188 protein-coding genes, 3 tRNA genes and 2 pseudogenes (1 of these 193 running past the window's edge) are annotated in these 187855 nt (G+C 73.1%); 108 read left to right on the top strand and 85 right to left on the bottom strand.

Annotated elements, in window-relative coordinates; all coding sequences use genetic code 11:
- Positions 1–40: 40 nt before the first annotated feature.
- Positions 41–415, bottom strand: coding sequence for a hypothetical protein (locus IFT72_RS11900; protein ID WP_056058571.1), 375 nt, complete (start codon positions 413–415; stop codon positions 41–43).
- 211 nt (positions 416–626) lie between these two features.
- Between IFT72_RS11900 and IFT72_RS11895 the strand changes: the two genes are divergently transcribed.
- Positions 627–920, top strand: a complete 294-nt coding sequence (locus tag IFT72_RS11895) for a hypothetical protein (RefSeq protein ID WP_192046551.1) — start codon at positions 627–629, stop codon at positions 918–920.
- Positions 921–963: 43 nt separating this feature from the next.
- Here IFT72_RS11895 and IFT72_RS11890 read toward each other — a convergent pair whose 3' ends face one another.
- Positions 964–1923 carry a helix-turn-helix transcriptional regulator gene (locus IFT72_RS11890; RefSeq protein WP_192046550.1) on the bottom strand — a complete coding sequence of 320 codons (960 nt, stop codon included), beginning with the start codon at positions 1921–1923 and terminating at the stop codon, positions 964–966.
- Between the two features lie 143 nt (positions 1924–2066).
- On the opposite strand from IFT72_RS11890, the gene IFT72_RS11885 reads away from it, so the two are divergent.
- A complete protein-coding gene (locus IFT72_RS11885) occupies positions 2067–2564 on the top strand; it encodes a glutathione peroxidase (RefSeq protein ID WP_185230912.1) in 498 nt (165 codons plus the stop codon).
- 64 nt (positions 2565–2628) lie between these two features.
- On the opposite strand, the gene IFT72_RS11880 is transcribed toward IFT72_RS11885, so the two are convergent.
- From IFT72_RS11880 to IFT72_RS11870, 3 genes are all read right to left on the bottom strand, one after another.
- Entirely contained in the window at positions 2629–4026 is a 1398-nt protein-coding gene (locus IFT72_RS11880) for an ABC transporter permease (protein WP_056058560.1), read from the bottom strand.
- The gene (locus IFT72_RS11875; protein WP_244634502.1) at positions 4023–4694 is read right to left on the bottom strand and encodes an ABC transporter ATP-binding protein; all 672 of its coding nucleotides are present in this window, start codon (positions 4692–4694) and stop codon (positions 4023–4025) included. Before IFT72_RS11875 ends, IFT72_RS11880 begins: the two co-directional genes overlap by 4 nt.
- Before the next feature lie 206 nt (positions 4695–4900).
- On the bottom strand, positions 4901–5437 hold the full coding sequence (locus IFT72_RS11870; protein WP_192046548.1) for a hypothetical protein: 537 nt from the start codon (positions 5435–5437) through the stop codon (positions 4901–4903).
- 268 nt (positions 5438–5705) lie between these two features.
- On the opposite strand from IFT72_RS11870, the gene IFT72_RS11865 reads away from it, so the two are divergent.
- Positions 5706–6326: a MarR family winged helix-turn-helix transcriptional regulator gene (locus IFT72_RS11865; RefSeq protein ID WP_206758288.1), complete on the top strand. Its 621-nt coding sequence runs from the start codon at positions 5706–5708 to the stop codon at positions 6324–6326.
- A gap of 681 nt (positions 6327–7007) precedes the next feature.
- On the opposite strand, the gene IFT72_RS11860 is transcribed toward IFT72_RS11865, so the two are convergent.
- The 6 genes from IFT72_RS11860 to IFT72_RS16430 all read right to left on the bottom strand — a co-directional run bounded on the left by IFT72_RS11860 (position 7008) and on the right by IFT72_RS16430 (position 13202).
- Positions 7008–7835, bottom strand: coding sequence for a glycosyltransferase family 2 protein (locus tag IFT72_RS11860; RefSeq protein ID WP_371741280.1), 828 nt, complete (start codon positions 7833–7835; stop codon positions 7008–7010).
- On the bottom strand, positions 7832–9235 hold the full coding sequence (locus IFT72_RS16115; protein WP_371741279.1) for a PIG-L family deacetylase: 1404 nt from the start codon (positions 9233–9235) through the stop codon (positions 7832–7834). Before IFT72_RS16115 ends, IFT72_RS11860 begins: the two co-directional genes overlap by 4 nt.
- Positions 9229–10443 carry an acyl-CoA dehydrogenase gene (locus tag IFT72_RS16110; RefSeq protein ID WP_244634427.1) on the bottom strand — a complete coding sequence of 405 codons (1215 nt, stop codon included), beginning with the start codon at positions 10441–10443 and terminating at the stop codon, positions 9229–9231. Before IFT72_RS16110 ends, IFT72_RS16115 begins: the two co-directional genes overlap by 7 nt.
- A gap of 103 nt (positions 10444–10546) precedes the next feature.
- Positions 10547–11917: a GNAT family N-acetyltransferase gene (locus IFT72_RS11850; RefSeq protein ID WP_056058547.1), complete on the bottom strand. Its 1371-nt coding sequence runs from the start codon at positions 11915–11917 to the stop codon at positions 10547–10549.
- 59 nt (positions 11918–11976) lie between these two features.
- Complete coding sequence (locus IFT72_RS11845) at positions 11977–12690, bottom strand: GAF and ANTAR domain-containing protein (RefSeq protein ID WP_192046546.1); 714 nt, start codon at positions 12688–12690, stop codon at positions 11977–11979.
- Complete coding sequence (locus tag IFT72_RS16430) at positions 12687–13202, bottom strand: ANTAR domain-containing protein (protein WP_185230899.1); 516 nt, start codon at positions 13200–13202, stop codon at positions 12687–12689. The genes IFT72_RS11845 and IFT72_RS16430 overlap by 4 nt, the downstream gene beginning before the upstream one ends.
- Before the next feature lie 141 nt (positions 13203–13343).
- Between IFT72_RS16430 and IFT72_RS11835 the strand changes: the two genes are divergently transcribed.
- From IFT72_RS11835 to IFT72_RS11815, 5 genes are all read left to right on the top strand, one after another.
- Entirely contained in the window at positions 13344–13631 is a 288-nt protein-coding gene (locus IFT72_RS11835) for a hypothetical protein (protein WP_056058539.1), read from the top strand.
- A gap of 85 nt (positions 13632–13716) precedes the next feature.
- Positions 13717–14811 (top strand): alanine dehydrogenase, encoded by a 1095-nt coding sequence (gene ald / locus IFT72_RS11830; RefSeq protein ID WP_056058535.1) that lies wholly within the window; start codon positions 13717–13719, stop codon positions 14809–14811.
- Between the two features lie 162 nt (positions 14812–14973).
- The gene (locus IFT72_RS11825; RefSeq protein WP_056058532.1) at positions 14974–15246 is read left to right on the top strand and encodes a hypothetical protein; all 273 of its coding nucleotides are present in this window, start codon (positions 14974–14976) and stop codon (positions 15244–15246) included.
- A 440-nt stretch (positions 15247–15686) separates the two neighbouring features.
- A complete protein-coding gene (locus IFT72_RS11820) occupies positions 15687–16472 on the top strand; it encodes a hypothetical protein (protein WP_056058528.1) in 786 nt (261 codons plus the stop codon).
- Positions 16473–16519: 47 nt separating this feature from the next.
- On the top strand, positions 16520–17233 hold the full coding sequence (locus IFT72_RS11815; RefSeq protein ID WP_167261173.1) for a GAF and ANTAR domain-containing protein: 714 nt from the start codon (positions 16520–16522) through the stop codon (positions 17231–17233).
- Here the strand turns inward: IFT72_RS11815 and IFT72_RS11810 are convergent.
- Both IFT72_RS11810 and IFT72_RS11805 read right to left on the bottom strand, forming a co-directional pair.
- Positions 17223–17558 carry a hypothetical protein gene (locus IFT72_RS11810; protein ID WP_056058522.1) on the bottom strand — a complete coding sequence of 112 codons (336 nt, stop codon included), beginning with the start codon at positions 17556–17558 and terminating at the stop codon, positions 17223–17225. The two genes, IFT72_RS11815 and IFT72_RS11810, sit on opposite strands and share 11 nt — an antisense overlap.
- Before the next feature lie 14 nt (positions 17559–17572).
- Complete coding sequence (locus IFT72_RS11805) at positions 17573–17905, bottom strand: hypothetical protein (protein WP_056058519.1); 333 nt, start codon at positions 17903–17905, stop codon at positions 17573–17575.
- A gap of 300 nt (positions 17906–18205) precedes the next feature.
- On the opposite strand from IFT72_RS11805, the gene IFT72_RS11800 reads away from it, so the two are divergent.
- The 4 genes from IFT72_RS11800 to IFT72_RS11785 all read left to right on the top strand — a co-directional run bounded on the left by IFT72_RS11800 (position 18206) and on the right by IFT72_RS11785 (position 20685).
- Positions 18206–18349, top strand: a complete 144-nt coding sequence (locus tag IFT72_RS11800; protein WP_156370189.1) for a hypothetical protein — start codon at positions 18206–18208, stop codon at positions 18347–18349.
- 94 nt (positions 18350–18443) lie between these two features.
- Positions 18444–18605, top strand: coding sequence for a hypothetical protein (locus tag IFT72_RS11795; RefSeq protein WP_192046545.1), 162 nt, complete (start codon positions 18444–18446; stop codon positions 18603–18605).
- Positions 18606–18851: 246 nt separating this feature from the next.
- The gene (locus IFT72_RS11790; protein ID WP_056058516.1) at positions 18852–19307 is read left to right on the top strand and encodes a MarR family winged helix-turn-helix transcriptional regulator; all 456 of its coding nucleotides are present in this window, start codon (positions 18852–18854) and stop codon (positions 19305–19307) included.
- Positions 19308–19518: 211 nt separating this feature from the next.
- Positions 19519–20685, top strand: coding sequence for an NAD(P)-binding domain-containing protein (locus IFT72_RS11785; RefSeq protein WP_192046544.1), 1167 nt, complete (start codon positions 19519–19521; stop codon positions 20683–20685).
- Positions 20686–20705: 20 nt separating this feature from the next.
- On the opposite strand, the gene IFT72_RS11780 is transcribed toward IFT72_RS11785, so the two are convergent.
- Positions 20706–20776, bottom strand: a tRNA-Gly gene (locus IFT72_RS11780).
- A gap of 232 nt (positions 20777–21008) precedes the next feature.
- Between IFT72_RS11780 and IFT72_RS11775 the strand changes: the two genes are divergently transcribed.
- From IFT72_RS11775 to IFT72_RS11745, 7 genes are all read left to right on the top strand, one after another.
- Positions 21009–21173: a hypothetical protein gene (locus tag IFT72_RS11775; RefSeq protein WP_192046543.1), complete on the top strand. Its 165-nt coding sequence runs from the start codon at positions 21009–21011 to the stop codon at positions 21171–21173.
- Entirely contained in the window at positions 21173–21451 is a 279-nt protein-coding gene (locus IFT72_RS11770) for a hypothetical protein (protein ID WP_192046542.1), read from the top strand. The genes IFT72_RS11775 and IFT72_RS11770 overlap by 1 nt, the downstream gene beginning before the upstream one ends.
- 615 nt (positions 21452–22066) lie before the next feature.
- Positions 22067–22543 (top strand): hypothetical protein, encoded by a 477-nt coding sequence (locus IFT72_RS11765; RefSeq protein WP_192046541.1) that lies wholly within the window; start codon positions 22067–22069, stop codon positions 22541–22543.
- Between the two features lie 168 nt (positions 22544–22711).
- Positions 22712–23089: a hypothetical protein gene (locus IFT72_RS11760; RefSeq protein ID WP_056058491.1), complete on the top strand. Its 378-nt coding sequence runs from the start codon at positions 22712–22714 to the stop codon at positions 23087–23089.
- Positions 23090–23270: 181 nt separating this feature from the next.
- A complete protein-coding gene (locus IFT72_RS11755) occupies positions 23271–24152 on the top strand; it encodes a manganese catalase family protein (RefSeq protein WP_192046540.1) in 882 nt (293 codons plus the stop codon).
- 138 nt (positions 24153–24290) lie between these two features.
- Positions 24291–24770 (top strand): hypothetical protein, encoded by a 480-nt coding sequence (locus IFT72_RS16100; protein ID WP_056058485.1) that lies wholly within the window; start codon positions 24291–24293, stop codon positions 24768–24770.
- A gap of 20 nt (positions 24771–24790) precedes the next feature.
- Positions 24791–25936: a zinc-dependent alcohol dehydrogenase gene (locus IFT72_RS11745; protein WP_371741278.1), complete on the top strand. Its 1146-nt coding sequence runs from the start codon at positions 24791–24793 to the stop codon at positions 25934–25936.
- Between the two features lie 29 nt (positions 25937–25965).
- Here the strand turns inward: IFT72_RS11745 and IFT72_RS11740 are convergent, their stop codons facing one another.
- Positions 25966–26769, bottom strand: a complete 804-nt coding sequence (locus IFT72_RS11740; RefSeq protein ID WP_192046538.1) for a TSUP family transporter — start codon at positions 26767–26769, stop codon at positions 25966–25968.
- 81 nt (positions 26770–26850) lie between these two features.
- Positions 26851–27678, bottom strand: a complete 828-nt coding sequence (locus tag IFT72_RS11735) for a LysE/ArgO family amino acid transporter (protein WP_371741277.1) — start codon at positions 27676–27678, stop codon at positions 26851–26853.
- Positions 27679–27769: 91 nt separating this feature from the next.
- Here IFT72_RS11735 and IFT72_RS11730 point away from each other — a divergent pair, with 91 nt between their 5' ends.
- The 9 genes from IFT72_RS11730 to IFT72_RS11690 all read left to right on the top strand — a co-directional run bounded on the left by IFT72_RS11730 (position 27770) and on the right by IFT72_RS11690 (position 38759).
- Positions 27770–28690 (top strand): LysR family transcriptional regulator ArgP, encoded by a 921-nt coding sequence (locus tag IFT72_RS11730; protein ID WP_056058475.1) that lies wholly within the window; start codon positions 27770–27772, stop codon positions 28688–28690.
- A gap of 320 nt (positions 28691–29010) precedes the next feature.
- Complete coding sequence (locus tag IFT72_RS11725; protein WP_192046537.1) at positions 29011–30459, top strand: APC family permease; 1449 nt, start codon at positions 29011–29013, stop codon at positions 30457–30459.
- 175 nt (positions 30460–30634) lie between these two features.
- Positions 30635–31519, top strand: a complete 885-nt coding sequence (locus IFT72_RS11720; protein WP_192046536.1) for a Rieske 2Fe-2S domain-containing protein — start codon at positions 30635–30637, stop codon at positions 31517–31519.
- A 145-nt stretch (positions 31520–31664) separates the two neighbouring features.
- On the top strand, positions 31665–32153 hold the full coding sequence (locus IFT72_RS11715) for a hypothetical protein (protein ID WP_192046535.1): 489 nt from the start codon (positions 31665–31667) through the stop codon (positions 32151–32153).
- Between the two features lie 275 nt (positions 32154–32428).
- Positions 32429–35092: an ATP-dependent Clp protease ATP-binding subunit gene (locus IFT72_RS11710; RefSeq protein WP_192046534.1), complete on the top strand. Its 2664-nt coding sequence runs from the start codon at positions 32429–32431 to the stop codon at positions 35090–35092.
- Between the two features lie 307 nt (positions 35093–35399).
- A complete protein-coding gene (locus IFT72_RS11705) occupies positions 35400–35861 on the top strand; it encodes a lactococcin 972 family bacteriocin (RefSeq protein ID WP_156370177.1) in 462 nt (153 codons plus the stop codon).
- Positions 35843–37834 (top strand): hypothetical protein, encoded by a 1992-nt coding sequence (locus IFT72_RS11700; protein WP_192046533.1) that lies wholly within the window; start codon positions 35843–35845, stop codon positions 37832–37834. Before IFT72_RS11705 ends, IFT72_RS11700 begins: the two co-directional genes overlap by 19 nt.
- Positions 37831–38610: an ABC transporter ATP-binding protein gene (locus IFT72_RS11695; protein ID WP_192046532.1), complete on the top strand. Its 780-nt coding sequence runs from the start codon at positions 37831–37833 to the stop codon at positions 38608–38610. Before IFT72_RS11700 ends, IFT72_RS11695 begins: the two co-directional genes overlap by 4 nt.
- Positions 38607–38759: a hypothetical protein gene (locus IFT72_RS11690; RefSeq protein ID WP_156370173.1), complete on the top strand. Its 153-nt coding sequence runs from the start codon at positions 38607–38609 to the stop codon at positions 38757–38759. Before IFT72_RS11695 ends, IFT72_RS11690 begins: the two co-directional genes overlap by 4 nt.
- A gap of 233 nt (positions 38760–38992) precedes the next feature.
- Here the strand turns inward: IFT72_RS11690 and IFT72_RS11685 are convergent, their stop codons facing one another.
- On the bottom strand, positions 38993–39667 hold the full coding sequence (locus IFT72_RS11685) for a nitroreductase family protein (RefSeq protein ID WP_371741276.1): 675 nt from the start codon (positions 39665–39667) through the stop codon (positions 38993–38995).
- A gap of 70 nt (positions 39668–39737) precedes the next feature.
- Between IFT72_RS11685 and IFT72_RS11680 the strand changes: the two genes are divergently transcribed.
- Positions 39738–40478, top strand: a complete 741-nt coding sequence (locus tag IFT72_RS11680) for an SDR family oxidoreductase (protein ID WP_192046530.1) — start codon at positions 39738–39740, stop codon at positions 40476–40478.
- Positions 40479–40818: 340 nt separating this feature from the next.
- Positions 40819–41943 (top strand): hypothetical protein, encoded by a 1125-nt coding sequence (locus IFT72_RS16095; protein ID WP_244634425.1) that lies wholly within the window; start codon positions 40819–40821, stop codon positions 41941–41943.
- Positions 41944–42052: 109 nt separating this feature from the next.
- Here the strand turns inward: IFT72_RS16095 and IFT72_RS11670 are convergent, their stop codons facing one another.
- From IFT72_RS11670 to IFT72_RS11660, 3 genes are all read right to left on the bottom strand, one after another.
- A complete protein-coding gene (locus IFT72_RS11670) occupies positions 42053–43279 on the bottom strand; it encodes a glycosyltransferase family 9 protein (RefSeq protein ID WP_371741275.1) in 1227 nt (408 codons plus the stop codon).
- Positions 43280–43488: 209 nt separating this feature from the next.
- Positions 43489–44448: an AraC family transcriptional regulator gene (locus IFT72_RS11665; protein WP_192046529.1), complete on the bottom strand. Its 960-nt coding sequence runs from the start codon at positions 44446–44448 to the stop codon at positions 43489–43491.
- A 114-nt stretch (positions 44449–44562) separates the two neighbouring features.
- Positions 44563–44910 carry a hypothetical protein gene (locus tag IFT72_RS11660; RefSeq protein ID WP_192046528.1) on the bottom strand — a complete coding sequence of 116 codons (348 nt, stop codon included), beginning with the start codon at positions 44908–44910 and terminating at the stop codon, positions 44563–44565.
- Between the two features lie 465 nt (positions 44911–45375).
- Between IFT72_RS11660 and IFT72_RS11655 the strand changes: the two genes are divergently transcribed.
- The 20 genes from IFT72_RS11655 to IFT72_RS11560 all read left to right on the top strand — a co-directional run bounded on the left by IFT72_RS11655 (position 45376) and on the right by IFT72_RS11560 (position 66883).
- Complete coding sequence (locus IFT72_RS11655; protein WP_192046527.1) at positions 45376–45552, top strand: hypothetical protein; 177 nt, start codon at positions 45376–45378, stop codon at positions 45550–45552.
- Between the two features lie 249 nt (positions 45553–45801).
- The gene (locus tag IFT72_RS11650) at positions 45802–46821 is read left to right on the top strand and encodes an NAD-dependent epimerase/dehydratase family protein (RefSeq protein ID WP_192046526.1); all 1020 of its coding nucleotides are present in this window, start codon (positions 45802–45804) and stop codon (positions 46819–46821) included.
- A 316-nt stretch (positions 46822–47137) separates the two neighbouring features.
- On the top strand, positions 47138–48085 hold the full coding sequence (locus IFT72_RS11645; protein ID WP_192046525.1) for an ABC transporter ATP-binding protein: 948 nt from the start codon (positions 47138–47140) through the stop codon (positions 48083–48085).
- Entirely contained in the window at positions 48082–48891 is an 810-nt protein-coding gene (locus IFT72_RS11640) for an ABC transporter permease (RefSeq protein WP_185230856.1), read from the top strand. The genes IFT72_RS11645 and IFT72_RS11640 overlap by 4 nt, the downstream gene beginning before the upstream one ends.
- A 58-nt stretch (positions 48892–48949) precedes the next feature.
- A complete protein-coding gene (locus tag IFT72_RS16090; protein ID WP_192046524.1) occupies positions 48950–50317 on the top strand; it encodes a histidine kinase in 1368 nt (455 codons plus the stop codon).
- A complete protein-coding gene (locus IFT72_RS16085; RefSeq protein WP_192046523.1) occupies positions 50314–51024 on the top strand; it encodes a response regulator in 711 nt (236 codons plus the stop codon). The genes IFT72_RS16090 and IFT72_RS16085 overlap by 4 nt, the downstream gene beginning before the upstream one ends.
- A gap of 234 nt (positions 51025–51258) precedes the next feature.
- A complete protein-coding gene (locus IFT72_RS11625) occupies positions 51259–52020 on the top strand; it encodes a hypothetical protein (protein WP_192046522.1) in 762 nt (253 codons plus the stop codon).
- Positions 52021–52330: 310 nt separating this feature from the next.
- Positions 52331–52981 carry an NERD domain-containing protein gene (locus tag IFT72_RS11620; RefSeq protein WP_192046521.1) on the top strand — a complete coding sequence of 217 codons (651 nt, stop codon included), beginning with the start codon at positions 52331–52333 and terminating at the stop codon, positions 52979–52981.
- A 332-nt stretch (positions 52982–53313) separates the two neighbouring features.
- Complete coding sequence (locus IFT72_RS11615; RefSeq protein ID WP_192046520.1) at positions 53314–54318, top strand: aldo/keto reductase family protein; 1005 nt, start codon at positions 53314–53316, stop codon at positions 54316–54318.
- 135 nt (positions 54319–54453) lie between these two features.
- A complete protein-coding gene (locus IFT72_RS16690) occupies positions 54454–56685 on the top strand; it encodes a phosphatidylglycerol lysyltransferase domain-containing protein (RefSeq protein ID WP_192046519.1) in 2232 nt (743 codons plus the stop codon).
- Entirely contained in the window at positions 56682–58103 is a 1422-nt protein-coding gene (locus IFT72_RS11605; protein ID WP_192046518.1) for an esterase family protein, read from the top strand. Before IFT72_RS16690 ends, IFT72_RS11605 begins: the two co-directional genes overlap by 4 nt.
- Before the next feature lie 115 nt (positions 58104–58218).
- Positions 58219–58869, top strand: coding sequence for a response regulator transcription factor (locus tag IFT72_RS11600; RefSeq protein WP_192046517.1), 651 nt, complete (start codon positions 58219–58221; stop codon positions 58867–58869).
- A complete protein-coding gene (locus IFT72_RS11595) occupies positions 58866–60083 on the top strand; it encodes a sensor histidine kinase (RefSeq protein ID WP_371741274.1) in 1218 nt (405 codons plus the stop codon). The genes IFT72_RS11600 and IFT72_RS11595 overlap by 4 nt, the downstream gene beginning before the upstream one ends.
- Positions 60084–60246: 163 nt before the next feature.
- Positions 60247–61059: a DNA-formamidopyrimidine glycosylase family protein gene (locus IFT72_RS11590; RefSeq protein WP_192046516.1), complete on the top strand. Its 813-nt coding sequence runs from the start codon at positions 60247–60249 to the stop codon at positions 61057–61059.
- A 320-nt stretch (positions 61060–61379) separates the two neighbouring features.
- Positions 61380–63314 (top strand): aldehyde dehydrogenase family protein, encoded by a 1935-nt coding sequence (locus IFT72_RS11585; protein WP_192046515.1) that lies wholly within the window; start codon positions 61380–61382, stop codon positions 63312–63314.
- A gap of 1 nt (position 63315) precedes the next feature.
- Positions 63316–64884 (top strand): D-glycero-beta-D-manno-heptose 1-phosphate adenylyltransferase, encoded by a 1569-nt coding sequence (gene rfaE2, locus IFT72_RS16685; protein ID WP_371741273.1) that lies wholly within the window; start codon positions 63316–63318, stop codon positions 64882–64884.
- Positions 64881–65651 (top strand): glycosyltransferase family A protein, encoded by a 771-nt coding sequence (locus tag IFT72_RS11575; RefSeq protein WP_371741272.1) that lies wholly within the window; start codon positions 64881–64883, stop codon positions 65649–65651. Before rfaE2 ends, IFT72_RS11575 begins: the two co-directional genes overlap by 4 nt.
- Before the next feature lie 173 nt (positions 65652–65824).
- Positions 65825–66019, top strand: a complete 195-nt coding sequence (locus IFT72_RS11570; RefSeq protein WP_192046514.1) for a DUF2795 domain-containing protein — start codon at positions 65825–65827, stop codon at positions 66017–66019.
- Between the two features lie 231 nt (positions 66020–66250).
- Positions 66251–66451: a hypothetical protein gene (locus tag IFT72_RS11565; RefSeq protein ID WP_192046513.1), complete on the top strand. Its 201-nt coding sequence runs from the start codon at positions 66251–66253 to the stop codon at positions 66449–66451.
- A 3-nt stretch (positions 66452–66454) separates the two neighbouring features.
- Positions 66455–66883 (top strand): hypothetical protein, encoded by a 429-nt coding sequence (locus IFT72_RS11560; protein ID WP_192046512.1) that lies wholly within the window; start codon positions 66455–66457, stop codon positions 66881–66883.
- Positions 66884–67118: 235 nt separating this feature from the next.
- Here IFT72_RS11560 and IFT72_RS11555 read toward each other — a convergent pair whose 3' ends face one another.
- From IFT72_RS11555 to IFT72_RS11540, 4 genes are all read right to left on the bottom strand, one after another.
- Positions 67119–67310 carry a hypothetical protein gene (locus IFT72_RS11555; RefSeq protein WP_185230828.1) on the bottom strand — a complete coding sequence of 64 codons (192 nt, stop codon included), beginning with the start codon at positions 67308–67310 and terminating at the stop codon, positions 67119–67121.
- A 329-nt stretch (positions 67311–67639) separates the two neighbouring features.
- Positions 67640–68041 carry a hypothetical protein gene (locus IFT72_RS11550; protein WP_192046511.1) on the bottom strand — a complete coding sequence of 134 codons (402 nt, stop codon included), beginning with the start codon at positions 68039–68041 and terminating at the stop codon, positions 67640–67642.
- Positions 68041–68724 (bottom strand): Asp23/Gls24 family envelope stress response protein, encoded by a 684-nt coding sequence (locus IFT72_RS11545; RefSeq protein WP_192046510.1) that lies wholly within the window; start codon positions 68722–68724, stop codon positions 68041–68043. The genes IFT72_RS11550 and IFT72_RS11545 overlap by 1 nt, the downstream gene beginning before the upstream one ends.
- Positions 68721–69278: an RNA polymerase sigma factor gene (locus tag IFT72_RS11540; protein ID WP_056058403.1), complete on the bottom strand. Its 558-nt coding sequence runs from the start codon at positions 69276–69278 to the stop codon at positions 68721–68723. The genes IFT72_RS11545 and IFT72_RS11540 overlap by 4 nt, the downstream gene beginning before the upstream one ends.
- Positions 69279–69445: 167 nt before the next feature.
- Between IFT72_RS11540 and IFT72_RS11535 the strand changes: the two genes are divergently transcribed.
- From IFT72_RS11535 to IFT72_RS11515, 5 genes are read left to right on the top strand one after another with little or no spacing between them, the layout of a single operon-like run.
- Positions 69446–70003: an Asp23/Gls24 family envelope stress response protein gene (locus IFT72_RS11535; RefSeq protein WP_192046509.1), complete on the top strand. Its 558-nt coding sequence runs from the start codon at positions 69446–69448 to the stop codon at positions 70001–70003.
- Entirely contained in the window at positions 70000–70191 is a 192-nt protein-coding gene (locus IFT72_RS11530; protein WP_056058394.1) for a hypothetical protein, read from the top strand. The genes IFT72_RS11535 and IFT72_RS11530 overlap by 4 nt, the downstream gene beginning before the upstream one ends.
- Positions 70188–70622 (top strand): hypothetical protein, encoded by a 435-nt coding sequence (locus tag IFT72_RS11525; RefSeq protein ID WP_192046508.1) that lies wholly within the window; start codon positions 70188–70190, stop codon positions 70620–70622. Before IFT72_RS11530 ends, IFT72_RS11525 begins: the two co-directional genes overlap by 4 nt.
- Positions 70619–71314, top strand: a complete 696-nt coding sequence (locus IFT72_RS11520; RefSeq protein ID WP_192046507.1) for a hypothetical protein — start codon at positions 70619–70621, stop codon at positions 71312–71314. The genes IFT72_RS11525 and IFT72_RS11520 overlap by 4 nt, the downstream gene beginning before the upstream one ends.
- Positions 71311–71952 (top strand): hypothetical protein, encoded by a 642-nt coding sequence (locus tag IFT72_RS11515; protein ID WP_192046506.1) that lies wholly within the window; start codon positions 71311–71313, stop codon positions 71950–71952. The genes IFT72_RS11520 and IFT72_RS11515 overlap by 4 nt, the downstream gene beginning before the upstream one ends.
- 287 nt (positions 71953–72239) lie before the next feature.
- Here IFT72_RS11515 and IFT72_RS11510 read toward each other — a convergent pair whose 3' ends face one another.
- A complete protein-coding gene (locus IFT72_RS11510; RefSeq protein WP_192046505.1) occupies positions 72240–73220 on the bottom strand; it encodes an NAD(P)H-quinone oxidoreductase in 981 nt (326 codons plus the stop codon).
- Between the two features lie 155 nt (positions 73221–73375).
- Here IFT72_RS11510 and dcd point away from each other — a divergent pair, with 155 nt between their 5' ends.
- Complete coding sequence (gene dcd, locus IFT72_RS11505) at positions 73376–73978, top strand: dCTP deaminase (protein ID WP_185230813.1); 603 nt, start codon at positions 73376–73378, stop codon at positions 73976–73978.
- Between the two features lie 427 nt (positions 73979–74405).
- Complete coding sequence (locus IFT72_RS16410; RefSeq protein WP_256414297.1) at positions 74406–74534, top strand: hypothetical protein; 129 nt, start codon at positions 74406–74408, stop codon at positions 74532–74534.
- Here the strand turns inward: IFT72_RS16410 and IFT72_RS11500 are convergent.
- The gene (locus IFT72_RS11500) at positions 74498–75502 is read right to left on the bottom strand and encodes an AraC family transcriptional regulator (protein ID WP_056058374.1); all 1005 of its coding nucleotides are present in this window, start codon (positions 75500–75502) and stop codon (positions 74498–74500) included. The genes IFT72_RS16410 and IFT72_RS11500 overlap by 37 nt on opposite strands.
- Before the next feature lie 458 nt (positions 75503–75960).
- On the opposite strand from IFT72_RS11500, the gene IFT72_RS11495 reads away from it, so the two are divergent.
- Positions 75961–76992 (top strand): aldo/keto reductase, encoded by a 1032-nt coding sequence (locus IFT72_RS11495; protein WP_167261074.1) that lies wholly within the window; start codon positions 75961–75963, stop codon positions 76990–76992.
- A gap of 162 nt (positions 76993–77154) precedes the next feature.
- Here IFT72_RS11495 and IFT72_RS11490 read toward each other — a convergent pair whose 3' ends face one another.
- The 4 genes from IFT72_RS11490 to IFT72_RS11475 form a co-directional block, all read right to left on the bottom strand.
- A complete protein-coding gene (locus tag IFT72_RS11490) occupies positions 77155–77364 on the bottom strand; it encodes a hypothetical protein (RefSeq protein ID WP_206758287.1) in 210 nt (69 codons plus the stop codon).
- 461 nt (positions 77365–77825) lie between these two features.
- On the bottom strand, positions 77826–78665 hold the full coding sequence (locus IFT72_RS11485) for a tryptophan-rich sensory protein (protein ID WP_192046503.1): 840 nt from the start codon (positions 78663–78665) through the stop codon (positions 77826–77828).
- A gap of 256 nt (positions 78666–78921) precedes the next feature.
- Positions 78922–81276 (bottom strand): heavy metal translocating P-type ATPase, encoded by a 2355-nt coding sequence (locus IFT72_RS11480; RefSeq protein ID WP_192046502.1) that lies wholly within the window; start codon positions 81274–81276, stop codon positions 78922–78924.
- Positions 81277–81384: 108 nt separating this feature from the next.
- Positions 81385–81843, bottom strand: a complete 459-nt coding sequence (locus tag IFT72_RS11475) for a DUF3817 domain-containing protein (RefSeq protein ID WP_056058360.1) — start codon at positions 81841–81843, stop codon at positions 81385–81387.
- A gap of 171 nt (positions 81844–82014) precedes the next feature.
- Here IFT72_RS11475 and IFT72_RS11470 point away from each other — a divergent pair, with 171 nt between their 5' ends.
- Together IFT72_RS11470 and IFT72_RS11465 are read left to right on the top strand one after the other, a co-directional pair.
- The gene (locus IFT72_RS11470; protein WP_192046501.1) at positions 82015–82326 is read left to right on the top strand and encodes a hypothetical protein; all 312 of its coding nucleotides are present in this window, start codon (positions 82015–82017) and stop codon (positions 82324–82326) included.
- A gap of 52 nt (positions 82327–82378) precedes the next feature.
- A complete protein-coding gene (locus IFT72_RS11465) occupies positions 82379–83056 on the top strand; it encodes an SDR family NAD(P)-dependent oxidoreductase (protein ID WP_192046500.1) in 678 nt (225 codons plus the stop codon).
- Between the two features lie 350 nt (positions 83057–83406).
- On the opposite strand, the gene IFT72_RS11460 is transcribed toward IFT72_RS11465, so the two are convergent.
- Together IFT72_RS11460 and IFT72_RS11455 are read right to left on the bottom strand one after the other, a co-directional pair.
- Positions 83407–84228: an FAD-binding oxidoreductase gene (locus IFT72_RS11460; RefSeq protein WP_192046499.1), complete on the bottom strand. Its 822-nt coding sequence runs from the start codon at positions 84226–84228 to the stop codon at positions 83407–83409.
- Positions 84225–84803, bottom strand: coding sequence for a molybdopterin-dependent oxidoreductase (locus IFT72_RS11455; protein ID WP_192046498.1), 579 nt, complete (start codon positions 84801–84803; stop codon positions 84225–84227). Before IFT72_RS11455 ends, IFT72_RS11460 begins: the two co-directional genes overlap by 4 nt.
- 197 nt (positions 84804–85000) lie before the next feature.
- Here IFT72_RS11455 and IFT72_RS11450 point away from each other — a divergent pair, with 197 nt between their 5' ends.
- The 4 genes from IFT72_RS11450 (at position 85001) to IFT72_RS11435 (ending at position 88767) form a co-directional block, all read left to right on the top strand.
- Complete coding sequence (locus IFT72_RS11450) at positions 85001–85621, top strand: superoxide dismutase (RefSeq protein WP_056058344.1); 621 nt, start codon at positions 85001–85003, stop codon at positions 85619–85621.
- A 214-nt stretch (positions 85622–85835) separates the two neighbouring features.
- Positions 85836–87176 (top strand): sensor histidine kinase, encoded by a 1341-nt coding sequence (locus IFT72_RS11445; protein WP_192046497.1) that lies wholly within the window; start codon positions 85836–85838, stop codon positions 87174–87176.
- Positions 87173–87844, top strand: a complete 672-nt coding sequence (locus tag IFT72_RS11440) for a response regulator transcription factor (RefSeq protein WP_167261061.1) — start codon at positions 87173–87175, stop codon at positions 87842–87844. The genes IFT72_RS11445 and IFT72_RS11440 overlap by 4 nt, the downstream gene beginning before the upstream one ends.
- A complete protein-coding gene (locus IFT72_RS11435) occupies positions 87841–88767 on the top strand; it encodes a hypothetical protein (RefSeq protein WP_192046496.1) in 927 nt (308 codons plus the stop codon). Before IFT72_RS11440 ends, IFT72_RS11435 begins: the two co-directional genes overlap by 4 nt.
- A 169-nt stretch (positions 88768–88936) precedes the next feature.
- Here the strand turns inward: IFT72_RS11435 and IFT72_RS11430 are convergent, their stop codons facing one another.
- Entirely contained in the window at positions 88937–89590 is a 654-nt protein-coding gene (locus IFT72_RS11430; RefSeq protein ID WP_056058331.1) for a ScbR family autoregulator-binding transcription factor, read from the bottom strand.
- A gap of 47 nt (positions 89591–89637) precedes the next feature.
- Positions 89638–90549 carry an EamA family transporter gene (locus IFT72_RS11425; protein ID WP_192046495.1) on the bottom strand — a complete coding sequence of 304 codons (912 nt, stop codon included), beginning with the start codon at positions 90547–90549 and terminating at the stop codon, positions 89638–89640.
- Between the two features lie 291 nt (positions 90550–90840).
- Between IFT72_RS11425 and IFT72_RS11420 the strand changes: the two genes are divergently transcribed.
- Entirely contained in the window at positions 90841–91941 is a 1101-nt protein-coding gene (locus tag IFT72_RS11420) for a glycoside hydrolase family 6 protein (RefSeq protein ID WP_192046494.1), read from the top strand.
- Between the two features lie 54 nt (positions 91942–91995).
- On the opposite strand, the gene IFT72_RS11415 is transcribed toward IFT72_RS11420, so the two are convergent.
- Positions 91996–92412 carry a MerR family transcriptional regulator gene (locus IFT72_RS11415; RefSeq protein ID WP_167261051.1) on the bottom strand — a complete coding sequence of 139 codons (417 nt, stop codon included), beginning with the start codon at positions 92410–92412 and terminating at the stop codon, positions 91996–91998.
- A 96-nt stretch (positions 92413–92508) separates the two neighbouring features.
- On the opposite strand from IFT72_RS11415, the gene IFT72_RS11410 reads away from it, so the two are divergent.
- A complete protein-coding gene (locus IFT72_RS11410; protein WP_371741270.1) occupies positions 92509–94020 on the top strand; it encodes a SulP family inorganic anion transporter in 1512 nt (503 codons plus the stop codon).
- Positions 94021–94627: 607 nt separating this feature from the next.
- Here IFT72_RS11410 and IFT72_RS16680 read toward each other — a convergent pair.
- From IFT72_RS16680 to IFT72_RS11390, 4 genes are all read right to left on the bottom strand, one after another.
- Entirely contained in the window at positions 94628–95752 is a 1125-nt protein-coding gene (locus IFT72_RS16680; protein ID WP_192046493.1) for a C40 family peptidase, read from the bottom strand.
- A 126-nt stretch (positions 95753–95878) separates the two neighbouring features.
- Entirely contained in the window at positions 95879–96502 is a 624-nt protein-coding gene (locus IFT72_RS11400; protein WP_192046492.1) for a DUF1992 domain-containing protein, read from the bottom strand.
- 241 nt (positions 96503–96743) lie between these two features.
- On the bottom strand, positions 96744–97865 hold the full coding sequence (locus IFT72_RS11395) for a Gfo/Idh/MocA family oxidoreductase (RefSeq protein ID WP_192046491.1): 1122 nt from the start codon (positions 97863–97865) through the stop codon (positions 96744–96746).
- Positions 97862–98695 carry a sugar phosphate isomerase/epimerase gene (locus tag IFT72_RS11390; protein ID WP_192046490.1) on the bottom strand — a complete coding sequence of 278 codons (834 nt, stop codon included), beginning with the start codon at positions 98693–98695 and terminating at the stop codon, positions 97862–97864. Before IFT72_RS11390 ends, IFT72_RS11395 begins: the two co-directional genes overlap by 4 nt.
- 274 nt (positions 98696–98969) lie before the next feature.
- On the opposite strand from IFT72_RS11390, the gene IFT72_RS11385 reads away from it, so the two are divergent.
- A complete protein-coding gene (locus IFT72_RS11385; protein ID WP_167261040.1) occupies positions 98970–99494 on the top strand; it encodes an SRPBCC family protein in 525 nt (174 codons plus the stop codon).
- Between the two features lie 450 nt (positions 99495–99944).
- Positions 99945–102536: a glycoside hydrolase family 3 protein gene (locus IFT72_RS11380; RefSeq protein WP_156370163.1), complete on the top strand. Its 2592-nt coding sequence runs from the start codon at positions 99945–99947 to the stop codon at positions 102534–102536.
- A 498-nt stretch (positions 102537–103034) separates the two neighbouring features.
- Here IFT72_RS11380 and IFT72_RS11375 read toward each other — a convergent pair whose 3' ends face one another.
- Positions 103035–103628, bottom strand: a complete 594-nt coding sequence (locus IFT72_RS11375) for a TetR/AcrR family transcriptional regulator (protein WP_185230779.1) — start codon at positions 103626–103628, stop codon at positions 103035–103037.
- A 182-nt stretch (positions 103629–103810) separates the two neighbouring features.
- Here IFT72_RS11375 and IFT72_RS11370 point away from each other — a divergent pair, with 182 nt between their 5' ends.
- Both IFT72_RS11370 and glsA read left to right on the top strand, forming a co-directional pair.
- On the top strand, positions 103811–104860 hold the full coding sequence (locus IFT72_RS11370) for a TerC family protein (RefSeq protein ID WP_185230777.1): 1050 nt from the start codon (positions 103811–103813) through the stop codon (positions 104858–104860).
- A 208-nt stretch (positions 104861–105068) separates the two neighbouring features.
- Positions 105069–106004, top strand: a pseudogene (gene glsA / locus IFT72_RS11365) (glutaminase A).
- Between the two features lie 124 nt (positions 106005–106128).
- Here glsA and IFT72_RS11360 read toward each other — a convergent pair.
- Positions 106129–106611 carry a hypothetical protein gene (locus tag IFT72_RS11360; protein ID WP_192046489.1) on the bottom strand — a complete coding sequence of 161 codons (483 nt, stop codon included), beginning with the start codon at positions 106609–106611 and terminating at the stop codon, positions 106129–106131.
- A 186-nt stretch (positions 106612–106797) separates the two neighbouring features.
- Between IFT72_RS11360 and IFT72_RS11355 the strand changes: the two genes are divergently transcribed.
- Complete coding sequence (locus IFT72_RS11355; RefSeq protein WP_192046488.1) at positions 106798–107220, top strand: arsenate reductase ArsC; 423 nt, start codon at positions 106798–106800, stop codon at positions 107218–107220.
- A 96-nt stretch (positions 107221–107316) separates the two neighbouring features.
- Here IFT72_RS11355 and IFT72_RS16675 read toward each other — a convergent pair whose 3' ends face one another.
- Both IFT72_RS16675 and IFT72_RS11345 read right to left on the bottom strand, forming a co-directional pair.
- A complete protein-coding gene (locus IFT72_RS16675; protein WP_192046487.1) occupies positions 107317–107877 on the bottom strand; it encodes a TetR-like C-terminal domain-containing protein in 561 nt (186 codons plus the stop codon).
- Positions 107870–108754: an alpha/beta fold hydrolase gene (locus IFT72_RS11345; protein ID WP_185230767.1), complete on the bottom strand. Its 885-nt coding sequence runs from the start codon at positions 108752–108754 to the stop codon at positions 107870–107872. The genes IFT72_RS16675 and IFT72_RS11345 overlap by 8 nt, the downstream gene beginning before the upstream one ends.
- Before the next feature lie 235 nt (positions 108755–108989).
- On the opposite strand from IFT72_RS11345, the gene IFT72_RS11340 reads away from it, so the two are divergent.
- Positions 108990–109163, top strand: a complete 174-nt coding sequence (locus IFT72_RS11340; RefSeq protein ID WP_156370161.1) for a CsbD family protein — start codon at positions 108990–108992, stop codon at positions 109161–109163.
- A gap of 204 nt (positions 109164–109367) precedes the next feature.
- On the opposite strand, the gene IFT72_RS11335 is transcribed toward IFT72_RS11340, so the two are convergent.
- Positions 109368–110651, bottom strand: a complete 1284-nt coding sequence (locus tag IFT72_RS11335) for a multidrug effflux MFS transporter (protein WP_192046486.1) — start codon at positions 110649–110651, stop codon at positions 109368–109370.
- A gap of 684 nt (positions 110652–111335) precedes the next feature.
- On the opposite strand from IFT72_RS11335, the gene IFT72_RS11330 reads away from it, so the two are divergent.
- Together IFT72_RS11330 and IFT72_RS11325 are read left to right on the top strand one after the other, a co-directional pair.
- A complete protein-coding gene (locus IFT72_RS11330; RefSeq protein WP_192046485.1) occupies positions 111336–111650 on the top strand; it encodes a Dabb family protein in 315 nt (104 codons plus the stop codon).
- Positions 111651–111699: 49 nt separating this feature from the next.
- Positions 111700–112161 (top strand): hypothetical protein, encoded by a 462-nt coding sequence (locus IFT72_RS11325; protein ID WP_192046484.1) that lies wholly within the window; start codon positions 111700–111702, stop codon positions 112159–112161.
- A 66-nt stretch (positions 112162–112227) separates the two neighbouring features.
- Here IFT72_RS11325 and aqpZ read toward each other — a convergent pair whose 3' ends face one another.
- Both aqpZ and IFT72_RS11315 read right to left on the bottom strand, forming a co-directional pair.
- Entirely contained in the window at positions 112228–113022 is a 795-nt protein-coding gene (gene aqpZ / locus IFT72_RS11320; protein WP_192046483.1) for an aquaporin Z, read from the bottom strand.
- 94 nt (positions 113023–113116) lie between these two features.
- Positions 113117–113599: a phage holin family protein gene (locus IFT72_RS11315; RefSeq protein ID WP_192046482.1), complete on the bottom strand. Its 483-nt coding sequence runs from the start codon at positions 113597–113599 to the stop codon at positions 113117–113119.
- Between the two features lie 282 nt (positions 113600–113881).
- On the opposite strand from IFT72_RS11315, the gene IFT72_RS11310 reads away from it, so the two are divergent.
- The 3 genes from IFT72_RS11310 to IFT72_RS11300 all read left to right on the top strand — a co-directional run bounded on the left by IFT72_RS11310 (position 113882) and on the right by IFT72_RS11300 (position 118563).
- Positions 113882–115831 (top strand): S-layer family protein, encoded by a 1950-nt coding sequence (locus IFT72_RS11310; RefSeq protein WP_192046481.1) that lies wholly within the window; start codon positions 113882–113884, stop codon positions 115829–115831.
- A 183-nt stretch (positions 115832–116014) separates the two neighbouring features.
- A complete protein-coding gene (locus IFT72_RS11305) occupies positions 116015–116707 on the top strand; it encodes a hypothetical protein (protein ID WP_192046480.1) in 693 nt (230 codons plus the stop codon).
- A complete protein-coding gene (locus tag IFT72_RS11300) occupies positions 116707–118563 on the top strand; it encodes a sodium:proton antiporter (RefSeq protein WP_192046479.1) in 1857 nt (618 codons plus the stop codon). Before IFT72_RS11305 ends, IFT72_RS11300 begins: the two co-directional genes overlap by 1 nt.
- A 56-nt stretch (positions 118564–118619) precedes the next feature.
- Here the strand turns inward: IFT72_RS11300 and IFT72_RS11295 are convergent, their stop codons facing one another.
- A complete protein-coding gene (locus IFT72_RS11295; protein ID WP_192046478.1) occupies positions 118620–118823 on the bottom strand; it encodes a hypothetical protein in 204 nt (67 codons plus the stop codon).
- Positions 118824–119113: 290 nt separating this feature from the next.
- Here IFT72_RS11295 and IFT72_RS11290 point away from each other — a divergent pair, with 290 nt between their 5' ends.
- Positions 119114–119320, top strand: coding sequence for a hypothetical protein (locus tag IFT72_RS11290; RefSeq protein ID WP_192046477.1), 207 nt, complete (start codon positions 119114–119116; stop codon positions 119318–119320).
- A gap of 105 nt (positions 119321–119425) precedes the next feature.
- On the opposite strand, the gene IFT72_RS11285 is transcribed toward IFT72_RS11290, so the two are convergent.
- On the bottom strand, positions 119426–120178 hold the full coding sequence (locus tag IFT72_RS11285) for a hypothetical protein (RefSeq protein WP_192046476.1): 753 nt from the start codon (positions 120176–120178) through the stop codon (positions 119426–119428).
- A 130-nt stretch (positions 120179–120308) separates the two neighbouring features.
- Here IFT72_RS11285 and IFT72_RS11280 point away from each other — a divergent pair, with 130 nt between their 5' ends.
- Positions 120309–120854, top strand: coding sequence for a hypothetical protein (locus IFT72_RS11280; protein ID WP_192046475.1), 546 nt, complete (start codon positions 120309–120311; stop codon positions 120852–120854).
- 63 nt (positions 120855–120917) lie between these two features.
- Positions 120918–121349, top strand: coding sequence for a hypothetical protein (locus tag IFT72_RS11275; RefSeq protein ID WP_192046474.1), 432 nt, complete (start codon positions 120918–120920; stop codon positions 121347–121349).
- Between the two features lie 49 nt (positions 121350–121398).
- On the opposite strand, the gene IFT72_RS11270 is transcribed toward IFT72_RS11275, so the two are convergent.
- The 7 genes from IFT72_RS11270 to IFT72_RS11240 form a co-directional block, all read right to left on the bottom strand.
- Positions 121399–121794, bottom strand: a complete 396-nt coding sequence (locus tag IFT72_RS11270) for a DUF6228 family protein (RefSeq protein WP_192046473.1) — start codon at positions 121792–121794, stop codon at positions 121399–121401.
- Positions 121795–121903: 109 nt separating this feature from the next.
- On the bottom strand, positions 121904–122488 hold the full coding sequence (locus IFT72_RS11265; protein ID WP_192046472.1) for a LacI family DNA-binding transcriptional regulator: 585 nt from the start codon (positions 122486–122488) through the stop codon (positions 121904–121906).
- Positions 122489–122594: 106 nt separating this feature from the next.
- Complete coding sequence (locus tag IFT72_RS11260) at positions 122595–123560, bottom strand: carbohydrate ABC transporter permease (protein WP_371741267.1); 966 nt, start codon at positions 123558–123560, stop codon at positions 122595–122597.
- Positions 123557–124519, bottom strand: coding sequence for a carbohydrate ABC transporter permease (locus IFT72_RS11255; RefSeq protein ID WP_192046471.1), 963 nt, complete (start codon positions 124517–124519; stop codon positions 123557–123559). The genes IFT72_RS11260 and IFT72_RS11255 overlap by 4 nt, the downstream gene beginning before the upstream one ends.
- 82 nt (positions 124520–124601) lie before the next feature.
- Positions 124602–125960 (bottom strand): ABC transporter substrate-binding protein, encoded by a 1359-nt coding sequence (locus IFT72_RS11250; protein WP_192046470.1) that lies wholly within the window; start codon positions 125958–125960, stop codon positions 124602–124604.
- A 62-nt stretch (positions 125961–126022) separates the two neighbouring features.
- Positions 126023–128164 (bottom strand): beta-galactosidase, encoded by a 2142-nt coding sequence (locus IFT72_RS11245; RefSeq protein WP_192046469.1) that lies wholly within the window; start codon positions 128162–128164, stop codon positions 126023–126025.
- Positions 128165–128340: 176 nt separating this feature from the next.
- Positions 128341–129357: a LacI family DNA-binding transcriptional regulator gene (locus IFT72_RS11240; protein WP_192046468.1), complete on the bottom strand. Its 1017-nt coding sequence runs from the start codon at positions 129355–129357 to the stop codon at positions 128341–128343.
- Positions 129358–129515: 158 nt separating this feature from the next.
- Between IFT72_RS11240 and IFT72_RS11235 the strand changes: the two genes are divergently transcribed.
- Positions 129516–129809 carry a hypothetical protein gene (locus tag IFT72_RS11235; RefSeq protein WP_192046467.1) on the top strand — a complete coding sequence of 98 codons (294 nt, stop codon included), beginning with the start codon at positions 129516–129518 and terminating at the stop codon, positions 129807–129809.
- A 127-nt stretch (positions 129810–129936) separates the two neighbouring features.
- Here IFT72_RS11235 and IFT72_RS11230 read toward each other — a convergent pair whose 3' ends face one another.
- Positions 129937–130485 (bottom strand): N-acetyltransferase, encoded by a 549-nt coding sequence (locus IFT72_RS11230; RefSeq protein ID WP_244634423.1) that lies wholly within the window; start codon positions 130483–130485, stop codon positions 129937–129939.
- 262 nt (positions 130486–130747) lie between these two features.
- Between IFT72_RS11230 and IFT72_RS11225 the strand changes: the two genes are divergently transcribed.
- The 3 genes from IFT72_RS11225 to IFT72_RS11215 are packed head-to-tail and all read left to right on the top strand — an operon-like array spanning position 130748 to position 132041.
- The gene (locus IFT72_RS11225; RefSeq protein WP_192046466.1) at positions 130748–131362 is read left to right on the top strand and encodes a TetR/AcrR family transcriptional regulator; all 615 of its coding nucleotides are present in this window, start codon (positions 130748–130750) and stop codon (positions 131360–131362) included.
- Positions 131359–131727 (top strand): SMR family transporter, encoded by a 369-nt coding sequence (locus IFT72_RS11220; RefSeq protein ID WP_192046465.1) that lies wholly within the window; start codon positions 131359–131361, stop codon positions 131725–131727. Before IFT72_RS11225 ends, IFT72_RS11220 begins: the two co-directional genes overlap by 4 nt.
- Entirely contained in the window at positions 131727–132041 is a 315-nt protein-coding gene (locus IFT72_RS11215; protein ID WP_192046464.1) for a multidrug efflux SMR transporter, read from the top strand. Before IFT72_RS11220 ends, IFT72_RS11215 begins: the two co-directional genes overlap by 1 nt.
- A 127-nt stretch (positions 132042–132168) precedes the next feature.
- Here IFT72_RS11215 and IFT72_RS11210 read toward each other — a convergent pair whose 3' ends face one another.
- The 3 genes from IFT72_RS11210 to IFT72_RS11200 all read right to left on the bottom strand — a co-directional run bounded on the left by IFT72_RS11210 (position 132169) and on the right by IFT72_RS11200 (position 137638).
- Complete coding sequence (locus IFT72_RS11210) at positions 132169–132768, bottom strand: sugar O-acetyltransferase (RefSeq protein WP_244634417.1); 600 nt, start codon at positions 132766–132768, stop codon at positions 132169–132171.
- A 32-nt stretch (positions 132769–132800) separates the two neighbouring features.
- On the bottom strand, positions 132801–132977 hold the full coding sequence (locus IFT72_RS11205; protein WP_192046463.1) for a hypothetical protein: 177 nt from the start codon (positions 132975–132977) through the stop codon (positions 132801–132803).
- Between the two features lie 518 nt (positions 132978–133495).
- Positions 133496–137638 (bottom strand): ATP-binding protein, encoded by a 4143-nt coding sequence (locus IFT72_RS11200; protein WP_192046462.1) that lies wholly within the window; start codon positions 137636–137638, stop codon positions 133496–133498.
- Positions 137639–138004: 366 nt separating this feature from the next.
- Here IFT72_RS11200 and IFT72_RS11195 point away from each other — a divergent pair, with 366 nt between their 5' ends.
- Both IFT72_RS11195 and IFT72_RS11190 read left to right on the top strand, forming a co-directional pair.
- Entirely contained in the window at positions 138005–138703 is a 699-nt protein-coding gene (locus IFT72_RS11195) for a hypothetical protein (RefSeq protein ID WP_192046461.1), read from the top strand.
- Between the two features lie 17 nt (positions 138704–138720).
- Positions 138721–139257, top strand: coding sequence for a GNAT family N-acetyltransferase (locus IFT72_RS11190; RefSeq protein WP_192046562.1), 537 nt, complete (start codon positions 138721–138723; stop codon positions 139255–139257).
- 24 nt (positions 139258–139281) lie between these two features.
- Here IFT72_RS11190 and IFT72_RS11185 read toward each other — a convergent pair whose 3' ends face one another.
- From IFT72_RS11185 to dnaB, 3 genes are all read right to left on the bottom strand, one after another.
- A complete protein-coding gene (locus IFT72_RS11185) occupies positions 139282–140196 on the bottom strand; it encodes an S-4TM family putative pore-forming effector (protein ID WP_192046460.1) in 915 nt (304 codons plus the stop codon).
- A gap of 7 nt (positions 140197–140203) precedes the next feature.
- Positions 140204–141028, bottom strand: coding sequence for a nucleotidyltransferase (locus IFT72_RS11180; RefSeq protein ID WP_192046459.1), 825 nt, complete (start codon positions 141026–141028; stop codon positions 140204–140206).
- A gap of 140 nt (positions 141029–141168) precedes the next feature.
- The gene (dnaB, locus tag IFT72_RS11175) at positions 141169–142560 is read right to left on the bottom strand and encodes a replicative DNA helicase (RefSeq protein ID WP_185230720.1); all 1392 of its coding nucleotides are present in this window, start codon (positions 142558–142560) and stop codon (positions 141169–141171) included.
- Between the two features lie 657 nt (positions 142561–143217).
- Here dnaB and IFT72_RS11170 point away from each other — a divergent pair.
- Positions 143218–143739 (top strand): hypothetical protein, encoded by a 522-nt coding sequence (locus IFT72_RS11170; protein WP_192046458.1) that lies wholly within the window; start codon positions 143218–143220, stop codon positions 143737–143739.
- Between the two features lie 105 nt (positions 143740–143844).
- Here IFT72_RS11170 and rbsD read toward each other — a convergent pair whose 3' ends face one another.
- From rbsD to IFT72_RS11110, 12 genes and pseudogenes are all read right to left on the bottom strand, one after another.
- Positions 143845–144246 (bottom strand): D-ribose pyranase, encoded by a 402-nt coding sequence (rbsD, locus tag IFT72_RS11165; protein WP_192046457.1) that lies wholly within the window; start codon positions 144244–144246, stop codon positions 143845–143847.
- Positions 144243–145634 (bottom strand): ribokinase, encoded by a 1392-nt coding sequence (locus tag IFT72_RS11160; protein WP_371741264.1) that lies wholly within the window; start codon positions 145632–145634, stop codon positions 144243–144245. The genes rbsD and IFT72_RS11160 overlap by 4 nt, the downstream gene beginning before the upstream one ends.
- On the bottom strand, positions 145634–146569 hold the full coding sequence (locus tag IFT72_RS11155; RefSeq protein ID WP_056058184.1) for a substrate-binding domain-containing protein: 936 nt from the start codon (positions 146567–146569) through the stop codon (positions 145634–145636). The genes IFT72_RS11160 and IFT72_RS11155 overlap by 1 nt, the downstream gene beginning before the upstream one ends.
- Before the next feature lie 151 nt (positions 146570–146720).
- Entirely contained in the window at positions 146721–147692 is a 972-nt protein-coding gene (locus IFT72_RS11150) for an ABC transporter permease (protein WP_056058181.1), read from the bottom strand.
- A gap of 32 nt (positions 147693–147724) precedes the next feature.
- Positions 147725–149242 (bottom strand): sugar ABC transporter ATP-binding protein, encoded by a 1518-nt coding sequence (locus IFT72_RS11145; RefSeq protein ID WP_056058177.1) that lies wholly within the window; start codon positions 149240–149242, stop codon positions 147725–147727.
- 2 nt (positions 149243–149244) lie between these two features.
- A complete protein-coding gene (locus tag IFT72_RS11140) occupies positions 149245–150276 on the bottom strand; it encodes a LacI family DNA-binding transcriptional regulator (protein ID WP_056058174.1) in 1032 nt (343 codons plus the stop codon).
- Positions 150277–150636: 360 nt separating this feature from the next.
- Positions 150637–151089, bottom strand: coding sequence for a 50S ribosomal protein L9 (gene rplI, locus IFT72_RS11135; protein ID WP_056058172.1), 453 nt, complete (start codon positions 151087–151089; stop codon positions 150637–150639).
- Positions 151090–151116: 27 nt separating this feature from the next.
- Complete coding sequence (gene rpsR, locus IFT72_RS11130; protein WP_055964231.1) at positions 151117–151377, bottom strand: 30S ribosomal protein S18; 261 nt, start codon at positions 151375–151377, stop codon at positions 151117–151119.
- Between the two features lie 87 nt (positions 151378–151464).
- Positions 151465–152031, bottom strand: a complete 567-nt coding sequence (locus IFT72_RS11125; RefSeq protein WP_192046456.1) for a single-stranded DNA-binding protein — start codon at positions 152029–152031, stop codon at positions 151465–151467.
- 87 nt (positions 152032–152118) lie between these two features.
- Positions 152119–152481: pseudogene (gene rpsF, locus IFT72_RS11120) on the bottom strand (30S ribosomal protein S6); the annotation flags it as partial.
- Positions 152482–152674: 193 nt separating this feature from the next.
- Complete coding sequence (locus tag IFT72_RS11115; protein ID WP_192046455.1) at positions 152675–154096, bottom strand: extracellular solute-binding protein; 1422 nt, start codon at positions 154094–154096, stop codon at positions 152675–152677.
- A 79-nt stretch (positions 154097–154175) separates the two neighbouring features.
- Entirely contained in the window at positions 154176–155606 is a 1431-nt protein-coding gene (locus IFT72_RS11110; protein WP_192046454.1) for a CCA tRNA nucleotidyltransferase, read from the bottom strand.
- 175 nt (positions 155607–155781) lie between these two features.
- Between IFT72_RS11110 and IFT72_RS11105 the strand changes: the two genes are divergently transcribed.
- The 6 genes from IFT72_RS11105 (at position 155782) to IFT72_RS11080 (ending at position 163887) form a co-directional block, all read left to right on the top strand.
- Positions 155782–158151 carry a DUF6049 family protein gene (locus IFT72_RS11105; protein ID WP_192046453.1) on the top strand — a complete coding sequence of 790 codons (2370 nt, stop codon included), beginning with the start codon at positions 155782–155784 and terminating at the stop codon, positions 158149–158151.
- Positions 158148–159818 carry a murein biosynthesis integral membrane protein MurJ gene (gene murJ / locus IFT72_RS11100; RefSeq protein ID WP_371741263.1) on the top strand — a complete coding sequence of 557 codons (1671 nt, stop codon included), beginning with the start codon at positions 158148–158150 and terminating at the stop codon, positions 159816–159818. Before IFT72_RS11105 ends, murJ begins: the two co-directional genes overlap by 4 nt.
- A 204-nt stretch (positions 159819–160022) precedes the next feature.
- A complete protein-coding gene (gene trxB / locus IFT72_RS11095; RefSeq protein WP_056059252.1) occupies positions 160023–161015 on the top strand; it encodes a thioredoxin-disulfide reductase in 993 nt (330 codons plus the stop codon).
- 41 nt (positions 161016–161056) lie between these two features.
- A complete protein-coding gene (gene trxA / locus IFT72_RS11090; protein WP_056058156.1) occupies positions 161057–161383 on the top strand; it encodes a thioredoxin in 327 nt (108 codons plus the stop codon).
- Between the two features lie 121 nt (positions 161384–161504).
- Entirely contained in the window at positions 161505–162812 is a 1308-nt protein-coding gene (locus IFT72_RS11085; RefSeq protein ID WP_056058153.1) for a PLP-dependent aminotransferase family protein, read from the top strand.
- Between the two features lie 115 nt (positions 162813–162927).
- On the top strand, positions 162928–163887 hold the full coding sequence (locus tag IFT72_RS11080; RefSeq protein WP_192046452.1) for a D-alanine--D-alanine ligase: 960 nt from the start codon (positions 162928–162930) through the stop codon (positions 163885–163887).
- A gap of 680 nt (positions 163888–164567) precedes the next feature.
- Here IFT72_RS11080 and IFT72_RS11075 read toward each other — a convergent pair.
- From IFT72_RS11075 to rpmH, 8 genes are all read right to left on the bottom strand, one after another.
- Positions 164568–165548 (bottom strand): ParB/RepB/Spo0J family partition protein, encoded by a 981-nt coding sequence (locus tag IFT72_RS11075; RefSeq protein WP_056058147.1) that lies wholly within the window; start codon positions 165546–165548, stop codon positions 164568–164570.
- The gene (locus IFT72_RS11070) at positions 165548–166480 is read right to left on the bottom strand and encodes a ParA family protein (RefSeq protein ID WP_056058142.1); all 933 of its coding nucleotides are present in this window, start codon (positions 166478–166480) and stop codon (positions 165548–165550) included. Before IFT72_RS11070 ends, IFT72_RS11075 begins: the two co-directional genes overlap by 1 nt.
- Before the next feature lie 442 nt (positions 166481–166922).
- A complete protein-coding gene (rsmG, locus tag IFT72_RS11065; protein ID WP_192046451.1) occupies positions 166923–167564 on the bottom strand; it encodes a 16S rRNA (guanine(527)-N(7))-methyltransferase RsmG in 642 nt (213 codons plus the stop codon).
- A gap of 72 nt (positions 167565–167636) precedes the next feature.
- Entirely contained in the window at positions 167637–168278 is a 642-nt protein-coding gene (locus tag IFT72_RS11060; RefSeq protein ID WP_082514652.1) for a R3H domain-containing nucleic acid-binding protein, read from the bottom strand.
- A gap of 92 nt (positions 168279–168370) precedes the next feature.
- Entirely contained in the window at positions 168371–169333 is a 963-nt protein-coding gene (gene yidC / locus IFT72_RS11055; RefSeq protein ID WP_056058135.1) for a membrane protein insertase YidC, read from the bottom strand.
- 9 nt (positions 169334–169342) lie between these two features.
- Positions 169343–169699 (bottom strand): membrane protein insertion efficiency factor YidD, encoded by a 357-nt coding sequence (gene yidD / locus IFT72_RS11050; protein WP_056058131.1) that lies wholly within the window; start codon positions 169697–169699, stop codon positions 169343–169345.
- The gene (rnpA, locus tag IFT72_RS11045; protein WP_235491293.1) at positions 169696–170031 is read right to left on the bottom strand and encodes a ribonuclease P protein component; all 336 of its coding nucleotides are present in this window, start codon (positions 170029–170031) and stop codon (positions 169696–169698) included. Before rnpA ends, yidD begins: the two co-directional genes overlap by 4 nt.
- A 10-nt stretch (positions 170032–170041) precedes the next feature.
- Positions 170042–170179 (bottom strand): 50S ribosomal protein L34, encoded by a 138-nt coding sequence (gene rpmH / locus IFT72_RS11040; RefSeq protein WP_043595303.1) that lies wholly within the window; start codon positions 170177–170179, stop codon positions 170042–170044.
- 383 nt (positions 170180–170562) lie between these two features.
- Between rpmH and dnaA the strand changes: the two genes are divergently transcribed.
- The 10 genes from dnaA to IFT72_RS10990 all read left to right on the top strand — a co-directional run bounded on the left by dnaA (position 170563) and on the right by IFT72_RS10990 (position 181887).
- Positions 170563–171978 (top strand): chromosomal replication initiator protein DnaA, encoded by a 1416-nt coding sequence (gene dnaA / locus IFT72_RS11035; RefSeq protein WP_056058127.1) that lies wholly within the window; start codon positions 170563–170565, stop codon positions 171976–171978.
- 492 nt (positions 171979–172470) lie between these two features.
- Entirely contained in the window at positions 172471–173619 is a 1149-nt protein-coding gene (gene dnaN, locus IFT72_RS11030) for a DNA polymerase III subunit beta (RefSeq protein ID WP_185230697.1), read from the top strand.
- A 54-nt stretch (positions 173620–173673) separates the two neighbouring features.
- On the top strand, positions 173674–174558 hold the full coding sequence (gene gnd, locus IFT72_RS11025) for a phosphogluconate dehydrogenase (NAD(+)-dependent, decarboxylating) (RefSeq protein ID WP_056058120.1): 885 nt from the start codon (positions 173674–173676) through the stop codon (positions 174556–174558).
- A gap of 17 nt (positions 174559–174575) precedes the next feature.
- Positions 174576–175781, top strand: a complete 1206-nt coding sequence (gene recF / locus IFT72_RS11020) for a DNA replication/repair protein RecF (protein ID WP_192046450.1) — start codon at positions 174576–174578, stop codon at positions 175779–175781.
- Complete coding sequence (locus IFT72_RS11015; RefSeq protein ID WP_185230693.1) at positions 175778–176329, top strand: DciA family protein; 552 nt, start codon at positions 175778–175780, stop codon at positions 176327–176329. Before recF ends, IFT72_RS11015 begins: the two co-directional genes overlap by 4 nt.
- Positions 176330–176496: 167 nt before the next feature.
- On the top strand, positions 176497–178470 hold the full coding sequence (gyrB, locus tag IFT72_RS11010; protein WP_056058114.1) for a DNA topoisomerase (ATP-hydrolyzing) subunit B: 1974 nt from the start codon (positions 176497–176499) through the stop codon (positions 178468–178470).
- Positions 178471–178547: 77 nt separating this feature from the next.
- Positions 178548–181217, top strand: a complete 2670-nt coding sequence (gyrA, locus tag IFT72_RS11005) for a DNA gyrase subunit A (RefSeq protein WP_185230689.1) — start codon at positions 178548–178550, stop codon at positions 181215–181217.
- The gene (locus IFT72_RS11000) at positions 181210–181617 is read left to right on the top strand and encodes a DUF3566 domain-containing protein (RefSeq protein ID WP_056058111.1); all 408 of its coding nucleotides are present in this window, start codon (positions 181210–181212) and stop codon (positions 181615–181617) included. Before gyrA ends, IFT72_RS11000 begins: the two co-directional genes overlap by 8 nt.
- A 72-nt stretch (positions 181618–181689) precedes the next feature.
- Positions 181690–181763, top strand: a tRNA-Ile gene (locus IFT72_RS10995).
- 51 nt (positions 181764–181814) lie between these two features.
- Positions 181815–181887 (top strand) — tRNA-Ala (locus IFT72_RS10990).
- A gap of 536 nt (positions 181888–182423) precedes the next feature.
- Here the strand turns inward: IFT72_RS10990 and IFT72_RS10985 are convergent.
- On the bottom strand, positions 182424–182960 hold the full coding sequence (locus IFT72_RS10985; protein ID WP_056058109.1) for a hypothetical protein: 537 nt from the start codon (positions 182958–182960) through the stop codon (positions 182424–182426).
- 138 nt (positions 182961–183098) lie between these two features.
- Here IFT72_RS10985 and IFT72_RS10980 point away from each other — a divergent pair, with 138 nt between their 5' ends.
- Both IFT72_RS10980 and IFT72_RS10975 read left to right on the top strand, forming a co-directional pair.
- Positions 183099–183638 (top strand): peptidylprolyl isomerase, encoded by a 540-nt coding sequence (locus tag IFT72_RS10980; RefSeq protein WP_056059244.1) that lies wholly within the window; start codon positions 183099–183101, stop codon positions 183636–183638.
- On the top strand, positions 183639–184490 hold the full coding sequence (locus tag IFT72_RS10975; RefSeq protein WP_192046449.1) for a rhomboid family intramembrane serine protease: 852 nt from the start codon (positions 183639–183641) through the stop codon (positions 184488–184490).
- Between the two features lie 219 nt (positions 184491–184709).
- Here the strand turns inward: IFT72_RS10975 and IFT72_RS10970 are convergent, their stop codons facing one another.
- Positions 184710–184973 (bottom strand): cell division protein CrgA, encoded by a 264-nt coding sequence (locus IFT72_RS10970; protein WP_192046448.1) that lies wholly within the window; start codon positions 184971–184973, stop codon positions 184710–184712.
- 107 nt (positions 184974–185080) lie between these two features.
- Between IFT72_RS10970 and IFT72_RS10965 the strand changes: the two genes are divergently transcribed.
- From IFT72_RS10965 to IFT72_RS10955, 3 genes are read left to right on the top strand one after another with little or no spacing between them, the layout of a single operon-like run.
- The gene (locus tag IFT72_RS10965) at positions 185081–185869 is read left to right on the top strand and encodes a class E sortase (RefSeq protein WP_082514651.1); all 789 of its coding nucleotides are present in this window, start codon (positions 185081–185083) and stop codon (positions 185867–185869) included.
- Between the two features lie 2 nt (positions 185870–185871).
- Positions 185872–186033, top strand: coding sequence for a hypothetical protein (locus tag IFT72_RS10960; protein WP_185230687.1), 162 nt, complete (start codon positions 185872–185874; stop codon positions 186031–186033).
- Entirely contained in the window at positions 186030–186668 is a 639-nt protein-coding gene (locus IFT72_RS10955) for an aminodeoxychorismate/anthranilate synthase component II (RefSeq protein ID WP_056058098.1), read from the top strand. Before IFT72_RS10960 ends, IFT72_RS10955 begins: the two co-directional genes overlap by 4 nt.
- Positions 186669–186713: 45 nt before the next feature.
- On the opposite strand, the gene pknB is transcribed toward IFT72_RS10955, so the two are convergent.
- Positions 186714–187855, bottom strand: partial view of a Stk1 family PASTA domain-containing Ser/Thr kinase gene (pknB, locus tag IFT72_RS10950; RefSeq protein ID WP_219731535.1) — the 3' portion only. It continues 559 nt past the right edge of the window; the window shows 1142 of its 1701 coding nt (coding positions 560–1701); its start codon lies off the right edge, out of view; its stop codon occupies positions 186714–186716.

Raw genomic sequence — 187855 nt, 5'->3', positions numbered from 1 at the left:
CGTCGGGGCACCTGGTCGCGGGTGCCGGGGCCGGGCCGACTCAGCCCTCGGGCGAGCTGATCTCGACCGGCGTGAACTCGTCGGCCTCGAGGGGCACGAGCGCGACGGGGCTGCCGCCGCTCGGCGTGGTCACGGGGTCGGGGCCCGAGATCAGCAGGCCACGTCGGCCCACGTCGGCGACCAGCGCCTCGTCGGTCAGCTCGTCGCCGTGCCACGGCTCGTGCGAGACGAGCATCTGGCTCGAGGGGCCGAGCAGCAGCTGGAAGCGACGCTCCTCGCCGTCGACGTCGATGCCGGGCAGGTCGACCGAGTCGGACCGCCCGCGGAGGGCGAGGGCGCGCGCGTAGGCGACCACCGCCTCCGCGATGTCGTCGCCCGTGACCACGTGGCCCTCGACGTAGTGGAGGCGCTTCACGGCTGGGCCACGGCCTGGGGTGTCTGCATGCCCCTCACGCTACGCGCGGATGGTCGTGAGCCCCCGGCCGTCCGACGACGGCACACCCTGTTCGCATCGGGGACGACCAGCCTGCCTGGTCCGGTGCCGCCTCCCTAGGTTGAGGAGGCGCCGTCGCACGACGTCGCGCACGACACTGCGAGGCTGGCCGATCCTCGAGGAACGAGGAGACGTGAGCACCAGCACGACCACGACCACGAGCGACCCGGCCTCCGCCCCGCCCCCGGGCGCCGCCGAGCTCGCCGCCGGGCTCGACGAGGCCGCGAGCAGCTACGTCTCCGACCCCGAGACCCGGCCCGTGCGCATCCAGGGCTACCCGAAGCGCCGCCCCGCGCGCGACGCACGCCTCGCGGTGGTGCCGCCCCTCGGTCGGCGCCGGTCGGTCGCCGCCGGGCCCTCGTACGGCGACTTCTTCGCCGACGCCTCCCCCGCGGCCGCGGGCGGCTCCGTCGACGCCGGCGCCTGACGCCCGCCTGTGGGCGGGCACCCGCCCGGCCCGCCTCGCCGACCTACGCGCGCTGCAGCGTGTCGCGCGGGTACTCCCCGAAGCGCTTCACGTACGCCGCGCTGAACCGCCCGAGGTGCGCGAACGCCCAGCGGCGGGCCACCTCGGCCACCGTGACGCGGTCGGGCGACCCGGCCCGCAGCTCCTCGTGGACGCGCTCGAGGCGCACCCCCCGCAGGTACTCCGTGGGCGTGGTCTCGAGGTGGCGGCTGAACGACTGCTGCAGCCCCCGCGCCGTGAGGCCGGCGTGCTGGGCGACGTCGGCGGCCGTGATGGGCAGGTGGGCGTGGGCGTGCACGTACTCGACCGCGCTCCGCAGCGAGGCGTTCCGGGGCGCGAGCAGCGCCTCCGGCAGGCTCGTCGACGAGTGGCTGAAGGTGAGGAGCATCGCGACGGCGGCGAGCCGGGCCATCTCGGCGCGCATCATGGGCGCGATCTCGCCGCCGAGGTAGGTCTGGGCGATGAGCCGCACCGTGCTGTTCCAGGTGCGGAGCGCCGCGGGCGAGGGCGGCACGGAGTGGTCGAAGTGGAGCGAGCCGGGGGCCGCGCCCTCCCGCTCGGCGGCGACCTCGTGCAGCAGCACGTCGTCGACGTGCACGAGGTTCTGCTCGAAGTCGGCGTAGCGGAACGCGAACGGCCGCCCGTGCGGGAACACCACGGGCACGCCGACCTCGACGTGCACCTCGTCGCGCCCGAGGTCCATCACGGCACGGCCGCGGCTCAGCCACTGGACGATGTGCTCGCCGGGGGGCTCGATCGTACCGGTGATCTCGCCGGAGAACTTCGAGGTGCGGAGCGTCAGGTCGGGGTCGCCGGTGGCGGAGTGACGGTACGAGAAATCGAGCTCCGTCGCGCGCGCGACGAGCCCCGTGCCGTTGTAGCCCTGCTCGAAGACGGCGACGGCCTCGTCGAGGTCGGTGCCGGCCGCTTCGATGCGGACGCGATCGTCGCCCTCGTCACCCATCAGACACGAGTGAACAACGAGGGAGGCGCGGGTGACAACTCGGGGAGGGGGGCTTGACCGAGGGCGTCGCCCCGTGCATGCCGCACAGCCCGGTCGCAGCGAGCCCTCCGGTGGCGCCCGGCCCCCGGGCGTACGGTCAGCCCATGACCACTCTGGACGACATCGACCTGACCACCCTCCGCGGCGAGCACACGCGCTTCGGGGCCTTCACCGACAAGGTCGTGCTGGTCGTGAACGTCGCCTCCCGCTGCGGCCTGGCGCCGCAGTACGAGAAGCTCGAGCAGCTGCAGCGCACCTACGGCGAGCGCGGCTTCACGGTCGTGGGCTTCCCCAGCAACCAGTTCCTGCAGGAGCTCGGCTCGGCCGAGGCGATCGACGAGTACTGCTCGGCGACCTGGGGCGTGACCTTCCCGATGATGGAGAAGGTGCGCGTGAACGGCAAGGCGGAGCACCCGCTCTACACGGAGCTGAAGAAGACGCCCGACGCGGCGGGCAAGGCCGGCAAGGTGAAGTGGAACTTCGAGAAGTTCGTCGTCACCCCCGACGGGGCGGTGCACCGCTTCCGCCCGACCACCGAGCCCGACGACCCGGCGGTCGTCGCGGTGATCGAGGCGGCGCTGCCCGCTCCCGCCGGGGCGTAGGCCCGGGCCCGGCCGGTTCGGGCCCGCGCTCGGGCCCGCGCTCGGGCCCGGGCCCGGCCTCCGGTCAGGCGACCGCGGTGGCCACGACCGGGGGCACCGACGTCGCCCGGCGGGCGGGCACGGCCGACGACACGAGCGCCAGGGCCGCGGCGGCGACCACGAGGGCCACGACGAGCCCGACGGGCACCTGGGGCACCACGAGCTCGCCGGCCGCCGAGCCGAGCAGCGACTGCGCGCCCGCCCAGCCGTAGACGACGCCGAGCAGCAGCCCGAGCAGCACCGCGGCGACGGTCATCTGGGCGGCCTCGAGCAGCACCATCAGCCTCACCTGCCGGGCTGTGGCGCCGAGGGTGCGCAGCAGGCCGAGCTCGCGGCGACGCTGCAGCACGCTGAGCGACACGTCGTTGACGAGGCCGACGGCGGCGATGAGGGCCGAGAACCCGACGAGCGCCGTGACGACGAGGAGGGTCGTGCTGAACAGCGCGTCGAGCTCGGCGAAGTACTCCGGGTCGGCGGCCGTCATGCTCTCGATGACGGCGCGCAGCGTGCCGAGGGCGACCGCGAGGGTCGAGACGAGCGTGACGCCGATCACGATGCCGACCGTGGCCCGGGTGCTGCGCTCGGGGTGGCGCACGGCGTTCTCCGCCGCGAGCCGGGCCACGGCGCCGCTGCCGCCGAGCCGGCCGACGCCGCGCAGAGCGAGGGGCATCACGAGGTGCGCGCCGACGACGACCCCGGTGAACGACACGACGCCGCCGAGGAAGGCGACGACGACGCCGGTCGCGTCGGCGAGGCCGGTCACGACGCCGGCGGCGAGCAGCGCCCCGCCGACGACGACGAGGGCGGCGCTGACGACGGTCCGCAGCACGCGGCGCGGGGCCTCGTGGGCCGGCGACTCCTGCGCCGTGCCGATCGCCTGCAGCGGCGTGACCGCGAGCACCTTCCGCGAGCCCACCCAGGCCGCGGCGAGGGTGGTCGCGACGACCACGACGGCCGGGGCCAGGGCGGTGGCCGACACCACGGAGTACGGCAGGTCGGGCAGCGTGCCGCGGCCGACCAGCACGGCGACCGCGACGACGACGAGCACGCTGCCGAGCACGGCGCCGAGGGCGGCGCCGACGAGGCCGACGACGAGCCCCTCGCCCGCGACGGCCCGGCGCTGCTGGCGGGAGGAGGAGCCGAGGAGGCGCATCAGCGCGATCGTGGAGGTGCGGCCCGCGACGATGGTCGCGAAGGTGTTCGCGGTGACGACGGCGCCGACGTACAGGGCGATCCCGATCACCACGACGGCGACGACCCCGAGCATCTGGCCGACGGTGGCGCTGTCGCCGGCGACGGGGTCGGCGCGGAGGGCCTGGTCGAGCACCCGGGTCGCGCCGACGAGGGCGACGCCGAAGGTGGTGGCGAGGGTCGTGACGAGGATGCTCGGGCGGTGCTCGGCCAGGAGCTCGCGGGCGCTCACGCGGCGGCCTCGAGCTCGAGCATGACGGCGGAGACCTCGGCGGGCGTGCTGCGGCCGACCTCGTTCACGACGCGGCCGTCGGCGAGGAAGACGACGCGGTCGGCGTAGCTGGCGGCCACCGGGTCGTGGGTGACCATCGCGATGCTCTGGCCGTGCTCGCGCGACGCCGCGGCGAGCACCTCGAGCACGGCGCGCCCGGTGCGCGAGTCGAGGTTGCCGGTCGGCTCGTCGGCGAAGACCAGGTCGGGCCGCGTGGCGAGGGCGCGCACGATGGCGACGCGCTGCTGCTGTCCGCCCGAGAGCTGGTGGGGCCGGTGGCCGAGGCGCGGGCCGAGACCGAGGGTCTCGACGAGGCGGTCGATCCAGGCGCGCTCGTCGGCGTCGGGGCGCCGCCCGTCGAGGCGGAACGGCAGCTCGACGTTGCCGGTCACGTCGAGGGTCGGCACGAGGTTGAACGCCTGGAAGACGAAGCCGACGCGGCGGCGACGCAGCAGGGTGAGGGCCGTGTCGTCGAGGTGCGTGATGTCGGTGTCGCCGAGCAGCACCTGCCCCGAGGTGGCGGTGTCGAGGCCGGCGGCGAGGTGCATGAGGGTCGACTTGCCCGACCCGCTCGGCCCCATCACGGCGGTGAACTCGCCGGCGCGGAGCTCGAGCGACACGCCTCGCAGCGCCTCGACGCGGCCGTCGCCCCGGCCGTAGGTCTTCGAGACGTCGGCGAGCCGGGCGACCGGCGCCGCGCCTCCGGCGGGGGCGGACGGAGCGGAGGAGTCGCGGGCCGGCTGTGCGGGGCGGGCGGCGGTGGGGTGCGTCACGAGGGGGCCTTCCGGGGAGGAGGTGGGAGGGGAGTCGGGGGGGCGAGGGGGTGCGGGGCGGGTCAGCCGCGGAGCGTGCCCGAGCCGTCGTCGCCGGGGACGGGCTCGGCGGTGGTCCAGCCGAGCCAGCGGTCGCCGACCTGCGCGGTGACGCGGCCGTCGCCGCAGCTGACGAGGCCCGTCGCGGGCAGGTCGTCGGGCAGCACCTCGGGCTCGAGGGCGGGGCCGCCGAGGTCGCCGTCGACGGGCTCGCAGGCCGTGAGGTCGACGCCGTCGGCGCTGGTGAAGCTGATCTCGTAGCCCGGCTGCGAGGTGTGCAGGCGGACGTCGATGTCGCGGGCGTCCGAGGGCACCCACTCGGGCAGGAACCAGGCCACATCGTCGGAGTTCGACGGGCGGGGCGCCTCCCCGGCGGTGTCGAAGTGACGCTCCTGGACCGGGGCGGAGCCGACGGCGGCGAGCGCCGCGTCGGTGATCGCGGAGCAGCCGGTGAGGGCGACCACGGAGACGGCGGCGGAGGCGACGAGCGCGAGGCGGGCGGCGCGGCGGGCGGGGCGGACGGGGCGAGCGGCGGGGCCGGGGGCGGAGGTCTTCTGCATGGGATCCATCGTCGCCGCGGGGCGGGGGCGGCCGACATGACGGCACCACCCGGAGCGGGACGGGGGTTGTCCCCCCTGCCGACGCCGCGACTCCCCGGGGTCCGCTGCGTGCCCTCGGTGACCCTCCCGGGGCCCGCGCTGCCGGGCCGCCCAGTAGTGGGGGTATCTCGACGGTCGAGATTCACGGAACATGAGAGGCACGGAGAGGCCACGGACGGCGTCCCCACCCCGACCGGGCGCCGACAGGCCGCCCCCAGACCGGAGCACCATGACGATGACCACGGCCACGGACGGCCAGACCTCGACCACCCTCCCGGCTCCCGACGCCGCCTCGCCCGCCGACGAGACGGAGCTCGGGCGCGACGCCGAGCTCGACCCCGAGCTCGACCCCGAGCTCGACGAGGACCCGCTCGCGGCCCTCGACCGGCCGCCGTTCTCCGAGGTCGACGCGGAGCTCGACCTCGACCGCCTGCTGAACTCGTTCCGGCTGCTGATGCTGCACCACTCGCGGGTGCTGAGCCACCAGGGCGGTCAGCACGGGCTCGGGCTCACCGACCTGCGGTTCCTGTTCTACGTGTCGGCCGCGGGCGACGCGGTGACGCCGAAGCGCGCCGCGGAGTACCTCGAGCTCTCGAGCGGCGCCATGACGAACCTGGTCGACCGGCTGATCGACAGCGGGCACCTCGACCGTCGCCCGAACCCGGGCGACCGTCGCAGCGTGATCGTCAGCCTCACCGAGGAGGGCCGCGCGGCCGCGATCGAGATCGCCGGCGTCTACCGCCGCTCGTTCAGCGAGGTCTTCAGCGCGCCGCAGTACCGCGGCATGGCGGACGCCTTCCTCGACTTCGGTGCGGCGCTGGACCGCAACGGGGCGCTGCCCTCCGAGTAGTCGCGTCGCGCGTCCCCGCCGCGCCGCGTCCCCGCCGCGCCGCGTCCCCGCCGCGCCGCGCGCCGGCCAGCACGAGACGGTCCAGGAACGTCGATCCACTCCGGAGTGGAGGACGACCCCCGGTGGAGGATGAGCGGGTGCCTGCTCCTCCACTCCACAGTGGAGAACGACGCCGACGGAGGACGCCCGCGTTCCCGCTCCTCCACCCCAGAGTGGAGCACGGCCCTCGGGGCGAACAGCGCCCGGACTCCCGCTCCTCCACCCCAGAGTGGAGCACGGCCCTCGGGGCGAGCAGCGACCAGACTCCCGCTCCTCCACCCCAGAGTGGAGCACGGCCCTCGGGGCGAACAGCGACCAGACTCCCGCTCCTCCACCCCAGAGTGGAGCACGGCCCTCGGGGCGAACAGCGCCCGCGGTCCCGCTCCTCCACTCCAGAGTGGAGGACGACTTCGGGGAGACGTCTTCTCAACCCCCGCTGCTCCACTCCAGAGTGGATCGACGTTTCTCGACCACGACGTCCTGGCCGGCCACCGCAGCAGCGAGCCAGCCGCACCGCGCCGGGCGACGACGTCGAGGTGACCCTTCCTGGGGCCTCCGTGCGGAGGAGGGCCCAGGAAGGGTCACCTCGATGTGCGGCGCGGCGCGGCGCGGCGCCGGGCGCCGGGCGCCGGCGCCCGGCGCTCAGGCGAGCAGGTCGTTCGCGAGGTAGCCCGCGTAGCCGCCGCGCGTGCGGCCGACGCGACGCCCCGAGGTCAGCACCTCGCCCGCCTCCGACGCCAGCAGGGTCGCCCCCGCCGCGCGCAGCCGCCCGACGAGCGTCACGTCCTCGTGCAGGTCGAGGTCGCCGAAGCCCCCCGCCTCCGCGTAGCGCGACGCCCGCACCCCGAGGTTCGCCCCGTGCACGTGCCCGTTCGGCCGCCCGGGCGTGTGGCGGGCCGTCCAGGCGGCGACCTGCTCCCGGCTGAGGTCGGCGAAGTCGGGCCGGACGGTGCCGACCACGACGTCCGCCCCGGCGTCGGCCTCGTCGAGCTGCGACGTCAGCCAGGCCGGCGGCACCTGCGAGTCGGCGTCCGTGTTGGCGATCCACACGCGGTCCGCGGTGGTCGCGGGCCCGTCGTCCGGCCCGCCCCGGCACTCGCCCCGGCGCAGCTCCACGAGCGCCCACTCGACGCCGGTCGACCGCGCGAGCCCGACGTTGTGGACGCTGGTCTCGAGCACGGTGACTCCCGGCACGGCCCTTGCGAGCCGCACGGTGTCGTCCGTGCAGCCGTCGGCCACGACGACGACGACGACGACGACCCTCGCCTCCGGGCGCTCCTCGACCAGGTGACGCCGCGCCTCGGCGACGGAGGCGAGGCAGCGCTCGATCAGCTCCTGCTCGTCGCGGGCCGGCACGACGACGGCGACCCCGACGACCGGGGCCGGCGAGGAGTCGCGGGCCGGCTCCACGACGGAGGCCCGGTCGCGCGCGTCGTCGGCGGGCACGGCGCAGGGCGCGGGCGCGCTCACCGGAGGCCCGTCCGCTCGGCGACGGACCGGCCGTCGAGCGAGAACACGTCGAGCAGGAAGTCGGCCTCGACGTGCTGCACCACGCGGCGCAGCCCGGCGCGCTCGGCCCAGTCGGCCAGCACGGCGTGCACCTCGTCGCCGCCCTGGGCGAAGTCGTCGGCCCCGTGCCGCCAGTGGCAGGCCACGAGCGTTCCGGTCGCCATCAGCGCGGCGGCGACGCCGTCGAGCAGGGCGGTCAGCGCACCGGGCTCGAGGTAGTAGCCGACCTCGCCGAGCACGACGAGGTCCCAGCGCCCCTCGGGCAGCCCCTCGGAGGCGTCGGCCCGCTCCACCCGCACGTGCGGCTGGTCGGCGAGCCGCTCGCGGGCACGCTGCACGGCCACCGGCGAGACGTCGAGCGCGAGCACCCGGTCGGCCCGGGCGGCGAGCTCGCTCGTCACGACGCCGATCGAGCAGCCGACCTCGAGCACCGCGCCGTACCGCTCGTCGGGCAGGGCCCCGAGCACCAGGGCGCGCTTGCGCCGCTCGTACCACCGCGTCGTGACGCCCCACGGGTCGTCGCGGGCGGCGTGCGTCCCGTCGAAGCGCGAGGCGTCGTCGGCGGGGGCGTCACCGGCGACGGGCACGTCGACGGGGACGTCCGCGGGCACGGAGCGCACGAACACGTCGCGCCCGGCGGCGAAGTGGGCGAGGAACTCCGGCCGCAGCACCGCCTCGTCGCCCGGGCGCGCGGAGAGCGGCCTGACCTGGCTGACGTAGCGGGCGAGGGCGTGCTGGCGCGCGACCCGCGCCTCCTCGTCCACCGTCAGCTGGACCAGCTGCGCCCACGGGACGTCGGGGTGGTCGGGCGAGCCCCAGTGCCACATCCAGACCGGGTACTCGAGCAGCTCGGGCGCCGGGTGCGCTCCGGCGACGACCTCGGCCGCCACCTCGCCGAGCACGCGGTGGTCGCGGTGCCCGTCGCCGCGCCAGGTCGACACGACCGCGGAGGGAGCGAGCTCGTCGACGAGGTCGACGAGCCGGTCGCGCACGGCCTCGCGGTGCTCCCGCACGGCCCCGTCGGGCACGCCGAGCATCACGAGCCGGACCCCGGGGCCGAGCTCGTCGAGGGCCGCCCTGGCCTCGCGGCGCCGGACCTCGCCGAGCTCGGCGCTCGTCGTCGTCTCCGACGCCGGGTGCGAGGCGGTGCCGTCCGTGACGACGACGACCGTGACGGGCTGCCCCCGCCGGGCGGCGGCGGCGATCAGCGAGCCGGCGCCGAGCGTCTCGTCGTCGGCGTGGGCCGCGAGCACGAGCAGGGAGCCGGGGAGGCGCGGTGCAGCCGGCAGCGCCGCCAGGCGCGGGTCGGCCTCCCACGTCGCGACGGAGGTGCCGGGCTCGCGGGCGTCGAAGCTCACCACGGGTCCACCCCCTCCCCGGCGGCGTCGACCCCGTCGGCGGCGGGCTCGACGGGCTCGGCCACGCGGTCGAGCGCCCGCTCGCGGACGGCGCCGCCGAGCGACGCCTCGTCCTTCTCCGCGTGGTGCTGGCGCAGGTACAGCTCGAGGTCGGCGACGCGGGCGGCGTGCGCCGCGTCGAGCGCCAGGGGCGCGGGCCCGAGGGCCCTGCCGACGGCGGTGAGCACGTCGTCGGCGGCGCGGGCCACCGTGCCCCGCACCCGCTTGGCGAGGAGGCGCCCCTCGCGACCGGTGGCCTCGCCCGCGTCGACGAGGTCGGCGGCCTCGGCGAGCGCACGCCGCGCGTCGCCGAGGCGCTCGTCGACCACCCCGAGGGCGCGGAGCCGCCAGGGGTCGGGCTCGCGGCCGACCGTCGCGGCGTGGAGGGTGCGGGCGACGCCGACCGCTCCGCCGTACCAGCAGGCGGCGACGCCGATGCCGCCCCACTCGAAGCCCGGGCGGCGCAGGTACCAGCCGGGCTCGCCGACCGGGCTCGCCGCGACGTCGTCGAAACGGACGGGGCCCGAGGGGATGTCGACCAGGCCGCGGGCGTGCCACGTGCCCGGGACGACCTCGACGCCGGGCTGGTGCAGGTCGACCGCGAAGAGACGGCGCTCGTCGCCCGCCCAGGCGGTGACGAGGGCCGCGTCGAGCTGGCCGGCGAGGGAGCACCACGGCTTGACGCCGGTGAGCGTCCAGCGCTCGGGGGCGGCGGTCGCGGCGCCGTCGGCAGCGGGGGCGGCGGGGTCGTCGGGGTCGACAGCGATGGTCGGGGCCCGCGTGGCGTCGAGCCGCACCCCCGGGCCCTCGGCGGCGAAGACGCCCCAGACCGGCCCGGCCGCGGAGGCCCGGCCACCCGAGCCAGCAGCGCCCGCAGCGCCCGCGACGGCCGGCGCCACCTGCCCGGCCTCCCGCGCCTGCTCGAGGACGGCCACCGCGTCGAGGTGCGGCTCGACGGCCCGCGCCGCGGAGAGGTCGTGGGCGGCGAGCGTGGCCAGCGCGCGCCAGAGGTCCGCGGTGTGGCCGGTGCCGGGGGCGGGCACCGCGCCTCCCCGCCGCCCGGGGCCGGTCAGGCTCGCGGCGAGGCCCAGGGCCTCGGCGACGGAGGCCGGCAGGTGAGCACGGACGAAGGAGGTCGTCGACCCTGGCGGGACGGCGCGCGACAAGTGCATGCTCCGACCGTACGGGGCGTGCACGGCCTGCACCCAGCGTTGTCCCCCACAGAGGGCACGGCGGCGTGTGCGCTCCCGGCCGCCCGAGCGGCCGGGCCCGCCGTCAGAACGAGGTGATGCCGTGCAGCGGCCGGTCGGGCGCGAGCATCGCCCGGAGCGACTGCACCGCGCCCGCGCGGCGCTCGCGGACGAGACCGGCCCCGGCGAGCGTCACGGGGTCGACGCCGCCGAGCCAGAGCGAGCCCAGCGTGGCGACGTCGAGGTCGAGGTCGGCCCGGCGGACGCCCGCGCGCTTGACGGTCGCCGAGCCGCCCTCGCTCGTGACCCGGAAGGTGCCGGCCGCGTGCCCCAGGGCGTCGGCGACCGCGAGCGTGACGACCCCGTCGGCCGACCACGGCCGCGCCTGCAGCGCCGCCACGGGGTCGAGCACGCGCAGCCAGACGTGGTCCTCGTCGTGGGTGATGCGCATCGCGCGGGGGTCGACCAGCGCGTGCAGCAGCGGGTCGGCCTGGGGAGCCTGCTCGTAGCGGACGGTGTCGACGAGGTCGACCTCGAGCAGCAGCTGCCAGAGGCCGAGGTACGCGTCGTCGCTCGCCGCCACGAGGTCGGTGACGATCAGCACGGTCGTCGCGCCCTCGTCGAGCTTGTAGGTGACGTAGCCGTCGACCGCGCCCGCGGGGTCACGGTGCACCGCGGCGCGGATCGCGGGGTCGGAGACGCCGCCCGGCCGGCCGCCGTGCAGCCGGTGCGACCAGACGCCCTCGTGCCGGTCGATCGACCCCGGGCTGCGGCGGTGGAACCGGGCGAAGACCTCGCGGGCCGTCGCCTCGAACGCCTCGTCGCGGGCGACCAGGTCGACGCTGCCCGCGGGCTCGGAGAGCAGGCCGGAGGCGCGGCGCCGGTCGACCTCGACCTTGCGTTCGCGGGTGGCCGGCCCGAACCCGAACCGTCGGTAGATCACGCCCTCGCTGGCGGTCAGCGCGGCCACCGCGAGGCCCGCGCCCTTCGCGGCGGCGAGGTCGTCGGTCATCAACCTGCGGAGGATGCCCCGACGGCGGTAGGTCGGCTGCACGGTCACGCCCGAGACGAGGTGCGCGTCGAGGAGGCGCCCGCCGCCGACGTTGATCGAGCGGGTGAGGCTGACGAAGGTGCCCACGGGCACTCCGGACGCGGCGAGGGAGCCCTCCCGCGCCTCCTTCGCGTAGACGCCCGTGTAGAGCCGGCCGTCGACGACGCCGCGCTGCGTCTCGCGGCCGATCGTGCCGGCGTCGGGCTCAGCGTTGTGGAAGCCGAGGGTGACCGCCCGCGTCCAGGCCGTCGAGTCGGCGTCGGCGCGCGGGTCGGCGGGCGCGGCGCCGTCGCCCGCGGCGTCGCCGGCGGCACCGTCAGCGTCGTCGCCCGCATCGGCGACCGGGGTCGGCTCGAGCGCGGCGGGGAAGGAACGGATGTCGAAGTCGTCGTCGAAGGGAGCCACGACGGCCAGCGTAGGGCGCGCCGCCGACGCTGTCGTCGGCCGGAGGGAGGAGCCGACGGCTAGAGCGTCAGCCGCCGCTCCACGAGCCCGCGGGCGACGTCGGCGAGGCGCGTGCGGGTGCGCCGCGCATGCGACCGCATCAGCTCGAAGGCCTGGTCGGTGCTGACGTCGTGCGTGTGGGCGAGCACGCCCTTCGCCTGCTCGATGACGACGCGGGTGGTCAGCGCCGACTGCAGCTGGGCCTGGACGGCGGTGCTCTCGCGCAGCGTCCTCTCCTGCACGATGCCGATGGTCGCGACGTCGGCGAGCGCCTGCGCCACGCGCACGTCGCGCTCGTTGAGCTCGCCGGGCTCGTGCCGCAGCAGGTTGAGCGTGCCGATCACGGTCTCGCGGAGGCGCAGGGGCACGGCGTGCACCGAGCGGAAGCCCTGCTCGCGCGCGACGCGGGCGAAGCGCGGCCAGCGGGCGTCGCCCTCGTCGAGCGAGGTGACCGAGACGACCTTGCCGGTGCGGAAGCACTCCCAGCAGGGCCCCTCCTCCGCGTCGAGCTGCATGGTCTCGACGAGCGAGGTCGCCTCGCTCGTCGAGGCGACGACCTCGAGCTCGCCCGAGTCGTCGGCGAGCAGGATGCCCCCCTCCGAGACGTGGAGCAGGTCGTGGCAGGTCTCGACGAGCGACTGCAGCAGCTCGATGACGTCGAAGCCCGCGACGAGCGAGTCGGCCAGGGTGGTGAAGGCGTCGACGAGAGCGGCCTCCCGTGTGGATTCCGTCATGATGACTCCTCGATGCCCGTGGGGCGTGTGGCGAAGCTGAGGCGACCGGCCAGGACGTCGTCGGCGACCTCGCGCATCGACGTCCCGGTGGCGAAGGCGTGGCCCTGCAGCAGCAGCTCGGCGTCCTCGGGCGAGACGCCGACCTGGGCGAGCACCATGCCGGTGGCCTGGTGGACGTGCCGGCGCGAGAAGCGGTCGGTCACGGCGTCGTCGTGCTGCTCGTCGGCGATCTCGCGGACGGCGGCGCGCAGCAGGTGGCGGCTGACCTCGCGGGCCAGGGCGGAGGCGCGGAGGGCGTGCTCGTCGCTCAGGTCGTGCGCGTCGTCGCACCAGAGGTCCATGGCGCCGAGCGCGAGCGGGCCGAGCAGCAGGGGGAAGGCGAAGAGGGCACCGATCGGCTCGTCGGCGAGCGCCCGCGAGAACGCGGGCCAGACGCGCACGGGCGAGCCCGCGACGTCGGGCTCGAGCACCGGTCGGCGGGCGGCGACGGCGTCCCAGCCCTCCCTGCACACTCCGGTCTCGGAGTCAACCGTACCGCCGACCCTGTCGCCGGGGCCCCGTGACGTGCGACCATCGGAGCACGAGAGACCGTTCCCCCGGACCCCGGGAGCGGCGGACACGCGGCCTCGGCCGCTCTACCGGACGGGGTCACCGTGAACGTCACCAGCCTGAGCATCGACGGCCAGCTCTACCACCTCGACCCCTCGGTCGACGTGGGCGCCCTCAAGGCCCGCATCTCGGCCGTCGCCCGACAGGGAGCGGACTTCGTCGACTTCTCGACGGTCGCGCACGGCCTGGTCTCGGTGCTCGTCACGGCGTCGAGCGTCGTGCGCCTCCAGTCGGTGCCGACCGAGCCCGTCGACGCGGCCCACGAGCCGGAGGAAGCCACGGAGTGGGCGCGCATCGACGCCGCCATCGACTTCGACGAGTACGCCTGGTAGCCCCCGCGTCGCCGACGGGCCACGATGGAGGCACCCGGTCACCCGACAGAGACGTCGACACGACCGCGAGACGGACGGAGCCCCCATGCGCGTCGGCGTGCCCACCGAGATCAAGAACAACGAGGCCCGCGTGGCGATCACGCCCGCCGGGGTCGACGCCCTGGTGCGCCGGGGCCACGAGGTGCTCGTGCAGTCGGGGGCGGGCCTCGGCTCGCGTCTCTCCGACGCCGACTTCGCCGCGGCGGGCGCGACGGTCGTCGACGGCCCCGCGGCCGTGTGGGACGCCGCCGACCTGCTCGTCAAGGTCAAGGAGCCCGTCGCCGAGGAGCACGCCCGCCTCCGTGCCGACCAGGTGCTCTTCACGTACCTGCACCTCGCGGCCGACCGGGCCCTGACGGAGGCGCTGGTCGCCTCGGGCACGACCGCGATCGCTTACGAGACGGTGCAGCTGGCCGACCGCTCGCTGCCGCTGCTGCAGCCGATGAGCGAGGTGGCCGGGCGGCTGTCGATCACGGTGGGGGCGTACCACCTGATGCGCGCCTCCGGCGGTCGCGGGACCCTGCTCGGCGGCGTCCCGGGCACCCCGCGCGCGAAGGTCGTCGTGATCGGCGGGGGCGTCGCCGGCGAGCACGCGGCGGCCGCCGCCGTCGGCCTGGGCGCCGACGTGACGGTGGTCGACCTGTCGCTGCCGCGCCTCCGGAGCCTCGAGGCGCGCTTCGACGGGCGCGTCGCCACGCGGCACTCGTCGCCGTGGGAGATCGCGGCGCAGGTGCGCGACGCCGACCTCGTGATCGGGTCGGTGCTCGTGCCCGGAGCCGCGGCGCCGAAGCTCGTGACCGACGAGATGGTCGCCGGCATGAAGGCCGGTGCGGTGCTCGTCGACATCGCGATCGACCAGGGCGGCTGCTTCGAGGGGTCGCGCCCGACCACGCACGACGACCCCACCTTCGCGGTGCACGACGCCGTGTACTACTGCGTCGCCAACATGCCCGGCGCCGTGCCGGAGACGTCGACGCGGGCGCTCACGGCGGCGACGCTGCCCTACGTGGCGGCGCTCGCCGACCACGGCTGGCGTGCGGCGACCGAGGCGGACCCGGCCCTCGCGCTCGGGCTCAACGTCGTGGGCGGGCGCGTCACGAACGCCGGGGTCGCGACGGCGCTCGGGCTGCCGCTGGGCTAGGCGAGGGAGGGCCCGCCGGAGGGCGCGCCGCAGCGTGCTCCCGAGTGCCTCGGCGCGATGCGCCGGTGTCCGCGGGCGACGCGCCGGAGCGCTTGCGGAGCGTCGGAGGGGCTGCCTACACTCGACCCCTGTTCGAACACGTGTTCGAGAGAGGCGGCCCTGATGAACATCTCCACGACCCGATCCGACGTCGCGCTCTGGTTCGTCGACGAGGTGCCCGACCGGCTCGTGCACGACGGGGTGCGGTACCGCGTCTCCGACATGCCGACGAAGCTCTTCGACGAGCCGACCTTCGTGCACGCGCTCATCACGCACCCACCACGGCAGTTCGTCGGGTGGCGGTTCCAGGCCACCGACGGGGTCGGCACGACCCACATGTTCGAGGTGCTGCGCGACGCCGCGGGCCGGTGGGTGCTGGGCCGCGTCTACGACTGAGGCGAGGCCGCCCCTCGACCGAGGTGACTCGATCTGGGCCCTGGGAGTCCGTGACGACCCAGGACGCGACATCTCGCGTGGGTCGCCCACCCCCGCCCGGCGTCGGCACCCGAGTCACGAGTTGTCGACAGGGTGTGGATGACGTGTGGAGAACCTGTGCCGACACGCCGCCCGCCCCGTGGAGAACTGGGGACAACTGGGGACAAAGGTGTGGAAATCACACCGGTGTAATTCACTCATAGCTCTGTGACCAGCACTTTCGGCGAGGGCTAGCCCTGTGGATAACTCTCGATCTCGCGCCCGACTTGTCCACATCGCGGGGAGGGGGACGGATGCGGTAGGTGCGACCTGAGGCCGGTCGCAGGTCGCGGTGCCAGACTCGCCGCAGCGATCTCCCGGCGCCCGTGCCCGCGGCGCCGTCCACCCGAGGAAGGACCGCCGTGCCCAAGGACGACAAGACCCCGAAGAACTCCGACGCGGGGAAGGGCTCCGCCAAGGGGGCCACGAAGAAGGGCTCCGCGAAGGGCTCCGCGAAGGGCGGCTCGAAGGCCGCCGAGGCCGAGACCCGCGCTCGCGAGGCCCTGCGCGCCGCGAAGGCCGCCGTCGCCGAGGCGCGCGCCCGGTCGGCGGCGCTGACCACCGTCACGCGGCCGGGCCTCGACGACCTCGCGCAGCAGCTCGTCGTCGTCAAGGGCGAGATCAAGGCCGCGACCCGTCGCGCCGAGAAGGCGGACGCCCAGCGCGCCGAGCTCGAAGAGCGCCGCGCCGCCGCCCGGAAGGCCCGTGCCCGCGCCGAGAAGAAGGCCGCGAAGGCCGACGCCGCCCGCGAGGAGGTCGCCGCGGCCGAGAAGGCCGCCGCGAAGGCCGCCCGCCGCGCCGAGAAGGCCGCCGCGAAGGCGTCGCGCAGCACGGCGGCCACGGCACAGGGCGCCTCGTCGACGCCGACGTCCGGCCCGGCGGCCGACGCGACCGGTGCGCCCGCCGGCACCGCGACTCCGGCAGCCGCCGCCGCCGCCGGCTCCGCTCCCGTCGACTACGCCCTGCCGCTCCCCCCGAGCGACGAGACGACCGTGACGCGCGAGGACGGCAGCGAGGCCCGCGAGGACCTGCACGCCCAGACCCTCGTGCACCTGCGCGGCCTCGCCCGCGCGGCGGGGCTCACGGGGTACTCGCGCCTGACGAAGACCGCGCTGGTGGCGAAGCTGCAGGAGCTCCCGGTTCGGTGACCGGACATCGGCGAGCGAGCCGCGGTCTTCGTTCGTAGGGTCGGTGCATGAGCGCTGATCAGAGGGAGATCGACCTGGCCCGCGTGTTCGTCGACCTGGCGGACTCGCTCCGGGGAGGGCACGACGTCATCGACACGATGGACGTGCTCGTGCAGGCGACCGTCACGCACACCCGCGCCTCCGAGGCGGCGGTCGTGCTGGCGGACGCCGGCGGCTCCCTCCACGTCGTCGCGTCGACCTCGGAGCGCTCCGTCGACGTCGAGGAAGCGCAGATCGGCACGGCGTCGGGCCCCTGCGTCGCCGCCTACGCGGACGGCCATCTGCTCGAGGTGCCGGACGTGCACGGGGTCGTCGACCGCTGGCCGGAGTTCGTCGAGACGGCCGAGGCGTCGGGTCTGCGCGCCGCCGTCGCCATCCCGCTCACGGTGCGCGACCGGACCATCGGCGGCATGAACGTCTTCCTGCGCGAGGCGGGCCGCCTGAGCGACGTCGAGCTGGTGCTGCTGCAGGCGATGACCCACGTGGCGACGATCAGCGTGCTCCAGCAGCGCGACTCCGACGCCCGCGACGAGCTCGCCGACCAGCTGCAGCGGGCGCTCGACGCCCGCGTCACGATCGAGCAGGCGAAGGGGTTCCTCGCCTACCAGCACGAGACGGGGGTGGACCAGGCCTTCGCGCTGATCCGTGACCACGCCCGGCGACACCGGGTGCGCCTCCGCGAGGTCGCCGAGGGAGTGGTGCGTCGCGAGCTCAGCCTCTGACCTCCGGCGCCGAGGCCCCGGTGGCCGAGGCCGGCTCGGGCAGCACGTGCAGGCCGGGGCCGCTGTCGGCGGAGGCGGCGAGCGCCCTCAGCCAGGCGGGGTTGATCGCCGGAGGGCGGCTGCCGGCGAAGCGGAAGCGCAGGCTCACGGTCGGGAAGACCCAGATGGTGCTGCGCCCGTCACCGGACGCCGCGGGCTCCTTCCACGAGAAGGCGAAGCTCTCGTGGCGGCGCAGCTTGGCGACCATGACGATCTGGAGGTGCGCCAGCACACGGTCGTCCATCTGCACCTCGGCGGTGCCGCGGTCGTAGATCAGGTGGCCCACGGTCGTGCCCCCGCTCAGGCGCCGGGCACGGCCGCGTCGTCGACGGCGTGGTCGTGCGGGGCGTGGTCGGCGTGCTGGTCGTGGTCGGCGTGCGGGTCGTGGGCGCCGTTCTCGGTGGCGGGGCCGGAGGCGCCCTGCGGCAGGCGCGCCTGGTCGAGGATCGACACGGCGTCGGCCGCCGAGATCGACCAGGTGATGGTCGCCGTGACCGTGGCGCTGCCGCCCGCCCCGATGTCGTCGCTGAGGAAGTCGACCCGGACGTCGGAGACCGACTGGTCGCGTGCGGGCACGTCCGCGACCGCACGCACGATGACGCCGTCGTCGTAGGGCAGGTTGGAGATGGCCATGGTGCTCGGTCCGTTCGTCGGGTCAGGGACGGGGCTGCCGCCTCCCCCAGTGTCCTCCTCGGGGGCCGGCGCCGTCAGGCGGTGGCTCCGGGCCGCGCCCGCCGGGGGCGCCCGAGCTGGCCGCCCGGCGCGCTCCGCGACGCGCTTGTCCGGAAAGCGAAGTGTCTAGGAGGACTAACTAGCCCGCCTAGCTAAATCGTGTCACGATCTCCCTCGTACCGGTTCACGGCGGTACGGCCCGACTTCACGGCGGGCCACCCGCAACGACGACGGCGCAGGGCCGTCAGGAACGAGAACGACATGAGCATCACGAGCCAGTCTCCGTTCACGGAGATCCGAGCCACCGAACGCCAGGCCACCCTCTTCGTCATCGCGACCTCGGCGGTCGCCGCGTGCGGCACCGTCGTCGCCGGCATGCTCGTCGCCCTCGGGGTCGCCGCGTGAACGCCGCCGGCGCCGCCGCCACCTGGTCGGACCTCGCGCTCCCCGCGACCGAGCCGCTCGACCTCGCCGACCTCTTCCGGGCGGAGGCCGCCTGATGGACCTCCGGTCGCTCACCCACGAGGCGCTCGTCGCCGCCGTCTCGGGTCGCCTGGTCGGCCCCCAGTCGCTCTCGGCCGCCGAGGTGCAGGCGTTCTCCGCCAGCCCCGTCGAGGCCTCCTCGGCCCGCCCCGAGCACGCGAGGATGGAGGCGGCCTGATGCCCTTCTCCGCCCTCGCCCTCGCTCCCGAGCTCGAGCACGTCTCCTACTTCGACACGTCGATCGACGACGACGACCTCGACTGACGCCTCCCCCGAGGCACACGGCACCACCCGCACGACAGCAGCACAGGACGACCGCTCGACCACCGCCTCCACCAGGGCCGGCAGCGCGCGGGCGACGCCCGACGGGCGTCACACCGAACACCGTCACCCCCGACGGCCTGATCACCCAGAGGACCCCGCGATGCCCCAGCGAATCCAGGCAGCCCGCCTGCACGCCTCCCTCGAGAGCTACCGGATCACCGAGCAGCGCCTCGACCGGACGGCCGGGTCGTCGCCCCTGCCGCGGACGGAGCGGGACGCCCTCGCGCTCATCCTCGCCGCGGAGGCCACCGAGCAGCCGATGACGCCGGGCGCCCTCGCCGCGACCCTGGGCTTCACCACCCCCGCCGTCTCGAACCTGCTGCACCGGCTGCAGGACGCCGGTCTCGTGCTCTGCGAGGCCGACCCGAGCGACCGTCGCCGCAAGACCGTGCACACCACGCCGGAGGGGCGCGACGCCTGCGAGACCACCACGACGGTGCCGCCGGTGCAGGAGTTCCTCATGCAGGTGCCCCCGGAGCAGGCCGAGGTGATCAGCGCGTTCCTCGACGAGCTGAGCACCGTGATCGCGTCGCAGGCGGAGCGCGTCCCGCGCTGACGCTCGGGCCCTCGGACGTCGAGGCGACCCCTCCCGGGCCCTCCGCGCCGCGCAGGCCCCAGATCGGGTCACCTCGACGAGGCGGGGCTCGTCGGTTGCCGTTTCGACGGCCTGAGAGCGTCGATCTGCCCCTCGACGTGGCGAGTACCGCGGCTCCGCTACCGTCGACGTGTCGACGGGCATGCCCGCACCGAGGCACGAGGAGGCGCGGATGAGCGACGCGACGCCGGCCCCGGTCCCGACCCGCAGGCCGTCGCCGGCACCCCGACGCGCGACCGTCGTCGTGGTCGGCGCCGGCCAGGCCGGGCTGTCGGCCGCGCACCACCTGGCGCGCCGCGGGTTCGGCTCCGCGCTCGACGACCCCGACGCCGACGGAGACGCGGCCCGCACGCTCGTCGTGCTCGACGCGGACGACCGACCGGGAGGCGCGTGGCAGCACCGCTGGGAGTCGCTGCACATGGGCACCGTCAACGGCATCTTCGACCTGCCGGGCATGCCGCTGCCGCCCGTCGACCCCGACGAGCCGAGCCGCGACGCGGTGCCGCGGTACTTCGCCGCGTACGAGGAGCGCGAGCGGCTGCCGATCGTGCGGCCCGTGCGCGTGACGGCGGTGCGGGCGGTCGACGACGACCCGGGCGGCGACCTGCTCGTCGAGACGACGGCGGGCACCTGGCTGACGCGCGCGGTCGTCAACGCCACCGGCACGTGGAACACGCCCGTCGTGCCCGACGTGCCCGGCCGTGAGCTGTTCGCCGGCCTGCAGCGGCACAGCCGCGACTACCGACGGGCCTCGGACTTCGCGGGCCGGCGCGTCGCGATCGTCGGCGGCGGCATCTCGGCGGTGCAGCTGCTCGAGGAGGTCAGCCGGGTCGCGACCACCCTCTGGTACACGCGACGCGAACCCGTCTTCCTCGACCACGACTTCACGCAGAGCCTCGACGGCGTCGACGTCGAGCGCCGTGTCGCGGCCGACGCGGCGGAGGGCCGCCCGCCCGCGAGCATCGTCTCGTACACCGGGCTCGGCTGGACGAGCTACGCCGTGGAGGCGCGGCGCCGGGGAGTCCTCACCCGTCGCCCGATGTTCACGGCGCTCGGCCCGCACCACGTGGTCGAGGCCGATGGGTCGAGCACGAGCGTCGACGCGGTCATCTGGGCCACGGGATTCCGGGCCGACCTCGACCACCTCGACCCGCTGCGGCTGCGCGGGCCGCTCGGCGGGGTGCCGCTGGTCGGCACGCGGGCCCGGGCCGACGAGCGGGTGCACCTGATCGGCTACGGGCCGTCGCAGTCGACCGTCGGAGCCAACCGGGCGGGCCGCGCGGCGGCGGTCGCGCTGGTGCAGCGGCTGGGTGCGGGGACGGGCGCGGCGCGGCGGTGACGGCGCGGCCGAGCGAGGAGAGCGAGTGACGGGAATCGAACCCGCGCTACCAGCTTGGGAAGCTGGAGTTCTACCATTGAACTACACTCGCGCGCCGCGGTGAGGCGGACTCCCCCACTATAGCGACCCGCGACTCCTCGGTCTGTGCGGCCGCCCGACGGCCGGCCCGACGGCACGCTCACGACGTCGCGTCCCCCGTTCCACCCGGTGTCCCCCGGTCGGGGGCCGGTTGTCAAGGGCCTGCACCGATCCGTCCACCCGCTTAGCGTCGAGGGGACCACCGGGGCCGACTGGGCGGACCCGAGCGACCAGAGGAGCACCTCATGAGCCACTACGTCAGCGATCCTGACGCCCGACCGGTCAAGATCACCACCTACCCGCCGCGGCCCCGACGCCGCACCACGCCGGGCCGGCGCTCCACCCGCCGCGACGAGGTCCGCTACGGCGACTTCTTCGTCGCCGAGTCCGCCGCGAGCGGGGTGGCCTGATGCCCCCCGCCGGTCGGACGTCGACCGCGCAGCAGCTGGTGCGCGTGCCGCTGACCGACGTCTCCGACGTGCACCTGCACCGGATCGACGACGGCCAGTGGCGGGTGCTCGACCGGCGCCTTCCCTCCGACGACGTCGCCGCGCTGCTCGGCTTCGTCGAGCGCACCGGGGGCCTCTACGAGGTCACGCTGATGGGGCGGCCGCGCGAGCACGTGCCGTGCCCCGACCTGCGCTGCGCGGCGCTGACGTTCGTCGAGCACGGGGTCGAGCTGGGCTGAGCCGTGCGCCCTGGTCGGCGCGGCGCGGCGCGGTTCGGTCGCGGGCGCGGGCTGCTCTCCACCGCACGGCCCAGCTCCGGGCCGGGATCCGCCCCGACAAGTACGGTCCACATCCGCTGATCCACTCCGGAGTGGAGCAGCCTCCGCCCTCCCGCCACGTCGAGGGCCGCCGATCCACTCCAGAGTGGAGCAGCCCCCGCCCTCCCGCCACGTCGAGAGCCGCCGATCCACTCCGGAGTGGATCAGCGATGCGGGCGACCGACCTTCGGCCGCCCGGGCGGCCCAGCCCGCCCGGCCCAGCCCGGCCCGCCTTTCCGGGGAGGCGGGCCGGTCCTCGCGACCTGACCGCGACTCCCCGGGGAATCCGAGAGGGATCCGGCTCGCCGCGGCCGTGTCAGGCGGGAGCCGCGGGCCCGCGGCACGGATCACTCGCGAATTCGGCAGGGACGGAGGAGCGGAGAGACCCTCAGGCCGCGCCGAGGACGACGACCGGGCGCTGCGGGGGACGCCGACCGGGCCGCGCGGGGCCCGCCCACCGGGGGACGCGACGGGCCCAAGGGCAAGGGGGCCTGTGAATACGGGCGGAGCGGGGGCCGTCCTCCTAGCGTCGGCCTCATGATCACGAAGAAGACCCTGCTGCCCCTCGCCGCCCTGCTGATGCTGCCGCTCGCGGGCTGCACCGGAGGCGCGCAGAACACGGACCCCGCCGGCGACGTGCCCGGCTCGTCCGCCACCCGCACCGACCCGGGCCAGGCCAACGACGCCGCGTGCACCCGCATCGGCGCGACCGCCCTCTCGACCCTCGCCGACGGCGCCACCGACGACGTGCTGCTCGGCTACGCCGTCCAGGAAGGCGACACCTGGTACGTCGCGGCGCCCCTCGGCGAGAACAACGTGCTGAGCGACACCATCGGCCTCTGGACCACGACGGGCGACGTCGAGTCGGACGACTTCGACGCGACCTACCAGTCGGCCAACGACGACGCCGCCGAGAACTCGTCGTTCACCCGGGCGACCGACGCCGACGACGACTCCGACGCCGCCGAGCAGGCGCTGTCGTGCATCGAGGACGCCGACGACACGGCCCGCTGAGCCCCGCACCGTCAGGAGGACGAGCGCGACGGGCACCTGACGGCGGCCGGGGCGGCCGTCCGGGGCGCCAGTGCGCCTTCCGGTCACCACGGTGCGCGGCGCTCGGCCTCCTGGCACCATGGGACGGAAGGGGCCTGCGCCCCTCGTGCCGAGGAGACGGGAGGCACCGTGGGCTACCTGACCTACGACGGCGGCACCGCGGAGGTGCAGCTGGACGACCGCGTGCTGGCCCACCTCCAGATCGTGATCATCACAAAGATCCGCCGCCAGGAGAGCTTCGTCTTCTCCTGGAAGGAGCCCGCCTCGGCCGGCGACGGCCGCAGCAGCGTGTGGATCCACCCGACCGTGAGCCTGCGCTTCTCGTTCGCGGGCAGCCGACCGCCGACCATCAACCCGCGGTGGATCGCCGTGCTCACCGAGTCGGCCAACAGCGGCCAGGGCCTCCAGCTCCTCCCCGAGCCGCCCGTCGGCGCCGCCGGCGAGGCGACCCCGACGACGTCCGTCGCGAGCGGGGCGACCGGGGCGACCGGGGCCGAGGGCGCCTAGCCCCGCCGAGCCGAGCCGAGCCGAGCCGAGCCGAGCCGAGCCGAGCCCGCGCAGGGTCCCGCACCCCGCGCCTCCCGTCAAGCCCGTTTGGCGATGCGTGCCCCGGCGAGCGCTCCCCTGGGTGTCGACCCGCGCCTCCCGGCGTGGTGTGGAGGTCCGTCCACTCGACGAGAGGACCCCCATGTTCTTCCACGAGCAAGAGCTGCAGCACAGCGCGACCCCCGACGCCCCCGACGCCGTCTACGCCCGCAAGCTGCAGGAGGTGCTCGGCGGCCAGTACGGCGAGATCACCATCGCCATGCAGTACGGCTTCCAGGCCTGGAACACCCACATCCCCGGCAAGTACCGCGACCTGCTCTTCGGCATCGCCGCCGAGGAGTTCGGCCACGTCGAGATGCTCGCCATCATGATCTCGCAGCTGCTCGAGAAGGCCCCCGTGGGCCTCACCGACGAGGCCGTGCAGAACGACCACGTCATGGCGGCCGTGATCGGCGGCACCGACGTGCAGCAGGCCATCGTCGCCGGCGCCGGCGCCCGCCCCGTCGACAGCATGGGCAACCCCTGGCAGGGCGCGTTCATCACGTCGAGCGGCAACCTCCTCGCCGACTTCACCGCCAACGCGAACGGCGAGATGCAGGGCCGCCTCCAGGCCGCCCGGCTCTACCACATGACCGACGACAAGGGCGTGAAGGACCTCCTGAGCTTCCTCATCGCCCGCGACACCATGCACCAGAACCAGTGGCTCGCGGCGATCCAGGAGCTGCAGGACGACGGCATCGAGCAGTTCCCGGTGCCGAGCACCTTCCCGCAGTCGAAGGAGGACCAGACGGTGAACTACCAGTACCTCAACTTCTCCGACGGCGCGCACGCGAAGGAGGGCTCGTGGGCCAGCGGCCCCACCCCCGACGGCAAGGGCGAGTTCAGCTACCACGACGGCCCCACGACGACGGCGCCGATGCCCGCGCCGACGACGCCCGACGAGCGCTTCCACGGCACGACCGGCAAGTCGCCGCTGCTCGAGAAGACGAAGGGCGCCGTCAAGGACGCCCTCCACAAGGGCTGACCCGGCCCTCCCTCACCAGGACCCCGTCCCGGACGAGCTTCCCCGCCCGGGGCGTGGTCCTCGTGCATCCCCCACCCTGACGACGAAGGAGTCGCGGGTCGGCTCGTCCGCACCCGCCCGCCCCCGAAGGAGACCACCATGAACAAGAGCACCCTCGCCCTGCTCGGAGCCGGCGCGGGCGTCGCCGCCTCCGCGGCGGCGGCCGCCGCGGCCCTGGCCCGGCGCCACGCGGAGAAGCAGCCCGTCGCCGACGGCTGGAAGTCCGTGACCGTCCTGGCGACGCCGGACGACATCGCCCCGGGCGGCGTCGTCGGGCCGCCGTTCGACCGGCTCGCGGAGGTCGTCGAGACGCGCCTCCTGCCGGCCCCCGGCGACCGCGGCACCGAGCTGCACGCGCGGGTGCTGCCCGGCGGCCGGGCCGAGGCCGTCGTCCGCGAGCAGCTCGGCGGCGACCCCGCCGACACGCTGCGCCGGGCCCTCCGCGAGCTCAAGACGCGCGTCGAGACGGGCGAGGTGCTGCAGCAGCTGCCGCGGCCCGAGGGGCGCCGGAAGCACACGGTCGCGGGTGCCCTCGTCGACGGCGCCGAGCGTCGCGCGTTCGGGGCGGGTGCGCTGTGAGGGCGCTCGTCTGGAACGGGGTGAACGACCTCCGTGTCGAGCAGGTCGACGAGCCGAGGCTGCTCAACGCCCACGACGCGATCGTCAAGGTGTCTCTCACCACCTCGTGCGGCAGCGACCTGCACCTGCTCGGCGGCTACGTGCCGACCATGCGCTCCGGCGACGTGCTCGGCCACGAGTTCGTCGGCGAGGTCGTCGAGGTCGGCTCGGCCGTCCGCCGGCACGCCGTCGGCGACCGGGTCGTCGTCAACTCGTTCATCGCCTGCGGCCGCTGCTGGTACTGCCGGCAGGAGCAGTACTCGCTCTGCGACAACGGCAACCCGAACGCGGGCATCGCCGAGGGCCTCTGGGGCCAGTCACCCGGCGGCTGCTTCGGCTACTCGCACGCGGTCGGCGGCTGGGCGGGCAGCCACGCGGAGTACATCCGGGTGCCGTACGCCGACGTCGGGGCCTTCACCGTGCCCGAGTCGGTCAGCGACGAGCGCGCGCTGTTCGCCTCCGACGCGGCGCCGACCGGCTGGATGGGCGCCGACCTCGGCGGCGTCGGGCCGGGGTCGACCGTGGCCGTCTGGGGTGCCGGCGGCGTCGGGCAGATGGCGGCCCGCGCCTCCCTGCTGCTCGGGGCGGAACGCGTCGTCGTCATCGACCGCCTGCCCGAGCGCCTCGCACAGGTGCGTGACGTGATCGGCGCCGAGACGATGGACTACACGCAGGTCGAGGTGCTGCCCGAGCTGCGCGAGCTCACCGGCGGCCGGGGCCCCGACGTCTGCATCGAGGCCGTCGGCATGGAGGCCCACCGCGACCGGCCGGACTTCGGCTACGACATGGTCAAGCAGCAGCTGCGGCTGCAGACCGACCGGCCCACGGCCGTGCGCGAGGCCGTGACGGCGGCCCGCAAGGGCGGCAGCGTGTTCGTGCTCGGCGTCTTCGGCGGGGTGGTCGACAAGTTCCCGCTCGGGGCGCTGATGAACGAGGGGCTGACCATGCGCGGGGCCCAGATGCACGGGCAGCGGTACACGCCGATGCTGCTCGAGCGCATGGCCGCCGGCGAGCTGACCACCGAGCACCTCGCGACCCAGGTGATGCCGCTCGACGAGGCGCCGCGGGGCTACGAGATGTTCAAGGAGAAGGAGGACGGCTGCGTGCGGGCGGTGTTCCGCCCGTAGCGGCGTCGAGGAGGCGCGGGCGCGGCCCCTCAGAGGAGCCCGGTGAGCCCGGTGGTCACCAGCGTCGCGCCGCCGAGCAGCGCGACGCCCAGGGCGACCGCCCGCACGACGGGGGCGGGGACGCGGTGGCCCAGCGCGACTCCCGCGGCGGCTCCGGCCAGGAGGCCGGCGACGGCCCAGGCGAGCGGGGCCAGGGGCAGGCCGGCTGGGGCGACCGCGCCGGCGGCGACGGCGGTGGCGGAGGCGGCGCTACCGCCACCGCCATCGCCAGCGCCGTCGCCGACGAGCACCAGCACGGCGAGCGTCACGAGGTTGAGCGGCAGCGAGAAGGCCTGGAGGGTGGCGCTCATCACGCGCGGCTCCCACCGACGCTGCGCGGCGAAGATCGCCACCGGCGGGCCCGACGCCGCGGCGAGCGTGTTGAAGACGCCGCTGGCGGCCCCGGCCGCGACCGCCCCGCGGGTGCCGTCGAGCCAGCGCAGCTCGCGGCGCGCGATGACGAGCGCGGTCGCGACGACCACGACCGACCCCGCGAGCAGCGAGAGCAGCGGCGTGCGCACCGACTGCGCCAGCAGGGCGGTCGGCACGACGAACAGGGCGGCGGGCACGAGCAGCCGCAGCGCGTCGCCGAGGCGGACGTGCTGCCACGAGCGCGCGAGCACCACGAGGTTGAGCACGATCGACATGACCAGCACCACACGCACGCCGGGGCCGTGACCGAGCACCAGCACGAGCAACGGCGAGCAGACGAGCGCGAAGCCGAGCCCCGAGGCGACCTGGCACGCGGCGCCGACGGCGACGACGAGCAGCACCGCGACGCCCAGCCAGTCCATGTGCCCCCCGCCGTGAGCCTACCGACCGGGCCCGCGCCTCCCGGGCTCAGCGCCCCTGGCCGCGCACCCCGACCTGCAGCGTCAGGCGCCGAGCAGCAGCTCCAGGCCGAGCACGGTCATGACGACGGCGATGAGCCCGTCGAGGATCCGCCACGACGACGGCCGCGCGAAGAAGGGGCGCAGGAGGCGCGAGCCGAGGCCCAGCGCCGCGAACCACGCGAGGCTGCCCGCGATCGCTCCCCCGGCGAACCACCAGCGCAGGTCGCCCTCCTGCTGGTTGGCCACCGAGCCGAGGAAGACGATCGTGTCGAGGTAGGTGTGCGGGTTGAGCCAGGTGAGGGCGAGGACGGTGAGGACGGCCGTGCGGCGGCGGACCGGGGCGGAGCCGGGCGCCCGGCCGGGGGTCGACGAGCGGGCCGGCGCCGGGGCGGCGACCGTCGCGACCGAGCCGGTGGCGGGGCTGCCTGCCCCGCCGGTGATGGTCCCGGCGACGGGGCCCGCGGCGGTGACGGGCTCGAGGGCCGCGGAGCCGGGGCCGACCCCGGACGCGGAGGGCGTGCCGGTCGCGGGGGCCTCGTCGGGCCCGTCGACCGTCAGCCCTCCGACCGGTCGCAGCGCCCGACGGGCGGCGAACCCGGCGTAGACGAGGAGGAACGCTGCCCCCACGACCCGCACGACGACGAGCGCCTGCGGAGCAGCGGCGACCACCGCGCCGACCCCGGCGACGCCCGCGGTGATGAGCACGGCGTCGCTGAGGGCGCAGATGACGATGACCGGCACGATGACGCGGTTCACGCCCTGCAGCCCGAGCTTCAGCACGTAGGCGTTCTGGGCGCCGATCGCGACGATGAGGGCGAGCCCGGTGCCCATGCCCGTGAGGGAGGTCAGCAGCAGCGTGGAAGTGGTCACCCGGCGACGCTACGTCCGCGCCGCACATCTCTCCAGCTACAGATCGTCATGCCGCATAAGCTGTGCTGATGATCAAGCCAGAACCGCACCGATGACGCCGTTCGCCCTCGACCACCTCGAGACCCTGCGCGCCATCGTCGACGAGGGCACCTTCGAGGCCGCGGCCCAGAGGCTGCACATGACGCAGTCGGCCGTCTCGCAGCGCATCAAGGCGCTCGAGCGCACCGCGGGCCAGGTGCTGCTGCAGCGCACGACGCCGGTCGTGCCGACCGCGGCCGGCGACGTCGTGCTGCGCTACGCCCGCCAGGTGCAGCTGCTCGCCGCCGACACGGCGGCCGAGCTGGGGCACGGAGCACGAGGAGGCGCCTCCGACGCGGGTGCGCCGCCCCCGTCGCTGGCCCTGGCCGTCAACGCCGACTCGCTCGCCACCTGGTTCCTCGACGCGCTGGCGTCGCTGCCGCCGGAGGCGCCCGTGGTGTTCGACATCCGGCGCGAGGACGAGGAGCGGACGACGACCCTGCTGCGCCAGGGCGACGTGCTCGCGGCGGTGACGTCGACGAGGGAGCCGATCCAGGGCTGCACGTCGGAGGCGCTCGGCACGATGCGTTACCGCGCGGTGGCCAGCCCCGGCTACGTCGACCGCTGGCTCGGCGGGGTGCCGTCGATCGGCCGGGTCGACGCGACGCCGATGCTCTCGTTCGACCGCAACGACGACCTGCAGCGGGGGTTCCTCCGCCGGGCGCTCGGCTACGACCCGCGCCCGCCGCGGCACTACGTGCCCTCGTCGTCGGACTTCGTGCGGGCCGTCGGGCTCGGCCTCGGCTGGGCGCTGCTGCCCGACCAGCAGAGCGCCGACGACCTCGCCGCGGGGCGGCTCGTCGAGCTGTCGCCGGGCGACGTGGTCGACGTCGAGCTCTGGTGGCAGCGCTGGACGCTGGCCTCCCCCCTGCTCGACCGCGTCTCGGCGGCCGTCCGGGCGGGCGCCGCGGGGGCGCTGCTGCCGCCCGCCTGAGCGGTGCGGCGCCCGGCCCGCCCTGCCGCACTCGGGCCGAGCCCTTCGCGAGCGGGCGGGTCCGTGTCCTCGTGGGCGGGCCGGCGCTGACCCGCCCACGGGAACACGGACCCGCCGCACTGCCCACACCACCCGGTCCGACGCGAGACGGGCGGCGACAGACCCGTGCACCCCGCGCAGGCTCAGCACACGGCAGCGGCGCGGCGCAAGCCAGTGACGCGATGAGGCCCCGCGTGCAGGGCCGGTGGTTGCCTCGGTGGGCGCCGGGGCGCGGCCGACAGGACGGCCGGGCCCGACGGCGCCCGCTGCCAGGAGGACACATGACCACGCCCGCCCGACCCGCCGCCGCCTCCTCGGAGCCGGCCCGTCCCGAGGGCTCGACCCGCGACTCCGGCACCCCGGGCGCCGACGGCGCCGCCGGCGGCTCGAAGCTCAAGCAGGCGATCACCGGCCCGCTGCTGTACCTCTTCATCCTCGGCGACGTGCTCGGCGCCGGCATCTACGCCCTCATGGGCACGCTCTCGGCCGAGGTCGGCGGCGCGCTCTGGGCCCCGCTGCTGCTCGCCCTGCTGCTCGCGCTGCTGACCGCCGGCTCGTACGCCGAGCTCGTCACCAAGTACCCCAAGGCCGGAGGCGCGGCGATCTTCGCCGAGAGGGCGTTCCGTCAGCCGGTGATCTCGTTCCTGGTCGGCTTCAGCATGCTCGCCGCCGGCGTCGTCAGCGCGGCCGGCCTCTCGCTCGCGTTCGCCGGCGACTACCTGTCGACCTTCGTCGACCTGCCGACCGTGCCGACCGCCATCGCCTTCCTCGCCCTCGTCGCCTGCCTCAACGCCCGCGGCATCAGCGAGTCGCTCAAGGGCAACGTCGTGATGACCGTGATCGAGGTGAGCGGCCTCGTCATCGTGATCGTCGTCGTCGCCGTGATGCTCGGCAGCGGGGGCGGCGACGTCGGCCGCGTCGGCGAGTTCCCGGCCGATGCTGACCCGGCGATCGCGACGCTCGGCGCCGCGATCATCGCCTACTACTCGTTCGTCGGCTTCGAGACGAGCGCCAACATCGCCGAGGAGGTGCGCGAGCCCCGCCGCGTCTACCCCCGCGCCCTGTTCGGCGCCCTCGCCACCGCCGGCGTCGTCTACGTGCTCGTCGGCCTCGCCAGCGCGATCGCCCTGCCCGCCGACGAGCTCAGCGGCTCGACCGGCCCCCTGCTCGACGTCGTCGCGGCCAGCGGCGTCGCCGTGCCCTCGTGGCTGTTCAGCCTCATCGCGCTGATCGCGGTCGCCAACGGCGCCCTGCTCACCATGATCATGTCGAGCCGCGTCACCTACGGCATGGCCGAGCAGGGGCTGCTGCCCCGCCCGCTCGGCGCCGTGCTCGAGAAGCGCCGCACGCCGTGGGCCGCCATCCTCGTCACCACAGCCGTCGCGATGGGGCTCACCCTCGTCGGCGACATCGGCACGCTCGCCGAGACGGTCGTGCTGCTGCTGCTCTTCGTGTTCATCAGCACGAACGTCGCGGTGCTCGTGCTTCGGAAGGACCGCGTCGAGCACGAGCACTTCCGGGTCTGGACGGCCGTGCCCGTGCTGGGCGTCGCCTCCTGCGTCCTGCTGCTCACGCAGCAGAGCGCCCAGGTGTGGCTGTTCGGCGCGATCATGCTCGCCGCGGGCGTCGTGCTCTACCTGCTCGCCAAGCTCGGCAGCCGCCGCGGCCCGGAAGCCGGCAGCGGCGCGGGCACCGGCACCAGCAGCGGCGCCGGCGCCGACCGGGCCTGAGGCGCCCGGACCGCACCGACCCCGCGTCGTCCGCGACGCGAACAGTTCCGGCCCGGGCCGGGCACCCGGCGCCCCGCCGGTGTCGACTCGGAGCACGGCACGACCGACCGCACCACCACCGCCCGCGGCACAGCAGCCGCGGCGCACGACAGCCCGCGAGGGCGGAGGAGGCACCATGCGCGAACTCAGGATCGTCAAGGCACTCGAGGCGGTCGAGCGCGAGAAGAGGCTCGACCCGCTCGTCGAGAAGGTGGCCGGCGTCGTCGACGCCGTGCTGAAGCCCCGGGCGCTGCGCGACCTGCTGCACGGCGTGCCCGCCGGCCACCCGCTGCACCCCGTGATGGTGCTCGTGCCGACCGGCGCGTGGATCAGCGCGGCCCTGCTCGACCTGATGCCCGGCCAGGAGCGCCCCGCCCGCTCCCTCGTCGGCGCCGGCGTGCTCGCGGTCGCGCCCTCGGCCCTGGCCGGCTTCGCCGACTGGTCGGCCACGCACGAGCAGCAGAAGCGCACCGGGCTCGTGCACTCCGCGGCCAACCTGGTCGGCACCGCGCTCTACGGCGCCTCGTACCTGCAGCGGCTGCGCGGCAAGCAGACGAGCGCCAAGGTGCTCTCGTTCGCGGGCCTCGGCGCGGTGGGCCTCGGCGGCTTCATCGGCGGGCACCTCGCCTACCGCCAGGCCGTCGGCGCGAACCACGCGGAGGACGTGCCGCACCTCGTCTCGCCCGGCTGGCACGAGGTCACCCGCCTCGACGCCCTGCCCGAGGGCGAGCTGACCGGCCTCGACCTCGACAGGCAGCCGCTCGTCGCGCTGCGTCGCGGCGACGAGGTGGAGGTGCTCTCGAGCATCTGCAGCCACCTCTCCGGCCCGCTCTCCGAGGGCGAGCTCGTCACCGACGCGGGCAAGCCCGGCGAGGCCTGCGTCTCGTGCCCCTGGCACGACAGCGTCTTCTCGATGCGCACCGGCGAGGTCGTGCACGGTCCGGCGACGTCGCCGCAGCCGCGGTTCGACACCCGCGTCGTCGACGGCACGGTGGAGGTGCGGCTGCCCGACGCGGGCTGACCGCCCGGCCGACCCGCACCTCCGGCAGGCCCTCGCTCCCGCTCCGGGGCGGTGGGAGCCCCCCGGAGGCGCGGTGCGCGTAGTGCACGGACGCTCCGCGAGCAAGGGCGAGCACGGCCGGGCCCCTCGTGGTTCGGTCGATCCCATGAGACGACTCCACTACTCCGGCAGCTACATGCTGGTCGGTGACCGCACCTGCAAGGCCGTGCTCCGCTACGCGAGGGCGCTGGCCGAGGCCGACACCTCCGACATCGTGTCGGTGCCCGTCGTGACCGAGGGCGGCAGCAAGGCCTACGCGCACCTGCTCATCGGCCCGGCGAGCCAGGTGTTCTCCACCCCGGTCGAGAACAGCCAGGACGAGCCCGTCGACGAGGACGTCATCCGCGACCTCGAGGAGGCGACGCTGCGCCTCCAGCCCTCCCGACCGGCCTGGCCGCAGGAGATGCTCGACATCCCCGACCTCGACAGCGAGAGCTACGGCGCCGAGTTCGCGAACGCGCCGGGCGCCGACGCCGAGGGCGCCGAGGGCGACGACCAGGGCAAGGCGAGCGCTCACACCAGCGGCGCCGAGGCCGCCGCCGGGCCCGACGGCGCCACGGACGAGCACCTCGCCGGCGCCCGCACCGGCTCCTGACCCGCTCCCTGTCGCAAATGCCGACCGTCGCAGGCTCGGTCGGGTCGCAACAGGGGGAAAACCCGGTATTGCGGTGCTGATGGTCGGCATTTGCGACACGGAGCGGTCGAGAGGGCGGAGGGGCCGGAGGCGCGGGGGCGGCGAGGGGAGCCGCCCGGCGACCTGACGTGGCGGGTTGAGCCGACTCCGCTCAACTTCTTCCGCCGACCGGGAATGACCCGGGGCTCCCTGCGTTTACTTGAGTCGCAGCCACTCAAGTTTCCCCAGGAGGTCCCATGCCTGCACAGTTCGGCTCCGGCGACGGCGGCTCGTTCGACGAGTTCCTCGCCCGCCTCATGAACGGCGCCCGGTCGGGTCAGACCGGACGCCCCGTCGACATCTCGCGCCTGCTCAGCAGCGCCGCCCACGGGCTCGTCACCCGGGCCGGCGAGTTCGCCACCAGCCGTGGCCACGCCGAGGTCGACTCCCTGCACGTCCTGCGGGTGCTCCTCGACGAGTCGCCCGCCGCCGACGTCGTCCGCCACGCGGGCGTCGACCGCGACGCCCTGCTCCGAGCCGTCGACAGCCGCCTCCCCGGCCCCTCGTCCGACACCCCCAGCACCGTCGCCCTCACCCCGGCCGCCCAGCGCGTCCTGCTCCAGGCCGCACAGGCCGCCCGCGCGTTCGGCTCGACCTACGTCGACCCCGAGCACGTCTTCTTCTCGCTGGTCGTCGACCAGCAGTCGGTCAGCGGGCAGCTGCTCGCCGCCGCGGGCATCACCCCGCAGGCGCTCCAGGCGTTCGTCCGCGACGGGTCGCCGACCGGCGGGTCGACCGCGGGAGGCGCCGCAGGCGCGGCCGGGAGCGGAGCCGGCACGGGCACCGACGCGACCGGTGCCGGCGACCCGGCCCGCGACTCCGGCACGCCCACCCTCGACCAGTACGGCAGCGACCTCACGGCGCGCGCCCGCCGCGGCGAGATCGACCCGGTGATCGGCCGGGCCGACGAGGTCGAGCAGACCGTCGAGATCCTGCTGCGCCGCACGAAGAACAACCCGGTGCTGATCGGCGAGCCCGGCGTCGGCAAGACCGCCATCGTCGAGGGCCTCGCCCAGCGCATCGTCGACGGCGACGTGCCCGAGCTGCTGCAGGGCAAGCGCGTCGTCACGCTCGACCTGGCCGGCATGGTCAGCGGCACCCGCTACCGCGGCGACTTCGAGGAGCGCCTCACGACGGTCGTCGACGAGATCGCCGCCCACCAGGGCGAGCTGATCGTCTTCCTCGACGAGATCCACACGGTCGTCGGGGCCGGCGGCAACGGCGACGGCACCATGGACGCCGGGAACATCCTCAAGCCCCGCCTCGCCCGCGGCGAGCTGCACCTCATCGGCGCGACGACGCTGAAGGAGTACCGCACGATCGAGAAGGACGCCGCCCTCGAGCGCCGCTTCCAGCCCGTCACGGTGCCCGAGCCGAGCGTCGACGACGCCGTGCTCATCCTCACCGGGCTCGCCCCGCGCTACGAGGAGCACCACGGCGTCGCCTACGCGCCGGAGGCCCTGCGCGCGGCCGTCGAGCTGTCGGCGCGCTACGTCAGCGACAGGTTCCTGCCCGACAAGGCGATCGACCTGATCGACCAGGCCGGCGCCCGTCGTCGCCTGCGCCTCGGCGGCCGGGTCGACACCGCGGCGCTCCAGGCCCGGCTCGCCGAGCTCGAGTCGTCGAAGCACGCCGCGGTCTCCGCGGAGCGCTACGAGGAGGCGTCGCACCTGCGCGACGAGATCGAGGCCGTGCAGGAGTCGCTGGCCGCGGCGGTCGGGAGCGGTCACGCCGACAGCACGGCGGCGGTCAGCACGGCGGCGGTCGGCACGGAGGCGGTCGGCACGGAGATCACCGCGGCGGACGTCGCCGAGATGGTCGCGCGCGCCACGGGCATCCCGGTCGCGCGCCTCACCGACGGCGACCGCTCGCGGCTCGCCCTGCTCGAGCAGGAGCTGCACGCCCGGGTGGTCGGCCAGGAGGACGCGGTCACCGCGATCGCCAGGTCGGTGCGGCGCAGCCGGACGGGCCTCGGCGACCCCGCCCGCCCGACCGGGTCGTTCCTCTTCCTCGGGCCGACCGGCGTCGGCAAGACCGAGCTGGCGAAGGCCCTGGCCGAGTCGCTCTTCGGCGACGAGGGCGGGATGATCCGGCTCGACATGAGCGAGTACGGCGAGCGCCACACGGTGAGCCGCCTGGTCGGCTCCCCTCCCGGCTACGTCGGCTACGACGAGGCCGGCCAGCTGACCGAGCGCGTGCGGCGGAACCCGTACTCGGTGATCCTGCTCGACGAGATCGAGAAGGCGCACCCCGACGTGTTCAACCTGCTGCTGCAGGTGCTCGACGACGGCCGGCTGACCGACGGCCAGGGCCGCACGGTCGACTTCCGCAACACGGTCGTCGTGATGACGTCGAACCTGGGCTCGGAGTTCCTCGCCTCGCGCGGCGGCGCCCTCGGCTTCACGCCGGCCGGGCCCGTCGGCTCCGACCCCGCGGCCGGGAACGGCTTCGGGTCGGAGAAGGCGCTGCGCGACCGCGTCATGGGCAAGCTGCGGGAGGCGATGCGGCCCGAGTTCCTCAACCGCATCGACGAGATCGTGCTCTTCCGCAAGCTCGACCGGGCGCAGCTGCGCGACATCGTGCGCCTGCTGCTCGGGGCGACCTCGCGTCGCCTCGAGGCCCAGGGCATCGCGGTCGAGATCGACGACGCGGCCACCGACTGGATCGTCGACCACGGCTACGAGCCCGAGTTCGGCGCCCGGCCGCTGCGCCGCACGATCCAGCGCGAGGTCGACGACCGGCTCGCCGACCTGATGGTCTCCGGCGCGGTCGCGGCCGGCGGGCGCGTGCTGGTCAGCGTCGGAGGCGACGGCGAGCTCGTCGCCCGCCCCGTCGTGGCGGAGGTCGCGAGCGCGGCGTAGCCGCGGGGCGGCTGCGGCCGCGGCTGCGGCTGCGGGACTGCGGGAGGCGCGGTGTCGGTCTGACCGGCACCGCGCCTCCCTGCGTCCGCCGCCGTGACCCTGCTCTCGCGCTCTCTTCTCGAATTTGAGCGTGATCCGCCGGATGACGAGGCCGGAGCCGCGCCACCCGGCTCCTCGACGACGGATCCCTCTCGCATTCCCCGTGTCCCTGTATGAGACAGCCGCCGACCTTGTGACGTTCCTGGTTTTAATGTCAGGGCATGTATGCACGATCGAGGGTCGGTCGAGCAGACAGGAACGGGTGATCATGACCAGTGTCAGCAGCATCGGGACGACCGTCGGGCGGAGCCTGGCCACCCTCGCGACCACGGGAGCGCTCGTGCTCGGCGCGGGGCTCGCACCTGCGGTCGCCGCTCCCGCCCCGGCGTCGACCCCGACCGCGACCTCGACGTCGACATCGACGTCGACCTCGGAGTCGGCCACCACGGCCGCGACCACCGGCACGGAGGCGGAGTCCGGCATGATGCCGGCCGGCGAGTTCTCCACACTCGGGTCGACGTACGTGGGCGGCGGGTACTTCGAGTGGGGCGTGACGTCCTCCACCGTGTACGCCAAGTACCAGCACTACTCGAGGACGCACCGGGCCACGGCCTGCGCGAACGGGCAGACGCAGTGCCTGCGCTCGGGCAACGCCGCGCCGTCCTACCTCGCCAGCGCGGTGCGGGCGAAGAGCAAGAGCAACAACACGGCGTGGTGGGCGGTCCTCTGACCCGTCGGCGCACGGCCGCCACGACGGTGATCGCCGTCGTGGCGGCCTACGCGCTCGCCGCGGGCGTCGCCCTGGCCGCCGCCGAGGGCCAGGACACCTGGGGGAGCGGCGGGAGCGGCGGCCGGGGCACCGGGGTCGTCGTCCTGGAGACGCCGCCGGACCTCGGGCACGACGCGACACGGCAGGAACTCCTCCGGGCGGTGACGTCGACGGGCGACCAGGTCGCCCGCATGACCCCGGACGACTCGCCCGGCGCTGGTGTCGGCGACTCGCTCGTCCATCCCCTGACCGGCGGAGCCGGGCAGCCCCTGGGCCCCTGGGTGCGGTGGACCCTCGCCGACCACGACTCCTGGCTCGACCTCGACCCCCGCGGCTTCTACGTGACCGACGCGGACGACCCGAGCCCCCTCCTCGCCGCTCTCGACAGCGCCGGCTTCACCGCGGCGGACGCGACGGTGGGGCCTCTCGACGAGCTCCGGGCGCTGGTCACGGTGCCCTCCGTCGCCGGGCTGCTCGTGACGGTGATGCTCGTCGCCCTCGGTGCGGCCGGCGTCGAGGCCGAGCGCGGCCGCCGACGCCGCCTGGTCTGCGCGCTCGTCGGGTGGACCCGACGACGTGCCCTCGTCGCCGAGCTCCGGGAGGCAGCATCGCCCCTGGCAGGAGCGGCCCTCGGCTCGGTGCTGCTCGTGCTGGCTCTCTGGTGGAGCGTCGGCGGGCTCCGGAGACCCGAGTTCGTCCTGCCCGTGATCGCTCTGATCTGGGGCGGAACGACAGCGTGGCTGCTCCTCTGTCGAGCGACGGCGGCGCACGGACCCCGGCCGTCGAGGCTGCTCTCAGCCAGCACCGGAGCAGGGAGCCGCCGGCGTGCGCTCGTCGTGCCGATCGCGCTGCACGTCGCCCTCGTCGCGGTCGTGGCGGGCGAGGTCGCCCTCGGCCAGCGCGCCGCCGACGCCGCCGACCGTGTCGCGACCTCCTCCGCGGCGCAGCTCGACCTGCACGAGGGGTCCGTGCTCAGCGTCGGCCTCGCCGGCGCGGACGACCGCGAGTTCGACCGGGCGCTCGCCCGGGTGGCCCGTGACGAGATCGCCTCCGGCAGGGCGACGATGGGCGACCCCGACACCGTTCCCGGCGCGCTCGTCACCGCCCGGGTCGGGACCCGCACCGGCACCGGCGCCGAGACCGGCGAGCCGCACGGCGACGGTGACGGGGACGACGTCGTCGTCGTGCGGACCGCGGGCGACCCCGAGGCGGCACGGGCCCTCGCCGCCGACGTCGTCGCCTACCTCCGGATGGTCTGGACCACGACCGACGACGTGCTGCCTCCGCTCGGCGCTCGCCTCGAGACCCTGCCGCCCGGCGTCGTCGTGCCCGACCCCGCGACCCTGCGCCTCTCCCCCGTCGACGGGCCGCCGACCGTGATCGTCGAGGTGCCCCTGGTGCACCTGCCCGACGACGTGCTGGCGACCGCCGCCTTCAACGGCCGGGTGGTCTTCGACGACCGCGCCTCGGTGGAGGCGGCCCTCGACGACGTCGGCGTGCTGCCCCTCGTCCACGGGTGGGAGACCGTCGGTGACGGCTACGCCCGCGCCGCCCGCGAGGTGCTCGCCGAGCAGCGCCTGGTCGTCCTCGCGGCCGGGCTCGGCGGGCTCGCCCTCGCGGCCGGGCTCGTCGTGGCGACGACGGCGCACGTCACGCGCACCCGTCGGCGTCGGCTGCTCCTCGCGACCGTCGGACGCTCGGACTGGTCGGTCCACCTCCCCCACGTCGTCGTCGGCGCCGGCCTCACGACCGTCGCCTGCGCGCTCGGTCTCACGGTCGCGCGGACCGACGGCCCTGCCGACGCCCTCGTCGTCATCGGCGCGGCCGTCGGGCTGCACGTCGCCCTCGCGGGCGCGGCGCTCCTCGCCGCCCGACGCCGCCTCGCACGCCCGTCCCCCACCACTGCCGCCCTGTCCTCCGAGGAGGCCCCGTGACCCAGCCGCACCGAGGCCGGCCGACGCCGGTGCCGACGACCGCCACCGTGCCTCCCGCGCCTCCCGGGCCTCCCGCACCGTCCCGAGGGCCGACCGCCCCCCTCGTCGTGGCGGGCCTCGGTCTGCGGACGGGGCGCCGGGAGCTCTGGCGCGGCCTCGACCTGACGGCCGAGCCGGGTGCCGCGGTGGCGGTGACGGGGCTGAACGGCAGCGGGAAGTCGTCCCTCCTGGCGTGCATCGCGGGTCTCCGGGCCCCGACCACGGGGACCGTGACGGTCGCGGGCTCCGCCGTCGGCACGGCGGGGAGCCGCGCCCTGCGCCGACACCTCCGTGAGACGTGCGGCGTCCTGCTGCAGCACGGCAGCCTGGTGCCGGAGTGGACCGTCCGCGAGAACGTCGACGTCGTACGCCCGCACGGGGTCAGCCGCGAGACGAGACGGGCGCGGGGGCGAGCCGCGCTGCGTCGACTGCAGCTCGACGGACGGGGCGACGACGTCACCGGCCACCTCAGCGGCGGTGAGCAGCAGCGGGTGGCCGCCGCGCGCCTCCTCGTCCACCGCCCCGCGCTCGTGGTGGCCGACGAACCGACCTCGGCGCTCGACGCCGCGGGGCGCGAGCTGGTGCTCGACGCCCTCGACGAGCTGCGCCGGGAGGGCACCGTCGTGGTCGTCGCGACCCACGACCCCGTCGTCGCGGAGTGGTGCGACGTGGTCGTCGAGCTGGGAGGCGCGGATCAGGTCGCTCGCGCGGCCGCGGGCGTATCGTCGGGGGCATGAGCGCAACCGACGACACCACCCCGTCCACCGCCCCCGACGGATCCACCGAGATCACCGACGAGCAGGCGAAGTACACCGAGGAGCTCCCCGACGGCAAGAAGGCCGGGCTCGTCGACGACGACAAGGACTCGGAGTCGACCGACAACTAGTCGACGGCCCCCGCCCCACCACGCCAGAGCGGCGTCGCCCCCACGAGGGCGGCGCCGCTCTCGGCAGCCGCCCGCCGTCCGCCGCCCGCCTCACCGTGACGAACCACGTCCTCGCAGCGGAACCCCGCCGCGGCGTGGTTCGGGGGCGAGGACGTGGTTCGTGACCGCGGCGGTCACGCGCCGGGCGGCTCGTCCCACCCCGTCTGCGGCGTGCGGCAGTCCTCGCGGAAGACCTACTGCGAGATCCGCCGCCGCTCGTCGCTGGCCCAGTCGATCGCCGGGCGCACCCGCTCGGGAGGCACGTGGCCGATCCGGTACACCGCCATCAGCTCGAGGTCGTCGGGCACCGCCAGCAGCCGCTCGACCTGCGCCCAGCGTTCGGGCCGCTCCATCGGGAACGACACGAACTGGATGCCGAGCCCCAGCGTGCCGGTGGCCAGCCAGAGGTTCTCCATGGCGGCCCCGAGGCTGAAGGTCGAGTAGAACGACGTCAGCGAGTCGGGCCGGTACGTCGACCGGTCGAGCATCGCGCCGAGCAGCAGCGGCGAGCCGGCGACGAGGGCGCGGTTCTCGGCGCCGAGCGTCTGCGGCACCCGCAGCGCGTTCATCAGCACCTGGCCGCGCTTCGTGAACACCTGCCCCGTGAACGGGCGCAGCGGCGCGGGCAGCTTGTCGAAGAGCATGCCGTCGCGGCGACGCTCCATCTCGGCGCGGCTGAACCGGAAGAACGGCTTGTAGCGCTCGAAGAAGGTGCCGTCCGACATCGACTCGGTCATGCTCTCGCCGCTGATCCGCGCGACCTCCTCGATGGTCTCGCGCGACTCCACCAGGACGAACCGCCACGGCTGGCTGTTCAGCTGGCTGGGGGCGCGACCGGCGAGCTCCTTCCACCCCGGGCGGTCGACCACCCGTCTCGCCTCGGCGCTGGAGCGCGTGGGCTGAGGCGGTGCTGACCACCACCCCGACGGAAGGAACCCCATGACCGACACCAGCAGCAGCACCACTGCCCCGAGCGCCCCGAGCGGCCGACGCGGGCCCGGGCGCGTGATCGTCACCGGCGGCGCGAGCGGCCTCGGCGCCGCCGTGGCGCACGCCGTGCAGCAGGCCGGCGGCACGCCGATCGTGCTCGACCTCGACGTCTCGCGCGTGCCGGAGGGCATCGAGTCGCACCGCGTCGACGTCTCGGACTCGACCGCGGTGGAGGCGGCGGTCACGGCCGCCGCGGAGGCGCACGACGGCCTCGACGCCGTGGTCACCGCGGCCGGCGTCGACACCCCGGCGCCCCTCGACGGCCTCAGCACGGCATCGTGGGAGAAGATCGTCGGCGTCAACCTTTTCGGCACCGTCTCGACCGTGCGCGCCGCGCTGCCGCACCTGAAGGCGTCGCACGGCAAGGTCGTCACGGTCGCCTCGTCGCTCGGCATCAAGGCCGTGGGCGACGCGACCGCCTACTGCGCGTCGAAGTTCGGCGTGGTCGGCTTCACGCGGTCGCTGGCCGCCGAGCTGAAGGGCGTGGTCGGGGTGACGACGCTCATCCCCTCGGGCATGGCGACGCGGTTCTTCGACGCCCGCGACGAGCAGTACAAGCCGCAGGACGACTCGCGCCTGCAGGACCCTGCGGACGTCGCCGACGCGGTGCTCTACGTGCTCGGCATGCCGGCGCGCAGCGAGATCCGGGAGCTCGTCGTGACCCACCCCGAGGAGGACAGCTGGCCCTGAGCACCACTCGCTTTCTTACACGACGCGGAGCGGCCGGTCCACCCCCTCGCCCCGGTCGGGGGTCACGTCTACCGTTGCTCTCACGCAGGCGATCGGAGGCCCGAACCCCGGTCGCCACGGCAGGCCCGAGCCCGAACGACGGTCCGTCGACGCGTCGCTGCGAGACCTGGACCCTCGCGGCCGGAACGCCCTCCCCTGCCCCACCCGTGGCGGAGGAGGGCGTTCCTCTGTGCGCGGCGCGGACTGGTGCGCGACAGGGCGTCCGCTCAGCGGGGGCGGAATGCGATGTGTAGCATTCCGGTCAGCATGCCACTCCGGCACGCCTGATCCAAGGAGCACCATGCCCCCCAAGAAAGCCTGCCTCGCGACGATCGGCGCCACCGGCGTCGTCCTCGCCTCCCTCGTCGCCGGCCCGGCGTTCGCCGCGCCCGCGCCGACCGCCGGCACCGCCACCGCGGCCGCCGCCAGCTCGATCGACACCAGCGGGACGGCCGAGCGCCCCGCGGTCACCGTCGTGTCGATCAGCGACGGCGCCGTCGACGTCGCCGTCCAGGGCGCACCGGACGCCTTCGTCGTGTTCACGAACGAGCGAGGGGTCGAGACCCGCGTCCTGCTCGACGGCACGGGCCGCGGCACCGTGTCGATCCGCATCGCCAACGACCGCGAGAACCACTTCGAGGTGCGCTCCGTCGTCGGGGGCGTGCCGTACCTCTCGCAGTGGAGCGTCGACCCGCGGTCCGACGTCGACCCCGGCACTCCCGCCGACCCGGAGCTCCCGGTCGACCCGGAGCAGCCCGTCGGCCCCGAGCAGCCCGGGGCGCCCGGCGACGGCCTCGCCTCGTGGTCGGTGTCCGCCTTCCAGGGCGGCTGGGCCCAGCTGGCCCTCACCGGCCCCGCCGGTCACACCTTCGGCATCTACGACGCCGACGGCCGCTTCGCGTTCAGCGGCAGCTTCGGCACCGACGGCACGTCGCGCGCCTCCCTCGAGGCGGCGGACGGCACCTCGACGTCGTACACGCTGAAGGTCCGTCAGGGCACGACGGTCGTCGAGAGCCACGATGTCGTCCTGGACCGCACCGGGACCAGCCCGGTCACGCCGATCGACCCCGTCGACCCGATCGACCCGGTCGACCCCGTCGACCCGATCGACCCGGTCGACCCCGTCGACCCGGTCGACCCGGTCGACCCCGTCGACCCGGTCGACCCCGTCGAGCCGGGGACGCCCGCTCCCGGCGACGTCGTCGTGGGCGACATCGTCGACGGCCGGGCCTCGGTGACCGTCCACGGCTCGTCGTTCGCGAGCTTCATGATCACCGACGCGCGCGGTCGCTTCGTGACGGGCAGCTGGCTGCGGGGCACGTCGATCACGCTCGACCTGGCCGCCCCGGCGGGCGTCGTGACGACCTACACGCTCAGCATGGGCGACCTGCCCGAGCCGGTGCAGTTCTCCATCGACGCTCGCTGACCCTCGGCGCTCTGCTCCCGAGAACCCCCTTCTCGCACGGGAACCCTGCCGCGGCGGGGTTCGCGTGCGAGGAGGGGGTGTCGGTGCGAGGACGGGTGCCGTGGCCGGGTCAGACGTGCAGGCCGTAGCTGGAGTCGACCTGCGTGCCGCCGTCGAGGTCGCGCTCGGCCCGCTCGCCGCGCTCGGCGAGCACCCCGTCGAGCACCTCCCGCGTGTTCTCCCACACCTCGTCGATCGTCACGGAGTCGACGACGCTCACGTCGTACTCGCAGCGCTCCGCCGTCCACCCCACCTGCGTGATGTCGGCGCCGCACACCGGGCAGGCCGTCGTGTACGCCATGGCGACGCGGTGCCGCGTGCGCCCCAGGGCGCCCGCGTTGATCACGTTGCCGAACCAGAAGACGGCGCTCGTCGCCGTGCCCACCGCCTCGGCCACGTGCCGGGGCCCGCTGTCGTCGGCGACGACGACGTCGACCGACGCGAGCACCCCGACGAGGTCGGAGAGGCTCAGCTGACCGGCGAGCGAGCCCACCAGGGAGGCGCGGTGAGGCTCCCGCGCGCGCGCCACGGCCACGATCCGGTCGGCCAGGGCGACGTCCTCGCCCTCGCCGACGACGACGACCCGCACGCCGTGGTGCGCGAGCCGGGCCGCGAGGTGACCGAAGCGGTCGGGCGACCAGCGCCTCCTCGGGTCGCTCGCCCCGGGATGGAGGGCGACCACCGGGCGACCGTCACCGCCGGGGCCCGAGCGGCCGAGCAGCTCGGCGCCGCGCTCGAGGTCGGCCGGGGTCGGGGTCAGCACCGCGCCTCCCGCAGGGGCCGCCCCGGCGAGCGCGACGACCTCGAGGGCCCGGAGCACCTCGTGCTGGTAGTAGACGTACGGGATCGTGCGCTCGAGGGGCACCGCGTCGGAGGTGCGGGTGCCGATCGTGTGCCGTGCCCCGAGCCGCAGCAGGAAGGGGTTCGAGTTGCGCCCGCCGCCGTGCACCTGCACGGCGAGGTCGTAGCACCGGGCGCGGTGCCGCTCGACGAAGCGCTCGGTGGCGGCGTCGTCGACCTCGGTGCCCGACGCGTCGCCCACGCCCGGCACGACCGGCAGCACGTCGACCTCGTCGACGACGTCGGGCCGCCCCGCCAGGAGCGCGCGGTGCACGGGCGACCCGAGCAGGGTCACCGAGGCGCCCGGGTAGCTCGCCCTCAGCGCGGCGATCGCCGGCAGCGCGAACACGAGGTCGCCGAGCCCGCCGCCGCGCAGCACGGCGATGCGGCGCACGTCGGGGAAGGGCTCGCCGAGGGGCGGGAGTCCGGGGATCGTCTGGCGTCGGTCGGGGCTCACGAGGGTCCTCTCTCTGGTGGCTGCCCCCTGCCCGGGCGCGCCCGGGCTCAAACGGGCGGGGCGCCGGGCGCACCGCCGCCGGGGCGTCGAGACGACGCGGCGTGGGCGACGCCGGGCGTCGAGACGACTCGTCCTGGGCCGTGCGGGCCGTCGAAGGCCCAGGTGGAGGCACCTCGGCGCCACGGCGCAGCGGCGCAGCGGCAGCCGCGCTAGTGCGCTCGCTCGAGCGTCTCGCTGGGGTACTCGCCGAACTTCTCGGCGTAGGCCGCCGCGAACCGGCCCGCGTGCGCGAAGCCCCAGTGCTTCGCGACCTCGGCGACCGACGTGCGGTGCGGGTCGCTGACGAGGAGCTCCTCGCGGATGCGGTCGAGCCGGAGCGCGCGGATGTAGCCGTTCGGCGTCGTGCCGACGTGCTTCTGGAACGCCTGCTGCAGCGCCCGCACGCTGACGTGGGCCACCTCGGCGAGGTCGACCGAGGTCAGCGGCAGCTGCACGTGGGCGTGCACGTGCTCGATGGCCGCGCGCACGTGGGCGTTGCGCGGCAGGAGCAGCTCGTCGGGCAGGGGCGAGCCCTGCTGGGGGTAGAGCTCCATCAGGGCGATCGCGCCGAGGCGGCCCATCTCGGCCTGCAGCAGCGGGCTCGCCTCGCCGTCGAGCACGCTGCGCGAGATCAGCGTGACGCTGTTGCGCCAGAGCGCCATCGCCTGCTGCCGCGGCTCGACCGCGTGGTCGAAGCGGAGCTGCGCGGGCGTGAAGCCGCGCTCGGCCGCGAGGTCGTGGACGGTCTGCCGGCTGATCTGCACCAGCCGCTGGTCGTAGTCCGAGAACGCGAAGCGGAACGGCACCGACGGCCAGAGCCGCGGCTGGCCGGGCTCGAGCCGGATCTCGTCGGGCCCGACGTCGAGCGTGCCCTGGCCGCGGGTGATCCACTGCATGACGAGGTCGTCGCCGGGTGGCATCTCGCCCTCGAGGCGCGCCTCGAAGCGCACCGCCCGCAGGCTCATGAACCGGTCGCCGGCAGACGTGTACCGGTACGAGAAGGGCGCGTCGGAGCGCTCGGCGCGCCACTCGACGCCCTCGTACGCGTGAGCGAGGGTGTCTCTGGCTTCGTCGAGGTCGTCACCGTGGGCGTCGACGCGGAAGCGTCGCTCGTCGTAGTCGTCTGTCATCCGCCGGTGATCGTGCCACGAGCCACCGACACTGTTGGCGCGCTGTCCGGATAGCGCAGTGGGCCGCAGCCCTCGGGCGCCGGCCTCGCCGTGGCGGCACCCCGGGGAGTCGCCTCAGAAGTCGGTCGCGCCGACGCCCGTCTCGTAGACGGCGAGCAGCATCGCCGCGGCCGTCCTGGCGTCGCGCGTCGGCCCGTCCGGCCCCATGACCGGGGCCTCCATGAGGGCGCCCTCGATCATCAGCACGATCGCGTGGCCGAGGGGCGGCGGGTAGCCGCCCTCACGGCAGAGGCGGTCGACGAGACGGGAGAGCTCGAGGACGTGCCGCTCGGCGGTCTCGACGTCGCCGCCGGCGTGGAGGCACGGGCACGGCGGGGCGGCCGTGTGGTCGGAGGCGATGAAGCTGAAGAGGGAGAGGACCCGGTCGCGCGGGTCGTCCACGGTGCCGCTGAACGTCTCCATCGCCCGGAGCCAGACGGCGTGCGCGTCGGTCTCGGGATGGTCGAGGAGGGTGTCGGTGGATGTCAGGACATCACGCTTTCCGGGGTTCGCGGGGGAGCCCTCACTGTAGGCGGGGCCGGTGACCGCACGGTCAGGGGACGCCGCGACTGTCCGGTCTCGGTCTCCGCGGCGCTCCCGGGCGTCCGGTTTGCGACGCCGCCGTCGGGCCGCGGTCAAGGGCGGAGATCGAGGGGGCGGCGCGCCGTAGTCTCAGCGGACCGGTCCCCGACTCCGGGCGACGCCTCCCGGAGGCACGTCGAGCCCCCGTTCATCGAGCACTCGACCGTCGCACCCCGATCCCCGCCCCGCTCCTCGCCCGGGCACCACCGAACGGACCCCCATGAGCATCCCCGTCTCCTTCACCGACATGCCGGTCACCGAGCCGATCGACATGGTCGCCGTGCTCGCGCAGCTCGCCGACGCCGCGTGACCCGCCCCGTCGACGACGCCGCGGGCCGCGCCCGCACCCCCAGCCGCGCCGAGCTCGCCGCCCTCCAGCCCGAGCAGCTCGTGGCCGTGCTCCGTGCGCGGCTGCTGGTGCCCGAGCTCACGGCCGGCTCGAGCCGCGCCCGCACGACGCAGGGCACCGGCGCGCGCCGCTAGGCCGCACCGCGCCTCCGCGCGGGCTCCCCTCCCCGCGGTCTCCCCCGTCGGGCTGACCCCTTCCCCAGCTGGCTCCTCCTCGCGGGGACCGCCTCTCTGCTGCCTGTCGACCTGCACATGCCGACCGCGGAGGCCCTGAGCACCGGATTCCCCGTCACCAGACGGGCGGATCGGGGCATCTGGTCGGCATTTGCACCTCCCGCGCCTCGTCGGCGACGGGGAGGGGCCCGGGCCTGGTTGGCTCGGGGCATGACGCGCACCCTCATCCTCGGCGGGACGGCCTGGCTGGGCCGCGAGATCGCGGCGGCCGCCGTCGCGCGGGGCGGCGAGGTCGTGTGCCTCGCCCGCGGTGAGTCCGGCACCGTCGCCGAGGGAGCCCGCCTCGTCCGTGCCGACCGCCACGACCCGGCCGCGTACGACGAGCTCGTCGGCGAGTGGGACGAGGTGGTCGAGCTGTCGTCCGACCCGGCCCTCGTGGGGCCGGCCCTCCGTGCGCTGGCCGACCGCGCCTCCCACTGGACCCTCGTGTCGAGCGTCTCCGTCTACGCCGACACCGCGACCCCGGGGGCCGACGAGTCCGCCGAGCTCGTCGACCCCGTCGACACCTCTCGCTACGCCGACGCGAAGGTCGCGGCCGAGCGGGAGTCGGCGGGCCGGCTGGGCGACCGCCTGCTCGTCGTGCGCCCCGGCCTCGTCGTCGGGCCCGGCGACCCCAGCGACCGGTTCGGCTGGTGGCCCGGGCGGATGCACCGCGGCGGCCGCGTCGTCGTGCCGACCACGGAGGGGCGCTGGGTGCAGGCCGTCGACGTCGCCGACCTCGCCGCGTTCGTCGAGCGGGCGGGGCGCGAGGGGGTCGTCGGCACCGTCGACGCGGTGGGCGAGCCGGTGCCGCTCGAGGAGTTCCTGCGGGAGGCGCGGATCGCGGTGGGCTCGCAGGCTGCGGTCTCCGGGGCGGTCGCCGCCGGGCCGGCGCTCGAGCTCGTGACCGTCGACGACGCGACCCTGCTCGCCGCCGGCGTCTCGTGGTGGGCCGGGCCGCGGTCGCTGCCGCTCTGGCTGCCGCTCGACGCCGGCGGCTTCGTGCGGCGGAGCGGGGCGGCGTACGTCGCGGCGGGCGGGGCACGGCGGCCGCTGCGCGAGACCGTCGAGCGGGTGCTCGCCGACGAGCTGGCCCGGGGGCGCGACCGCCCCCGCCGCGCCGGGCTCGACCCGGCGGACGAGGCGGCGGTGCTCGCCGTCGTCGACGCTCGGGTCGCGCCGCGGGCGTAGGGGCGGGGTGCGGGTGCGGGTGCGGGTGCGGGTGCGGCTGGCCGACGGCGCGGCTCGCCGGACGGAATGCGAGAGCGATCCGACCTCTCGACCCGCGACTCCCGCCTGCCCTGGGTCGCCCCCGGCGGATCGCTCTCAGATTTGAGAGATCGGGGTCGTCAGCTCTCGCTTCCGAGAGTGATCGGCGGCGTCAGCTCCCGGACACGAGCAGGATCCGGCCGGGAACCGTCCCTCCCCAGGGCGTCCACCGGTCGGTGGATGCACCGTCCTCCGACCGGTCGTGCCGACCGGGTCGGCGCCCGGCGAGGCTGGGGGCATGACCACACGACCCGCCGTGCGCGTGCGCGGCCTCACCAAGTCGTACGGCGACCGGCCCGTGCTGCACGGCCTCTCGTTCGACGTGCGGGCCGGCGAGACCGTCGCCGTGCTCGGCCCGAACGGCGCCGGCAAGTCGACCACCGTCGAGATCCTCGAGGGGCACCGTCGCCGCACCGGGGGCGAGGTCGCCGTGCTCGGGGTCGACCCCACCCGGGCCGACCGCTCCTGGCGTGCCCGCGTCGGCGTCGTGCTGCAGTCCAGCGGCGGCGACGGCAGCTCGACGGTGCGCGAGATCGTCCGCAGCACCGCCCTCGCCTACCCCGCGCCCCGCGACGCCGACGAGGTGATCGCGGCGGTGGGCCTGACCGCCCAGGCCGGCCAGCGCCTCCGGAGCCTCTCGGGCGGTCAGCGTCGACGCGTCGACGTCGCGCTCGGCATCGTGGGCCGGCCCGAGGTGCTGTTCCTCGACGAGCCGACCACGGGCTTCGACCCGGAGGCGCGGAGGGCCTTCTGGGGCGTGGTCCGGTCGCTCTCCGACACGGGCACGAGCATCGTGCTCACCACCCACTACCTCGACGAGGCGGCGCAGCTCAGCGACCGGGTCGTCGTGGTCGCGGCCGGCCGCGTGGTCGCCGAGGGCACGCCCGACACGCTGGGCGGGCCGGAGGCACGCACGCCGCACGTGCGCTGGACGGGCCCCGACGGGCGCGCGCACGACGTGACGACGGCGGAGCCCGCCGCGCTGGTCGCGCGCCTGGTGGCCGACGGCGGCGAGCCAGCCGGGCTCGAGGTCGTGCGGCCGACCCTGGAGGACGTCTACCTCGGGCTCGTCGCCGAGCCCGATCCGGTCGACGCGGCGGGCGCGACGGCTGCACCCGCCCCCGACCGCGCCGGCACCGCCGGCACCGCCGGCACTGCCCCGATCGTCACGGAGGAGGCGCGATGACCGTCCTGACGCTGGGCCTCGACCGTGCCCGCACCGAGGTGCGCACCTTTTTCCGGGCCGGCGACACCGTCCTGTTCACCTTCGCCTTCCCGGTGATCATGCTGCTCGTCTTCTCGACGGCGTTCAGCGAGCTGTCCGACTTCGGCGAGGCGCCCGACGGCTCGGTCGTGAACGCCGCGACCTACTACCTGCCCGGCATGATCGCCTCGGGCGTGCTGCTGATCGGCGTCCAGTCGCTCGCCGTCGACATCGCGGGCGAACGCGCCGACGGCACGATGAAGCGGCTGGCGAGCACGCCGCTGCCGGTCGCGTCGTGGTTCCTCGGCAAGATCGGGCAGGTGCTCGTCACCGGTGCGCTCCAGCTGGCCCTGCTGCTCGCGGTCGCCGCGCTGGCGTTCGGCGTCGACCTGCCGACCGACCCGGGCACCTGGGCCCGGTTCGCCGGCATCTGGCTGCTCGGGCTGGCCACGACGTCGCTGCTCGGCGTCGCCCTCTCGCGCCTCCCCCGCTCCGGTCGCAGCGCGACCGCCGTGATCGTGCCCATCACCGTCGTGCTGCAGTTCGTCTCGGGCGTCTACCTGCCCTTCTCGCAGCTGCCCGGCTGGCTGCAGTCGGTGGCCTCGGCCTTCCCGCTGCGCTGGCTGGCGCAGGGCGCCCGCAGCGTCTTCCTGCCGCCGGAGTTCGCGGCGGCGGAGCCCTCGGGCAGCTGGGACCTGCCGTCGGTGGTGCTGTGGCTCGGCGTCTGGCTGGTGGTCGGGCTCGTGGTCACGCTCGTGACCTTCCGCTGGATCCGGCAGGATGACTGACGACCGACCCGGCCGACCACGCCGGGCCCGCCGACCCGACCGACCCGAGGGGGGGCGCGTGAACGACGATACCGGCGACACGACCCCGACGGGGGCGCCCGCGGGGGCGCCCGCCGGGTCGACCGCCGTGACGCCCGCGGGCTCGCCGGTGCGGGGCGGCGCCCTGCGGAGCGGCGCCCTGCGGGGCGGTGCCCTCCGCGGCTGGGACGCCGGGGCCGGGCTGACGCTCGTCGCCCTGGCCGTGCTCGCCCTCGTGTCGGAGGACGTCTCGCGCGTGCCGGGCACGGCCGGCCCGGCCCTCGGCGCCTTCGTCGGCGTGTGGATCGGCGCGGTGCGCCCCGTGCTCGCGGCGCGGGCGGCCGATCGCGGCCCGCGGGGCTCCGGGGGCCCCGCCCGCCCCGGGCACCCGGCGCGCCCCGACCGTCCGGGCCCGCGGGCCCTCGTCGCCGCCGCGCTCGTCGTGCTCGTCGCCGGGGCCCTGACCGCCGCCTCCCCCCAGCTCGCCACGGCGCAGGCCTTCCTCATGCCCGTGCTCTGGGCGCTGCTGCCGTCGGTGCGGAGCGCGATCGCCGGCAACGTCGCCCTGGTCGCCGCCGTGACGGCCGGCTTCGTGCTCGCCCTCGGCCCGACGGCCGAGACCGTCCGCACCGCCGCCACCAGCGAGGTGCTCTCGCTCGCCTTCAGCATCGCGCTCGGCCTCTGGATCACGAGCATCGCCCACGCCGGCGCCGAGCGGGCCCGGCTGCTCGCCGAGCTCGAGGACGCCCAGGGCGAGCTGGCGGCCCGCGCCCGCGACGTCGGCACGAGCGCCGAGCGCGAACGGCTCTCGCGCGACCTGCACGACACCGTGGCGCAGAGCCTCACGGGCGTGGTGCTGCTCGCGCAGCAGGCGCGCAGCGCGCTCGTCGCCGGCGACCTGACGACGGCCGGCGAACGGCTCGACGTGGTCGAGGAGGCAGCCCGGGAGGCGCTGACCGAGACCCGTGCGCTGGTCGCGGCCACCGCCTCCCCCGGCCCCGCCGCGACCGACCTCGGCACGACGCTGCAGCGGCTCGGGGCGCGCTTCGCCCGCGAGACGGGCATCGACGTCGACGTGCGGGTCGAGCTCGCCGCCGGAGCCGCCGGGGCCCTGGCCCGCGAGCACGAGGTCGTCGTGGTGCGCTGTGCCCAGGAGGCGCTGTCGAACGTGCGTCGGCACAGCGGCTCCGCGACCGCTCGCGTCGTGCTGCGGCGCGACGGCGACGACGCGGTGCTGACGGTCGTCGACGTCGGAACGGGCTTCGACCCGGCCCTCGCCCGCGACGGGTTCGGGCTGGAGGGGCTGGCCGAGCGCCTCGCCCTCGCCGGCGGCTCGCTCGACCTGCAGAGCGGCGCGGGCGGCACGACCCTGACGGCCCGGCTGCCGCTCGCGGTGGTGGCGGCGTGAGCGCGGCACCGGGCGGAGGCGCGGGCGCAGCGCCCGAGACCGCCCCCGACGCCCGCCCCGCCACCCGGACGCTCGTCGTCGACGACCACCCGATCGTGCGACAGGGCATCGTCGCCCTGCTCGCGGGGGCCGACGACTTCGCGGTCGTGGGCCAGGCGGCCGACGGCGCCGAGGCCGTGCGGCTCTCGGCGGAGCTCGCCCCCGACCTCGTCGTCATGGACCTGCGCATGCCCGGCGTCGACGGGGTCGCCGCCACCCGCCAGGTGCTGCTCGACCGGCCGCGGGCCCGTGTCGTCGTGCTGACGACCTACGAGACCGACGACTCCATCCTCTCCGCGATCGAGGCCGGCGCCAGCGGCTACCTGCTGAAGGCGGCGCCCGAGGCGGAGCTGCTCGCGGGACTCCGTGCCGTGGTCGCCGGGCAGGTCGCCCTCGCGCCGTCGATGGCGGCGCTGCTCGTCACCCGGGCCCGGACGCCCGCCCCGGTCGCCGACGCCGCCGCGAGCCCCCTCACCGCCCGCGAGACGCAGGTGCTCGACCTCGTCGCGGCCGGCTGCTCGAACCCCGAGATCGGCCGTCGCCTCTTCATCGGGGAGGCGACGGTCAAGACGCACCTCCTCCACGTGTTCGAGAAGCTGGGGGTCGCCGACCGGACGCGCGCGGTGACGCTCGCCCTCGAGCGCGGCTGGCTGCCCCGGGCGGAGTGACGGGCGTCGGGCGTCGTTCGTCGCTCAGGGCTCGGGGCTCGGGGCTCGGGGCTCGTCGCTGGCCACCCGGCTCCCGTCGCTCGGCCTGTCCGATCTGCGCGCTGTGCCCCTCCGGAGCCCCGCCGGGCCGCCGGTCGCCGCTAGGTTCGAGGCGCAGGCGCTCCCGGCCACGGGGGCCCGACGGCGGGGGCCCGAACCCGACCGGGCAGCGCCCGCGACGACACGGAGGCCCTGATGACGCGGTCGACCACCACCCCGCCCCCTCGGCGCGGCGCCTCCGAGCTCTTCTGGTCGGCGGCGCGGCCCGTGCTCCGGCTGCAGCTCGAGCAGTTCCGACGGGCGATCCGGGCTGGGACTTTCCCGGCTGCGCCCGACCCCACGACAGACGTCGTCACCGACGTCTCGGCGGACCGCGTCGCCTGGGTCGGGAGCACCGCCTCCCCCCGGTTCGGCGTCGTCGACGAGGCCCTCACGACCTTGAGCCGCCTGGCCGCGACGGTGTCGGCGGCCCGCGGGCGGCCCTTCGCCTGGGTCGACGGCGGCGGCGGGGTGCTGACGGTCGGCGAGGCCGCGGCACGGTGCGCCGCGGAGTCGGCCGACGTCGACGCGACGGTGGTGGCGCTGGGCTTCAGCGACGTGCTGCTGATGACGTCGGTGCGCGACTGGACCTCGGGCCTCGACGTGCTGCTCGACCGGGCCCGTCGCACCGGCACCGTGCTCAGCCCCGTGATCGTCGGCGGCATCCCGCCGATGGACCGCTTCCGCCAGACGCCGCGGTGGGGCCGCGAGCGCATCCGGCACCAGGTGCAGCGCCTGAACGAGGCGAGCGTGAGGCTCGTCCGCGACCGCGGCGACTGCGTGTTCGTGCCCTTCCCCGACCCCGACGTCGGCGACGCGCGCCTGGGCGACGAGCTCTACTCGTGGTCGCGGGTGCACCAGCTCTGGGCGGCGGCGCTCGCCCCCGAGCTCACCCGCATCCTCGACGAGGACGCCTGAGCCGCGTCCCGCGCGCCCGCCCGCTCGCCCGCCCGCTCGCCCGCCCGCTCGCCCGCTCGCTGTGCCGAGGAACCACGTCCTCGCACCCGAACCACGCCGCGGCGTGGTTCCCCGGCGAAGACGTGGTGCGTCACCCGGCGGCCCCCGCCCGCGTGGCCGAACCGACCCACGACGGCTGGACGGTGTGCTCCCGGATCGCTGATCCACTCCGGAGTGGAGCGGCCTTACCCGACCGTGCCGCTCAGCGAGAGGCGGACCCGGCCCGAAGTGGGGATGGCCGCTCCCCTCGACGACATGGCCAGATGGTCCCGTGGACGATGCAGGGGCAGCCCGTGCCGGGGCGTCAGCCCGACGTGAGCACGAACGACGACGAGCAGCCGACGAGCAGCGGACCCATGACCAGTGGGGCCGCCTCGGCGGCCTGGCGGTCGCGCTGACGCCCGAGCGGCAGAGCACCGCCGCGTGGGCTACGGGCGCCGTCGGCGAGGAGGCGGTGGGCCGTCGCCTGGACTCCCTCGCGAGCCCTGACGTCCGTGTCCTCCACGACCGGCGCATCCCCCGCTCGCGGGCGAACATCGACCACCTCGTGGTCGCGCGGTCCGGCGTGTGGGTGATCGACGCCAAGAGGTACACGGGCCGGCCCGAGCTGAAGGTCGAGGGCGGCGTCCTGCGACCCCGGGTCGAGAAGCTCCTCGTGCGGGGCCGTGATCAGACGCGGCTCGTCGACGGTGTGCAGGGGCAGCTCGCCCGGGTCGCCGAGGCCCTGCCGGGTGTGCCGCTGCGAGGCGTCCTCTGCTTCGTCGAGGCCGACTGGCCCCTCGTCGGCGGCGATTTCACGGTGCGGGGCGTCGCCGTGTGCTGGCCTAGGCGCCTGGTGCGGCTCGTGGAGCGAGCACCACACCGAGGCGTCGACGTCGACGGCGTCGCCGACGAGCTCGCCGCACGGTTCCGCCCGGCCTGACCGCGCTGGCAGCCGCGCCCGCCCGCCCGCGGCACCGAGGAACCACGTCCTCGCACCCGAACCACGCCGCGGCGTGGTTCCCCGGCGAAGACGTGGTGCGTCACCCGGCGGCCGCGCCCCGCGCCGCCCCGCGCCGCGCCCGACGCGAGACACCCCGTCGTCGCACGCGAACCCCGCCGCGGCGGGGTTCCGGGGCGAGAACGGGGTGTCGGCGCAGGCCGCGCCCGCGCCGCGCCCGCGCCGCGCCCGCGCCGCGCCCGCGCCGCGCGCCCAGCGCGGACTACCGTGCACGGCGGCGCGCACCGGAGCGCGCCCGACAAGGAGCACACCCCATGGAATTCAGGTACCTCGGCAACTCAGGCCTCAAGGTCTCGGAGCTCACCTTCGGCAACTGGCTCACCCACGGCTCGCAGGTCGAGAACGACACGGCGACCGCCTGCGTCCGCAAGTCCCTCGACGTCGGCATCTCGACCTTCGACACGGCCGACGTCTACGCGAACACCCAGGCCGAGGTCGTCCTCGGCGAGGCGCTGGCGGGCGAGCGCCGCGAGTCGGTCGAGATCTTCACCAAGGTCTACGGCCCGACCGGCCCCAAGGGCCACAACGACACCGGCCTCAGCCGGAAGCACATCACCGAGTCGATCAACGGCTCGCTGAAGCGCCTGCAGACCGACTACGTCGACCTCTACCAGGCCCACCGCTACGACGTCGAGACTCCCCTCGAGGAGACGATGGAGACGTTCGCCGACCTGGTGCACCAGGGCAAGGTGCTCTACATCGGCGTCTCTGAGTGGAACGCCGAGCAGCTGCGCGAGGCGCACGCCCTCGCCCGTGAGCTGAAGATCCAGCTCGTCTCGAACCAGCCCGAGTACTCGCTGCTCTGGCGGGTCATCGAGGAGGAGGTCGTCCCGGCCTCGAAGGAGCTCGGCATCTCGCAGATCGTCTGGTCGCCCGTCGCGCAGGGCGTCCTCACGGGCAAGTACGAGAAGGGCGCCGCCCTGCCCGAGGGCAGCCGCGCGACCGACCAGAAGGGCGGCGCGTCGATGATCGAGCGCTGGATGCGCGACGACGTGCTCGACGCGGTCGCCCAGTTGAAGCCCGTCGCGGACGAGCTCGGGCTCACGCAGGCGCAGCTCTCCCTCGCCTGGGTGCTCTCGAACGAGAACGTCGCCTCGGCCATCATCGGCGCCTCGCGCCCCGAGCAGGTGGAGTCGAACGCGAAGGCGTCGGGGGTGAAGCTCGAGGCCGACGTGCTCGCGAAGATCGAGTCGATCTTCGAGGGCCTCGCCGAGACCGACCCCCGCGGGACCCAGATGCCGGCCGGCCGCGAGGCGTAGCCGACCGGGGGCGCCGGGCCCGACCCGCCCGGCTCTCCTCGCCCAGCCGTCCGGCGGACCCGCGCCAGCCGGACGGCGGGCGGGCCGCGCCCGGGGGCCGACGCGCGGCTCGAGGCCCCGCCCGAGACTGGGGCCGTGGAGAACACGACCCTCGCCCCGCCCCCCGCCGGCAGCCCCCACGGCGACCCGGCGGACACCAGCGCCAACCAGAGCACCAACACGAGCGCCCGACCGGGCAGCCCCGGCGGCCCCGGCACCGAGGGCACGCGCGCCACCACAGCCACCACAGCCGCCGCGCCCGCGCGCACCGCCACCGCGGCCGCGCGCACCGCCACCGCCTCCGCCCGCACCACCGCCGCCGCCCTCCGCGCCCGCCCCCTCACCCTCCTCGCCCTCCTCACCGCGGTCGCCTGGATCACCGTCGCGCACGCCGACGGCGACCTCCGCCACGTCGTCGGCCCCGCCCTCGCCGCAGCCGTCGCGCTCGTGACGGTGGCCTGGGCGGAGGCGCGGGTCGGCGCGGTGCGGACCGGCACCGTCGCGGTCGTGGGCTCCCTCGGGGCCGCGGCCGCCGCCTCCCTCGTGCTCCTGGTCGGCTCCGCCGTCGGCGAGGAGTTCTCGCAGATCGCCGACGGCGACCGGGTCTGGGGCCCGTCCGTCACGCTCATCGTCGTGCTCGTCGCCGTCAGCCGCGGGCTCGCCCCGGCCCGCCGCCAGGGCCTGCGCGCCGCGGTGCTCGCCGTCGCCCTCGCGGGGCTGCTCTTCGGCGGGCACGGGATCGACCTCGCCCGGGCCCTCGCCCTGCTCGCCGGCCTGCCGCTCGGCCGCGCCCTCGTGCCGCTCTCGGCGCACGCCCCCTGGCACGACGAGCCGAGCCGTCGCGCCCGCACCGTCGCCGCCACCGCCCTCGGCACCGTCGCCCTCGGCTGGACCATCGCCGCCGTCGCCCGCGACGCGGTCGGCGTGCTGTCGCCGATCTCCGAGCTGGCGGGCCCCGAGGTGACGGTCGTCGCGGTCGGCGTGCTCGCCCTCGCCGTCGGCCTCCTGCTGCGCGGCCGGCGCCTCGGGCTCGTCGTCGCCGTCGGCGCCCTCGTGCTGATGACGGGCCTGCTGGCCTGGTACTTCACCGTGATCCCGCTCGCCGACGACTGGTTCACCTGGTCGGGCCTCAGCTCGGGCGAGGTCGAGTGGCAGGTGCTGCTCCTCCTGATCTGGGTCGCCCCGGCCACGGCGACGATCGTGCTGCTGCGCCGCCGTCGCGCCTTCGACCGTCGCACCGCCGCCGACCTCCGCGTCGCCGGCCGCGACCGGGTGCTCGCGCAGCTGCGCCGCTCCGACGCGGGCTCGCTCGGCTTCATGGCGACCTGGGCCGGCAACGGCCACTGGTTCACCGACGACGGCCGCGGCGCCGTCGCCTACCGGGTCGCGCACGGCGTGGCCCTCACGGTCTCCGACCCGATCAGCGCCCCCGACGACGCCGCCGAGACCATCCGCGGCTTCGCCCGCCACTGCTCGACGCGCGGCCTCGTGCCGGCGTTCTACAGCGTGCACGGTCGCCACCTCGACGTCTTCGCCGAGCTCGGCTGGAGCGTGACCCCGGTCGCCGAGGAGTCGGTGGTCGAGCTGGCGACGTTCACCACGTCGGGCAAGAAGCGGCAGGACCTCCGCACCGCCACCAACCGCGCCGCCCGCGACGGCGTCCGCGCCGTGTGGAGCACCTACCGCGGCCTCGACGAGGAGCTGCGCCGCCAGGTCGACGCGCTCAGCGACGACTGGGTGGCCGCGAAGGCGCTGCCCGAGATGGGGTTCACCCTCGGCGGCCTCCGCGAGCTCGACGACCCGGAGGTGCGGCTGCTCGTCGCGGTCGACGCCGACGGGGCCGTGCACGGGGTGACGAGCTGGCTGCCCTCGTGGCGTGACGGGCGGCTCGTCGGGCGCACCCTCGACGTGATGCGCCGCGGGCACGACCCGATGCCCGGCGTCGTGGAGTTCCTCATCGCGACCGCCGCGCAGACCTTCCGCGCCGAGGGGCTCGAGACGCTGAGTCTCTCGGGCACCCCGCTGGCGAGCGCCGACGGCACGGTGCCGACGACCCTGGTCGACCGGCTCGTCGCACGGCTGCTCGCCACGACCGGCCGGGTGCTCGAGCCCTCGTACGGCTTCACGTCGCTGCGGCGCTTCAAGGACAAGTTCGACCCCGCCCACGAGACCCTCTGGCTCGCCTGCCCGAGCCCGGCCGACCTCGCGCCGGTCGGCCGTGCCCTGGCGACGGCCTACGTGCCGACCCTCCGGGCCCGACAGGTGGTGGCCGCGCTGCGGGCCGCCCGCGGCACGGCGGCGGACCGTCGGATGCGCGGTGCCCGATGAAGGAGGACCTCCTGACCCTGCCCCTCACGTCGACCCCGCTGCTCGCCGTGGTCTACGGCGTCGCGCTCGTGCTGGCGGTGCTCGTGGCGTGGCCGCCGCGACGGGGGCGTCGGGCAGCGGACACCGCGGCCGACCCGTCCCCCCGCCGCTGGTGGCGGCGCGTCCTGCTCGCGGCCGTCGTCGGCGCCGCGCTCGGCGCCCTCGCCTCGTGGGTGCTCGGCGACCTCCTCGACGTCGCCGGGGTGCCCCCGACCTGGGTCGACCGCACCTGGTTCTCGGGCGTGCTCGCGGCCGTCGCGGTGGCCGTCGCGGCCCTCGTCCGCACCTCGGCGGCGAAGCGGGTCGTGGCCGGCCTCGGCGTCGTCGTGTTCGTCACGGCGGGGGCCCTCGCGATCAACCGCGACGCGGGCGCGTACCCGACCCTCGCCGAGGCCCTCGGCGAGAGCACGATCGCGCCGCTGTCGTGGTCGGAGAGCGCAGCCGGCTCCGCACCCGGCGCCCTCGACCCGCAGCTGTACGCGTCGTGGACCCCGCCCGCCGACATGCCGGCCCACGGGCGCTACGGCACCGTCCACATCCCCGGCACGGTCTCCGGCTTCCCCGCCCGCGACGCCGTCGTCTGGCTGCCCCCGGCGGCGCTCGTCGCCGACCCGCCGCCCCTGCCCGTCGTGGTGATGATGTCGGGCCAGCCCGCCTCGCCGGAGGCGGTGGTCACCGCGGGCGGCCTCGTCACGACCCTGGAGGCGTACGCCGCGGCCGACCACGGGCTCGCGCCGATCGCGGTGGTGCCCGACCAGCTGAGCGCCGACGACCACAACCCGATGTGCGTCGACGGGGCCCTCGGCAACAGCGCGACCTACGTCACGACCGACGTGGTCGACTACGTGACCTCGCACTACCGCGTCGCCACCGGCCCCCGCGCGTGGGCGATCGGCGGCTTCTCGCAGGGCGGCACCTGCTCGATCCAGTTCGGGTCGGCGCGGCCCGACCTGTTCGGCTCGATCGTGGACGTCTCGGGCGAGGTCGGGCCGTCGCTCGGCTCGGTCGAGCAGACGGTCGCCGACGGCTTCGCGGGCGACCGCGCGGCGTACGACGCCGCCCAGCCGCAGGCGATCATGGCGGCGCACGCGCCCTACGCCGACACGGCCGCGTTCTTCGCCGTGGGGGGCGGCGACCCGACCTTCGGGGCGGCCATGGCGGCGAACTCGTCCGCCGCCGAGGCCGCGGGCATGCACGTCACCCGCTGGGTCTCGCCGGGCACGGGGCACGACTGGACGACCGCGACCCGGGGCTTCGCGGTGGGCATCGGCGACCTGTACCCGCGCTGGGGCCTCTCGGCGAGCGCGCTGTCACCGGCCGACCCGAGCACGACCCCGGCAGCGACGGCGACGCCCGCGGCGAGCCACGGCGGCTCGTGACCGGCCGGGAGCTGCCCGGGAGGTCGGCCCGCGACTCCCCGGGGGCGGCCTCGGCGGCGCTAGCCTCGCAGCGCGGGCCCCGGCGCCCGCGCACCCGACCGAGAGGCCCGCACCGATGACCGACACCCCCGTCTCCGTCGTGGTCGTCGACGACGAGGGGCTGGTGCGCTCGGGCATCGCCCTCGTGCTCGGCGCCTCGCCCGGCATCACGGTGCTCGCGGCCGTCGCCAGCCCCGTCGCGGTCGAGACCGTGCGCGAGCTCGCCCCCGACGTCGTGCTGCTCGACATCCGCATGCCCGAGCCCGACGGGCTGACGATCCTCTCCGAGCTGATGGACGACGCCGCGCCCCCGGTCGTGGCGATGCTGACGACCTTCGACACCGACGACCAGGTGCTGGAGGCGCTGCACCGGGGCGCCTCGGGGTTCCTGCTCAAGGACACCGACCCCGAGCAGCTGGCCCGGCACGTGCTCACCCTCGCCGCGGGCGGGGTCGTGCTGGCGCCGGGGCTGCGGCGCGAGCGCCTGTTCCGGTCGGCCGAGGACGAGGCGCAGGTCGCGGTCGTCGCCCGGCTCAGCGAGCGCGAGACCGTCGTGCTGCGCGCCCTGGCCCGCGGGCTCTCGAACACCGAGATCGGCACGGAGTGCGGGCTCACCCTCGGCACCGTCAAGGACACGGTCAGCTCGGTCGTCGCCGCCCTCGGCGTCGGCTCGCGCGTCGAGGCGGCCATCGTCGCCGACCGCGCGGGGCTGGTGCCGCGGCCGTGACGTCGCCCGCGGCGGAGCGGAGCCCGGGAGGCGCGGAGGAGCGGACCCCGGGAGGCGCGGGCGAGCGGAGCCCGGGAGGCGCGGAGAGGCGGAGCGCGGGAGGCGCGGAGGAGCCCCCGGGGCCGGGCCTGCACCTGCGGCGTCGCTGGCAGCGGGTGGCGCTCGACGTGCTGATCTGCCTGGTCGCGGCGGCGGGCTCGGGCTTCGTGCTCTACGGCTCGGACCCGTGGACGATCGCGCTCGGCGTGCTCGCCTGCGCGGGCCTGCTCGTGCGCCGACGCTGGCCGTGGGTCAGCCTGGTGCTGGCGCTGCCCGGCTTCTGGTGGGGCGGCACCTTCCTGCCCGTGATGGTCGCCCTCTTCACCCTGGGCGTGCAGCGCACCCGGCGGTGGGAGACGACGATCGGCGTCGCCGCGGCCGCCCTCGTGTACCTCGTGTCGATGGACGCCTGGGACTACCTCACCTTCCTCACCGAGACCGTCGTCTACGCCGCGCTCTACACGGCGGTGCCGGCGCTGCTCGGGGCGTTCCTGCGCGCACGGCGCCTGCTCGCGGCGCAGCTGGTCGAGCTGCGCGAGGCGCAGGGGCTCGAGCGTCGGCAGGCCGCCCAGGTCGCGCTCGCGCGCGAGCGGGCGGTGCTCGCCCGCGAGATGCACGACGTCGTGTCGCACCAGGTGAGCCTGATCGCGGTGCAGGCCGGGGCCCTGCAGATGGCGTCGCCCGACGAGCAGGCGCGCGAGGTCGCCCGGACGATCCGCGGCCTCAGCGTCACCACCCTCGACGAGCTGCGCTCGATGGTGGAGGTGCTGCGCGCCGCCGGCGGCCACCGCCGCGAGCTCGCCCCGCAGCCGACGCTCGCCGACGTCGACCGGCTCGTCGCCGACAGCGGCATCGACGTCACCTGCCGGCTCGACCTGCCGGCCACGCTCTCGCCGTCGCAGCAGCGCGCCGTCTACCGCACGGTGCAGGAGGGGCTCACGAACGCCCGCAAGCACTCCACGGGCGCGGCGGTCGCGGTGACCGGCCTCGTCGACGCGGGCCAGGTCGTGCTGCACGTCGACGCGGGGGCGGCGACGCTGCCGCTGCTCGACCTGCCGAGCGCCCACCACGGGCTGACCGGTCTCGGCGAGCGCGCCGAGCTGCTCGGCGGGACCGTCACGAGCGAGACGCACGACGACGGGTCGCACCGGCTGACGCTGCGCTTCCCGGCGTGAGGCCGCGCGGGCGTCGCGCCGCGCGCCGCGCGCCGCGCGCCGCGCGCCCGCGCCGCTCGCCTCGAGGCGACGCTTCCTGGGCCCTCGGGCGCCGCGACGGCCCGGGGCGCGTCACCTCGATGCACCCGGAGGGAGTGTCGGAGGCGCGGGCTAGGTTCCAGGAGTGCCCGAAGGCGACAGCGTCCACCGGCTGGCGGCGCGGCTCCGAGCCGTGGCCGACGGCGCGCTCGTCGAGCGCGGCGAGCTGCGCTCGGGCGCCGCGGCCGGCACCCGGCTCGACGGGCGGCGCGTGGTCGAGCACGTCACCCACGGCAAGCACCTGCTGACCCGCTTCGACGACGCGACCACGCTCCACACGCACCTGCGCATGCAGGGCTCGTGGACGGTGACGCGGCCCGGCCGTGTCGTGCCCCGTCGCGTCCAGCCCCAGGTCCGGGTGCGCCTCCTGCTCGGTGACGGCCACACGCTCTGGGGCGTCGACCTGCCCGTGGTGCAGCTGCTGGCGACGCGCGACGAGCGCACGGTGGTGGGGCACCTCGGTCCCGACCCGCTGCGCGACGACTGGAGCGCTACGGAGGCCGCCATGCGACTCCTCGCCGACCCCGGCCGCCCGGTCCGGGCCGCGCTGCTCGACCAGCGGACCGTGGCCGGGCTCGGCAACCTGTGGGTGAACGAGGTGGGGTTCCTGCGCGGGGTGCACCCGGCGACGCCCGTGGGCGACGTCGACCTGCCGCCGCTGCTGGCGCTCGCGGCCCGGCTGCTGCGGGCCTCGGCGTCGGGGGCCGCGGGCTACCAGGTGACGACCGGCAGCACACGACGGGGCGAGAGCCACTGGGTGGTCGGGCGGGCCGGGCGGCCGTGCCTCCGGTGCGGCACGACGGTGCTCGCGCGCGACGACCCGGGCAGCACGTCGGAGCGGCCCCGCCGCGCGTGGTGGTGCCCCCGCTGCCAGCCCGCCGGGCGCCGCGCCGTCTGACGCGCGCGCCGCAGCGCCGCGCATCGAGGTGCCTCCCCCTGGGCCCTCCCGCGCCCCGAGAGCCCACAACGAGTCACCTCGTCGCGACCCGGCGGGTCAGTTGCCACTTTGAGGGGCTGTGGCGCTCCGGGAACCCCCCGAAACGGCAACTGACCGGCGTGGGGCGCGCGCGAGGCGCGCCCACGAGGTGCCCCGATCTGGGCCCTCCCGCCCGCCGAGGGCCCGGAACGAGTCACCTCGGTGCGGGGTCGCCGGGCGCACGTGTGAGGTCGACCGGGCCGGGGTAGGGCAGGGGCGACCGACACGAGAGGACGGCCCGCATGACCACCTTCGCCCCGAGCACCCCCGGCTCCTGCACCCCGGAGCCGACGGCGACCGCGCCCGCGGACCCCCGTGACGCCGCCGGCACCGCCCACGCCGCCGGCACCCTCACCGTGCTCGACCCGCGCGACGGCACGCTCGTCGGCGACGTCGCCGAGGCCGACCGCGAGGCCGTGGTCGACGCCGTCCGTCGGGCCCGCGCCGCGCAGGGCGCGTGGATGCGCACCCCCGCCGCCGCCCGCGGCGAGCTGCTGCACGACGCCGCCGCCGCCCTGCGCGAGCGCGCCGACGAGCTCGCCGCGCTCAACCAGCGCGAGACGGGCAAGCCGTTCGACGACTCCCGCGGCGGGGTGCTCGCGGGCGCCGACACGCTGCGCCAGTACGCCGAGCTCGGTCCGCTGCACCGGGGCCTCAGCCTCGTCGGCGCCCGCGAGGCCGCCGACTTCACGATCGACCAGCCGCGCGGCGTGGTCGCCGCCGTCACCCCCTGGAACGACCCGGTCGCCGTCGCCTGCGGCCTGATCGGCGCCGCCCTGGTGACGGGCAACGCCGTCGTCCACAAGCCGAGCGAGCGCTCGCCCCACGTCGGCCAGCTGCTCGGCGAGATCGTCTCCGCCGTGCTGCCGCCCGACGTGCTGGTCACCGTCTCCGGCGGCGCCGCCGTCGGGGCCGCGCTCACCGAGCAGCCCGACGTCGACGTCGTCGCGCACGTCGGCTCCACCGCCACCGGCCGCCGCATCGCCCGCGTCGCCGCGCTGACCGGCGCGCACGTCGTGCTCGAGAACGGCGGCGACGACGCCCTCATCGTCGACGCCGACGTCGACCCCGCGTGGGCCGCCGAGCAGGCCGCCATCGGCGCCTTCGCGAACGCGGGGCAGATCTGCACGAGCGTCGAGCGCATCTACGTGCACCGCGACGTCGCCGACGCCTTCGTCGAGGCGCTGGTCGCCGAGGCCACGCGACGCAACGACCGGGGCGAGCTCGGCCCGCTGGTCGACGGGCGCCTCCGTGACGAGGTCCAGCGCCAGGTCGACGACGCGCTGGCGAGCGGGGCGCGGGCGCTCGTCGGCGGGGCCGTGCCGAGCGGGCCGGGCTCGTGGTACCCGGCGACGGTGCTCGTCGACTGCACGCCGCACATGACCGTCGTGCAGGAGGAGACCTTCGGCCCCGTCGCCCCCGTGCAGGTCGTCGACGACTTCGACGAGGGCCTGCGCCTGGCCTGCGCCGGGCGCTTCGGGCTCGCGGCGACGGTGCTGACGGGCTCGATCGGCCACGCGAACCGGGCCATGGCCGAGCTGCCGGTCGGCACGGTGAAGATCAACGCGGTCTTCGGCGGGGCTCCCGGCGGGTCGGCGCAGCCGCGCGGCGAGAGCGGCGCCGGCTTCGGCTACGGCCCCGAGCTGCTCGACGAGATGACGCTCACGAAGGTCGTGCACTACGGCACGCCCGTGCTCGCGGGCGAGCGCCCGTCGACCCCGACGGCGAGCGCAGGAGGCGCGGACGAGACCGCCGGCACCGCCCGCACCGCAGGCTCCGCCGACACCGCCGCCTCGGCGAGCCGTCCGTCGCCCGAGGCGAGCCCCGCCGCGGTCGCGCCGGTCCAGGGAGCGGCCGCCGCGACGGTCCCGACCGGCGCCGACGCGCCCGCCACCGGCCCCGTCGACACCGACACCGCCACCGCCCCGCCCGCCGCGCCCCGCGCCTCCGCCCCCTCCCCGTCGGCCGACGCCGACTCCGACGCGGCGACCGCCGCCTCCACCGGGCGCACGCCCCACCCCCAGGACCCGGCCGAGGGCGGCGACCCCGACGAGGGCACGCAGAGCGAGGGCACCCAGAGCGAGGGCACCGGCGACGAGGGCACCGGCGACGAGGGCACCGGCTCGCCCGACGAGCAGCCCCGCGTGCACCCCGCCCAGCCCGCCGAGGGCGACTGACGTGGCACGCCCCGACCTCTCCGCGGTGCGCGGCCTCGGCCCCGAGGTCGCCCGGGCCCTCCGCGAGGCGGCGCCCGTCGTCAGCGTCGTCGGCGACCTCGTGCTCGACGGCTGGTGGCAGGGCACGACCGAGCGCATGACGCGCGAGGCTCCCGCTCCCGTGGTCGAGGTCGCGACCCGCCGCTACGTGCCGGGCGGCGCGGCCAACACGGCCGTCAACCTCGCCGCGCTCGGGGCCCGCGTGCGCCTCGCCGGGCTGGTCGGCGACGACGAGGCCGGTCGACGGCTCACCGAGCTGCTCGCGGGGCACGGGGTCGACACCTCCGGAGTGGTGCGGGTCCGCGGCCTCGTCACCGTCGCGAAGAACCGGGTGATGGTCGACGACCAGGTGCTCATCCGGCTCGACGACCTCGGGGCCGTGCCCGCGCCTCCCACGGCCCTGGCGCAGCTCGCCGAGGCCGCGACGGCCCAGGCGACCGGGGCCGACGCCGAGCTCGTCTGCGACTACGGCACGGGCGCGCTGACCGGCCCGGTGCTCGACGCGCTCGTCGCGCGGCCCGCCGCCGAGCGCCCGGGGCTGGTGGTGGTCGACGCGCACGACCTCGCTCCGTGGGCGCGCCTCCGCCCGGACCTCGTCACGCCGAACGCCGGCGAGGTCGCCGCGCTCGTCGGCCTCGCGGTCGGCGACGCGCTGCCGACCGACGTGCGCGTCGAGCGGGTCGCCGACGCCGCCGACCGGGTGCTCGCGGCGACCGGCTCGCAGGTCGTCGTCGTCACGCTCGACCACGACGGCACGATGACGCTGGTGCGCGAGCCGGTCGACGCGGGCGCGAGCGCGAGCGCGGGCGCCGACGCCCCCGCAGGCCGGGCGGAGGCGCGGGTCCGGCACCGCACCTGGGCCCGGCGGGCGAGCGAGCGGCAGGCCTCCGGCGCCGGCGACTCCTTCGTCGCGGCGCTCACCGTGGGCCGGGCGGCCGGCCTGCCGCTGACCACGAGCGTCGACCTCGCGCAGGCCGCCGCCGACATCGTGGTGCAGCGCTTCGGCACCTCCGTCTGCTCGACCGACGACCTCGTCGTGCACCTCGACCGCACCGGCGACCTGATGCTCGGGGTCGACGAGCTCGTCCGCCGCCTCGACGACGAGCGCGCCGCCGGGCGCACCGTCGTGCTCACGAACGGCTGCTTCGACGTGCTGCACCGCGGCCACACGACCTACCTCACCCAGGCGAAGCAGCTCGGCGACGTGCTCGTGGTCGCCCTCAACGACGACGCCTCGACCCGACGGCTGAAGGGCCCGGGGCGGCCGATCAACGACCTGGCCGACCGCGCCGGGGTGCTCTCGGCGCTGAGCTGCGTCGACTACGTGACGTCGTTCGGCACCGACACGGCGGTGCCGCTGATCCGGCGCCTCCGGCCCGACCTCTACGCGAAGGGCGGCGACTACACGCCGCAGATGCTCGAGGAGACCGCGGCGGTGGTCGAGGGCGGCGGCGAGGTCCGCATCCTCGACTACGTCTCCGACCACTCGACGACGGGCATCGTCGACCGCATCCGCGGGGCGACGCCGTGAGCGGCAGCCGGCTCTGGTCGGGGGCCTGGGCGGCGTCGGCCGTCCTCGGCGAGGGCACCGCGACTCCCGCGCCCCCCGCCGTCGACGTGCTCGTGCCCACGGCCGACCGGCCGGCCGAGCTCGCGGTGACGCTCGCCGGGCTCGCGGCGCAGGACGACCCCCCGTTCTCGGTCGTGATCAGCGACCCGTCGACCGGTGACCCCGACTGGACGGCCCCCGCCGCGCAGGCGATGGTCCGGGTGCTGCGGGCGCAGGGCCGCGCCGTCTCGACCCACGTGCACCACCCGCGGCGCGGGCTCGCCGAGCACCGGCAGTCGCTGCTCGAGCGGGCGTCGGCGCCGGCCGTGCTCTTCCTCGACGACGACGTCTGGCTCGAGCCCGGCACGCTGGCGCGGATGCACGACGCCCTCGAGCGGCTCGGCTGCGGGTTCGTCGGCTCGGCCGTGCAGGGGCTCTCGTACCTCGACGACGTGCGCCCGCACGAGCGGGTCGCCTTCGAGCTCTGGGAGGGCGGCGTGCAGCCCGAGCGGATCCGCCGCGGCGCCCCCGGCTTCGAGCGCTGGTCGCTGCACAACGTCGCGAACCTCGCCCACGAGGCCGCGGCCCTCGACCTCGAGCCGGGCGACTGGGCCGCCTACCGGGTCGCCTGGGTCGGCGGCTGCGCGCTGTACCGGCGCGAGGCGCTGCTCGAGGCCGGCGGCTTCGCGTTTGGGGCGAGCTGCCCGCCGAGCACGCGGGCGAGGACGTCGCCGCCCAGTGGCGCGTGATGGAGCGACGAGGAGGCGCGGGCATCGTCCCCAGCGGAGCCGTCCACCTCGAGGCGCCCACCACGGTGCCCCGCCGAGNCCGCCCGGCCGGCCGCCCCGACCGGCCGACCCCGAGATGACGGGGCGGCCCGGCTGCGGCCGGGCCCCGCGTCCGAGATGAAGGAGAGACCGCCATGGCCGACACCCCGAACCCGATCCAGATGCAGAAGTACCTCAGCGGGGTCGACTACCCCGTGTCGAAGGACGACCTGGTCGCCACCGCGAAGGAGCAGGGCGCGCCCGATGACGTCATCGACGCGCTGCAGGCGCTCGAGGGCGACTCGTTCGACGCGCCGACCGCGGTCAGCAAGGGCGTCGCCGACGAGTGACGCCCGCCGCCGCGAGCCGTCACGCACGCCCCCCGACCTGGTGTCAAGGGCCTGCGGGGCGGCTCGCGGCGGTGGTTGTCTCGTCGACAGGAGGGGCCGCCCGCGACGGTGGGGTCGGCGCGGGGCGTGAGCCCCGGTCAGCGCCGACGGCAGGGCCCGTCAGCGGTGCGGCGCCCTCCGGCACCTCCCCGGCGCTGGGCCGGGGCGCGGTGCACGACCGGAGGGGACGACATGGCCGACGAGGACGACACGAGCACGGGGACGACCGACGGCGGGGTGGGCGGCGCTCCCGACCCCGGGGGGCCGGACAGCCCGCTCGACGCCGGCGCCGTGCGCGACATCGAGGCCGACCCGGCGCTCGACGGCCCCGACGACGACGCGGCGACGGACGACGACGCCCGCTCGGCGGACCTCGACCCGAGCGAGGGCTGAGCCGTGTCGCTGCTGACGCGGGTCGCCTCCGCCCCGACCCGTCTCGCCCGGGCCCTGCCGGCTGCCCGGGCCGCGCACTGGCCGACGACCCGCACCGGGGCACCGCTGACGATCGTCGGCGTCGTGCTCGACGAGGCGCTCACCCTGCAGGAGGGCCCGCTCTCGGCCAGCGTCGTGCGGGTGGCCGCGCTGCCCGAGGCGCGGATGACGACCGGCCGCCACCTCCTCGGCGCGGCCGACCTCGGTGACGCTCGGGTGCACCTCGTGCGGGTGCACGGCGCGCTCGACCGCGAGGTCGCGGGGCGGCTGCGGCGCGGCGACGCGGTCGTCGTGCTCGGCACCGAGCAGGTGCCGGGGCCCGGCAGCCGGATGCGCTGCGACCGCTTCGTCGACGCGACCTGCCTCGCCGCCGACCTCGGCGGCACCGCCTAGCCGCGCTCGCCTCCCGCGCAGCCCGACCCGCGCCTCCCGCGCCGCCCGACTCGCGGCCCCCGCTGGCCGCCGACCCGCGCCGCCCGACCCGCACCTCCCGTAGCCCGCCGCATGCAGCGCACCCCGTTCCGTTCAACGAACCCTGGAGCATCGGGGTTCGGTGAACGGAACGGGGTGCGGGGGCCGCGGCCAGGTCAGACCGGCAGGTCAGACCGGGCGGGTCAGACCGGGCGGGTCAGACCTGGTCGGGCGAGGGGGTCGTGCCGGGGGCCGGGGCCTCGGCCGCGTCCGGGTCGGTCTCGACGTCGGCGTCGACGTCGCCGTCCGCGTCGAGGTCGTAGTCCTCGCCCTTCAGCGCCTGGTCCCACTTCCCGCCGTCGTCGGGGTCCGCGCTGCTGCTCTGGAACTCCAGGGGCTCGTCGCTCATGCTGTCCTCCTCGTGTCGGGGTGCGGCGGCCGGGGCGGCCGCGCCCCGCCCACGGTAGGCCGCCGCCGCGCGCAGGGCTCGCCCCGGTGCGACGCCCACCTGCACCCGCGCGGGAGGCGACGCGACGGCGGTGCCGACGCCGCGACTCCCTCGAGGTGCCCCGTCCCGGGCCCTCGGCGCTCCGCAGGCCCCACGTAGCGGCACCTCGATGCGCGCCCGGCGCCCGCCGACGCCGCGACTCCCCCGGGGTGCCCAGTCCCGGGCCCTCGGCGCTGCGCAGGCCCCCGGTAGCGGCACCTCGATGCGCGCCCGGCATCCGCCGCCGCCCGCTAGGTGAGGCCGACGATCCGCACGTCGACGGAGGCGGGCGGCAGCGGCTCCGCCGCGACCCGCTCGAGGAGGCGCGCGGCCACCTCGCGGGCCACCGCCGGGCCCTGCGCGCCCTCGCCCACGGCGATGTCGAGCGTGACGCGGGTCTCCGCCTCCGCGACGGCGACGCCCACGAGGGGCACCGGGCGACCGCCCTCGAGCGCGGCGGCCGACGACGACGCGTCCGCGCCTCCCCCCGGCCCTCCGCCGACGACGGCGCCGAGTCCCTCGACGGCCTGCCGCACGAGCGAGCCGAAGCCGGGCCGCGCCTGCACCCGCTGCACGCCGGGGCAGGCGGCCGCGAGCGCACCGAGCTCGGCCGCGAGCAGCGAGAGGTGGTCGTCGTCGAGCGGGTCGGCCATCAGAGTCCTCCGTCGGTGTCGAGCAGGTGCACGTCGCGCACGGTCACGTCGACGGCCTCGACGACGAGCTCGGTCTGCGCCGCCAGGTGCGCCGCGACCGCCTCGCGCACGGCGTCGGCCACGTCGGGCACGGTCGTGCCGAAGAGCGCGCTGATCGCGACCTCGACGCCGACGACCGCGTCGGGCCGGTCGACGTCGCCGACGATGCCGCACGAGATGACGACGGCGCCGGGCACCGCGTCGCCGGCCTCGCGGATCAGCGAGCGCACCGCGCCCTCGGTGACGTGCAGGGTGCTCCGCGGGTCGGGCGACGAGAGCGGGATCTCCCGGCCGGTGCGCGACTCGAGCCGCACCCGGCTCATGACGCCGGCGATCCAGGAGGGGTCGGGGGCGGGCTCGGCGGCGGCGTCCTCCGCGACGAGGCCCGCGGTCATCGAGCGGAGGCGCGCGAGGGCCGCCAGCTGCGCCAGCGCCGACGGGTCGGACTCGATCTCGGGGTCGTACGGCTCGCGGCCGGCGTCGAGGTAGTCGCTGAGCCGCTCCATCGAGATCGGGCCGTCGTCGACGACCCCGAGCTCGGCGGCGGGATCGACGTCGGCCGGGTCGCGCGGCGGGTCGACCACCGGGTCGCTCGGGGCCGCGCCGGCGGGCGTCAGCGGTGTGCGCGTCGGGTCGTCGCTCATCGCCAGGCCTCCATCTCTCGGGTCAGGGTCTCACGGGCCCGCGCGAGCAGGCCCCGGACGGCGGTCACGCTGGTGCCGGTGCGCTCGGCGATGTCAGCGTACGACTCGCCTCCGACCTCGCGCAGGGTCCACACCTCGCGCTGTGAGGCGGGCAGCCGGGCGAGCGCGCCGCGCAGGGCGCCCATGGCGTCGGTGGAGGCGGCGACGCGCTCCGGGTCGTCGACCGCGCCGCTCTGCGAGGGCACCTCGAGCTCGTCGACGTCGTCGGCGACGCGGCGGCTGCGGATCAGGTCGTAGGCCTTGCGCGACACGATCGTCATCATCCAGCCGCGCACCGCGTCGGGCGTCTGCAGCCGCGGCAGCTCGCGCCAGATGACGACCGAGGCCTCCTGGACGGCGTCGGAGGCGTCGGCCCGGGAGCGCGTCAGCCGCGTCGCGTAGGCGGTCATCAGGCCCAGGTGGCGGCGCAGCAGCACCTCGAAGGCGCGTTCGTCGCCCTCGGCGGCACGGGTCGCGAGCACCCCGTCGGCTGCACCGGACAGGTCGACCGCCATCGCGCCTCCTCGGTCACCGGGCCCGGCAGAGCCGGGCCGTGTAGGAAATGGAAGGGACGGGGACCGTGACACCCGGGCCTCGGCGTCCGTCTCACTGACGACCGTACCGCCGGGCGCCCCTGGACCGCACCCGGCACCACCGACGCACCGACGAGAAGGAGCAGCCCATGGCCGCCACCGACAAGACCCCGAGCACCGCCACCACCCCCGGCACCGTCGGCACCACGCCGTCGGGCGCGACGATCCCCGCCGCCGCCGGCGCCAGCCGCGTCGACAAGGCGCCCGTCGCCTCCACCACCCCCGCGAGCGGCGCCGGCACCCCGGGCGTCGCCTCGCCCGGCAAGACCGTCATCGCCGACGGCGTCATCTCGAAGGTGGCCGGCATCGCCGCCCGCGAGGTGCCCGGCGTGCACGCCCTCGGCGGCGGAGCGGCCCGCGCGTTCGGCGCCCTCCGCGACGTGATCGGCAGCAGCGACCTCAGCCAGGGCGTGCGCGTCGAGGTCGGCGAGACCCAGGTCGCCGCCGACGTCACGATCGTCGTCGAGTACCCACAGCCGATGACCCTGGTCGCCGAGCAGGTGCGCGCCGCCGTGGCCCGGGCCATCGAGGACCTCGTCGGCATGCAGGTCGCCGAGGTCAACGTCGCGATCAACGACGTCCACATCCCCGGCGAGGACGACGACGACGCGGCCGGCGCCGCCGCCGCCCCGGGCCGCGTCTCGTGAGCGCCACCGTCGTCGGCATGGCGGTCGGCGCCGTGCTCGCGGTCGTCGGCCTCGAGTGGGGCCTCGGCGCCCTGCTGATCGTCGCGCTCTGCATCGCGGTCGGCGGGCTCGTCGGCCGTGTCGTCTCGGGCCGCACCGACCTGGGCGGGCTGCTCGACGCGCTGCGCGGCCGGCGCTCATCGTCGTGAGCGCCGGGGCCGGGTCGGCCGCGGCGTCGGGCGGCGGGTCCGCTCCGTCCACCCTGCGTGAGGCGTACGGCGACGGCGACGGGTCAGCCGGGCGCGGGCCGGTCGTGCCCGGGCACGTGAGCCTCGCGGCCCGCGTGCTCACCCGCGTCGCCGCCGCCGTCGTCGCCGAGCAGCTGCGCGTCGACCGCGCCGAGGTGCGCGTCGACGCCTCCGACGACGCCGGCCACCTGGCGCTCCGCGTCACCACGCCCGTGCGGGTGCCCGCGCTCTCCGGGTCGGTGCCGGTGCCTGCGGGAGGCGTCGTCGGCCTCGTGCGCGAGCTCCAGTCGACGCTGACGAGGCGGGTCTCCGAGATCACCGGGCGCACCGTCTCGCGCGTCGACGTGACCGTCAGCCGTTCCCTGCTCGACCGCACCGGGAGGGTCGCGTGAGCACCGCCTCCGACACCACGGGGCCCGGCGCCGCCGGGCCCGACGGCACCACGTCTGTCGTCACCGCGCCCGACGCCACCGCGCCCGACGCCGGCGGCCGCTCGGGCCCCGGCCCGGACGTCACGGCGCCCTACCGGCGGCTCGTCCGCCGCGAGAGCCGCGCGAGCCGCTCGGCCAGCGCCGTCGTCGTGCTGGTCGTCGCCGCCCTCGCCGCCGCCTGGCTCGGCACGGAGGCCGTGCTCGCCGCCCTCGGCCGCCCCGCGCTGCTCGCGTCGCCCGTCGACGTGCTCGGCGCCCTCACGACCGCCCTGGGCGAGGCCCCGGGGCTGGTCGTCGCCGCCGGGGTCGCCGCGGCGGTCGTCGGCGTCGTGCTGGTGCTGCTCGGCCTGACCGCCGGCCACCGCGGACGCCACGAGATCACCGACGAGCGCGTCGCCGCGGTCGTCGACGACACGGTGCTGGCGGCGTCGCTCGCGCGGGTCGCCCGCACGGCCGGGCGCCTCGGCGCCGGGCAGGTCACCGTCTGGGTCTCGCGACGGGAGGCGCGCGTCGAGCTGACCCCCGCCTCCGGGGTGACGGTCGACGAGCAGGGCGTGCTCGCGGCCGTCCGCTCCGAGCTCGAGAGCCGGCCCGTGGAGCCCGCCCTCCGCGTGACCTCGCGCGTCGCCGACCACGGGAGGCTGGACGCGTGACCTCCTCGAACCGGTTCCTCAACCGCCTGCTGCTCGTCGTCGTGGGCGTCGTCGCCCTGGGCGTCGGGGCGTTCCTCGTGGCGGCGACGCTGCCCGGGGGCTCGGGCTCCCTGGGCGGGACAGTCCGCGGCTGGCTGGCCGACGCCTCCTCGGCGGTCGCGGACGCCGTCGCGGCGACGCCGCTCGACCCGTCGGGCGCGGGCAGCGCGGACAGCATGGGCGGCGCGGGCAGCTGGCTCGCGGTGGCCCTCGCGGCGCTCTGCCTGCTGCTCGTGATCGTCTTCGCCGTGGCCGCCGTCGCCCACGGTGGCGGACGCACCGGCCGCCTGGTCGTGCACGACGAGCCGGCCGGGTCCATCGCGATCTCGGCCGCCTTCGCCGAGACGGCCGTGACGGACGCGCTCTCGGCCCGACGCGACGTGACCTCGGTGCACGTGTCGGCGTGGACGGTCCGCGGCCGCCCGGCGCTCAAGGTGCGCGTGCGGGTGACCGCGGGCGCGGCACCGGCGCCGGTCGTCGCGGCGGCGAGCGACGTGGTGCGCGGTCTCGACCGGGTGCTCGGCGAGGCGGTGCCGGTGCTCGTCGAGGTGGTCGGCGCGTCGGTCGTGAAGCGCGGCAGCGACCCGCGCGTCGCGTAGCCGCGCCTGCCGCGCGGCGCCCGCCCCGCTCCCGCACCCGCCCCTGACCCTGCGCACGCACCTGCCCCAGCCCCAGAACCAGCCCCAGCCCCAGCCCCAACCCCAGAACCATCGACTGATCAAAGAACCACTGAGAAGCGTGGTTCTTTGATCAGTCGGTGGTTCGAGCGGGTGGCTGAGGCCCGGGCGGCAGCAGGTTCAGCGGCGGCGGCGGCGCCTGCGCAGCGCTGACTCAGCGGCGCGCGAGCGCAGCCCAGCTCGGGTGCAGCGCGGGTGCAGCGCGGGGCTCAGCGCACCGCGAGCAGGATCTTCCCCGAGTGCTCGCCCGACTCCATGCGCTCGTGCGCCGTCGCGGCGAACTCGAGCGGGAACACGCTGTCGAGCACCGGGCGCACGGCCCCCGACGCGACCATCGGCCAGACGTGCTCGCGCACCTCGGCCATGATCGCGCGGCGCTCCTCGAGCGGGCGGGCGCGCAGCGTGGTGCCCCAGATCCGACCCCGCTTGCCCATCAGGCGGGCGACGTCGATCGTGGCCGACGAGCCGCCCTGCGATGCGATCACCATGACGCGGCCGCCCACGGCGAGCGCGTCGACGTCGCGCGCCAGGTAGTCGCCGCCGACGAGGTCGAGCACGACGTCGACGCCGCGGCCCCCGGTGAGCTCCTGGGTGACGGCGACGAAGTCCTCCGCCCGGTAGTCGATGCCGCGGTCGGCGCCGAGCTGCTCGCAGAACTCGACCTTCGCGGGGGTGCCGGCGGTGGCGTGGACGGTGGCGCCGAGCGCCTTCCCGATCTGGATCGCGATCGACCCGACCCCGCTCGACCCGCCGTGCACGAGCAGCGTCTCGCCGGCCTGCAGCTGCGCCGACATGACGACGTTCGACCAGACCGTGGCGACGGCCTCGGGCAGCCCGGCGGCCTCGACGAGGTCGAGCCCCTTGAGGTAGGGCAGCAGCAGGCCCTCGTCGACGGCCACGCGGTCGGCGTAGCCGCCGCCGCTGAGCAGGGCGACGACGTGGTCGCCGAGGGAGGCGGTGGTCACCTCGCTGCCCAGGGCCACGACCGTGCCGCTGACCTCGAGCCCGGGCCACGACGGGGCTCCGGCGGGCGACGGGTAGTGCCCCTCGCGCTGGTTCACGTCGGCGCGGTTCACGCCGGCGGCGGCCACGTCGACGACGACCTCGCGGGGGCCGGGCACGGGCTCCGGGACCTCGCTGACGACGAGGGCACGGGGCCCTCCGGGAACGGGGACGGTGACGGCACGCATGGGGCCATCCTGCCCCGTCCGGGCCGAGCGCGAGCCGGGCGACCTGGGGACGCCCCGGGGAGGCACCCCCTCCCCAGGGCGGTGCCCGCGACTCCCGCAGGCCCTCCGCCGGGCCCGCGCCGGGGCCCGACCTGCCCGCCGTCTAGGCTGGCCGCGTGCTGCTCTCCGACCACGACATCAAGCTCGAGCTCGACGCCGGGCGCATCGGCCTCGACCCCTACGAGCCGACGCTGATCCAGCCGTCGAGCATCGACGTGCGGCTCGACCGGCTGTTCCGGCTGTTCGACAACCACAAGTACCCGTTCATCGACCCCGCGGCCGACCAGCCCGAGCTGACGCGCCTGGTCGAGACGCCCGCCGACGAACCGTTCATCCTGCACCCGGGCGAGTTCGTGCTGGGCAGCACCTACGAGCGCGTCACCCTGCCCGACGACGTCGCCGCGCGGCTGGAGGGCAAGAGCTCGCTCGGCCGCCTCGGCCTGCTGACGCACTCGACGGCGGGGTTCATCGACCCGGGCTTCACGGGGCACGTGACGCTCGAGCTGTCGAACGTCGCGACGCTGCCGATCAAGCTGTGGCCCGGCATGAAGATCGGGCAGCTCTGCTTCTTCCGCCTCAGCTCGCCGGCCGAGCACCCCTACGGTTCGCAGGAGTACGGGTCGCGCTACCAGGGGCAGCGCGGGCCGACGGCGAGCCGGTCGTTCCAGGGGTTCGTGCACACCGACGTGTCGGGCGGGGCGGAGTCGGCGGGCGCCTGAGCGCCGTCGTCCCCGCTGCGCCGTCGGCGTGCGCACGCGCGGTTCCCGGCGCGTCGGGGGACACGCGTCGTGCTCGGCTTCGCCCGGGGGGCAGGGCATTCGCTCCGTGTCCGGTCGATCTGCAGAAAACTCGCGTTCGTATCACACTGGGATGGCCTCGCGGTACGGGTTCAGGACTGCGAGTTGCTGGGTGCGGGCGGCGATGTCGGGTCTCTCGCCCGCACCCCCTTCCGCTCCTCGTCGCGGCGGCGCCCTGGTCGATGCTCGCGGCCCGGTGCTGTGCGCCCTGAGCGCTGATCCACTCTGGAGTGGAGGACGCCTCCCCCGGCACCCCGCCCCCGAGCACACTCCTCCACTCCGGAGTGGAGGACGCTCCCCAGGCACCCCACCCCGAGACCCCTTCCCAGGCACGCTCCTCCACTCCAGAGTGGAGGAGTCTCCCCAGAACTACCTCCGGGCGCGTCCCGGCACCGGCACCCGCCCCGGCACCGGCACCGGCACCGGCACCCGCGCCCGCGCCTACGACTCCAGCGTCTCGCGCGGCGACCGCCCGTAGTGCGCCACGTACGCCGCCGTGAAGCGCCCCGCGTTCGCGAAGCCCCAGCTCTGAGCGATCCCCGCCACGGTGTGCCCGCGCGTCGGGTCAGCGACCTGAAGGTCGTGGTGCGCCCCGCGCAGCCGCGCCGCCCGCAGCACCGCCATGGGCGTCGTGTCGAGGTGCCGGCGGAACGCCAGCTGCAGCCCCCGCGGCGTCAGCCGGGCCGCCTCGGCGATCTCGACGACGCCGATGTCGTCGTGGGCGTGCTCCTCGACGTAGGCGAGCGCGCGCCGCACCGTCGACGGCACGGGCCGGGCGCTCGACGCCTCGCTCGTGCCGACCGCCGTCGTCGGGAAGGTCGTCACGAACGCCGCCACCAGCGACCGGAACGCCTGCCCCCTGATCAACGGGCTCGCCATCGCCGCGTCGTTGCGCACGACGTCCTGGTAGAGGTGTCGCATGTGCCCTCGCCAGTACCGGCCGAGGGCCTCGCTCTGGGGCTCCATGCCGATCACGTGCAGGCCTGCGGGAGGCGCGGTGAGCGACAGCCCCACCAGCTCGGCCTCCACGGCGGCCCGGTCGAGCATGAGCTGGGCCAGGTGGACGTCGTCCCACTCGGTCCGCTTGTTCGTGGTGGTGGGGAACGCGAACGGCTTCAGCAGCTCCGCCCGGTGGTCGGCGTCGCCCGCCTGCACCCGGAAGCCCCCGCCGAGCAGACGGCAGATGCCGAAGAAGGGCAGCGGCTCGCTCTCGGCACGCAGCGTGCCGGTGTACCGCATCTCGCCGACGGCGAAGCGGTGCTCGCCCGACACCGCTCGGCGGTAGTAGAACTCGTGGGCGTCGCCCGGCACGAGCTCGCGCATGCGGAAGGTGCGCCGCATCGCCTCGTGGGCGACGTCGGGGTCGGTGGTCTCCAGGCCGCGGATGCGCGGATCGTCGAAGGGCGACGGCGTCACGGGCTGCGACGGGTACGGGGGCGACGGCATCGGTCACGCCTCTCGTCGAGGTGGGCGCCGGGCCGCTCGGGGTCAGGGAACGGCGTCGGAGCGTCGGGCTGATCCCCCGACGGCGTCAGCATAGTGCGACGCCTCCGGAGCTGCCCCCCCTTCGGCGGACGCCGATGTGCCCCGGAGGCGGGCCGCGGTGGGGAGGGACGAGCTGGGGAGGACGAGCCGGGGAGGGACGAGCCGGGGTGGAGACCTGAACCAACCCACACCCCGGCTCGTGCACCGACGCCGGGGGACCCGCCAGGGTCCCGACGCGGTGCTCACCACGGCCAGCCCGAACCGCCGTGGTGTGCATTCTTCGGAGCACCGCTCGGAACGGTTTGGAGAATGTCTCAGAATTTTTCCGGCGCCCTCCCCAGGGCTCCGGGAGGCGGGGCTGTCCCCCGCCCCGCGCCTCCCGCAGCCCTGCCGCCGACGCACGGCGTAGCGTCGCGGCCATGGACTACAGGACCCTCGGGAACAGCGGTGCCTCCGTGTCGGAGCTGACACTGGGCACCATGACGTTCGGCGCAGAAGCCGACGAGACCACCTCTCACCAGATCCTCGACGCGTTCGTCGCGGGCGGCGGCACGCTCGTCGACACGGCCGACGTGTACAGCGCGGGGGTCTCCGAAGAGATCATCGGGCGCTGGCTCGCCGCGCGCCCCACCGACGCGGCGCAGGTCGTGCTGGCGACGAAGGGGCGCTTCCCCATGGGCGACGGCCCGAACGACGTCGGGCTCTCGCGGCGGCACCTCGCCCGTGCCCTCGACGACTCGCTCCGGCGTCTCGGCACCGAGCACGTCGACCTCTACCAGATGCACGCGTGGGACGCGCTGACGCCGATCGACGAGACCCTGCGGTTCCTCGACGACGCGATCAGCGCGGGCAAGATCGGCTACTACGGCTTCTCGAACTACCTCGGCTGGCAGGTCACGAAGGCCGTGGGCCGCGCCGACGCCCTCGGCTTCGCGCCGCCCGTCACGCTGCAGCCGCAGTACAACCTGCTCGTGCGCGACATCGAGCACGAGGTCGTGCCGGCCTCGCTCGACGCCGGCATCGGCCTGCTGCCCTGGTCGCCGTTGGCCGGCGGCTGGCTGAGCGGCAAGTACCGGCGCGACCAGGCGCCCACCGGCTCGACCCGACTCGGTGAGGACCCGACGCGGGGCATGGAGGCGTGGGAGGCGCGCAACGCGGACGAGCGCACCTGGACGGTCATCGACGCGGTCACCGCGATCGCCGACGCCCACGGCGCCTCGGCCTCGCAGGTCGCGCTCGCGTGGCTGCTGGCGCAGCCGGCCGTGACCTCGGTGATCCTCGGCGCCCGGACGGTCGAGCAGCTCGACGACAACCTCGGTGCGTCGGGCCTCGTGCTCACCGCCGACGAGCTCACGCGCCTCGGCGACGCGAGCGCCCCGCGCATCGACGACTACCCCTACGGCACCGCCGGGGTCGCCCAGCGCGGCCGCCGCATCGACGGCGGTCGCTGACCCCCGGGCTCAGCCCGGCACCGCACGGTGCGACCGTGGGAGGCGCGGTGTCGGTCAGACCGGCACCGCAACGTCCGCATGCCCGTGAACGACGGTCGTCGCCCCGTACTGCTCTCGTGAACCCGTCACCTGACGAGGGAGCCGGTCGGCACCAGTCGCTCGTCATCGGCGTGCCAGCACGACGATCATCACGATGAAGAAGGGGACCATCCCGAGGAAGGTCATCGCGGGCCAGGATCCGCCAGGAGCGCGCCGGTCTGCCCAGCGGAGCAACCAGATGGCGACCGTGACCGGCAAGAACCCGAGGGGGACTCCTGCGATGACCAGGACGGTCGCCGCCAGCACGAGGACGAGAGCTGTCAGAGACGGCACCACGGCTGTCCGTGACGCACTCGCAGACCCCCCGGCCTGATCGGGCCTCCGATGAGGAGGGTGACCGACATCTCCTGACATGTGACGCTCCTCTCGGGAGCCCGGAACGAGGAGTCCCCCGCACGGCCGCCCCCTCATCAGCTGACGGTGCCCCAGACCGCCGGCCTTCGGCTGTCGGGGAGGAGCCCTGAGGGTGCGACCTCACGCGGCTCGAGCGTGATGCGAGCCGACAGCTCGCGTCACGCTCACACTCTCTTCCCCCCGTCGACCGGTGTCAAGGATGTCACTGTGAAATTCTTGATATCCGTTAGATGAGGGCAGAACGAGGCGGATGGCGCTGGGCAGGAAGACGAGCAGACCTCTGCCTGCCCGGGCCGGCTTCCGCCTCGCGAGCTCGACCGAGTGGTCACGATCTGCTGCTCCCGGCGCGAGGGAAGAGCAGATCGTGACCACTCGGCGCGTCAGCGGTGCAGGTCGGCCGTCGCGCCGACGCGGCCGTGGCGCACCCGGACGGCGACGGTCACGACCAGCACGACGACCGCGGCGACCACTGCCGTGACCCCGGCGGCGGTGTCGAGCGGCTGGCCGGTGAAGCGTCCGACGGCGACCCACGAGAGGCCCCAGACCAGCGAGAGCATGGGCGCGATGCGGCCACGACCGGCGAGCGCGACGGCCACGCCCGACAGGCCGGCGACGGCGAGCACGACCGTCGACCAGACGCTGCTCGGGGCACCGAGGCCGTCGAAGCCGGACTCGACCAGCGCAGCCGCGATGTTGGCGGCGGTCGCGACCGAGACCCAGCCGAGGTAGAGGCCCATCGTGCCGTCGGTGACGAGCGCGTCGACCCAGCCGTGGGTCGGCGTGCGGAAGAGGGTGACGAAGATCCGCACCAGCACGGCCAGCAGGGCGACGATCACGACGACGCTGAGCCACACGTTCCCGAGCTGCACGGCCGCGAAGAGCCAGGCCGCGTTGAGCAGCATGGAGGCGGCGACCCAGTACCCGAGGCGACGGTGGCGGTCGACGCTGCGCTGGCCGGGCAGCGCCTGGTAGACGGCGTAGGCGACGAGGCCGAGGTAGATGACCGACCAGATCGAGAAGGCGGTGGTCGCGGGGGCGATCGGGGTGGCGTCGGCGCTGAGCGCCCCGCCGGAGGCTCCGGAGACGGAGGTGCCGCCGAAGGCGCCCGACCCCACCGCGGCGAGGACGACGGCCAGCACGGCCGCGACCACCACCACGACCTGACGGACGACGTCGCTCGGCTGGGGAGGGTGCGGTTCGGCTCGCGTGGCTGTGCTCATGTCGGCGACGGTACGCCGCCGAGATCTCTTAGCTGCTGAATCATCAGGCGCTTCCCAGCCTCGACGACCGGGCCCCGAGGAGTCGCGGGGCAGCCCCCAGCCCCCAGCGAGCCGCGCTGGCCCGAGTCCGGCACGCCCTGCCCGCGACTGTCGGTCAGTTGCCAATTTGAGGGCTTGAGAGGGCTCCGGAGGCCCGCATAACGGCAACTGACCGACGCGGGTCGTGGCCAGCACGGGCCCAGACGCCGCACCGCGCTCAGGCGGCGGGCCGCCAGCGCCGCAGCAGCTGCGCGTTCAGCGCCACGATCACCGTCGACAGGCTCATCAGCACCGCCCCCGCCGCGGGTGACAGCACGAAGCCGACCGGCGCCAGCACGCCCGCCGCGAGCGGCACCGACAGCACGTTGTAGCCCGCTCCCCAGACGAGGTTCTGGATCATCTTGCGGTACCCCACCCGCGACAGCGAGATCACCGACAGCACCGCCCGCGGGTCGTTCGACGCGAGCACGACGCCCGCCGACTCCACCGCCACGTCGGTGCCCGCGCCGATCGCGATCCCGACGTCGGCCCGGGCCAGCGCGGGAGCGTCGTTGACGCCGTCGCCGACCATCGCGACCCGCTGGCCGCGCTGCTGCAGCTCGGCGACGCGCGCGTCCTTCTCGTCCGGGCGCACCTCGGCGAACACCTCGTCGATGCCCAGCTCGCGCCCGACCGCGTCGGCCACCTGCTGCGCGTCGCCGGTCACCATCGCGACCCGCACGCCCGCGTCGTGCAGCCGTCGCACGGCCTCCGCCGACTCCGGCCGCACCTCGTCGCGCAGCGCGTACGCCGCCTCCACCGCTCCGGCACGCACGAGGTAGAGCACCGCGGCACCGTCGGCCCGCCACGGCCCGGTCGCCGTCGCCAGGTCGGCGGGCACCTCGAGGCCCTGGTCGCGGAGCAGGCCGGGGCCCCCGACGCTCACCTCGACCCCGTCGACGCGGGCCGTGACGCCGCTGCCCGTGAGCGACCGGAACGACTCGACCCGCGACTCCGGCGCCCCGCCCTGCCCCGCAGCGGCGTCGGCACCGTCACCAGCTGCACCGGCACCAGCCGCGGCGTGGGCCGCGCGCACCAGCGCCCGGGCGACCGGGTGCTCGCTGTCGCGCTCGACCGCCGCCGCGAGGCGGACGGCCGCGTCGTCGTCGACGAGGTCGGACGAGGAGGCGCGGGCCACGTCCGTCACCGCGGGCTCGCCCTTCGTGAGGGTGCCCGTCTTGTCGAACAGGACGGTGTCGACGGTGCGCATGCGCTCGAGGGCCAGGCGGTCCTTGACCAGCACGCCGGCCTTCGCGGCGCGCTCGGTCGAGATCGCGATCACCAGGGGGATGGCCAGTCCGAGGGCGTGCGGGCAGGCGATGACGAGCACGGTCACCGTGCGCGTGATCGCCTGGTCGAGGTCGCCGAGCAGCAGCCAGACGACGAACGTGACGACGCCCGCCCCCGCGGCGAACCAGAAGAGCAGCGCGGCGGCGCGGTCGGCGAGCGCCTGCGCCCGCGACGACGACGACTGCGCCTCGGCGACCAGCCGCTGGATGCCCGCGAGCGCCGTGTCGTCGCCGACCGCCGTGACGCGGACCCGCAACGTGCCGTCGGTCGCGACGGTGCCCGCCACGACGCGGTCGCCCTCGGAGCGCGAGACGGTGCGGCTCTCGCCGGTGATCATCGACTCGTCCATCTCGGCGGAGCCGTCGACGATCGTGCCGTCGGCCGGCACGCGCGCGCCCGAGCGGACGAGCACGACGTCGCCGGCCACGAGGTCGCCGATCGCCACCTCGGTCGTGCCGGAGCCCGAGCTGCCGGAGGCGGAGCTGCCGGAGTCGCGGGTCGAGCCGTCGGGGCCCGTCGCGTCGACGCGGTCGGCCGTGTCGGGCAGCAGGGCAGCGAGCGCGTCGAGGGCGCCGGAGGCGGCCCCGAGGGCGCGCATCTCGATCCAGTGGCCGAGCAGCATGATGACGACGAGGAGGGCGAGCTCCCACCAGAAGTCGAGGTCGAGGCCGCCGATGCCGAGCGTCGTCGCCCAGCTGGCGACGAAGGCGACGGTGATGGCCATCGCGATGAGCAGCATCATGCCGGGCTGCTTCGCCCGCGCCTCGGCGACGCCGCCGGAGAGGAACGGCCAGCCGCCCCAGACGAAGAGGAAGGTGCCGAGCACGGGCGAGATCCACTCGGCGCCGGGGAAGGACGGCACGTCGTAGCCGAGCAGGCCCGCGAACATCGAGCTGAAGGCCACGACCGGGATCGCGACGACGAGGCTCACCCAGAACTTGTCGCGGAACTGGGCGGCGTGGTCGCCGTGGCCGCCGTGGTGGCCGTGGCCGCCGTGCCCGCCGTGGCCCGCGTGTGCGTCGGGCCCAGCGTGCGCGTCGTGCCCAGCGTGCGCGTCGTGCCCGGCGTGCGCGTCGTGCGCGTCGTGCCCGTGGTGCCCCGCGTGCGAGTCGTGCCCGGAGTGGTCGTCCCCGACGCCGTGCGCCTCCTGCCCGTGCGCGGCCGTCGCGAGGTCCGAGTGGTCGCCGTGGTCGCCGTGGTCGCCGTGGTCGCCGTGCGCAGCGTCGTCGTGCCGAGGAGTCATGCTGCATACCCTAGGGGGGTATCCGTGTCGCCGTCCAGATCTCTCGACCCGCGACTCCTCGCGGTCATCTGCCGACGGTCACGGGGCGGCCGCCCGGCCGCCCGCGGGTCAGCCCCCGACGGGCGGCCCGACGATCAGCAGCACGACGAAGACCACGACCACCGCGGCCGCGAGCAGGACGACGGCCAGCACCAGGTGACCGAGGACCCAGCGGAGGAGGCGGTCGGCCGGCCTCCGGTCACGCGGGTCGTCGGTCGCGGTGCGGCGCCAGTCGCCGCGGAGGCCGCCGCGGCGGTCGATCCAGCGCTCGACGGGCAGGGAGGCGAACGGCACGACGGCGCTGGCGAGGGCCGCGGCCGTCACGCCGAGGCTCCAGCGCTGGTTGACCGCGACGACGACCCCGGCCACCAGGTACGCGAGGAAGACGAAGCCGTGGATCGGCCCGGCGACGCTGACCGGCCAGTCGCCGACCCGCGCGACGTACTTGAGCAGCATGCCGCCGATGAGCAGGGCCCAGGTGACGACCTCGGCGACGGCGAACGAACGGAAGAGGGTGCGAGGCGACACGGGGGCTCCAGGGGGTCGACGGGACTCCGCTCATGGTCGCAGGCCGCCGCTGGGCGGCTCCTCCCGTCGTGCACACCACGCACCCAGCAGGAGGCGCCCCTCCTGTTCCGAAGGATCCTCAGGAGGCGCGGCGTACCCTGGTCAGGTCAGCGACGACGACGAGGGGACTCCATGAGCGACCACGAGAAGCACGACACGACACGGCACGACGCCCCGCGCGACACCGCCCCGGGCCGCCTCCGCCTCACCTGGCCCACCTTCCGCGGCTCGCCCGTCGGCTGGGGCATCCTCGCCTTCCCGCTGCTGCTCGACCTCGTCCTGGTCGGCCGGCACCTCGGTCGCGGCGACCCGGTCACCCCGTTCGGCGTCGTCCTCACGATCGCCGTGCTCGTCGCCCTGGCGGTCGCGATCACCGGCCTGGTGCAGACGATCCGGCACCCGCGGCCCGGGCCGCCCGTGTGGCAGGGCGACGACCCGCGCTGAGGCTCGGCGCTCCCTGGGTGCCGGCCCGCGCCTCCTTGCTTGGCTGGGGGGCATGACTACTCTCGCGATCATCGGTGCCGGAAAGGGGCTCGGCGCTGCCGTGGCCCGTCGATTCGGGCGGGAGGGGTTCAGCGTCGCGCTGATCTCCCGTCACCAGGGCCGGCTCGACGCCCTCGCGGCCGAGCTCGAGGCCGACGGCGTCACCGCGCAGGGCTTCGTCGCCGACGTGCGCGACCCCGCCTCCGTGGCCCGGGCGCTCGAGGCGGCGACCGAGGCGCTCGGGCCGATCCAGGTGCTGCAGTACAGCCCGCTGCCGCAGAAGGACTTCATGCGGCCCGTGCTCGAGACGACTCCGGCCGACCTCGTCGGGCCCGTCGAGTTCTCGATCTACGGGCCGGTCGCGGCCGTGCACCAGGTGCTGCCGGGCATGCGCTTCCTCGGGCGGGGGCCGGACGGCCACGGCAGCACGATCCTCTTCGTCAACGGCGGCTCGGCCGTCACGCCCGGGCGCACCGTCACCGGCACCTCGATCGCCTTCGCCGGCCAGGCCGCGTACGCGCAGCTGCTGCACGACGAGCTGGCGGACGAGGGCATCCAGGTGTCGCAGCTGATCATCGGCGGGGCCATCACGCCCGACGACCCGGAGAAGACGCCGGAGGCGCTGGCCGAGCGGCTCTGGGGGCTCCACACCCGGCGCGACACCTTCCGGGAGCAGGTCAGCGCCGACTGAGGCGTCGGAGCGGCGCCCGCGCGGCCGGCGAGTGGTCACGAACTGCTGCTCGCACGGGGCGGGACGAGCAGGTCGCGACCACTCGAGCCGGCGTCGCTCGGACGTCGACGCCGCGACGGCGGCGAGCCTGAGCCCGGCCGGTGAGTCCGCCCGGCACGGAGGCGGGCGGCGTAGCGTCACGCACAGCACCGGATCAGCACACGAGCGGCATCGTCGCGGAGACCCCCCTGTGGTCACCGAGGCGGTGCCGCGTGCTCGTGGCCCGAGCCGCACGCAGTGCGCACAGCGCCGCGCTGCGCCACTCCGCGCTGCGCCACCCCGTGCCGCGCCGCCCGCCCCGCGCCGCCCCGCTACGCCCCGCCGAACCGCTCCGTGCGCACCCGGGTCGGGTCGTGGCCGGCGTCGACGAGCCAGCCCGCGATCGTCTCGACGAAGCCGTTCGTGCCGCAGACGTAGACGAGCGGGTGCTGCTCGGCGGGCAGCGCCAGCTCGAGCAGTCGCTCGCGGGTGAGGCGCCCGGCGGGCCGGGCCGCTCCCTCCGGCGCTCCGCGCGTGAAGACCCAGTCGACCGTGAGGTCGGGCCCCGCGGCGGCGGCGAGCTCGTCGAGCTCCGGGGCGAACCACTGGTCGTCGGGCGTCCGCACCGAGCAGATCAGCCGCATCGGGGGCGCGTCGTCACGCTCCGACCGCGAGCGGATCATCGCGACCAGGGGCGCGACCCCTGACCCTCCGCCGATCAGCTGCACGGGCGACCGCGTCGGCGCCGGGGCCCCCGCGGGCTCGGGCAGCACGGCGTGCACGGCCGAGTCGGGGTCGAACTCCGTCGGCGGCCACACGAACCAGCCGCCGATCGGGCCGCGCACCTCGACCGGGTCGCCCGGCTCGGCGGCCTCGACCAGGTACGGCGAGACCTCGCCGTCGGGCAGCTGCTCGACCGAGATCTCGAGCTCGGCGGCGAGCGGGTCGCCGTGGGTGCCCCGCACGTCGGAGAGCGAGTACGACCTGACGGCCTGGTAACCGTCGTCGGCGGTCAGTCGGAGGTCGACGTGCTGACCGGCACGCGCCGCCCGCAGCCCCGGCACGGCGATGGTGATGGATCGGCCGGTGCCGCTCAGCGGGGTCGTCGACGCGACCGTGCCGGGCCGCCAGGCATAGGGGTCGGCACCGCTCACGCGTAGCGTTCTTCGCGCCAGGGGTCGCCGTGGCCGTGGTAGCCCATGCTCTCCCAGAAGCCGCGGCGGTCGGTCGGCATGGTCTGGACGCCCTGCAGCCACTTCGCGCTCTTCCAGAAGTAGAGCCCGGGCACGAAGAGCCGCGCCGGCCCGCCGTGCTCGGCGTGCAGGGGCTGGCCCTCGTAGGTGTCGACGACCCACGCCTTGCCGCCGAGCAGCTCGTCGAGCGGCAGGTTGGTGGTGTAGCCGCCGTAGCTCGTCGCCATCGCGTAGCCGTGGTCGGTCTCGAGGCCGTCGAAGAGGGTGTCGAGCGAGACGCCCGACCAGTGGGTGCCGAGCTTGCTCCAGCTCGTGACGCAGTGGATGTCGGTCTCGATCGCCTCGTGCGGCAGGGCCTGGAAGTCGGCCCAGGTGAGCGAGCGCTGGCCCTGCTCGGTGCCGACCTGCAGCTCCCACCGCTTGATGTTCGGGGTGGGGCCGGCCGAGAGCACGGGGAAGCCCTGCTCGAGGTGCTGCCCCGGGGGGAGGCGCGGGTCGGCCTCCCGACGTCGGCCGAAGCCGGTGAACCCTGCCATCGCGCGCCTCCTGCACCCTGGGGCGACGCCGTGCGGCGGCGTCGCGCGGGGCTCGTTCGCCCCGACCCGGCCCACAGTAGCGGGGCCCCCCGACGCCCGGCGAGACCACCAGCCTGGGACTGGCCTGGGAGGCGGTTGACCTGCAGGTGCACGGGGGTCGTACGGTGGTGGGAGACCCCCAGCGAAAGGACTCCCCCATGGCTGAGTACACCCTGCCCGACCTCCCCTACGACTACTCCGCTCTCGCGCCGCACATCAGCGCGCAGATCATGGAGCTGCACCACTCCAAGCACCACAACACGTACGTGACCGGGGCGAACACGGCCAACGCCGCCCTCGCCGAGGCGCGTGACAAGGGCGACCTCGCCAACGTCAACAAGCTCGAGAAGGACCTCGCGTTCAACCTCGGCGGCCACGTCAACCACTCGATCTTCTGGACGAACCTGACCCCCGAGACCAGCGAGCCCGTCGGCGACCTGCTCGAGGCCATCGGTCGTGACTTCGGCGACCTCGAGAAGTTCAAGGCGCACTTCACGGCCACCGCGCTCGGCGTGCAGGGCTCCGGCTGGTCGGTGCTCGCGTACGACGTCATCGGTCAGCGCCTCAGCGTCTTCCAGCTCTTCGACCAGCAGGGCAACGTGCCGTTCGGCCTCGTGCCGCTGCTGATGCTCGACGTCTGGGAGCACGCCTACTACCTCGACTACCAGAACGTCCGTGCCGACTACGTCAAGGCCTTCTGGAACATCGTGAACTGGGAGAACGTCGCGCAGCGCTACGCCGCCGCGACCACGAAGACGCAGGGCCTGCTGACCTTCTAGTCGCACCCGCTGCCTCACCAGGGCCGCGCCTCCCCCGTCACGACGGGCCGGAGGCGCGGCCCTGTCGCGTGCGGCCCCGTCGCGTCCGGCCTCGCTCGCCCCTGGGGACGACCACCCCTCGCCGTCCCTCCCCACCCCCCGGGCATGCGCCTCCGGGATGAACCTGACCCTCGGGAGGCGCGGTGCGGCCCGCCCCTCACCTAGCCTTCTGCACATGATCGACGTGAGGCGGTGGGGACGGCACGCGGTCGCCCCGGCCGCGGCGACCGTCTACTTCGTGTTCTGGGTGGCGGCCTCCTGGGGCCGCGGCGGCGTCGCCGACAACAGCGTCGTCTTCGGCCTGTTCGCCCTGGCCATCGGCCTGTCGTGGTGGATGCCGTCGACCGCCCTCGCCCTCGTCGTGGTCGTGCCCGTCCTGCAGCTGCTCGGCCTCGCCGAGGCCCCCGGGCAGGACACCTGGACGGCCTACGTCGCCGTCGCGCTCGTGATGGCCTTCGTCGCCGTCCGGCCCTCGCCGTGGCTGCGCCTCGCCGCGCTGCTGGTGGCGGGGGTGACGGCCGGGCTCGCCGCCTGGCTGCTCACCGTGCCGACGCTGACCCGGCCGCAGAGCTGGAGCACCTGGGTGGGCGCCGGCACCGCGGGCCTCCGCATCGAGTTCTCGCTGCTGATGGCCGCTCTCTTCGGCGTGTTCGCCGGGGCGTGGGCGATCGGGGTCGCGTTCGCGAGCATCCGCCGGGTGGTCGTCATCCGCGCGGCGCTCGAGGCCACCGAGACCCGCTTCGAGGCGGCCGACCTCGAGCTGCGGCTCGAGCAGGAGCGCGCCCGCATCTCGCGCGACGTGCACGACGCCCTCGCGCACTCGCTCGCCGTCGTCGTGTCGCAGGCCCAGGGGGCGATCGCGCTGCGGGCCACGCGCCCCGAGGCCGCCGACGCCTCGCTCGCCACGATCGCCGAGGTCGGCCGCACGGCGCTGCTCGACGTGCGCCGGCTGGTCGAGCGGATCACGCACGACGACGACGTGACCGCCCCGCGCCAGACCCTCGCCGACCTCGGGGTGCTCGCCGCGGCGATGCGCGAGGCCGGCATGGAGCTCGACGTCGTCGTCGAGGGGACGCCCGCCCTCGCCCCCTCGCAGGAGCTCGCCGTCTACCGCATCGTGCAGGAGAGCCTCACGAACGCCCTGAAGCACGCGGGCACGACGAGCACGGTCGCGGTCGTGCTCGACCACCGCGGCGAGGGGCTGTCGCTCTCCGTCCGCTCGCGCGGGCGGGGCTCCCCGCTCGTCGCCGCCCGGGAGGGCCGCGAGGGCGGCGCGGGCGTCCGCGGCATGACCGAGCGGGCACGGCTGGCGGGCGGCTGGCTGACGGCCGGCCCGGCCGACGACGGCGCCTCGTTCGAGGTGACCGCCTTCGTGCCGTCACGGGGTGAGCGGGCCGCGACCACCGCCTCCCCGGCGCCGACCTCCCCCGGGCCGCCGCCTCCCGACCCGGTCTTCCGCGACCTGGACTCCCGCGACCTGACCACGCCCGACCTGACCGAGAAGAGCACCCCATGATCCGCGTCGCCGTCGTCGACGACCAGCCGCTGTTCGCCAGCGGGCTCGAGATGCTCATCGAGGCGCAGCCCGACATGGCCTGCGTCGGCACCGCCGTCGACGGGCGGCAGGCGCTCGAGCTGGCGGCGCGCACGAGCCCCGACGTCGTGCTGATGGACCTGCGCATGCCGGTGATGAACGGCCTCGAGGCCACGGCCCGGCTGCTCGAGGGCGTCTCGCCCGACGAGCTGCCGCGGGTCGTCGCCCTGACGACGATCCAGCGCGACGAGGCCGTGTACGGGGCGCTCAAGGCCGGCGCGTACGCGTTCCTCACGAAGGACGCCACGCCCGACGAGGTGCTCGGCACCATCAGGGCCGCGTTCGCGGGCGAACCCGTCTCGACCGCCGACGCCGCGCTCGACGTCGTGCACCGGTACGCCGTGCCCGCCCCGACGCCGCCCGTCGACCCGCTGGCCCCGCTCTCGCCGCGCGAACGCGAGATGACGCTGCTCATCGCCCGCGGCCTGAGCAACACCGAGATCGCCGCCGAGGCCTTCCTCAGCGAGGCCACGGTGAAGAGCCACGTGCGCGCCGTACTGCAGAAGCTGGCCCTGCGCAGCCGCGTGCAGATCGTCGTGTTCGCCTACGAGAACGGCCTCGTCTCCGGAGCCGAGCGGAGGCGCGGGTGACGGAGCGCGACCGCGAGCAGGTCGCCAAGCGGGTCACCGCCGTCGCGGTCGCCCTCGTCGTGGCCGGGGTCGTCGTCGCGGGGCTGCCGTCGACCCGGCCCTGGGCCCTGCCGACGACCGCCACGCAGGACCGCTCTTCCTGGGCCATGCCGCTCGACCAGTACATCGGCGTCGGCGACATCCGCTTCGGCTACGCGCAGGAGCTGATGATCGAGAAGTGCCGTACCGACGAGGGCGGTGACGGCTCGCGGGTGCCCTGGCGAGACGTCGACGCGGCGACCACCGCGGCCGAACGCCAGCCGACGCGGGCCTTCGACCTCGACCAGGCCGAGGCTCGGGGCTACCACGTGCCGCCGACCGCCGACCCGGGCGAGGGGGCGTGGCGGGAGTTCGTCCTGAGGCCGGTCTCGGCCGCCGAGAGCGCCGCGAGGGACCGCTGCGTCGACAGGCTGTACTCGGAGCACCCCGAGCTGCTCTCCGGCTACCTCGGGACGGGCACCGGGACGGTCGGTGACATCGCCACCCGGCTCAGCGACGCCGCCTTCCGCGACGCCCGCGACGACGACGCCGTCCTCGCCACCGTCCCCGCGTGGCTCGAGTGCATGCAGCCCGTCGCGGACGCCTCCTGGGAGCTCCCGGACTCCCCGGCGGGCATGCCCACCGACGCCATGGCGGGCAACTTCCGGTCATACGACCCCGCGTCGCCGGTCACCGAGGCCGAGCTCGACGTCGCCACCGCCGACGCCGCCTGCCGCGAGTCGTCGGGGTACCTCGACGCCCTCTACGACGCCGAGTGGGAGCACCAGCTCACCGTGCCCCACGACTACGGCGAGCGCCTCTCGCAGGTCGACACGGGAGCGGTCGCCGCGGCGAAGCGCACGGTCGACGCCGCGCTGGCCCGGCTGACGCCGCCGGCTCCCTGAGCTGTCGGCCCGCGCCTCCCGCAGGCCGCGCCGTCCGCACCAGGCGCCTCCCGCAGCCTCCGCTCCCCGCGCCTCCCGCCCTGCCCCTGCCCCCCGGCCGGGGGCCTGTCGAAACCGTCCCGCGGGTATGTAACCTGGGGTACAGAGGGACCACGGCGCCGGGGGGCGCCTAGGGGGCCGAGGGGAGGTCCGTGGGCCTGACCAGCGCGACGAGCGACGTGGTCAGGCCCTCGGACCCGGGGGCCGCCATCCACGGCAGCAGCACCGAGAGCAGCTGCGCGAGCCGCTCGAACACGTCGGCCCGCCCGGTCGTCGCCCCGGAGAGGGTCTGCACGCCCGTGTAGGCCCCGACGAGCAGGTGCGTCGCGGCGTCGACGTCGAGGTCGGCGCGGAAGGCGCCCTCGTCGACCGCTCCGCGGATGAGCCGGCCCATCTGGTCGAGCCAGTCGAGGTACGGCGGCGCGACGGTGAGCGCGCGGTCGGGCACCTCGGTGGTGAGGCGGATGCCCGCCGTGATCGTCACCTCGCGGGTCAGCTGGGTCGCGAGCGACGCGCACGACAGCACGATCGCCTCCGCGCACGAGCGGGCCTCGGCCGAGACCCGGTCGGCGTAGGCCCGCGCCAGGCGGTGCTGCTCGGCGATGACCGCGTCGGCCAGCGCGGCCTTCGACGGGAAGTGGAAGTACAGCGCGCCCTTGGTCACGCCCGCCGTGTCGGCGACGACGTCGAGCGACGTCGAGCCGTAGCCCCGCTCGTCGAAGACCTCGGCGGCGGCGTGGAGGATCGCCGCGCGCGTCGCTCGGGCACGCTCTTGCTGGGGCACGGAGAGACACAGTACCGGCGGGCCCCGGGGTGTGACGCCCGCCCCGGTCAGGCCGCGGGCGTCTCCGGCAGGGCAGGAGTCGCGGGTCGGCCCCGGCGCGGAGCCCGGCTGGCGTACAGCACGCCCCCCACGACGGCCACGCCCGCGACCACCTCCACCGCGTCGGGCACCTCGTCGAAGGCCGCCCACGACGCGAGCACCCCGACCACGGGCACGAGCATCGAGAACGGCGCGACCGTGCTCGACGGGTACGCGGCGAGCAGGCGGGTCCAGAGGCCGTAGCCGAGCACCGTCGCGACCAGCACGACGTACAGCAGGCCGACGACGCTCGGCAGGGCGTCGAGGGTGCCGACGGTCGCCAGGCTGCGGCCGATGCGCCCGGGCCCCTCGACGGCGAGCGAGAGGGCGAGCATCGGGATGGGCGGCACGACCGACATCCAGAGCGTGAGCCGCAGCGGGTCGGGGGCGGCCGCCCGCCGCACCGCCACGTTGCCGAGGCCCCAGCCGAGCGCGCCGCAGAGCACGAGCACGACGGGCAGCAGCGCCGCCACCTGGGCCCGGTGCACCGCGATCACGGCGAGGGCGAGCACCGCGACGCCGATGCCGATCGCCTGGCGCCGGGTGATGCGCTCGCGCAGCCAGAACGCCGCGATCACGACGGTCGCCGGGGCCGACGCCTGGAGCACGAGCGACGCGAGGCCGGAGGGCATGCCCGCCGCCATGCCGAGGTAGAGGAAGCCGAACTGGAGGATCCCCAGCCCGAGGCCGACGAGCAGCAGGCTGCGCCACGGGATGGGCGGGCGCGGCACGAACAGCAGCGTCGGCACGGCCAGCAGCGAGAAGCGCAGCGCGACGAGGAAGATCGGCGGGAAGTGCTCGAGCGCCAGCGCCGTCATCGGGAAGTTCACGCCCCAGCAGACCGCGACCACGAGGGCGAGGAGGCGGTCGCGGGGCGTCATCCGGCCAGCCTGGCCGAGCGGGGGGCGGCGGCACCAGCCGACGCGCTGGTCGTCCGGCCGAGCAGGCCACCGGTCGGCGGGCGGCCCTGCCCCGGCGGTGCCGCGAGCGGTGCCGGGGGCTCGCACCGCGCCTCCCGCAGGCCCCTGCCGACCGCGCCGGCGAGCCCGGCCCGGGCCCGGGGGACGCCCGCGGTCCCCCGTTCGGCTGCCTGTGCCGGAGGCCCCCGCCGTGCTGTCATGGGGGACCACCAGCGTCGGGCCGTCGACGAGCGTGCCCGGGAACAGGCTCCGATGTCGACCACTCCCCGCGCCGCCCTCGGCCCCCGCGCCGCCCGGGCCGCCCTCGGCGCGGTCGTCGCCGCCGCGCTGCTCGCCCTCGTCGGCTGCACGTCGTCCGCCGACCGCGGCGAGGGCGACGGCGACGCCGACCGCGACTCCGCCTCGGCCACGCCGACCGCCGCACCCGACCGCGTGACGCGCGAGACGATGCGCACCGCCCCGACCGACCTCGTCTTCCCCGGCGGGCTCGCCGTCGAGCCGGGCTCGCTCGCCTCGCGGGCGCAGGCCGAGCTCGACGCGGCAGGCCAGCCGGGCCAGGCCGACGCGGCGGGCGTGATCGCCGCGCAGCCCGTGGCGATGTGGATCGGCGACGGCTACGACGACGAGCAGCTGGTCAAGGTGGTCACCGACTTCCTCGACGCGGCCGACGCCCAGGGCGCGACGGCGGTCTTCGTCACGTACGCCATCCCCGACCGCGACTGCGGCAACTACTCGGCGGGCGGGCTCACGGTCGACGAGTACCCGGCGTGGAACCGCACCATCGCCGAGACGATCCGCGGCCACGACGCCGTGGTGATCGTCGAGCCCGACTCGCTCGGCATCCTCAGCCGCTGCCCCGACCTCGTCGAGGAGAGGCTGCCGCTGCTGCGCCAGGCCGTCGAGGACTTCGCGGCGGCGGGCGTGCCCGCCTACCTCGACGGGGGCAACTCGAACTGGGTCGACGCGCAGACGATGTCGGAGCGCCTGCTCGCCGCCGGGGTCGAGGACGCCCGCGGCTTCTTCACGAACGTGTCGGGCTTCTACCGGGTCGACGAGGAGCGCGCCTACGCCGAGCGCCTCTCCGCACTCACCGGCGACAGCCACTTCGTGATCGACGTCTCGCGCAACGGCCGCGGCTGGCAGGGCACCTGGTGCAACCCCGACGGGGCGGCGCTCGGGCAGGACCCGCACGTCGCCGGGGGCAGCGGGGGGCTCGACGCCCTGCTCTGGGTCAAGACGCCCGGCATCAGCGACGGCACCTGCAACGGCGGGCCCGCGGCGGGCACCTGGTGGCCGTCGTTCGCGGAGGGCCTCGTCACCCGCCGCGTCGAGGACGAGGGCTCGCAGCAGTAGCCGCGGGGCCGGCCGGGACGTCGGGAGTCGCGGGCCGGGCCCGGCGCACCGGCGTCAGCGGCTGCGCAGCAGCTCCAGGAACTCGTCGGCCATGCCGAGCTGGCGCTCGAGGCGGGCTCGTCGCTCGACGGTCTGCTCGATGAAGGAGTCGAGGCGGGCGCGGACGGCGGCGACGTGCTCCGGGGAGCCCTCCGCGCCTCCCTCGGGGCCTGCCGCGGTCGCGGACTCGAGGTCGGCGACGACGCGCAGCAGCTCGGCCATCTCGTCGAGCGAGAAGCCGAGCGGCTTCATGCGACGGATCACCATGAGGCGCTGGAAGTCGGCCTCGGTGTAGAGCCGGAAGCCGCCCTCGGTGCGGCCGGTGGGGGCGAGCAGGCCGACCTCGTCGTAGTGGCGGATGGTGCGCAGCGACATCTCGGCGCGCTCTGCCAGCTCGCCGATCTGCATCATCGGCTGGTCGACGTCGCTCATGGGTGGCCCATCTCTACCCTCACGTGAGGGTAGGGTTGATCGTACGGCAGGGTCGCCGTGCGCCCCCCACTCTTCCAGACTCTCCTCAGGAGCCCCGTGACGTCTCCCGCCTCCCCCTCCTCCGTCGTGCCCGTGCACGCCGACGACACCGTGCTCGGCGTGCTCCGCTCGCCGCGACTGCTCACGAGGGAGGCGCTGGCCGGCATCGTCACCACGCTCGCCCTCGTGCCCGAGGTGATCTCGTTCTCGGTCATCGCGGGCGTCGACCCGATGGTCAGCCTGGTCTCGTCGGTCGTGCTCGCGATCGTCATGTCGCTGCTGGGCGGCCGCCCGGCGATGGTGACGGCGGCGGCCGGCTCGGTCGCGCTGGTCGTGGCGCCGCTCGTGCAGCAGCACGGCGTGGAGTACGTGCTGCCGGCGGTGCTGCTGGCCGGGGTGATCCAGGTGGCGTTCGGCACGGCGGGGCTGGCGCGGCTGATGCGGTTCATCCCGCGGTCGGTGATGATCGGGTTCGTCAACGCGCTCGGCATCCTGATCTTCGTCGCACAGGTGCCCCACGTGGTCGACGTGCCGTGGGTGGTCTACCCGCTGTTCGCGCTGACGATCGCGATCGTCGTGCTGCTGCCGCGGCTGACGAAGGCCGTGCCCGCACCGCTGATCGCGATCGTGGTCGTGACGGCGATCGTGGTGTTCGCCGGGCTGAACGACGTCCACACGGTCGGCGACGAGGGCCCCATGGGCGGCGGGCTGCCCGGGCTGACGCCGTGGCTCGTGCCGGTGTCGCTCGACACGCTCGTGATCATCCTGCCGACGGCGCTCAGCGTGGCGTTCGTCGGCCTGATGGAGACGCTGCTGACGGCCAAGCTGGTCGACGACATCACCGAGACGCCGTCGCACAAGGGCAAGGAGTCGTGGGCCCTCGGCGTCGCGAACATCGCCGCGGGCTTCTACGGCGGCATCGCGGGCTGCGCGATGATCGGGCAGACCGTCGTGAACGTGAAGATCGGACGGGCCCGGACGAGGGTGTCGACCGTGGTGGCCGGGCTCTTCCTGCTGCTGCTCGTGACGGGGCTGAGCTCGGTGATGGCGCGCATCCCGATGGTCGCGCTGGCCGCGGTGATGATGATCGTGGCGATCTCGACGGTCGACTGGCACAGCGTGAAGCCGTCGACGCTGCGGCGGATGCCGCTGCCCGAGACGCTCGTGATGGTGGTGACGGTCGTCGTGGTCGTCGCGACCGGCAACCTCGCGATCGGCGTCGCGGTCGGCGTGCTGCTGGCGATGGTGCTGTTCGCGCGGCGGATCGCGCACGTGATCCGGGTCGAGCGGACCGTCGACGCGCAGAGCGGTGCCGTGCGCTACGACGTGGTCGGGCCGCTGTTCTTCGGCAGCAGCAACGACCTGGTCGAGCACTTCGCGTACCGCGACGACCCGGCCTCGGTCGTCGTCGACCTGAGCCGGGCCCAGGTGTGGGACGCCTCGAGCGTCGCCGCCCTCGACTCGGTCGAGACGAAGTTCGCGGCCCACGACGTGGCGGTGGAGTTCGTCGGGCTCGACGACCGCAGCCACGCCTTCCGCTCGAGGTTGACGGGGCAGTTCGGGGAGTAGGCCGGGGAGGGGGGGCAGGTCGGTCGGGCGCTCCCCGGCGCGAGCCGCCGGCGCGAGCCGCCGGCGCCGTCCGCCGTGGCGGGCCCGCTCGGCGAGATCTCGGAGAAGTGGTCCCTGGGATCGCTGATCCACTCCAGAGTGGAGGAGCGGGGCTGCGCCTCACCGGCACCTCGCGCCGCTGCTCCACTCCAGAGTGGAGGAGCGAGCCTGCCTCTCGCCCCACACCCACCCCGCTGCTCCACCCCAGAGTGGAGGAGCGAGACCGGTGACCTGCGGACACGGTGACACGGCGGGGTGAGGCGGGTCCTCGTCCTCCTGGGCGGGTCGGCGCCGACCCGCCCACGACGACACGGACCCGCCGGACCGACCGCGACAGCGCTCGGGAGGACGCGCGTTCACGGCTGAGCTCCTCCACTCCAGAGTGGATCGACGAATCTGGGGCGTCACATCCGGACGGCGAGCTCCTGGCAGCCCAGCTCGCGGCGATGAGGCCGACCGCCAGCAGACTCACGCCGCAGCGCGGGCGCCAGGAGACTCACGCCCCGGCGCGGGCGACCGGCGCCGGACCCGCACAGCAGCGCGGGCGGGCGGGGCGGCGGGACGGACCCTAGGCGCCGATGCGCACGAAGTGGTGCGGCTGGTCCCAGATGGGGCGCACCGCGACGAAGCCGCCGGGCTTGGGCGCGTCGAGGATCATCCCGTTGCCCGCGTAGATCCCGTCGTGCGCGAGGTTGTCGAAGACCACGAGGTCGCCGGGCACGGCGTCCTCGGCCGAGACGCGAGTGCCCTCCGCGTCCTGCGTGGGCACGTAGTGCGTCAGCGAGATGCCGAACTGCGAGTAGACGAACGTGATGAGGCCCGAGCAGTCGAACTTGGTCGGGTCCTCGCCGCCGTGCACGTACGGGGTGCCGATGTACTGCATCGCGACGGCCAGCACCTGGTCGCGGTCGAGCGTCGGGTAGAGCGGGTCGGCCAGGTAGCTCTCGGTCGTGCGGCCGTCCCACACCGAGGTGCTCGCCGCGGCGGAGTTCAGCTTCACCTGCGTCGCCAGGTCGACCAACGACGTCGCCGAGTACGCGTCACGGCTCATGTCGGCGTCGATCACGTCACCGTCGACGGAGAGGCTCTGCGACGCTCCCCGCGCCGCCGACGCCCCGGGGCCGGCCGCGACGGCCTGGGCTCCCTGGTCGGCGCTCGCGAGCAGGGGCAGCGTGCCGCTGGCGGCGAAGCCGATCAACGCGGCGACCACCGAGACCTTCTTCACGACGGCACCGAGACGACGAGCCGCGGGGGCGGCCGCGGACGCCCCAGCGGGAGCGACAGCCGCAGGTGCAGCAGCAGCGCTCGGCACCGCAGCCCGCCGGCCGGAGGCGCGGGTCGAGTCCGCGGCACGGCTCGCCGACGCTGCCCTGGCCGACACGACCTTGCGGCTCACGCCCGCGGTCGGGGCCGCGACCGGCTCGCCGGCGAGCTCCGCCGCCTCGGCGGCGACGGCGTCGGCACGGGCGGCCGAGCGGCGACCGCGGAGCAGCGGGCCGGTGGCCGCCTCGGAGGCGGCGACGAGGGCGTCCGACTGGACGAACGAGGCCCGGCAGGTGGTCGGCAGCACGGCGGCCTGGGCCCGACGGCGACCCCGGGGCCGCAGCAGCGGGGCGTCTCCGCCTCCGGTGGTCGACGCGTCGCGATCCGAGTTCTCGGGGCCCGACAGGTCGGCGGAGGCGGTGCTCGTCACGCGGTCGGTCCTCTCGGTCACTCGTCGGGAACACTCGACCCTATCGCCGGAGCGCCCTCGGCACGAGTCCTGCGAGCACACCGGCCTCCCCGCTCACGCGGGTGACCCGCCGGTCCCTCACCCCCCTCACCCGCTCGGGGCGGGCGGTTCCGGGGGCTCGACCCGCGACTCCTCACGGCGGCGTCGCAGCTCGCGACGGAGGGCCCGGCGCTCCCGCCAGCTCGGCGGCGGCGGGGCCGCGGCGGCCTCGGCGGCCGCGGCCGCACGGCGGGCACGACGGCGCTCGTGCCAGCGCAGCACCTCGTCGTCGACGTCGCGCGTGGGCGTCACGACGGGCGGTCCGCCGGTCAGCTGGCGGCGGGCCTCGACGATGCGGGCGTTGTAGTCGTCGACGTGGGCGCGCACGGCGGCCTCGCTGCCGAGCCGGTCGAGGGTGTCGTCGAACTCAGCGTGCTCGGTGCGGAGCGACAGCGCAGGAGGCGCCAGCCCGGTGAGCCCTTCGCGCTCGATCAGGCCGCGGATCCACCAGTCGGGGTCGACCGTGTCGCCCGCGAGGCCGGGCAGCGGCTTGCCCGCCAGGGGCAGGTCGTCGAAGTCGCCGCGCGCGACGGCGACGTCGATCGCGGTGCGGGCCCAGGCGCGCATCTCGGCGGCGGTGCGGGTGTCGCGGGGGGCGTTCTCCGGCGGGGCCTCCCCCTCGACGCGGTACCGCGCAGCGTTGATGCGCGGGTCCGATCTCTCGCTGGCCATGCCGACGAGGGTACGCCGCGCCTCCGACGTCGTCCGGAGCCCGTCCGGAGCCCGCCGAGTGGTCACGAACTGCTGCTCCGAGGGCCCGGCGACGACAGTTCGCGACCACTCGACAGCGCACGGACGCACGAGGGAGGCACGACGCACGAGACGGGAGGACGCCGAGGAGGCGCGGTGCCGGTCGTCCCGACACCGCGCCTCCTCGGCTGCGGGGCGGCCTCGGCCGCCCTCCGCCCGCGACCTACAGCGTCGCCGCGGCCGGGTCCCAGCCCTCGGGCAGGGGCGTCGGCTTCGGCACCGACGACGTGACGTCGACGGGCGAGCCCTGCTCCGCCGCGGTGGAGACCGCGAGCAGCACGTCGAGGACGTGCGCCGCGACCGCGCCGCTGGCCTTCTCGTCGTCGCCGCCGCGGATCGCCCGCGCGAGGTCGACGACGCCGGAGCCGCGGCCCCAGAACGAGCCGGAGGCGGTGAGCGTCTCGGGCTCCTCCTGGCCGAACCGCCAGAGGGCGGAGTCGCCGTCGAACATGTTGGGGTCGGGCAGCACGATGGTGCCCTCGGTGCCGCTGATCTCGACGAAGCCCATGCGGGGCAGCGCGTTCTGGAAGCTGAACGTCGACTGCGCCGACTGCCCGCCCTCGAAGCTGATCAGCGCCGCGTGGTGCGTCGGCACCTCGACGGGGAAGGTCTCGCCGGCGCGGGGGCCGCTGCCGATCGTGCGGCGCTCGAACGACTTCGACGAGACGGCCGACACCCGCGAGGCCGAGCCGAACGCGTGCACGAGGGTCGTCACGTAGTACGGGCCCATGTCGAAGAGCGGGCCGGCGCCGACGGCGAAGAGGAAGTCCGGGTCCGGGTGCCACGCGTCGGGGCCGGGCACGTGGAACATCGTCGTCGCCGTGAGCGGCTCGCCGATGTCGCCGCGGCCGATGGCGCGGAGGGCCGACTGGATGCCGCCGCCGAGCACGGTGTCGGGGGCGCACGCGACGCGCAGGCCCGCCTCCCGCGCGGCCGAGAGCAGCTCGGCGCCCGACTCGGCGTCGAGGGCGAGGGGCTTCTCGCTCCAGACGTTCTTGCCCGCGGCCACGATCTGGCGGCCGACCTCGGTGTGCACGGCCGGGATCGTCAGGTTGACGACGATCTCGATGTCGTCGCGCGACAGCAGCTCGTCGACGGTGCCGTGGGCGGCGACGCCGTACGTCGTCGCCTGCGACTCGGCCCGCGCGAGGTCGAGGTCGGCGACCATGCGCACCTCGACGTCGCGGAACTTCGTGAGGTTCTCGAGGTACTGCGAGCTGATGTTGCCGGCGCCGATGACGCCGACGCCGACCGTGCCCGTGCGGCCCGTGCTGCCCGCGCTCACGCGGTGACCCCGTCGGTGCCGTCGAGCTGCGTGGTGTCGTTCTCCTGCAGCCAAGCGAACGACTCGGCGATGCCGGCGAAGACGTCGCCCGAGTAGGCGTCGAACTCGACGACGCGCAGCGCGTGCGGCGCGGCCTCGAGGATGGCGCGGACGTCGACGTCGCCCTGGCCGGCCGGGGTCTGGTTCTCGAACGCGGCCTTGAGGGCGTCGGGCACGACGAGCGCGCTCTCGCTGCTCGGCAGGGCGGTGGCGATGTCGCCGCTGACCTTGCCGTCCTTGATGTGCAGGAACTGCACGCGGTCGCCGAGCTGGCGGAGCAGCGAGGGGGTGTCCTGGCCGCCGACGGTGGCCCAGAAGGTGTCGAGCTCGAGGACGACCTCGGGCGAGAGCTGCTCGACGAACGAGTGGTAGATCGGGCGTCCGTCGACCTCGTTCGTGAACTCCCACTGGTGGTTGTGGTAGCCGAAGCGGAGGCCGTGCGAGGCCGCCTGGGCGGTGAGCTCGTTGACGCGCTCGGCGATGCGGGCGGCGTCGTCGGCGGTCTGCCAGCGGTCGCTCGGGATGAACGGGTCGATGACGGTCTCGAGGCCGATCTGCTCGGCGGCGGCGAAGATCTGCTCGGCGTCGTCGGAGTCGATGACGGCGGCGTGGCCGGAGGGCGCGGTGACGCCGGCGGCGCTGAGCGCGGCGGCGATCTCGGCGGGGCGCTCGGCGAAGCCGTAGGGCTCGACCTTCGTGAAGCCGATCTCGGCGAGGCGCGCGACGGCCCCGTTCAGGTCCTCCGCGACGGCGTCGCGCACGCTGTAGAGCTGGACGGACGGTGTGCTCATGGGGATGCTCCTTCGTATCCGGTGGTCTGCGGCGCGTCACGGTGCGGCGGCCCGTGCTCATTCTGCTACTTCTGTCGACCGACATGCAAAAGTCGTCGTCCGATCGGCAGGATCAGGAGGCGCAGGGCCGGCCCCCGAGGAGGCGCGGGTCGGGCCGGGCGCAGGGGTGCGGGTCGGATCGACGGCGGGCCACGGAGCCGGGCGCGGCGGGACGTGACCCGACCGGGGGCGAGACCGACCAGTCGACCGGACCCGCGACTCCGAATCCCTGCCCATGACGACGACAGTCAGCGCGACCCGTGAGGCCGTCACCACCGCACCGGTCGACCGGGCCTTCGACATCGGCACTCCCCTGACGCCGGTGGGGTTCTACCCCCGGTCGGGTCCGCTGCCGGGCGTCGTCGCCGTGCACGACCAGACGGGCGGCTGGGGCACGCCCGGCCAGACGCGTCGGCTGCAGCTGTCGGACGGCGGCTCGGTCACCGAGACGATCGTCGAGGTCGACCCGCCCGGCACCGGGCCGGCCGACCGCGTCGGGGCGTTCACGTACGAGCTGAGCGACTTCCGCGGGCCGCTGCGGCTGCTCGTCCGCAGCGGGCGGGCGGAGTGGTGGTACAGCGCCGGCGGGGCGAGCGACGGGTCGACCCGCGGGCGCGGCACGCGCATCTCGTGGCGCTACACGTTCCGGGCGCGGCGGGGGGCCGGGCTCGTGGTGCGGCTCATCGTCGGGCTGCTCTGGGGGCCGTACATGGCGAGGGTGCTGCGCGGCATCGCGCACGAGCTCGACCGCCGCGGCTGAGGGCTCCCGGCGGCCCTTCGCAGGAGGGGCGGCCGTGACGACGGGCGAGTCCGAGTCGGACGGGCGCTCGTGACCGCCCGCCCGGGTCGCTCCCGCCCGTACTCCCGCCCTCACCGTCGGCACGGGGTGCCGATCGCAGCTCCCCGAGCCCGGCCCCGGCTCCGGCTCCGCGCCTCATCGCGCCGCCCGGGAACCACGGTCCAGGATCGCTGATCCACTCCGGAGTGGAACAGCAGACCCTTCGCATCTCGCACCCCCGCCCTGCTCCTCCACTCCAGAGTGGATCGAGCTTTCTCGGCCGGCCGCTCCGACCCTCACCCCACCCACCCCCAACCCCCGCACCCCCGCGCAGCGCAACTTCCTGAAGTCGGCTTGACTTAAACCGAAGGGGGGCTTTAGCTCAGCTGTGCCCCTCCGATGGGGGAGGGGCGAGCCTACGAAGGAGTAGACATGCGATCACTGACGCACGGTGCCGGCCGCAGGGGCCGGGCACTCGGCGTGACGGCGGGAGGGGCGCTCGTCGCCTCGCTCGCCCTGGCCGCGACGCCGGCACCCGCCGCCCTCGCCGCCGACCCGGCCGCCGGCCCGGGAGCAGCAGCCGCTGCCCAGCCGACCCTCGAGTCCCGCTCGACCGAGATCATCACCGTCGACGGGCTGCAGTTCCGCGACCTCGACCGCAGCGGCGACCTCACGCCCTACGAGGACTGGCGGCTCACCGCCGACGAGCGCGCCTCCGACCTCGTCGCCCGCCTCGACCTCGACCAGCGCGCCGGGCTGCTGATGCACGCGAGCCTCACCGGCCGCGGCACGTACGACCGGGCCGCCTTCGACCCGCTGCTGCGCGACCGCCACATCTCGACCTACATCTCGCGCCTCAGCATCGGCGCGGGCGCCCTCGCCGAGCAGCACAACCAGCTGCAGGAGGCCGCCGAGGCGGAGCCCTTCGGCATCCCGCTCAAGATCAGCACCGACCCCCGCAACGGCTTCAGCGTCACCGAGGGCCAGACGGTCTCGAACGCCGACTTCACGCCCTTCCCCGACGCGATCGGCATGGGCGCCGTGGGCGACCCCGCCGCGACGCTCGCGATGGGCGAGATCATCGGCGACGAGTACCGCGCCGTCGGCATCACCGAGGCGCTCTCGCCCCAGGCCGACCTCAGCACCGAGCCGCGCTGGACCCGCCAGAACGGCACCTTCGGCTCCGTCGGCGAGACCGTCAAGGACCACGTCGGCGCCTACGTCGAGGGCCTCCAGGGCGGCACCGACGGCATCACCGACGAGGGCGTCGCCACGGTCGTCAAGCACTGGGTCGGCTACGGCGCCCAGGTCGACGGCTACGACAGCCACTACTACTACGGCCGCTACGCGGCCTTCCCCGGCGGCGACTTCGCCGAGCACGTCGTGCCCTACGAGGGCGCGTTCGACGTCGACGCAGCGGGCATCATGCCGACGTACTCGATCCTCAAGGACCTCGAGGTCGTCCCCGGCCAGGGCCCGATCGAGCAGGTCGGCGCCGGCCACAACGAGTTCCTGCTGCAGGACCTGCTGCGCGGCACGTACGGCTTCGACGGCGTCGTGACGAGCGACTGGGGCATCGCCAACGACTGCCCGCAGGCGTGCCTCGACAACCGTCCCCCCGCCTCCTTCGTGGGCCCCTGGGGCGCCGGCATGCCGTGGGGCGTCGAGGGCCTGAGCCTCCCGGCGCGCTACGCCAGCGCCATCAACGCGGGCGTCGACATCATCGGCGGCAGCGACAAGCCGCAGTACATCGTCGAGGCCGTCCAGACCGGGCTGCTCAGCGACGAGCGCGTCTCCGAGGCCGCCCAGCGCGTGCTCTCGCAGAAGTTCCAGCTGGGCCTCTTCGAGGACCCGTACGTCGACCCGGCCGCCGCCGACGAGATCGTCGGGAGCGCCGCCTCCCGCGCGGTCGCCCTCGACGACCAGGCCCGGTCGCTGACGCTGCTGTCGAACGACGTCGTGCCCGCGACCGGCGCCGCGGCCCTGCCGCTCGGCGACGCCGAGGGCACCGTCGCGCCCGGCACGACCGTCTACCTCTCCGGGGTCTCCGCCGAGGCCGCGACCGCGGCCGGCCTGACGCCCGTCGCGACCCCCGAGGAGGCGGACGTCGCCATCGTGCGCCTCACCGACCCGCGCGGAGGCGACGACCTCACCGACCTCGACTTCACCGGCACCGAGGCCGATTTCCAGGCCCTGCAGGCGGCGCACGCCGCCGGCGCCCTGACGATCGCCGTGCCGCAGCTGTCGCGACCGCTCGTGCTGGGGAACGTCGTGGAGTCGAGCGACGCCGTCCTGGGTGCGTACGGCGTCTCGGACGAGGCGCTGCTCGCCGTGGTCACGGGAGCCGCCGAGCCCGAGGGGCGCCTGCCCTTCGAGCTGCCCTCGTCGATGGCCGAGGTCGACGCGCAGCTGCCCGACGTGCCGAACGACACGGCGACGCCGCTCTTCGCCTACGGCTTCGGCCTCAGCTACGGCGACGCCGGCGAGGAGCCCACGCCCGGCCCCGGCGAGCCCGGCACCCCCGGAACGCCCGGCGGCCCCGGCACGCCGGCTCCGTCGCCCTCGCCCGCGCCCGGCACGGGGACGACCGTCCCGGTGCCCGACGCCCAGCTGACCGACGCCGCCCGCGGCTCCGTGTCGGTGCCGGCGACGGCCCAGCGCGGCCAGCGCATCACGGTCGACCTCGGCGCCGCCGGGGCCGGGCGTGAGGTGGCCGTCTGGCTGCACTCGGAGCCCGTCGTGCTGGCCCGGGCCACGGCCTCGGTCGACGGGAGCGTGCAGGTGACCATCCCGGCCGGCACGACGCTCGGCACGCACCGCGTCGTGGTGCAGGCCGCCGACGGGTCGCTGTACGGCTGGGACGACCTCCGCGTCGTCTCGGGAGCGACCGCCGCCGACGGCACCCCGCTCGCCTTCACCGGCGGCGACGCCCTGCCCGGCATCGTCGGAGGAGCGCTGCTCGTGCTCCTCGGCCTCGCACTCGTCGTGATCCGCCGCCGCAGGGCTGCCGGAGGCGCGAGCTAGGTACCCGGGGCCGCCTCGGCCCCAGCTCACCACCGCCGACGCCGGCCGCTGCCCTCGGGCACGGTCGGCGTCGGTCGTTCCTGGGGGAGAGGGGGGCCGCGGCGGCGGCTACGGCTCCGGCCCCGGCCCCGGCCCCCGGCTTGGGCGCCGGCACCGGCACCGGCACCGGCGCCAGCGCCGGCACCGGCTCCGGCTCCGGCTCCGGCTCCGAGAAGCACGGTCTGGAATCGCTGATCCACTCCAGAGTGGAGGACGACCCCCTCGCAGGACCCGACCGCCACCCGCTCCTCCACTCCGGAGTGGAGCGCCCTTCCTGGAAGTCGCTCCCGCGCGCGTCCCCACATCTCGTCGCGCTCCTCCACTCCGGAGTGGAGGGGCCTTTCTGGACCGTCACTTCCTCGCAGCCGGGGCCGGGCGCCGTCACGACCCGCGACTCCCCCGTCCCGGCCGCGGAGCGCAGCGCACGCCACCCAGCGGCCAGCGGCCTGCGTCCAGCCCTCAGAGCGAGCGGCGCACCGCCTCGACGAGCAGCCCGAAGTCGTCGGTCATGTGCGACCGGGCGCCCGTCAGCTGCTGGAACTGCAGCCCGTCCATCACGGCGAGCAGCACGCGGGCGAGCCCGTCGAGGTCGTCGTCCGACCACGCACCGCCCTCCGTGCGCAGCGACCGGAGGTGCGCCGCGAGCGACGCTGAGATCCCGTCGTACCGCTCGGCCATGCGGTCGCGCAGCGGGTGCCCGGGCGACACGCTCTCGCCGAGCAGCACCGAGAAGAGCCGCGACCACCCCGGGTCGGAGGCGTTCAGCGCCACGAGCTGCTCGAGAGCCTCGAGGTGGTCCGACCTCCCGCGCCCGGCCTCGACGATCGAGCGGCCCCGCTCGCTGCCGTCGGCGAGGACGGCCTCGAGCACGTCCTCCTTCGTGGCGAAGTGGTAGAGCAGACCGGCGTGGGTGACCTCGGCGCGGGCGGCGATCGCGGCCATCGTCGCTCCGCGGAAGCCGACCTCGGCGAAGACGGCGCGGGCCGCGTCGAGGATGTCCTTCCGACGGCGCACGCCGCGGCTGTTCGGCACGGGCCCGGGCGCGGTGGTCACGAGGCCACGGTAGGGGACACGCCCGTGCAGGCACTGCAGCTTCTCAGGAGGCTGGGGGCTACCTGCGAGCAAGCTGACAGCGCCTCCGACCTACTGTCGAGGGGCAGAACACCCGCCCTTCCCCGTCCGCGCGCCCGCACGGACGTCGACCCGCACCCTGCCCGAGACCCGCGGAGCACCCCGTGAACATCACCCTGACCACCTGGCTCATCACGATCGGCGTCACCATCGCCTTCTTCGTCTACGAGTTCTTCACCCACGTGCGCAAGCCGCACGAGCCCACGATCGGCGAGTCCGCCCGCTGGTCCGCCTTCTACATCGGCCTCGCGCTGCTGTTCGGCGTCGGCATCGGGTTCACGAGCGGCTGGGGCTACGGCGGCGAGTACTTCGCGGGCTACCTCACGGAGAAGGCGCTGTCGATCGACAACCTCTTCGTCTTCCTGCTGATCATGACCGGCTTCGCCGTGCCGCGCATCTACCAGCAGAAGGTGCTGATGATCGGCATCGTCATCGCCCTCATCATGCGCGCCGGCTTCATCGCCGCGGGCGCCGCGCTGATCGAGAACTTCTCCTGGGTCTTCTACATCTTCGGCGCCCTGCTCTTCGTGCTCGCGTACCAGCAGATCAAGGGCAGCCACGGGGGGAACGCGGCCGACAACGCCTTCGTCAAGATCGCCCGGCGGGTGCTGCCGGTGCACGACGAGTTCGTCGGCGACAAGTTCACCACCAAGATCGACGGCAAGCGCTTCGTCACGCCGCTGCTGCTCTGCGTCATCGCGATCGGCTTCGTCGACCTGGTCTTCGCGCTCGACTCGATCCCGGCCATCTACGGCCTGACCGAGGAGCCCTACATCGTCTTCACCGCGAACGCCTTCGCGCTGATGGGCCTCCGCCAGCTGTTCTTCCTCATCGGCGGCCTGCTCGAGCGCCTCGTCTACCTGTCGCAGGGCCTCGCGGTCATCCTCGCCTTCATCGGCCTCAAGCTCGTCTTCCACGCGCTGCACGTCAACGAGGTGCCCTTCATCAACGGCGGCGAGCCGCTGCTGTGGGTGCCCGAGATCCCGATCTGGTTCTCGCTGCTGTTCATCGGCCTCACGATCACCGTCGCCACGGTGGCGAGCCTCGCCAAGACCCGCGGCGACGCCGAGAAGGCGAAGCGCGAGCGCGTCGAGGGCGAGCCCATCACCCACGCGCACGACGACCACGCCGACGGAGGCGCGGGCCGCCACTGACGTCGCGGCGGTGCGCATCCGCACCGCACGCACGCACCGCACGCACCCCCCGGGAGGCGCGGGTCGGCCCAGGCCGGCACCGCGCCTCCCGCACGTGGTCCCGGGGGCCCGCCCCGCGCCTCCCGCACGTGGTCCCGGGGGCCCGCCCCGCGCCTCCCGCCCTTCGCCCGGCCGGGCCGCCGCGGAGCCGCGCTGACAAGCTGGGCCCATGCCCACCCCCGACGACGCCCGGCGCCGTGACCTCGACCTCGACGACCTGCTGCGCCGCGTGCGCGGGACGACCGGTGGCGAGGTCGACGACAGCATCCCGCAGCTGGCCGACGCCGACCCCGACCTGCTCGGAGTCGCCCTCGCCCTGCCCGACGGCACGGTGCGCACCGCGGGCGACGCGGGCACCTCGTTCTCGGTGCAGTCGGCGGTCAAGCCGTTCCTGTTCGCGCTGGCCCTCGCCGACACCGGCGGCGACGCCCTCGACCGGGTCGGCATCGAGCCGACCGGCGAGGCCTTCGACGCGCTCGAGCTCGAGGCGGGCACGGGCCGCCCGCCGAACCCGATGGTCAACGCGGGGGCCCTGCTCACCGCCGCCCTCGTCAACGGCGGCGACGCCGACGGGCGTGCCGCGCGCATCCTCCGAGGCCTCAGCGCCTTCGCGGGGCGCGACCTCGAGGTCGACGAGGACGTGAGCCGCTCCGAGCAGCTGCTCGGCGACCGCAACCACGCGCTCGCGCACCTGATGCGCTCCGAGGGCACGCTGCACGTCACCGCCGACGACGCCGTCGAGGCCTACGCCCGCTCGTGCGCGGTGCTGGTCGACGCCGAGTGCCTCGCCGTGATGGGCGCGACGCTCGCGCTCGGCGGGCGCAACCCCGTGACCGGCGTGCAGGTCGTCGACGCCGCCGTCGCCCGTGACGTGGTGTCGGTGATGGCGACGTGAGGCGTCTACGACGGGTCGGGGCGGTGGATGCGCGAGGTCGGCGTGCCCGCCAAGTCCAGCGTCTCGGGAGCGATCGTGCTCTCGGCTCCCCGCGTGCTCGGGGCCGCGGTCGTCAGCCCGCCCCTCGACGGGCAGGGCACGAGCGTGCGCGGGGCCGCCGTGAGCGCGGCGCTGAGCCGGGAGCTCGGGCTGCACGCGTTCGCGTCGTAGGGCGGGGCGGGGGCGGCGGCGGGCGGCGACGCGGCGGCAGCGAGTGGTCACGAAGTGCTCGTCGGGGGCCCCGGGAGCAGCAGATCGCGACCACTCGGCCCCGACCGGCTCAGCCCAGCTCAGCTCAGCGCTTGCCGCGCCCCGCGATCACCGACGCCACGGCGAGCGCCGTCGCGGCGGCCGCCGTCGCGAGCAGGGTGACGACGGCGCCCGTGCGGGCGAGCTCCGACGTGCGGTCGACGGGCAGGTGCCCGGCGACGAAGTCGTCGACCAGCTGGCCGAGGGCCGCGCGGCACTCGCGCTCGGCGGTGGGGTCGTCGAGGCGCCAGCCGGCGAGGTCGGCCCCGCCGAGCACCATCAGGTCGCGGGCGTCGACGGCGCACCAGAGGTCGACCGGGCGACGACGGACGCCGGCCACCTGCACGCGTGACTGCCATCCGGCGACGCGACCCGCGCCTCCCGGCTGCTGGGCCGCGACGTAGCTGTGGGTGACGCGGACGCGCCCTCCGTGGCGGGCGGCCGCGTCGTCGAGGCTCTCGCGCACCCGGTCGACGACGGCGGGGCGAGCGGGCTCGGACACGGAGGTGAGGTCTCGGTCAGATCGCATCACGCCATGGTGCGCCCTCTCGCCCGGGAGCGCCACCCCGGGGAGGCGCGGGCCGGGCCCCTCTTGGAGGCGCGGGCCGGGCAGGGAGGCGCGAGCCGGGCAGGGAAGCCCGAGCCGTCGAGACACCTGCGCCCCGTATCATCGGCCCGCCCCCGACCCCGACCCGACCCGACCCCGGAGACCACCATGACCGACTCCCCCGCCACCACCGCGCGCCCCTCCGTGCTCTTCGTCTGCGTGCACAACGCCGGCCGCTCACAGATGGCCGCCGGCTGGCTGCGGCACCTCGCGGGTGACCGCGTCGAGGTGCTCTCGGCCGGCAGCGAGCCGAAGGACCAGATCAACCCCGTCGCCGTCGCCGCCATGGCCGAGGTCGGGGTCGACATCGCCGGGTCGCAGCCGAAGGTCCTGACGACCGAGGCGGTGCGTGACAGCGACGTCGTGGTCACGATGGGCTGCGGCGACGCCTGCCCGGTCTTCCCGGGCAAGCGCTACGAGGACTGGGAGCTCACCGACCCGGCCGGCCGCGGCCTCGACGAGGTGCGTCCGATCCGCGACGACATCCGTCGACGGGTCGAGCGGCTCGTCGCGGAGATCGCCCCCGCCTGACCCGCCACCCGCCCCGCGCGCCGAGTGGTCACGATCTGCTCCTCCCGAGCCCCGGGAGCAGCAGTACGTGACCACCCGGCGCCGCCGGGCGCCGGCTCACCAGGCGGCGAGCGCCGCCACGACGTGCTGCACCGCACGCCGCCAGCTGCGCTCGAGGTCGACCGGCAGCGCGAACGCGCCGCTCGTCTCGAGCGACACGAACCCGTGCAGCGCCGCGCGGAGGAACCGGGTCGCGTCCACCGCGTCGTCGCCGTCGAGACCGTAACCGCCGAGGGCGGTGTAGACAACGCTGGTGGCGCGCTCCGAGACGGCGAGGTCGTCGGCGTCGCCCTCGCGGGGCGCCCGGACGGTCAGCGGGTACTGCCCCGGGTGCGTCAGCGCCCACCGGCGGTACGCGTCGGCGAGGGCCGCGACGGCGTCGTCGCCCGACCGGCCGACCACCGCGTCGCGCAGGGCGTCGGCGAGGGCGCCCTTGGCGAGCAGCACGAGTCCGCGGTGCAGCCCGGGCAGGCCGTCGACGTGCTTGTAGAGCGAGGGCGCGCGCACCCCGAGGCTGTCGGCCACGACCGCGAGGCTGAGGGAGTCGCCCGGTCGCTGGTCGAGGAGCTCGCCCGCCCGCTCCACCACGACCGCGACGTCGAGCCCTGCCCTAGGCACGCGAGCCCTCGCCGCCCTGGTCCGCGGCGCCGTCGGTCGCGCCGGCGACGGGACCGCCCGCGGTCGGGAGCCCGCGCAGGAAGCCGACGACCGCCTCCGTCGTGATCTCGGGCTGCTGCACGTGCGGGTAGTGGCCGGCGTCGGGCACCATGACGGCCCGGCCGTGGAGGGCGTCGGCGATCCAGCGGGCCTCGGCGGCCTGGTCGCGGAAGTCCGGGTCCTTCTCGCCCATGACGACGAGCGTGGGGGCGGTGACCGCGGCGAGCGCCGCCTCGGCGGGGGCGTGGTCGGTGCGGGTCGTGAGGCTGAAGGCGCGGGCGTGGGCGTGGCGGCGCATGCTGGCGAGGGCGCGGGCCTTCTCGGCGGCGAAGTCGGCGGGCTTGGCGCCCGAGTAGAGGGTGGGGAGGTAGGCGCCCCACGTCGTGGCGACCCAGGGGCGGGCCATCATGACGCGGAAGAGCGCCGTGACGACGCCGCTCACCGGGGGGTTGCGTACGAACGGCCCGACGAGCACGAGGCCGCGCACGAGCTCGGGGTGCTCCGCCGCGACGATCACCGCGGAGCCGGCCGACATCGAGTTGCCGACCACCACGGCGGGCTCGCCGAGCTCGCGGATCAGCGCCTCGACGTCGCCGGCGGTGTCGACGTCGCCGTAGCTGCGGAAGCCGGCGTCGCTCTCGCCGTGGCCGCGCAGGTCGGTGGTGACGACCGTGTGCCCGGCCGCGACGAGGGCCGGGGCGAGGAAGCGGTACGTCGAGCGGAGCTCGCCCATGCCGGGCACGAGCACGACGAGCGGGCCGTGGCCCTGCACGTCGTAGGCGATCGATCCCTCGCCGAGGCGGTCGAGGCGGCGGGTCTCCGTGGTCTGCGTCATCATGTGGCTAACCTACGTAGCCATTTGGCTAATGTCAATAGCCAGTCTCGAGGAGGCGCGGTGCGGGTCGGCGGGAGGCGCGGTGCGGGTCGACCGGGAGGCGCGGCCCGGGCCCCGACATGGCCACCGGACGCACCCGGGCTGTGAACCTGCCGGGCAGACAGGCCCCGCGACTCCCCCCGGCCTAGCGTCCAGATCAGCCGACGTTCGTCGGCACCCACTTCACGAAGGAGACGTCATGTCGCTCGGAGACAAGGCAAAGGACGCAGTTCAGAAGGTCGCCGGACACGCCGAGGAGGCCGTCGGCAAGAAGACCGACGACGCCGAGCTCACGCACCAGGGCCAGAAGGACCAGGCCATGAGCGAGGCCCGCATGGAGACCGAGAAGGCCAAGGACGCGACGGACCACTAGTCCCGCTCCCCCGGTGCTCACGCACCGGATGCCCGGAGGGCCCGGCGTCGTCGCAGACGCCGGGCCCTCCGTCGTGCCGGGGATGCCCGGCATGCCGCCGAGTGGTCACGATCTGCGCCTCAGCGACCCCGGGAGGAGCACATCGTGACCACTCGTCCCCGCGAGGGGTGGGTCCCGCCTCCTCTGCCTCCCGACCCGCGACTCCTACCCTCGGTCGCCCTGCGGCGCACCGGGCCGTGACGCCCACAGCTGCACCGCGAGCCCGACGGCGATGAACCCGAGCATCAGCCCGCCCATCGCGACCGCCGTGCCGCCGAGGGCGCCGGCGAGCGGGGTGGCCGCGCCGCCGAGGCCGAACTGCAGCCCGCCGACCAGGGCCGCGGCCGTGCCGGGGGCGCGGTGCCCGAGCGCCTGCGTCAGCGTGATCGAGCCCGGGATCACCCAGCCCCACCCCGCCGTCACGAGCGCGAGCGCCGGCCAGATCAGCGCCGGCCCGGCCCCCGAGACCGCCCCGACGAGCACGAGCGCCGACCCGACGGTGCAGGTGGCGAGGCCGATGGTGAAGAGGCGGTCCTCGGCGAAGCGGCCGACGAGGCGGCGGAAGACGAGGGTCGACGCGATCATGCACGACGCGTTCGAGGCGAAGACGAGCGTGTAGAGCCCCTCGCTGAACCCGTACTGCTGCTGGAAGACGAACGACGACGTCGAGATGTACGAGAAGAAGCCGATCGTCGCGGCGCAGCCGGTGACGAGGTACCAGCGGAAGCGCGGGATCCCGAGCAGCCCGCCCATGCGCCGCAGCGAGGCGCCGAGCGAGGCTCCGCCGGGGGGAGGCGCGGTGAGGGTCTCCGGCAGCTGTCGCCACGCGGCGACGGTCAGCCCGGTGCCCAGCACGGCGAGCAGCGCGAACGTGGCGCGCCACGACCCCGCCGCGAGCACGAGCCCGCCGATGAGCGGGGCGACGACGGGCCCGACCGAGTTGATCGCGGCGAGGGTCGCGAAGAGGCGGCTGCGGGCGACCCCGGTGGTGGAGTCGCCCACCATGGCGCGGGCGGCGACGCTGCCGGCGGCGCCGCCGAGGCCCTGCACGACGCGGGCGAGCACGAGGGTCGTCGAGTCGGGGGCCAGGGCGCAGGCGAGGGAGGCGACGGCGAAGAGGGCGGTCCCGGCGAGGAGGACGCGCCTCCGGCCGGATCCGTCGCTGAGCGGCCCGACGACGATCTGGCCGACGGCGAACGCGATGAGGAAGGCGGTGAGGCTGAGCTGCACCTGCGCCGTCGACGCGTCGAGGTCGGCCGCGATGGCCGGGAGGCCGGGGATGTACATGTCGGTCGCGAAGGGCGAGATGCCGACGATGAGGCCGATGGTGAGGACGGCGCCGCGGCGGGGCGCCCAGCGCGGGGCGCCGCGGCCGGCGGCGGGGTCGCGTGGGTCGCCGGGTTCGCCGGGGCCCGGGTCGCCGGGGCGGGTGACGTCGTCGTCGCTCATCCGGGCCCACCGTAGTCGGGGCGGGCGCCCCCTGCCCCGCCGCGCACCGACCCGAGAGGCACCACGTCGTCGCACGCGAACCACGCCGCGGCCTGGTTCGTCGGCGAAGACGTGGTTCCTCGAGCGGGCTCGGCTGCCGCACGCCGCGCACGGCAGGAGACGGCACCGTCCACATCCGCCGATCCACTCCGGAGTGGAGGAGCGGATCTGGACCGCCCCTCGCAGGCACGTCAGGCCGCGTCACCCTGCGCCACGATGCGCCACGCCCCCTCGCGACCCGATCTGGCCCGGCCCTCGCCGCCTCCCGCGCCTCCCGCGCCCCCGCACCTCCCGCCCCTCCCTCGCCACCCCCGCGTTTCCCGCCCCTCCCTCGCAGCCCCCCGCGTCTCCCGCCCCTCCCTCGCCGCCTCCCGCCCCTCCCACGTCGCCCCCGTCCGCACACCCCGTCCTCGCACGGGCACCCCGCCGCGGCGGGGTGCCCGTGCGAGAACGGGGTGCCCGACCCGAGAGGCACCACGTCGTCGCACGCGAACCACGCCGCGGCCTGGTTCGCCGGCGAAGACGTGGTTCTCCTGCCCACCGACGAAGGAGGGGGGACGCACGCTCCCTGCCGCCGTCCGGGCGGGAGGCGCAGGATCGACGGAGGCGCCGAGCGAGTCGGCGCCGCAGACGAGAGGAAGACCCATGGCGTTCGGAGCAGGAGAAGTGGTGCACGTGGTGCTGGTCGAGTGGGCGGAGTCCGCCGGGGCAGACACCGCCGAGCAGGCGAGCGCGCGGTCGACCGAGAAGCTGACGTCGATCGACGGCGTGCTCTCGGTGACGAGCGGCCCGAACATCGGCGACGAGGACCTGCAGGGCGGGTTCGACTGGATGCTCGCGGTGCACTTCCGCGACAAGGCGGCCCTCGACGGCTACCTGCCCGACCCGCAGCACGTCGAGGTCGCGACGTTCCTGCAGGAGTCCGCGGCCCGCATCGTCGTCTTCGACATCGCCGCGTAGCCCGAGGCCCCGAGGAGGCGCGGGTCGAGACCCGGGCTAGGCTCACGCCGTGCAGCCGGTCACCCCGCCTCCCGGCCCCGCGCACCCGCAGGCCCCAGCCCCGGCGCCTCGCCACCGTGCCGCCCGGCTCCTCCGCTGGCTCTGGATCGCGGGCTTCGCCGTCGGCACCACGACGCACGTGGCCGATCTGGTCGTCGGGGGCGCCGACGCCTACGCCGGCTTCCACCCCGCCCTGCGAGCCTTCTGGATCTCGCTGACGCTCTGGGACCCGCTCGTCATCGTGCTGCTGCTGCTCCGGCGACGTGCGGGGGTCGTGCTCGGGCTGGTCGTGATCCTCGCCGACATCGCCGTGAACTGGTCGGTGATCGCGGTGGTCGGCGGCATCCCGGTGTGGGGCGCGGTGGACCAGACGGCGTTCGCTGTCCTGCTGCTGGCCAGCGCCCGCCCGCTCGCCCGCTGGTTCGCGCACGACCGGCCGACTCCGGGGCCCGACCGGCACCGCGACTCCTGACCTGTCTCCGCCCCGCGCCGCCCCGCCCCCGGCGAGGCCGCCGGCCGGCCGGGGCCGCACGTCACCTCACGCCGCGCGGCGCAGCGCCCGGTGCGCGACCCCGGCGACGACCGCGCCGACGAGCGGTGCGACGACGAACGCCCACACCTGGCCGAGTGCGTCCGGCCCCGCGAAGACCGCGGCGGCGATCGAGCGGGCGGGGTTCACCGACGTGTTGCTGACCGGGATGCTCACGAGGTGGATCAGCGTGAGCGTGAGGCCGATCGCGAGCGGCGCGAGGGCCGCGTACTCCTTCTTCGCGGTGACCGAGAGGATGACGCCGACGAACACGGCCGTCAGCACGACCTCGATCAGCATCACGGCGCCGAGGCCGAAGCCCCCGGGCGAGTGCTCGCCCCAGCCGTTCGAGGCGAAGCCCGACTCGCGGGCCGCGGCGAACGCGCCGGCGGGGCCGTCGGCCACGACTCCGGCGACGACGGCCGCACCGGCGACTCCGCCGACGATCTGCGCGACGACGTAGCCGGGCACGTGGCGCCACTCGGTGCGCCCCGCGACGGCGGCGCCGACCGTGACGGCCGGGTTGAAGTGCCCGCCCGAGATGTGGCCGACGGCGTAGATGCCGCCCGTCACGCTGAGGCCGAAGGCGAGCGCGACGCCGAGGAACCCCACGCCCAGCGCGTTGCCGTCGTCGGGGAACGACGACGCGAGCACGGCCGTGCCCACCCCGCCGAGCACGAGCAGGAAGGCGCCGAACGCCTCCGAGGCGTACCGCGCCCCGCTCGACCAGGTCTCGGCGTGCTGCGTGCGCTGCTCGGAGGTGGATCGGCTGACGGGCTTCGGGTTCTGGTCCTGGCGTGCCATCGGGGTGCTGCTTCCTGTGTTCGGGGGTCGGGTGGGGTGGAACGGGTGGAGGTCAGGGGGAGGCGCGGGTCGCCGGTGGCGGAGCAGCCGCGCGCTAGTCGCGCGCAGCCCCGCCGTCGCGGTCGCGGTCGCCGTCGCCGTCGCGGTCGCGGTCGCGGTCGCGGTCGCGGTCACGGTCGCCGCCGTCGCGCTCCGCCCCCCGGCGTCCGCCGAGCTCGGCGATCGTGTCCCTCGGCACCGGCGGCACACCGCGGCTGACCGCGGAGACCCCGACGCGGACGACGATCGCCGACACGACGGCGAACGCCCCGAAGGCGATGAGCGTCGCGGCCCAGAGCGGCAGCGCGACGGCGATCGCGGTGACGACGACGGCCGCGAGCAGCCCGACGGTCACGACGGCGAGCACGGCGCCGACGCCCACGAGCACGAGGCCGGTGCGGGCGCTGCGGGCGCGGTCGGCGACCTCTCTCCCGGCCTTGCCGATCTCGGTGCGGACGGCGCGGACGATCGGCTCGATCGCCCGGCTGCTCAGCTGGTCGCGCAGGCGCGGGGCCTCGCGGGTGTCGTCGTCAGACATGGGTTCCTCCGGGGTCGCGGCCCTGCTCGCCCGCCCTCCCCTCAGGAGGCGCGGTGCAGAACTCCCCTACATGACGCGTCCCGCTCACCACCGGTCACGCGCCTCCGGCCCCCTCCCAGCTTCGGCCGCCCCGGCACTCGTCACCCGGCCAGCGCGACCGCGCATCCGCGGAAACGAGACCGCACCGGTCACCCTCGCACTGGGGGTGACGACACCGTGAGAAAAGCTTAGATTCGGCGGACCGGTGCCGATCAGGGGCACCCTGTTGCGAAGGAGCAACACATGCGTTCTGTCCTGCGTTCGCGGACCGCGGCGATCGGCGTCACCGCCGGCCTCGTCCTCGGCTCGTCCGTCCTCCTGGCCTCACCAGCCTCCGCCGCTCCGGGCGACGCCTCGGCCCTCGGCGCCGGAGTCGCGCTGACCGGCACCGTCCCCGGCCTCGTCGCCCTCGACGCGACGGCGGCCGTCGGCCTCGTCACCGCCGGCACGGGCGGCGCGCCCGGGGCCTTCGACAGCCAGGGGTCGACCCTCGCGACGGTCCAGGGCGGGGAGGTGACCGTGGGCGCGGTCAGCACCCGCGCCTCCAGCACGACCACCGGCTCGTCGGCGTCGTCCGACGTGGCGGGCGCCGCGGTGTCGCTGCTGGGCGTCGACGTGCTCACGGCCGACGCCGTCACGGCCGACGTGACCTGCCCGGTCGGTGGCGGCGGCACGACCGCGGACGCCGGCCTGGTCGGCCTCACACTCTTCGGCACCGCGGCGACCCTCGACGCGACCACCCCGACCGTCTCGGCGAGCGCCGCGCTGGCGGGCGATCTGCTCGGTGCGACGCTGACCGTCGACGTCAGCCGCGTCGAGCAGGCCCGGTTCGGCAGCGCGACCGCCACGTCGATCGTCGCTGCCCTCACCCTCAGCGGCACCGTCGGTGCCACGCAGATCGTCGACGTGCCGCTCGGCACGGTCACCCTCGCCTCGGCGGCGTGCGAGTCGCCGACCGCGGGCGCGGCCGCGCAGATCACGGCGACGGGCATCACGCCGGTCGTCGGCCCGACGAGCGGCGGCCAGGTCGTCACGATCACGGGCACCGGCTTCACGCCCGACACGACCGTGACGTTCGGCACGCTGCCGGCGACCGCGTTGACCGTGGCCGCCGACGGCAACTCCCTCACGGCGACGACCCCCGCCTCCCCCGCGGGCCCGGTGACCGTGACGGTCACCGAGCCGACGGCGGGCACCGCCGAGCTCGCGTACACGTACGTCGCGCCGGCGATCACGGCGATCGACCCGGCGCAGGGACCGGCCGTCGGGGGCACGACGGTGACCCTGACGGGCACCGGCCTCGACACGACCACCGGTGTCACGTTCGACGGCACCCCCGGCACGGTCGTCTCGGTCTCGCCCGACGGCACGCAGGTCGTGGTGACCAGCCCGGCCGGCACCGGAGTCGCCGAGGTCGTCCTCACCGCCCCCGCGGGAGTGACGACGACCGCACCGAGCCCCTTCGTCTACGTGAGCCCCGGCGGCCCCGCCGTCGTCTCGATCTCGCCGACGGCCGGCCCCACGGCGGGCGGCCAGACGGTGGTCGTCTCGGGCACCGGCCTCGCCGGCGTGACGGACGTGACCTTCGGAGGAGTCGCGGCGACGATCGTCGGGACCCCCACCGACACGCGCGTCACGGTGGTGACCCCGGCGGGGGTCGCGGGCCCGGTCGACGTCGTCCTGGACGGCGCTGACGGGGCCGCGGTGCTCGAGGACGGCTACACGTACCTCGCGGAGCCCGGCGCGGCCTCGGTCGACCCCGGCTCGGGCTCGACGACGGGCGGCGACACCGTGACGGTGATCGGCGGCCCGTTCGTGCCCGGGGCGACGACGGTGACGATCTGCGGAGTCACGATCCCGGCCACGGCAGTCACGGTCTCCGCGGACGGCACCCGCCTGACGTTCGTCACCCCGGCCTGTGTCGCCGGGGCCACGACGATCGTGGTGACGACGGCGGGAGGCGCGTCCGACGCGCTGCCGTTCACCTACGTCGCGCCCGCCGCCATCGTCCCGGCCGGGGGCGACCGCGTCGTTCCCCGCCCTGCCGGCGGCACCCGCGCCTCCGGCCTGGCCTACACGGGCTCGGACGGCACAGGCGGCGTGCTGCTGGGCTCGGCGCTGATGCTGACGCTCGGCACGGCGCTGCTGGTCGGCGCCCGCCGCCGGGCCGCGCGTGACGGCGGCGCCGAGTGACGGCGGCGCCGTGATCGTGGCGCGCTGACCGCGCTGCACCGACCTGCCGGGCGGGCAGGGGCCTCGGCCCCGTGAGCCCCGCCCGGCGCACGACCGGAGGGCCTCGCTGCATCAGCGGGGCCCTCTAGGTGTGCGGCGGCGGATCGCGCGGACCGACCGCCGGAGCGTCCCTAGAATCAGCCCATGCCTTTCGACGAGTGGTACGACGACGCCACGAAGGAGGCCGCGACCGCGCGGGTCCTCCAGCGCAGGATGACCAACCCGGGCGACCGCAACGTGCTCACGGTGGTCTCCGACGAGTTCAGCGTGCCCCGCCAGACCCTCGCCGACTGGGTCGAGGAGGCGTCACCCGAATCCGCGGCCGCGCCCAAGAAGCCGCGCCCCAAGTTCTCGCAGGTCGTCCGCACGTCGAAGCCGGCCCCGGCCCTCGAGGAGGCGCCCCCCGCTGACGAGGACGCCCCGGACGACGAGGCGGTCGCCGACGAGGCGGACGCCGACGAGCCGGACGCCGCGGCGGCGGAGCCGACCTACGCGGAAGAGCCGACCCCCGAGGAGTCGGTGGTGACGGAGGACGACGCCGAGCCGGCGCCCGCGACGGAAGACACGGACGAGCCCGAGCTCAAGCCGGAGCCCGAGCCCGATCTGGAGCCGACGGACGACGAGCTGGACCAGGACGACGTCGAGGACGAGGACGACCTCGACACCGCCGCCGACGCGGAGCCGGCACGCGACCCATACCCCGCCTCCCCCGCTCCCCTTTCCCCCGCTCCCCCCGCCCCCGCCGGCCGTGCCGCCGCCCTCGAGGCCGAGGCCGCCACGCTCCGGGCCGACGTGAAGGCGCTCGTCGCCGCGCTGCGCATCCTGCTCGAGGCCTGATGGAGGTCACCGAGCTGCTCGCGGTGCTCATGACCGCGCTGCTCGTGATCGCGGCCGCGACGCTCGTCGGGCCGCGCCTGAGGGTCGCCGCTCCGCTGCTGCTCGTGGCGATCGGGGTGGGCGCGAGCTTCCTGCCCGCGTTCGCGGCGGTCGAGATCGACCCCGAGCTGATCCTCGCCGGGGTGCTGCCGCCGCTGCTCTACTCGTCGGCGGTGTCGATGCCGGCGATGAACTTCCGGCGCGAGTTCGGCGCGATCAGCGGCCTGTCGGTCGTGCTGGTCGTGGCGAGCGCCCTCGTGCTCGGCGTCTTCTTCATGCTGGTGCTGCCCGACCTCGGCTTCGCGTGGGGCGTGGCGCTCGGCGCGGTGATCAGCCCGACCGACGCGGTCGCGACGTCGATCGTGCGGCAGACGTCGGTGTCGAAGCGGGTGGTCGCCATGCTCGACGGCGAGAGCCTGCTCAACGACGCGACCGCGCTGGTGCTGTTGCGGACGGCGATCGTGGCGACCGCCGCCTCCTTCTCGGTCTGGGGCGCCGTCGGCACGTTCGCGTACTCGGTCGTCGTGGCCCTGGTGATCGGGCTCGTCGTCGGGGCGGCGAACCTGGCGCTGCGGCGGAGGGTGACCGACTCGACCGTCAACACGGTGATCTCGTTCGCGGTGCCCTTCGTGGCGTCGCTGCCGGCGAGCGCCGTCGGGGCCTCCGGGCTCGTGGCGGCGGTGGTCGCGGGCCTGGTGACCGGGGTGCGGGCCCCGCGCGAGCTGTCGCCGCAGAACCGCCTCTCCGACTCGCAGAACTGGCGCACGGTCGAGCTGGTGCTCGAGGGTGCGGTGTTCCTGACGATGGGCCTGCAGATCCGGTCGATCGTGGTCGACGTGCAGGAGGACCACGCCGGGGTGGCGCCCGCGCTGCTGATCGCGGTGGGGGCGCTGGTGCTGACGATCGTGGTGCGGGCGGCGTACGTGGCGCCGCTGCTGCGGGTGCTGTCGGCGAGGGCGCGGCACGCCGAGGCGATGCAGCCGCGGGTGCAGAGCATGCACGAGCAGATCCGCACCGAGGGGGCCGTCGGGCCCTTCGCCGAGATGAACCGGCGCGGTCGCTCCGGCCCGTCGCAGCTCGCCGCCGAGGCGGGGCCTGAGGGAGTCGCCGTGCCCGCCCCCGCGGAGGTCGCGTCGCCGTCCCCCTCCCCCCGTCTCGGCTCCGGAGGCTCCCGCACGCCCTCGCCCCGCGCCTCCCGCACCCGGTCGCGGCGCACGTCGTCGTCGCGGCGCACGTCGTCGCGGACCCCGTCGCAGCGGACGCTCGACCAGTTCACGAGGCGGGTGACGCAGGGCCTGGCCGACATCGAGTACTTCCTGAGGCAGCCGCTCGGCTGGCGGGACGGGACGGCGGTCGTCTGGGCGGGGATGCGCGGTGCGGTGACGGTCGCCGCGGCGCAGACGCTGCCGGAGGACACGCCGCAGCGTCCGGTGCTGGTGCTGATCGCGTTCGCGGTGGCGGCGCTGTCGTTGCTGGTGCAGGGCGGGACGGTCGGTCCGTTGCTGAAGCGGCTGTCGCCGCCGGTCGACGAGGTGGAGCTGCACGAGCGCAACGAGTCGGAGCGGACGAGGATCTTCGAGCTGATGCGCGCGAGCGGCGACGCCGTGCCGGCCCCCGAGGCGCCGGTGCTCGAGCGCTCGAAGGAGGCGTTCGACGCGTCGGTGGCGCACACGCTCGCGATGCTGGCGGCGCAGCGGTCAGCCTTGCTCGACGCCCGCGACAACGGGCTGTTCGACGCCGACGTGCTGGCCGACGCGCTCGCGAACCTCGACGCGTCGGAGATCGCGATCGTGCTGCGCGGGCGGCTAGCGGACTGACGCGCGGGAGGCGCGGTGTGCGGAGCGGAGGACCGGGAGCCTCCTCCTCGCTCAGGTCACGAGCGGACTCGCGTGTTGCCCGGAGCGGCCTCCGCCGGGCGCTCGGGCCGGGTCGCTGACCGGATCTGCCAGGCCATGGCGGCGACGACGAGGAGGCCCCAGAAGACCGAACCGTCGACGTCGATCGCGAAGACGACGGCGAACAGCGAGATGACGACTGCGTTGAGGACGACCATCCACTTCAGATCGGAGCGGGACACGGCCTGCCTCAGGCCCTCGGGGAGAACGTGTTCTGGAACTCGATCATCGGCATCGTCACTCCTTCGGTCGGAGCCCGCCCAGTGCGGGCCACGACCAACGTACGACATGTCAGCAATCGTTCTCGCAACGATCCCGTCACGAAGGGGACGAATGGGATCGCCACCACGCCCGAGGACATGGCGATCGAGGGAACGCTAGACATCCGGGCCCAGGCGCGCCAAAATTGACATTCCGGCAGATGGTCCTAGGCTGCTCCCACCGAGCACCTTCCACCTCAGGAGCGAGCCCCATGCGCTGGATCTTCTACGTCGTCGCCACCGCGGCCTTGATCGCCTCATCGGCCTGGCTGGCTGCCTCGCCGGACGACACGAAGTGGATGCCGGCCCTCGCCTCCGCCCTGGTGGTGTTCAGCGGAGCAGTCGGCACCCTGGCGCTCCGCCGCCGGCGCGACAGCACCACCCGAGCCGCGAACGCCGGCAGCGTCGAGCGGGGCTAGCTGGGCTGGCACCTGTCACCCCAGGCAGGTCCGCGAGGATCGCTGGTCCCGCGACTCGCGCCTCCCCCCTGCGCCCCTGCGCCCCTGCCGGATCAGCTCGCCACCTCAGCTCGCGGGGTCGGCGGCCGGCTCGAGCGCCGGGTCGATCACGACCACGCCAGGGCCGTAGCGCTCGTCCGCCGCCCGCTGCAGGGTGCCGTCGTCGACGATGACGTGGACGCGGGCCCGACCGTCGAACTCCTCGACGCCGAGGACGGTGCCGTCGGTGCCGCTCGCCGCGCGGTAGTCCTCGACGGATGCGGTCACGGCCGGTGACGCTGCCGTGCCTGCGGTGTCGGACGAGCCCGGCGTGAGGAGGTCGACGGCCACGCCGTCCCACGGTCGGGCCGGGGAGGTCACGGTGAACGCCGTCCCGTCCCAAGTGCCGGTGACCTCGTACCGGCCCCATGTCGTGCCCGCGGCGGTCTCGGCGCCCTCGAGGCCCGACCAGTCCCAGCCTTGTACGGCCGGTCCGTCGCAGATCGGCGGGTACGACTCGAAGATGACGTCGAGGCAGAGCACCGGGGCCGCGCTGCCGTCGCGGCTGAGGACGGTCGTGCGGGTGGTCAGCTCCTGGGCGGCGGCGGCCGCGGCCGCGGGCGTCGTCGCGGGCGTCGGGCTCTGCTCGGCGGGGCTCGGGGCGCAGTCGGAGAGGACGAGCGCGACGGCGCCCGTGGCCGCGCAGGCCAGGCCGCGTGTGGTGAGCGTCGTCGTGGTCCCTCGTCCGTTCCGTGGGGTGGCCGGCGAGGAGGCGGGCGCCCTGCCGTGCGACGTCGCGCTGCCTCGTGACCGAGTCCTGCTCAGGCTGTCGCCTCCCACCGGCAGCATCAAGCCCGAGCCCGAGCCCTCGGGCAGGCAATGCCAAGATCGACGACGAGCCGCCGCTCCTGACGGCTTCATCGACGGGGGGACAGAGATGACCGACACGACCGACCTCGAGGCCTGACGCATGACGACCGTCGACGAGGCCCGCGCCCTGCGCGACGCGGAGGGCCTGCGCATGAAGATCTTCGAGCCGCACCTGAACGACACCGACATGGTCGTGGTCACGACGGGCGACACCGGTGGCTACCAGGTCTGGGCGACCGGCGAACGTGCGTCACCGTGGGGGCGGACGACCGTGTACGACTCCGAGTCGGACGCCCTCGACGACGGCCTCGCACGGGGGCGGGCAGGTCGCGACCTCGAGATCATCAGGGCCGACCGGCACGCTTCGTACGTGGCCGACATGACAGCCGTGAGTGCCACCGAGCCGTTCCCCGGCCCGCAGGGGTCGGTCGTCAGTCCTGTTCCCACGGGTCCCGGCCTCCTCGTGGAGTTCGCCGTCTTCTCGTCGTCGGCCACCGACGACCGTGGTCGCTACACCGACCACGTCGGCTCCCTCCGCGGGCGCCCTGGCGAGGGCTGGCAGGCCGCCACCCCCACCACGACGCTGACCACCCACGACACCGTCGACGAGGCCGTCGCGGCCCTGCTCGACGCCACCGGCAACTGACGGGGGCGCGGGTCAGTTGACCAGCGCCTCCCTCGGCCCCCGGCCCAGCAGTAGGTTCGCCTCATGAAGCTCCTCGCAGGGATCACGGCGGCGCTCCTCCTCGCCCTGGGCCTGCTGGTGCTCGCGGTGAGGGCCGACCCCGACGTGCCGCTCACCCTCACGGCCGCCGAGACGGACATCCCGTGGTGCAGCACGGACGAGCCGGTGATCGTGGCCGACCTCTCGACCGACGCCCTGCCCACCTGTGCGCCGCACGGAGTCGAGATGCGCTTCCCCGACGGAGCCGTGATCGACCTGCCCGACGAGCCCGGCACCGGCGCCCGCTCCGTCGGAGTCCACGACTACACCTACGTCGACGTCGGCGTCTTCGGCATGTACGCCTCCCGGGCCGATCGCGCCTGCGAGCACGTCGAGCAGTGGGGCACCCCCGAGGCCGTCCGCCGCGTCACCGAGGCCTTCGGCGACGACGCCCCCTGCGTCCACGACCAGAACTGACCCGAGGAGTCGCAGGTCGACTCCCCGCACCCGTCCCATCGCCGCCCGCTCAGGTTGGCAGGGTCGCCGCCAAGACGTCGGCGATCCGCTCGAGGTCGGTGCCGGCCGCGACGGTGAGGCTGATCTCGGATCGCCAGGACGGCTCGGAGCGGAGCGAGACGACGAAGTCGACGTGGGACCCGGTGTGGGAGGCCTGGATGTCGAGATCGCCTTCCAGGCTCTTCCACTCCTTCGTGCCCTGCCACCCGCGCCAGTGCCGGGAGAGGGAGGAGAAGTAGCGGGCGAGCTCAGGTGCATCGTGGAAGAAGAAGACCCAGCGAGCCGCGGTGAGGCCTCCGCGGCTGATCTCGACCAGCACCTGCTCGCCCTCCTCGTGCGGCAACCGCTCGACGTCGAGGACGGTCACACCCTCGGAGCGCGTGCCGATGATGACGACGGGAATCATGGGGTCAGCTTGGCAGTGAAGTGCGCTGCAGGGCGATGGCTCGCTGTGTCCCGACCGCGACCTCGGCCTCAGGTCGACGAGCTCGATGGATGCTCCTGTCTGGTGGTGCTCACGGTGAAGACGGGGTGTCGAGAGCTGTCGCGAGTTGCTCAACAGAGCTCAGGAGGGTGCCCCAGTCGTATGCGTCGGGCTCTCGGGGCAAGAGCGACTGGACTCGAGCTCGCAGGTGCTCCTCGAGGCCGATCAGCATCGCGTTGCGCGAGGCTCTGGCTAGTTCCCCTTGCGCGTTCAGCAGTGCTCCGGGACCTTCGAGATCATGAGCTACTAGTTGTCCTCTCACCGCGGCGAGGGACATCGATACTCGCTCGCGCGCGTCGGTGTCGAGACGGCTCGCCCCCCAAGCTCTGGCCAACAGATGAAGGCTCGCGAGAACGTGACACGCCTCCGGGTAGCCGAGCTCGTCCCCGGCTGGCATCGGGCTGAGCCACTCGGCGCCCGCATCGGTGGCTGAGACGGGTGGCTCTGTGAAGCGAGCGGACTGGAGTTGTCGAGCAGCCTCGTTGGGCACGTACCCCAGCGTCGCGATGACCATCAGGACACGTGCTCGAGTCTCCGCGGCGACAGCGTCCGGGGTCCGCAGCACGCGGAAGACTGTCTGCTGGGAGACCCCGGCCGTGCACGCGACGTCTCGCATGGTCGCGTTCCTCGTCCCTGTCATCCGGTCACGCTCCTCGATGAGCCGCGGGGTCGAGAGCGGGACGTCGGGGCCGGTCCTGAGCAGACCGCCCCGACGTGCCTCCCTACCCCTTGACCCCTCCTGCGCTGAGCCCCGACTGCCAGAACCTCTGCAGGAAGAGGAAGGCGACGACGAGCGGCAGGATGGAGACGAACGACCCTGTCAGCACGGTCGAGAAGAGCACCTGGGCGCCGCCGCCTCCGGTCGCTGCCTGTTGCCACTGAGCGAGGCCGACCGTCGCCGGGAACAGGCTCGGGTCGTTCAGCATGATGAGCGGGAGGAAGTAGTTGTTCCACGTCGACACCAGGGCGAACAGCAGTACGGTCACCATGCCCGGGGCGAGCAGCCTCGACGAGATGGTGAGGAAGATGCGCAGCTCGCCGGCGCCGTCGATGCGGGCCGCCTCCAGCAAGCTGTCGTCGACCGCCTCGGCTGCGTAGACGCGCATGAGGTAGACGCCGAAGGGGCTGACGAGCGACGGCAGGATGATCGCCCACGGGGTGTCGACGAGGTTGGCCGCGCTGAACAGCAGGTAGGTCGGGATCGCCAGGGCGGTCAGCGGCACCATGACGGCGCCGAGGATCAGCCCGAAGACGAACGACCGGCCGCGGAACACGTACTTCGCCAGGGAGTAGCCGCACATGGTTGCGAGGATCGCAGCTCCGACAGAGCTCACCACGGCGTAGAGGACCGTGTTGCCCATCCATTGCAGGAAGATGCCGTCCTGGAAGGTGAACAGCTGGGCGACGTTGTCGCCGAGAGCGAAGGTGCGCCCGAACGCCAGGCCGAACGTGCTGAAGATGTCGGCGTTCGTCTTCGTCGCCTGCACCCCGAGCCAGACGAGCGGCAGGAGGAAGTACGCCAGCGTGATCCAGAGGATCACGGTGAGGATCGGCGCCTTCTTCTTGGATCGGTCGACGCGACCTCGAGGGCGTCGCCGACCCGCGCCTCCTGCGCTCTCGAGGCGGGGATCAGGTCGGTCGGCGGCCGTGGCTCCGGCGGTGTCGACGGGTGCGGGTGCGATCGTCACGAGAGTCGCTCCTTGCGCGAGGTGGCGAGCTGCACCACGTAGCTGATGATCATGATGAGGAACCCGAGCAAGAACGCGATGGCCGCTGCGTAGTTGACGTCCTGGTTCTTGAAGGCGACGTTGTAGGCGTAGAGGTTCGGAGTGAAGTCCGAGCCGATGGCGTTCGGGGCGATGCTGTAGAGCAGGTTCGGCTCGTTGAAGAGCTGGAACGACCCGATCACCGAGAAGATGACCGTGAGCAGGATCGCCGAGCGGATCGCGGGGATCTTGATGCTCCAGGCCACCCGCCAGGGGCCGGCGCCGTCGATCTCGGCGGCTTCGTACATCTCGGTGGGCACGCTGCGGAGCGCGGCGTAGAGGACGATCATGTTGTAGCCGATGAACTCCCAGCTGACGATGTTCATCGTGCTGCCGAGGACGTTCTGGGGTGACAGCAGGTCGGGCGCGGGCAGGCCAGCGCTGGTGAGCACCTGGGCGATGAGGCCGGATTCGCGGCCGTAGAGATAGCCCCACATCAGCGTCGCGACGACGCCCGGGACGGCGTACGGCACGAAGATCGCGAGCCGGACGAACTTGCTGCCGGCGACCTTGCCAGTGTCGAGGGCGAGGGCGACGAAGAGCGCGATCACGAGCATGATCGGCACCTGCACGAACAGGAACAGCGCCACCCGCCCGAGGCCTGCGTAGAAGCTGGGGTCGCTGAGGGCGCGCTGGTAGTTGGCGAGGCCGGAGAAGACCTGCCCGCCGACGAGCTGCGAGGTGAAGGTGCTGAGGTACCCGGCGTAGCCGAGCGGCACGAGGAACATGCCGGCGAACACGACCAGGAACGGGATCGCCAGCGCCCATGCCGCGATGAGCTGGGGGCGGTGCAGCGAGCTCGAGCGCCGCGGCGTCGCGGGCTGACGAGAGGACGAGGAGGCGCGGGGCGCCTCACGAGGAGGGGTGACGGACGTGGCCATGGGGACTCCTTTGCCGGGCCGGGGGCGCCCCCGTCGCCGCCGGCCCCGGGGAAGGGGGCGGCGACAGGGGCGTCCGTGAGCGCTACTTGACGGTGAAGCCCTGCTGCTTCGCGTAGGCGGTGACGTCGTCCTGCCACGCCGTGAGGGCGGCGGACATGTCACCGTGGTCAGCGATCGCCTTGCCGAGGGTGTCGTTGAAGCTCGAGTAGACGTAGTCGTTGAACGGCAGCCACTGGAAGTCGGTGCTGACCGTGTCGGAGATGTCGGCGAAGAGCTCGTTGACCTTCTGGCCGCCGTAGAAGTCCGAGGCTGTGTCCGTGAACTCCGGGCTCGTCAGAGTGTCGGTCGTCGTCGGGAAGAGGAACTGCTCGTTGGCGAACTGCAGCGTCGACTCGGGGTCGGTGTTGAGGAACTTGCTGAACTCGGCAGCGACGATCGGGTTCGCGGTGCCCTCGATCACGGCGTCGCTCGAGCCGCCCCAGTTGCCCGAGACGTCGTCGCCGGCCTCCCACTGCGGGATCTTCGCGGCGGTCCACTTGCCGGCGGTGTTCGCGGCCGTGCCCTGGAGGAACACGGGGCCCCACGCAGCGGTCTGCCAGCTGGCGTACTTGCCCGACGAGAAGCCCTGGTACCAAGCGTCGTTGAAGTCGGCGTCCGTGGAGACGAGGTCCTTGTCGATCAGGTCCTGCCAGAAGGTGACGACCTTCTGCGTGTCGGGCGAGTCCAGGTCGATGCCGACGGTCTTGTCGCCGTCGTAGGAGAATGGCTGCGCGCCAGCCTGCCAGAAGAGGCTCACGACCTGGCCCGGGTCGTTGCCGGGCAGGTTGGAGATGTACGAGTCGGTCTTGTCCTTGATGACCTGGGCGTCGCTGGCGAAGTCGTCCCACGTGGCGGGCGCCTCCGTGAGTCCTGCCTGCTCGTAGATGTCGGACCGGTAGAGGTTGCCGATCGGGCCGGAGTCCTGAGGCACCGACCAGACACCGGTGTCGTCGGCGACCTGGTTCCAGATCCAGTCGACGGTCTTGTCCTCCAGCTCCGCACCACCGTAGGGCGTGAGGTCGACGAGGCTGTTCGTCTGACGGAACGACGGGATGTACTGGTACTCGATCTGTGCCACGTCGGGCGCGCCCTTGCCGGCCTTCAGCGCCGTGCGGAGCTTCGGGTACTGGACGGTACCGGTGCCCGTGTTGACGACCTCGACGTTGATCTTCGGGTACTTGGCCTCGAAGAGGTCGACCTCCTTCTGGACGTCAGGCACCCAGGTCCAGAAAGTGATCGTCGTCTCGGTGTCCATCGCCTTGTCGATGTCGGCCTGGGAGACGGTGTCGGTGGTGCCGCCGCCGCCGTCGGCCGCGCCGCCGGACGGTGCACACGCGGTCAGCGTGAACGCCGAGACGATCGCCAGGGACACGAGCGCCTTTGCTGTGTTCTTTCTCTTCATGACAGTTCTTCCTAGAGGGGGTGGGGGTTGTGGCCGGTAGGGAGGGGTGGTGGAGGGGGTGACTAGGGGGTCGCTGGCTCGGTCCCGGCCTCGCCGTCGATGAGCTCGAAGACGTGGGCCGAGCGCGGGGCGAGAGTGACGGTGGTCCCGGCTGCCGCGGCCTGGCGGGTCTCGAGGTCGCGGACCGCTGTGGGCGTGGTGACGGTCGCCTCGTGGGCCGACCAGTTCGACACGAACGCCAGGTCGGAGAACCCGGGGCGGGTGCCCGTCGTGACGGTGACCGTGTCGGTCGCCGCCCATGCACTCGCTGACGTCGCCGGCAGGAGCCAGCGGGCGATGCTGCGCGAGAGCTCGGGGTTGGGCACCGTGGCGATGTACGTGACGCGACCTGCACCGGAGGTGCGGGTCGTCATCACGGCGTCGGCTCTGATCTCGGTGTCCGGGAACCACAGCACGACCTCCGCCTCCTCGACGACCAGCACGTCTGCCCAGCGTGTGCCGGCCGAGCCGGGCTCGAGCTCGAGCTCGCCCGCCGGTGTCGTCGCTACTGCCGTCTGCACCGGCAGCGGCTCATCGAGGTTGGTGTACTCCTCGTACCAGACGCCGGCGGGGCCCGAGAGGACCGCCGGGGCGACGTCCCGCCGTGCCCGGGCGAGCTCGTCGCCGTAGCCGGTGCGGACGCCGACGACGAGGTGGCCACCCGCCTCCGCGTAGGCGGCGAGGGCCTCGAGGGTCTCGTCGTCGGCGACGTACAGACCGGGCACGACGAGCACGGGGTGCTCTGCCGCGACGGATGCGGGGTCGGCGGCGAGGAACTGCGCCACGTGCTGGATCCGCACTTGCGCGCCGGCCTCGGCGAGCCCCCGGTAATGGGCATCGAACAGGTGCAGGTACGAGTCGGGGTCGGGGCTGCCGTCCGGGAGAGCGAGGGGCGGGTAGCCCTCGAAGGACCACTTCGTGTCGGTGGACCAGAGCATGAGCACGTCGGCGGTGGGGACGAGGCCGTCCACCGCGCCCCCCAGGGCCTTGAGCGTGGCGCCGAGGGCTGCGACCTCGCGGTAGATACGGCCGGGACGCTGGCTGTGCGGCAGCACGCCGCCCCAGTAGGTCTCGACGCCGAAGTGCAGCGTGTGCCAGTGCCAGTACTCGACCATGCGGGCGCCGCGGGCGACGAGCGCGAGGGCTGCCTGTTTGATCTGGCCGTCGAACGGCGGCTGGTTCTGCCAGGGTCCGCCGATGGACTGGGCGTTGGTCTCGGTGACGAGGAACGGCGCCTGCGCCGACGAGAAGGCACGGTCACCCCACTGGTGCAGGGCCCAGACGCCGGTGTGCCACCAGCCTGCCTCGCGCTGCACCTCGACGCCGCGGGTGAGGCCGTCCTGCATCTTGTAGTACGGGTTGCCGGCCGTGACGTCCAAGCTCTTGACGAGGCGGTCGTCGGCGACCTGGGGACGGGCGTACGAGATGCAGGTCGTGACGAACTGGTCGTCCCTGGCGTACTCGCGCACGACGTCGGCCTGCCAGGCGATGAGCTCGTCAGCCAGCTCGCCCTGGAAGCGGCGCCACTCGAGGTCGTACTGCGGTTGGACGTTGCCGTCGGGGCGCCAGAGCTGCGACCAGTCCGTGAGGCGGTGCGACCAGTAGACGAGACCCCACTCGTCGTTCAACGACTCGACCGTGCCGTAGCGGCGCTCGAGCCATGCGACGAAACGCCTGAAGACCTGGTCGTTGCGGGGCAGCTCGTTGCCGGGCTCGTTGTCGACCTGCCAGCCGACGACGGCCGGGTGGTCCGCGTATCGCGCGGCGACCCGACGAACGATGCGCTCGGCGTAGAAGCGGTAGGCGGGGTGGCTCTGGTCCATCTCCTGGCGGGCGCCCCAGCCGGCACGGTGGCCGGTGACGCGCTCGGCGGCGATCTCGGGGTGCAGCACCTGCAGCCACGGCGGCACGGCGTAGGTCGGCGTTCCGAGGATCACGGAGATGCCGCGGGCGTGGGCTCCGTCCAGGACGGGCTGCAGCCAGTCGAGGTCGAACTCGCCCTCGCGGGGCTCCCAGGTGGACCAGACGGACTCCCCGACGCGGATGACGGTGAAGCCCGCCTCGACCATGAGATCGAGATCGCGATCGAGGGTGCCGTCCTGCTGGTACTCGGCGTAGTAGGCGGCCCCGAAGAGGACTCCGGAGTGGGTGGGTGCTGACGTCATCGTCGACCTGTTCTCTCGTGCCGGACGTCGTCGACCGGCGGTGTGCGCCACAGTTTCCTGCTGCTGCCTGCAGCGATGTTGTCGATAACATCGCCGTGGAAGTGAAGCTAGCCCACCCTCTCGCGCATCGCAAGAGGATGTTCGAGGTCACCCGAGCGGGGTGCCCGAGAGGGAGGTCACGAGCGCGGAGCAGCCGTGGAGGTGCGGACGATGAGCCGAGGAGCGGGGAGGCGGACAGGGCGATCTTCTGCCTTGCCCTCGATGACCGCGATGAGGGCGGTCACGACATGAGCGCCCTCCGATCGGAAGTCCATGTCGATCGACGTCAACGGCGGGACCATGAACCTCGCCTCCGGAGCATTGTCGACGCCCACGACACTGACGTCAGCCGGCACTGACACTCCGTGAGAGGACAGGGCGGCCATCAAGCCCATCGCCATCGGGTCGTTGGCGAGGGCGATCGCCGTGATCCCGCCGGAGCCTCCACCCAACGCATGATCCGCGACGAGAGTCAGGCCTGCGGAGAAACCCGAGTCGGCGGACCAATCTCCCTCGACGACTCGAGCGATGCGGCCTCCGCCGCCGATGAAGGCCTTCCTGAAGCCGTCGAGGCGCTCTCGTGCCGGGAGCCACTGGAGGGGGCCCGCGACGTACGCGACGTCGCGGTGACCGAGGGTGAGGAGGTGCTCTCCGGCCAGGCGGCCGACGTCCTCGTTTACCGTCTGGTCGGAATCTCTGAGCAACAGTCCGAAGTCCCGCGCAACGGGCACGGTCATGTTCCGCTCGGCTATCGCCTCCCGCGCCACCGCAGTCTGAGCCGTGAGGACGATGCCCGAGATCTGCTGGCTGAGCACGAGGTCGAGTGCGTCTCTGACGCTGTCGACGTCGGTGCCGTCCATGGAGACGATGTCGGTCACGTAGCCGAGGCTGCGCGCGGCCTCGGTGGCCCCCGCGATCGTGAGCGCTGGGCCCGACTGGTGCATGTTGTCCGCGAGGAGGGCGATGCGGTTGGAGCGTCCGAGACGGAGGAACCGCGCTGCGCTGTTCGGTCGGTAGTCGAGTTCAGCCAACGCGCTCTCGACCTTCTCGCGCGTGGCCGGACGGATCCCTTCGAAGCCCCGCAGGAACCGACTGACGGTCTGGTGAGACACGCCTGCACGCTTGGCCACGTCGTAGATCGTGGCTTCGGGCATGCACGGAGCGTAGTACGACTCGCGAGTCCATACAGATGTCGGTGGTCCTGCTGACGCCCCCCGACCGATCTAGGCAAACGGGCTAGCCGGTGCCGCCGCCGGGATCGTCGTCACCGCCCCGAGCACCCGGTCCTGAACGCGGGATGCCTGTCGGGAGCGTGAAGACACTCAGCGTGTCCAGCATCCCAGGCACCGACATCTTGATTGACCCAGGCGGAGACGACGGCGGCCAAGTCACGTCGTCGACACTGCACGACGCTGCGACGCTTCTAACGGATGCTCCCGCTGGTGATTTCTGGATGTTGATCCGCGCGTTCTCCCTCCCGAAGGGTGACGAGCCTGTGGAGGTCGGGCTCGAGGCCCAGTCGCCTCAGAGCGAGGGCTGCGACGTCGTCTTCGAGGAACCGTGCCTCGTGGAGAAGACGATCTCCGACTTCCGCGACGAGTCGTGAATCACCGTTCTCCTCGCTGCCGATCACCGACGACGTCATGCTCGCGGCCGTGCGCGGCGCCTGACGATCGACGCTTCGCATCTGGCACCCTTCCGGTAGCCGGTCATTGGAACCGTCGATCTCGGGCTCAGGTCGTGATGGATGCACCACCGCTCGCGTCACGTGGACGCCACATCGCCATGGGCTCGGCCGAGGGAAGGCCCGTGATGGGGCCGAGCTCGACGAAGCCGTGGCGGCGGTAGAGGGCCCTGTTCCGTTCCGTCGAGGATTCGAGGTAAGCAGCATCACCCGCCGCGTCGATCTGCCGCAGGCGATGCTCGAGCAGCGACGTCCCGACTCCGAGGCCCCGCGCGGTCGTCGAGACGCCGATCTCGGCGAGGTACCAGTGGGGCAGCGTCGGTCGTGGACGCTGGAGCGCCGTGCGGTGCCGCAGCGCCGCCACCGCCCCACGGATGCCCAGTGCCCGCAGGTAGCCGGGCAGCTGCGCCACGGTGGGCCACGGCGACTCCCGGCCGGTGCGGTGAGCCTCCCAGACCGCGGTGCCGACGACCTCGCCCCGAGCATCGACGGCGACGTCCACCGTGCCGGCCTGCACCGGCCCCGAGCGCAGCATCGCCCAGAACAGCTCCTCGAGCCGATGCCGTCGCCGAGGACCCGGAGGGACGAACGACGCCATGACCGGATCGTTCTCGAACGCCTCAGCGAGCGGCCGTGCGGCCGCTCGCTGCGAGGGGTGAGCCCGTCGGATGTCGACTGAGCGGGCGTCTCGCGACGATGGTGTCGGCGAAGGGGGACGCTTCCTGGAAGAGGTCATGGGGTGACCGTACGACCTCGATCTGGCCAAGTGGCCAAATAGGGGCCGTGACCGCTCGATGGTCAGGAAGTACTCGGTGAACACGCAGTTGGCCACATGGCCAAATATGCGTAGGCTCGCGGTCATGACCCCGCCCCGAGAGCACCGCCCCCAGGACGAACGCCGCCGCCAGCTGATCGACGCGGCCGTCGCTGTCATGACCGACGAAGGAGTCGCCGCGGTCACCACCCGTGCCGTCACGGCTCGTGCCGGCCTGCCGCACGGGTCGTTCCACTACTGCTTCGACTCCAAGGCCGATCTCTTCTCGGCGATCCTCGGCCAGGAGCTCCGCGCCTCCCTCGTCGCGGCGTTCGACCCGCCGGCTGAGCCGCTCTCGCCCACGAAGCGCATCGCCAACGGCCTGCAGGCGAGGCTCGACCTCGTGGCGGCACGGCCCGACCACGCGGTCGCCCTCGTCGAGCTGACCGCCCTGTCGCACCGCGACCCGGCCCTCCGCCACCTGGCCCGGTGGGAGCAGGAGGAATACGGCCGGGAGGTCACCCGCAACGTCGACGAGTGGACCGCCTCCGACGGGCTCCGCTGGTCAGCCCCCACGAGCGAGGTCGCGGCGCTGCTCATCGCCGTCGCCGACGGGGTCGCCACCGCCTGGCTCGCCGACCGCGACGACGAGGCCGCCCGCGCCTCCGTCGGCCTCGCCGCCCGGGCCGTCGCGTCCCTGCTCGACGGGAGCGGGTCGTGACCTGGCTGTGGCTCGCCGGGGCGATCGCCGTCGAGGTCACCGCCTCTCTCGCCCTGCAGGCCGCCGTCGACGCTCCCGGCTGGTACGCCCTCGTCGTGGCCGGGTACCTCTCGGCGTTCTTCTGCCTGACCCGCGTCCTGAAGGGCAACATGGCCATCGGAGTCGCCTACGGCATCTGGGGCGCCGCGGGCGTCGCGGTGACCGCCGTCATGGCGTCGATCCTCTTCGACCAAGCACTCACTGGGGTCATGGTCCTCGGCCTCGTGCTCATCGTCGCGGGCGTGCTCCTCGTCGAGCTCGGGTCCCAGCGGGCGCATGCGGCACGTGCCGAGGCTGCTGCTCTCCGCCTCGAGAGAAGCATCTGATGGCCTGGATCCTGCTGTCCGTCGCGATCGTGTTAGAAGTCGCGGCCACCGTCAGCCTGAAGCTCGCCACCGACGGCAGGAAGCGCTGGTACATCGTCGTCGGGATCGGCTACGTCACCGCCTTCTCACTCCTGGCCGGAGCTCTCTCACTGGGCCTGCCGATCGGAGTCGCCTACGGCGTCTGGGCCGCCACCGGCGTCGCCCTCACGGCGGTCATCGGGCGCCTCCTGTTCAAGGACCCCCTCACCTGGCTCATGGGAGCCGGCATCGCCTGCATCATCGCGGGCGTCCTCCTGATCGAGCTCGGTCACTGATCCCCCGCTCGTCGTGCCTGTTCACGTCCTCCACAGCCCCAGCCTCGCCCCCAGTCGACTGACGACGGCCCCTGTCGGCACGAGAAGTGCCAGCAGGGGCCGTCACGGATGTTGATCGTGGTGAGCGTCAGATCGAACGAACCACCCGAGCGGGGTTGCCCACGGCCACGACACCTGCGGGGATGTCCTTCGTGACGACGGCTCCTGCCCCGATGACGCTGTCGTCCCCGATCGTGATGCCCGGGCACACGATGACGCCGCCACCGAGCCAGACGTTGTTCCCGATGCTGATCGGGCGAGCTGCTTCGAGCTTGTTCCGTCGTGCTTCGGCTTCGACGGGGTGGGTGGGTGTGAGGAGCTGCACGTTCGGGCCGATCTGACAGTCGTCACCGATGTGTATGGCTGCCACGTCCAGGGCGGTCAGGTTGTAGTTGACGAAGGTCCGGCGGCCGATGTGGATGTTCTCGCCGTAGTCCACGAAGAGGGGTGCCTTGATGAAGGAGTCCTCGCCGAATGAACCCAGGAGATCGGTCAAGAGCGTGCGGGACTCGGCATCGCCGTCGATCTGCGCCCGATGGTACGCATCGGCCAGCCGGGCGCCCCGGGCGGCGAGGCGCTCGTTGTCGGGGTCATCGGCGATGTAGAGGTCGCCGGCGAGCATCCGTTCACGATTGGTCCGAGAATCTCCCGGGAACTGATCCCGGTGGATGATGTCGGTGTCATCCATGCAAGCTGGTCCTGTCCAGATCAGTGGTGCTGTCAGCGAGGCGCATTGGCTGCGGCCAGCAGCTGGGCGAGGGAATCAGGGGTCATGCCTCCGCCTCCCATCGATCCGAGGCGCTTCAGCGGGAACGATCCTGCCATCTTCGCCACTGATTCTTCGTCCTCGAACATGGCCGATGCTCCGCCCATGTCTGCGCCGGCGTCACTCATCACCTGTCCCTGCTCATCAAGCGTCCCGCGAATGGTGAGTCGAGCCCACCCCTCAGCCACTGACGGGCAAGACAAGTCAGGGCTACGAAGCTGGGTCCAGTCCTGGTTGGATTGTCAGGGTCAAACCCAGAAACCGATGAGAAGTCACAACACTGTTGTGCCTTTTCACGGGAGCGTGCGAACTCAACCCTGTTCTGCTCACCGTTTCTCAGGAGTCTTGCCAATCCCGTTCTCACAATAATTTAGCCAAATGCGTCTCTCAACTGGCTTCTGGGAATGCAGCGACTTCTGTTGGAGCAGACAGACGCTCACCCTCGTTCCTCGACTACACAACCTCTCAGAGGAGTTTCGGCTGGGATGTATGAATTGTCCGAATATGAGCCTTGGCCACGGCAACCCTCGAAAAGGCGTCATGTGGGCCTGTCAGAAGGAACATCACAGGACCACAGAGCAGGGACTTAAAGGAGCATTTTCCGCAAAATAGGTGAGAAATGGACCGCGCCGGATAGCCACCGAGGGGTCTACTCCTCGGGCCTCAATTCCCAATTAAACTCATATTCTTTCTCCGGACCTGGCCTGAATCGAGCAGCTCGGGAATAGACCTTCTTGATGGAGTTCCCTTCGAGCACATAGGCCGCGCTGGCGCTAATCCACCGATAGTCCTCGCGACCGACTCCGAATCCACCGGTCGAATGCTCATGGCCGGCAAGAACCGTCCAGAACAAGCTGTACCCACCCCGCTCTAAAGTGGCGACAAGGTCTCTACGAAGAAGCAAGACGCCTTCACCACCACCCGACACTGACGGGTCGAAAACGGCTAGGCCTTCATCATCGTTCCAGAGAAAGTCAATACCATGTCGCAATCCGAGCATGTCAAAGAGCGCACGCGTAGGGAGGAAACCTTGGGTCTCGCGAGCGTCCGAAGCATCACGATTTGAGCCGGTGCCTCCGTATGCGGCGCCGCATTGCATGAGTTCCACCGGTTGAGGCCCCCCCGAGTATGTATTCCACTCGTCGGCGTTAATTTGACCTGATGCTGTCGCCCAATGCGTGTCAGAAGGATGGCCGCCTAGAAGTAAATTGGCCGGTTCGGCAATATCCGGCATCCAGCGCCCGAACCAATCGCGCCCCATAGCCCAGGATTTGAGCGTTTCCAGCTCGTCTGTGGGGACAAGGTAGGCATGCAATTGCATCCACGCGTCGCGAGTAGGCGGATTCACTGCCAGAACCTCAGGATCATGTTCTTGCCGCCAGCTGGGGAAGCTGAGGAGCGCGATCCACTGATTACCGTCCGGATCTGTCGGCCCCAGAAGGTCTATCGGGTCCGGGATTCCCGACATGTCTACGGGGTAGTCAGTGACAAGCGTTGTGGGAAATGTCGGCTTCAAGGGCGAGAACCAGTCGCTAGGCGCATCGTTAGCGCCGGGCTGGCGCGCAAGGATCGTAACGTCGATGTCTCGCCAGATCACATCCTCGGCTGAGGCATATGCGCGAGGTCCATCCGAGGACCATTCCTCCTTAAGTTCCGTGTGATCTGAGATGGCGCCCAGCACTTCGTACATCCCGATCCATTGGTACTTCTTTCCGACCCTCTCCACCGGTCCGTCCATTGGCGCTCGGCGCCGATCGTCGATTAGGCCAAATTTTTCGGGCGACCAACCCAGGTCAAGCGTCCGGTCAAAAATGGCTCGTTCCGCAGCGTCCTGGAGCGCCCCTCGGTCGTCACATTGAAACCTTCCAAGTGCCGGCTTGAGGACCTTGCGTCCAAAATCGCCCATGCCGGAAAGCGAGTGCCAGATTGAACCGTAGGAGTATTCCGGTGGGCCGGCGAGTGCTTCGATTTCATCGGCCGAAATAGAGGTGACCGGCCAGGCGGCTCCATAGGGCGGCGATCCGTCGGGGCCATCCCACCCCATTTCCCTGGCGACTTGCATGACGCGCCGAATGTAATCGCGAGTGAGGAGGTGCATTGGCCAACCGGGTTCTACATACTCCTGCAGAGCCTCCGCTATTGGAAATACCACTTCGGTCTGCCGCTGTCGAAGGGCAACACCGCAAGCTGCACCCGTCACCCGTTCGATTACATATGGATCATCTGTCTCGTTCAGACGAGTTAGGACGTCGACGAGTGCCCTAGGACGGCGCTCGCCAACGCTCACCATCGCCTTTGTTGCCTGATCTCGAACACGTCGATCAGTAGTCGTAAGGAACCAAGCCAGCAGTTGCGTCGCAAGCGGCGCCACTTCTTCCGAAATGTGTTCGCTACCTCGATCGCCTCCGGGCCAGGCCCACCGGATCGTGTTTTTGACCGGCGATGATTCCTCGACATCAAGCGCTCCGACAAGCCACGTGGACCATGTCGCGTCTCTATCTGGCATCGTCAGCGCCGCAAGGTGCTGGTGGAGCCAAGCAGCATTTAGAGGGTGATCCGGGATACAAGCGAGCCGGACAAGTCGGTCCCACATTTCATTGGAATAGAGATCCGAAATTAAGAGGCCTTCGACGACTTCAATCGTTCGCTTGTCTATGGAACTTGGTTCGCGGAGCACAAGGCTCTCCAGGAAGCTGTCGACCGCATACGCTGGAACGCTCCCGTCGACCGCAACAAGATCGACAAGCTCAAGCTTATGGATCTCGGGAACCATGACGGCCAAGGCCGAGATGACACCGTGCTCCCGCCAGGTGCTACGGCCAAGGCCGAGCACCCAAGCCCGAATATCTCCTGGTGTCTTCCCCGCTATTTCGGCCGCCAAAGCTACGTCGCCAAGTCGCTGGTAGCCGAATGCGATTTTCTTATCTCCTACTTCGATGAGAAGTCCCTCGGCGAGAAGACCACTCATCAGCGATTTGGACCAGGTCCGTTGTGGCAGCAGGGCCGAGGTCACTTTCTCAACCTCTAGCCGGGTCATAGTCCGGTTTCCCAAGCGGGCCAATTCGTGGACCACCTGCCCCACGAGGTTGCTTCGTACGTCAAAGTCGCAGCGGCTAGGCGACGAAAGGCGAAGGTTTACCGCCTCAGTAAAGGCGTTGCACAACGTCGTGAGCCCAGCAGCGCCAAAAGTGAAACGAGACGAACCCAGAGTTGTCAACGCTTCGCAGGTCAGCTTCAAAAAGAGTGGGTTGCTGAACTCAACGTTGAGCACCGGAAACGATGGAGCTTCCAGGCCATATTCGGTGGCAAAGCGCTGAACAGCATCCTCTACGGCTTCGTCGAAACCGAAGTGCTCAACGAGGGGCAGGTCGTCGGCTTCGATCACGGACCCTAGAAACTCATTACGGCATGAAAGCACGAGAGCAACATGAGGGAATCGAGCAACTTTTGTTCGGAGGGCCCGAGCAGTGTCCAACCATCGCTCCGGCTTCTCGCTTTCATTCACAGCATCGATGATCAGGAGGCCACGAGCGCCCGAAGCTTCAGCTGCTGCATCAAGTACGGCCAGGACCTCATCGACGGATCCTCCCAAGCCGCTGAGTTCCCCGACCTGCGCGAAGAGAGATCGTCCATCAAAGTCCTGACCAAGGATCATCACGGTAGGACGCCCAGCAGCGACTCGCTTACGGGCCACGTCGCACAACAAGTGCGTCTTGCCAACACCGGCTCCCCCTACCAAGAGCATTTCGTTCGTCTGCGCGGCCTGCGTTGCGACGGAATCAACAAGCTGTTGGCCTCGCCCAAGAGCGACCGTCGCATCCCGGACGTCCGTGTACAACGTGCCCGCCGCGTCAAGGTAGAACCCGGACTCCGATTGAGCTCGCTCGCGGAGCAAGCCAGAGACGGTGTTGAGTCTCTCAAGGGAGGTTCTTAGTGCACCACTGAGATCAGGTAGCTCGTCAAATGAGCGTGTAGCGCTGATCATTTGCTGCAATGACTCGTCGGCCGAGACTAGAGCCGCGTCGCAAAGGGCTAAGGCGTCGTCATACGCCTCTTTATCTGCTTCTGGAGCCCTCCAGGGCCACCTTCGTGTAGAGCGCAAGTCAGCCAAAATATTCTGCCAGCGTTCGGTGTAACTGTCTACTCGTCCAACTCCATCGAGTGCTTTGGTCGTACTCACGGCAACGTGGAGTCGGGGGCTGTACCGTCTACCCGCCTTGGCGAGCACTTCACAAATCAAGTGCTCCTGCGCGACCTTCGTGAGTACGGGCGCATCGAACCAGTACCGTGCCCGACCCGCATGCCTCGGTTCCGTGAGAGCCGTCAGTAGTTGATGAGCGCCAACGAAAACAAAAGAGACCGAGAGCCCCTTTGCATTGGCGAGCTCCTGCCATTCAGCTACTTTCTGGTCCCAACGGGTGTTGGCTGACACCCGCGTGGCGGTGTCCCCAGCCGGCAAGTCGATTGGAAGAGCAACAAAGTACTTCTTAAGATTCGGCTCCAGCTCAAGAACACGCCGGACAGAGCCATCGATTTGACCCGCTGCGGATGAGTCGAAGGTGAAGAGGTACTTCGCTTGCCATGCCCACACGTCTCCATTGGGCAAAACGCCTTTTCCCTCTCGGCCGCCATCCGGGTTGCCAAAGCGGTGAAAACTTGTTCCGGCCGGCCAGTGAGCCACTCCCTGTTGAATGAGAATGGAAGCCAACTCTTCGAATGCGTTGCTCCTAGCCGCCGGCTGCCCGTAAGGCCGAATTCTTGCGAAGTCAACGTCCGGCAAGGAAAGACTCATGAGAACAACCTTCGAAGGGGGCTGATGACAGGTCCTGCGGACGGAATTCATTGCTGAGAACGTGCTGTCGCAGCCCGTGGAACGCGACTAAGCGCCAGTCAAGTAGGTCAATTACCCATTGTCAAAGGCTGTCACATCGATTTTCGACCCGGATGCGTCGCTCAGACTGAGACCGCTTCCCGCAAGTATTAGTTGACATCCGCGAGCGGCGGTGCATGCCCTAAAACAGCACCCCGTTCCGAAACTCGTACCTCGCTCGTTGGCGACTCTGGCCTAGAGCACTCCACTCGGCTCTTAGGTCAACCATCTACCCCTCGCGGATGAAGGCACCATGCGATCAGGTCAGGGCTCATCGCCTTGACACCCATGGGGTGTTCGCACGGGGCCGCGAACACCCTCATCAAGCTCGCCACCCTCGCCAGGGAAGCCCCCGGGACGACGATCACGTGGGCGATCCGCAGCAGCAACCCCGCCCGCGTCTACGGGTCCGCAGCCGACCAGCTCGAGGGCCGCGGCGACCTCGGCAGCGCCGTCCGCGACCTCGTCCGAGCGGGCGCGATCGCCCTGCTCGACCGGTTCGAGGTCGACGACGTCACCAAAACCGACGTCGGCGTGCAGCTCGTCGGGCGGCGACGCAGTGAGGCCCTGACGGTCGCTGCGGACGTTGTGGTGAATGCGACCGGGTTCCGCCCTGACCTCGACATGCTCCGCGAGGTCCGGGTGTCGCTCGACGAGATCGTCGAAGCGCCTCGGCAGCTCGCACCGCTGATCGACCCAAACCTGCACTCCTGCGGCACGGTCTACCCGCACGGCATCGCAGAGCTCGGGCACCCGGAACCGAACTTCTTCATCGCCGGCATGAAGTCCTACGGCCGCGCCCCGACGTTCCTGCTCCTCACCGGCTACGAGCAGGTCCGATCCATCGCCGACGAACTCGCCGGCAACCACGAAGCCGCCCGCCTCGTGCAGCTCGAACTCCCCGAGACGGGCGTCTGCTCAACCAACCTCCCGGACGCCTCCGGGTGCGCCGTCGACGGACCGGCAGCAGGTGGGTGCTGCTCGTGAGCGTCACCGTCCGGGCCATGACCCCGGACGACTGGCTCGCTGTGGAGCAGATCTACCAAGAGGGCATCAACACCGGTAACGCCACCTTCGAGACCCGTACCCCGACCTGGGAGGCGTTCCATGCCGGCAAGCTCGCGCCGCACCGATTCGTCGCCGTCGACGACACCACAGGCGCGGTCCTCGGCTGGGTGGCGGCGTCCGCGACGTCGGCCAGGCCGGCCTATGCCGGCGTCGTCGAACACTCCGTCTACATCGCCGCCTCGGCCCAGGGCCGAGGCATCGGGCGTGAGCTGCTGAGTTCGTTCCTCGCCTCAGTCGATGCCGCGGGAATCTGGACCGTTCAGTCGTCGATCTTCCCCGAGAACGGGGCGAGCCTGGCCCTCCACGACCGGGCGGGGTTCCGCCGGATCGGGACACGGGAACGTATCGCGCAAGCAGAAGCCGGGCCCTACGCCGGTGTGTGGCGGAATACCGTTCTGATCGAGCGACGGCGCTCCGATGACCCGTCGGAGTGGCCTCCACGGCCGCTGGCCTTTGATTTCGGCACGCGTTGACGAAGCATTGCTCGGTGGGGGGGGTTAGCTGATGGTGCGGCGGAGCTGCCGCGCTGCGGCGTTCATGGCACGTTCATTGCGTCGACGGGTAAGGCAGTAGAGCCAGTTAGGGACTTGTGGGGTGGTACGCCGGAGATCGAAGAGCCGCTCCTGCCAGACAAGAAGGTCCTGTCCATCAACAGAGGTGGCGTCCTGAGCAAGTCGGCGAGCGATCGTGGCGGCCAGGTCGGAACGGTCTTGTGCCGCTTTCCAGGTATTACCGACGTACTCGGCCACATCGAGGAACGCCGGGAGAACAGGGAAAAGCGCACCGAGGAGGAAATTCGCGAGTGTTATACCGCTTAGGCTTGCCCAGATCACGAGGATGGCAAGCCAGCTAACCGCACCGAGAGCCCAGACGGTGACAGTCGTCCTGATGAGCCGGTCTGTGTAAGCAGCGTTGCTTCGCTGCGCGATGGCGATGGTCACAGCGCCAGGGGTGGCGGCGTCAACTGGGTACCAATCGATCAGACGCTCTTTCTTTGCAGCTTTGACAAGCGAAGCCTCCTCCTCGGGCGCAACTAAGGCGATGTCTTCGGGCGACGGCCGCTCAGCTCGGGTGATGGTCTCAGGCATCGAGAAGAGATAGTGGTCAAGTTGCTCCTGCACGCAAGCGGCTCGAACCATGGTCCGTGTCTCCAACCATGCCAAGACGGTTCGGCCGGCGAGGAGCCACAACCCTGCGATAGCTCCGACGACGACGGCGAGAGCAGGAGCGAGTAGAGCGACGAACGGCGCTCCAATGCCAAGAACCAGCATCCCGACCCACCTGGCGCCCTGCCAGCGCTTCGCACGAGTATAGAGGCGCCGCTGCGCGAGAAGCAGACGCAGGGCGTGCAGGTCATTCTGCCGAGCAACTATTGACTCGCTGGGTGGTGGGAAGTAATCGAACCGAGACATGCCGGGCCTACTCATCGAAAAGGAGCTTGAGCTGCACGATCGCCGCGACGTGGTCGCCAGCCTTCTCGTACTCGCGTGCCTTCTCGGCCCGCGAGACCGCTGTCGCGAGTTTCGACATCGCGTCTGCCCGTTTAGTCTCGGACGACGTCGCGGTGAATCGCGATCCGAGGCCTGTCGGATCGTTCATCGCAGCCAAGTTGGCGTCGTGGATCTTCTCCAGCGCGAGGTGGAGGTCCCAGACGGGGAAGTAAGAACTTTCCCCGTTAATGTGCTTGGCGGCTCTCATCTCGAGGTAGCACGAGGACACAGGAACGTTCCGCTTGTACTTCCAGATCTTCACCTGACGAGCCAGTTTCTTCGCCGCCCCTCCGTGCTTCTTATTGACCTCGTTGACCCAAGAACTGTGCTCGTCGGGGTGTGTTTTCATCCACCCACCCGTCGGATCTGGGATGGAGTATCCGCTTGTGGTGATGTAGCCCGGTACGACCTCGACGATCCCATCGGAGAAATGGCATACCACGGCCGGTTGGCGGACCACGATGGTGGTGTGGGGAAAGCGATCCTGCAGAGCGGCCTTGACGTTGCTCAAAACCGTCCAGGGGGACGACGGCTGGTTGCCCTTCAGCGAGACCAGGTAGTCAGCGTCGCTGTGCAGCCAGATGCCGGTGCCGTGTCTGAGGGAACCGATCTCGAACATCCGGTAAATGCCGAGGGCGGCGTCCAATTTTGACTCAATCGACGTTCGGTGGCTCCGTGCTCCGTCGAACTGGGTGGCGTTAGGGGTCCAGAAGCTGGTGGTTCGGTTCAGCCAGGCCTCGGCGGTCTCGGTCATGGACATCCTTGTCAGCTAGGGAATCACCGGAGCGGTCATCACCGTCACGTCGTGCCGCGAGATCCTGTCAGCCTGCCTAACGTGTGGCAAATAAAGTTGAGAAGTGGCAGATTCGCGTGAGAATCCACAACTGTCGAGGCCTAGCTGGGCATGTCCACGAACCGCGAGAACATCCCGTGGAACGCCACCGTGATCGTGTCCGTCGGCCCGTTGCGGTGCTTGGCGACGATGAAGTCGGCCTCGCCCTGGCGGGGGTTGTCCTTCTCGTAGGCCGACTCGCGGTGCAGCAGGATGACCATGTCGGCGTCCTGCTCGAGCGACCCCGACTCACGCAGGTCGCTGATCGCGGGCTTCTTGTCGGCACGCTGCTCGGGGCCACGGTTCAGCTGCGACAGCGCGATCACCGGCACCTGCAGCTCCTTCGCCATCAGCTTCAGGGCTCGCGAGAACTCCGAGACCTCCTGCTGACGGCTCTCCACCCGCTTGCCCGACGTCATCAGCTGCAGGTAGTCGATCACGACCAGCTTCAGGTTGTGCTGCTGCTTCAGACGACGGCACTTCGCCCGGATCTCGACCAGCGTCATGTTCGGCGAGTCGTCGATGAAGAGCGGCGCGTCGTTGATCCGCCCTCGCACCTGGGCGATGTTCGTCCAGTCACGCGCATCCACCGTTCCCTTGCGCATGTTCTGCAGCGGCACGCTCGACTCCGCCGACATCAGACGCATCGCGATCTCGCTGCGCCCCATCTCGAGCGAGAAGAACACTGACGCCTGCCCGTGCTTGATCGACGCCGCCCGCGCCAGGTCGAGCGCCAACGTCGACTTACCCAGAGCCGGTCGCGCGGCCACGATGATCAGCTGCCCGGGGTGGAACCCGTTCGTCAGCGCGTCGAGCTGCGCGAAGCCGGTCGGAACGCCGGTCATCTGACCGTCACGGCCCTTGGCCGCCTCGATCTCGTCGATCGCGACCGTCACGGCCTCGTTCAGCGGCACGTAGTCCTCGGTCTGGACTCCCCCGGCCACGTTGTAGACCTCGGCCTGCGCGTTGTTGACCAGGTCGACGACCTCGCCCTCGCTCGCGTAGCCCATCTGCACGATGCGCGTGCCGGCCTCCACCAGGCGCCGCAGCACGGCCTTCTCCGCCACGATCGAGGCGTAGTAGCCGGCGTTCGCGGCCGTGGGCACGACGCCGGTCAGCGTGTGGAGGTACTCCGCGCCTCCGGCCCTCGACAGGTCGCCCGACTTCATCAGCTCGTCGCTGACCGTGATGACGTCGGTGGGCTCGCCGTGCGAGTACAGACCGAGGATGGCGTCGTAGATGACCTCGTGCTTCGGCACGTAGAAGTCCATGCCGCGCACCGTCTCGATGACGTCGGCCACGGCGTCCTTGCTGAGCAGCATGCCGCCGATGGTGCTCTGCTCGGCGAGGAGGTCGTGCGGGGGCACGCGGTCCATCATGTTGCCGCGGTCGCCGCCGCCCTTCCGGTCACGGTCGCTGGTGTCGCTGGCGAGACCGAGGTGGGCGATCGACATGGGACCTCCGGAGGAGAAGAGACGGTGTTCGGGGCCGTGCCGGGCAGCACGGGAGGCGCTCGAGACCGTTCTACGGCAGACCCCCGACAACCCCTGACCAGACCGTCGCGACCCACCCTGACGAGCGCTGGTACACCTTATGGACACCTAGTTCTCCACAGCAAACAGCCCTGTGGATAACCCTGGGGAGAACCGGTGAGAAACGCCGGAGGCGGTTGGGGACAACTGTGGATCGACCTGTGGAGAAAATGGGGATTCCGGCCGGTCTACCGGCTTTGACCTGGGGTTTCCGTTTCCCCACCCTGTGTGCAGAAAATAGTCTGAACCAGGAGTTGAGACTCCCGATTTGACAACTGCCTGTGGACGAGAGATTTGACACGGGGGCTCGCGGACCTGTACGGGCACGGCTCGTGTTCAGCTTCCGGCAACCCCCTCGTTCGGGGGTGGCGGGCCCTGGAGCCGAGCCGCGACTCCCCCGGGCCCGCCGCCCGCACAGCCCGCTGGCGCGCCCGAACCACCGACTGATCAACGAACCACGTCACAACGTGGTTCGTTGATCAGTCGGTGGTTCGAGGGGTTGCGCGCGGGGCGCGCGTGGGCCTGGATGGAGTCAGCACGGGCGACCACGCCCGGCGACCGGACGACAGGGGGGCGGGCATGACCGACGACCCCTCCGCCCCCGCACTGCGCGACGCCTCGACCCGCACCGGCCCCTACGCCCTCACCGGCCTGCTCGTCGGCGCCGCCGCCGGGCTCGTCTCCCCCGTGACCGCCTCCGCCCTCACGCTCACCCCCGACGGCGGCCTCCTGAGCAGCTCGTGGGCTGCCGCGCCCGGCCTCGTCATCGCGTGGCTGCTCTTCGCCTGCTTCACCGTCCCGGTCGGCCTCGTCGCCGGGGCGCTGCTCGGGGCGCTGGTGTCTCTCTTCCGGCCCGTCCTCGCGGGGGCCTCACCGCGCCTCCGCGTCCTGGTGCTGGGCTCGATCTCGGCAGCTCTGTCGACGACGGCCATGGTGCTCGTGGGCGGGTTCGTGCTGCCGTGGCCCGGCTGGGTGCTGCCGGGCGTCGTGTTCGGCGCGCTCGGGCCGCTCCTCGCCGAGCGCTCGGCCGCCGCCCGCGACCGGCGCCGGGCCCTCGCCGAGCTCGACGGCGACCGGGCCTCGTCGTGGGCCGTGTTCTGACGCCCGGGTCTCCCCGGGCGCTGAAGAACCCCGTTCCGTTCACCGCACCCCGACGTAGCGGGGTGCGATGAGCGGAACGGGGTTCGGCAGGGCGCAGCGGGCGAGCTAGAACGGCACCCCGCAGCGCAGCACCACGTTCGCGAACGGGGTCGCCTCACCGGTGCGCACGAACAGCCGCGCCGTGCCGCTGAGCCGCTTGAGCTCCTCGTGCGACACGTGCGCCACCTCGAGCCCGAGCCCGCCCGCACCGAACCGCGCCTCGATCACCTCACCAGCCGCCACCCCGCGGCTCTCCGCCGCCGCCGTCACGCCCTCGACGACCAGGTCGCTCAGCAGCGCGTCCAGCACCCCGGCGAAGCTCGGCAGCCCGTGCACGACCGCGAGGTCGACGACCGGCACCCCGACCGGCTGCGGCAGCCCGCAGTCGGCCACGACCACCAGGTCACCGTGCCCGAGCCGGCTGATCGCCTCGTTCAGCTGCGCGTTGAGCAGTCCGCCGCGCTTCACGCGCAATCCCCAGCGGGAGAGGCAGTGAAGGAGGCGCCCCCAGACTCCACAGAGCCCGCCGCGTCACCGTCCTCCACAGACTCCACAGACTCCACAGACGGCAGCTCGTCCCCCAGCCCCGGGTACGACGGCTGCGTCCCCGCGCCCGTCACCGAGTACGCCCCGACCCGCACGGCCTCGTGCGCCGCCTCGAGCAGGGTCGCCCCCGCCGCGAGCCGCGCCGCCAGGGCGCCGACGAACGCGTCGCCGGCCCCCGACGAGTCGACCGCCGCCACGCGCGGCGACGCGACGTGGTGCAGACCTGTTGCGTCCGAGACGATCGCGCCCGCGGATCCGCGCGTGAGCACCACCGAGGGCACCCCGTGCTGGCGCAGGGCGGTGACGACCGCGGCGTCCGCGTCGCGCGCCTCCCCCAGGCCGTCCGAGCCGTCGGTCGGTCCGCCCTCGGGCGAGTCGGAGAACAGGGACACCGACGAGACGGCGTCGTCACCGAGCTCAGCGGCGTCGGCGACCGACGCCGAGCCCTCGAGCGCCGCCAGGAGCAGGCGCCCCTCGTGCTCGTTGAGCACCAGCGGGTCGGCCAGCCGCACGACGTCGGCGTCGACCGCGACGACGGGCGCCAGGTTCAGCAGCACCCGCCCGGTCGCGAGCCGCGCCGCGTGCTCGATGCCGTCGGCCGGGATCTCGCCCTGCAGCACGACCACCGCCGCCGAACGCAGCACGTCGGCGTGACGCTCCACGGCGTCGTGCCCGACCGACGCGTTGGCGCCCGGCACGACGACGATCGTGTTCTCGGCGTCGTCGCCGACGCTGACCACGGCCAGCCCGGTGGGGCCGGCCACGACCTCGACGCGCGACGTGTCGACGCCGCTCTCGGTCAGCAGCGGGGTCGCCGCCGCCGCGTGCACGTCGTCGCCGACGGCACCGACCATGACGGTCGACGCCCCGCGACGCGCGGCCGCGACGGCCTGGTTGGCGCCCTTGCCCCCGGGCAGCAGCACCATGCCGGTGCCGATGAGCGTCTCGCCCGGACGAGGCAGGCGCGCCACGGTCACGACCTGGTCGACGTTGATCGACCCGACCACGACGACCGTGCCGGTGACGGTGCCGGCGGCAGGAGTGCCCGAGCGGTCGCCGTCGGCGGGGGAGCCTTGGGCGTCAGCCCCGGCCTCCCCACCCGCCGCAGGCCCGCCGGAGGCGCGGCGCGGCTGCCCCGAGCCGGTCACGTCACCGACGATCCCGGCCTCGAGGCCGTACCCCGCGCCTCCCTCGGTCCCGACCTGCCCGGCACCGGCCGCACCGGCCCCACCGGCCGCACCGGCGTCGCCGCCCGCACCGACCTGCCCGGCGGCCGCCGCACCCGCACCCGCCTCATCCGCACTGCTCATCAGCTGAAGTCACCCACGTTCTCCTTCGTCACCGTGATGACGTCGACGGCCTCGTCGGCCGCCCCGTCGTCGTCGATCGCCTTGACGGCCTGGTCGACGGCCAGTGCACCCAGCTTGGCGGGCTGCTGGGCGATCGTGCTCGACATGGTGCCGGCCTCGACCGCCTTCAGGCCGTCCTCGGTGCCGTCGAAGGCCGCGACCTTCACGTCGGTGCCGGCGCGCGAGCCGAGCGCCTGGATCGCTCCGAGGCCCATCTCGTCGTTCTCGGCGAAGACGCCGACCGCGTCGGGGTGCGCCTGCAGCAGGTTGGTGGTCACGTCCAGCGCGGTGGCGCGGTCGAAGTTGGCCGTCTGCTGGCCGACCACCGTGATGCCCGGGTACGCGGCGATGCCGTCGGCGAAGCCCTGGCCGCGGTCACGGCTGGCCGAGGTGCCGGCGACGCCCTGCAGCACGATGACTTCGCCCTTCTCGCCGATGGCGGCGGCGAGGGCGTCGGCGGCCTGCTTGCCGCCGGCCACGTTGTCGCTCGCGACGAACGAGGCGACGTCGGCGCCGTTGACGGCCCGGTCGACGGCGACGATCGGCACCGACGAGTCGTTGAGCTGCTTGGCGGCGGGGCCGGCGGCGTCGCTGTCGACCGCGTTGAGGATGACCGCGTCGGCGCTCGAGGCGGCCGTCGCGAGCTGGTTCGCCTGCGTGGCGGAGTCGTTCTGCGCGTCGACCACCTCGAGGTCGACGCCCTGCTTCTTCGCCTCGGCGACGGCGCCGTCGCGCAGCTCGACGAAGAACGGGTTGTTGAGGGTGCTGAGCGAGAGCACGACCGTGGGCTTGTCCGCTTCACCGGCGGGGGTGCGGTTGCAGCCGGCGGCGCCGGTCGTGATCAGGGCGGCGATCGCCGCGATCGTGGCGGTCTTGCGGAACGAGGTCGACTTCATCGTGGGTCCTTCGTGGGGTGCGGGTGGGGGGTGGGGGAGAAGAGGAGGGGGAGCGTGGGAGGCGCGGTGCCGGCACCCGGGGGAGCCCGCCGGAGCGGCGCGGCGCGTGGTGTCGGCCACGGGACGCTCAGCGGCCGGGCGGCCGTAGCGCTCAGGCGTTGCGCGTCTTGCGCCGCAGCACGTCGACGCCGACCGCCAGCGCGATGACGACGCCGATGACGACCTGCTGCCAGAACGACGTGACGTTCAGCAGGTTGAGCCCGTTGCGGATCACGACGAGCACGAGCGCGCCGATGATCGTGCCCGAGATGCGCCCGACGCCGCCGGCCAGGCTCGCGCCGCCGATGACGACGGCGGCGATCGCGTCGAGCTCGTAGCCCGAGGCCGCCTGCGGCTGGGCCGAGTCGAGGCGGCCGGCGAGCAGCAGGCCCGCCAGCGCGGCGAACAGCCCGGCGAGGCCGAAGACGACCACGACGATGCGCTTGACGGGCAGGCCCGAGAGGCGCGCGGCCTCGGCGTTGCCGCCGACGGCGTACATCGAGCGGCCGATGACGGTGCGGTTGAGGATGAACGACGCGATCGCGGCCGCGATCACCAGCACGATGATCGGCACGGGCACCGGCCCGACGTTGCCGCCGAGGAAGGAGACGGCCGGGGGAGTCGCGATCGGGCGACCGTCGGAGACCACGAGGGTGAGCCCCCGCGCCACGCTGAGCATGGCGAGCGTCGCGATGAACGACGGCAGCTTGCCGTACGCGCTCGCCAGGCCGTTGACGACGCCGGCGAGGAGGCCCGTGCCGAGCCCCAGCACGAGCGCCAGCCCGCCGGGCAGCCCCGCCGTGGCGAAGAACCAGCCCGACACCATGGCCGACAGTGCCGCGACCGAGCCGACCGAGAGGTCGATGCCGCCGGCGACGATGACGAAGGTCATGCCGAAGGCCAGCACGGCGACCGTCGACACCTGGATGCCGATGTTGAGCAGGTTGCGCCCGGTGAGGAAGTCCGGCGTCGCGATGAACAGCGCGAGGCAGAGCACGACGAGCCCGACGAGGGCGCCGTTGGCGGCGAGGAACGCCTTGATGTCGAAGGAGCGTCGCTGCGCCTTCACGGTGGTGGTGGTCATCTGGGTCGTCTTCCTGGGTTCGTCTGTCGGGGTCAGTTCGTGGGGGCGACGTCGCGGGCGGCGAGCGTCATCAGGGCGTCCTGCGTGGCGTCGGCCGCGGCGACCTCGCCGGCGACGACTCCGTCGCGCATGACGAGGATCCGGTCGCTCATGCCCATCACCTCGGGCAGCTCGCTGCTGACCATGACGACGGCTCCGCCGGCGGCCGTGATCGCGTTGACGAGCTCGTAGATCTCGACCTTGGCTCCCACGTCGACGCCCCGGGTGGGCTCGTCGAGCAGCAGCACGGTCGAGCCGGCGATGATCCAGCGGCCGAAGACGGCCTTCTGCTGGTTGCCACCGGAGAGCGAGCCGATCTGCTGGTCGATGTCGCGCATCCTGATGCGGAGGCGCGACGCGACCGCCTCGGCCGCCGAGCGCTGGCCGGCGAAGTCGACCAGCCCGGCCCTCGCGCTGCGGGCCAACGTCGCGTAGCCGAGGTTGTCGTTGACGGAGGCGCCCAGCACGAGGCCCTGCGCCTTCCTGTCCTCGGGCACGTGGCCGACGCCCGCGGCGATGGCCCCGGCGACGTCGCCCTTCTTCAGCACCACGCCGCGGACGCTGACGGTGCCGGAGTCGTACTTGTCGACTCCCGCGATCGCCCGGACCACCTCGGTGCGGCCGGCGCCGACGAGCCCCGCGATGCCGAGCACCTCGCCGGCGTGCACCGTGAAGCTGACGTCGCGGAAGACGCTCGAGGTGAGGCCCTCGACGCGCAGCACCTCCTCGGCGGAGTCGACCGGGCCGGTGCCGCGCGGGTACTGCTCGTCGATGTCGCGGCCGACCATGAGTCGCACGAGCTCGGCCTCGGGGGTGCTCGCCGGCACTTCGGCGACGAACTTCCCGTCGCGCAGCACGGCCACGGTGTCGCCGATCTCGGCGATCTCGTCGAGGTGGTGGCTGATGAAGAGCATGCCGACGCCGCGGGCCCGCAGCTGCGCCACGACGGAGAAGAGCTGCTCGGTCTCGTGGCGGGTCAGGGCCGCGGTCGGCTCGTCGAGGATGAGGATGCGCGCGTCGATGCTCAGCGCCTTCGCGATCTCGACGAGCTGCTGGCGGGCGATGCCGAGCGTGCCGACCTTCGTGTCGACGTCGACGTCGAGGCCGATCATCTCGAGGGCGGCGCGGGCGCGGCGCTTGAGCTCGCGGCGGTCGACGATGCCGAACCTCCGCGGGAAGCGGCCCATCATCACGTTCTCGGCGACGCTGAGCGAGGCGACGAGGTTGAGCTCCTGGTGGATCGTCGCGATGCCGAGCTTCTCGGCCGCGAGCGTGCCGGGCAGCGAGACGGGCTCACCGTCGACGAGCACACGGCCGCCGTCGGGCTGGTAGACGCCCGACATCATCTTGATCAGCGTGGACTTGCCGGCGCCGTTCTCGCCGAGCAGCACCTGCACCTTGCCGGCTCGGACGTGCACGGTGACGTCGTCGATCACCGTCACCGGGCCGAACGACTTGCTGACGTGGTCGAGGGTGAGCAGCGGGCGATCGTCGTCGATCGTGGGGGTCATGGTCAGTTCCTGCCGAGGGATCGGGGCGGTGTCGGGACGGGAGAGGACGAGGAGGCGCGGATCACCAGTTCGCTCACGAGCGTCACCGACTCCGGTCGCCCCCCGGAGATGACCTCCTGGAGCAGTGCGACGGCGGTGGCGCCCATGTCCTCCACGCTGTGCGAGATGACGGTGAGGGCGGGGTCGATGAGCGAGAACCACTCGATGTCGTCGAAGGCCACGACCGCGACGTCGCGGCCGATGCGCAGGTCGAGGCGGTGCAGCATCGCGATGGCGCCGACTGCCATCAGGCTGTCGGCGGCGAGGATGGCGGTCGGCGGCTCGTCGAGGCTGAGGAAGGCGTGCACCGCGGCCGAGCCGCTGGCGGACTGGAAGTCGCCGACGTGCACGAGCGCGGGGTCGTCGCTGAGGCCCTGCTCGGCGATCGCGGCCGTCCACGACTCGAGCCGCTCGCGACCGGTCGAGACGCTCTGCGGGCCGGCGATGTAGCCGACCCGGGTGTGGCCCAGCTCGGCGAGGTGGCGCACGGCGGCCCGGATGCCCGGGCCGCTGTCGGTCGTGACGCTCGGCACGTCGAGGCCGGGCACCGTGCGGTCGACGAAGACGGTCGGCACCTCGCGGGCGAGCAGCGCCTCGATGCTGGCGGAGTCGGTGCCCTGCGGGGCGACGATGACGCCGTCGACGCGGCGCGAGATGAGGGTGTCGAGGTAGCGGTCCTGCTGCTGCTGGTTCTCGTTGGCGTTGCCGAGCAGCGTGACGTAGCCGAGCTCGAGCAGCGCCTGCTCGATGGTGTGGGCCAGGTCGGCGAAGAACGGGTTGCGCACGTCGGAGACGAGCAGGCCCACGGTGTCGGAGCGCGTCGAGCGGAGGGCCCGGGCCTGCGCGTTGGGCCGGAAGTCGAGCTCGCGGACGGCCCGCTCGACGAGCTCGCGCGACTCGGCGGAGGTCGACGGGTTGCCCGACAGCACCCGCGACGCGGTGGCCGGGGACACTCCGGCGCGCGTGGCGACGTCCTTGATCGTGACGGCGTTCATCGGGCTCTACCTCGTCGTAGTGGGGCTGTGGAATCGATTCCATGGAATCGATTCCACGACAGTAGGCGCTGGCCCCCGCCCTGTCAACCGCGCCCACGCCGGCTGCCGCCCCGCGCTCCTCGCGCCTCCCCGAGTCCCCCGTCCCCGCGCCTCCCCGAGTCCCCCGACCCCGCGCCTCCCCGAGTCCCCCGACCCCGCTCGAGAACCACCGACTGATCAAAGAACCACGCGATGACGTGGTTCTTTGATCAGTCCGTGGTTCTGCGGGGCCTGCTGCTGCCGGCCACCCCACGACGCACGAGAGCGGCGACCCCCGAGGGGGCCGCCGCTCTCGTGACGGTGCAGGTGCTGCGGGTGGAGCTACTTCGCGGAGACCACCGTGAGGGTGATCGTGGCGATGACGTCCTCGCGCAGGCGGAGGGTGGCTTCGTGCTCACCCGTCACCTTGATCGCCGAGGGGATCTCGACCTTGCGCTTGTCGATCGTCGCGACGCCCTGGGCGGTCACGGCGTCGGCCACGTCGCCGGGGCGGACGGAGCCGAAGAGGCGGCCGTCGGCACCGGTCTTGACGGTGAGACGGATCTTCTGGGCCTCGAGACGCTGCTTGAGGTCGTGGGCCTCCTCGATCGTCTTGAGCTCGCGGGTCTCGCGGGCCGTGCGGATCTGCGCGACCTGCTTCTCGCCACCGCGGCTCCACGCCACGGCGAAGCCCTGGGGGACGAGGTAGTTGCGGGCGTAGCCGTTCTTGACGTCGACGACGTCACCGGCCGAGCCGAGGCCGGAGACCTCGTGCGTGAGGATTACTTTCGACATGGTGCTTCTCCTTCAGTCGGCGCTGGATCAGCGGCCGGAGCCGGCGTAGGGGAGGAGCGCCATCTCGCGGGCGTTCTTCACGGCACGGGCGATGAGGCGCTGCTCCTGGACGGAGACGCCGGTGATGCGACGGGCGCGGATCTTTCCACGCTCCGAGATGAACTTGCGGAGGGTCGCGACGTCCTTGTAGTCGATGACGCCGACGCGGATCGCCTTCGCGGGAGCGGCGTTCTTGCCGCCCTTGCCGCGGAGGGGCTTGCGACGGTCGCCGCTGCTCTTTCCAGCCATTGTTGTTCTGCTTTCGAGTGATGGTGAAGTTCTGAGGGGGTGGGGCGGGAGGCCCCTGACGAGACGACCTGGGAGGTCGGTGACGACCTAGAAGGGGGTCTCGTCGTTGTAGGTGCCGCCGCCGCCGGGCGTGTTCCAGACGTCGCCGCCGCCCTGGGAGTTGCCCCCCTGGGCCGGCGCGGGCTGGCCCCACGGCTCGGACTGCTGGCCGCCGCCGACCTGGCCCTGCTGGCCGCCGCCGCGGTTGCCCCCGAAGGAGCCACCGCCGCCGCCGCCGCCCTCACGGGAGGAGGCCGCACGGGTGACCTGAGCGGTCGCGTAGCGTAGCGAGGGGCCGATCTCGTCGACGTCGAGCTCGAAGCTGGTGCGCTTCTCGCCCTCCTTCGTCTCGTAGCTCCGCTGCTTCAGACGGCCCTGCACGATGACGCGCGAGCCCTTCGTCAGAGAGGAGGCCACGTGCTCGGCGAACTCGCGCCAGACGCTGGCACGCAGGAAGAGCGCCTCGCCGTCCTTCCACTCGTTGGACGCGCGGTCCAACGTGCGGGGGGTCGACGCGATGGTGAAGTTCGCGACCGCGAGCCCGTTCTGCGTGTAGCGCAGCTCGGGGTCACTGGTGAGGTTGCCCACCACTGTGATGACGGTCTCGCCTGCCATCGGTTACTCGGCAGCCTTCGCGGGAGCGGACGGGGCAGCGGGCGACGCACCGGCGACCGCGGCGGCCGGAGCAGCAGCGGCGGCCGGGGCGGCGGCAGCGTTGGCGGCCTTGCGGGCGGCCTTCTCGTCGGAGAGCTTCTTCGCGGCGGCGACCATCGCGATGGCCTCCTCGGCGCGGAGGACCTTCGTGCGCAGCACGGCCTCGGAGAGACCCAGCTGGCGGTCGAGCTCGACCGTGGCCGACGGGTTCGCCGTCAGGTTGACGACGGCGTAGATGCCCTCGGACTTCTTGTTGATCTCGTAGGCGAGGCGACGACGGCCCCAGATGTCGACGTTGTCGACGGTGCCGCCATCGGCGCGGATGACGTTGAGGAACTTGTCCAAGCTCGGGGCGACGGTGCGCTCATCGATCTCGGGGTCCAGGATGACCATCAGTTCGTACTGGTGCATGACTAACCCACCTCCTTCGGACTTGACGGCCACAGACGGTCTGTGACAGGAGGGTGTTCATGACGCTGCGTCGGCCAGAGAGGCAGACGCAACCTTCCCAGCGTAGCTGCTGGCGCCTCCGGCCACAACGCCGGAGGCGCGGGTCGGCCCCCACGGGCCCGTCACGGCCCCCGAGACGGCCGGGTCCAGGGCCCTACGGCGCGGGCGTCGCCGACGGGTCGCTGGCCTGTTCGGCGGCCGCGACCGCCGCCTCCGCCGCGGCCTGCGCCGCCGCCAGCCCCTCGGGCACCGGCAGCGAGCCCGAGAACACCTGGTCGAGCAGCGGGTCGAGCGCCGGCTGCGCCGCACCGTACAGCGACGTCGGGGCCGGGATGGTGTCGCCCGAGGCGATCACGTCGAAGAACGGCGAGACGTCGACGCCGCGCGAGGCCCAGTACGCGTAGTACGGCTCCTGCGCGCCGGTGACCGCGGGCACGGCGGCCCCGTCGCGCCCGATGTACTCGGCGCCGTCGGTCGAGCCGAGCCAGGCCAGCACCTTCGCGGTGTCGTCGAGGTGCGCGGTGTGGGCGTCGCCCGCGGCGACGATGCCGTTCGAGACGCTGACGCGGCCGGCCGGCCCCGCGGGCATCATCGCGACGCCCCAGTCGAACTGCGCCTGGCTCTCGACCGTCGAGAGGCTGTAGAGCCCCGACTGGAACAGGGCCATGTGGCCGGCCGTGAACAGGTCGCGGCTGTGGTCGGGGTCGGCGTTCGTGGCGGCGGCCGGGGGCGCGACGCGGTGCACGCCGACGAGGTCGACCAGGTACTGGAACGCGGCCTGCGCCTCCGGCGTGTCCAGCTCGAAGGAGGCGCCCTCCGGGTCCTCGAGACGGCCCCCGGCCGAGCCCAGGTAGTCGTACCAGATCGCCTGCAGGTCGTTGCCCGCGTTGTAGCCGTACTGCGCCACGGTGCCGTCGAAGGCGGGGTCGGCGGCGTTCCGGCCCTGGTCGTCGAGGGTGAGGCGCTTGAGCAGCGGCAGCAGGGTGTCGTCGGCGCCGCCGCCGGGTGCCCAGGTGAGGTCGTCGAGCGAGGCCGGGTCGACGCCCGCCGCGGCCAGCAGGTCGGCGTTGTAGTAGAGCGCGATGCCGCCGTCGCTGAGCTGCGGCACGCCCCAGAGCGAGCCGTCGTGCGTGAACTGGTCGACGACGGCCGGGCTCCAGGCACGGCGGGCGCTCTCGCCGAGCACGGCGTCGACGTCGACGAGGTCGCCGGCCTCGGCGTAGCCGTCGTAGTGGGAGCTGTTCAGCCAGTAGACGTCGGGCGCGTCGCCGTCGTCGACGTCGTCGGCGAGCTGGTCGAAGTAGTCGGCGTAGGGCACGACCTCGACCTCGACGTCGATGTCGGGGTTGTCGCGCTCGAAGGCGGCGAACGACTTCTCATAACCGGCGGCGACGGTCTCGTCCCAGAGGCGGACGGTGACGGTGGTCTCGCCCTGCTCCGACGGCGTCAGCCGCGCGCCCGGGGCCGGCGCCGTCGAGGCGCCGAACGCGGCGATGCCGGCGGCGCTGGCGGCGACGATCAGCACGCCCACCGACGTCGCGACGAAGGTGGAGTCGGCTCGGGGTCTGCTGCGCACGCGTGCAGGCTACCGGGGGAGTCGCGGTGCCCGTCTGCAGGGCCGCGTACCCCGGACAGGACGGTCCGGCCGGTCGGGCTCAGCCCTGCCGCGCCTCCCACCACGCGAGCAGGCGCTCGGTGGCGACCTCGGCGCCCAGCGGCCCCTCCTCGGTGCGCAGCTCGAGCAGGAACCGGTAGGCCTCGCCCACCTCGCGGCTCGGCGAGATGCCGAGCACGCGCTGGATCTCGTCGCCGTCGAGGTCGGGCCGCAGCGAGTCGAGCTCCTCGCGGTCGCGCAGCTCGGCGATCCGGGCCTCGAGGTCGTCGTAGGCGAAGCCGAGCCGGTCGGCCTTCCGCCGGTTGCGGGTCGTCACGTCGGCGCGGGTGAGCATGTGCAGCCGCTCGAGCTGGTCGCCGGCGTCGCGCACGTAGCGACGGACGGCCGAGTCGGTCCAGGCGCCCTCGGTGTAGCCGAAGAAGCGCAGGTGCAGCTCGATCAGGCGCGAGACGGCGGCGATCGTGTCGTTGTCGAAGCGGAGGGCCTTCAGCCTCTTCTTCGCGAGCTTGGCGCCGACCACGTCGTGGTGGTGGAAGGTGACGACGCCGCCGGCCTCGAGTCGGCGCGTGGCGGGCTTGCCGCAGTCGTGCAGCAGCGCGGCGAGGCGCAGCGTGAGGTCGGGGGCCTCGCCCGGGTGGCGCTCGCGCTCGTAGCCGATGGCCTGGTCGAGCACGGTGAGGCTGTGCTCGTAGACGTCCTTGTGGTGGTGGTGCTCGTCGACCTCGAGCCGCATCGCGGCCAGCTCAGGCACGACGTGGTCGGCGAGACCCGTGTCGACCAGGAGGCGGACACCGTCTCGGGGGGTGTCGGTGCGCAGCAGCTTCGAGAGCTCGTCGGCGACGCGCTCGACCGACACGATGGAGAGGGTGGAGGCGCGGGTCGTCATCGCCTCCCGCACCTCCTCCGAGACCTCGAAGCCGAGCTGCGCGGTGAACCGTGCGGCCCGCATCATGCGCAGCGGGTCGTCGCGGAACGAGTCGACGGCCGTGCCCGGCGTCGCGAGGCGGCGGGCCAGCAGGTCCTCGACGCCGCCCGCGGGGTCGACGAGCACCTTCTCGGGCAGCCGCAGCGCCATCGAGTTGACGGTGAAGTCGCGCCGCACGAGGTCGCCCTCGAGGGTGTCGCCGAACTCGACGACGGGCTTGCGGGTCTCGCCGTCGTAGACGTCGCTGCGGTAGGTCGTGATCTCGACGACCTCGCCGTCGACGCGGGCGGCGATGGTGCCGAAGGCCCGGCCGACGTCCCAGTGGGCCTCGGCGAGCGGCACGACGATCGCGAGGATCTCGTCGGGGGAGGCGTTGGTCGTGAAGTCGAGGTCGTTGACCGGCCGGCCGAGGAACGCGTCGCGGACCGGGCCGCCGACGAGCGCCAGCTCGTGGCCGGCCGCGGCGAAGGCGGAGGCGAGCGCGGAGACGCGGGGGGCGGCGGCCAGGAGGTCCAGTCGCTGGAGGGCGGAGGCGACGGTGTCCATGACGCACCACTTTGCCACAGCGACCTCCCCGGGCCCGGCCGCGCGCCTCCTCCCCAGGGATGGTCCTGGCCCGCCGGTGGGCGGGTTCCCGGGTGCCGCACCGCGTGCCCCCGGGCTCGGTTCCCTAGACTCGCCATGCCCTCCGGCCGCCTCGTGCTCGGCGGGCACACTGCCTATGAGATCTCTCCACGCCCTCCTCGCCGCGCTGACGGCCGTCTTCGTCGTGGTCGTCGGCCTGCCGGCCGCCGCGACCGCCGCGCCCTCCGGCTCGTCGAGCCCCTCCGCGAGCAGCTCGTCCGCGGCCGCCGACGAGGGCGAGGCCGTCGACGGCGTCACGCTGACCCTGTCGCCCGCCGCCGACGGGGTGCTGGTGCCCGGCCGTGACCTCGTCCTCGACGTCACCGTGCGCAACGCGAGCGACACCGACGTGGCGGCCGGGGTCGCCCGCGTCTACCTCGACCGCGGCGCGTTCGCGACGCGTGGCAAGCTCGCGAACTGGCTGCGGCCCGAGTCGACCTCCGGCTCCGACTACCTCGGCTCGTACCTCACCCGGCTCGACGTGCCGGCGGTGCCGGCGGGCTCGACGCAGACCGTGGCCTCGGTCACCGTCGCCGCGGCCGACGTCGGGCTCGAGGGCTACACCTGGGGCGCCCGCGCCCTGGGGGCCCGGCTGCTCGACGACGACGGCGAGGAGGTCGCCCAGACGCGCAGCAGCGTCGTGTGGTTCCCCGGCGAGTCGTTCCAGCCCACCCGCCTCGCGGTCGCGGTGCCGATCACGACTCCCGAGACCGAGAACGGCGTGCTCGACGCCGCCGCCCTCAGCGCGTACACCTCGGTCGACGGCACCCTCACTCGCCAGCTCCGCGCCGTCCAGGGCACGGGGGCCGTGGTGGCCGTCGACCCGATGATCATCGCGTCCGTCCGCCTGCTCGGCAGCTCCGCGCCTCCCTCGGCCCTCTCCTGGCTCGACCAGCTGCAGTCGTCGGGGCTCGAGTCGTTCTCCCTCGCCTGGGCCGACGCCGACGCCGCCGCGCTCAGCCAGGCCGGCGCCGCCTCGCTGCCGTCGCCCCTCTCGCTCGACCCGCTGATCGACCCGTCGCTCTTCGCCGAGGTCGACGACACCGGCTCGCCCGCCCCCGAGCCCACGCCCACGAGCGAGGCCACGCCCTCCGGCACGGGCGACCCGTCGCCCTCGACCGAGGGCGAGGGCGACGCGGGCCAGGGAGGCGCGGGTGACGACGCCGGGGCCGGCACAGACCCCGGCGGGCAGGCTCCCGGTGCCGGCGAGCAGCCCGGCGACGGCGCGACGGCCCCGCCCCTCCCCACCACGGAGTCGCTGCTGAGCTGGCCGTGGAGCCACACCGGCGTCGTCTGGCCGACCGACGACTCCGTCGTCGCCGCGGACCTCGACGTCTGGACGGCGTCGGGCGCCACCAGCGCCATCCTCTCGAGCTCGAACGTCGACGGCTCGACCGACTCGACCGAGAACGCGGCGGTCGACCTCGGCGGGCGCACCGGCCTCGTCTCCGACGACTCGCTCACCGCCCTGGTCGGCCAGGCCGCCGGCGCCCCGGACGACGCCGCCTGGGCCGCCGCCGTGGCGGAGCTCTCGGCGAGCGTCGCCACCGTCGCCCGTGAGCGGCCGAGCGACGCGCGCACCCTGCTCACCGCCCTCGACCGCGACTGGGCGGCCCAGGGGCCGTACCTGCACCAGACGCTCGTGGCCCTCGCCGGGCTGCCCTGGACGACGACGGTCGGCCTGGGCGACGCCCTCGACGCCCCGCGGACGAGCGCCGTCGTGGTCGACCGCGCGGAGGACGCGACCCGGGTCGCGCAGGTGCGCACCCTGCTCGCCGCCGACCAGCGGGTCGTCGACCTCGGCACCGCCCTCGCGCAGCCCGAGACCGTCACGGCGGCCGTCCGGCTGCGCGTCCTCGGTCTCACCTCGCAGTCGTGGCGCGACAACCCCGAGGGCCTCGCCAGCGAGGTCGGGGTCGCCGACGCCGAGGCGAGCGCGACCGCCGGGCTCGTGTCGGTCGTGCGGGGCAGCGACCAGCTCATCCTCGGCGACCGCTCGTCGATGCCGCTCTACGTCGAGAACGGCACGAGCTCCGCGGCGACCGTCTACGTCACGGTGAGGCCGTCAAACTCCATCCTGTCCGTCGAGGAGGTCGGCATCCCCGTCACCGTCCAGGCCCAGTCGCAGGTCCGCGTGCGCGTCCCCGTGCAGTCCGTGGCCAACGGCACCGTCTCGGCCAGCATCACGCTCGCCAGCGTGACCGGCGCCGTCATCGGCGCGCCCAGCACCGTCCAGGTCAACGTCCAGGCCGGCTGGGAGACCGCGTTGACCTGGGTCTTCGCCGTCGGCTTCGTGCTGCTCTTCGGCGGCGGGCTGTACCGCACCTTCCGCAAGCGACGCCGCGCCCGCGACGGGCTCGACGGGGCGGACGGCGCGGACGGCCTCGAGCCTGTCACGGCCGACGGGCCGAAGGCCGACGGCCCCGACGCCTCCGACCCCGCCGACGGACGGGCGGGCCGCTCGTGAGCGGGCAGGCCGGCCTCGGGCGCGCGAGCGTGCTCCTGGCCTCCGGCACCATGGTGTCGCGCGTCCTCGGCTTCGTGAAGACGGCGGTGCTCGCCGCCGCGATCGGCCAGACGGCCAGCCGGGCCGCCGACTCGTTCGCCCTGGCGAACCAGCTGCCCAACAACATCTACGCGCTGATCGCCGGCGGCCTGCTCAGCGCCGTCCTGGTGCCCCAGATCGTCCGGGCCGCGACCCACGACGACGACGGGGGCCAGCGCTTCATCAACAAGGTGGTCACGCTCGGCACGATGCTGTTCGCCGTCGTCGGCCTGCTCGGCACCCTCCTCGCACCGGTCCTCGTGCGGATCTACGCGCAGCAGGCCAACTCGGCCGGCCAGGGGGGCTACACCTCCGACTCGCTGGCGCTGGCGACCGCGTTCGCGTACTGGTGCCTCCCCCAGATCTTCTTCTACGCGATGTACTCGCTGCTCAGCGAGGTGCTCAACGCCCGCCAGGTGTTCGGCCCCTTCACCTGGGCGCCCGTGATCAACAACGTCGTGGCCATCGCGGGCCTCGTCGTCTTCATGGTCGCCTTCGGCGGCGCCGGCGAGAACTCGCTGGTCGACGTCTGGACGCCGGGGCGCATCACCCTCCTCGCCGGCACGGCCACCCTCGGCGTGCTCGCCCAGGCCGGGTTCCTGCTGCTGTTCTGGCGCCGCGCGGGGCTGACGTACCGCCCCGACTTCCGTTGGCGCGGGGTGGGCCTCGGCGCCACGGGCAAGGCCGCGGGCTGGCTCTTCGGCATGGTCCTCGTGACGCAGCTGGCCGGCCTGGTGCAGAGCCGCGTGGCCTCCGAGGGCAGCGGCACCGGCGCCTCCAACGCCGTCCTCGCGAACGCGTGGCTGCTCTTCATGCTCCCGCACGGCATCGTCGCGGTGTCGATCGCGACCGCGTACTTCACCCGCATGAGCGGCCACGCCTCGCGCGGCGACCTCCGCTCGGTGCGCGTCGACCTCTCGCAGTCGCTCCGCACCATCGGCATGTTCATGGTCTTCGCGACGGTCGCGATGTGCGTGGTGGCCTACCCCTTCGCGAGCTTCTTCGAGAGCACCTTCCGCGGCGCCGGCCAGATGGCCCAGGTCATCGTCGGATTCATGCCGGGGCTCGTGCTGTTCAGCGTGCTGTTCGTCGTGCAGCGGGTCTTCTACGCCCTCCACGACCAGCGCACGCCGTTCTTCATGCAGCTCGTGCAGTCGGGCATCTTCGTCGTCGGCACTCTCGTCGCCTCGGCCGTCGTGCCCGACGACCGGATCGCCGTCGCCATCGCGGTCACGACCTCGATCGCGGGCTCGGCTCAGACGGTCGTCGCGCTCGTGCTCGTCAAGCGCCGCCTCGGCGGCATCGACGGCCGGTGGGTGCTGCGCCGGTACGTCCAGTACGCGTTCTTCTCGCTCCTGTCGGGCGTCGTCGGCCTGCTCGTCGTCACCGGCCTCGGGGGTTTCGTCTCGGAAGGCTTCGCTCATTCGAGCCGGATCGCCGGGCTGGCCACGGTCGTGGTGGCCGCTGCCGTGATGGCTCTCGTCTACTTCGGCCTGCTCGCGCTCATCCGCCTGCCCGAGCTCGACGAGCTGCTCCGGCCGGTGCTGCGCCGCCTCGCACCGCTCGCCGGCAAGCTGCGCCGACGCTGACGCGAGCCCTCCCCGAGGGCCGCACCGCGCCTCCCCGGCGCCCTCCGCCGCGCCTCCTGGACGCCCTCTGGGAGGGGGCCCGGGACGGGGAATGCCCCGCCGCTAGGATGCGTTTGATCAGACGGTCGAGGGAGACAGCAGGGGCCCCGCGGCTCCGACGGTTCGATCCCACCCCATCCAGAACGTTCCTCGAGGAAGGTGCTCATGCGCCAGATCATCATCATCGGCTCCGGCCCCGCCGGCTACACGGCCGGCATCTACGCGGCCCGCGCCGGTCTCGAGCCCCTCATCGTCGCCAGCTCCGTCGAGGCGGGCGGTGAGCTCATGAAGACCACCGAGGTCGAGAACTTCCCCGGGTTCCCCGACGGCATCCAGGGCCCCGAGCTCATGTTCAAGCTGCAGGAGCAGGCCGAGAAGTTCGGCGCCGAGGTGCTGCTCGACGACGTCACCAGCGTCGACCTGACGGGCGACGTCAAGAAGGTCACGCTCGGCAGCGGCGCCGTCGAGGAGGCCGTCTCGGTCATCTTCGCGACGGGCAGCGCGTACCGGAAGCTCGGCCTGGCCGACGAGGAGCGCCTGAGCGGCCGCGGCGTCAGCTGGTGCGCCACGTGCGACGGCTTCTTCTTCAAGCAGAAGGAGATCGCGGTCGTCGGCGGCGGCGACTCCGCGATGGAGGAGGCGACCTTCCTCACGCGCTTCGCGAGCAAGGTCTACGTCATCCACCGCTCCGAGTCGCTGCGCGCGTCGAAGATCATGCAGCAGCGTGCCCTCGACAACCCGAAGATCGAGTTCCTGTTCAACAAGCAGGTCACGGCCATCCTCGGCGGCGAGAAGGCCACCGGCGTCCAGCTCACCGACACGGTCGAGGGCGGCACCAGCGAGCTCGAGCTCGACGGCCTGTTCATCGCGATCGGCAACGACCCGCGCGTGCACCTCGTGCACGGCCAGCTCGACCTGACCAGCGACGGCACCATCGCCGTCGAGGGCCGCAGCTCGAAGACCAACCTGCGCGGCGTCTTCGCCGCGGGCGACGTCATCGACGCGACGTACCGCCAGGCGGCCACCGCCGCCGGGTCGGGCGTCGTCGCCGCGCTCGACGCCGAGCACTTCCTCGCCAGCCTCGACCAGACGTTTCTAGCCGAGCACACCGACGGCGCCGCCGAGGGCATCGACACGGCCGAGTCCGTGGCCGTCTGACCCTCGCGCTCCCCCTGAACCACACGACGAAAGGAACCACCATGAGCACCGCCAAGGCAGTCACCGACGCGTCCTTCGAGGCCGACGTCCTCAAGTCCGACAAGACGATCCTGGTCGACTTCTGGGCCGAGTGGTGCGGTCCGTGCCGCGCGGTCTCGCCCATCCTCGACCAGATCGCGGCCGAGAACGCGGGCAAGATCGAGATCGTCAAGCTCAACGTCGACGACAACCCGCAGACCGCCATGCAGTACCAGATCACGTCGATCCCGGCGATGAAGGTCTACCAGGGCGGCCAGGTCGTCAAGACCGTCATCGGCGCCAAGCCCAAGCCGGCCCTCGAGGCCGACCTGGCGGAGTTCCTCGCGTAGTCGACACCCTCGACAGCACCCCGAGAGCCCGCCCAGCACACCCGCTGGGCGGGCTCTCGCCGTACCCGGCGGCCTCCGGGCATATCCTGAACCGCACCACCCCCGACAGACAGGGACGCAGATGACGAACAAGGGCACCAACCTCGACCCGTGGTACGACTCGTACGCCGACCGTACGGCCGGCCTGAGCGCCTCCGAGGTCCGAGCCCTGTTCGCCGTCGCCAGCCGCCCCGAGGTGGTCTCCCTGGCCGGCGGCATGCCCTTCGTCTCCGCGCTGCCCCGTGAGCTCGTCACCGGTGCCATCGACCGCGTCATGTCGCAGAACGGCGGGGCCATGGCCCTGCAGTACGGCTCCGGCCAGGGCACCCCGGCGATCCGCGAGCACATCATGCAGATCATGGCGATGGAGGGCATCCGCGGCAGCGCCGACGACGTCGTGGTGACCACCGGCTCGCAGCAGGCGCTCGACCTCGTGACGCGGCTGTTCGTGAACCCGGGCGACGTCGTGCTCGCCGAGTCGCCGAGCTACGTGGGCGCCCTGGGCGTCTTCAAGGCCTACCAGGCCGACGTGGCGCACGTGGCGACCGACGCGGAGGGCCTCGTGCCGGAGGCGCTGCGCGAGACGATCGCCGCGGTGCGGTCCCAGGGGCGCACCATCAAGTTCCTCTACACGATCCCGAACTTCCACAACCCCGCGGGCGTCACGCTCACGTGGGCGCGGCGGCTGGAGATCCTCGAGATCTGCCGCGACGCCGGCATCCTCGTGCTGGAGGACAACCCCTACGGCCTCCTGTACTTCGACCAGCCCGCGCCGCAGGCCATGCGCTCGGTCGACGACGAGGGCGTCATCTACCTCGGCTCGTTCTCCAAGACCCTGGCCCCCGGCTTCCGGGTGGGCTGGGCGCTCGCGCCGCACGCCATCCGCGAGAAGCTCATCCTCGCCAACGAGTCGGCGACGCTCTCGCCCAACTCGTTCGGGCAGTTCGTCATCACGGAGTACCTCGACCAGGCTGACTGGAAGGCCCAGATCGAGACCTTCCGCGGTCTCTACCGGGAGCGTCGCGACGCCATGCTCTCGGCCCTGGGGGAGTACCTCCCACAGCTCTCCTGGACGGAGCCCGACGGCGGCTTCTTCGTCTGGGTCACCCTGCCCGAGCAGCTCGACTCGAAGGCCATGCTGCCCCGGGCGGTCAAGGAGCTCGTCGCGTACACCCCCGGCACCGCGTTCTTCGCCGACGGCGGCGGTCGCCAGAACATCCGCCTGTCGTTCTGCTACCCGACCCCCGAGGCGATCCGCACGGGCGTGGCCCGGCTCGCCACCGTGGTGAACGGCGAGCTCGACCTGCTCGCGACGTTCTCGTCGGCCTCGCTGGGGGCGCCCTCGGTGCTGCGCCAGGGCGTCACGATGCCGCCCCCGAACATCTCCTGACCAGCATTTACCTGATAAGGGGGATGGTCGGCCGTCTCGGTGGCGACGACGCCCTCGACCTGATCGTCGCCTCGACGCCCGCCCTGCCCTCACGCTCGACCCCCGGGGAGAAACCATGACCACCAGCGCCATCCACACCGTGACCGTGCTCGCCGGAGGCATCTCGCACGAGCGCGACGTGAGCCTGAGATCGGGGAGGCGCGTGGTCGACAGCCTGGCGGCCAACGGCATCCAGGTGGAGCTCCGCGACCCCGACGCCTCCCTCCTCGCGCACCTCACGTCCGACCGCCCCGACGTCATCTGGCCGGCCCTGCACGGTGCCTCGGGCGAGGACGGCGCCCTCCGCGGCCTCCTCGAGGCCCTCGACATCCCCTTCGTCGGCAGCACCTCCGCCGCCGCCCGGCTCGCCTGGGACAAGCCGACCGCGAAGGAGCTGGCTCGTCGCGTCGGGGTCAGGACGCCGCGAGGCATCACCCTCTCCCACGACGCGTTCCGGGAGCTCGGCGCAGCCGGCGTGCTGGCCGCGATCGCCGAGGAGCACCCCGTCCCCGTTGTGGTCAAGCCCGCCCGCGGCGGCTCGGCGCAGGGAGTCACCGTCGTCGACGAGCCCGGAGGGCTCCCTCGCGCCATGGTCGACGCGTACACCTACTGCGACGACGTCATCGTCGAGCAGAAGATCACCGGCACGGAGATCGCCGTCGGCGTCATCGACACCGGCGACGGCCCCGTGGCCCTGCCCGCCGTCGAGATCGTGCCCCGATCAGGGACGTACGGGTTCGAGGCGCGCTACAACGCGGGGGAGACGACGTTCTACACGCCGGCACGGCTGGATGCGGCAGCCGGGGAGGCGGCCGCTGCGGCAGCCGTGGCGGTCCACGAAGCGCTGGGCCTGCGTCACCTCTCCCGGGTCGACCTAATCGTGGACGCCGCGGGCACCCCGTGGTTCCTGGAGGTCAACGTCCTGCCCGGCCTCACCGAGACGTCGCTCGTGCCGATGGCCCTGGACGCGGCTGGATACGAGCTCGGCCTCGTCTACGCAGCCCTCGCGGAGAAGGCCGTCCGCGACCACGGCTGACAACTCTGGCGTAGAACGGCCCGCATCCTGCTCAGGGTGCGGGCCGTTTCACGTGGAACAGGGTGCTTCCGCGCGGCGCCGGGCGAGCGGGTTCATCGGTGAGCCGTCACGTCAACCCCCGAACGAGGCGACGTGGCGGCCGCCGTTCGTATGGTCTAATTCAGCAAGGTGCTGATCAACCGCGACAGCCGTGACAGAGACATGCGTTGGCTGACACAACCGTCACGGCACAAATGCCCTGAAAGGCAAGGTGCCCGGGTGGTCGGTCAACAGTCATCATGGCTGGGTTCGGTACCAGAGCACGACAGTCAGTCCCTGCGATCGCCATACTATGAGCGTTCGGGCTGTTGCGCGGTGAGGCGTTGATCTCTGACTAAGGTCGATCTTAGGCATTTCGCCACATGCACGCATGTCTTCACGGGTCCGACAGCACGCACAGGCCCAGCCTCGTAGTCGGGCGCGCTTCTGCCGCTATCCACGGTTCCCAGCACCGCCGCCCCCGTTCCACGTGAAACCCGACCACTGCCACGCTGGCAGGACGCAGATGGACGGACGAGAACCTTCCACCCTCTTCTCGTCCATCGGGAAGCGAGACCGAGACGACTCGGCTCACCCCCCCGCCCCCGTTCCACGTGAAACGCCCCTCTCGACGAGAGGGGCGTCACGCAGACCAGGACCGGCTACTCCTGGGCGAAGGGATCCTGCCCCAGTGCGGCCAAGATGCGGTTCAGGTCCTGCATGGAGGCGAAGTCGATGGAGATCGACCCCTTCCGGGCACCCAGCCGCACCTTCACCTTGGTGTCCAGCGCGTCACCCAGGTTCTCCGCCACCTCGTCGAGGTGGGCCTGGTGCTTGCCGACCGCAGCGCGCGTGGATCGGGGCTTGCTGCTCCCACCCGCCGCGATCGCCTCCGCGGCCCGCACGGAGAGGTCCTCGTTGACGATCTTGTCAGCCAGACGCTCCATCAAGAGCGAATCACCCGTCGACAGGATGGCTCGCGCATGCCCGGCCGAGAGGACACCTGACGCGACCCGGCGCTGCACCGACGCCGGCAGGCGCAGCAGTCGCAGGGTGTTGCTGATCTGCGGCCGGCTCCGACCGATCCGGTTGGCCAGCTCGTCCTGCGTGATGCCGAAGTCCGCGAGGAGTTGCTGATAGGCGGACGCTTCCTCGAGCGGGTTGAGCTCTGCACGGTGGAGGTTCTCGAGCAGTGCGTCCCGGAGCATCGACTCGTCCGCGGTGTCCTTGACGATCGCGGGGATGGTGGCCAGACCCAGCTGCTTCGTCGCTCGCAGCCGTCGCTCGCCCATGACGAGCTCGTACTGCACGTCCGTCGTCTCGCGGGACGCCCCCTTGCCCTTGCCGCGCGGTGCCGCCGGCAGAGGCCGGACGACGATGGGCTGCAGGACGCCCACCTCCCGGATGCTCGTGACCAGCTCCGCCAGCTCCTCCTCGCGGAACTCCGTCCGGGGCTGCTGAGCGTTGGGCAGGATGTCGAGCGGGTTGAGGTTCGCCAGGCGGGCGCCGGGGACGGCTACGAGCTCCTCCGCCGTCTGCTGCGCGGTCGGGAAGAACACGTCGACGGGCCGGTCCTGCGACTCGTCAGCGACGGGGATGAGGGCGCCGATGCCACGGCCGAGCCCTGTTCTCTTGGTTGCCACTACTGGGGTGCTCCTCGGCGCGCTAGTTCGGCTGCCGCCTCGAGGTACGAGATGGAGCCCGGTGAGTTGGTGTCGTAGCTGATGACGGTCTGCCCGTAGCCGGGCGCCTCGCTGATGCGGACGGACCGGGGGATGAGGGTCTGCAGGGCCTCCGCGGGGAAGTGCTCACGCACGTCGGCGACGACCTGTTGAGCGAGGTTCGTCCTGCCGTCGTACATCGTCAACAAGATGCTGGACACCTTGAGTGTCGGGTTGAGGTGCTTCTCGATCAGCTGGATGTTCCGGAGCAGCTGGCTCAGGCCCTCCAGCGCGTAGTACTCGCACTGGATGGGGATGAGGACCTCGCTGGCGGCCACGAAGGCGTTGATGGTCAGCAGCCCGAGGGACGGTGGGCAGTCGATGAAGACGTAGTCGAAGCGCTCACCCGCTGCTTCGGTCTGCTCGAGGTACGTGTCGAGCGCCCGGCGGAGCCGTTGCTCACGGGCGACCAAGGAGACGAGCTCGATCTCCGCACCGGCGAGGTGGATGGTCGCGGGGATGCAGTACAGGGCCTCGAACTCCGGGGTCTTCTGCACGACGTCGGCGACGTCTCCCTCGCCGACGATGACGTCGTAGACGCTGGGCGTCTCTGCGCGGTGCTCGACCCCGAGCGCCGTCGAGGCGTTCCCTTGAGGGTCCAGGTCGATGACGAGAACGCGCGCACCGCTGCGAGCCAGTGCCGCCGCCAGGTTGACGGTCGTCGTGGTCTTGCCGACTCCGCCCTTCTGGTTGGAGACCGTCAGGACTCTGGTCTTCGCCGGCGCCGGGAGGGGCTCTTTGGAGAGCGCTCGCTTGCGGCGGTTGAGGTCAGCGAGCTCCCGGGCGAGGGGAGTGCTGTTGTCGAACTCCGTGGAGGAACTCACCGATCTGATCTCCTGCTCGCCATGTTTCACGTGGAACGGTGGTCGACTCGGGACGGTCGACGCCTCCGGTCGCGGGGTGGGAGCAGCGACTCGTGTCGGCTCCTGATCGACCAGCACTGCGGTCGACCACGGTCAACTCTAGCTCGTCGACCGCAGTCGACGGAGGTCCAGAGCGGGGTGTCCCCAGTGTCCGGCACGGCATCCACAGGGGTCACCCGGCGTCGCCGTGGGCGCCTGTGGACGACTTTCTACACAGGCTCACCAACATGTTGGTAACTGCCTCGGCCGGATCGGCACGAGGGCGTGGCATGACGCGCGAAAACCAGACAATGTGCTGTTCAGGAGCATCTGATGGGATGTGGTCGCGGACCTTGGGCACCACACGCCCACAGAACGCGAGCCCTGGCGGCAGCCCAGCTCGACCGACCTCGCCCCCCGCTCAGATCGCCTCCTGTGGAGACGGCCCGAACCGTCAGTCCAGCGTCGCGCGGAAGACGCGTGTGACCTCAGCCGGGTCGACCAGGCCCACGCCCAGTTCGAGCACCTCGACGTCGACGAGGTGCGCCTTGGCGATCGCCTTGCGAGCCGCCTCCATCTCCTGCTGCACACGAGCCCCCTTCATGAGGAGCAGCTGGCCGCCGGTCTTCACGAGGGGCGCGGTGAGCGGGATGAGCTTGGACAGCGCGGACACGGCGCGTGCGGTGACCTGGTCGAGCCACCCGTCGAGCTCGACCTCCTCGGCGCGGGCGCGGACCACCTCCACGTTCGTGAGGCCCATGCGCTCCGCCTCGGCGATCAGCCACTCGACCCTGCGTTCCATCGGCTCGATCAGCACGAGCGTGGCGTCGGGTCGGGCCGCCGCCAGGACGAGACCGGGCAGCCCGGCCCCCGAGCCGACGTCACCGACCCGACCGGCCGTGAGCAGCGGGGCGACGAGACCGGAGTTGATGACGTGCCGGGTCCACAGGCGCGGCAGCTCGAGCGGCCCGATCAGACCGAGCTCCTCGCCGTGCTGGGCGAGGTCGGCGGTGTAGCGACGGACGACCTCGAGGCGGTCACCGAAGATCTCGGCGGCGACGGCGGGTTCGGTCTCGAGCTCGGCGGTGTCGGTCATGGCGTCAGCAGGTCATCCGGTCGGGTGGAGCAGGGAGGTAGGGTCGCCGGGCGGGGCGTCGGCGCAGCGCGGCTAGGCGCGGGTGATGACCGTGTGGCGGTCGCGGCCTTCGCCCTCGGACTCCGAGGTGAAGCCGCGGGCCGCGACGATGTCGTGGACGAGCTTCCGCTCGTACGACGACATGGGCGGCAGCGAGGCCGCCGCGGCGCCCTCCTCGATCTTCTCGACGGCCCGGTCGACCATGGCGCCGAGCTCCTGCTCGCGCGTCGCGCGCGAGCCGCCGATGTCGAGGATGAGGCGCGAGAACTCTCCGGTCTTCGCCTGGACGGCGATGCGGGTCAGCTCCTGGAGGGCGTTGACCGTGTCGGGCTTCGAGAGGAGGCGCAGCGAGCCCTCGCCGCCGCTCGAGTCGATGGAGATGTACGACCGACCGGCACGGACCTCGATGTCGATGTCGCCGTCGAAGTCGCAGATGTCGAGGAGCTCCTCGATGTAGTCGGCGGCGATCTCGCCCTCGTCGATGATCGACTGGGCGGACGGCGCCGGCGAGGCCGCGGCAGCGTCGCCGACGGGCTCGCGCCGGGCCGGGGGCCCGGGGACGGCGTCGACGGCGGGAGCAGGGGAGGCGACCGGTGCGTCGGTCTCGACCCGCGCCTCCGGCGTGGCCTCGGGGGCGACCTCGTGGTCGGCGCTCGTGCTGTCGATGTCGTTCATGTCGGTCGTCTCTCCGGGTCGGTCGGGATCACGGCGGGGAAGGTGCTGCGGCACTGCAGGGGGGAGGCGTCGGCCCGGGGAGGGCCGACACGCTACTTCTTGGCGCCGTTCTGCTTCTTGGAGCGGTTCTTGCCGACGGGCTGCACGCGCTGGGTCGGCTTGGGCACGGCGGGGGCCGGCTCGATCTCGGTGACCGTGATGTCGCCGAGCGAGAGCCCCTTGCGCTGGGCCTTCTTGGCCAGGCGCTCCTCGCGGGCCAGGGCGGCCTCGCTGCCGGGCGTCGGCATGTTCCTGATGACGAGGAACTGCTGGGCCATGGTCCAGATGTTCGAGGTCAGCCAGTAGAACATCACGCCGAGGGGGAAGGAGAGGCCCGAGAAGACGAACACCAGGGGGAGGAAGTAGAGGAGCATGCGCTGCTGCTTGAACATGGGGCTCGCCTTGGTCTCGGGCGACATGTTCTTCGAGACGATCTGCAGCTGCGTGATGAACTGCGACGCGGTCATGACGACGACCATCGCGCCGGCGAGGAGGCGGACCTCCCACGTGGTGGCGCCGAGGAAGGTCTCCTTCAGCGGAGCGCCCCACAGGGTCGACTCGCCGAACGACGTCGAGAGGGCCTGGTTGAGCAGGCCGATGCCCACCTTGTCCTGCTGGGCGTTGTGCAGCACCGAGTAGAGGCTGAAGAAGATCGGCATCTGGATCAGCAGGGGGAGGCAGGAGCTCAGCGGGTTGGTGCCGGTCTCCTTGTAGAGCGCCATCGTCTCGCGCGACATGGCCTCGCGGCTGAACTGGTCGCGCTTGCCCTTGTACTTGTCCTGGATCTTCTTCAGGCGCGGAGCGATCTCCATCATCCGACGCTGGCTCTTGATCTGCCGCACGAAGATCGGGATGAGGCAGGCACGGACGACGAGGACGAGGCCGACGATGGAGAGCACCCAGGTGCTGCCCCAGTCGGTGCCCATGCCGGCACCCGTGAGGATGGTGTGGAAGCTGACGAGGATCGCTTCGACGATCCACTTCAGCGGCCAGAGAACGGTACCGAGGAGGTCCATGGTGGCGGGTCAGCCCTTCCAGTGGGTCTGTGCGAGGAGGCGCGGGGGAGTCTGCGGGGCGGAGTCGGCCCGTCGAGGGACCACGAACCCGAAGGCGGTGAGGGAGTGCTTCTGCCGACGGGGCTCCGGGACGTCGTCGACGCCCCCTGCCGACCAGGGGTTGCAGCGACCGATGCGCCAGGTGCCGAGCGCGACGCCGCGGACGACCCCGTGCTGCTGGATCGCCTCGAGGGCGTACCGCGAGCACGACGGGTGGTAGCGGCAGACCTCGCCGTAGAGAGGAGAGACCACGGCGCGGTAGGCGCGGAGGATCACGACGCAGACGTTGCGCGGCAGGAGAGCCACGAACTGCAGTGCACCGGTCATGACCTCACGCTCTCGTCGACGACCCCCGAGATGTCCGTGAGCAGGGTAGACCACGGAACGTCGAGACTGCCTGGCAAGGCGCGGATGACCACGTCGGTGCCGGGGCTCATCGTCGGGAGCAGCTCGTGGCACACGTGCTTGAGCCGCCGCCGGACGGTGTTCCGCGCCACGGCGTTGCCGACCGTCTTGGCCACGATGAAGCCGAACCGGATCGCGTCGTCGTCTCGACGACGCCGCACGTAGACGACCGAGTGCGCCGTGCCCGACTTGCGGCCACGGCGCACTGTGTTGCGGTAGTCGTCTGCGCGGACGATCCGGTTGGCGCGGGCCAACAAGGACTAGCTACGCGGAGAGCTCGGTGCGGCCCTTGCCACGACGAGCGGCCAGGATCGCGCGGCCGGCGCGGGTGCGCATGCGGGCACGGAAGCCGTGCTTCTTGGCGCGGCGGCGGTTGTTCGGCTGGAACGTTCTCTTGCTCATGGTGTTCTCTCCGTGGGGGAAGCGGACCTGGCCTGCTGCCGTGTCCGAAGAAGTCTTGTCACAGCCCAATCGGCTGAAATCAACTGATTAAAAGTACGCGGCATCCGCGCTGCGGTCAAACGACTGGGCTCCCGGCATTTGTCCACACTGTTGAGAACTTCGATTGCGGGGGTCATACTCATCCGAACTAAGGTGGGTACTTCCTGCTCCAGATCCCTGTAACCACGGGGAATCCGCGGCTCTCCCGGCTCAGACGACGATCGTCCACCGGTGGAGAAAGCTGTGCATAACTTGGTGCAGGAGAGATCCTCGTGCGGGCCCGACCGGGCCCTGCCGAACGACAGCCGGGGCCCCCTCGCGCACCCGACAGGAAGTGATGACCCGTGGCGAACACCGTCGATCCGGTCCAGGACCTCTGGCGGTCCGTCCTCGCCACCCTCACCACCGACGACCGGATCACCCCTCAGCTCCACGGCTTCATCAGCCTGGTCGAGCCGAAGGGAGTGCTCGGCGGCACCCTCTACCTCGAGGTGCCCAACGACCTGACCCGCGGCATGCTCGAGCAGCGCATCCGCACCCCCCTGCTGGAGTCGATCGCCGCCCTGGGCGACGCCTCCGTGGCGAGCTTCGCCATCACGGTGAACCCCGACATCACGCCCGACACCCTGACTCAGCAGCCCGAGGAGTCGGAGCCCGTCCACTACATCGAGGCGCCGTTCGTCCCCACCCCGGTCGAGTCGCCCTCATCGGGCAAGCGCAACGACTCGCGCCTGAACCCGAAGTACAGCTTCGACAACTTCGTGATCGGGGCCTCGAACCGGTTCGCCCACGCGGCGGCGGTCGCCGTGGCCGAGGCGCCGGCGAAGGCGTACAACCCCCTCTTCATCTACGGCTCGTCCGGGCTGGGCAAGACGCACCTCCTCCACGCCATCGGGCACTACGCCGAGACGATGTACCCGGGCATCCGGGTCCGCTACGTGAGCAGCGAGGAGTTCACGAACGACTTCATCAACTCGATCGCCAACAATCGCTCGAACCTCTTCCAGCAGCGGTACCGCGAGATCGACATCCTCCTGATCGACGACATCCAGTTCCTGCAGGGGAAGGACTCCACGCAGGAGGCCTTCTTCCACACCTTCAACACCCTGCACGACCACGACAAGCAGCTGGTCATCACGAGCGACCTGCCGCCGAAGCACCTGACCGGCTTCGAGGACCGCATGCGGTCGCGCTTCGAGTGGGGCCTGATCACCGACGTCCAGGCGCCCGACCTCGAGACGCGCATCGCCATCCTCCGCAAGAAGGCGCAGAGCGAGAAGCTCCAGATCCGCGACGAGGTGCTCGAGTTCATCGCGACGAAGGTGTCGAGCAACATCCGCGAGCTCGAGGGCACCCTGATCAGGGTCACGGCCTTCGCCAGCCTGAACCGGACGGCGGTCGACCTCTCGCTCGTGCAGACGGTCCTCAAGGACCTCATCACCCTCGACGAGGACAACGTCATCGCGCCGGTCGACATCATCAACCACACCGCCGACTACTTCAAGCTCTCGGTCGACGACCTCTACGGGTCGTCCCGCTCGCAGGCGATCGCGACCGCCCGGCAGATCGCGATGTACCTCTGCCGCGAGCTGACGAGCCTCTCCCTGCCCAAGATCGGCCAGCTCTTCGGCAACCGCGACCACACCACCGTCATGTACGCGAACAAGAAGATCAGCGAGCTCATGAAGGAGCGCCGCTCGATCTACAACCAGGTGACGGAGCTGACGAGCCGGATCAAGCAGGACACCCGCTACAAGTAGGGGAGTCGAGGCCGCTGCCGCGCGCCTCCCCGACGAACCGCCCCGACGGGCGTCGACCTCGTGTCGGCGCCCGTTCGTCGTCCCGTGGGCCGGTGGGAGGCGCCCCGCGCCACGCCAGGACCGGGGACGATCCCACAGTGTGGATAACCTGTGGAAACTCGTGGACAACTCGGGGGCTCGTTGTGGGGAGATCGCCTCGACCTGTGGGAACGGCCCGGGGGACCGGGGTCGGACACCGGGGGTTCCCCCTCCGACTTCCACACTCCGTGCACAAGTCACAAACGTGTAGTTCCCTCTGGCCGCGGGGTTTTAAACAGGTTATCCACACTGTGCACAACGGTTAAGACTGTTAATCCTGGATTACAAGAAATTGATCGAGAGACAACCTTGTGGACAGCGGGCTGCCCTCCGGAGCCCCGGGACCGCCCGCCTCATCGCTGTGGCAGTATTGGCGGGCAATCCACCGGTGCGTAGTCGAACAGGGGTCCCCGCGTGAAGTTCCAGGTCAACCGTGACGTCTTCAGCGATGCCGTCTCGTTCGCGGTGAAGCTCCTCCCGCAGCGCACGACGCTCCCGATCCTCAGCGGAGTCCTGATCGAGGCCGACGCCGACGGGCTAACGCTCTCGTCGTTCGACTACGAGGTCTCGGCCCAGACGAGCATCGCGGCGGAGGTCGACGAACCGGGCACGATCCTCGTGTCCGGCCGCCTCCTGGCCGACATCGCCAGCCGCCTGCCCAACGCGCCGGTCACCTTCGCCACCGACGAGAACCGCATCGCCGTCAGCTGCGGCTCCGCCAACTTCTCGCTGCTGAGCATGCCCGTCGAGGAGTACCCGACGCTGCCCACCGTGGGCGCGCAGTCCGGCGTCGTCCCCGGCGACGCCTTCTCGCTCGCCATCTCGCAGGTCGCCGTCGCCGCGTCCCGCGACGACGTCACCCCGGTCATCACCGGCGTGCAGCTCGAGGTCTCCGAGAACTCCCTCTCGCTCGTGGCCACTGACCGCTACCGCGTCGCCGTCCGTGGCATCGAGTTCGACGCCGGCACGACCGGCGGCGCCGAGACGACCACCGCGCTCGTCCCGGCCCGCACCCTGCAGGAGGTCGGCAAGACCTTCGGCAGCGCCACCACCGTCGCCGTCTCGATCACCGGCAGCGACGACCGTGAGCTGATCGCGTTCCAGGCGGGCGACAAGACCGTCACGTCGCTGCTGATCAAGGGCAACTTCCCCCCGGTCAAGCGGCTCTTCCCCGAGACCGTCGAGAACTACGCCGTGATCAACACGGCGGAGCTCGTCGAGTCCGTCCGCCGCGTCTCGCTCGTGCTCGAGCGCGAGGCGGCCCTCAGGTTCACGTTCACGATCGACGGGCTCACGCTCGAGGCCATCGGCAGTGAGCAGGCGCAGGCATCAGAGTCGATCGACGCGTTGTTGACGGGGGAGGACACGGTGGTCTCGTTGAAGCCGCAGTTCCTCCTCGACGGCCTCGGAGCGGTCCACTCCGAGTTCGTGCGGATCTCCTTCACCAAGACGGAGAACCCGAACAAGCCCGGTCCCGTGCTGATCACCAGTCAGTCCTCGAGGGACCAGGCCGGTGCTGACAGCTACAAGTACCTGCTGCAGCCCAACCTCCTCCTGCGCTGACGCGCACCACGACGAAGGCGCTCAGACGGCGCCTCCACTGAACGAAGGAATCTCATGCACATCGGCCTCGTCGGTCTCGGCAAAATGGGCAACAACATGCGCGCTCGCCTGCGCAACGCGGGCATCGAGGTCACCGGCTACGACGCCAACCCCGCCGTCTCCGACGTCGCGGACCTCGGCGCCCTCGCCGCGGCTCTGCCGTCGCCCCGCCTCGTCTGGGTGATGGTGCCGCACGGCCAGATCACCGACGCGGTCATCAAGGACCTCGGCGAGGTGCTCGAGCCCGGTGACCTGGTCATCGACGGCGGCAACTCGAAGTGGCTCGACGACGAGGTCCACGCGACCCTCCTCGACGCCAAGGGCATCCGCTACATGGACGCCGGCGTCTCCGGCGGCGTCTGGGGCCTCGAGAACGGCTACGGCCTGATGGTCGGCGGCGACGCCGCCGACGTCGAGCGCGCCATGCCCGTCTTCGACGCGCTGCGCCCCGAGGGCCCCCGCGAGGAGGGCTTCAGCCACGCCGGCGGCGTCGGCGCGGGCCACTACGCGAAGATGGTCCACAACGGCATCGAGTACGCGATCATGCAGGCGTACGGCGAGGGCTACGAGCTCCTCGAGGCCAAGGGCCTCGTCGAGGACGTCCCCGCGGTCTTCAAGGCGTGGCAGCGCGGCACGGTCGTCCGCTCCTGGCTGCTCGAGCTCATGGTGCTGGCCCTCGAGGCCGACCCCAAGCTCGACGGCCTGTCGGGCTACGTCGAAGACAGCGGAGAGGGTCGCTGGACCCTCGAGGAGGGCATCGCCCACGCCGTCCCGATGCCCGCGCTGAGCGCCTCGATCTTCGCGCGCTTCGTGTCGCGCCAGGGCGAGGGCTCGCCGACCATGAAGGCCGTGGCTGCCCTGCGCAACCAGTTCGGCGGCCACGCGGTCAAGAAGGCCTAGTCGCCTCACCGGCCCGCGTGCGAGTACTGCATCTCAGCCTGACCGACTTCCGGAACTACGCGTCCGCAGAAGTCGCGCTCGCGCGCGGGCCCAACCTCTTCGTCGGCAGCAACGGCCAGGGCAAGACGAACCTGGTCGAGTCGCTCGGCTACCTGGCGAGCCTCGGCTCGCACCGGGTGTCGTCCGACGCCGCGCTGATCCGGCAGGGCACCGACTCGGCCATCGTGCGGGCCCGCCTCGAGGCGGGAGACCGCGAGCTCCTCGCCGAGGTCCAGATCAACCGGTCGTCGCCCAACCGTGCGCAGGTCAACCGCGGGGCGATCAAGCCCCGCGAGCTGCCGCGCTACTTCACCAGCGTGCTCTTCGCGCCGGAGGACCTCGCACTCGTCCGCGGGGAGCCCTCGGGCCGCCGTCGCTTCCTCGACGAGCTGCTCGTGACCCGGTCGCCGCGCCTCGCGGGCGTCCAGGCCGACTACGAGCGGGTGCTCAAGCAGCGCAACACGCTCCTGAAGTCGGCCCGCGCCTCCGGCGTCAAGCCGAACCAGCTCGGCACGCTCGACATCTGGGACGAACGGCTCGTCGCGCTCGGCAGCGAGATCGTCGTCGCCCGTGACCAGCTCGTCGCCGACCTCGCCCCCGAGGTCGCCCGGTCGTACGCCGCCGTCGCCGGCGAGGACCACGCCGCGCGGCTCTCGACCGTCCTCAGCATCCGGGGCTCCGTGCCCGACGACGAGACCACCGCGGCGGAGTCGCCGAGCGAGTCGATCCCGCCGGCGGAGGTCCCCGGGGTCTTCCGCCAGGCGCTCGCGCGGGTGCGGCCGTCCGAGCTCGACCGCGGTCTCACCCTCGTCGGCCCGCACCGCGACGACCTCTTCCTCTCGCTCAACGCGCTGCCGGCGCGCGGGTACGCCAGCCACGGGGAGTCGTGGTCGTTCGCCCTCGCGCTCAAGCTCGCGTCGGCCGCCGTCATCCGCACGGACTCCGCGACGGGCGACCCGGTGATCGTGCTCGACGACGTGTTCGCCGAGCTGGACGGGTCACGGCGCGAGCGCCTCGCCGACGCCGTCGCCGACTACGAGCAGGTGCTCATCACCGCCGCGGTCGAGGGCGACGTGCCCGCCCGGCTCAAGGCGCACACGGTCCGGATCGCGAAGGGCACGATCGTCGACCAGCCCGTGCCGGTCGACGAAGCGGCGCCGGTCGACGAGGCGGCGACCCCGTGAGCGACGACGCGACCACCCCGGCGACGGAGCCGGCCCCGGCGACCGAGCCCGCGCCTCCCCGGGGCGACAACGAGGCGCAGCGCGTGTACCTCCGCTTCCGGCGCGTGTTCGGCGACCCGAACGGCCGCTCGCGCGACGGCCGTCGCCGCAAGGCCATCAAGCTGGGCTCGCCGAGCCAGCCGTTCGGCACGGGCCGGGAGCCCCGCGGCATCGCCGACGTGCTCGCCACCGTCACGACCGAGATGGGCTGGAGCTCGCCGCTGGCGCAGTCCGAGCTGATGACCGCGTGGCCCGACATGGTCGGCGAGGAGCTCGCCGCGCACTCCGACCCGGTGTCGATCGACGACGGCACGCTGACCGTGCAGTGCGACTCCACGGCGTGGGCGACGCAGCTCCGGCTCATGCGCGGGACGGTCACGACGACCATCGTCCAGAGGTACCCCGACGCGGGGATCCAGTCGGTGCGTTTCCTGGCACCCAACGCCCCGTCCTGGAAACGCGGCCCCAGATCGGTTCCAGGGCGTGGTCCTCGCGATACTTACGGCTAGGGAGGGTGAATCGTCCAACCGGCTCGTGAAAATCCGTCTGTGGGCGGATCTCGCCCTACGGGGGACACGCCTGCGGTAGACTCTGAGGGTCGTCTGACCGCTCTGCGCGCCCGCGTGTCGCAGCGGGGCGACACCCCTCGTCCCGTCCGGCAGGAGCCCCCACGCACATGTCACCGAACCCCACCGACGCCCAGCCCGACGACTCCTACGGCGCCAGTGCGATCCAGGTTCTCGAGGGCCTCGAGGCCGTGCGCAAGCGGCCCGGCATGTACATCGGCTCGACGGGCCCCCGCGGTCTGCACCACCTGGTCTACGAGATCGTCGACAACTCGGTCGACGAGGCGCTGGCCGGCCACTGCGACCACATCGAGATCACCATGCGCGAAGACGGCGGCGTGCGCGTCGTCGACAACGGCCGCGGCATCCCGGTCGACGTCCACCCGATCGAGGGCCGGTCGACCGTCGAGGTCGTGCTCACCGTCCTGCACGCGGGCGGCAAGTTCGGCGGCGGCGGCTACGCCGTCTCGGGCGGCCTGCACGGCGTCGGCAGCTCGGTGGTCAACGCCCTCTCGAGCGAGCTCGACGTCGAGGTCCGCCGCCAGGGCAACGTCTACCGCCAGAGCTTCACCGACGGCGTGCCCGTCGCGCCGCTCGCGAAGGGCGAGGCCGACGACACCACCGGCACCACGATCACCTTCTGGCCCAACGCCGAGATCTTCGAGACGGTCGACTTCGACTACGAGACCCTCCGCACCCGGTTCCAGCAGATGGCCTTCCTCAACAAGGGCCTCCGCATCGAGCTCAGCGACGAGCGCGTGCAGGAGGAGGGCGTCGAGGCCCGCCACGACGTCTTCCACTACGAGAAGGGCCTCGTCGACTACGTCGAGTACCTGAACACCGTGAAGAAGGTCGAGACCGTCCACGACGACATCATCGCCTTCGAGCAGGAGGACGTCGAGCGCAAGATCTCGCTCGAGGTCGCCATGCAGTGGAACACCTCCTACCAGGAGAGCGTCCACACCTACGCGAACACGATCAACACGCACGAGGGCGGCACCCACGAAGAGGGCTTCCGCGCCGCGCTGACGACGCTGATCAACCGCTACGCCCGCGAGAAGAACCTGCTCAAGGAGAAGGACGACAACCTGTCGGGCGACGACGTCCGCGAGGGCCTCACCGCCGTCATCTCGATCAAGCTCGGCGAGCCGCAGTTCGAGGGCCAGACGAAGACCAAGCTCGGCAACACCGAGGCGAAGTCGTTCGTGCAGAAGGTCGCCGGCTCGCAGCTCAACGACTGGTTCGACCGCAACCCGAAGCAGGCCGCCGAGATCGTCCGCAAGGGCATCCTGGCCTCGCAGGCCCGCCTCGCCGCCCGCAAGGCGCGCGAGCAGACCCGCCGCAAGGGCGTCCTCGAGTCGAACGGCATGCCCGGCAAGCTCAAGGACTGCCAGAGCAAAGACCCGTCGCTCTCCGAGATCTTCATCGTCGAGGGCGACTCGGCCGGCGGCTCGGCCGTCCAGGGGCGCAACCCCGAGACGCAGGCGATCCTCCCGCTCCGCGGCAAGATCCTCAACGTCGAGAAGGCGCGCCTCGACCGTGCGCTCGGCAACAACGAGGTGCAGGCGATGATCAAGGCGTTCGGCGCCGACATCGGCGAGGACTTCGACCCCGACAAGGCGAGGTACCACAAGATCGTCCTGATGGCCGACGCCGACGTCGACGGCCAGCACATCACGACCCTCCTGCTGACGCTGCTCTTCCGCTACATGCGCCCGCTCATCGACCTCGGCTACGTGTACCTCGCGCAGCCGCCGCTGTTCAAGCTCAAGTGGAGCAACGCGCCGCACGAGTACGTCTACAGCGACGCCGAGCGCGACGCGATGCTCGTGCAGGGCCGTGCCGCCGGCAAGCGCATCCCGAAGGACAACGGGATCCAGCGCTACAAGGGCCTCGGCGAGATGGACTACAAGGAGCTGTGGGAGACGACCATGGACCCGGACACCCGCACCCTCCTCCAGGTCACCCTCGAGGACGCCGCGGCCGCCGACACGATCTTCGACACGCTGATGGGCGAGAACGTCGAGTCGCGCCGTGCCTTCATCCAGCAGAACGCGAAAGACGTGCGCTTCCTCGACATCTGATGCGCGCCTCCGGCTGAGCCGGAGCACGCCCGCGCCCCGCGGAGACGACCGGGGCACACCACGACAGACGGAGAATCATGGCCGACGAGCCGACCCAGACCCCCGAGGGCGACGACGCCGAGGGCACCCCCACCTTCGCCCCGGCGATCAAGCGCGACAGCATCGAGCAGGTCGACCTGCAGCTCGAGATGCAGCGCTCGTACCTCGACTACGCGATGAGCGTCATCGTCGGGCGTGCCCTGCCGGAGGTGCGTGACGGCCTCAAGCCCGTCCACCGCCGCGTGATCTACGCGATGTACGACGGCGGCTACCGCCCCGACCGCGCGTTCTCGAAGTGCTCGCGCGTCGTCGGCGACGTCATGGGCCAGTTCCACCCGCACGGCGACACGGCGATCTACGACGCGCTCGTCCGCCTCGTGCAGCCGTGGAGCCTCCGCTACCCGCTCGCCCTGGGCCAGGGCAACTTCGGCTCGCCCGGCAACGACGGCGCCGCCGCCCCCCGGTACACCGAGACGAAGATGGCCCCGCTCGCCCTCGAGATGGTCCGCGACATCGACGAGGACACCGTCGACTTCCAGGACAACTACGACGGCCGCACGCAGGAGCCCGCGATCCTGCCGAGCCGGTTCCCGAACCTCCTCGTCAACGGCTCCGTCGGCATCGCCGTCGGCATGGCCACGAACATCCCGCCGCACAACCTCCGCGAGGTCGCGGCGGGCGCGCAGTGGTACCTGCAGAACCCCGAGGCCACCCGCGAAGAGCTGCTCGAGGCGCTGATCCAGCGCGTCAAGGGCCCCGACTTCCCGACCGGCGCGCAGATCCTCGGCGTCAAGGGCATCCAGGACGCCTACCGGACGGGCCGTGGCTCGATCACCATGCGCGCGGTCGTCTCGGTGGAGGAGATCCAGGGGCGCACCTGCCTCGTCGTCACCGAGCTGCCGTACCAGGTGAACCCCGACAACCTCGCGATCAAGATCGCCGAGCTCGTCAAGGACGGCCGCATCGGCGGCATCGCCGACATCCGCGACGAGACCTCCGGCCGCACCGGCCAGCGCCTCGTCATCGTGCTCAAGCGCGACGCCGTCGCCAAGGTCGTGCTGAACAACCTCTACAAGCACACCAGCCTGCAAGAGAACTTCGGCGCGAACATGCTCGCCATCGTCGACGGCGTGCCCCGCACGCTGGCGCTCGACGGCTTCATCTCGGCGTGGGTCGACCACCAGATCGAGGTCATCGTCCGTCGGACCCAGTTCCGGCTGAAGAAGGCCGAGGCCGACGCGCACATCCTCCGCGGCTACCTCAAGGCGCTCGACGCCCTCGACGAGGTCATCGCGCTCATCCGCCGCTCGCCCACCGTCGAGGAGGCGCGGGGCGGCCTGATGGAGCTGCTCGACGTCGACGAGATCCAGGCCTCGGCCATCCTCAACCTCCAGCTGCGCCGCCTGGCGGCCCTCGAGCGCCAGAAGATCCAGGACGACGCCGACAAGCTCGAGCGCGAGATCGCCGACTACAAGGACATCCTCGCCAAGCCCGAGCGCCAGCGCAGCATCGTCAGCGACGAGCTGCAGGAGATCACCGACAAGTACGGCGACGACCGCCGCACCGAGATCATGTTCGGCTTCGACGGCGACATGAGCGTCGAGGACCTCATCCCCGAGGAGGAGATGGTCGTCACCATCACCCGCGGCGGGTACGTCAAGCGCACGCGCAGCGACAACTACCGCAGCCAGCACCGCGGCGGCAAGGGAGTCCGCGGCGCCCAGCTCCGCGCCGACGACGTCGTCGACCACTTCTTCGTGACGACGACGCACCACTGGCTGCTCTTCCTCACGAACAAGGGCCGCGTCTACCGCGCCAAGACCTACGAGCTGCAGGAGGCCGGGCGCGACGCCAAGGGCCAGCACGTGGCGAACCTGCTCGCGATGCAGCCCGACGAGTCCATCTCGCAGGTGCTCGACATCCGCGACTACGAGGTGGCGCAGTACCTCGTGCTCGCCACGCGGGAGGGCCTGATCAAGAAGACGGCGCTCACCGAGTACGACACGAACCGCACCGGCGGCATCATCGCGATCAACCTGCGCGACGACGACGAGCTCGTCTCGGCGCTGCTCGTCGACGAGAGCGACGACCTGCTGCTGGTGTCCCGTCACGGCATGTCGCTGCGCTTCACCGCCACCAACGACTCCCTCCGTCCGATGGGGCGCTCGACCTCGGGCGTGAAGGGCATGACCTTCCGCGAGGGCGACACCCTCCTGTCGGCGTCGGTCGCCGACGACACGGGCTACGTGTTCGTCGTCACCGAGGGCGGCTACGCGAAGCGCACCGCCGCCGACCAGTACCGCGTGCAGAACCGCGGCGGCCTCGGCATCAAGGTCGCCAAGCTGGCGGAGGCGCGGGGCGACCTCGCCGGCGCCCTCATCGTCGGCGAGGACGACGAGGTGCTCGTCGTGCTCTCGAGCGGCAAGGTGGTACGGTCTGCCGTGGCCGAGGTGCCGGCCAAGGGCCGTGACACCATGGGCGTCGTGTTCGCGCGCTTCGCCGCTGATGACCGCATCATCGCCGTGGCGCGCAACACCGAACGGAATCTCGTGGCACAGTCCGACGAGGCCGTCATCGACGCGGTCGGTGACAACGAAGCTGTGCCCGCCGTGAGCCCCGGCGACGTGATCGACACCGTCGAGAACGCTCCAGAGCCCGCCGTCGAGCCCGCTGACGACAGCACGGAAGAGGAACCGATCAATGAGTAGCGTCGCTGACAGACTCCAGAGCAAGGCCAAGAAGCCCTCGGGCACCAAGCAGGTCCGACTCAAGCTCGTCTACATCGACTTCTGGTCGGTCGTGAAGCTGTCGTTCCTCATCGCGGTGGCCCTCGGCATCATCACGATCGTCGCGACGTTCCTGATCTGGCTGATCCTCAACCAGACCGGGATCTTCAACGACCTCGACACCCTGCTGCGCGACATCCTCGGCGACCAGAACTTCTCCATCCAGGACACGTTCTCGATCGCCCAGATCATGCTCTTCAGCATCGTCGTGGCCGTCCTCAACGTCGTCGTCGGCACCGTCATCGGCGCCATCGTCGCCGTGCTGTACAACCTGAGCGTCCGCGTCACCGGCGGCCTGCTCGTGGGCTTCACGAACAACTGAACCGGCTCACGGGCCGAGCAGACGCTCGATTCGTGAACTCCGTCGTCGTGCTGTAGGCTTTACGACGGTCCGGGGGCTATAGCTCAGGCGGTTAGAGCGCTTCGCTGATAACGAAGAGGTCACAGGTTCAAGTCCTGTTAGCCCCACTCCCGTGAGAACCACCGACGGGTTCCCCGGCGCGGTTCACTCCGCCGAACGGGGCCTTAGCTCAGTTGGTAGAGCGCCTGCTTTGCAAGCAGGATGTCAGGAGTTCGATTCTCCTAGGCTCCACGAAAAATGGGTCTATCCCTGCTCGTTCCCCTTCGGGGAACTTGCGGGGATTTTTCGTTCGTGCTTGTTGGCTGCGCCGCCGCTCCTGCGGCGCAGCACCGTGCGGGACCAGCTCCCGAAGGGGGAGGCGCAACGTCGCTTCGCTCGTTGCGGGGGACGTCGCTTCGCTCGTCGCCGCGGGTGACGACGCTTCGCTCGTCACCTGCCGGATGACGTCGCTTCGCTCGTCATCTGACGGGCGGCGTCGCTTCGCTCGTCGGGGGGGGGCGGGAGGCGACGCGGCTCGGCTCGCGGTGGCGGAAAGCGAGAGAGATCCGGGGGATGAGGCCCCGGTAGTGCGGGTTCAGCCGCATCCGCGGGGCGATCTCTCTCAAATTAGGAGGTCGGAGGGGACGACGGGGACTCGGGGGCCGGGCTCGGAGCCGCGGACGGGAGCGGGGGACGTTGCTTCGCTCGTCGACCGGGGGTGGACGTGCGAGAGGGCCCGCTCCGGGGGGAGCGGGCCCTCTCGGGGGTGGTGCGAGGTGCTGGGGCGGCTAGGCCTTGGTGTCGGCGTCGTCGTCGGCGACCCAGAGCTCGTCGTCGGCACGGAGGGTCTGCACGGCGGCGAAGACGATGCCGCCGAGGGCGACCACGCCGAGACCGATCAGCAGCACGCCGCCGACGCCGGGGCCCGACTTCTTCTTCGAGGGCACGTACTTGGCCGCGACCTTCGAACCCTGCTTCTTGGCGTTCTTGACGGCCTTCTTCACCTTGGGGTCGTTGACCAGGTCGAGGCCCGAGAGGTAGGAGGCGACGGCCGGGTACACGTCGTGCTTCCAGCGGTCCTGCGCGACGGCCGCGGCGTGCGAGCTCGCGGCGAGGCCGGAGGAGACGGCCGGGCGGACGTTCGCGTCGACGGCGCCCTTGACGCGCGGCACGACGGTCTTGTTGGCGTACTTCACGCCGTGGTCACGGGCGTCGCCGATGACCTTGCCGGCGTGGCCGAGGACCTCACGCTGCTCCGACCACACGTCGACCGCGTGCTTCTTGAACTTCTTCAGTTCTTTCTTCTGCTTGCGTGACAGGGCCACAGTGTTCCTCCAACGACTAGTAGGCAACGGGTGAGTACGATGCTGGCCTCCCATCCTGGCACGAGGCATCCTGGCAGGTAACACCGCGATCGCTGGGCACCTGCTGGGGGGTCCGGGCCCTGTGGGAGAATGGCGCTCATGTCCACGCACACTGCTGTCGCCACCCTCACGACCAACCTCGGCACGATCAAGGTCGACCTCTTCGGCGACCACGCCCCCAAGACCGTCGCCAACTTCGTCGGCCTCGCCACCGGAACGATCGAGTGGACCCACCCCGCCACGGGCAAGGTCAGCACCGACAAGCTCTACGACGGCGTCGTCTTCCACCGCATCATCAAGGACTTCATGCTCCAGGGCGGCGACCCGCTCGGCCAGGGCGTCGGCGGCCCCGGCTACCAGTTCGACGACGAGATCCACCCCGAGCTGAACTTCAACGCCCCCTACGTCCTCGCCATGGCCAACGCCGGCACCCGCGGCGGCAAGGGCACCAACGGCTCGCAGTTCTTCATCACCACGGTGCCCACCCCCTGGCTGCAGGGCAAGCACACCATCTTCGGCGTCGTCTCCGACGACGAGTCGAAGAAGGTCGTCGACGCGATCGAGGCCGTCAAGACCGACGCCCGCGACAAGCCGATCGACGACGTCGTGCTCGAGAGCGTCACCATCGACGAGGTCTAGGTGACCGACGCTCCCCGGAACGCCGCGAACTACTGCTACCGCCACCCCGACCGGCAGAGCTTCGTGCTCTGCCAGCGGTGCGGGCGCACGATCTGCGGCGAGTGCCAGACCCCGGCCGCGGTCGGCGTGCACTGCCCCGAGTGCGTGCGTGAGGCGCGCGGTTCCGCGCCGCGCGTGAAGCCGGCCGTCGTGACCCGCTTCCGCGGAGCCGCCGCGGCGGGGAAGCCCGTCGTGACGTACAGCATCATGGCCGTCACCGCGGTCGTCTTCCTGCTGCAGCTGCTCACAGGGGTCGGCAACGGCGTCGTGACGCAGGCGCTCGTCTTCTACGCGCCGGTCGAGATCCAGCAGCCCTGGCGCATGGTCACGACGATGTTCGTCCACGGCAGCTTCTGGCACATCCTCTTCAACATGTACTCCCTGTACATCTTCGGAGCGGAGCTCGAACGCCAGCTCGGTCGGGCCCGGTACGCGGCGCTGTACTTCATCGCCGGCATCGGCGGGTCGGCGGCGGTCGCGGTCCTGGCACCGTCCTCGGTGGTGCTGGGCGCCTCCGGTGCGGTCTTCGGCCTCATGGCCGCGTTCTTCGTGATCGCCCGCAGCCTCGGCAGCCGCAGCATCCAGCTGCTGGTGCTCGTGGCGATCAACCTCGCCCTCGGCTTCATCCTGCCGAGCGTCGCCTGGCAGGCCCACGTCGGTGGCCTGATCGCCGGAGGCGCGGTGGCGTTCCTGTACTCCAAGACACGTCACCGGTCGAAGCGCGTCCTGCAGACCGGCGTGCTCGTCGCCCTCGGCGTCGCGGTGGTCGCGATCACCCTGCTCAGGTCGGCGCAGCTGATCGGTCTGCTCTGAGCGTCGAGCGCCGTCCGGGCTCGAACACCTGAACGACAGAAGAGGCGGCTCCCCTGTGGGGAGCCGCCTCTTCTCGGTTCTGGCCGGGCAGTGTGACCGGGACTTTCTCCTCAGTGTTCTCCACAGGGAGTTATCCACAGGCTTATTAACACTGGGGAGAACTACGCAGGGGTAGTTCCGAAGACCCGTTCGAGCAGGCCATGACGCGGAGAGCCCGCGTCAGCGCCAGCGGGTGGTCATGAGGAAGCCGACGAACATGATGCCGAAGCCGATCAAGATGTTCCACGAGCCGAGCGACTGCACGGGCAGCGTGCTCTGGCTGACGTAGAACACCACGATCCAGGCCAGGCCGACGAGCATGAAGCCGAACATGACCGGCTTGAACCAGACCGGGTTCGGCGCCTCGGCGGAGGTGTGAGCCTCGCCGGAGCGGGCCTCGCGGGCGCGGGCGGGCTTCGTCGTGCGGTTCTTGTCAGTGGCCATGGCGCACATACTAGCGTCCCGGGTGCTGGGGGAGCCCTGGTCCCTCCCCAGGTGAACGCCGTGTGACGGCCGCTTTCCCGCACGGGTGCAGCACGTAGGATCGAGCCATGGATGACGACTCCCGCCGGTCCCGTGGCCGACGCCGTGCCGCCGCGGCGAAGCCGCCACGGCCTCGCCGGCCCCGACGGCGCGTCTCGGTCGTGGGGGTCTTCGGCGAGCTGCTGATCACGGCGGGCGTCCTCGTGCTGCTGTTCATCGCGTGGCAGCAGTGGTTCAACGACCTCGTCGTCGCCGACGAGCACCGTGACCAGGCGTCGCAGCTCAGCGAGCAGTTCGAGCAGCAGGCCAGCGCGGCGCCCACGGAGGTGCCCGAGGGCGCCGACCCACCGGTGACGGCCGCGCCGGCCGAGGCGCAGACCTTCGCGAACTTCTACGTGCCCCGCTTCGGCGCCGACTACGCCGTGCCCATCGCCGGCGGCACGAGCACGGTGCGCACGCTCAACAAGATCGGCATCGGCCACTACGACGAGACGCAGATGCCGGGTCAGGTCGGCAACTTCGGCATCGCGGCGCACCGCACGACGTACGGGGCGCCGTTCAACAAGATCGCCGACCTGCAGCCCGGCGACAAGATCTACGTGCAGACGCAGGACGGCTGGTACACGTACACCTTCCGCAACCTGCAGTACGTGCCGGCGACCCAGGTCTCCGTGCTGCAGCCGGTGCCCGACGCACCCGACGTGAGCGCCGCCTCCGGCGAGCGTCTCATCACGCTGACCAGCTGCAACCCGATGTTCACGGCGCAGGAGCGCATCGTGGCGTACGGGGTCTACGATTCGTGGTCGCCCCTCACCGAGGTGCCGGCCGAGCTGGCCGCGGCCGGAGTGGGAGCCTGACGATGTACTCGAGCCTCTGGCGCGTCCTGCCCGGCCCCTGGTGGGTGCGGCTGTTCCTCGTCCTCGTGCTGCTCGCAGCCGCCCTGTACGCCCTCGTCGAGTGGGTCTTCCCGTTCGTGAACGAGATCATCCCCGCCCCCGACGTCACCGTGGAGACCCCGTGACCCGAGTACTCGTCGTCGACAACTACGACAGCTTCGTCTACACCCTGAACGGCTACCTGCAGCAGCTCGGCGCCGAGACCGACGTCGTGCGCAACGACGCCTTCGCCGCCGCCGACGTCGCGGCGCGCATCGCCGACTACGACGCCGTCCTGCTGTCGCCGGGCCCGGGCACGCCGGCCGCGGCCGGCGTCTCGATCGACGTCGTGCACGCGGCGCTCGAGGCCGACCTGCCCCTGCTCGGCGTGTGCCTCGGCCACCAGGCGATCGCCGAGGCGATGGGCGCGACCGTCACCCACGCCGAGGAGCTCATGCACGGCAAGACGTCGCAGGTCAGCCACGACGCGAGCGTGATCTACGACGGCGTGCCGCAGCCCTTCACGGCCACCCGGTACCACTCGCTGGCGGTCGTCGACGAGACCGTGCCGACCGACCTCGAGGTGACCTCGCGGACGGACGGCGGGGTGATCATGGGCCTGCAGCACCGGTCGGCGCCCGTCTACGGCGTGCAGTTCCACCCGGAGTCGGTACTCACCCAGGGCGGTTACCGGATGATCGGCAACTGGCTCGGCGTCGCGGGCCTGCCGGAGGCGGCGGTCACCGCCCGAGGGCTCGACCCGTTGACGGGTCGCCGCTGACCGGAGGGCGCACCCGGCGCACGAGCGTGTTCCGGGCCGCTGGGGCTACTCGGCGCTGCAGATGCCCAGCTGGATCGTCGAGCCCTGCGGCTGGTCGCCCGGCGGCAGGGACTGCGTCGACACGCTCTGGCCGGAGCAGCCGGCGTCGGGGTAGGTGCCGACCACGAGGCCCAGCTCGTCGCCCAGGACGCTCATCGCCGCCGTCACCGACTGACGCGTGACGTCGGGCACCTGCACCAGGCCGTTCGAGACGACGAGGTCGACCGTCGTGCCCTCGGCCACCTGCTCGGCCTCGGCGGGGTCGGCCTCGAGCACCCCCCCCGCGGGGACGTCGGTCGAGTAGTCGGTCGTCTGCGTGCCCTGGGTGAGCCCGGCGCCGGTGACGGCCGCCCAGGCGGCCGCGACGTCGAGCCCCTTCAGGGCCGGGACGGCGACCATTGTCGGCCCCGAGGAGACCTGCAGGGTCACCTCGGTCTCCTCCGGCACCTCCGTGGTGCCCTCGGCCGGGGAGGCGCCGATCACCTCGTCGACCGGGACGGAGTCGCTGGGCACGTCAGCGCGGACGGCCACGAGCCCGACGTCCTCCAGGGCCGCCGCGGCGTCGTCGTAGCTCATGCCCACGACGGCGGGCACGGTCGAGCCCGTGGCCGTCGCGATCTCGGGGGGCTTGATGTTGGCGACCCAGAAGACGACGGCGAGCACGACGATGGCGACGAGCACGATGCCGGCCCAGATCCACGCGACCGGCGGTCGCGTCTGCGTGCGCTGCGGCCGGTCGTTGTCGTCGGAGGAGAGCTCCTTCAGGGCCGCGTCGCTGCCGACCGCGGACAGCGCGTCGACGCCGAACATGGTCGCGTTCGCGTCGTGCACGGGCTGCCGCCGCGCCGGGGCGCGCCCCGCGGCGGCCGCGGCGACGTCGTCACGGAACTCGGCCGCGGTCTGGAACCGCTCGAAGCGGTCCTTCGCCAGGGCGCGGAGCACGACGGCGTCGAGGCCCGGCGAGACCGCCGGAGCGATCGTGCTCGGCGGGACGGGAGCCTCGCTGACGTGCTGGTAGGCGACGGCGACCGGTGACGAGCCCCGGAACGGCGGCCGGCCGGTGAGCAGCTCGAAGAGCATGACCCCGGTCGAGTAGAGGTCGGAGCGGGCGTCGACGGTCTCGCCGCGCGCCTGCTCGGGGCTGAAGT

The organism is Frigoribacterium sp. CFBP 8754, assembly GCF_014841815.1.
GTDB classification, from domain to species: Bacteria; Actinomycetota; Actinomycetes; order Actinomycetales; family Microbacteriaceae; genus Frigoribacterium; species Frigoribacterium endophyticum.
Note: the sequence above shows the minus strand (reverse complement) of the source record. Positions and strands in the feature narration are given on the sequence as shown.

Excerpts from the sequence above, each read along its gene's own strand:
- IFT72_RS11555 (WP_185230828.1), bottom strand. The coding sequence starts at position 67,310 with ATGAGCGACGAGCCCCTGGAGTTCCAGAGCAGCAGCGCGGACCCCGAC.
- IFT72_RS11465 (WP_192046500.1), top strand. The coding sequence starts at position 82,379 with ATGACTACTCTCGCGATCATCGGTGCCGGAAAGGGGCTCGGCGCTGCC.
- IFT72_RS11145 (WP_056058177.1), bottom strand. The coding sequence starts at position 149,242 with ATGACCCCCACGATCGACGACGATCGCCCGCTGCTCACCCTCGACCAC.
- IFT72_RS11565 (WP_192046513.1), top strand. The coding sequence starts at position 66,251 with ATGGCCGACGAGGACGACACGAGCACGGGGACGACCGACGGCGGGGTG.
- IFT72_RS11415 (WP_167261051.1), bottom strand. The coding sequence starts at position 92,412 with ATGAGCGACGTCGACCAGCCGATGATGCAGATCGGCGAGCTGGCAGAG.
- IFT72_RS11495 (WP_167261074.1), top strand. The coding sequence starts at position 75,961 with ATGGACTACAGGACCCTCGGGAACAGCGGTGCCTCCGTGTCGGAGCTG.
- IFT72_RS11890 (WP_192046550.1), bottom strand. The coding sequence starts at position 1,923 with ATGGGTGACGAGGGCGACGATCGCGTCCGCATCGAAGCGGCCGGCACC.
- IFT72_RS11245 (WP_192046469.1), bottom strand. The coding sequence starts at position 128,164 with ATGACGTCAGCACCCACCCACTCCGGAGTCCTCTTCGGGGCCGCCTAC.
- IFT72_RS11815 (WP_167261173.1), top strand. The coding sequence starts at position 16,520 with ATGAGCGCTGATCAGAGGGAGATCGACCTGGCCCGCGTGTTCGTCGAC.
- yidC (WP_056058135.1), bottom strand. The coding sequence starts at position 169,333 with ATGGACCTCCTCGGTACCGTTCTCTGGCCGCTGAAGTGGATCGTCGAA.
- IFT72_RS11795 (WP_192046545.1), top strand. The coding sequence starts at position 18,444 with ATGGACCTCCGGTCGCTCACCCACGAGGCGCTCGTCGCCGCCGTCTCG.
- trxB (WP_056059252.1), top strand. The coding sequence starts at position 160,023 with ATGCGCCAGATCATCATCATCGGCTCCGGCCCCGCCGGCTACACGGCC.
- IFT72_RS11420 (WP_192046494.1), top strand. The coding sequence starts at position 90,841 with ATGTCGACCACTCCCCGCGCCGCCCTCGGCCCCCGCGCCGCCCGGGCC.
- IFT72_RS11210 (WP_244634417.1), bottom strand. The coding sequence starts at position 132,768 with ATGGATGACACCGACATCATCCACCGGGATCAGTTCCCGGGAGATTCT.
- gyrA (WP_185230689.1), top strand. The coding sequence starts at position 178,548 with ATGGCCGACGAGCCGACCCAGACCCCCGAGGGCGACGACGCCGAGGGC.
- IFT72_RS11155 (WP_056058184.1), bottom strand. The coding sequence starts at position 146,569 with ATGAAGTCGACCTCGTTCCGCAAGACCGCCACGATCGCGGCGATCGCC.
- IFT72_RS11450 (WP_056058344.1), top strand. The coding sequence starts at position 85,001 with ATGGCTGAGTACACCCTGCCCGACCTCCCCTACGACTACTCCGCTCTC.
- IFT72_RS11615 (WP_192046520.1), top strand. The coding sequence starts at position 53,314 with ATGGAATTCAGGTACCTCGGCAACTCAGGCCTCAAGGTCTCGGAGCTC.
- IFT72_RS11225 (WP_192046466.1), top strand. The coding sequence starts at position 130,748 with ATGACCCCGCCCCGAGAGCACCGCCCCCAGGACGAACGCCGCCGCCAG.
- IFT72_RS11790 (WP_056058516.1), top strand. The coding sequence starts at position 18,852 with ATGCCCCAGCGAATCCAGGCAGCCCGCCTGCACGCCTCCCTCGAGAGC.
- IFT72_RS11805 (WP_056058519.1), bottom strand. The coding sequence starts at position 17,905 with ATGGCCATCTCCAACCTGCCCTACGACGACGGCGTCATCGTGCGTGCG.
- IFT72_RS11740 (WP_192046538.1), bottom strand. The coding sequence starts at position 26,769 with ATGGACTGGCTGGGCGTCGCGGTGCTGCTCGTCGTCGCCGTCGGCGCC.
- IFT72_RS11170 (WP_192046458.1), top strand. The coding sequence starts at position 143,218 with ATGACCGACGACCCCTCCGCCCCCGCACTGCGCGACGCCTCGACCCGC.
- dnaB (WP_185230720.1), bottom strand. The coding sequence starts at position 142,560 with ATGTCGATCGCCCACCTCGGTCTCGCCAGCGACACCAGCGACCGTGAC.
- IFT72_RS11355 (WP_192046488.1), top strand. The coding sequence starts at position 106,798 with ATGACCGACTCCCCCGCCACCACCGCGCGCCCCTCCGTGCTCTTCGTC.
- IFT72_RS11765 (WP_192046541.1), top strand. The coding sequence starts at position 22,067 with ATGATCACGAAGAAGACCCTGCTGCCCCTCGCCGCCCTGCTGATGCTG.
- IFT72_RS11500 (WP_056058374.1), bottom strand. The coding sequence starts at position 75,502 with ATGCCGTCGCCCCCGTACCCGTCGCAGCCCGTGACGCCGTCGCCCTTC.
- IFT72_RS11605 (WP_192046518.1), top strand. The coding sequence starts at position 56,682 with ATGAAGGAGGACCTCCTGACCCTGCCCCTCACGTCGACCCCGCTGCTC.
- IFT72_RS11310 (WP_192046481.1), top strand. The coding sequence starts at position 113,882 with ATGCGTTCTGTCCTGCGTTCGCGGACCGCGGCGATCGGCGTCACCGCC.
- IFT72_RS11440 (WP_167261061.1), top strand. The coding sequence starts at position 87,173 with ATGATCCGCGTCGCCGTCGTCGACGACCAGCCGCTGTTCGCCAGCGGG.
- IFT72_RS11110 (WP_192046454.1), bottom strand. The coding sequence starts at position 155,606 with ATGGACACCGTCGCCTCCGCCCTCCAGCGACTGGACCTCCTGGCCGCC.
- IFT72_RS11650 (WP_192046526.1), top strand. The coding sequence starts at position 45,802 with ATGACGCGCACCCTCATCCTCGGCGGGACGGCCTGGCTGGGCCGCGAG.
- IFT72_RS11105 (WP_192046453.1), top strand. The coding sequence starts at position 155,782 with ATGAGATCTCTCCACGCCCTCCTCGCCGCGCTGACGGCCGTCTTCGTC.
- IFT72_RS11550 (WP_192046511.1), bottom strand. The coding sequence starts at position 68,041 with ATGGCCGACCCGCTCGACGACGACCACCTCTCGCTGCTCGCGGCCGAG.
- IFT72_RS11125 (WP_192046456.1), bottom strand. The coding sequence starts at position 152,031 with ATGGCAGGCGAGACCGTCATCACAGTGGTGGGCAACCTCACCAGTGAC.
- IFT72_RS11705 (WP_156370177.1), top strand. The coding sequence starts at position 35,400 with ATGACCAGTGTCAGCAGCATCGGGACGACCGTCGGGCGGAGCCTGGCC.
- IFT72_RS11885 (WP_185230912.1), top strand. The coding sequence starts at position 2,067 with ATGACCACTCTGGACGACATCGACCTGACCACCCTCCGCGGCGAGCAC.
- IFT72_RS11190 (WP_192046562.1), top strand. The coding sequence starts at position 138,721 with ATGACCCCGGACGACTGGCTCGCTGTGGAGCAGATCTACCAAGAGGGC.
- rpmH (WP_043595303.1), bottom strand. The coding sequence starts at position 170,179 with ATGAGCAAGAGAACGTTCCAGCCGAACAACCGCCGCCGCGCCAAGAAG.
- IFT72_RS11720 (WP_192046536.1), top strand. The coding sequence starts at position 30,635 with ATGCGCGAACTCAGGATCGTCAAGGCACTCGAGGCGGTCGAGCGCGAG.
- ald (WP_056058535.1), top strand. The coding sequence starts at position 13,717 with ATGCGCGTCGGCGTGCCCACCGAGATCAAGAACAACGAGGCCCGCGTG.
- IFT72_RS11080 (WP_192046452.1), top strand. The coding sequence starts at position 162,928 with ATGACCACCAGCGCCATCCACACCGTGACCGTGCTCGCCGGAGGCATC.
- IFT72_RS11600 (WP_192046517.1), top strand. The coding sequence starts at position 58,219 with ATGACCGACACCCCCGTCTCCGTCGTGGTCGTCGACGACGAGGGGCTG.
- IFT72_RS11770 (WP_192046542.1), top strand. The coding sequence starts at position 21,173 with ATGCCCCCCGCCGGTCGGACGTCGACCGCGCAGCAGCTGGTGCGCGTG.
- IFT72_RS11570 (WP_192046514.1), top strand. The coding sequence starts at position 65,825 with ATGGCCGACACCCCGAACCCGATCCAGATGCAGAAGTACCTCAGCGGG.
- IFT72_RS11335 (WP_192046486.1), bottom strand. The coding sequence starts at position 110,651 with ATGAGCGACGACGACGTCACCCGCCCCGGCGACCCGGGCCCCGGCGAA.
- IFT72_RS11195 (WP_192046461.1), top strand. The coding sequence starts at position 138,005 with ATGGGGTGTTCGCACGGGGCCGCGAACACCCTCATCAAGCTCGCCACC.
- IFT72_RS11185 (WP_192046460.1), bottom strand. The coding sequence starts at position 140,196 with ATGTCTCGGTTCGATTACTTCCCACCACCCAGCGAGTCAATAGTTGCT.
- IFT72_RS11305 (WP_192046480.1), top strand. The coding sequence starts at position 116,015 with ATGCCTTTCGACGAGTGGTACGACGACGCCACGAAGGAGGCCGCGACC.
- IFT72_RS11315 (WP_192046482.1), bottom strand. The coding sequence starts at position 113,599 with ATGTCTGACGACGACACCCGCGAGGCCCCGCGCCTGCGCGACCAGCTG.
- IFT72_RS11845 (WP_192046546.1), bottom strand. The coding sequence starts at position 12,690 with ATGACGGAATCCACACGGGAGGCCGCTCTCGTCGACGCCTTCACCACC.
- IFT72_RS11330 (WP_192046485.1), top strand. The coding sequence starts at position 111,336 with ATGGCGTTCGGAGCAGGAGAAGTGGTGCACGTGGTGCTGGTCGAGTGG.
- IFT72_RS10980 (WP_056059244.1), top strand. The coding sequence starts at position 183,099 with ATGTCCACGCACACTGCTGTCGCCACCCTCACGACCAACCTCGGCACG.
- IFT72_RS11230 (WP_244634423.1), bottom strand. The coding sequence starts at position 130,485 with ATGGCGTCGTTCGTCCCTCCGGGTCCTCGGCGACGGCATCGGCTCGAG.
- IFT72_RS11470 (WP_192046501.1), top strand. The coding sequence starts at position 82,015 with ATGAGCGACCACGAGAAGCACGACACGACACGGCACGACGCCCCGCGC.
- IFT72_RS11400 (WP_192046492.1), bottom strand. The coding sequence starts at position 96,502 with ATGGCCAGCGAGAGATCGGACCCGCGCATCAACGCTGCGCGGTACCGC.
- IFT72_RS11060 (WP_082514652.1), bottom strand. The coding sequence starts at position 168,278 with ATGAACGACATCGACAGCACGAGCGCCGACCACGAGGTCGCCCCCGAG.
- IFT72_RS11585 (WP_192046515.1), top strand. The coding sequence starts at position 61,380 with ATGACCACCTTCGCCCCGAGCACCCCCGGCTCCTGCACCCCGGAGCCG.
- IFT72_RS11000 (WP_056058111.1), top strand. The coding sequence starts at position 181,210 with ATGAGTAGCGTCGCTGACAGACTCCAGAGCAAGGCCAAGAAGCCCTCG.
- IFT72_RS11640 (WP_185230856.1), top strand. The coding sequence starts at position 48,082 with ATGACCGTCCTGACGCTGGGCCTCGACCGTGCCCGCACCGAGGTGCGC.
- IFT72_RS11510 (WP_192046505.1), bottom strand. The coding sequence starts at position 73,220 with ATGCGTGCCGTCACCGTCCCCGTTCCCGGAGGGCCCCGTGCCCTCGTC.
- IFT72_RS11535 (WP_192046509.1), top strand. The coding sequence starts at position 69,446 with ATGGCCGCCACCGACAAGACCCCGAGCACCGCCACCACCCCCGGCACC.
- trxA (WP_056058156.1), top strand. The coding sequence starts at position 161,057 with ATGAGCACCGCCAAGGCAGTCACCGACGCGTCCTTCGAGGCCGACGTC.
- IFT72_RS11455 (WP_192046498.1), bottom strand. The coding sequence starts at position 84,803 with ATGGCAGGGTTCACCGGCTTCGGCCGACGTCGGGAGGCCGACCCGCGC.
- IFT72_RS11690 (WP_156370173.1), top strand. The coding sequence starts at position 38,607 with ATGAGCGCAACCGACGACACCACCCCGTCCACCGCCCCCGACGGATCC.
- IFT72_RS16095 (WP_244634425.1), top strand. The coding sequence starts at position 40,819 with ATGCCCCCCAAGAAAGCCTGCCTCGCGACGATCGGCGCCACCGGCGTC.
- IFT72_RS11800 (WP_156370189.1), top strand. The coding sequence starts at position 18,206 with ATGAGCATCACGAGCCAGTCTCCGTTCACGGAGATCCGAGCCACCGAA.
- IFT72_RS11300 (WP_192046479.1), top strand. The coding sequence starts at position 116,707 with ATGGAGGTCACCGAGCTGCTCGCGGTGCTCATGACCGCGCTGCTCGTG.
- IFT72_RS11280 (WP_192046475.1), top strand. The coding sequence starts at position 120,309 with ATGACGACCGTCGACGAGGCCCGCGCCCTGCGCGACGCGGAGGGCCTG.
- IFT72_RS11825 (WP_056058532.1), top strand. The coding sequence starts at position 14,974 with ATGAACATCTCCACGACCCGATCCGACGTCGCGCTCTGGTTCGTCGAC.
- IFT72_RS11725 (WP_192046537.1), top strand. The coding sequence starts at position 29,011 with ATGACCACGCCCGCCCGACCCGCCGCCGCCTCCTCGGAGCCGGCCCGT.
- IFT72_RS11215 (WP_192046464.1), top strand. The coding sequence starts at position 131,727 with ATGGCCTGGATCCTGCTGTCCGTCGCGATCGTGTTAGAAGTCGCGGCC.
- IFT72_RS11180 (WP_192046459.1), bottom strand. The coding sequence starts at position 141,028 with ATGACCGAGACCGCCGAGGCCTGGCTGAACCGAACCACCAGCTTCTGG.
- IFT72_RS16110 (WP_244634427.1), bottom strand. The coding sequence starts at position 10,443 with ATGCACTTGTCGCGCGCCGTCCCGCCAGGGTCGACGACCTCCTTCGTC.
- IFT72_RS11645 (WP_192046525.1), top strand. The coding sequence starts at position 47,138 with ATGACCACACGACCCGCCGTGCGCGTGCGCGGCCTCACCAAGTCGTAC.
- IFT72_RS11775 (WP_192046543.1), top strand. The coding sequence starts at position 21,009 with ATGAGCCACTACGTCAGCGATCCTGACGCCCGACCGGTCAAGATCACC.
- IFT72_RS11755 (WP_192046540.1), top strand. The coding sequence starts at position 23,271 with ATGTTCTTCCACGAGCAAGAGCTGCAGCACAGCGCGACCCCCGACGCC.
- gnd (WP_056058120.1), top strand. The coding sequence starts at position 173,674 with ATGCACATCGGCCTCGTCGGTCTCGGCAAAATGGGCAACAACATGCGC.
- IFT72_RS11385 (WP_167261040.1), top strand. The coding sequence starts at position 98,970 with ATGACGACGACAGTCAGCGCGACCCGTGAGGCCGTCACCACCGCACCG.
- IFT72_RS11150 (WP_056058181.1), bottom strand. The coding sequence starts at position 147,692 with ATGACCACCACCACCGTGAAGGCGCAGCGACGCTCCTTCGACATCAAG.
- IFT72_RS10960 (WP_185230687.1), top strand. The coding sequence starts at position 185,872 with ATGTACTCGAGCCTCTGGCGCGTCCTGCCCGGCCCCTGGTGGGTGCGG.
- IFT72_RS10970 (WP_192046448.1), bottom strand. The coding sequence starts at position 184,973 with ATGGCCACTGACAAGAACCGCACGACGAAGCCCGCCCGCGCCCGCGAG.
- IFT72_RS11390 (WP_192046490.1), bottom strand. The coding sequence starts at position 98,695 with ATGAGCACACCGTCCGTCCAGCTCTACAGCGTGCGCGACGCCGTCGCG.
- IFT72_RS11540 (WP_056058403.1), bottom strand. The coding sequence starts at position 69,278 with ATGGCGGTCGACCTGTCCGGTGCAGCCGACGGGGTGCTCGCGACCCGT.
- IFT72_RS11360 (WP_192046489.1), bottom strand. The coding sequence starts at position 106,611 with ATGCGATCTGACCGAGACCTCACCTCCGTGTCCGAGCCCGCTCGCCCC.
- IFT72_RS11625 (WP_192046522.1), top strand. The coding sequence starts at position 51,259 with ATGACGCGGTCGACCACCACCCCGCCCCCTCGGCGCGGCGCCTCCGAG.
- IFT72_RS11785 (WP_192046544.1), top strand. The coding sequence starts at position 19,519 with ATGAGCGACGCGACGCCGGCCCCGGTCCCGACCCGCAGGCCGTCGCCG.
- IFT72_RS11345 (WP_185230767.1), bottom strand. The coding sequence starts at position 108,754 with ATGATGACGCAGACCACGGAGACCCGCCGCCTCGACCGCCTCGGCGAG.
- IFT72_RS11680 (WP_192046530.1), top strand. The coding sequence starts at position 39,738 with ATGACCGACACCAGCAGCAGCACCACTGCCCCGAGCGCCCCGAGCGGC.
- IFT72_RS11270 (WP_192046473.1), bottom strand. The coding sequence starts at position 121,794 with ATGATTCCCGTCGTCATCATCGGCACGCGCTCCGAGGGTGTGACCGTC.
- IFT72_RS11255 (WP_192046471.1), bottom strand. The coding sequence starts at position 124,519 with ATGGCCACGTCCGTCACCCCTCCTCGTGAGGCGCCCCGCGCCTCCTCG.
- aqpZ (WP_192046483.1), bottom strand. The coding sequence starts at position 113,022 with ATGGCACGCCAGGACCAGAACCCGAAGCCCGTCAGCCGATCCACCTCC.
- rpsR (WP_055964231.1), bottom strand. The coding sequence starts at position 151,377 with ATGGCTGGAAAGAGCAGCGGCGACCGTCGCAAGCCCCTCCGCGGCAAG.
- IFT72_RS11665 (WP_192046529.1), bottom strand. The coding sequence starts at position 44,448 with ATGACAGACGACTACGACGAGCGACGCTTCCGCGTCGACGCCCACGGT.
- IFT72_RS11340 (WP_156370161.1), top strand. The coding sequence starts at position 108,990 with ATGTCGCTCGGAGACAAGGCAAAGGACGCAGTTCAGAAGGTCGCCGGA.
- IFT72_RS11240 (WP_192046468.1), bottom strand. The coding sequence starts at position 129,357 with ATGCCCGAAGCCACGATCTACGACGTGGCCAAGCGTGCAGGCGTGTCT.
- IFT72_RS11865 (WP_206758288.1), top strand. The coding sequence starts at position 5,706 with ATGACGATGACCACGGCCACGGACGGCCAGACCTCGACCACCCTCCCG.
- IFT72_RS11250 (WP_192046470.1), bottom strand. The coding sequence starts at position 125,960 with ATGAAGAGAAAGAACACAGCAAAGGCGCTCGTGTCCCTGGCGATCGTC.
- IFT72_RS11425 (WP_192046495.1), bottom strand. The coding sequence starts at position 90,549 with ATGACGCCCCGCGACCGCCTCCTCGCCCTCGTGGTCGCGGTCTGCTGG.
- IFT72_RS11275 (WP_192046474.1), top strand. The coding sequence starts at position 120,918 with ATGAAGCTCCTCGCAGGGATCACGGCGGCGCTCCTCCTCGCCCTGGGC.
- IFT72_RS16100 (WP_056058485.1), top strand. The coding sequence starts at position 24,291 with ATGAACAAGAGCACCCTCGCCCTGCTCGGAGCCGGCGCGGGCGTCGCC.
- IFT72_RS11660 (WP_192046528.1), bottom strand. The coding sequence starts at position 44,910 with ATGGAGACGTTCAGCGGCACCGTGGACGACCCGCGCGACCGGGTCCTC.
- IFT72_RS11545 (WP_192046510.1), bottom strand. The coding sequence starts at position 68,724 with ATGAGCGACGACCCGACGCGCACACCGCTGACGCCCGCCGGCGCGGCC.
- IFT72_RS11160 (WP_371741264.1), bottom strand. The coding sequence starts at position 145,634 with ATGAGCAGTGCGGATGAGGCGGGTGCGGGTGCGGCGGCCGCCGGGCAG.
- IFT72_RS10965 (WP_082514651.1), top strand. The coding sequence starts at position 185,081 with ATGGATGACGACTCCCGCCGGTCCCGTGGCCGACGCCGTGCCGCCGCG.
- IFT72_RS11265 (WP_192046472.1), bottom strand. The coding sequence starts at position 122,488 with ATGCGAGACGTCGCGTGCACGGCCGGGGTCTCCCAGCAGACAGTCTTC.
- IFT72_RS11200 (WP_192046462.1), bottom strand. The coding sequence starts at position 137,638 with ATGAGTCTTTCCTTGCCGGACGTTGACTTCGCAAGAATTCGGCCTTAC.
- IFT72_RS11445 (WP_192046497.1), top strand. The coding sequence starts at position 85,836 with ATGATCGACGTGAGGCGGTGGGGACGGCACGCGGTCGCCCCGGCCGCG.
- rplI (WP_056058172.1), bottom strand. The coding sequence starts at position 151,089 with ATGTCGAAAGTAATCCTCACGCACGAGGTCTCCGGCCTCGGCTCGGCC.
- IFT72_RS11085 (WP_056058153.1), top strand. The coding sequence starts at position 161,505 with ATGACGAACAAGGGCACCAACCTCGACCCGTGGTACGACTCGTACGCC.
- IFT72_RS11380 (WP_156370163.1), top strand. The coding sequence starts at position 99,945 with ATGCGATCACTGACGCACGGTGCCGGCCGCAGGGGCCGGGCACTCGGC.
- IFT72_RS11715 (WP_192046535.1), top strand. The coding sequence starts at position 31,665 with ATGAGACGACTCCACTACTCCGGCAGCTACATGCTGGTCGGTGACCGC.
- yidD (WP_056058131.1), bottom strand. The coding sequence starts at position 169,699 with ATGACCGGTGCACTGCAGTTCGTGGCTCTCCTGCCGCGCAACGTCTGC.
- gyrB (WP_056058114.1), top strand. The coding sequence starts at position 176,497 with ATGTCACCGAACCCCACCGACGCCCAGCCCGACGACTCCTACGGCGCC.
- IFT72_RS11485 (WP_192046503.1), bottom strand. The coding sequence starts at position 78,665 with ATGAGCACAGCCACGCGAGCCGAACCGCACCCTCCCCAGCCGAGCGAC.
- IFT72_RS11710 (WP_192046534.1), top strand. The coding sequence starts at position 32,429 with ATGCCTGCACAGTTCGGCTCCGGCGACGGCGGCTCGTTCGACGAGTTC.
- rsmG (WP_192046451.1), bottom strand. The coding sequence starts at position 167,564 with ATGACCGACACCGCCGAGCTCGAGACCGAACCCGCCGTCGCCGCCGAG.
- IFT72_RS11870 (WP_192046548.1), bottom strand. The coding sequence starts at position 5,437 with ATGCAGAAGACCTCCGCCCCCGGCCCCGCCGCTCGCCCCGTCCGCCCC.
- IFT72_RS11140 (WP_056058174.1), bottom strand. The coding sequence starts at position 150,276 with ATGAACGCCGTCACGATCAAGGACGTCGCCACGCGCGCCGGAGTGTCC.
- IFT72_RS11730 (WP_056058475.1), top strand. The coding sequence starts at position 27,770 with ATGACGCCGTTCGCCCTCGACCACCTCGAGACCCTGCGCGCCATCGTC.
- IFT72_RS11480 (WP_192046502.1), bottom strand. The coding sequence starts at position 81,276 with ATGACTCCTCGGCACGACGACGCTGCGCACGGCGACCACGGCGACCAC.
- IFT72_RS11290 (WP_192046477.1), top strand. The coding sequence starts at position 119,114 with ATGCGCTGGATCTTCTACGTCGTCGCCACCGCGGCCTTGATCGCCTCA.